Annotated in this window: 207 protein-coding genes, 1 pseudogene and 1 riboswitch (1 of these 209 cut by a window edge); of the genes and pseudogenes, 135 read left to right on the top strand and 73 right to left on the bottom strand. The window is 72.1% G+C overall.

The features are described 5' to 3' along the window. Nucleotides 1–183: 183 nt before the first annotated feature. From ABZS40_RS05100 to ABZS40_RS05075, 6 genes are all read right to left on the bottom strand, one after another. Nucleotides 184–684: a nitroreductase/quinone reductase family protein gene (locus tag ABZS40_RS05100; protein ID WP_354942038.1), complete on the bottom strand. Its 501-nt coding sequence runs from the start codon at nucleotides 682–684 to the stop codon at nucleotides 184–186. Between the two features lie 74 nt (nucleotides 685–758). Then, nucleotides 759–3,536: an FtsX-like permease family protein gene (locus ABZS40_RS05095; RefSeq protein ID WP_354942036.1), complete on the bottom strand. Its 2,778-nt coding sequence runs from the start codon at nucleotides 3,534–3,536 to the stop codon at nucleotides 759–761. Further along, complete coding sequence (locus ABZS40_RS05090; RefSeq protein WP_112586536.1) at nucleotides 3,533–4,291, bottom strand: ABC transporter ATP-binding protein; 759 nt, start codon at nucleotides 4,289–4,291, stop codon at nucleotides 3,533–3,535. Before ABZS40_RS05090 ends, ABZS40_RS05095 begins: the two co-directional genes overlap by 4 nt. After that, nucleotides 4,264–4,866 carry a PadR family transcriptional regulator gene (locus ABZS40_RS05085; RefSeq protein WP_354942033.1) on the bottom strand — a complete coding sequence of 201 codons (603 nt, stop codon included), beginning with the start codon at nucleotides 4,864–4,866 and terminating at the stop codon, nucleotides 4,264–4,266. Before ABZS40_RS05085 ends, ABZS40_RS05090 begins: the two co-directional genes overlap by 28 nt. A gap of 53 nt (nucleotides 4,867–4,919) precedes the next feature. After that, nucleotides 4,920–5,357 carry a ferritin-like domain-containing protein gene (locus ABZS40_RS05080; protein WP_354942031.1) on the bottom strand — a complete coding sequence of 146 codons (438 nt, stop codon included), beginning with the start codon at nucleotides 5,355–5,357 and terminating at the stop codon, nucleotides 4,920–4,922. Continuing rightward, nucleotides 5,354–5,881, bottom strand: a complete 528-nt coding sequence (locus ABZS40_RS05075; protein ID WP_354942029.1) for a hypothetical protein — start codon at nucleotides 5,879–5,881, stop codon at nucleotides 5,354–5,356. Before ABZS40_RS05075 ends, ABZS40_RS05080 begins: the two co-directional genes overlap by 4 nt. Nucleotides 5,882–6,035: 154 nt before the next feature. Between ABZS40_RS05075 and rimP the strand changes: the two genes are divergently transcribed. The 17 genes from rimP to ABZS40_RS04990 all read left to right on the top strand — a co-directional run bounded on the left by rimP (nucleotide 6,036) and on the right by ABZS40_RS04990 (nucleotide 23,841). After that, nucleotides 6,036–6,725: a ribosome maturation factor RimP gene (gene rimP, locus ABZS40_RS05070; RefSeq protein WP_354942027.1), complete on the top strand. Its 690-nt coding sequence runs from the start codon at nucleotides 6,036–6,038 to the stop codon at nucleotides 6,723–6,725. Further along, nucleotides 6,722–7,765, top strand: coding sequence for a transcription termination factor NusA (gene nusA / locus ABZS40_RS05065; protein ID WP_354942025.1), 1,044 nt, complete (start codon nucleotides 6,722–6,724; stop codon nucleotides 7,763–7,765). Before rimP ends, nusA begins: the two co-directional genes overlap by 4 nt. Before the next feature lie 16 nt (nucleotides 7,766–7,781). Next, nucleotides 7,782–8,114: a YlxR family protein gene (locus ABZS40_RS05060; protein WP_238682200.1), complete on the top strand. Its 333-nt coding sequence runs from the start codon at nucleotides 7,782–7,784 to the stop codon at nucleotides 8,112–8,114. A gap of 93 nt (nucleotides 8,115–8,207) precedes the next feature. After that, the gene (gene infB, locus ABZS40_RS05055) at nucleotides 8,208–11,237 is read left to right on the top strand and encodes a translation initiation factor IF-2 (RefSeq protein WP_354942023.1); all 3,030 of its coding nucleotides are present in this window, start codon (nucleotides 8,208–8,210) and stop codon (nucleotides 11,235–11,237) included. Nucleotides 11,238–11,327: 90 nt separating this feature from the next. Further along, the gene (locus ABZS40_RS05050) at nucleotides 11,328–11,624 is read left to right on the top strand and encodes a DUF503 domain-containing protein (protein WP_354942021.1); all 297 of its coding nucleotides are present in this window, start codon (nucleotides 11,328–11,330) and stop codon (nucleotides 11,622–11,624) included. Between the two features lie 126 nt (nucleotides 11,625–11,750). Beyond that, nucleotides 11,751–12,251, top strand: coding sequence for a 30S ribosome-binding factor RbfA (rbfA, locus tag ABZS40_RS05045; protein ID WP_354942019.1), 501 nt, complete (start codon nucleotides 11,751–11,753; stop codon nucleotides 12,249–12,251). After that, complete coding sequence (locus tag ABZS40_RS05040) at nucleotides 12,248–13,297, top strand: bifunctional oligoribonuclease/PAP phosphatase NrnA (RefSeq protein ID WP_354942017.1); 1,050 nt, start codon at nucleotides 12,248–12,250, stop codon at nucleotides 13,295–13,297. The genes rbfA and ABZS40_RS05040 overlap by 4 nt, the downstream gene beginning before the upstream one ends. A 102-nt stretch (nucleotides 13,298–13,399) precedes the next feature. Further along, on the top strand, nucleotides 13,400–13,807 hold the full coding sequence (locus ABZS40_RS05035) for a hypothetical protein (RefSeq protein ID WP_210784728.1): 408 nt from the start codon (nucleotides 13,400–13,402) through the stop codon (nucleotides 13,805–13,807). Further along, entirely contained in the window at nucleotides 13,807–14,016 is a 210-nt protein-coding gene (locus ABZS40_RS05030; protein WP_238686867.1) for a DUF6186 family protein, read from the top strand. Before ABZS40_RS05035 ends, ABZS40_RS05030 begins: the two co-directional genes overlap by 1 nt. A 486-nt stretch (nucleotides 14,017–14,502) precedes the next feature. Continuing rightward, nucleotides 14,503–15,825, top strand: coding sequence for an MATE family efflux transporter (locus ABZS40_RS05025; protein ID WP_354942015.1), 1,323 nt, complete (start codon nucleotides 14,503–14,505; stop codon nucleotides 15,823–15,825). A gap of 94 nt (nucleotides 15,826–15,919) precedes the next feature. After that, nucleotides 15,920–16,804 carry a tRNA pseudouridine(55) synthase TruB gene (truB, locus tag ABZS40_RS05020; RefSeq protein ID WP_354942013.1) on the top strand — a complete coding sequence of 295 codons (885 nt, stop codon included), beginning with the start codon at nucleotides 15,920–15,922 and terminating at the stop codon, nucleotides 16,802–16,804. A 74-nt stretch (nucleotides 16,805–16,878) separates the two neighbouring features. Then, entirely contained in the window at nucleotides 16,879–17,808 is a 930-nt protein-coding gene (locus ABZS40_RS05015) for a bifunctional riboflavin kinase/FAD synthetase (protein ID WP_354942011.1), read from the top strand. A 199-nt stretch (nucleotides 17,809–18,007) separates the two neighbouring features. Next, the gene (gene rpsO, locus ABZS40_RS05010; RefSeq protein WP_030337594.1) at nucleotides 18,008–18,277 is read left to right on the top strand and encodes a 30S ribosomal protein S15; all 270 of its coding nucleotides are present in this window, start codon (nucleotides 18,008–18,010) and stop codon (nucleotides 18,275–18,277) included. Between the two features lie 227 nt (nucleotides 18,278–18,504). Further along, nucleotides 18,505–20,907 carry a polyribonucleotide nucleotidyltransferase gene (locus ABZS40_RS05005; protein WP_354942009.1) on the top strand — a complete coding sequence of 801 codons (2,403 nt, stop codon included), beginning with the start codon at nucleotides 18,505–18,507 and terminating at the stop codon, nucleotides 20,905–20,907. A 47-nt stretch (nucleotides 20,908–20,954) separates the two neighbouring features. Continuing rightward, complete coding sequence (locus tag ABZS40_RS05000) at nucleotides 20,955–22,379, top strand: pitrilysin family protein (protein WP_354942007.1); 1,425 nt, start codon at nucleotides 20,955–20,957, stop codon at nucleotides 22,377–22,379. A 107-nt stretch (nucleotides 22,380–22,486) separates the two neighbouring features. Further along, the gene (dapB, locus tag ABZS40_RS04995; RefSeq protein ID WP_354942005.1) at nucleotides 22,487–23,254 is read left to right on the top strand and encodes a 4-hydroxy-tetrahydrodipicolinate reductase; all 768 of its coding nucleotides are present in this window, start codon (nucleotides 22,487–22,489) and stop codon (nucleotides 23,252–23,254) included. 116 nt (nucleotides 23,255–23,370) lie between these two features. Further along, a complete protein-coding gene (locus tag ABZS40_RS04990) occupies nucleotides 23,371–23,841 on the top strand; it encodes a GNAT family N-acetyltransferase (RefSeq protein ID WP_354942004.1) in 471 nt (156 codons plus the stop codon). Between the two features lie 266 nt (nucleotides 23,842–24,107). On the opposite strand, the gene ABZS40_RS04985 is transcribed toward ABZS40_RS04990, so the two are convergent. Further along, entirely contained in the window at nucleotides 24,108–26,219 is a 2,112-nt protein-coding gene (locus ABZS40_RS04985; RefSeq protein ID WP_354942002.1) for a glycogen debranching N-terminal domain-containing protein, read from the bottom strand. Between the two features lie 145 nt (nucleotides 26,220–26,364). Here ABZS40_RS04985 and ABZS40_RS04980 point away from each other — a divergent pair, with 145 nt between their 5' ends. From ABZS40_RS04980 to ABZS40_RS04965, 4 genes are all read left to right on the top strand, one after another. Further along, nucleotides 26,365–27,354: a LacI family DNA-binding transcriptional regulator gene (locus tag ABZS40_RS04980; RefSeq protein ID WP_354942000.1), complete on the top strand. Its 990-nt coding sequence runs from the start codon at nucleotides 26,365–26,367 to the stop codon at nucleotides 27,352–27,354. Between the two features lie 25 nt (nucleotides 27,355–27,379). Continuing rightward, the gene (locus ABZS40_RS04975) at nucleotides 27,380–28,630 is read left to right on the top strand and encodes an extracellular solute-binding protein (RefSeq protein ID WP_354941998.1); all 1,251 of its coding nucleotides are present in this window, start codon (nucleotides 27,380–27,382) and stop codon (nucleotides 28,628–28,630) included. A gap of 72 nt (nucleotides 28,631–28,702) precedes the next feature. Further along, nucleotides 28,703–29,824, top strand: a complete 1,122-nt coding sequence (locus ABZS40_RS04970; protein WP_354941996.1) for a sugar ABC transporter permease — start codon at nucleotides 28,703–28,705, stop codon at nucleotides 29,822–29,824. A gap of 1 nt (nucleotide 29,825) precedes the next feature. Then, the gene (locus ABZS40_RS04965; protein ID WP_091400413.1) at nucleotides 29,826–30,713 is read left to right on the top strand and encodes a carbohydrate ABC transporter permease; all 888 of its coding nucleotides are present in this window, start codon (nucleotides 29,826–29,828) and stop codon (nucleotides 30,711–30,713) included. 43 nt (nucleotides 30,714–30,756) lie between these two features. Here the strand turns inward: ABZS40_RS04965 and ABZS40_RS04960 are convergent, their stop codons facing one another. Beyond that, entirely contained in the window at nucleotides 30,757–31,332 is a 576-nt protein-coding gene (locus ABZS40_RS04960; RefSeq protein ID WP_354941993.1) for a GNAT family N-acetyltransferase, read from the bottom strand. A gap of 35 nt (nucleotides 31,333–31,367) precedes the next feature. Here ABZS40_RS04960 and ABZS40_RS04955 point away from each other — a divergent pair, with 35 nt between their 5' ends. Then, nucleotides 31,368–32,642 (top strand): glycosyltransferase family 87 protein, encoded by a 1,275-nt coding sequence (locus ABZS40_RS04955; protein WP_354941991.1) that lies wholly within the window; start codon nucleotides 31,368–31,370, stop codon nucleotides 32,640–32,642. On the opposite strand, the gene ABZS40_RS04950 is transcribed toward ABZS40_RS04955, so the two are convergent. Then, the gene (locus ABZS40_RS04950; protein WP_354941989.1) at nucleotides 32,541–33,092 is read right to left on the bottom strand and encodes a GNAT family N-acetyltransferase; all 552 of its coding nucleotides are present in this window, start codon (nucleotides 33,090–33,092) and stop codon (nucleotides 32,541–32,543) included. The genes ABZS40_RS04955 and ABZS40_RS04950 overlap by 102 nt on opposite strands. Before the next feature lie 79 nt (nucleotides 33,093–33,171). On the opposite strand from ABZS40_RS04950, the gene ABZS40_RS04945 reads away from it, so the two are divergent. From ABZS40_RS04945 to ABZS40_RS04925, 5 genes are all read left to right on the top strand, one after another. Then, nucleotides 33,172–34,401: a crosslink repair DNA glycosylase YcaQ family protein gene (locus tag ABZS40_RS04945; protein ID WP_354941987.1), complete on the top strand. Its 1,230-nt coding sequence runs from the start codon at nucleotides 33,172–33,174 to the stop codon at nucleotides 34,399–34,401. A gap of 4 nt (nucleotides 34,402–34,405) precedes the next feature. Further along, complete coding sequence (locus tag ABZS40_RS04940; protein WP_354941985.1) at nucleotides 34,406–35,083, top strand: DUF2752 domain-containing protein; 678 nt, start codon at nucleotides 34,406–34,408, stop codon at nucleotides 35,081–35,083. A gap of 577 nt (nucleotides 35,084–35,660) precedes the next feature. Then, nucleotides 35,661–36,401, top strand: coding sequence for an FAD-dependent thymidylate synthase (gene thyX / locus ABZS40_RS04935; RefSeq protein ID WP_124816891.1), 741 nt, complete (start codon nucleotides 35,661–35,663; stop codon nucleotides 36,399–36,401). 47 nt (nucleotides 36,402–36,448) lie between these two features. Further along, nucleotides 36,449–37,375 (top strand): 4-hydroxy-tetrahydrodipicolinate synthase, encoded by a 927-nt coding sequence (dapA, locus tag ABZS40_RS04930; protein ID WP_354941983.1) that lies wholly within the window; start codon nucleotides 36,449–36,451, stop codon nucleotides 37,373–37,375. 52 nt (nucleotides 37,376–37,427) lie between these two features. Next, entirely contained in the window at nucleotides 37,428–39,116 is a 1,689-nt protein-coding gene (locus ABZS40_RS04925; RefSeq protein ID WP_354941981.1) for a ribonuclease J, read from the top strand. 61 nt (nucleotides 39,117–39,177) lie between these two features. On the opposite strand, the gene ABZS40_RS04920 is transcribed toward ABZS40_RS04925, so the two are convergent. Both ABZS40_RS04920 and ABZS40_RS04915 read right to left on the bottom strand, forming a co-directional pair. Further along, nucleotides 39,178–40,785, bottom strand: coding sequence for a YbjN domain-containing protein (locus ABZS40_RS04920; RefSeq protein ID WP_354942096.1), 1,608 nt, complete (start codon nucleotides 40,783–40,785; stop codon nucleotides 39,178–39,180). Nucleotides 40,786–40,847: 62 nt separating this feature from the next. Beyond that, on the bottom strand, nucleotides 40,848–41,327 hold the full coding sequence (locus tag ABZS40_RS04915) for a YbjN domain-containing protein (protein WP_354941979.1): 480 nt from the start codon (nucleotides 41,325–41,327) through the stop codon (nucleotides 40,848–40,850). 113 nt (nucleotides 41,328–41,440) lie between these two features. Between ABZS40_RS04915 and ABZS40_RS04910 the strand changes: the two genes are divergently transcribed. Further along, entirely contained in the window at nucleotides 41,441–43,900 is a 2,460-nt protein-coding gene (locus ABZS40_RS04910) for a DNA translocase FtsK 4TM domain-containing protein (protein ID WP_354941977.1), read from the top strand. Between the two features lie 68 nt (nucleotides 43,901–43,968). Here ABZS40_RS04910 and ABZS40_RS04905 read toward each other — a convergent pair whose 3' ends face one another. Together ABZS40_RS04905 and sugE are read right to left on the bottom strand one after the other, a co-directional pair. Beyond that, nucleotides 43,969–44,214, bottom strand: coding sequence for a hypothetical protein (locus tag ABZS40_RS04905; protein WP_354941975.1), 246 nt, complete (start codon nucleotides 44,212–44,214; stop codon nucleotides 43,969–43,971). 83 nt (nucleotides 44,215–44,297) lie between these two features. Continuing rightward, a complete protein-coding gene (gene sugE, locus ABZS40_RS04900) occupies nucleotides 44,298–44,612 on the bottom strand; it encodes a quaternary ammonium compound efflux SMR transporter SugE (protein ID WP_354941973.1) in 315 nt (104 codons plus the stop codon). Nucleotides 44,613–44,674: 62 nt separating this feature from the next. Beyond that, a riboswitch (guanidine-III (ykkC-III) riboswitch) is annotated at nucleotides 44,675–44,745 on the bottom strand. A 93-nt stretch (nucleotides 44,746–44,838) separates the two neighbouring features. Between sugE and ABZS40_RS04895 the strand changes: the two genes are divergently transcribed. From ABZS40_RS04895 to ABZS40_RS04865, 7 genes are all read left to right on the top strand, one after another. Continuing rightward, nucleotides 44,839–45,762, top strand: coding sequence for an ornithine cyclodeaminase family protein (locus ABZS40_RS04895; protein WP_354941971.1), 924 nt, complete (start codon nucleotides 44,839–44,841; stop codon nucleotides 45,760–45,762). A gap of 80 nt (nucleotides 45,763–45,842) precedes the next feature. Then, nucleotides 45,843–47,351, top strand: a complete 1,509-nt coding sequence (gene rimO, locus ABZS40_RS04890) for a 30S ribosomal protein S12 methylthiotransferase RimO (RefSeq protein ID WP_354941969.1) — start codon at nucleotides 45,843–45,845, stop codon at nucleotides 47,349–47,351. 77 nt (nucleotides 47,352–47,428) lie between these two features. After that, a complete protein-coding gene (gene pgsA / locus ABZS40_RS04885; RefSeq protein ID WP_354941967.1) occupies nucleotides 47,429–48,019 on the top strand; it encodes a CDP-diacylglycerol--glycerol-3-phosphate 3-phosphatidyltransferase in 591 nt (196 codons plus the stop codon). A gap of 184 nt (nucleotides 48,020–48,203) precedes the next feature. Next, nucleotides 48,204–48,698: a CinA family protein gene (locus tag ABZS40_RS04880; RefSeq protein ID WP_354941965.1), complete on the top strand. Its 495-nt coding sequence runs from the start codon at nucleotides 48,204–48,206 to the stop codon at nucleotides 48,696–48,698. Between the two features lie 219 nt (nucleotides 48,699–48,917). After that, on the top strand, nucleotides 48,918–49,352 hold the full coding sequence (locus ABZS40_RS04875; protein WP_328650478.1) for a helix-turn-helix transcriptional regulator: 435 nt from the start codon (nucleotides 48,918–48,920) through the stop codon (nucleotides 49,350–49,352). Between the two features lie 198 nt (nucleotides 49,353–49,550). Beyond that, nucleotides 49,551–50,423 carry a PspA/IM30 family protein gene (locus tag ABZS40_RS04870; protein WP_354941963.1) on the top strand — a complete coding sequence of 291 codons (873 nt, stop codon included), beginning with the start codon at nucleotides 49,551–49,553 and terminating at the stop codon, nucleotides 50,421–50,423. A gap of 23 nt (nucleotides 50,424–50,446) precedes the next feature. After that, nucleotides 50,447–51,232: a hypothetical protein gene (locus ABZS40_RS04865; protein WP_354941961.1), complete on the top strand. Its 786-nt coding sequence runs from the start codon at nucleotides 50,447–50,449 to the stop codon at nucleotides 51,230–51,232. 69 nt (nucleotides 51,233–51,301) lie between these two features. On the opposite strand, the gene ABZS40_RS04860 is transcribed toward ABZS40_RS04865, so the two are convergent. Next, on the bottom strand, nucleotides 51,302–54,913 hold the full coding sequence (locus tag ABZS40_RS04860) for a hypothetical protein (protein ID WP_354941959.1): 3,612 nt from the start codon (nucleotides 54,911–54,913) through the stop codon (nucleotides 51,302–51,304). Between the two features lie 165 nt (nucleotides 54,914–55,078). After that, nucleotides 55,079–55,888 (bottom strand): DNA-formamidopyrimidine glycosylase family protein, encoded by an 810-nt coding sequence (locus ABZS40_RS04855; RefSeq protein ID WP_354941957.1) that lies wholly within the window; start codon nucleotides 55,886–55,888, stop codon nucleotides 55,079–55,081. Between the two features lie 109 nt (nucleotides 55,889–55,997). Here ABZS40_RS04855 and ABZS40_RS04850 point away from each other — a divergent pair, with 109 nt between their 5' ends. Beyond that, complete coding sequence (locus ABZS40_RS04850) at nucleotides 55,998–57,260, top strand: hypothetical protein (RefSeq protein ID WP_354941955.1); 1,263 nt, start codon at nucleotides 55,998–56,000, stop codon at nucleotides 57,258–57,260. A gap of 33 nt (nucleotides 57,261–57,293) precedes the next feature. On the opposite strand, the gene ABZS40_RS04845 is transcribed toward ABZS40_RS04850, so the two are convergent. Beyond that, nucleotides 57,294–57,536: a CPCC family cysteine-rich protein gene (locus ABZS40_RS04845; protein ID WP_354941953.1), complete on the bottom strand. Its 243-nt coding sequence runs from the start codon at nucleotides 57,534–57,536 to the stop codon at nucleotides 57,294–57,296. Nucleotides 57,537–57,777: 241 nt separating this feature from the next. On the opposite strand from ABZS40_RS04845, the gene ABZS40_RS04840 reads away from it, so the two are divergent. Then, entirely contained in the window at nucleotides 57,778–58,335 is a 558-nt protein-coding gene (locus ABZS40_RS04840; RefSeq protein WP_354941951.1) for a hypothetical protein, read from the top strand. 144 nt (nucleotides 58,336–58,479) lie between these two features. On the opposite strand, the gene ABZS40_RS04835 is transcribed toward ABZS40_RS04840, so the two are convergent. Then, nucleotides 58,480–63,150, bottom strand: coding sequence for a DEAD/DEAH box helicase (locus tag ABZS40_RS04835; protein WP_354941950.1), 4,671 nt, complete (start codon nucleotides 63,148–63,150; stop codon nucleotides 58,480–58,482). A gap of 178 nt (nucleotides 63,151–63,328) precedes the next feature. Between ABZS40_RS04835 and ABZS40_RS04830 the strand changes: the two genes are divergently transcribed. The 12 genes from ABZS40_RS04830 (at nucleotide 63,329) to ABZS40_RS04775 (ending at nucleotide 78,813) form a co-directional block, all read left to right on the top strand. After that, complete coding sequence (locus ABZS40_RS04830; RefSeq protein WP_354941948.1) at nucleotides 63,329–63,715, top strand: hypothetical protein; 387 nt, start codon at nucleotides 63,329–63,331, stop codon at nucleotides 63,713–63,715. Nucleotides 63,716–63,854: 139 nt separating this feature from the next. After that, complete coding sequence (locus ABZS40_RS04825; protein WP_354941946.1) at nucleotides 63,855–66,689, top strand: Na+/H+ antiporter subunit A; 2,835 nt, start codon at nucleotides 63,855–63,857, stop codon at nucleotides 66,687–66,689. Continuing rightward, nucleotides 66,686–67,165 (top strand): Na(+)/H(+) antiporter subunit C, encoded by a 480-nt coding sequence (locus tag ABZS40_RS04820; RefSeq protein WP_354941944.1) that lies wholly within the window; start codon nucleotides 66,686–66,688, stop codon nucleotides 67,163–67,165. The genes ABZS40_RS04825 and ABZS40_RS04820 overlap by 4 nt, the downstream gene beginning before the upstream one ends. Continuing rightward, nucleotides 67,165–68,670, top strand: a complete 1,506-nt coding sequence (locus ABZS40_RS04815) for a Na+/H+ antiporter subunit D (RefSeq protein ID WP_354941942.1) — start codon at nucleotides 67,165–67,167, stop codon at nucleotides 68,668–68,670. Before ABZS40_RS04820 ends, ABZS40_RS04815 begins: the two co-directional genes overlap by 1 nt. Then, nucleotides 68,667–69,278 (top strand): Na+/H+ antiporter subunit E, encoded by a 612-nt coding sequence (locus tag ABZS40_RS04810; protein WP_354941940.1) that lies wholly within the window; start codon nucleotides 68,667–68,669, stop codon nucleotides 69,276–69,278. Before ABZS40_RS04815 ends, ABZS40_RS04810 begins: the two co-directional genes overlap by 4 nt. Further along, the gene (locus ABZS40_RS04805) at nucleotides 69,275–69,538 is read left to right on the top strand and encodes a monovalent cation/H+ antiporter complex subunit F (RefSeq protein ID WP_030489433.1); all 264 of its coding nucleotides are present in this window, start codon (nucleotides 69,275–69,277) and stop codon (nucleotides 69,536–69,538) included. Before ABZS40_RS04810 ends, ABZS40_RS04805 begins: the two co-directional genes overlap by 4 nt. Further along, the gene (gene mnhG / locus ABZS40_RS04800) at nucleotides 69,538–69,867 is read left to right on the top strand and encodes a monovalent cation/H(+) antiporter subunit G (protein ID WP_354942094.1); all 330 of its coding nucleotides are present in this window, start codon (nucleotides 69,538–69,540) and stop codon (nucleotides 69,865–69,867) included. Before ABZS40_RS04805 ends, mnhG begins: the two co-directional genes overlap by 1 nt. 179 nt (nucleotides 69,868–70,046) lie before the next feature. Next, entirely contained in the window at nucleotides 70,047–72,515 is a 2,469-nt protein-coding gene (locus ABZS40_RS04795) for a fibronectin type III domain-containing protein (protein WP_354941937.1), read from the top strand. A gap of 57 nt (nucleotides 72,516–72,572) precedes the next feature. Then, nucleotides 72,573–75,062 carry a fibronectin type III domain-containing protein gene (locus ABZS40_RS04790; RefSeq protein ID WP_354941935.1) on the top strand — a complete coding sequence of 830 codons (2,490 nt, stop codon included), beginning with the start codon at nucleotides 72,573–72,575 and terminating at the stop codon, nucleotides 75,060–75,062. A 200-nt stretch (nucleotides 75,063–75,262) separates the two neighbouring features. After that, entirely contained in the window at nucleotides 75,263–76,618 is a 1,356-nt protein-coding gene (locus tag ABZS40_RS04785; RefSeq protein ID WP_354941933.1) for a hemolysin family protein, read from the top strand. A gap of 52 nt (nucleotides 76,619–76,670) precedes the next feature. Next, a complete protein-coding gene (locus tag ABZS40_RS04780) occupies nucleotides 76,671–77,735 on the top strand; it encodes a hemolysin family protein (RefSeq protein WP_354941931.1) in 1,065 nt (354 codons plus the stop codon). Between the two features lie 148 nt (nucleotides 77,736–77,883). Beyond that, on the top strand, nucleotides 77,884–78,813 hold the full coding sequence (locus tag ABZS40_RS04775; protein ID WP_354941929.1) for a sporulation protein: 930 nt from the start codon (nucleotides 77,884–77,886) through the stop codon (nucleotides 78,811–78,813). Nucleotides 78,814–78,995: 182 nt separating this feature from the next. Here ABZS40_RS04775 and leuE read toward each other — a convergent pair whose 3' ends face one another. Then, nucleotides 78,996–79,667, bottom strand: coding sequence for a leucine efflux protein LeuE (gene leuE / locus ABZS40_RS04770; RefSeq protein WP_354941927.1), 672 nt, complete (start codon nucleotides 79,665–79,667; stop codon nucleotides 78,996–78,998). After that, nucleotides 79,667–80,911, bottom strand: a complete 1,245-nt coding sequence (locus ABZS40_RS04765; RefSeq protein ID WP_354941925.1) for a bifunctional pyridoxamine 5'-phosphate oxidase family protein/GNAT family N-acetyltransferase — start codon at nucleotides 80,909–80,911, stop codon at nucleotides 79,667–79,669. The genes leuE and ABZS40_RS04765 overlap by 1 nt, the downstream gene beginning before the upstream one ends. A gap of 36 nt (nucleotides 80,912–80,947) precedes the next feature. Here ABZS40_RS04765 and ABZS40_RS04760 point away from each other — a divergent pair, with 36 nt between their 5' ends. The 3 genes from ABZS40_RS04760 (at nucleotide 80,948) to ABZS40_RS04750 (ending at nucleotide 83,983) form a co-directional block, all read left to right on the top strand. Continuing rightward, complete coding sequence (locus ABZS40_RS04760; protein ID WP_354941923.1) at nucleotides 80,948–82,288, top strand: aminotransferase class I/II-fold pyridoxal phosphate-dependent enzyme; 1,341 nt, start codon at nucleotides 80,948–80,950, stop codon at nucleotides 82,286–82,288. Between the two features lie 246 nt (nucleotides 82,289–82,534). Continuing rightward, complete coding sequence (locus tag ABZS40_RS04755; protein ID WP_354941921.1) at nucleotides 82,535–83,239, top strand: UdgX family uracil-DNA binding protein; 705 nt, start codon at nucleotides 82,535–82,537, stop codon at nucleotides 83,237–83,239. 150 nt (nucleotides 83,240–83,389) lie between these two features. Further along, nucleotides 83,390–83,983, top strand: a complete 594-nt coding sequence (locus tag ABZS40_RS04750; protein ID WP_354941919.1) for a hypothetical protein — start codon at nucleotides 83,390–83,392, stop codon at nucleotides 83,981–83,983. A 6-nt stretch (nucleotides 83,984–83,989) separates the two neighbouring features. On the opposite strand, the gene ABZS40_RS04745 is transcribed toward ABZS40_RS04750, so the two are convergent. Further along, nucleotides 83,990–84,184 (bottom strand): hypothetical protein, encoded by a 195-nt coding sequence (locus tag ABZS40_RS04745; protein WP_354941917.1) that lies wholly within the window; start codon nucleotides 84,182–84,184, stop codon nucleotides 83,990–83,992. Between the two features lie 57 nt (nucleotides 84,185–84,241). Between ABZS40_RS04745 and ABZS40_RS04740 the strand changes: the two genes are divergently transcribed. The 5 genes from ABZS40_RS04740 (at nucleotide 84,242) to rny (ending at nucleotide 90,244) form a co-directional block, all read left to right on the top strand. Beyond that, nucleotides 84,242–85,633, top strand: a complete 1,392-nt coding sequence (locus ABZS40_RS04740; RefSeq protein ID WP_354941915.1) for an MFS transporter — start codon at nucleotides 84,242–84,244, stop codon at nucleotides 85,631–85,633. 5 nt (nucleotides 85,634–85,638) lie between these two features. Continuing rightward, a complete protein-coding gene (locus ABZS40_RS04735) occupies nucleotides 85,639–85,839 on the top strand; it encodes a DUF3046 domain-containing protein (protein ID WP_238681837.1) in 201 nt (66 codons plus the stop codon). Between the two features lie 184 nt (nucleotides 85,840–86,023). Continuing rightward, entirely contained in the window at nucleotides 86,024–87,070 is a 1,047-nt protein-coding gene (gene recA, locus ABZS40_RS04730) for a recombinase RecA (protein ID WP_354941913.1), read from the top strand. Between the two features lie 14 nt (nucleotides 87,071–87,084). Next, a complete protein-coding gene (locus tag ABZS40_RS04725) occupies nucleotides 87,085–87,783 on the top strand; it encodes a regulatory protein RecX (protein WP_354941911.1) in 699 nt (232 codons plus the stop codon). Between the two features lie 694 nt (nucleotides 87,784–88,477). Then, nucleotides 88,478–90,244: a ribonuclease Y gene (rny, locus tag ABZS40_RS04720; RefSeq protein ID WP_354941909.1), complete on the top strand. Its 1,767-nt coding sequence runs from the start codon at nucleotides 88,478–88,480 to the stop codon at nucleotides 90,242–90,244. Nucleotides 90,245–90,305: 61 nt separating this feature from the next. Here rny and ABZS40_RS04715 read toward each other — a convergent pair whose 3' ends face one another. The 4 genes from ABZS40_RS04715 to ABZS40_RS04700 are packed head-to-tail and all read right to left on the bottom strand — an operon-like array spanning nucleotide 90,306 to nucleotide 93,713. Continuing rightward, nucleotides 90,306–91,277, bottom strand: coding sequence for an amino acid ABC transporter permease (locus ABZS40_RS04715; protein WP_354941907.1), 972 nt, complete (start codon nucleotides 91,275–91,277; stop codon nucleotides 90,306–90,308). Further along, complete coding sequence (locus tag ABZS40_RS04710; RefSeq protein WP_354941905.1) at nucleotides 91,274–91,981, bottom strand: amino acid ABC transporter permease; 708 nt, start codon at nucleotides 91,979–91,981, stop codon at nucleotides 91,274–91,276. The genes ABZS40_RS04715 and ABZS40_RS04710 overlap by 4 nt, the downstream gene beginning before the upstream one ends. 41 nt (nucleotides 91,982–92,022) lie before the next feature. Further along, complete coding sequence (locus ABZS40_RS04705) at nucleotides 92,023–92,901, bottom strand: glutamate ABC transporter substrate-binding protein (RefSeq protein WP_354941903.1); 879 nt, start codon at nucleotides 92,899–92,901, stop codon at nucleotides 92,023–92,025. 56 nt (nucleotides 92,902–92,957) lie between these two features. Further along, nucleotides 92,958–93,713 (bottom strand): amino acid ABC transporter ATP-binding protein, encoded by a 756-nt coding sequence (locus ABZS40_RS04700; RefSeq protein WP_238660654.1) that lies wholly within the window; start codon nucleotides 93,711–93,713, stop codon nucleotides 92,958–92,960. Between the two features lie 195 nt (nucleotides 93,714–93,908). On the opposite strand from ABZS40_RS04700, the gene selD reads away from it, so the two are divergent. Both selD and ABZS40_RS04690 read left to right on the top strand, forming a co-directional pair. Beyond that, complete coding sequence (gene selD, locus ABZS40_RS04695) at nucleotides 93,909–94,898, top strand: selenide, water dikinase SelD (protein ID WP_354941900.1); 990 nt, start codon at nucleotides 93,909–93,911, stop codon at nucleotides 94,896–94,898. A 230-nt stretch (nucleotides 94,899–95,128) separates the two neighbouring features. Beyond that, nucleotides 95,129–95,608, top strand: a complete 480-nt coding sequence (locus ABZS40_RS04690; protein WP_238681830.1) for a hypothetical protein — start codon at nucleotides 95,129–95,131, stop codon at nucleotides 95,606–95,608. Nucleotides 95,609–95,657: 49 nt separating this feature from the next. Here ABZS40_RS04690 and ABZS40_RS04685 read toward each other — a convergent pair whose 3' ends face one another. Next, nucleotides 95,658–95,906, bottom strand: coding sequence for a DUF2277 family protein (locus ABZS40_RS04685; RefSeq protein ID WP_354941898.1), 249 nt, complete (start codon nucleotides 95,904–95,906; stop codon nucleotides 95,658–95,660). A 163-nt stretch (nucleotides 95,907–96,069) separates the two neighbouring features. Here ABZS40_RS04685 and ABZS40_RS04680 point away from each other — a divergent pair, with 163 nt between their 5' ends. The 6 genes from ABZS40_RS04680 to fxsT are packed head-to-tail and all read left to right on the top strand — an operon-like array spanning nucleotide 96,070 to nucleotide 105,252. Continuing rightward, entirely contained in the window at nucleotides 96,070–96,258 is a 189-nt protein-coding gene (locus ABZS40_RS04680) for a hypothetical protein (RefSeq protein ID WP_354941896.1), read from the top strand. Nucleotides 96,259–96,288: 30 nt separating this feature from the next. Beyond that, complete coding sequence (locus tag ABZS40_RS04675) at nucleotides 96,289–98,598, top strand: FxsB family cyclophane-forming radical SAM/SPASM peptide maturase (RefSeq protein WP_354941894.1); 2,310 nt, start codon at nucleotides 96,289–96,291, stop codon at nucleotides 98,596–98,598. Further along, nucleotides 98,582–99,406, top strand: coding sequence for an AAC(3) family N-acetyltransferase (locus ABZS40_RS04670; RefSeq protein WP_354941892.1), 825 nt, complete (start codon nucleotides 98,582–98,584; stop codon nucleotides 99,404–99,406). Before ABZS40_RS04675 ends, ABZS40_RS04670 begins: the two co-directional genes overlap by 17 nt. Before the next feature lie 52 nt (nucleotides 99,407–99,458). Continuing rightward, a complete protein-coding gene (locus tag ABZS40_RS04665) occupies nucleotides 99,459–100,118 on the top strand; it encodes a TIR-like protein FxsC (protein ID WP_354941890.1) in 660 nt (219 codons plus the stop codon). Beyond that, complete coding sequence (locus ABZS40_RS04660; RefSeq protein WP_354941888.1) at nucleotides 100,115–101,386, top strand: TIR-like protein FxsC; 1,272 nt, start codon at nucleotides 100,115–100,117, stop codon at nucleotides 101,384–101,386. The genes ABZS40_RS04665 and ABZS40_RS04660 overlap by 4 nt, the downstream gene beginning before the upstream one ends. Continuing rightward, a complete protein-coding gene (gene fxsT / locus ABZS40_RS04655; protein WP_354941886.1) occupies nucleotides 101,383–105,252 on the top strand; it encodes an FxSxx-COOH system tetratricopeptide repeat protein in 3,870 nt (1,289 codons plus the stop codon). The genes ABZS40_RS04660 and fxsT overlap by 4 nt, the downstream gene beginning before the upstream one ends. A 69-nt stretch (nucleotides 105,253–105,321) precedes the next feature. On the opposite strand, the gene ABZS40_RS04650 is transcribed toward fxsT, so the two are convergent. Further along, nucleotides 105,322–106,230: an alpha/beta hydrolase gene (locus tag ABZS40_RS04650; RefSeq protein WP_354941884.1), complete on the bottom strand. Its 909-nt coding sequence runs from the start codon at nucleotides 106,228–106,230 to the stop codon at nucleotides 105,322–105,324. A gap of 220 nt (nucleotides 106,231–106,450) precedes the next feature. On the opposite strand from ABZS40_RS04650, the gene miaB reads away from it, so the two are divergent. Continuing rightward, entirely contained in the window at nucleotides 106,451–107,944 is a 1,494-nt protein-coding gene (miaB, locus tag ABZS40_RS04645; RefSeq protein WP_354941882.1) for a tRNA (N6-isopentenyl adenosine(37)-C2)-methylthiotransferase MiaB, read from the top strand. 81 nt (nucleotides 107,945–108,025) lie between these two features. On the opposite strand, the gene ABZS40_RS04640 is transcribed toward miaB, so the two are convergent. Continuing rightward, on the bottom strand, nucleotides 108,026–109,609 hold the full coding sequence (locus ABZS40_RS04640; protein ID WP_354941880.1) for a cellulase family glycosylhydrolase: 1,584 nt from the start codon (nucleotides 109,607–109,609) through the stop codon (nucleotides 108,026–108,028). A 337-nt stretch (nucleotides 109,610–109,946) separates the two neighbouring features. Continuing rightward, complete coding sequence (locus ABZS40_RS04635) at nucleotides 109,947–111,155, bottom strand: DUF349 domain-containing protein (protein ID WP_354941878.1); 1,209 nt, start codon at nucleotides 111,153–111,155, stop codon at nucleotides 109,947–109,949. Nucleotides 111,156–111,305: 150 nt separating this feature from the next. Here ABZS40_RS04635 and ABZS40_RS04630 point away from each other — a divergent pair, with 150 nt between their 5' ends. Genes ABZS40_RS04630 through dapF form a run of 3 tightly spaced genes read left to right on the top strand, consistent with a single transcriptional unit; the run spans nucleotide 111,306 to nucleotide 113,858 of the window. After that, nucleotides 111,306–112,073, top strand: coding sequence for a hypothetical protein (locus tag ABZS40_RS04630; RefSeq protein WP_354941876.1), 768 nt, complete (start codon nucleotides 111,306–111,308; stop codon nucleotides 112,071–112,073). Between the two features lie 17 nt (nucleotides 112,074–112,090). Continuing rightward, nucleotides 112,091–112,993 (top strand): tRNA (adenosine(37)-N6)-dimethylallyltransferase MiaA, encoded by a 903-nt coding sequence (gene miaA, locus ABZS40_RS04625; RefSeq protein ID WP_354942092.1) that lies wholly within the window; start codon nucleotides 112,091–112,093, stop codon nucleotides 112,991–112,993. Between the two features lie 7 nt (nucleotides 112,994–113,000). Further along, nucleotides 113,001–113,858, top strand: coding sequence for a diaminopimelate epimerase (gene dapF / locus ABZS40_RS04620; RefSeq protein ID WP_354941874.1), 858 nt, complete (start codon nucleotides 113,001–113,003; stop codon nucleotides 113,856–113,858). Nucleotides 113,859–114,046: 188 nt separating this feature from the next. Here dapF and ABZS40_RS04615 read toward each other — a convergent pair whose 3' ends face one another. Continuing rightward, on the bottom strand, nucleotides 114,047–115,513 hold the full coding sequence (locus ABZS40_RS04615) for an NAD-dependent malic enzyme (RefSeq protein WP_354941872.1): 1,467 nt from the start codon (nucleotides 115,511–115,513) through the stop codon (nucleotides 114,047–114,049). Between the two features lie 183 nt (nucleotides 115,514–115,696). On the opposite strand from ABZS40_RS04615, the gene hflX reads away from it, so the two are divergent. Both hflX and ABZS40_RS04605 read left to right on the top strand, forming a co-directional pair. Continuing rightward, entirely contained in the window at nucleotides 115,697–117,151 is a 1,455-nt protein-coding gene (gene hflX / locus ABZS40_RS04610) for a GTPase HflX (RefSeq protein ID WP_354941870.1), read from the top strand. Nucleotides 117,152–117,201: 50 nt separating this feature from the next. Further along, nucleotides 117,202–119,007 carry a hypothetical protein gene (locus ABZS40_RS04605; RefSeq protein WP_354941868.1) on the top strand — a complete coding sequence of 602 codons (1,806 nt, stop codon included), beginning with the start codon at nucleotides 117,202–117,204 and terminating at the stop codon, nucleotides 119,005–119,007. A gap of 72 nt (nucleotides 119,008–119,079) precedes the next feature. Here ABZS40_RS04605 and lexA read toward each other — a convergent pair whose 3' ends face one another. Next, nucleotides 119,080–119,865: a transcriptional repressor LexA gene (gene lexA, locus ABZS40_RS04600; RefSeq protein ID WP_179782671.1), complete on the bottom strand. Its 786-nt coding sequence runs from the start codon at nucleotides 119,863–119,865 to the stop codon at nucleotides 119,080–119,082. A gap of 539 nt (nucleotides 119,866–120,404) precedes the next feature. Here lexA and nrdR point away from each other — a divergent pair. The 5 genes from nrdR (at nucleotide 120,405) to ABZS40_RS04575 (ending at nucleotide 126,063) form a co-directional block, all read left to right on the top strand. After that, the gene (gene nrdR / locus ABZS40_RS04595; protein ID WP_354941865.1) at nucleotides 120,405–120,905 is read left to right on the top strand and encodes a transcriptional regulator NrdR; all 501 of its coding nucleotides are present in this window, start codon (nucleotides 120,405–120,407) and stop codon (nucleotides 120,903–120,905) included. Nucleotides 120,906–120,940: 35 nt separating this feature from the next. Beyond that, nucleotides 120,941–123,847, top strand: a complete 2,907-nt coding sequence (locus tag ABZS40_RS04590; RefSeq protein WP_354941863.1) for a vitamin B12-dependent ribonucleotide reductase — start codon at nucleotides 120,941–120,943, stop codon at nucleotides 123,845–123,847. A gap of 166 nt (nucleotides 123,848–124,013) precedes the next feature. Then, a complete protein-coding gene (locus ABZS40_RS04585; RefSeq protein ID WP_354941861.1) occupies nucleotides 124,014–124,694 on the top strand; it encodes a hypothetical protein in 681 nt (226 codons plus the stop codon). 197 nt (nucleotides 124,695–124,891) lie between these two features. After that, nucleotides 124,892–125,563 (top strand): HAD-IA family hydrolase, encoded by a 672-nt coding sequence (locus ABZS40_RS04580; protein WP_354941859.1) that lies wholly within the window; start codon nucleotides 124,892–124,894, stop codon nucleotides 125,561–125,563. Then, entirely contained in the window at nucleotides 125,557–126,063 is a 507-nt protein-coding gene (locus ABZS40_RS04575; RefSeq protein WP_354941857.1) for a DUF523 domain-containing protein, read from the top strand. The genes ABZS40_RS04580 and ABZS40_RS04575 overlap by 7 nt, the downstream gene beginning before the upstream one ends. A 144-nt stretch (nucleotides 126,064–126,207) precedes the next feature. On the opposite strand, the gene ABZS40_RS04570 is transcribed toward ABZS40_RS04575, so the two are convergent. The 3 genes from ABZS40_RS04570 to ABZS40_RS04560 all read right to left on the bottom strand — a co-directional run bounded on the left by ABZS40_RS04570 (nucleotide 126,208) and on the right by ABZS40_RS04560 (nucleotide 127,636). Continuing rightward, complete coding sequence (locus ABZS40_RS04570; protein WP_354941855.1) at nucleotides 126,208–126,417, bottom strand: DNA-binding protein; 210 nt, start codon at nucleotides 126,415–126,417, stop codon at nucleotides 126,208–126,210. 118 nt (nucleotides 126,418–126,535) lie between these two features. Continuing rightward, entirely contained in the window at nucleotides 126,536–126,706 is a 171-nt protein-coding gene (locus tag ABZS40_RS04565) for a DUF397 domain-containing protein (RefSeq protein WP_354941853.1), read from the bottom strand. A 9-nt stretch (nucleotides 126,707–126,715) separates the two neighbouring features. Next, nucleotides 126,716–127,636 (bottom strand): helix-turn-helix transcriptional regulator, encoded by a 921-nt coding sequence (locus tag ABZS40_RS04560; protein WP_354941851.1) that lies wholly within the window; start codon nucleotides 127,634–127,636, stop codon nucleotides 126,716–126,718. Between the two features lie 65 nt (nucleotides 127,637–127,701). Here ABZS40_RS04560 and ABZS40_RS04555 point away from each other — a divergent pair, with 65 nt between their 5' ends. From ABZS40_RS04555 to ABZS40_RS04540, 4 genes are all read left to right on the top strand, one after another. After that, nucleotides 127,702–127,890 carry a hypothetical protein gene (locus ABZS40_RS04555; protein WP_354941849.1) on the top strand — a complete coding sequence of 63 codons (189 nt, stop codon included), beginning with the start codon at nucleotides 127,702–127,704 and terminating at the stop codon, nucleotides 127,888–127,890. Next, the gene (locus tag ABZS40_RS04550; protein ID WP_354941847.1) at nucleotides 127,887–128,066 is read left to right on the top strand and encodes a hypothetical protein; all 180 of its coding nucleotides are present in this window, start codon (nucleotides 127,887–127,889) and stop codon (nucleotides 128,064–128,066) included. Before ABZS40_RS04555 ends, ABZS40_RS04550 begins: the two co-directional genes overlap by 4 nt. Before the next feature lie 74 nt (nucleotides 128,067–128,140). After that, nucleotides 128,141–128,281, top strand: coding sequence for a hypothetical protein (locus ABZS40_RS04545; RefSeq protein ID WP_354941845.1), 141 nt, complete (start codon nucleotides 128,141–128,143; stop codon nucleotides 128,279–128,281). Then, nucleotides 128,278–128,460 carry a hypothetical protein gene (locus ABZS40_RS04540; RefSeq protein WP_354941843.1) on the top strand — a complete coding sequence of 61 codons (183 nt, stop codon included), beginning with the start codon at nucleotides 128,278–128,280 and terminating at the stop codon, nucleotides 128,458–128,460. The genes ABZS40_RS04545 and ABZS40_RS04540 overlap by 4 nt, the downstream gene beginning before the upstream one ends. Before the next feature lie 61 nt (nucleotides 128,461–128,521). Here the strand turns inward: ABZS40_RS04540 and ABZS40_RS04535 are convergent, their stop codons facing one another. Continuing rightward, on the bottom strand, nucleotides 128,522–129,421 hold the full coding sequence (locus ABZS40_RS04535; RefSeq protein ID WP_354941841.1) for a bifunctional 5,10-methylenetetrahydrofolate dehydrogenase/5,10-methenyltetrahydrofolate cyclohydrolase: 900 nt from the start codon (nucleotides 129,419–129,421) through the stop codon (nucleotides 128,522–128,524). A 227-nt stretch (nucleotides 129,422–129,648) separates the two neighbouring features. Here ABZS40_RS04535 and ABZS40_RS04530 point away from each other — a divergent pair, with 227 nt between their 5' ends. Both ABZS40_RS04530 and ABZS40_RS04525 read left to right on the top strand, forming a co-directional pair. Further along, the gene (locus ABZS40_RS04530; RefSeq protein ID WP_354941839.1) at nucleotides 129,649–130,218 is read left to right on the top strand and encodes a sigma-70 family RNA polymerase sigma factor; all 570 of its coding nucleotides are present in this window, start codon (nucleotides 129,649–129,651) and stop codon (nucleotides 130,216–130,218) included. 16 nt (nucleotides 130,219–130,234) lie between these two features. Then, nucleotides 130,235–131,203 (top strand): CU044_5270 family protein, encoded by a 969-nt coding sequence (locus tag ABZS40_RS04525; RefSeq protein ID WP_354941837.1) that lies wholly within the window; start codon nucleotides 130,235–130,237, stop codon nucleotides 131,201–131,203. Between the two features lie 36 nt (nucleotides 131,204–131,239). Here the strand turns inward: ABZS40_RS04525 and ABZS40_RS04520 are convergent, their stop codons facing one another. Further along, on the bottom strand, nucleotides 131,240–132,352 hold the full coding sequence (locus ABZS40_RS04520; RefSeq protein WP_354941835.1) for an FAD-dependent monooxygenase: 1,113 nt from the start codon (nucleotides 132,350–132,352) through the stop codon (nucleotides 131,240–131,242). Nucleotides 132,353–132,499: 147 nt separating this feature from the next. Here ABZS40_RS04520 and ABZS40_RS04515 point away from each other — a divergent pair, with 147 nt between their 5' ends. After that, the gene (locus tag ABZS40_RS04515) at nucleotides 132,500–133,435 is read left to right on the top strand and encodes a DUF2332 domain-containing protein (RefSeq protein ID WP_354941833.1); all 936 of its coding nucleotides are present in this window, start codon (nucleotides 132,500–132,502) and stop codon (nucleotides 133,433–133,435) included. Nucleotides 133,436–133,467: 32 nt separating this feature from the next. Here ABZS40_RS04515 and ABZS40_RS04510 read toward each other — a convergent pair whose 3' ends face one another. Continuing rightward, the gene (locus ABZS40_RS04510; protein ID WP_354941831.1) at nucleotides 133,468–134,409 is read right to left on the bottom strand and encodes a MerR family transcriptional regulator; all 942 of its coding nucleotides are present in this window, start codon (nucleotides 134,407–134,409) and stop codon (nucleotides 133,468–133,470) included. A gap of 53 nt (nucleotides 134,410–134,462) precedes the next feature. Then, nucleotides 134,463–135,026, bottom strand: coding sequence for a dihydrofolate reductase family protein (locus tag ABZS40_RS04505; RefSeq protein ID WP_354941829.1), 564 nt, complete (start codon nucleotides 135,024–135,026; stop codon nucleotides 134,463–134,465). A 167-nt stretch (nucleotides 135,027–135,193) separates the two neighbouring features. Here ABZS40_RS04505 and ABZS40_RS04500 point away from each other — a divergent pair, with 167 nt between their 5' ends. The 3 genes from ABZS40_RS04500 to ABZS40_RS04490 all read left to right on the top strand — a co-directional run bounded on the left by ABZS40_RS04500 (nucleotide 135,194) and on the right by ABZS40_RS04490 (nucleotide 137,120). After that, on the top strand, nucleotides 135,194–136,183 hold the full coding sequence (locus ABZS40_RS04500) for an asparaginase (protein WP_354941827.1): 990 nt from the start codon (nucleotides 135,194–135,196) through the stop codon (nucleotides 136,181–136,183). A gap of 34 nt (nucleotides 136,184–136,217) precedes the next feature. Then, entirely contained in the window at nucleotides 136,218–136,478 is a 261-nt protein-coding gene (locus ABZS40_RS04495; protein WP_354941825.1) for a DUF5522 domain-containing protein, read from the top strand. 93 nt (nucleotides 136,479–136,571) lie between these two features. Then, nucleotides 136,572–137,120: a hypothetical protein gene (locus ABZS40_RS04490; RefSeq protein ID WP_354941823.1), complete on the top strand. Its 549-nt coding sequence runs from the start codon at nucleotides 136,572–136,574 to the stop codon at nucleotides 137,118–137,120. Between the two features lie 36 nt (nucleotides 137,121–137,156). Here ABZS40_RS04490 and ABZS40_RS04485 read toward each other — a convergent pair whose 3' ends face one another. Beyond that, the gene (locus tag ABZS40_RS04485; protein ID WP_354941821.1) at nucleotides 137,157–137,846 is read right to left on the bottom strand and encodes a metal-dependent transcriptional regulator; all 690 of its coding nucleotides are present in this window, start codon (nucleotides 137,844–137,846) and stop codon (nucleotides 137,157–137,159) included. Nucleotides 137,847–137,946: 100 nt separating this feature from the next. Here ABZS40_RS04485 and ABZS40_RS04480 point away from each other — a divergent pair, with 100 nt between their 5' ends. The 3 genes from ABZS40_RS04480 to ABZS40_RS04470 are packed head-to-tail and all read left to right on the top strand — an operon-like array spanning nucleotide 137,947 to nucleotide 142,627. Beyond that, a complete protein-coding gene (locus ABZS40_RS04480) occupies nucleotides 137,947–138,807 on the top strand; it encodes a sulfurtransferase (protein WP_354941819.1) in 861 nt (286 codons plus the stop codon). Between the two features lie 48 nt (nucleotides 138,808–138,855). Then, entirely contained in the window at nucleotides 138,856–140,037 is a 1,182-nt protein-coding gene (locus ABZS40_RS04475) for an acetoin utilization protein AcuC (protein ID WP_354941817.1), read from the top strand. 25 nt (nucleotides 140,038–140,062) lie between these two features. After that, nucleotides 140,063–142,627, top strand: coding sequence for a GNAT family N-acetyltransferase (locus tag ABZS40_RS04470; RefSeq protein WP_354941815.1), 2,565 nt, complete (start codon nucleotides 140,063–140,065; stop codon nucleotides 142,625–142,627). A 10-nt stretch (nucleotides 142,628–142,637) separates the two neighbouring features. Here the strand turns inward: ABZS40_RS04470 and ABZS40_RS04465 are convergent, their stop codons facing one another. Together ABZS40_RS04465 and sigB are read right to left on the bottom strand one after the other, a co-directional pair. Continuing rightward, complete coding sequence (locus ABZS40_RS04465) at nucleotides 142,638–143,045, bottom strand: VOC family protein (RefSeq protein ID WP_354941813.1); 408 nt, start codon at nucleotides 143,043–143,045, stop codon at nucleotides 142,638–142,640. Between the two features lie 109 nt (nucleotides 143,046–143,154). Further along, on the bottom strand, nucleotides 143,155–144,159 hold the full coding sequence (gene sigB, locus ABZS40_RS04460) for an RNA polymerase sigma factor SigB (RefSeq protein ID WP_354941811.1): 1,005 nt from the start codon (nucleotides 144,157–144,159) through the stop codon (nucleotides 143,155–143,157). Between the two features lie 244 nt (nucleotides 144,160–144,403). Here sigB and ABZS40_RS04455 point away from each other — a divergent pair, with 244 nt between their 5' ends. Next, nucleotides 144,404–145,192, top strand: a complete 789-nt coding sequence (locus ABZS40_RS04455; RefSeq protein WP_354942090.1) for a sporulation protein — start codon at nucleotides 144,404–144,406, stop codon at nucleotides 145,190–145,192. A gap of 101 nt (nucleotides 145,193–145,293) precedes the next feature. Here the strand turns inward: ABZS40_RS04455 and dtd are convergent, their stop codons facing one another. Next, complete coding sequence (gene dtd / locus ABZS40_RS04450; protein ID WP_354941809.1) at nucleotides 145,294–145,716, bottom strand: D-aminoacyl-tRNA deacylase; 423 nt, start codon at nucleotides 145,714–145,716, stop codon at nucleotides 145,294–145,296. Further along, a complete protein-coding gene (locus ABZS40_RS04445; protein ID WP_354941807.1) occupies nucleotides 145,716–147,200 on the bottom strand; it encodes a methyltransferase in 1,485 nt (494 codons plus the stop codon). The genes dtd and ABZS40_RS04445 overlap by 1 nt, the downstream gene beginning before the upstream one ends. Nucleotides 147,201–147,295: 95 nt before the next feature. On the opposite strand from ABZS40_RS04445, the gene ABZS40_RS04440 reads away from it, so the two are divergent. Continuing rightward, nucleotides 147,296–147,886 (top strand): HhH-GPD-type base excision DNA repair protein, encoded by a 591-nt coding sequence (locus ABZS40_RS04440; RefSeq protein WP_354941805.1) that lies wholly within the window; start codon nucleotides 147,296–147,298, stop codon nucleotides 147,884–147,886. Between the two features lie 28 nt (nucleotides 147,887–147,914). Here ABZS40_RS04440 and ABZS40_RS04435 read toward each other — a convergent pair whose 3' ends face one another. Beyond that, nucleotides 147,915–148,226 (bottom strand): BrnA antitoxin family protein, encoded by a 312-nt coding sequence (locus ABZS40_RS04435; protein WP_238681291.1) that lies wholly within the window; start codon nucleotides 148,224–148,226, stop codon nucleotides 147,915–147,917. A 17-nt stretch (nucleotides 148,227–148,243) separates the two neighbouring features. Then, nucleotides 148,244–148,528, bottom strand: coding sequence for a hypothetical protein (locus tag ABZS40_RS04430; protein ID WP_030489374.1), 285 nt, complete (start codon nucleotides 148,526–148,528; stop codon nucleotides 148,244–148,246). A 104-nt stretch (nucleotides 148,529–148,632) separates the two neighbouring features. On the opposite strand from ABZS40_RS04430, the gene ABZS40_RS04425 reads away from it, so the two are divergent. Continuing rightward, nucleotides 148,633–148,992 carry a DUF3099 domain-containing protein gene (locus ABZS40_RS04425; protein WP_354941803.1) on the top strand — a complete coding sequence of 120 codons (360 nt, stop codon included), beginning with the start codon at nucleotides 148,633–148,635 and terminating at the stop codon, nucleotides 148,990–148,992. Between the two features lie 54 nt (nucleotides 148,993–149,046). Here ABZS40_RS04425 and ABZS40_RS04420 read toward each other — a convergent pair whose 3' ends face one another. Together ABZS40_RS04420 and ABZS40_RS04415 are read right to left on the bottom strand one after the other, a co-directional pair. Then, nucleotides 149,047–149,946, bottom strand: a complete 900-nt coding sequence (locus ABZS40_RS04420; RefSeq protein ID WP_354941801.1) for a PfkB family carbohydrate kinase — start codon at nucleotides 149,944–149,946, stop codon at nucleotides 149,047–149,049. Then, nucleotides 149,943–150,878, bottom strand: a complete 936-nt coding sequence (locus tag ABZS40_RS04415; RefSeq protein WP_354941799.1) for a pseudouridine-5'-phosphate glycosidase — start codon at nucleotides 150,876–150,878, stop codon at nucleotides 149,943–149,945. Before ABZS40_RS04415 ends, ABZS40_RS04420 begins: the two co-directional genes overlap by 4 nt. Before the next feature lie 88 nt (nucleotides 150,879–150,966). On the opposite strand from ABZS40_RS04415, the gene ABZS40_RS04410 reads away from it, so the two are divergent. From ABZS40_RS04410 to ABZS40_RS04400, 3 genes are all read left to right on the top strand, one after another. Further along, nucleotides 150,967–151,185, top strand: a complete 219-nt coding sequence (locus ABZS40_RS04410; RefSeq protein ID WP_088946800.1) for a DUF3039 domain-containing protein — start codon at nucleotides 150,967–150,969, stop codon at nucleotides 151,183–151,185. A 40-nt stretch (nucleotides 151,186–151,225) separates the two neighbouring features. Then, nucleotides 151,226–151,888 (top strand): trimeric intracellular cation channel family protein, encoded by a 663-nt coding sequence (locus ABZS40_RS04405; protein WP_354941796.1) that lies wholly within the window; start codon nucleotides 151,226–151,228, stop codon nucleotides 151,886–151,888. 189 nt (nucleotides 151,889–152,077) lie between these two features. Then, entirely contained in the window at nucleotides 152,078–153,811 is a 1,734-nt protein-coding gene (locus ABZS40_RS04400; RefSeq protein WP_354941794.1) for a DEAD/DEAH box helicase, read from the top strand. A gap of 108 nt (nucleotides 153,812–153,919) precedes the next feature. On the opposite strand, the gene ABZS40_RS04395 is transcribed toward ABZS40_RS04400, so the two are convergent. Together ABZS40_RS04395 and ABZS40_RS04390 are read right to left on the bottom strand one after the other, a co-directional pair. Further along, nucleotides 153,920–154,153 (bottom strand): hypothetical protein, encoded by a 234-nt coding sequence (locus ABZS40_RS04395; protein WP_007456919.1) that lies wholly within the window; start codon nucleotides 154,151–154,153, stop codon nucleotides 153,920–153,922. 245 nt (nucleotides 154,154–154,398) lie between these two features. Then, on the bottom strand, nucleotides 154,399–155,997 hold the full coding sequence (locus ABZS40_RS04390) for an RNA polymerase sigma factor (RefSeq protein ID WP_354941792.1): 1,599 nt from the start codon (nucleotides 155,995–155,997) through the stop codon (nucleotides 154,399–154,401). A 668-nt stretch (nucleotides 155,998–156,665) separates the two neighbouring features. On the opposite strand from ABZS40_RS04390, the gene ABZS40_RS04385 reads away from it, so the two are divergent. Beyond that, nucleotides 156,666–157,484: an inositol monophosphatase family protein gene (locus ABZS40_RS04385; RefSeq protein WP_354941790.1), complete on the top strand. Its 819-nt coding sequence runs from the start codon at nucleotides 156,666–156,668 to the stop codon at nucleotides 157,482–157,484. A 100-nt stretch (nucleotides 157,485–157,584) separates the two neighbouring features. Here the strand turns inward: ABZS40_RS04385 and ABZS40_RS04380 are convergent, their stop codons facing one another. Beyond that, on the bottom strand, nucleotides 157,585–158,097 hold the full coding sequence (locus ABZS40_RS04380) for a LytR C-terminal domain-containing protein (protein ID WP_354942088.1): 513 nt from the start codon (nucleotides 158,095–158,097) through the stop codon (nucleotides 157,585–157,587). Nucleotides 158,098–158,529: 432 nt separating this feature from the next. Between ABZS40_RS04380 and ABZS40_RS04375 the strand changes: the two genes are divergently transcribed. Together ABZS40_RS04375 and ABZS40_RS04370 are read left to right on the top strand one after the other, a co-directional pair. After that, on the top strand, nucleotides 158,530–158,826 hold the full coding sequence (locus ABZS40_RS04375; protein ID WP_007075406.1) for a DUF4193 domain-containing protein: 297 nt from the start codon (nucleotides 158,530–158,532) through the stop codon (nucleotides 158,824–158,826). Nucleotides 158,827–158,945: 119 nt separating this feature from the next. Then, on the top strand, nucleotides 158,946–159,824 hold the full coding sequence (locus tag ABZS40_RS04370; protein WP_354941788.1) for a hypothetical protein: 879 nt from the start codon (nucleotides 158,946–158,948) through the stop codon (nucleotides 159,822–159,824). Nucleotides 159,825–159,842: 18 nt separating this feature from the next. Here ABZS40_RS04370 and ABZS40_RS04365 read toward each other — a convergent pair whose 3' ends face one another. After that, nucleotides 159,843–160,373 (bottom strand): DUF3093 domain-containing protein, encoded by a 531-nt coding sequence (locus tag ABZS40_RS04365; protein ID WP_354941786.1) that lies wholly within the window; start codon nucleotides 160,371–160,373, stop codon nucleotides 159,843–159,845. Between the two features lie 91 nt (nucleotides 160,374–160,464). On the opposite strand from ABZS40_RS04365, the gene dut reads away from it, so the two are divergent. The 4 genes from dut to ABZS40_RS04345 all read left to right on the top strand — a co-directional run bounded on the left by dut (nucleotide 160,465) and on the right by ABZS40_RS04345 (nucleotide 162,893). After that, entirely contained in the window at nucleotides 160,465–161,001 is a 537-nt protein-coding gene (gene dut, locus ABZS40_RS04360; protein ID WP_354941784.1) for a dUTP diphosphatase, read from the top strand. 25 nt (nucleotides 161,002–161,026) lie between these two features. Next, nucleotides 161,027–161,689, top strand: coding sequence for a DUF3710 domain-containing protein (locus ABZS40_RS04355; protein ID WP_354941782.1), 663 nt, complete (start codon nucleotides 161,027–161,029; stop codon nucleotides 161,687–161,689). Nucleotides 161,690–161,803: 114 nt separating this feature from the next. Then, the gene (locus ABZS40_RS04350) at nucleotides 161,804–162,184 is read left to right on the top strand and encodes an OB-fold nucleic acid binding domain-containing protein (protein WP_124816055.1); all 381 of its coding nucleotides are present in this window, start codon (nucleotides 161,804–161,806) and stop codon (nucleotides 162,182–162,184) included. A gap of 25 nt (nucleotides 162,185–162,209) precedes the next feature. Then, entirely contained in the window at nucleotides 162,210–162,893 is a 684-nt protein-coding gene (locus ABZS40_RS04345; protein ID WP_354941780.1) for a DUF3159 domain-containing protein, read from the top strand. 42 nt (nucleotides 162,894–162,935) lie between these two features. On the opposite strand, the gene ABZS40_RS04340 is transcribed toward ABZS40_RS04345, so the two are convergent. Then, nucleotides 162,936–163,625: a TrkA family potassium uptake protein gene (locus tag ABZS40_RS04340; RefSeq protein ID WP_354941778.1), complete on the bottom strand. Its 690-nt coding sequence runs from the start codon at nucleotides 163,623–163,625 to the stop codon at nucleotides 162,936–162,938. A gap of 3 nt (nucleotides 163,626–163,628) precedes the next feature. Then, complete coding sequence (locus tag ABZS40_RS04335; protein ID WP_354941776.1) at nucleotides 163,629–164,294, bottom strand: TrkA family potassium uptake protein; 666 nt, start codon at nucleotides 164,292–164,294, stop codon at nucleotides 163,629–163,631. Between the two features lie 163 nt (nucleotides 164,295–164,457). On the opposite strand from ABZS40_RS04335, the gene ABZS40_RS04330 reads away from it, so the two are divergent. The 3 genes from ABZS40_RS04330 (at nucleotide 164,458) to dxs (ending at nucleotide 169,886) form a co-directional block, all read left to right on the top strand. After that, complete coding sequence (locus ABZS40_RS04330) at nucleotides 164,458–166,539, top strand: APC family permease (RefSeq protein ID WP_354941774.1); 2,082 nt, start codon at nucleotides 164,458–164,460, stop codon at nucleotides 166,537–166,539. A gap of 64 nt (nucleotides 166,540–166,603) precedes the next feature. Beyond that, nucleotides 166,604–167,824, top strand: coding sequence for a TRAM domain-containing protein (locus ABZS40_RS04325; RefSeq protein ID WP_354942086.1), 1,221 nt, complete (start codon nucleotides 166,604–166,606; stop codon nucleotides 167,822–167,824). 115 nt (nucleotides 167,825–167,939) lie between these two features. Next, a complete protein-coding gene (gene dxs, locus ABZS40_RS04320) occupies nucleotides 167,940–169,886 on the top strand; it encodes a 1-deoxy-D-xylulose-5-phosphate synthase (protein ID WP_354941772.1) in 1,947 nt (648 codons plus the stop codon). Nucleotides 169,887–170,127: 241 nt separating this feature from the next. On the opposite strand, the gene ABZS40_RS04315 is transcribed toward dxs, so the two are convergent. Beyond that, on the bottom strand, nucleotides 170,128–171,282 hold the full coding sequence (locus ABZS40_RS04315) for a hypothetical protein (RefSeq protein WP_354942084.1): 1,155 nt from the start codon (nucleotides 171,280–171,282) through the stop codon (nucleotides 170,128–170,130). 398 nt (nucleotides 171,283–171,680) lie between these two features. Here ABZS40_RS04315 and ABZS40_RS04310 point away from each other — a divergent pair, with 398 nt between their 5' ends. Both ABZS40_RS04310 and ABZS40_RS04305 read left to right on the top strand, forming a co-directional pair. Then, nucleotides 171,681–173,444, top strand: a complete 1,764-nt coding sequence (locus ABZS40_RS04310) for a hypothetical protein (protein WP_354942082.1) — start codon at nucleotides 171,681–171,683, stop codon at nucleotides 173,442–173,444. After that, nucleotides 173,444–175,240 (top strand): hypothetical protein, encoded by a 1,797-nt coding sequence (locus tag ABZS40_RS04305; RefSeq protein WP_354941770.1) that lies wholly within the window; start codon nucleotides 173,444–173,446, stop codon nucleotides 175,238–175,240. The genes ABZS40_RS04310 and ABZS40_RS04305 overlap by 1 nt, the downstream gene beginning before the upstream one ends. Nucleotides 175,241–175,264: 24 nt before the next feature. Here the strand turns inward: ABZS40_RS04305 and ABZS40_RS04300 are convergent, their stop codons facing one another. Continuing rightward, the gene (locus ABZS40_RS04300) at nucleotides 175,265–177,133 is read right to left on the bottom strand and encodes a hypothetical protein (protein WP_354941768.1); all 1,869 of its coding nucleotides are present in this window, start codon (nucleotides 177,131–177,133) and stop codon (nucleotides 175,265–175,267) included. A gap of 133 nt (nucleotides 177,134–177,266) precedes the next feature. On the opposite strand from ABZS40_RS04300, the gene ABZS40_RS04295 reads away from it, so the two are divergent. Next, nucleotides 177,267–178,565 carry a PQQ-binding-like beta-propeller repeat protein gene (locus tag ABZS40_RS04295; protein WP_354941766.1) on the top strand — a complete coding sequence of 433 codons (1,299 nt, stop codon included), beginning with the start codon at nucleotides 177,267–177,269 and terminating at the stop codon, nucleotides 178,563–178,565. Further along, complete coding sequence (locus ABZS40_RS04290) at nucleotides 178,562–179,842, top strand: PQQ-binding-like beta-propeller repeat protein (RefSeq protein ID WP_354941764.1); 1,281 nt, start codon at nucleotides 178,562–178,564, stop codon at nucleotides 179,840–179,842. The genes ABZS40_RS04295 and ABZS40_RS04290 overlap by 4 nt, the downstream gene beginning before the upstream one ends. On the opposite strand, the gene ABZS40_RS04285 is transcribed toward ABZS40_RS04290, so the two are convergent. Continuing rightward, nucleotides 179,843–180,994 (bottom strand): peptidase C39 family protein, encoded by a 1,152-nt coding sequence (locus ABZS40_RS04285; RefSeq protein ID WP_354941762.1) that lies wholly within the window; start codon nucleotides 180,992–180,994, stop codon nucleotides 179,843–179,845. It abuts the gene before it with no gap. Between the two features lie 141 nt (nucleotides 180,995–181,135). Here ABZS40_RS04285 and ABZS40_RS04280 point away from each other — a divergent pair, with 141 nt between their 5' ends. From ABZS40_RS04280 to ABZS40_RS04270, 3 genes are all read left to right on the top strand, one after another. Beyond that, nucleotides 181,136–181,804 carry a response regulator transcription factor gene (locus tag ABZS40_RS04280; RefSeq protein ID WP_088951539.1) on the top strand — a complete coding sequence of 223 codons (669 nt, stop codon included), beginning with the start codon at nucleotides 181,136–181,138 and terminating at the stop codon, nucleotides 181,802–181,804. Next, nucleotides 181,801–182,976, top strand: coding sequence for a HAMP domain-containing sensor histidine kinase (locus tag ABZS40_RS04275; protein ID WP_354941760.1), 1,176 nt, complete (start codon nucleotides 181,801–181,803; stop codon nucleotides 182,974–182,976). The genes ABZS40_RS04280 and ABZS40_RS04275 overlap by 4 nt, the downstream gene beginning before the upstream one ends. A 241-nt stretch (nucleotides 182,977–183,217) precedes the next feature. Then, nucleotides 183,218–183,637 (top strand): VOC family protein, encoded by a 420-nt coding sequence (locus ABZS40_RS04270; RefSeq protein WP_354941758.1) that lies wholly within the window; start codon nucleotides 183,218–183,220, stop codon nucleotides 183,635–183,637. A gap of 64 nt (nucleotides 183,638–183,701) precedes the next feature. Here ABZS40_RS04270 and ABZS40_RS04265 read toward each other — a convergent pair whose 3' ends face one another. The 5 genes from ABZS40_RS04265 to ABZS40_RS04245 all read right to left on the bottom strand — a co-directional run bounded on the left by ABZS40_RS04265 (nucleotide 183,702) and on the right by ABZS40_RS04245 (nucleotide 190,291). Further along, complete coding sequence (locus ABZS40_RS04265; RefSeq protein ID WP_354941756.1) at nucleotides 183,702–184,520, bottom strand: hypothetical protein; 819 nt, start codon at nucleotides 184,518–184,520, stop codon at nucleotides 183,702–183,704. A gap of 171 nt (nucleotides 184,521–184,691) precedes the next feature. Further along, a complete protein-coding gene (locus ABZS40_RS04260; protein WP_354941754.1) occupies nucleotides 184,692–186,788 on the bottom strand; it encodes a 3-hydroxyacyl-CoA dehydrogenase NAD-binding domain-containing protein in 2,097 nt (698 codons plus the stop codon). Between the two features lie 20 nt (nucleotides 186,789–186,808). Further along, nucleotides 186,809–188,002, bottom strand: a complete 1,194-nt coding sequence (locus ABZS40_RS04255; RefSeq protein ID WP_354941752.1) for an acetyl-CoA C-acyltransferase — start codon at nucleotides 188,000–188,002, stop codon at nucleotides 186,809–186,811. A gap of 292 nt (nucleotides 188,003–188,294) precedes the next feature. Continuing rightward, nucleotides 188,295–189,623 carry a ribonuclease D gene (locus tag ABZS40_RS04250; protein ID WP_354941750.1) on the bottom strand — a complete coding sequence of 443 codons (1,329 nt, stop codon included), beginning with the start codon at nucleotides 189,621–189,623 and terminating at the stop codon, nucleotides 188,295–188,297. 95 nt (nucleotides 189,624–189,718) lie between these two features. Continuing rightward, nucleotides 189,719–190,291 carry a DUF3000 domain-containing protein gene (locus ABZS40_RS04245; protein ID WP_091400652.1) on the bottom strand — a complete coding sequence of 191 codons (573 nt, stop codon included), beginning with the start codon at nucleotides 190,289–190,291 and terminating at the stop codon, nucleotides 189,719–189,721. 137 nt (nucleotides 190,292–190,428) lie between these two features. On the opposite strand from ABZS40_RS04245, the gene hemE reads away from it, so the two are divergent. The 3 genes from hemE to hemQ are packed head-to-tail and all read left to right on the top strand — an operon-like array spanning nucleotide 190,429 to nucleotide 193,685. Next, on the top strand, nucleotides 190,429–191,520 hold the full coding sequence (hemE, locus tag ABZS40_RS04240) for a uroporphyrinogen decarboxylase (RefSeq protein ID WP_354941747.1): 1,092 nt from the start codon (nucleotides 190,429–190,431) through the stop codon (nucleotides 191,518–191,520). Nucleotides 191,521–191,526: 6 nt separating this feature from the next. Then, nucleotides 191,527–192,987 carry a protoporphyrinogen oxidase gene (gene hemG / locus ABZS40_RS04235; protein WP_354941745.1) on the top strand — a complete coding sequence of 487 codons (1,461 nt, stop codon included), beginning with the start codon at nucleotides 191,527–191,529 and terminating at the stop codon, nucleotides 192,985–192,987. Next, entirely contained in the window at nucleotides 192,984–193,685 is a 702-nt protein-coding gene (gene hemQ / locus ABZS40_RS04230; protein WP_196921722.1) for a hydrogen peroxide-dependent heme synthase, read from the top strand. The genes hemG and hemQ overlap by 4 nt, the downstream gene beginning before the upstream one ends. 154 nt (nucleotides 193,686–193,839) lie before the next feature. Here the strand turns inward: hemQ and ABZS40_RS04225 are convergent, their stop codons facing one another. The 5 genes from ABZS40_RS04225 to ABZS40_RS04205 all read right to left on the bottom strand — a co-directional run bounded on the left by ABZS40_RS04225 (nucleotide 193,840) and on the right by ABZS40_RS04205 (nucleotide 197,580). Next, entirely contained in the window at nucleotides 193,840–194,412 is a 573-nt protein-coding gene (locus ABZS40_RS04225) for a GNAT family N-acetyltransferase (RefSeq protein WP_354941743.1), read from the bottom strand. 92 nt (nucleotides 194,413–194,504) lie between these two features. Further along, entirely contained in the window at nucleotides 194,505–195,485 is a 981-nt protein-coding gene (locus ABZS40_RS04220; protein ID WP_354942080.1) for a lytic polysaccharide monooxygenase, read from the bottom strand. A gap of 208 nt (nucleotides 195,486–195,693) precedes the next feature. Beyond that, nucleotides 195,694–196,149, bottom strand: coding sequence for a GNAT family N-acetyltransferase (locus ABZS40_RS04215; RefSeq protein WP_091400664.1), 456 nt, complete (start codon nucleotides 196,147–196,149; stop codon nucleotides 195,694–195,696). 26 nt (nucleotides 196,150–196,175) lie between these two features. After that, nucleotides 196,176–197,117, bottom strand: coding sequence for a DMT family transporter (locus tag ABZS40_RS04210; RefSeq protein ID WP_354941741.1), 942 nt, complete (start codon nucleotides 197,115–197,117; stop codon nucleotides 196,176–196,178). A 202-nt stretch (nucleotides 197,118–197,319) separates the two neighbouring features. Then, on the bottom strand, nucleotides 197,320–197,580 hold the full coding sequence (locus tag ABZS40_RS04205; protein ID WP_124815255.1) for a Prokaryotic metallothionein: 261 nt from the start codon (nucleotides 197,578–197,580) through the stop codon (nucleotides 197,320–197,322). 155 nt (nucleotides 197,581–197,735) lie between these two features. Here ABZS40_RS04205 and ABZS40_RS04200 point away from each other — a divergent pair, with 155 nt between their 5' ends. The 3 genes from ABZS40_RS04200 to ABZS40_RS04190 all read left to right on the top strand — a co-directional run bounded on the left by ABZS40_RS04200 (nucleotide 197,736) and on the right by ABZS40_RS04190 (nucleotide 199,545). After that, nucleotides 197,736–198,011, top strand: coding sequence for an isoamylase early set domain-containing protein (locus ABZS40_RS04200; RefSeq protein WP_210787453.1), 276 nt, complete (start codon nucleotides 197,736–197,738; stop codon nucleotides 198,009–198,011). Between the two features lie 107 nt (nucleotides 198,012–198,118). After that, nucleotides 198,119–198,859: a lytic polysaccharide monooxygenase gene (locus ABZS40_RS04195; RefSeq protein ID WP_354941739.1), complete on the top strand. Its 741-nt coding sequence runs from the start codon at nucleotides 198,119–198,121 to the stop codon at nucleotides 198,857–198,859. A 62-nt stretch (nucleotides 198,860–198,921) separates the two neighbouring features. Further along, complete coding sequence (locus ABZS40_RS04190; RefSeq protein ID WP_354941737.1) at nucleotides 198,922–199,545, top strand: DUF305 domain-containing protein; 624 nt, start codon at nucleotides 198,922–198,924, stop codon at nucleotides 199,543–199,545. Nucleotides 199,546–199,588: 43 nt separating this feature from the next. Here ABZS40_RS04190 and msrB read toward each other — a convergent pair whose 3' ends face one another. Continuing rightward, complete coding sequence (gene msrB, locus ABZS40_RS04185; protein ID WP_354941735.1) at nucleotides 199,589–199,993, bottom strand: peptide-methionine (R)-S-oxide reductase MsrB; 405 nt, start codon at nucleotides 199,991–199,993, stop codon at nucleotides 199,589–199,591. Between the two features lie 47 nt (nucleotides 199,994–200,040). Between msrB and ligD the strand changes: the two genes are divergently transcribed. Beyond that, complete coding sequence (gene ligD, locus ABZS40_RS04180; RefSeq protein WP_354941733.1) at nucleotides 200,041–201,078, top strand: non-homologous end-joining DNA ligase; 1,038 nt, start codon at nucleotides 200,041–200,043, stop codon at nucleotides 201,076–201,078. A 10-nt stretch (nucleotides 201,079–201,088) separates the two neighbouring features. Here the strand turns inward: ligD and ABZS40_RS04175 are convergent, their stop codons facing one another. Further along, the gene (locus ABZS40_RS04175) at nucleotides 201,089–201,337 is read right to left on the bottom strand and encodes a hypothetical protein (RefSeq protein WP_354941731.1); all 249 of its coding nucleotides are present in this window, start codon (nucleotides 201,335–201,337) and stop codon (nucleotides 201,089–201,091) included. Between the two features lie 124 nt (nucleotides 201,338–201,461). On the opposite strand from ABZS40_RS04175, the gene ABZS40_RS04170 reads away from it, so the two are divergent. From ABZS40_RS04170 to ABZS40_RS04120, 11 genes and pseudogenes are all read left to right on the top strand, one after another. Further along, nucleotides 201,462–201,650, top strand: coding sequence for a hypothetical protein (locus tag ABZS40_RS04170; RefSeq protein ID WP_354941729.1), 189 nt, complete (start codon nucleotides 201,462–201,464; stop codon nucleotides 201,648–201,650). A gap of 73 nt (nucleotides 201,651–201,723) precedes the next feature. Beyond that, a pseudogene (locus ABZS40_RS04165) lies at nucleotides 201,724–202,975 on the top strand (DUF222 domain-containing protein). Between the two features lie 119 nt (nucleotides 202,976–203,094). Further along, nucleotides 203,095–203,724 (top strand): hypothetical protein, encoded by a 630-nt coding sequence (locus tag ABZS40_RS04160; RefSeq protein WP_354941727.1) that lies wholly within the window; start codon nucleotides 203,095–203,097, stop codon nucleotides 203,722–203,724. Continuing rightward, on the top strand, nucleotides 203,721–204,323 hold the full coding sequence (locus ABZS40_RS04155; protein ID WP_354941725.1) for a YdeI/OmpD-associated family protein: 603 nt from the start codon (nucleotides 203,721–203,723) through the stop codon (nucleotides 204,321–204,323). The genes ABZS40_RS04160 and ABZS40_RS04155 overlap by 4 nt, the downstream gene beginning before the upstream one ends. 106 nt (nucleotides 204,324–204,429) lie before the next feature. After that, nucleotides 204,430–204,864: a DUF2975 domain-containing protein gene (locus ABZS40_RS04150; protein WP_354941723.1), complete on the top strand. Its 435-nt coding sequence runs from the start codon at nucleotides 204,430–204,432 to the stop codon at nucleotides 204,862–204,864. Beyond that, nucleotides 204,864–205,079, top strand: a complete 216-nt coding sequence (locus tag ABZS40_RS04145) for a helix-turn-helix transcriptional regulator (RefSeq protein WP_030336216.1) — start codon at nucleotides 204,864–204,866, stop codon at nucleotides 205,077–205,079. Before ABZS40_RS04150 ends, ABZS40_RS04145 begins: the two co-directional genes overlap by 1 nt. Beyond that, nucleotides 205,076–205,240 carry a hypothetical protein gene (locus ABZS40_RS04140; RefSeq protein WP_354941721.1) on the top strand — a complete coding sequence of 55 codons (165 nt, stop codon included), beginning with the start codon at nucleotides 205,076–205,078 and terminating at the stop codon, nucleotides 205,238–205,240. Before ABZS40_RS04145 ends, ABZS40_RS04140 begins: the two co-directional genes overlap by 4 nt. Before the next feature lie 117 nt (nucleotides 205,241–205,357). After that, nucleotides 205,358–208,540 (top strand): ABC transporter permease, encoded by a 3,183-nt coding sequence (locus tag ABZS40_RS04135; RefSeq protein ID WP_354941719.1) that lies wholly within the window; start codon nucleotides 205,358–205,360, stop codon nucleotides 208,538–208,540. Continuing rightward, complete coding sequence (locus ABZS40_RS04130) at nucleotides 208,537–211,245, top strand: FtsX-like permease family protein (protein ID WP_354941717.1); 2,709 nt, start codon at nucleotides 208,537–208,539, stop codon at nucleotides 211,243–211,245. The genes ABZS40_RS04135 and ABZS40_RS04130 overlap by 4 nt, the downstream gene beginning before the upstream one ends. A 1-nt stretch (nucleotide 211,246) precedes the next feature. After that, the gene (locus ABZS40_RS04125) at nucleotides 211,247–212,242 is read left to right on the top strand and encodes an ABC transporter ATP-binding protein (protein WP_354941715.1); all 996 of its coding nucleotides are present in this window, start codon (nucleotides 211,247–211,249) and stop codon (nucleotides 212,240–212,242) included. Then, a complete protein-coding gene (locus ABZS40_RS04120) occupies nucleotides 212,239–212,979 on the top strand; it encodes an ABC transporter ATP-binding protein (RefSeq protein WP_354941713.1) in 741 nt (246 codons plus the stop codon). Before ABZS40_RS04125 ends, ABZS40_RS04120 begins: the two co-directional genes overlap by 4 nt. Before the next feature lie 286 nt (nucleotides 212,980–213,265). Here the strand turns inward: ABZS40_RS04120 and ABZS40_RS04115 are convergent, their stop codons facing one another. Together ABZS40_RS04115 and ABZS40_RS04110 are read right to left on the bottom strand one after the other, a co-directional pair. Beyond that, nucleotides 213,266–213,760 (bottom strand): hypothetical protein, encoded by a 495-nt coding sequence (locus ABZS40_RS04115; protein ID WP_354941711.1) that lies wholly within the window; start codon nucleotides 213,758–213,760, stop codon nucleotides 213,266–213,268. A gap of 66 nt (nucleotides 213,761–213,826) precedes the next feature. Continuing rightward, nucleotides 213,827–214,279: a GNAT family N-acetyltransferase gene (locus ABZS40_RS04110; RefSeq protein WP_354941709.1), complete on the bottom strand. Its 453-nt coding sequence runs from the start codon at nucleotides 214,277–214,279 to the stop codon at nucleotides 213,827–213,829. Nucleotides 214,280–214,353: 74 nt separating this feature from the next. Between ABZS40_RS04110 and ABZS40_RS04105 the strand changes: the two genes are divergently transcribed. Continuing rightward, entirely contained in the window at nucleotides 214,354–214,866 is a 513-nt protein-coding gene (locus ABZS40_RS04105) for an ion channel (RefSeq protein WP_354941708.1), read from the top strand. Here ABZS40_RS04105 and ABZS40_RS04100 read toward each other — a convergent pair. Both ABZS40_RS04100 and ABZS40_RS04095 read right to left on the bottom strand, forming a co-directional pair. Further along, complete coding sequence (locus tag ABZS40_RS04100; protein ID WP_354942078.1) at nucleotides 214,793–216,364, bottom strand: alpha/beta hydrolase; 1,572 nt, start codon at nucleotides 216,362–216,364, stop codon at nucleotides 214,793–214,795. The genes ABZS40_RS04105 and ABZS40_RS04100 overlap by 74 nt on opposite strands. Nucleotides 216,365–216,422: 58 nt before the next feature. Beyond that, nucleotides 216,423–217,538 carry an ATP-dependent DNA ligase gene (locus ABZS40_RS04095; protein WP_354941706.1) on the bottom strand — a complete coding sequence of 372 codons (1,116 nt, stop codon included), beginning with the start codon at nucleotides 217,536–217,538 and terminating at the stop codon, nucleotides 216,423–216,425. Between the two features lie 135 nt (nucleotides 217,539–217,673). Here ABZS40_RS04095 and ABZS40_RS04090 point away from each other — a divergent pair, with 135 nt between their 5' ends. Both ABZS40_RS04090 and ABZS40_RS04085 read left to right on the top strand, forming a co-directional pair. Beyond that, the gene (locus tag ABZS40_RS04090) at nucleotides 217,674–217,886 is read left to right on the top strand and encodes a hypothetical protein (protein ID WP_354941704.1); all 213 of its coding nucleotides are present in this window, start codon (nucleotides 217,674–217,676) and stop codon (nucleotides 217,884–217,886) included. 171 nt (nucleotides 217,887–218,057) lie between these two features. Continuing rightward, the gene (locus ABZS40_RS04085) at nucleotides 218,058–218,480 is read left to right on the top strand and encodes an SRPBCC family protein (protein ID WP_354941702.1); all 423 of its coding nucleotides are present in this window, start codon (nucleotides 218,058–218,060) and stop codon (nucleotides 218,478–218,480) included. Here ABZS40_RS04085 and ABZS40_RS04080 read toward each other — a convergent pair. Continuing rightward, complete coding sequence (locus tag ABZS40_RS04080; protein ID WP_354941700.1) at nucleotides 218,455–218,949, bottom strand: GNAT family N-acetyltransferase; 495 nt, start codon at nucleotides 218,947–218,949, stop codon at nucleotides 218,455–218,457. The genes ABZS40_RS04085 and ABZS40_RS04080 overlap by 26 nt on opposite strands. 95 nt (nucleotides 218,950–219,044) lie before the next feature. Between ABZS40_RS04080 and ABZS40_RS04075 the strand changes: the two genes are divergently transcribed. Beyond that, nucleotides 219,045–219,548, top strand: a complete 504-nt coding sequence (locus ABZS40_RS04075) for a DUF1990 domain-containing protein (protein ID WP_354941698.1) — start codon at nucleotides 219,045–219,047, stop codon at nucleotides 219,546–219,548. A 22-nt stretch (nucleotides 219,549–219,570) separates the two neighbouring features. Here ABZS40_RS04075 and ABZS40_RS04070 read toward each other — a convergent pair whose 3' ends face one another. Further along, a complete protein-coding gene (locus ABZS40_RS04070; RefSeq protein ID WP_354941696.1) occupies nucleotides 219,571–220,491 on the bottom strand; it encodes a DNA-3-methyladenine glycosylase 2 family protein in 921 nt (306 codons plus the stop codon). Nucleotides 220,492–220,914: 423 nt separating this feature from the next. On the opposite strand from ABZS40_RS04070, the gene ABZS40_RS04065 reads away from it, so the two are divergent. After that, nucleotides 220,915–222,081: the 5' portion of a stealth family protein gene (locus tag ABZS40_RS04065; protein ID WP_354941694.1), read on the top strand. It continues 747 nt past the right edge of the window; 1,167 of the gene's 1,914 nt are visible here — the first part of the coding sequence; the start codon lies at nucleotides 220,915–220,917; its stop codon lies off the right edge, out of view.

Genomic DNA, 222,081 nt, shown 5'->3' with positions numbered 1-222,081 from the left:
GCTCGCAACCCCGGCTCACTCCTCGCGCTCACGGGACCGCCTCTGTTCGCGGCTGCGGGGCTCGCAACCCCGGCTCACTCCTCGCGCTCACGGGACCGACTCTGTTCGCGGCTGCGGGGCTCGCAACCCCGGCTCACTCCTCGCGCTCACGGGACCACCTCGCCTTGACTACCGAGCGTCAGCCTAGCCAGCCGTCGGCGGACCGTCGGGCGCGCCGCGCCCGGTCGGGGCCAGCCGGAAGATGTGGATCTCCCGGCCGCCGGCGCGCTGCACGTACGTGCGGTACGCGGGCCACTCGGTGACCAGCAACTGCCACAACCGCTCCCGTTCGGCGCCGGACGCCCACTCGGCCCGCACCGCGACCCGCCGCCCCTTCACGTCCACCTCGGCGGTGGGATCGGCGAGCAGGTTCATCGCCCAACCGGGGTGCTGGGTCTGCCCCCAGTTGGAGCCGATCACCACGAACGCGTCGCCGTCAGGCACGAAGACCAGCGGATTGCTGCGGGGCTTACCGGAACGGCGGCCGGTCGTGGTGATCACCAGGGACGGGATCAGGCCCAGCGCGACCACCCGGCCCCGGGTGAGGCGACCGACCACCCGGTCGGCGGGGACCAGCAGACGCGCCGCCTTGCCGAACCACCGATGATGACCGAGCCGACGGGTGACTCTCCCCAGCACTGACACGCCGATCAGTCTGCCGGCTGCCCGGCCCCGGCGGCACCCCTGCGCGGTCGCCTTTCGGTCGCCCGGCGCATCGGTCAGTCCAGTCGCCGTTCGATCGGCAGCCGGGCCCGGGTGAAGAGGCCCGCCCCGAGCATCGCCACCACCGGCACCAGCACCAGGACCCCGAGCGCGGGCCACGGCACCAGAAAGGGGTACGGATCCGATGCCGGCCAGTCACTGGCGTACTGCCGGTTCACCGAGACCAGCACGATCGCGGCGGTGCCGAGGCCGGCCACGATGCCCAGCACCGAGCCGAGACCGGCGATGACCCCGGCCTGGCAGATCGCCAGCAGCCGGCGTACCGCTGGGGCCGCGCCGACGGCCGCGAGAGTGGTCAGATCGGCGCGTCCCTCGGCGGCGGCGAGCGCGGTGGCGATCCCGGCCGCCCCCACGGTGATCAGCCCGGCCGCCGCCGCGAGCAACAGGAGCAACGGTGAGACGTCGCGGGGGGCGCCGCCGTTCTCCACGCTCAGCGCGAGCGTCCCGAATGGCCGCAGGACGGCGGCGAACCGGGCCTGTTGCTCCTCGTCGGGCGGGGTCGTGGTGCCGATCACCCAGCCGGTCTGAGACCAGCTCAGGCGGAGTTGCCGGGCGGCGGCGGCGGACAGCAGCAGACGGGACTGGCCGGTGGCCCGCGGCAGCGCGTACCCCGGAAGGTCGTGGGCGGTGATCGGCGCGTCCAGCCCGGCCTCCACCTCGGTGACCCGGACGGTCACCAGGCCGTCGTGCAGGTAGCGCGGGTCGGTCACCACCACGCCACCGGCGCGCAGCACGGCCGTGGCGGCGGCGGTCGTCGCCGGGTCCACGCCGGTGAGCAGGGGGAGTGCGGTCCCGTCGTCGACTCCGGGTTCCACGTAGCCGCCGAAGTAGTCCGCCTCGCGGATCTGGCAGCGGGGATCGGCGCGGGCCTGCTGGCGCTGCGCCGCGGGAAGTTGCACGCCGGGCTGCCAGGGGCAGGCCCGGTTCAGCGGGAGCACTGGTGCGATGTCGCAGTAGCCGGTGCGCCCCGCCCCGCAGCTCGGTGTCTGCACCGGGGCGACCGCGCCGACCCCGAGTTGATTCCGGGCCGCGTCGGTGATCTGGGCCAGCGTGGGCTGCCCGGCCGATCCGACCGGGCTGACCATGACGTGGCCGGTCGGCAGCGTCGGCCGGTAGGAGCGCGCGTCGCGGGCGCCGTCGCTGGCCAGGTATCCGCCGAGGGCGACGCTGCTGGCGACGGCGGCCATCACGGCGCAGATGGCCGGTGCCGCGGCGGCCCGGTTGCGGCTGGCATCCCGCAGCGCGATCCGTGGTGCCAGTGGCAACACCCGGCCGAGGCGGGCAAGAGCCCCGAGCAGCGTGGGCGTGCAGCAGACCAGGCCCAACTCGCCGAGGATCAGCCCGGTGAGAACCACCGCCGGCGAAGTCCGGGTGGCCCCGAACGCCGCCAGCCCCGCACCGCCGACCACCAGCGCCAGCCCGAGGGCCAACCACCGGCCCGGGGATTTGGCTGGGGTGCGTCGTCCGGCGAGCCCGGCGCTGACGTCCTGCCGGGCGGCGGTCCAGGCCGGTGCCAGCGCGGCGAGCACCCCGGCCAGCACCGCGACGCCCCCGAGCAGGACCAGCGCGCTCGGCCAGCAGCGGTAGCCGCCGAAACGGGCGCTGAAGACGTACTGCTCCATCAGCGGGCGACCGGCGAACGCCGCGCCGACGCCGACCAGCAGGCCGGCGGCGGCCCCCAGCACACCCAGCACCACACCGTCGGCCAGCACGACCCGGCGAAGCTGGGCGGCGTCCCCGCCCGCCACCGCGACGAGCGCCAGATCCCGTCGGCGGCGCCGGACGCCGACGGCGAAGGCCGGCCCGACCAGCAGGACGACCTCCAGCAACCCGAGGCCGGCGATCAGGACGCCGGTGCCCAGGTCGTTCGGGTTGTCCCCCATGATCGACCCGAGCCACGTCCGGTCCGCTCCGGTCGCCGAGCCGATCCGGTGTCGCGCCGTGACCACCACCCCACGGTCGTTGAGTCGGGACACCAGCGCTGCGTCGACGGTGCCCGGCACGTCCGCCAACCAGACTCCGTCCGGATCCGGACCTGTCGATGGTGCGGCCCCCGGGTGCAGCGCCACCACCGGTCCGAGGTCGTCGGGGAACTCGACCACCCCCACCACCGTGTACGCCCTGCTGCCGTCGGCGGCGGCCACGGCGTGGCCGAGGCGCAGGTCCAGGCGTCGCAGCGCCCTCGGGCTGACAGCGACCTCACCGGGCTGCTGCGGCGCCCGACCGGCCCGGAACCGCACCAGCCCACGGGCCAGCGGGTCGGTGAGGTCCAGCACCCGGCCGTTCACCACCTCGTCGCGGTGCGGGCCGCGCAGGGTCAGCGGGACGTGCGGACGCACCTCGGTGACCCGGCTGCCCGGCCCGAGCAGTGCGGTCAGCTGGGCTGCGGTGACCTTCGCGGGGAGTTCGCCGTCGCGGGTGTACCAGCCCTCACCCCACTCGTCCTGCCCCACCGGGGCGTTGGCGATCCACTGCAACTGCGCGTCGGCAACGCCGAGCCGGCGGTCGACGCGTTCCTGTGGGGTCAGCTCGGCCATGTCGTAGCTCGCCGCCAGGAAGGCCAGCGCCGCCACCGGCATGGCGATCATCGCGAGCACCAGTGCGGTCCGCCGCCGGGACCGGCGTGACTCCCGCCGCGCGATCCGCAGGGCCGCCCGCCAGGAGCCGGTCAGCTCGGCGAACCGCCGCCGGCCGACCGGGACGGGCGGCGCGACCGGCCGCGGCGTCGCGGTTTCGGCCCGACCGGGGGCCCGCGTCGGACGGCGAGTGGTCACCGGTCGCTGCCGGACAGCAGCTGCTCGACACTGCCCAGCGGTGCCGTCGTGTCGACCAGCACGCCGTCGCGGAGGAACACCACCCGGTCGGCCCAGCCGGCGTGCCGCGCCTCGTGGGTCACCAGCACTCCGGCGGCGCCCGCATCGATCCGGCGGCGCAGCAGGTGCAGCACCGCCTCGCCGGTCTGGGAGTCCAACGCCCCGGTGGGCTCGTCGGCGAGGACCAGCCGGCGTTCGCCCACCAGCGCGCGGGCGATCGCCACCCGCTGCTGCTGCCCGCCGGAGAGCTGGTCCGGGAAACGGTCACCCAACGCGGGCAGGCCCACCTCGGTGAGGGCGGCCATGGCCAGTGCGCGGGCCCGACGTCCGCTGGTCCCGTCGAGTTCCAACGGGAGCGCCACGTTCTCCAGCGCGCTCAGACTGCCCAGCAGGTTGAGCTGTTGGAAGATGTAGCCGATCCGACGGCGGCGCAACTGGGCCAGCCCGCGGCGGTCCAGTGCCCCCAGCGGTTGCCCCTCGACCCGGACCTCGCCGCCGGTCGGACGGTCCAACCCGCCGGCGAGAGCCAGCAGAGTCGATTTGCCGGAGCCGGACGGCCCCATCACGGCGACCAACTCGCCGGGCCGGACGACCAGGCTGACGCCGCGCAGCGCGTGCACCGCCGCCGGCCCGGCGCCGTGGGTGCGGTGGACGGCGCGTAGCTCCAGCACCGCGTCGTCCGATCCGCTCACCGTCTTGCCTCCTCGCCGGCCCATCGAGCCGCGTCCCGCACCACAGCGTCATCGGGTCGGGGAGCGGGAGGCGCCGGGCCGCTGGGTTGGTGCCGGACCAGACTGGTCTCGCAGTGGTCCAGCCAGCGCACCTCGGCCTCGGCCTGAAACACCATCGAGTCCAGTACGAGGCGCCAGGGAAGGTCCTCCGGCCGGTTGCTGCCGTACTTCAACCGGGTCAACTCCTGAAGGGCCCGCATCGTCGCGCTGCGTTGGGCCTGCACCACCGACCGCACGTCGACCCCCGGGGTGGTCAGGGCCAGCGCCAACTTGATCGCCAGCTCGTCGCGGGGTCGGTCGTTACGGCTGATCGGGGTGGCGAACCACAGCGCCAGGTCCGCACGGCCGGCGTCGGTGATCTCGTACGGGCGTTGGCCGGCCTCGCTCTCCGGCAGCGGGCGCACCAGACCGTCCCGTTCCAGCCGGGACAGCGTGGTGTAGACCTGCCCGATGTTCAGTGGCCAGGTCGAGCCGGTCGACTCCTCGAACGCGGCGCGCAGCTGGTAGCCGTACATCTGGCCGCGTTCGAGCAGGGCGAGCAACCCGTGACGGATGGACATGGCAACGGAGTATGCATACCTGGTATGCGCACCGCAACCGGAGTGGACCGGGTTCAGGTGGGTCGACCGGGAAACGGGACAGTCAGCGGGGTCTGCCCGGCCGTCTTCCGCCACCGGGTGGCCCGCACCGCGTACTCGACAAGGGCGGCCAGCGCCTGGTCCCGGTCGGCGCCGGTGGTGGACGCCAGGGCGGCTCGCCAGTGCGCGGCCGTGCGCTCCTCCACCTCGGCGGCGAGCCGCAGGGCGCTCGCCCGATCGGTGACCGGGAACGGCAGGGCGTACCCGGCGCGGTCCGGTGGGACGACGCCGCCGGCCGTGGTGAGCTGCACCACCAGCGCGTCACGCCGGCGTCGGTGCGCGGCCTCCGCCTGGCGTGCCGCGTCCCGCGCCGCCCCGCTGAGCCGGACACCGATCCGTCCGTAGGCGTAGATGGCCGAGTATTCGGCGGACAGGGCGGCGGCGAGCGCCTCCCCGGCGGACGGCTGCCTCACTTCAGTGCCTCCTGGTGAGTTGCCCGGGCGGCGACGATCGACCCGAGTAGCGCCGCCCGCTCGGCGGGCGCCGCGGCGCAGGCGGCGGTGGCGGACTGCTGAGCGGTCTTCTCCAGCGCCCGCAGAGCGGCGCGCGCGCCACTGGGATCGGCGGCCGGGGCGGCGGTCGGGGCGGCAGAGGCCGCCGACGGCACTGTCACACCGATCACCCGGGCCAGCTCGGTGGCGTGCGCGGTGTGCGTCTCGGCGATCGGGTTGAGCCGGTCGGCGAGCTCGGGATGGGCGGTCGCGCTCGCCCGGTACGCGGCGGCCAGAGCGAGCGACTCGTCCACCATCGGCCGCAGCGGGTCGGGCGGCGGGGCTGGTTGGTCGTCGCGGTCGAAAAGATCACAGCCGGTCAGCGGCGTCACGGCGCCGCCGAGCACCAGCAGCGCCCCGGCACTCAAGAGCTTTCGCCGGGAATGTCCGGATGCTTGGTCGCGCTGCGTCGTTCTGCCGATCCCCACCGGCCAAGTCAACACCATCCGTGCCGGTCCGGGGGGCACCGGCGTCGGTGCGCCGCCCGGTCCGCCGCCGGGCAGGCGCGTTACGCTCTGCGCAACCACCGGCGTGTCCACTCCGGTGGCGTGCCGGCATGGCGGGACGACCGGCCCCGTCGACCAGGGAGAGGGTGCGGAGATGACGCAGCGTGGCCGTGCCACCAGGCCGACGGGTCGACCCCGCGGTGCTGCGGGCCCCCGCGGCGGTGACCTCGCCGCCCGGCGGGACCGACTGCGGGCCGTGATCGAGCCGGTGGTCAACGACGCCGGCTACGACCTGGAGGACCTGTCGGTTTCCCGGGCCGGCCGCCGGCACGTGGTGCGGGTGATGGTGGACACCGACGGCGGGATCGACCTGGACGCCGTCGCGCACGTCTCCCGCGCGGTCTCGGCCGCGCTGGACGCCGCGGAGGAGACCGGTGGCGACATCGTCGCCGGCGAGTACCAGCTGGAAGTCAGCTCGCCGGGCGTCGACCGGCCGCTCACCCTGCCCCGCCACTGGCGGCGCAACGTGGGCCGACTGGTCAAGGTCACCGCCCGGGGCGCGGCCGCGCTGCCCGGTCAGCGGGGCGAGCAGCCCGCCGGTGACCGTCAACTGACCGGCCGGGTGGTCGCGGCCGACGACGAGGGCGTGCACCTGGAGACCGACGACGGCCGCGCCACCTGGGCGTACGCCCAACTGGGCCCCGGCCGCGTGCAGGTCGAGTTCACCCGGCTCGCCGAACTCGGTGAGCCGGACGACGAGTTCGACGACGTGGACGATTCCGACGAGATCGACGATTCAGACGACATCGACGACGAAGATGATGTGGAGGACGAGGAGAGGTGAACATCGACCTCGCGGCGCTGCGCGCACTCGAGCGCGAGCGGGAGATCCCGTTCGACACGATTCTCGCGGCGATCGAGACCGCGTTGCTGACCGCCTACCGGCACACCGACGGCGCCGAATCGCACGCCCGGGTGGAGATCGACCGCAGGTCGGGCGCCGCCCTGGTGTACGCGCAGGAGATGGACGCCGACGGCAGCCTGGTGCGGGAGTGGGACGACACTCCGCACGACTTTGGCCGGATCGCTGCCATGACCGCCAAGCAGGTGATCCTCCAGCGGTTGCGGGAGGCCACCGACGAGGTGCACTTCGGTGAGTACGTCGGCCGCGAGGGTGACCTGGTCACCGGCGTGGTGCAGGCGCACGAGACGCGTACCGAGAAGGGCATCGTCAGCGTCGACCTGGGCAAGCTGGAGGGCGTGCTGCCGCAGTCCGAGCAGGTGCCCGGCGAACGGTACGCGCACGGCGAGCGGGTCCGCTGCGTCGTGGTGCACGTGGCCAAGGGCATGCGCGGGCCGCAGATCACGCTGTCCCGGTCGCACCCGGCGCTGGTCAAGAAGCTCTTCGCGCTGGAGGTGCCGGAGATCGCCGACGGCACCGTGGAGATCGGCGCGATCGCCCGTGAGGCGGGCCATCGCACGAAGATCGCCGTCCGCTCCACAGTGCCCGGGGTGAACGCCAAGGGCGCCTGCATCGGCCCGATGGGTCAGCGGGTGCGTGCCGTGATGAGCGAGCTGCATGGTGAGAAGATCGACATCATCGACTGGTCGGACGACCCGGCCACCTTCGTCGGTAACGCTCTGTCGCCGGCCAAGGCGCTGCGGGTCGAGGTGGTCGACCTGGCCAATCGAGCCGCGCGGGTGACCGTTCCCGACTTCCAGCTCTCGCTCGCGATCGGTCGGGAGGGGCAGAATGCCCGACTCGCGGCCCGATTGACCGGTTGGCGGATCGACATTCGCTCCGATGCGGAGCAGACCGCGCCGGCAGCGCGTGGGGCAACTGATCACGTGCGGGAGCCGGGCGGCGCGATCTCGGGGAGCTAGGGGTAGACTTCCTCCAGTGGTACGACGCGCGCAGCCGGAGCGCACCTGTGTGGGTTGCCGGAAACGTGCGCCGGCCAGCGAATTGCTGCGGATCGTCGCGGTCAGGGACGAGGCTGGTCACAGCCTCCGGCCTGATCCGCGCCGCAGGCTGCCGGGTCGGGGAGCGAACATGCACCCGGATCCGGCCTGCTTCGCGCTGGCGGTGCGCCGCCGCGCCTTCGGGCGCGCGCTGCGCAGCACCGAGGTCCTCGACCACGGTGCGCTGGCGGAACACGTCGATGCGCCAACCACTACGTCCGGTCAGCCCGACCGGGCGAGGGTCGCTAGCAGGGTAGGACGACCGACATGAGCACACGATGAAGTCCCTGAAATGACCAGGCTTCAAGTGCACGAGTGAGGTCGCTGCGGGTGCTGCCCGCACGACCTCGGAGTGAGGAGTGCAGTGGCAGGCAAGGCCCGCGTACACGAGCTTGCAAAAGAGCTCGGGGTCGAGAGTAAGACCGTTCTCGCCAAGCTGAAGGAAATGGGCGAGTTCGTGAAGTCCGCGTCCAGCACCGTCGAGGCGCCCGTCGCCCGGCGGCTGCGTAACGCATTCGTCGCGTCCGCCGGAGCCCCGGCTCCGGCCGCCCCGTCGGCGCCCGCGTCGACGCCGGCTTCAAACCCGACCCCGACGCCAACCCCGACCCCGGGCGCGCCCCGGGTCTCGGCCAAGCCGATGCCGCCTCGGCGGCCGGCCGCGCCGGCACCCGGTCCGAAGCCCAAGGGTCCGGTTCCCGGTGCACCGCAGACGACGACCCCGGTCGCCAAGCCGGCGAGTGCCCACGACATCGAGGTGGCGGCCGCGGAGGCGCGTGCCGCCGCGCTGAAGGCTGAGCAGGAGGCCGCGGTCAAGGCCGCGCAGGCCGCCCGCCAGCAGCAGCGGGACAACCCCGTTCGCCGGGAGCCTCCGGCAGACGGTGGCAACCGCCCCGGCCCTCGGCCGGGTCCCGCGGCGATGCCGCCCCGTCCCGGTTCGCCGGCAGCTCGTCCGAGCACGCCGGCTCCCGGTCCGGGTGCCCGGCCGGGCGGTCGTCCGCCGGCGCGCGGTGCCGGTAACAACCCGTTCGGCATCCAGGGTGGCCAGCAGCAGCGGCCCCCGGCCGCCGGTGCGGGTGGCCCTCGGCCCAACAGCCCGGCGGGCATGCCGCCGCGGCCGAGCCCGAACTCCATGCCGCCGCGGCCCAGCCCGGCGTCCATGCCGAGCCAGCGGCCGGCTGCCGGTCGCCCCGGTCCCGGTGGCGCCGGTCGTCCCGGTGGCGGTGGCGGCGCAGGTCGTCCCGGTGGCGGTGGCGGTGGCGGTGGCTTCCGTGGTGGTCCCGGCGGCGGCGCCGGTGGCGGCGGCGGTTACCGAGGCGGCCCTGGTGGCGGCGCGGGTGCCGGCGGTGGCGGTGGCTACCGTGGCGGTCCCGGCGGCGGTGCTGGTGCTCCCGGTGGCGGTTTCCGTCCGGGTGGTCCGGCCGGTGGCGGCGGTCGTCCCGGTGCGGGCGGTCGTGGCCGTGGCGGCGGCGCCGCGGGTGCCTTCGGGCGTCCGGGTGGTCGGCCGACGCGCGGTCGCAAGTCCAAGAAGCAGCGCAGACAGGAGTTCGACAACCTGTCGGCTCCGACCATGAGCTCGGGTGCTCCCCGGGGTCAGGGTCAGATCGTCAGGCTTTCCCGTGGCGCCTCGCTGTCGGACTTCGCCGACCGGATCAACGCCAACCCGGGTTCGCTGGTCCAGGAGATGTTCAACCTGGGCGAGATGGTCACCGCGACCCAGTCGTGCTCTGACGACACCCTGAATCTGCTGGGTGAGCACCTGGGCTTCGAGATCCAGATCGTCAGCCCGGAGGACGAGGACCGCGAGCTGCTCGCGCAGTTCAACATCGACCTCGACGCGGAGGTGGCCGAGGAGCGTCTGGTCAGCCGTGCGCCGGTGGTGACCGTCATGGGTCACGTCGACCACGGTAAGACCAAGCTGCTCGACGCGATCCGTAAGGCGAACGTCGTGGCGGGCGAGGCGGGTGGCATCACCCAGCACATCGGTGCCTACCAGGTCCACGTCCCGCACGAGGGCGTGGACCGGGCGGTCACCTTCATCGACACCCCCGGTCACGAGGCGTTCACCGCCATGCGTGCTCGTGGTGCCCAGGTCACGGACATCGTGATCCTGGTCGTCGCGGCCGACGACGGTGTCATGCCGCAGACGATCGAGGCGTTGAACCACGCCAAGGCGGCCGACGTGCCGATCGTGGTCGCGGTCAACAAGGTCGACAAGCCGGACGCCAACCCGGACAAGGTCCGCCAGCAGCTGACCGAGTACGGCCTGGTCGCCGAGGAGTACGGCGGCGAGACCATGTTCGTCAACGTGGCAGCCAAGCCGGGCATCGGCATCGAGGAACTGCTCGAGGCTGTCCTGCTGACCGCCGACGCGTCGCTGGAGCTGACCGCTCCGATCGACGGGCCGGCGCAGGGTGTGGCCATCGAGGCACACCTGGACAAGGGCCGCGGTGCGGTGGCGACGGTGCTGGTGCAGAAGGGCACCCTGCGGGCGGGCGACTCGATCGTCGCCGGTGGGGCGCACGGCCGGGTCCGGGCCATGCTCGACGAGAACGGCAACCAGCTCACCGAGGCTGGGCCGGCCCGTCCGGTCATGGTGCTGGGTCTGACCGCGCCTCCCGGCGCGGGAGACACGTTCCTGGCTGCGGCAGACGACCGCACCGTGCGGCAGATCGCCGAGCAGCGGCAGGCACGGCGGCGGGCGGCGTCCTTCGCCAACTCCCGTGGTCGGGCCACCCTCGAGACGCTCATGGAGCAGCTCAAGGAGGGCGAGAAGACCTCGCTCAACCTCATCCTCAAGGGCGATGTCTCCGGTTCGGTGGAGGCTCTCGAGGACGCGCTGTTCAACCTCGACATCCCCGAGGAGGTCCAGCTCAAGGTCCTCGACCGCGGCGTGGGCGCGATCACCGAGAGCAACGTCATGCTCGCGAGTGCCTCGTCCGAGCCGGTCACGATCATCGGCTTCAATGTGCGGGCCTCGAACAAGGTCCGTGAGATGGCCGACCGCGAGGGCGTGGAGATCCGGTACTACACCGTCATCTACCAGGCCATCGAGGAGATCGAGGCAGCGCTCAAGGGCCTGCTCAAGCCGGAGTACGAGGAGGTCGAGCTGGGCAGCGCGGAGATCCGCGACGTCTTCCGCTCGTCCAAGATCGGCAACATCTCCGGTTGCATCGTCCGGTCCGGTGTCCTTCGGCGCAACGCCAAGGCGCGCCTGCTGCGAGACGGGGCGGTCGTGGCGGACAACCTCACGATCAGCTCGCTCAAGCGGTTCAAGGACGACGCAACCGAGGTCCGCGAGGGCTTCGAGTGCGGTCTGACCCTGGGTGGTTACAACAACGTCCAGGTCGGCGACGTCATCGAGACCTTCGAGATGCGGGAGAAGGTTCGCGCCTGATCCGGCAGTGACACGCTGATCAAGGGGTTTACGCCGCTCGGCGTAAACCCCTTGATCATGCAGGGCGGGTTGGCGGTATCGTCCGGGGCGATGTTCACCGGAACCGCGGTCTTCGACCTGCTGCTGCCGGGCGACTCCCGGTCGCTCAAAGCCAAGAGATCATATGTACGGCCGATCGTGGCGGCGCTGCGCCGCTACGAGGTGTCGGCCGCCGAGGTGGGTGCGCTCGACCTGCATGGTCGAGCGCAGCTGGCGGTGGCCGTTGTGGCCGCCGAAACGGCGCACGTCCGCGAGGTGCTCGACTCCTGTGAGCGCCTGGTGGCCAATCGCCCCGAGGTCGAGTTGCTGTCCGTCCGACGCCGGCTCTACGGCGTGGACGACGACTGACCATGGTGCCGGCTGTGCCGGGCGACCGGAGCGGCCCCGAAGGTAATGTTCGAGATGTTGGCCGGTCGGCCGGCGGCCTCCGGGCCGCCGGGTCGACCGGAAGCAGGACGCCGTGGAGGTGGCGAGATGTCTGATCCGGCCAAGGTACGCCGGCACGCGGAACGGGTGCGGGAGCTGGTCGCGTCGGTGGTGCGGAGCCAGATCAAGGACCCGCGGCTCGGGATGATCACTATCACCGATGCCCGGATTACCGCTGACCTGCGTGACGCGACGGTCTTCTACACCGTGCTCGGTGACTCGGTGGCCCAGGCGGACACCGCGGCGGCGCTGGAGAGCGCCAAGGGGCTGCTGCGCAGCACTGTCGGCAAGGCCCTTGGGCTGCGCCACTCGCCGACCCTCACGTTCGTCCTCGACGACGTGCAGGACCAGGTCAAGCACATCGACGACCTGCTCGCCGCCGCCCGCAACGCCGACGCCGAGGTGCAGCGGCTCGCCGCCCAGGCGAAGTACGCGGGCGAGGCCCAGCCGTACCGGGTGGACGACGAGACCGATGAGGCAGACGAGACGGACGAGGTCGACGAGGCCAGCGACGTCAAGGAAACGCCGCGGGGTGGGGAAACGCGGTGACCAGCACCGCCAGCGCCCCGTTCGCCCGGGCAGCCGGGCTCGGCCCCGCCGAGGCGGACTGGGCCGCGGCCGAGGCGTTGGTGCGGGCTCTCCCGCCGACCGCCCGGGTGCTGCTGATCTGCCACATCAACCCGGACGGCGACGCGCTGGGCAGCATGCTCGGCTTCGGTCTGGGCCTGCGGCAGTTCGGCGTACGCGACGTGCAGGCGACCTTTCCCGGGCCGCCGGAGGTGCCGGAGCCGTTCCGGGGGCTGCCCGGGCTGGACCTGCTGGTCCCGGCGGACGCCGCCGACCCGGCGCCCGATCTGGTGATCTGCTTCGACGCGGCGAGCGAGTCGCGTCTCGGCGAGTTGGCCGGGCGGTTGTCGTCGGCGGGTGCGGCGCTGGTGCTCGACCACCACGCCTCCAACCCAGGGTTCGGCACGGTCAACCTGGTCGACCCGGGTGCGGCGGCCACGTCGGTCGTTGCCGAACAGCTGCTGGCCCGGCTCGAGGTGGTGGTGGACCCTGCCATCGCCGAGTGCCTCTACGTGGCGCTGACCACGGATACCGGCTCGTTCCGGTTCGAGGCGACCACTCCGGCGGTGCATCAGATGGCCGCCCGATTGCTGGCGACCGGCATCTCGCCGGGTGACATCTCCCGGCGGGTCTTCGACACCCGGCCCTTCGGCGCGGTTCGCCTCTTCGGTGAGGTGCTCGGCCGGGCTCGACTGGAGCCGGCCGCCGCCGGAGGTCGGGGCCTGGTCTGGACCTTCGCCACCCTCGACGACCTGGCCCGGCACGACCAGCGGCCGTACGTGCTGGAGGCACTTATCGACTCCGTGCGCTGCACCGCAGAGGCGGATGTGAGCTGTGTGGTGAAGCAGACCAGGCCCGCCGAGTGGGCGGTGTCGATGCGCAGCAAGGGCGCGGTGGACGTCAGTCGGGTCGCTGTGGCGCTTGGCGGTGGTGGGCACACGTTCGCGGCCGGGTTCACCGGTCGGGGCACCGTCGAGCAGGTGGTCGAGTCGATCCGCGGTCAGCTGGACGCGGCGCTGATCGGCTGACGCCGGCCTAGGCCGTCATCGATCCGTCGGTCTGGAAGATCAGGGTCAGCTCCGGGGAGTGTTGGTCTTCCCGCGTTCCGTGATACCGGGAAGAATTGCGGGATGGAGCAGCCGCACGACCTCACCGTGGAGGCCCCCCGCGCCTGGGACCGGCCCGCCGTCTCCGTTCCCGTCCTCGTCTGCCTGTCGCTCGTCGGTGGCCGGTTCGCGTCCTTCTCCACCGAGGCGAATCTGTTCACCCTCGGGACGGGCGGGGTGCTGATCTGGCTCGGTCTGAGCAACCGGGTGCCCCGCCGGCCGGCGCCACGCCGGCTGGGCGCGGGGGCGGCTTGGTGGGCGGTGCCGGTGGTGGTCTTCGGGGTCTTCGAGGGCGTGACCTTCGTGCTGGCTGCCGGCGATGACTTCCCCACCTTCTCCCGGTTGGCCGACCCTCTCCTGGAGGATCAGTTGACCCGGTCGGCGGCCTGGTTCGCCTGGTTGGCCGCCTTCTGGGGGCTGGTGCGGCGATGATGCGCGCGCTCGCGATCGGCGGCTTCCTCGCCGCGCTGGTCCTCTTCGCGGTGGTCGAGTGGATGGCCCGGCGGGAGGGGTCGCGGATCCCCACCCTGGGCGAGGTCTGCGCCTACGTGATGCGCTACGAGGTCGGTCCGGTGCCGGTGGGCCGGATCGGTCTGTTCGGGTTCTGGTGGTGGCTGGGCTGGCACTTCCTGGCTCGCTGAGCCGGGTTGCTGACTGTCCAGATGCCGGGAACCGTAAGCAGTATGTGGACCTGAACGATAACTTGGGAGAAGGCCGGTGCCGCCTGGCGGTGCAGGTCATGGGCGGTGGTGCCACACCCCGTGCCGCCTCCCTCCAGGGTCGGATCGACCCGGGCTCACGCTGCCCAGTCGGCTGCTCCGGTAACCCCGGACCGCCGTGGGGCGCTCAGCAGGACCGCCCGTGAGGGCCGCCGCGTCTCGGCGGCTCACGCCCTGGGAAGAGGAGCGCCACCATGCCGAACAAGCCCAAGCCCGAGACCACCGCCGACGACGCTCGCGAGCAGGCCCGCCGCGCGCTGCAGACGTCGATGGACACCCGTCAGTGAACCCACCCGCCCGGTGGTAGGCGCTGCGCGGGGGGCTGACACGAGCCAGCGCCACCCGCCGACGGGGTAAGTGGTCGGCGGGATTGCGATCCTTACCGTAGCCGTGCCAGGATCGGCGGCGATGAACCATGCCGCCACCGCTCACCGACCCGCCTCGCCTCGGCGGATCGCCGCGCTCGCCCTGCCGGCCCTCGTGGTGCTCGCTGCCGAGCCGCTCTACGTGCTGGTCGACACCGCCGTGGTCGGTCACCTCGGCCGGGTGCCACTCGCCGCGCTCGCCGTCGGCGGCACTGTCATGACGCTCACCGCCTGGGTGGGCACCGTTGTCGCCTACGGCACCACCGGCCGCGCGGCCCGCCGCTTCGGCGCGGGTGACCGGGCCGCCGCGGTCGCCGAGGGCGTCCAGTCGTCCTGGTTGGCGTTCGGTGTCGGTCTGCTGATCGCGATCGGCATGCAGGTCGGCGGCGGCGCGCTCGCGCGTACCCTCGCCGGAGGTGGTGGCGAGGTGGCCGACGCCGCCGCGCAGTGGCTGCGGATCGCGGCCCTCGGCGCTCCCGGCCTGCTGCTCGCCGCCGCCGGCAACGGCTGGCTGCGCGGTGTGCAGGACACTCGCCGCCCGCTGTTCTTCGTGCTCGGCCCCAACCTGCTCTCCGCGCTGCTCTGCCCGCTGCTGGTCTACCCCGGCGGGCTGGGTCTGGTCGGCTCGGCCGTGGCGAACGTCGTCGCGCAGACGCTCTGCGGGGTGCTGTTCGCCGCCGCACTGGTCGGCGAGCGGGTGTCACTGCAGCCCCAACCCCGCGTGATCCGCCAGCAACTGGTGCTCAGCCGGGACCTGCTGATCCGTGGGCTGGCGTTCCAGGCCAGCTTCCTGTCCGCGACCGCCGTCGCCGCCCGCTTCGGCGCCGCCGCCGTCGGCGCCCACCAGATCGCCCTGCAACTCTGGTTCTTCACCGCGCTGGTGCTCGACGCCCTGGCCATCGCCGCGCAGTCCCTGGTCGGTGCCGCGCTGGGCGCCGGCGACGACGCCGGTGCGCGGGCGCTCGCCCGCCGGATCGGGCTGCTCGGCGGCGTCTGCGGCGTGGGCTTCGCGCTGCTCGTCGCCGCCGGCGCCGGCGTCGTGCCGTCGTGGTTCAGCTCCGATGCGGGGGTACGCGAGCAGGCAATGGTGGCCTGGCCGTGGTTCGTCGTGATGCTGCCGCTGGCCGGGGTGGTGTTCGCCCTAGACGGCGTGCTGATCGGCGCCGGCGACGTGCGTTACCTGCGCAACCTCACCATCGTGGCGGCGCTCGGCGGCTTCCTGCCGGCCATCTGGCTGGCGTACGCGCTCAATCTGGGGCTGGGCGGCATCTGGGCCGGGCTCACGGTGTTCGTGGTGATCCGGCTGGTCGCCCTCCTGCTGCGACTGCGCAACGGCAGGTGGGCGGTGATCGGCGCGGTCCGCTGACCGGGTCGCCCGCGGGTGTCTGGGCGGAGGCTGGGGTCACGCCGGGCGTGCCCACGCACTGCGGAGTACGGGCCATCTGGCAGGCTTGGCCGACGTGAGCACCGATGGTCTGATCGTGGTCGACAAGCCCGGCGGCATGACGTCGCACGACGTGGTGGCACGCATCCGCCGACTGGCGAAGACCCGACGGGTCGGGCACGGCGGCACCCTCGACCCGATGGCGACCGGGGTGCTGGTGATCGGTGTCGGCCGGGCCACCCGGCTGCTGACCTACGTGATCGGCGCCGGCAAGAGCTACACCGGCACCATCCGGCTCGGCCAGACCACCGTCACCGACGACGCCGAGGGCGACGTGACCGCCACAGTGCCGGCCGGCCAGGTCACCGACGACGCGATCCGGTCGGCGCTGGCCGGGCTGAGCGGCGAGGTCGACCAGGTGCCGAGCGCGGTCAGCGCCATCAAGATCGACGGGCAGCGGGCGTACAAGCGGGTCCGCGACGGGGAGAGCGTCGAGCTGCCGGCACGGCGGGTCACCATCTCCCGGTTGGAGGTGCTGGCGATCCGCCGCACCGAGCCGGACCTGGTGGACGTGGATGTGGACGTGACCTGCTCCTCCGGCACGTACATCCGGGCCATCGCCCGGGACGCCGGCCTGGCGCTCGGCGTCGGCGGGCACCTCACGGCGCTGCGGCGTACCGCCGTGGGTGGCTTCACCCTCGCCGAGGCGGCGACCCTCGACGAGTTGGAGCAGCGCGCCCCGGACGTGGTGAACCTGCCACTGGACGCGGCGGCCGACCGGTTCTTCGCGCGCCGGGAGGCCACGCCCGACGAGGCCCGGGTGCTCGCCCACGGCGGACCACTGGACCCGGCCGGCCTCACCGGGCCGTACGCCGTCTTCGGACCGGCCGGCGGTCTGATCGCTATCGTCAGCGAGCGGGACGGCCGGGCCCGCGCGGAGATCGTGCTCGCCCCGGCCTGACAGCGGGCGCAGGTTCGCCGGCCGCAGCCGGCGGTGTCGACCCGCCGGCCGGCGGGACAGCAGAGAGGAACGGCATGCAGCGGTGGCGGGGCTACGACGCGGCGCCCGGCGGGTGGGGACGCTCGGTGGTCACCATCGGCGTCTTCGACGGCGTGCACAAGGGGCACCAGGCGACGATCGGGCACGCCGTGGCCCGGGCCCGCGAATTGGGCGTGCAGTCGGTGGTGGTCACCTTCGACCCGCACCCGGCCGAGGTGGTCCGCCCCGGTTCGCACCCGGCGGTGCTCACCGAGCCGGCCCGTAAGGCCGAGCTGATCGAGGCGCTCGGCGTGGACGTCCTCTGCGTGGTGCCGTTCACCCCGGAGTTCTCCCGGGTGCCGGCCGAACAGTTCGTGCACGACGTCCTGGTCGAGCACCTGCACGCGGCGCTGGTGGTGGTCGGCAGCAACTTCCGCTTCGGGCACCGGGCCGCCGGCGACGTGGCGTTGTTGGAGCGGCTGGGTCAGACGTTCGGCTTCGGCGTGGAGGGCGGCCCGCTGGTCGCCGAGGACGGCACCGTCTTCTCCTCCACGTACATCCGGTCCTGCGTCGACGCGGGCGACGTGGGCGCGGCGGCCGCCGCGCTGGGCCGCCCACACCGGGTGGAGGGCGTCGTGGTCCGCGGCGACCAGCGGGGCCGGGAGCTGGGATTCCCCACCGCCAACCTGCTCTGCCACCGGTACGCGGCGGTGCCCGCCGACGGCGTGTACGCGGCCCGGCTGATCCGCCGCGGCCAGCACGAGCCGCTGCTGGCGGCGGTGTCCGTGGGCACCAACCCGACCTTCTCCGGCCGGGAGCGGCGGGTGGAGGCGTACGCGCTGGACTTCTCTGGCGATCTGTACGGCGAGCGGCTGGCCCTGGACTTCGTGGCGCACCTGCGTGGTCAGATCCGGTACGACTCGATCGAGCCGTTGATCGCCCAGATGAATCAGGACGTCGAGCGCACCCGGCACGTACTGGCCTGATCGTGGTGGGGTGACGGGCCGCCACCGAGGCCCTTCGCCGGGTGTTACCGGCGGGTGCTGGTAGTCTTGCCGGGACGTCGGGTGACCGGCGTGGGGCCTCGCGTGCCTGCTCGACGCCGCGGGTGCGAGGTACCGGTCCGTTCCCGGTCCACCGGGACGACGGACACCCACTTGATCAACCCATCGAAACAGGGAGAACATGGCGCTCGATCAGGAAGCCAAGGCCAGCATCCGCGCGGAGTACGCGACCGCCGAGGGCGACACCGGTTCGCCGGAGGTCCAGGTAGCGGTCCTCACCAAGCGGATCGCCGAGCTGACCGAGCACCTGAAGGTGCACAAGCACGACCACCACAGCCGCCGTGGGCTGCTGCTGCTGGTCGGCCGGCGCCGTCGGTTGCTCAACTACGTCCAGAAGAAGGACATTGCCCGCTACCGGTCGCTCATCGAGCGGCTCGGTCTGCGCCGGTGACGTGACGGGGGAGTGGCCGGACGGCCGCTCCCCCGCACCGCGTCCCACCTGAAGGAAACACGGGCCGCGCGACCACCCGAGAGGGAGCCGGTCAGCGTACCGGTCTCCGGTAGTGGCCCCCGGGAACCCGGCATCATGCCGGCCACCCGGGCGCTTCGATCGAAGACCGGCCGGCTGAGCAGCTCCCCGATGTCGTGGGCCCACGACGCGAAGGAGCACTACAGCACATGACCGAGACCAAACTCGGCACCGAATCCCGCACCGCCGTGATCGACAACGGGTCCTTCGGCACCCGCGAGATCACCTTCTCCACCGGTCGGCTGGCTCGCCAGGCCGCCGGTTCCGTCATCGCCCAGCTGGGCGAGACGGTCGTTCTCTCCGCCACGACCGCCGGTAAGCACCCGAAGGAGCAGTTCGACTTCTTCCCGCTGACCGTCGATGTCGAGGAGCGGATGTACGCCGCGGGCCGCATCCCCGGCTCGTTCTTCCGCCGTGAGGGTCGGCCCAGCGAGGACGCGATCCTCACCTGCCGGCTGATCGACCGGCCGCTGCGCCCGTCCTTCGTCAAGGGCCTGCGCAACGAGGTCCAGGTCGTCGAGACCATCCTCGCGCTCGACCCGCAGCACCCGTACGACGTCGTGGCGATCAACGCCGCCTCGATGTCGACCAAGCTGTCCGGCCTGCCGTTCTCCGGCCCGATCGGTGCGACCCGCGTCGCCCACATCGACGGCCAGTGGGTCGCCTTCCCGACCCTGGAGGAGCTGGCTCGCGCCACCTTCGACATGGTCGTGGCCGGCCGCACGCTCGAAGACGGCGACGTCGCGATCATGATGGTCGAGGCCGAGGCCACCCCGAACGCCGTCGCCCTCATCTCGGCCGGTGCCACCGCCCCGACCGAGGAGGTCGTCGCCAGCGGTCTGGAGGCCGCCAAGCCGGCGATCCGTGAGCTGTGCCGCGCGCAGAGCGAGCTGGCCGAGGTCGCCGCCAAGCCGATCACCGAGTTCCCGGTCTTCCTGGACTACCAGGACGACGTGTACGACGCCGTCTCCGAGCTGGCCCGCGCCGACGTGGCCGAGGCGATCACCATCGCCGGCAAGGCCGACCGCGAGGAGGCCCTGGACCGGGTCAAGGCCCGGGTCGCCGAGCAGCTGGGCGCCCGGTTCGAGGGTCGGGAGAAGGAGCTCAGCGCTGCCTTCCGGTCGCTGACCAAGTCCGAGGTGCGCAACCGCGTGCTGCGCGAGCAGGTCCGCATGGACGGGCGTGGCCCGCGCGACATCCGGGCGCTGACCGCCGAGGTCGGCGTGCTGCCCCGGGTGCACGGTTCGGCGCTGTTCGAGCGGGGCGAGACCCAGATCCTGGGCGTCACCACGCTGAACATGCTCCGCATGGAGCAGATGGTGGACACGCTGTCCCCCGAGAACCGCAAGCGCTACATGCACAACTACAACTTCCCGCCGTACTCGACCGGTGAGACCGGCCGGGTCGGCTCGCCGAAGCGTCGCGAGATCGGCCACGGCGCCCTCGCCGAGCGGGCGCTGATCCCGGTGCTGCCGTCGCGCGAGGAGTTCCCGTACGCCATCCGGCAGGTGTCGGAGGCGCTCAGCTCCAACGGTTCCACCTCGATGGGTTCGGTCTGCGCGTCGACGCTGGGCCTGCTCTCCGCGGGTGTTCCGCTGAAGGCGCCGGTCGCCGGCATCGCGATGGGGCTCATCTCCGACGAGGTGGACGGCAAGACCCAGTACGTGACGCTGACCGACATCCTCGGTGCAGAGGACGCGTTCGGTGACATGGACTTCAAGGTCGCCGGCACGCCGGAGTTCGTCACCGCGCTCCAGCTCGACACCAAGCTCAACGGCATCCCGTCGGACGTGCTGGCCTCCGCGTTGCAGCAGGCGAACGAGGCGCGCCAGGTCATCCTCGGGGTCATGAAGGCGGCGATCGAGGCTCCGGCCGAGATGTCCGACTACGCGCCGCGGGTCACCACCGTCAAGATCCCGGTGGACAAGATCGGCATGGTGATCGGCCCGAAGGGGCAGACCATCAACGCGATCCAGGACGAGACCGGCGCCGAGATCTCCATCGAGGACGACGGCACGATCTACGTCGGCGCCACCAACGGCCCGTCGGCCCAGGCGGCCGTCGACCGGATCAACGGCATCGCCAACCCGACGCTGCCGAAGCAGGGCGAGCGGTTCCTCGGCACTGTGGTCAAGACCGCCGCGTTCGGCGCGTTCATCTCGCTCCTGCCGGGCCGTGACGGCCTGCTGCACATCTCCAAGGTGGGCGACGGCAAGCGGGTCGAGCGCGTTGAGGACTTCCTCAACGTCGGTGACCGGGTCGAGGTCGAGATCGCGGACATCGACGCCCGCGGCAAGATCTACCTCGACAAGGTCCGCCCGGAGGGCACCGAGGCTCCGGCCGCCGGTGAGGCCGCCGCTGGCGACCGGCCGGCTGGTCGGGACCGCGGCGACCGGGCTCCGCGTGACCGCGGCGACCGTGAGCGTGGCGGCGACCGTGGCGGGCGTGGCCCGGAGCGCGGCGGCGAGGGCGGCAACGGCGGCGGCAACGGCGGCGGCGGCGAGGGTGGCGAGGGCGGCGAGCGTCCGCGCCGCCGGACCCGGCACAGCTGACAGTCGAACAACGCATCACCCACCCCTCGTCGAACCGGGAGCAAGTCGTGAGTCGGGCCATCAGCGCGCCGTTTCCACCGGATCGACGGGGGGTGGCCTCCGGCTGGCAGGCCAGCCAGTCGAGTCGAGCCCGGGACACCGGGGCGGGCCGCTCCGGCGGCACCGCCCGCGCGGTGACCCGGACGCTCAGCGACGACCCGCTGGGCGGCACGGTACGACGTACCGTGCTGCCCAGCGGTCTGCGCGTCCTCACCGAGGCGATTCCGGCGATGCGCAGCGTCTCGTTCGGCATCTGGGTGGCGGTCGGCTCGCGTGACGAGACCGGCCCGCAGGCAGGTGCCGCGCACTTCCTCGAGCACCTGCTCTTCAAGGGCACCCACAAGCGCACCGCACTGGAGATCTCCTCGCGGATCGAGGCGGTGGGTGGCGAGACCAACGCCTTCACCACGAAGGAATACACCTGCTACTACGCCCGCGTGCTGGACGAGGACCTGCCGCTGGCGATCGACGTGATGTGCGACCTGGTCGCGGACTCGCTGTTGGAGCCGGCCGACGTCGAGACCGAGCGTGGCGTGATCCTGGAGGAGATCGCCATGCACGACGACGAGCCGGGTGACGAGGTGCACGACCTCTTCGTCCAGGCCGTATACGGCGATCACCCGCTGGGCCGGCTGATCTCCGGCACCGCGGAGACCGTCACCCCGATGACCCGGCGGCAGATCCAGACCTTCTACCGGGGTCGCTACACCCCGCCGCAGATCGTCATCGCCGCCGCCGGCAACCTCGACCACGCCGCGGTGGTCAAGCTGGTCCGTCAGGCAGTGCGCGGCACTCCACTGGACAGCGACCCGGCCAGCCCGGCGCCGTACCGCGCGGCGACCCCGGCGGTACGCACCAAGCCGGCGACCACAGTTGTGGAGCCGAAGGAGACCGAGCAGGCGCACGTCATTCTCGGCTGCCCCGGCATCGACCGGCTCGATGATCGGCGCTTCGCCCTCGGGGTGCTCAACAACGTGCTCGGCGGCGGCATGTCCAGCCGCCTGTTCCAGGAGATCCGCGAGCAGCGCGGCCTCGCGTACTCGGTCTACTCCTACGCCAGCCAGTACGCCGACACCGGCCTGTTCGCCGTCTACGCCGGCTGCGCGCCGGGCAAGGTGGACGAGGTGCTGGCCCTGACCCGTGCCGAGCTGGCCCGGGTGGCCGCCGACGGGTTGACCGAGGCCGAGGTGGCCCGGGGCAAGGGGATGAGCAAGGGCTCGTTCGTGCTCGGCCTGGAGGACACCGGTTCCCGAATGAGCCGGCTGGCCAAGGGCGAGCTGCTCTACGGCGACCTGATGCCGGTCGACGAGCTGCTCCGCCGGGTCGACGAGGTCACAGTGGAGGACGTGAACGTCCTCGCCGCCGAGCTCCTCAGCCGCCCGATGTCGCTGGCCGTGGTGGGCCCGTTCGGCGCCGGCGACTTCGCGGTCTGAGGTCTGCCGCCCGGCCCGGTCGAGGCACCCCGGCCGGGCGTCCCGACGGGTGGAGCACAGCGGATCCGGCCGGAACGGCCCGTCCCGATTGGGATAGGTTGTGCCCCGTGACTGACGAGCAGGGAAGGACCCCGGCCCCGCAGCTGCGGGTCGGCGTGTTCGGTGCGCGCGGCCGGATGGGCATCGAGGTCTGCAAGGCGGTCGACGCCGCCGACGATCTCGCCCTGACCGCCGCGATCGACCAGGGCGACAGCCGCTCCTCCGTCTCCGCCGCCGAGGTGATCGTCGACTTCACCACGCCGGACGTCGTCATGGACAACCTCCAGTGGTGCATCGAGCAGGGCATCAGCGCGGTGGTCGGCACGACCGGCTTCACCGAGCAGCGGCTGGAGCAGGTGCGCGGCTGGCTGGCCGACAAGCCCGAGGTGGGCGTGGTCATCGCCCCGAACTTCGGCATCGGCGCGGTGCTGATGATGCAGTTCGCCGCGCGGGCCGCCCGACACTTCGAGTCCGTCGAGATCATCGAGCAGCACCACCCGCGCAAGCTGGACGCCCCGAGTGGCACCGCCACCCACACCGCCCGGCAGATCGCCCGGGCCCGCGCCGAGGCCGGCCTCGGCCCGGTGCCGGACGCCACCAAGGACGAGGTGCCGGGTGCGCGGGGGGCCGAGATCGACGGGGTACGCGTCCACGCGGTGCGTGCCACCGGTCTGGTCGCCCACCAGGAGGTGCTGTTCGGCGGCACCGGCGAGACGCTGACCATCCGGCACGACTCGTACGACCGGGTGTCGTTCATGCCGGGTGTGCTGCTGGCCGTTCGCGCGGTGCGCAACCGCCCCGGCCTCACCGTCGGCCTGGACGCCCTGCTCGACTGAGCGACCCGTTTGTCCACTCCTGCACATCGTGGCACTGCAGATCTTGGACACTTCCCGTTCCGCGCTGACGGAAAGTGTCCAAGATCTGCGGGCGCGGGCCGGGTAGCATCCGCCGGATGATCAAAGCGGGACACCTGGACCGGCGCGGGCGGCGAGTCACGCTCAGGCCGGTCGACGACGACAACTGGCGTGCGGTGGCCGACGTGGCCCCGCGTGACGACCAGCGCCGGTTCGTGGCCGCGCTGGGCGCGCGCTATCTGCTGCTGAGCAGCCGCTCCGAGGTGTGGACCTCGCTGGCCGTGTACGCCGACGAGACCGTCGTCGGCCACGTCATGTGGGGCGTGGACGACGACGGCTCGCACTGGATCGGCGGAATGCTGATCGACGCCGCCGAACAGGGCCAGGGCATCGGCCGGGCGACGGTGCAGACCCTGGCCCCCTGGCTGGCCGCACGGGACGGCAACCCCCCGGTCCGCCTGTCGTACCACCCCGACAACACTCCGGCCGCCGCCCTCTACACCTCCCTGGGCTTCCACCCCACCGGCGCTGTGGACGACGACGAGTTGATCGCCGAACGAACCCCCTGATCCCCGCGATCTTGCAGTTTCTGCAGCGATATAAAGAACATTCGACCCATTTGGACAACCGAAACCGCAAGATCGCCGGCGCGTCCGGCCCGGCCTGGGTCGATCATGGAGTTGTGGTGCCTCGCATAAGGGGCACATACGGAGCTGTTGCCCACCACAACTCCATGATCGACGGCGTAGGCGGGGCGGGGCGGGGCGGGGCGGGACGGGTGGAGCGGGACGGCGGGGTGGGGTGGGGTGGGGTGGGGTGGGTTCCGGGTTGGGGTTTAGTGGGGGAGGGCTGGGGTTCTGGGGCGGCGTTGGGTGGGGACGGGTGGGGTTGCTGTCAGCGTTGTGGGGAGGCCGGTGACTGTGGCGTCGCCGGTGCGGTCGACAGTGACGTGCACCGGCTTGCCGGCTACGCGGAGGTCGTCGACCGCCACGGCACCGAACTCTGCTCCCGCCAGGGGTGTCAGTCGGACCGTGCCGCCCGGCACGTCCGGGTAGAGCCCCGTCGCGGCTTGGAGCAGCAGCACCGCGCCCGCTGCGGCCCACGCCTGCGGTCGGCACGCGGCCGGGTACGGCACCGGGCGGTTCACCAGTGCCCGGTCGTCGCCGCCGTACAGCTCCGGCATCCGGTAGTCGAAAGCCTCGGCGGCGCTGAGTAGCCCTTCGGCCAGGCCGAGCGCGGCCTTGCGGTGCCCGGCGCGGGCCAGCCCACCGAGCACGATCGCGGTGTCGTGGGTCCAGATCGAGCCACAGTGGTACGACAGCGGGCTGAAGCCGGCGTCGTCGCTGGACATGGTGCGGAGCCCGAACCCGGCGGCCATCGTGTCGGTGGTGAGCAGGTGCGCGACCTGGGCCTCCTCGTCGCGGTCGAGCAGGCCGGTGCCGAGCAGGTGGCCGATGTTGCTGGTCAGCGAGTCGACCGGGCGCTTGTCGCGGTCGAGGGCCAGCGCGGGTTGCGGTCCGTGGCGACCGTCGACCCAGAAGCTCTTGCGGAACCGGCCGACCAGCGCGGCGGCGTGCTCGCGCCAGCGGTCGGCGCCCGGTCGGCCGAAGGCCTCCAGCAGGGCGGCGCCGTTCACGGCGGCCTCGTGCGCGTACCCCTGCACCTCGGCCAGCACGATCGGCGCGGTGGCCAGGGTGCCGTCGCGGAAGCGAACGGCGTCGCCGGAGTCCTTCCAACCCTGGTTGGACAGGCCGTGCCCGGTGGTGTCGACGTACTCGACCAGGCCGTCACCGTCCGCGTCGGCGTGCTCGCCCAGCCAGCGCAGCGCCGCCTCCAGGTGCGGCAGCAGGGGCTCGACCTGCTCGGCGGGCATCCCCCAACGCCACGCGTCGTGCAGCAGGTTGACCCAGAGCATTGTGGCGTCGACGGTGCCGTAGTACGCCGGCGGAAGGCGCAGGCCGTTGTCGGGCAGGGCGAACGCGTGGCGGCGCAGCTCGTGCAGGATCTTGCCCGGGGCCTCACCGGTCGCCGGGTCGACGCGGGTGCCCTGCCGCCGGGCGAGCACGCGCAGGGTGCCGGCGGCCAGGTCGGTGCCGAGCGGCAGCATCATCCGGGCGGCCCAGAGGCTGTCGCGGCCGAACAGGGTGAGGAACCAGGGCACCCCGGCGCCGAGGAACACGTCGCCGGGTGCGCCGGTCTCGGCCAATCGGAGGCCGCGTAGGTCGTCCAGGCTGCGGTCGAGCAGTCGGACCAGCCGTCGGTCGTCGGCGGTCACCTCGGGTCGGGACCACTCGGGCTCGCCGGGAGGGCCGACGACGACGGCGCGCGGGTCGTCGACTGTCAGCTGCCAGCGCAGCACGGTCTCGCCGCCGGGGGGCAGGTCGACCGGCCAGACCAGCCGAGGCGCTGTGGCCCGCTCGCCGCCGACCAGCACGTCGGCGCCCGGCGCGGTGACGCTGACGGTGATCCCGGTGCCCGACCAGGTGAGCGTGCCCGGTTGACCGGCGCTGGCCGCCAGCGCTTCGGTGGCGCCACCGGACTTGACGACCTCGATGGGTGCCAGGTCGCAGCCGAGGTCGACGGAGACGGTGGCCCGTACGCCGACAGTGGCGGTGGAGACGATCCGCAGCTCCTCGGTGAGGCCGTTGCGGGTGGCCCGCCGGAGCCGGTCGACGCGGACGGTGGGGTCGGGCGTGGGGTCACCGAGCCAGCGGGCGAGGCTCACGAAGTGCGCGCCGTGCGGGCCGTCGTCGCCGCGGGTCAGCCCTTCGAGCTCCCGCTCATCGACCCGCAGCTCGGCGCGGGAGAGCACCCGGGCATCGGCGTGGAAGACGCCCTGGACGCCGGTCGGGCGGATCTGCCCGGTCGCGTCCCCCAGCGCGCTGGTCGGGGCGAAGACCACCCCGACCAACTCGTGCAGGAGGGGTTGCAGCTGGCGTTCGATCACGGTGTGGCTCCAGATCCTCGGGGTGCGGGGCGGCCATCTTGACAACGCGCCCCTGGCGGTGCAAAGTGCGAAACATTCCAGAAACTTGAACGATCCAATCCTGCCTTATCCAAATTGGATCGTTCAAGATGGCGAGAGGGATTAAGTGGCCGAAAAGGTGACCATCGCGACGGTGGCCCGGCACGCCCGAGTCAGCCGGCAGACGGTGTCCAACGTGATCAACAGCCCGCACATCGTGCGGCAGGAGACCCGTCAGCGAGTCGAGGACGCGATCAACGCGCTCGGCTACCGGGCCAACCAGGCCGCCCGACAGATGCGCACCGGCCGGTCCCGCCTCATCGCCGCCCGGATCGACCCGACCCGCGACGGCATCAACGGCTCCGTGCTCGACCGCTTCCTGCACGGCCTCACCGAGACCGCCGACGCCGCCGGCTACCGGGTGCTGCTCTACACCGCCACCGACGACGACCGGGAGATCGCCACCTACGGCGACCTGCTCGGCACCTACGAGCTGGACGCGTTCGTGCTGGTGGGCACCAAGTACGGCGACCCGCGTACCGAATGGCTCGCCGACCGGGACGTGCCGTTCGTGACCTTCGGTCGCCCCTGGGACGCGCTCGACGCGCACCCCTGGGTGGACGTGGACGGCGCCGCCGGCACCGCCCAGGCCACCCGGCGCCTGCTCGACGCCGGCCACCGGCGGATCGCCTTTCTCGGCTGGCCGGTCGGCTCCGGCGTCGGCGACGACCGGCGGGCCGGCTGGCGCGACGCGCTGAGCGCGGCCGGCGTCGACCCGACCGGGCTGCACCGGGAGACCGAGGACGGCATCGCCGAGGGCGAACGCCTGATGCGCGACCTGCTCGTCACAGTGGCGCCGAGCGCCGTGGTCTGCGCCAGCGACTCACTCGCCCTCGGTGTCCTCCAGGCGATCCGCGGCGTCGACCCGCCCGTGTCGGTGATCGGCTTCGACGACACGCCGGTGGCCGCCGCGGTCGGGCTGACCAGCGTCAGCCAACCGCTCGGCGAGGCCGCCGCCCGCTGCGTGGACCTGCTCACCGGGGTCCTCGACGGCGCCCACAAAACCCCCACCCCCGTGCTGCTCCAGCCCTCGTTGGCGCTGCGGCACACCGCGTAGTCCCACCCCCCCCACAGGAGAAACCATGGCACCTCGAACATTCACTCGGGCAGCGGTGGCCGGCCTCGCCGCCGTCGCACTCCTCGGCTCCGCCGCCTGCGGCAGCGGCTTCGACGACTCGTCCGGCGACACCACCCAGTCCAGCGGCCCGGCCAGCCTGCAGATCCTGATCGGCTCGTCCGGCGAGGCCGAGACCAAGGCCGTGCAGGACGCCGCCGCGAAGTGGGCCGGCAGCTCCGGCAACACCGCGACGGTCACCCCGGCGCAGGACCTCACCCAGCAGCTCGGTCAGGCCCTCGCCGGCGGCACCCCGCCGGACGTCTTCTACGTGGACGCGGCCCAGTTCGCCAACTACGCCAGCGTCGGCGCCCTCGAGCCGTACGGCGACAAGGTCAGCAACTCGGGCGACTTCTACGAGAGCCTGCGCACCGCCTTCACGTACGACGGCAAGCTCTACTGCGCGCCGAAGGACTTCTCGACACTGGCCCTGCAGATCAACACCGACCTGTGGACCAGGGCCGGACTGACCGACGCCGACGTGCCGACGACCTGGGAGCAGCTCACCGCCGCCGCCCAGAAGATCAAGGCCAAGGGGCAGGTCCCGCTGGCCCTCGGCGACACCCGGGACCGGATCGGCGCCTTCATGGTGCAGAACGGCGGCTGGCTGGTGAGCAAGGACGGCAAGCAGCCCACCGCCGACACCCCGGAGAACCTCGCCGCCCTCCAGTACGTCAAGACCATGCTCAGCACCGGGCTGGCCAAGTACCCGAAGCAGCTCGACGCCGGCTGGTCCGGTGAGGCGTTCGGCAAGGGCAAGGCCGTCATGACCATCGAGGGCAACTGGATCAAGGGTGCCCTCCAGAACGACTTCCCGAACGTGAAGTACAAGGTCGTGGCGCTGCCGGCCGGCCCCAAGGGCCAGGGCACCCTCTCCTTCACCCAGTGCTGGGGCATCGCCGCGAAGAGCAAGTACAAGGATCAGGCGATCAAGTTCGTCGAGGCGATGACCAGCGGCGAGCAGCAGATGACCTTCGCGAAGGCGTTCGGCGTCATGCCGTCCCGCCAGTCGGCGCGCGACCAGTACACCGCCGCCTTCCCTGCGGACAAGGTGTTCGTCGACGGCGCCGCGTACGCCCAGGGCCCGGTGAACGCCCCGAAGATGGACAGCGTCCTCAAGGACCTCGACACCGGTCTCCAGGGGCTGGCCAACGGCGACCCGAAGACCGTGCTGCAGAACTTCGACAAGAACGCCAAGGCGGCGCTCGGCGGCAGCTGAGGTAATGGCGGGGGCCCCGGCGAGCACCGGGGCCCCCGCCGCACGTCGGCCGGAGAGAGGAAGGGAGGGAAGATGGCAACCGAGACACTGACCGCCGTGGCCACCGCGGGCGGGGGCGACCCCCGCCGACGCAGGGGCGGCACCCGCAGCAACGAGAACCTCGCCGGCTGGCTCTTCGTCGCGCCGGTGATCGTCATTCTGGGGCTGTTCCTGCTGCTGCCCATCCTGATGGCGCTCTGGGTCAGCCTGACCGACTGGAACGGCCAGGGCAGCCCGTTCACCGGCGACGTCCCGTTCGTCGGCGCGCACAACTACACCCAGTTGTTCACCGAGGACGGGCTGGCCCGTCGCGACTTCATGACCAGCATCCGCAACAACATCTACTACGTGGCGATCGTGGTGCCGGCGCAGACCGTGCTCGCGCTCGGACTGGCGTTGGTCGTCAACAACCGGATGCTCAAGGGCAAGAGCTTCTTCCGCAGCGCCTTCTACTTCCCCTCGGTGACCAGCTCGGTCGCGATCAGCGTGGTGTTCCTGTTCCTCTTCGCCAACTCCGGCGCGGTGAACGCGCTGCTCGGCTTCCTCGGGATCGACGGCCCGGAGTGGTTCGCGGATTCCCGGGGCGTCCTGCACCTGCTGTTCGGCGCGGTCGGCGTCGACTCGCCGCCGGCGGCGCTGGCCGACGGTGGCCCGTTCGGGCTGACCTGGTGGGACTGGTTGGCCGGCCCGAGCGTGGCGATGATCTCGATCATCACGTTGGTCGTCTGGACCACCTCCGGCACCTTCATGCTGATGTTCCTGGCCGGGCTGCAGAACGTGCCGGTCACGCTGGAGGAGGCGAGCACCCTCGACGGCGCATCCCGGTGGCAACGCTTCCGGTACGTCACACTGCCGATGATCAGACCCACCACCTTCCTGGTGCTCACCCTCGGCATGATCGGTTCCTGGCAGGTCTTCGACCAGGTGTACGTGATGAGCCAGGGCGACCCGGCCAAGACCACGCTCACCCCGGCGTACCTGTCGTACCGGACCGCCTTCCGGGACTTCGAATACGGCTCCGGCGCGGCGATCTCGTTCGTCCTGTTCCTGATCATCATCGTGCTCACACTGATCCAGCGCCGGGCGCTGGCCGAGCGGGACACCGACCGGCCGCGCCGCGGCTGGTGGCGTCGGCGCGTACCGGAGAGGTCCTGAGATGGCCGTGCTCACCGACCGCCCGGCGGCGGCGCCCGCGCGGCGTCAGCAGCGCGCGGCCCGCACCCTGGCCACCCGCTTCCTGGGGTACGCCACGCTGGTCTTCTTCGGGCTGGTGTTCCTCTACCCGTTCGTCATCCAGATCGGCAACGCGCTCAAGACCGAGCCCGACGCCGCGGCGAACCCGCTGTCACCGTTTCCGGACCCGCTCACGCTGGCCGGCTTCGAACGGATCTTCGCCGGCACCAACTTCCCGCTGTGGCTGGGCAACTCGCTGCTGGTGACGGTGCTGGTCACCATCGGCCGGGTCTTCTTCGACTCGCTCGCCGGGTACGCGCTGGCCCGACTGCGGTTCCGCGGCCGCGGCGGGCTGTTCGCCGCCGTCATCGCGGTGATGGCGGTGCCCGGGGTGGTGCTGCTGATCCCGAAGTTCCTGGTGCTCAACCAACTCGGCCTCTACAACAGCTACGCCGGTCTGGTGGTGCCGCTGCTGGCCGACGCGGCGGGCGTGTTCATCATGAAGCAGTTCTTCGAGTCGATCCCGGTCAGTGTCGAGGAGGCCGCCCGGATCGACGGGGCGAGCATCTTCCGCACCTTCTGGTCGGTGGTGCTGCCGATGGCGAAACCGGCGCTGATCACCCTCACCATCCTGTCGTTCCAGGGCTCCTGGAACGAGTTCCCGCACAGCCTGGTGTCGGTGCAGGACCCGGACCTGTTCACTCTGCCGCGCGGCCTGGCCGACCTGGTCAGCGGCTCACTCGGCAAGGGCACCCAGTACCCGCTCAAACTCGGCGCCGCGCTGCTGGCCACCATCCCGGTGGCGATCATCTTCGTGGTGTTCCAGCGGTACTTCGTCCGCGACGCCAACGACGGCTCCGACAAGGGCTGACCCGCTGCGATGTGGCGGCCTCGACCCGGGGCCGCCACAGCTGTCACTCGACCTTTTCGGCTGGCACGGCAACGTGCAGGCGCACCTGGGGCACCAGCATGTCGTCGACGTCCAGCGCCCGGGCCGCGCCGTCGAGCTCCCACCCGGTGCTGGTGAGGAACGTGCGGGTCGCCTCGTCGGCGTCGAACGCCCACGCCACCGCCCGACTCATCCCGTCCTCCCGCCACAGGTCGACGGCGGCCGCGAGCAGGCGACTGCCGTGCCCCCGTCGGCCCCACCGCGGCTCCACCAGCAGGTCGGTCACCGCCGCCACGTCCGAGCCGAGCGCGTCGGCCGGCTCACCCGGTGCCAACGCCTCGCCGTCGGCCGGGCCGGAGGCGGCGAACCCCACCAGATACGATTGCTCGGCCTGTTCGACGGCGACCAGCACCCGGTGCGCGCCCGAGGGCGGCTCCAGCACGGCGGCGCTCCACCGCCGGGCGAGGAACGCCTCGTCCAGGTTGTCGAGCACATGCCGAGGCAGGATCCGGCGGTACGCGACCCGCCAGGTCGCGAGCTGGATGCGTGCGATCTCGCCGGCGTCCTCGGGACGCGCCGGGCGGACGTACCCGAGAGCCATGGGACGGAAGCCTACGCAGGGCGAGGGAGACGACGGTGGCGCAGGGTGCCAACAGGACGACCGCGCAGGTCGTCGGGGTGGTGGTGCTCGCCGCGGCGGTCACCGGGTTCCTCGCCGTCGCGGCCGTCCGGCACGGGTTCTTCGACCTGAAGGTCTACTACGGCGCGTTGACCTGGTGGGTGCACGACGGCGGGGAGATCTACGACTACCTCAAACCGGGCACCCAGTATGGCTTCACCTATCCGCCGTTCGCCGCGCTGGTCATGCTGCCGATGGCGTACCTGCCGTGGACGGCCGCGATCGTGGTGAGCGTGCTCGCCAGCGTGGTCACCACCACGGTGCTGATCTGGTGGCTGGTCGACCCGATCGCCCGCCGCGCCGGCTGGACCCGGTGGTTCGCCCTCGCCGTGGCGCTCTGCCTGGCCGCCGCGTTCGAGCCGATGCGGGAGACGGTCAACTTCGGCCAGGTCAACACGCTGCTGCTCTTCCTGGTGGCGGTGGACCTGCTGCGGCTGCTGCCGGCCGGCAACCGGTGGGCCGGGGTGGGTATCGGCCTCGCCACCGCGATCAAACTGACCCCTGGCGTGTTCATCGTCTACCTGCTGGTGACCGGGCGGTGGCGGGCGGCGCTCACCGCCAGCGGCACCGCCGCCGGGGTGTCGCTGCTGGCCGCCGCGCTCTTCCCCGACGCCTCCCGGGAGTTCTGGACCGAGGCGCTGTGGAACACCGGGCGGGTGGGCGAGCTGGCCTTCGTCTCCAACCAGTCGCTGCGCGGGGTGGTCGCCCGGCTCGACCCGGAGCACCCGAGCACACTGCTGTGGCTGCTGCTGGTGCTCGGCACCCTGGCGCTCTGGGCCTGGCGGTCCCGGGCCGCCGTCGCGGCCGGCGACGAGGCGACCGGCCTGGCGCTGACCGGCGCGGTGATGTGCCTGGTCAGCCCGGTCACCTGGGTGCACCACCTGGTCTGGCTGCTGCCCGCGTTGATCCTGCTGGTCGACAACGCGATGGCCGCGCAGGACGGCCGCCGACGGCAGGTCCTGCTGGTCGCCGCGACCATCGGGTACGCGCTGCTGATCAGCCGGACCGTCTGGCTCTGGGAGAAGGACTTCACCGGCGTCGACGGCTTCCTGGGCAGCAACGCCTACGTGTGGGTCAGTCTGGCGCTGCTGGCCTTCCTGCCGATCCGCCGGTGGCTGACCCCGAGCGGGTCAGCGGTCGAGGCGTCCGGCGTACCGCAACTCGACCAACCCGACCGGCGGGCCCCCACCGGCCAGCGGCACCTGGTAGGTCGACCGCTCACCGTCCGGTGACAGGCCGGCGCGCTCGCAGAACCGCCGGGCCCGCCGGTTGTCCGCCAGCACCCACGCCCGGTACCCGGCCCAGCCCCGCTCGGTGAGCCCGCCCCGGGCGGCGTCCAGCAGCGTCGCGGCGGTCCCGTCACCCCAGTGGGCCGGCTCCACGTAGAGCGCCACCACCTCGCCGACCGTCGGGTCCAGGTCGTCCCGGTCCTGGTCGCGGCGGTACGGTCCGAAGGTGGTGAAGCCCACGACCGACCCGTCCACCTCGCCGAGGAGGGTGGTGAACGGGTGTTCCGGATCGGCGGTGCCGACGTCGCGACGCCGCTGCGCCCAGGCCACCACGTTGAGCCGCCCGAGCACCTCGTCGGGCATGAAGCCGGCATAGCCCGCCTGCCAGCCGTGCACGTGTACCCGGGCGACCGCCTCGGCGTCGTCCGGCTCCTCCCGACGGATGGTCAGCATTGCACCGTTCTATGCCCCGTTGGTCGTCACGTCCAGCTTCCCGCACCGGCGTCGTACCGATGAATTAAGGTCGCCGACGATGACCGCACTGGAATCACTCTCGCTCGCCCAGGCCCGCCGCGTGGCGCTCGCCGCCCAGGGCTTCGCCGACCCGGCGCCGACGGGCGTGCCCACCCGCCGGCACCTGCGTCGCGTGCTGGGCCGGGTCGGGCTGATCCAGATGGACTCGGTGAACGTGCTGCAACGCGCGCACTACCTGCCGCTCTACAGCCGGCTCGGGCCCTACCCGACCACGTTGCTCGACCAGGCCGCCTACCGGCGCCCGCGTGAGCTGTTCGAATACTGGGGCCATGAGGCGTCGCTGGTCCCGGTGGAGCTGCACCCGCTGCTGCGCTGGCGGATGGCCCGCGCCCACAGCGAATCCTGGGGCGGCATGCGGCGGATCGCCCAGGAGCAGCCGGAGCTGGTCGCCTGGGTCCGGGACGAGGTTGCCGCCCGGGGGCCGCTGACCGCCGCCGAGATCGAGCACGACGCGCCCCGGGAAACCGGCAACTGGGGGTGGAACTGGTCGGCGGTCAAGCGGGCGTTGGAGTTCCTGTTCTGGGCCGGGGAGGTGGTCGCCGCCGAGCGCAGCACCTCCTTCGCCCGCCGCTACGACCTGCCCGAGCGGGTGCTGCCCCCGGCGGTGCTGGCCGCGCCCACCCCGGCCGACGCCGAGGCGTACCGGACGCTGGTGGCCCTCGCCGCGCGGTCGCTCGGGGTGGCCGCCGAGCCGGAGCTGCGCGACTACTTCCGGTTGCCGCTGGCCGGCGCCCGGCAGGCCGTCGCCGAGCTGGCCGAGGCCGGTGAGCTGGTGCCGGTCACCGTGCCGGGCTGGCGACAGCCGGCCTGGCTGCACACGTCCGCCCGGCTGCCCCGTTGGGTGCGGGGCAACACAGTGGTCAGCCCCTTCGATCCGCTGATCTGGGAACGTGCCCGCACCGAGCGGCTGTTCGACTTCAGCTACCGGATCGAGATCTACGTCCCGGCGCCACAGCGGGTCTACGGCTACTACGTGTTGCCGTTCCTGCAGGGCGACCGGTTCACCGCCCGGGTCGATCTGAAGGCCGATCGCAAGGCCGGGGTGCTGCTGGTGCCGGCCGCCTGGCTCGAACCCGGCGCCGACCCGGGGGAGACCGCTGTCGCGCTCGCCGCCGAGCTGTACCGGCTCGCCGGCTGGCTCGGCCTGGACGCGGTGGCACCGCCGGCGGCCGGCGACCTGGCCGGTCCGCTCACCGCCGCGTTGGCCGGCGTGTCCGGTGTACCGTGAGCGCGTGACGAGCGCTCCCGGACCGGTCGACCAGCCGCACCCCGCCCCCAGCGCTGTCCACACGGCGCCGGCCGACGGCGCTGCCGGTGGCACAGGTCCCGATGGCTTCGGTCCCGGCGGCTTCAGTTCCGGCGGCTTCGGTGCCGCCGGCTCCGGTCCCGGCGGCTCGGTTTCCGGCGGCTCGGGTCCGGCGGGTTGGCCGGCGACCCCGCCGGGTGGCTACCCGGCGCCTGAGCCGGACCGGCTGACCCGGTTCGTGTTGCGGCTCTACGAACGTTCCCCGCGCTGGGCGGTTCCGCTGGCCGCGGTCGGCTGTGTCGCCATCGGCATGAGCTACGCGCTGCTCAGCAACCCGACCTACGCCGACCCGGACGCCGCGCCCACCTGTCTGCTCAAGTTGACCACCGGGTTGGACTGCCCGGGCTGTGGTGGCACCCGCGCGCTCTGGTACGTGCTGCACGGCGACCTGCCGGCCGCCGCCCGGCACCACTTCCTGTTCGTCTTCGCACTGCCGTTCCTCGCGTACCTCTTCGTGGCCTGGGCGGGAAGCCAGGCATTCGGTTGGCGACTGCCCGAGCTGCGGATCAGCTCGAAGGTCATCGGCGCTTTCCTGGCCGCGTGGCTGGCCTTCTCCGTGCTGCGCAACCTGCCCTGGGCGCCGTTCACCTCGCTCTACGTCTGACCGCGCCGCCGCCTAACGCGCCGCGGCCCCGACCTGCCGCCGCCCGACCTGCCGCTGCCCGACGGGCCGGTGCCCGGATGCGACCGGCGGGCGGGGTTCGGCCGGCATGCGTTGTTCGGGCGTCCTTTGGAGCTGAGTCGTTTACGACATCACGGGCACTCCGGCGCCCACCACGCATGATCGACTCGGCATCCAGGAAACCGGGCCATCCATCCGACCTGGATACCCCGAGTTTCAGGAGGGCGAGTCGATCACCTGACTGGGCAGCCGCGCACCCGCGTCTGCGGCGCACGGCGGCCGACGCATCTCGCCCCAAGATCGCGCTCGATCCTGGGTGTAGTGGGGTCGTGCACGGCGGATGCCACCACATCCATGAAGTTGCGCGATCTTGCGATCGGAAGCGGCTGCTAGGGTGGTGCTCGCTGTCTGCCCCGGCCTCGACGACGATGCCCGGTCCCCGGACCAACGCCTGGGGGCGTCGGCGGGCCCATCGCTACCTGAGTGATCGACATTGCACGGGGCGCGCCTGAGTTGGGCTGGGCGGCACCCCGCCACTACAGTCCCAGGAATGCCGGACATGGTGCAGCCCCAGGTCAAGTTGATCGCGTGGACCCAATTCGCGGCCCCGGACGACGTGCCGTGGTCGACCGACGCGGAGGGCGGCCAGGCGCTCGCCGAGTTCGCCGGTCGGGCCTGCTACCAGTCGTGGAAGAAGCCGAACCCGGCGACCGCCACCAACGCCGGCTACCTGGCGCACATCCTCGAAGTGGGCCACCTGAGCGTGCTGGAGCACGGGTCGGTCACCTTCTACTTCACCGGGGTGTCCCGCTCCTTCACCCACGAGCTGATCAGGCACCGGCACTTCTCGTACTCCCAGCTGTCGCAGCGCTACGTCCCGGAGCGGGACGCGGCCATGGTCGAGCCGGCCGTCATCGCCGACGACCCGGAGCTGCACAAGAAGTTCGTGGAGGCCGCCGAGGCGAGCGTTCGGGCGTACACCGAGTTGCTGGAGGGCCTCGAGCAGCGCTTCTCCGACGAGCCCAACCCGACGCTGCGCCGCAAGCAGGCCCGGCAGGCGGCCCGCGCGGTGCTGCCCAACGCGACCGAGACCCGGATCGTGGTCTCCGGCAACTACCGGGCCTGGCGGCACTTCATCGCGATGCGGGCCACCGAGCACGCCGATGTGGAGATCCGTGAGCTGGCCGTGGAGTGCCTGCGCCAGCTCCAGGGGGTCGCCCCGAACGTGTTCGCCGACTTCGTGATCTCCACGCTGCCGGACGGCACCGAAGTGGCGGCCAGCCCGCACGAGGCGTCCTGAGCCCTTCCCCGGCGGGCCCCGGCTGGTCGTCCGCTAGGTTGGAGGGTATGACGCACGACCACCTCGACGCCGCGGCCCGACCGGCGTCCCGCCCCTTCGGCCGGCTGCTCACAGCCATGGTGAGCCCTTTCACCCCCGACGGTTCCCTCGATCTCGACGGCGCCGCCCGGCTGGCGAGCCACCTGGTCGACGAGCAGGGCAACGACGCGCTGGTGGTCAACGGCACCACCGGCGAGTCGCCGACCACCACCGACGCGGAGAAGGAACACCTGATCCGGGCCGTGGTGGAGGCCGTCGGTGACCGCGCCAAGGTGGTCGCGGGCGTCGGCACCAACGACACCCGGCACACCATCGAGCTGGCCGCCGCCGCCGAGAAGGCGGGTGCGCACGGCCTGCTGGTGGTCACCCCGTACTACAGCAGGCCGCCGCAGAGCGGGTTGCTGCGACACTTCACCGCGGTGGCCGACGCCACCGGCCTGCCGGTGATGCTGTACGACATTCCGCACCGCTCCGGCGTACCGATCGACACCGAGACGTTGGTCCGGCTCGCCGAACACGGCCGGATCGTCGCGGTCAAGGACGCCAAGGGCGACCTGACCGCCACCAGCTGGGTCACCAGCCGGACCAGCCTCGCCTTCTACAGCGGCGAGGACGCCCTCACCCTGCCGGCGCTGGCCGTCGGATGCGTGGGCGTGGTCGGCACCTCGACGCACTTCACCGGGGCGCTGACCGCACAGATGATCGAGGCGTACGACGCGGGGGACATGCCGAGCGCGCTGGCCCTGCACCGGCGGCTGCTGCCGCTGTTCACCGGCATCTTCCGCACCCAGGGCACCATCCTGGTGAAGGCGGGCCTGGCGTCGCTGGGCCTGCCGGCCGGCCCGGTGCGACCCCCGCTCGTGGACGCCACCGACGACGAGATCGCCCAGCTGCGCGCGGACTTCGCGGCAGCGGGCCTGGAGCTGCCCGAATGATCGAACGACACGATGGACGTCGAGTAACGGCGTCGCAGAATGAGGTGGACGCGTGACCGAGGCGCACATCGACGCGGAGCTACCCCCGCCGCTGCCGGAAGGCGGCCTGCGGATCATCCCGCTCGGAGGGCTCGGCGCCATCGGTCGGAACATGACCGTCTTCGAGTACGACGGCAAGTTGCTGATCGTCGACTGCGGGGTCCTGTTCCCCGACGTCGAGCAGCCGGGTGTGGACCTGATCCTGCCCGACTTCGGGCCGATCCTGGACCGGCTGGCCGACGTCCAGGCGATCGTGCTGACGCACGGTCACGAGGACCACATCGGCGCGGTGCCCTACCTCCTCGCCCACAAGCCCGACATCCCGCTGGTCGGCTCACAGTTCACCCTCGCCCTGGTCGAGGCGAAGTTGGCCGAGCGGCGGATCCAGCCGTACACGCTGACGGTGCGGGAGGGCGGCCGTGAGCGGCTCGGCCCGTTCGAGTGTGAGTTCTTCGCGGTCAACCACTCGATTCCGGACGCCCTCGCGGTGGCCATCCGGACCCCCGCCGGCCTGGTGCTGCACACCGGCGACTTCAAGATGGACCAGTTGCCGCTGGACGGCCGGATCACCGACCTGGCCGGGTTCGCCCGGCTCGGCGCCGAAGGCGTCGACCTGCTGCTGTCCGACTCCACAAACGCGGAAATCCCCGGCTTCGTCACCCCGGAGCGGGAGATCGGCCCGGTGCTCGACTCGATCTTCGCGAAGGCCAAGGGTCGGATCATCGTGGCCTCGTTCGCCTCGCACGTGCACCGCGTGCAGCAGGTCTTCGACTCCGCCGCCGAGCACGGCCGCAAGGTCGCGCTGATCGGCCGGTCGATGGTCCGCAACATGGGCATCGCCCGGGATCTCGGCCTGCTCAACATCCCGGCCGGCCTGGTCATCAGCATCGACGAGGCGACCACACTGCCGCCGGATGAGATCGTGCTGATGTCCACCGGTTCCCAGGGTGAGCCGATGAGCGCCCTGGGCCGGATGGCCAGCGGCGACCACCGGCACATCACCATCGCGCCCGGTGACACCGTCGTGCTGGCCTCGTCGCTGGTGCCCGGCAACGAGACCTCGGTCTACCGGGTGATCAACCGGCTGGCTCGGGCCGGCGCGGTGGTCGTACACAAGGACGTGGCCAAGGTGCACGTCTCCGGGCACGCCCCCGCCGGGGAACTGCTCTACCTGCTCAACGTGGTCCGGCCCAGCAACCTGATGCCCGTGCACGGCGAGTGGCGTCACCTGCGCGCCCACGCCCGGCTCGGCATCGAATCCGGGGTCGCCGCCGACCGGGTGGTGCTCTGCGAGGACGGCGACGTGGTCGACCTGGTCGAGGGCCGCGCCAGCGTGGTGGGGCACGTGAAGAGCAGGTACGTCTACGTGGACGGCCTCGCCGTCGGTGACGTCAGCGAGTCGCTGCTCACCGAACGGCGGATCCTCGGTGACGGCGGTTTCATCGCCACCACAGTGGTCGTCGACTCGGTCACCGGCAAGGTGGTCGCCGGCCCGACGCTCTCCGCAAAGGGCTTCTCCGAGGACCCGGAGGCGTTCAACCCGGTGGTGCCGCTGGTCACCGAGGCGCTCAACCGCGCCGCGGCGGACGGCATCACCGACCCGCACCAGCTTCAGCAGATCGTCCGGCGGACCGTGGGGCGGTGGGTCAACGACAAGTACCGTCGTCGGCCGATGATCGTGCCCACCGTCGTCGAGGTCTGAGCAACTCCCTGACGCCGGTCCACCCGAACGGGGTGGGCCGGCGTTCGCCGTTTCCGGGGGGTCAGGGCAGCGCGGCGACGGCCTCGGCGTACGCGACGCCGGTGGCGATGGCGGCGTCCATGAGGACCCGCAGCTGCGCCGGGGCGACCCCGTGCGCCAGGTCGGTGGCCACGTCGCCGGCCAGCACCAACTCGTCGCCGAGATCATGTGCGTACGCCTTGGGCAGCAGCCGGTCGTGGTTCCACGCGTTGCAGAAGGCGTACGCCTCGGCGCGGCGGGCCGCCGGCAGCCGGCGGTTGGCCATGGCGCGGGCGTGCAGCACCTCACCGCGCTCACCGGCCCGCCGGAACTGGATCACCGCACCCTCCCAGTGGCCGACCACTGTCTCGCCCTCGTCCACCAGGTACCGGTCGCCGCGCCCGTCCAGGATCGCGGTGATCATGCCGAGGGAGAGGGCCGACAACTCGCGTTCGCCCAGCTCAGCGATGGCGTCGACGTCGGGCCGGTCGGTGTCGGGCTCGTCGGGCTCGTCGAGTTCGTCAGGTTCGTCGTCGGTGGGCAGTGGAACCGGCGCCGCGAGCGGACGCTCGGCCAGCCAGGCGGCCATCCGGCCGGAGTGGTGTCCGGTGCCGTTGCGCGCGTCGAAGCTGCCGGCCAACTCGCTGGCCACACCGAGCAGCAGCGCCCCGAGCGCGGCGACGTCCAACTCGGTGGCTGTCCGCTCGCCGTACGCCGGCCGGGGCATCGTCCGACCGCTCAGCCCGGCGTCGGCGGCCAGCCCGCAGACCAGGGCGCCGGCGGCGGCGAATTCCATGGCGGCGAGATCGTCTGTCGGCCGGTCCAACCGGGGCAGCTGCTCGGCCAGAATGGCCAGCCCGCGCTCCAGGTGCCCGCCCAGCGCGCAGAACCGCAGGTGCGCGGCGAGGTGCGGGAACGCCGCCCGCTCCCGCCGGTGCCGGCGGTACGCCCGCACGTGCGCCGTCGCCGCCCGCGCCGGCTCGCCGCTGCGCAGTGCCGGCAGCAGACCGGCGACCAGGTCCCGCTCGGGCTGGTCGGTGCAGGACTGCGGGTCGCCGTCGGGATCCTCAAGCTCGGTGACCGCGGCATTCCACTCGCCCCAGCCGGCCAGCAGCTCGGCACGCCGGGCCGACGCGCAGCCCGGGCAGCCGCCGGCCGGGCCGGGCCGCTTTCCGGACCACCGCTCGTACCAGTGCCGGGCGCTGGGCTCGTCGCCCAGGTGATCGGCGATCCGGCAGTGCAGCTCCGCGACGGTCGGTGTGTCCGGACCATCCGTGCCGACGCGGTGGGCCAGGTCGTGCAGCAGGGACCGGGTCTGGTCCAGCCCGACCCGGGGGGTGCCGAGCAGCGCCTCCACCGCGTACCGCTGGTAGCGCAGCAGCAGCCCGGTCTCCGTCTCGGTGAGCAGGTCGGGGCGGTGGTCGGCGGCGGCCCGACAGCGCCGGACCGGCTCGACCAGACGCCACCGCTCCCCGTGCAGCAGGTACGCCTCGATCAGCGCGAACCGCGCGTCCATCCCGGACCGGACGTCGCCGGCCGCGTCGGCGCGCTCGGCGAGCCGTTCCAGTGCCACCTGCCGGGCCGGGCCGTCGGAAAGGTCCCGGGCCTCGGCGAGGGCGGCCTCCAGCGCCGGTACGCGGCCCCGCGCCAGGCGGTCACCGGAGCCGGTGGGTGGCGTGCCGGTGCGGCTGCCGGTGAACTCGTCCCGGCCGGTCACGACGGCACCGCGCCGGGCAGTCGACGGACCGCCACGGCCAGCTGGCAGCCGGTGGAGATGCCGCAGTCGAGCAGTTGGTCGAGCTGGTGTGGGGTCACGCCGCGTTCCAGGTCGGTGATCACCTCTCCGTACACCCGGGCCCGACCGTCGTCGTCGACGTGCACGAACGCCTTCGGCCAGAGCCGGTCGTGGTTCCAGGAGTTGCAGAACGCGTACAGGTCGGGCACCCGTTCGATGCCGAAGGTCGGATCGACCATGGTGCGGATCTGGAGCAGCTCCCCGTCCCCGCCGACGCGGAGGAACCAGATCAGGTTGTCGTCGAAGTGGCCCACCAACTCGCCGTCGGGGGCCGGGCCGACGGACCTGCCACGGGCAGCGAGCACCGCGGCGACCAGTTCACCGGTCAACGGACGCAGCGCGCCAGGATGCCCGGCCAGCGGATCGTCCGGATCGCCTTCGATGTCCGGCGACGCCATGGGGCATCCCTTCTGAGGCGGATATCACGACCGGCGGTGGGGTTCGTGTTACGACGCGCGGACACGACCCGGAAAAGCGGGGATCTGCCCGGCCCCACCGTTACCGTGACTCTATGGCGGGGCGTACCTCTCAGGCGAGCCGGCGGCGCGGCGCGTCGCCGCGCGGTGGCACCAACAGTCGTGCCCGTCAACCGGCGAAGAAGGCCACCCGGGCACCGGTCCGACGTCGCACCACGCCGCCCCGGCCCGGCCCGGCGGTCTACGTCGGCCGTGCGGTCGGTGCACTGTGGATGGGGCTGGCGCACGGGATGGGCTGGGCGGTGCGTGCCGCTGGCCGGCAGGCCGCCTCGGCCCGCGACCTCGACCCGGAGCACCGTCGCGATGGCGCGGGGCTGCTCATGTTCGGGCTCGCCCTGCTCTGCGCGGTGGCGCTCTGGCTGTCCGGGGCGGGGCCGGTGGGCGAGCAGCTGGCCGACACGATCCGGCTGTTCCTGGGCGCGATCTCGGTGGTCGTCCCGGTGCTGCTGATGATCGGGGCGTGGCGGCTGATGCGTCAGCCGGCCGATCCGGAGCACCGGGGCCGTGGGTTGATCGGCTGGGGTTCGCTGCTGGTGTCGACCGCCGCGTTGCTCCAGATCGGTCAGGACCCGGTTGACCCGCTGGAGCGTGACTTCGCCGGTGGTCTGGTCGGTGCGGGCGTCGGTGGGCTGCTGGAGCGGGCGGTCACCGCCTGGGTGGCGGTGCCGCTGCTCATTCTGCTGCTGCTCTTCGGCCTGCTCGTGGTGACCGCGACGCCGATCAACAAGATCCCCGAGCGGCTGGGTCTGCTCGCCGGCGGGCTGGTCGGTGCACCGGAGGCCGACGAGGAGACGGACGAGGCGGCTGCCAAGCCGGCGCGCAAGCGGCCGGCGAAGCGGATGCCCGCTCCACTGGATCCGGACGACTTCGAGGACCTGGACGGCGCGGACCTCCAGGAGACCATGGTGCTGCCGCGCAAGTCTCCGGCGAAGGTCCCGGCGAGCCGCAAGCCGTCGGTCGAGCCCCCGGAGCACTCGCCCGCGCCGACCCGGGCCGAGCAGCTCGCGTTGACCGGGCTGGCGGGGGACTACACCCTGCCGCCGGCCAACATGCTCAGCGCCGGGGCCGCCGCGAAGACCCGCAGCAAGGCCAACGACGAGGTGATCGCCGCGCTGACCGGCGTGTTCGACCAGTTCGACGTGGACGCCGCTGTCACCGGCTTCACCCGTGGCCCGACCGTGACCCGCTACGAGGTGGAGCTGGGGCACGGCGTCAAGGTCGAGCGGATCACCCAGCTGTCCCGCAACATCGCGTACGCGGTGAAGTCACCGGACGTTCGGATCCTCAGTCCGATCCCGGGCAAGAGCGCCGTCGGCGTGGAGATCCCGAACACCGACCCGGAGAACGTCGCCCTCGGGGACGTGCTGCGCTCGCGCGCGGCGACAAGCGACCACCACCCGATGGTCGTGGCGCTCGGCAAGGACATCGAGGGCGGCTACGTGGTCGCCAACCTCGCGAAGATGCCTCACATCCTCATTGCCGGCGCCACCGGTGCCGGAAAGTCGAGCTGCCTCAACACTCTGCTGGTGTCTGTCCTCACCCGGGCCACCCCGGACGAGGTGCGGCTGCTGCTGATCGACCCGAAGAGGGTCGAGATGACCGGGTACGAGGGCATTCCCCACCTGGTCACCCCGATCGTGACCAACGCGAAGAAGGCGGCCGAGTCGCTGGACTGGGTGGTCCGCGAGATGGACATGCGCTACGACGACCTCGCCGCGAACGGGGTCCGGCACATCGACGACTTCAACCGCAAGGTCCGCAACGGCGAGATCAAGGCGCCGCCGGGCAGCGAACGCGAGATGCGGCCGTACCCGTACCTGTTGGTGATCGTGGACGAGCTGGCCGACCTGATGATGGTCGCGCCGCGCGACGTGGAGGACTCGGTCGTCCGGATCACCCAGCTGGCCCGGGCCGCCGGCATCCACCTGGTGCTGGCCACCCAGCGCCCCTCGGTGGACGTGGTGACCGGTCTGATCAAGGCGAACGTGCCGTCCCGGCTGGCGTTCGCCACCTCCTCCCTCGCGGACTCCCGGGTCATCCTCGACCAGCCGGGCGCGGAGAAGCTGCTCGGCCGTGGTGACGGGCTCTTCCTGCCGATGGGCGCCTCCAAGCCGGTCCGGATCCAGGGTGCCTGGGTCACCGAGCGCGAGATCGCCGACGTGGTGAAGTTCTGCAAGGACCAGCGTGAGCCGGAGTTCCGCAAGGATGTGCTGGCCCCGGCGCAGGAGAGCAGGAAGAAGACCGACGAGGACATCGGCGACGACCTGGACCTGTTGGTGCAGGCGGTGGAGCTGGTGGTCACCTCGCAGTTCGGCTCGACCTCGATGCTGCAACGCAAGCTGCGGGTCGGTTTCGCCAAGGCGGGTCGCCTGATGGACCTGATGGAGACCCGGGGAGTGGTCGGGCCGTCCGAGGGGTCGAAGGCGCGCGACGTGCTGGTCAAGCCGGACGAGCTGGACGAGGTCCTGTCCGGCCTGCGCGGCGACGTGGACTGACCGACAGTCGACCCCGGACGCACGACGGGCCCGCCGGTATCCGGCGGGCCCGTGACGTGGGGGAGCGGTCAGTTGCTGATCAGCGCGGCGAAGACCACGAGACCGAGGATCGCGGCGACGACGCTGGCCGCGGCGGCGTACCAACCCAGCGGCTTGTCACCGAGCACCGCGCCGACGACGCCCGCGATGACGCCGAGCACGCCGAAGATGATCGGGTTGAGCAGCAGAGCCAGGACCGCGAAGACGAAGCCCACGATGGTGATGATGCGGGCGGCGTTGCTGCGGGGACGAGCGGTGCTCGGCATGTCGGCCATGTCTTCCTCCGGTTTGAGAGCCTGTCGTGACGAATCGATCACTACCCACTGTGGGCGCTGACCACGCCTGCCGACGGGGCAACTCAGTGGAAGATCTTGAGACCGATCACGCCGGCGACCACCAGCAGGAGACAGAGGATCCGGGGCAGGCTCGCCGACTCACCGAGCACCAGCATCCCGACCAGTGCGGTGCCGACCGCGCCGATGCCGACCCAGACCGCGTAGCCGGTGCCGACGGGGATGTCCCGGAGTGCGTACGACAGCCCGGCCATGCTCAGGAGCAGGGTCACCACGAACACCACGGACGGGATCAGCCGGCTGAAACCGGCGCTGCGGTCCAGGGCGATCGCCCAGGCCGTCTCCAACAGTCCCGAGATCACGAGTACGAGCCAGGCCATCGTTCACCTCACCGGAGAGCGCCCGGGGCTGCCGCGCCGGGACGAGTCGAGTCTGCACGTCACGCGGGGCGTCTTGGCCTGACCGGGTACGCCCACCACTCGTCCGGAGCGGCCACGAACATCCGGCCACCGGTGCCGACGCTAGCACCGACCCCCGGTGGCGGGGCGGTGACCACCGCCACGGTCCGTTGACCTGCACCTGACTTCAACATGCAGTATCGCCAGCATGACCATGCTCTACGCCGACCCCGAGGTCGCCGCCGCGCTGGACGCCGCCACCACTGTCGACGCCATGCGCGCCGCCCTCCTGGCCGCGTACGAGGGACGCCTGATCGCGCCGCCCCGGGCCGCCGCGCCGCTGAGCGGCGGGCGGATGGTGCTGACCACCGGGCACCTGGTGGGCGAGTGGTACGGCTTCCGCTCGTACGACACCTTCGGCCACCCGCAGGGCGAGCAGTTGGTGGTGCTGCACGACGCCCGGACCGGGGCGATCCGGGCGGTCGCCGTCGGCGAGGAGCTGGGCTCCCGTCGTACCGGAGGGTTGGGGGGCCTCGCGGTCGACGCGCTGGCCCGTCCCGACGCCGCGACCCTCGGGGTGGTCGGCTCCGGCCGGCAGGCGTGGACCCAGGTCTGGGCCGCCGCCGCCGTCCGCCAGTTGCGCGAGGTGGTCGTGCACAGCCGGTCCGCCGCTCGCCGGGAGGCCTTCGCCGCCCGGGTCCGTGCCGAACTGGGCGTGCCGGCCCGCGCGGTGGCCGACCCGGGCTCGGCCGTCGCCGGTCGGGACCTGGTGGTGCTGGCGACCACCAGCCCGACCCCGGTGCTCCGCGCGGCCGACCTCAGCACCGGCACGCACGTCAACGCGATCGGCTTCAAGCAGCGCGACCGCAGCGAGTTCGGCACCGACCTGCTGGACGCCGCCGACCTGCTGGTCACCGATTCGCCGGCCCAGGCGGCGGACTACCAGCCGCCGATGCTCGCGGCCACACCCCCGTACGCCGGGCGGTTGCGCGACCTGGGCGGCATCCTGGCCGGCGCGGTCCAGGGCCGGACCACCGCGGACCAGATCTCCGTCTTCTGCTCCACCGGCCTGGCCGGCACCGAGGTGTTCCTGCTCGACGCGCTCACCCGGGTTGGCGCCGAGGCGCGCTGACCGGAATGACGTTCGCCTCCGTGTCCACCGTCTCCGCAGCCCGCGTGCGCGGGCTTACCCGGCCGGCCCGGTACCCTCGGATGGTGTCTGCCACCTCTCCTTCTCCCGCTGACCACGCCGAGGGCCGTCGCGTCGCCCTGCTGACCCTGGGCTGTGCCCGCAACGAGGTCGACTCGGAGGAGCTGGCCGCCCGCCTGCACGCCGACGGCTGGCAGGTGACCACCGACGGCGAGGGCGCCGACGTGGTGGTCGTCAACACCTGTGGTTTCGTGGAGAAGGCCAAGCAGGACTCGATCCAGACCCTGCTCGCCGCCGCCGGAACGGGCGCCAAGGTGGTCGCCGCGGGCTGCATGGCCGAGCGGTACGGCCGGGAGTTGGCCGACAGCCTGCCCGAGGCGCAGGCGGTGCTGAGCTTCGACGACTACCCCGACATCGCCGCCCGGCTGAACGCCGTCGTGGCCGGCGAGCAGATCACCGCGCACACCCCACGGGACCGGCGCGAGTTGCTGCCGCTGACCCCGGTGCAGCGCCGCGACAGCGGAGTGTCGCTGCCCGGCCACGGCACGGTGACCCGCACCGTCGTCGACACCGACGAGCACACCCCGGCGCACCTGCGCCAGGTGCTGCGCCGACGGCTCGACACCGGTCCGGTGGCCTCGCTGAAGCTGGCCAGCGGCTGCGACCGCCGCTGCGCGTTCTGTGCCATCCCGGCCTTCCGCGGGGCCTTCGTCTCGCGTACCCCTGACGAGCTGCTCGCCGAGGCGGAGTGGCTGGCCAAGACCGGCGTACGGGAGCTGGTGCTGGTCAGCGAAAACTCCACCTCCTACGGCAAGGACCTGGGTGACCCGCGCGCCCTGGAGAAGCTGCTGCCGCAGCTCGCCGCGGTGACCGGCATCGTCCGGGTGCGGGCCAGCTACCTTCAGCCGGCCGAGACCCGGCCCGGGCTGGTCGAGGCGATCGCCACCACACCGGGCGTGGCACCGTACTTCGACCTGTCGTTCCAGCACTCCAGCGAGCCGGTGCTGCGCCGGATGCGGCGTTTCGGCTCCACCGACCGGTTCCTGGAGCTGCTGGCCAGTGCCCGCGCCCTGGCCCCGGACGCGGGCGCCCGGAGCAACTTCATCGTCGGTTTCCCCGGCGAGACCCGCGCCGACGTCGACGAGCTGGTCCGGTTCCTGACCGAGGCCCGGCTCGACGCGATCGGCATGTTCGACTACAGCGACGAGGACGGCACCGAGGCCGCCGGTCTGCCCGGCAAGGTCTCCGCCGCGACGATCAAGCGGCGCTACGACCGGCTCAGCGCCCTCGCCGACGAGCTCTGCTCGCAGCGGGCCGAGGACCGGCTCGGCTCGACCGTCGAGGTGCTCGTCGACTCGATCGAGGACGGCGTGGTGGAGGGCCGGGCGGCCCACCAGGCGCCTGAGGTGGACGGTTCCACCACCCTGGTCGCCCCTGTCGAGGGCGGGGTCGACCTGGCCGCGCTGCGCCCGGGCGATCTGGTGCGCGCTACGGTGACCGGCACCGAAGGGGTGGACCTGCTCGCTGTGCCGGATGAGATGATCTCGGCGGCGCCCGGCGCGGCACGGTGACGGCGGGCCCGAGCGGAGCGGGGGACCCAGGTGGTGCGGTGCCGGGAACGCCACGGCGGCCCGAGCGGAGTGCGGCGGTGACCGGGGCGACGGAGTCGACGCCGGGCCGGGTGGTGGCCGTGGTGCCCGTCGTCAACGCGGCCAACGCGCTGACCGCCCTGCGGCTGGTGCTGGTGCCGGTCTTCGGCGCCTCGGTGATCGTTTCCGGGATGACCAGCGCCGGTTGGCGGATGGCGGCCTGCCTGATCTTCGCGGTGGCCTCGGCGACCGACCTGGTGGACGGCTGGATCGCCCGCCGCTTCGGGCTGGTCACCTCGGTCGGCAAGGTGGCCGACCCGATCGCCGACAAGGCGCTCACCGGCGCGGCGCTGGTGCTGCTCTCCTGGTACGACCAGCTGCCCTGGTGGGTGACAGCGCTGATCCTCGTCCGCGAGCTGGGCATCACCGGCCTGCGGTTCTGGGTGATCCGGCACGGTGTGATCGCCGCCAGCCGAGGCGGCAAGGTCAAGACCGCGCTCCAGATCCTCGCCATCGCCTGGTACCTCTGGCCGATGCCGGCAGCGCTCGCCGCCGTCGGCCCCTGGATCATGGCCGCCGCCGTCCTGGTCACGGTCGCCACCGGCTTCGACTACATAGCCCACGCCCTCCGCCTCCGCCGCCCCCGCTAACCCCCCCCGGCCCACGGGCCCCCCGGGCCCCCTCCCTCCGTTGATCATGAAGTTTATTGCCAGTCGGGGCGGCGTGTCGTGACGCTAACTTCATGATCGACGCGATTGGGTCGGGGTTGGGGGCTGGTGGGTGGGGAAGGACGCTGGGGTGTCGGTGAACGGTGGCGGGGCGGACGGTGCTGGGGTGAGCAGTGCTGAGGTGGGCAGTGCGGCGGCCGGGGTCGTGCACCGACTGGCCGAGCGGCACGAGACCCTGGCCACCGTCGAATCGCTCACCGGTGGGTCGCTGGCCGCCTCGATCGTGAACATCGCCGGGGTCAGCGGGGTCTACCGGGGTGGCCTCGTGGTCTACGCCACCGAGTTGAAGGCGACCCTGGCCGGCGTACCGGATGACCTGCTGTCCGAGCGAGGCCCGGTCGACCCGGAGGTCGCGGCGGCGCTCGCCGAGGGGGGCCGGCAGCGGTGCGGCGCGGACTGGGGGCTGGCCACCACCGGGGTCGCCGGCCCGGAGCCGCAGGACGGGAAACCAGTGGGCCTGGTCTACGTCGCGGTCGCCGGCCCGAACGGCGGCGAGGTCCGCCAGCTCGACCTGGGCAGCGGGCGGGATCACGTCCGGGCGGGGGCGGTGGTCGAGGCGCTGCGGCTGCTCGCCGACCGGCTCGCCGCCACAACCCCCTGAAGGCCAGGGCCGAAGCGGTCAGAGCCACCCAAGCCGATGCCACACGGGCGGCGGCGCGCCCCGGTGAGCCCGTCCCGGCGAACCGACGGGCGGGGCGGGATGTCGCCCGGGCCAGCAACGGGTACGGTTGCGGGAAGGCTCCGACGTTCGGGGTCGGCGCGGTCCGCCGCGGCCGGCCGCCCAGCGGCGGGCGCGAGGTATCCCTCAGGGGGAGGTGCGATGATCCTGCTACGCCGGGTGATCGGTGACGCACTGCGAGCGCGCCGGCAGGGCCAGCAGCGCACGCTGCGTGAGGTCTCCACCGCCGCCAACGTCAGCCTCGGCTACCTCTCCGAGATCGAACGCGGGCACAAGGAACCGTCGAGCGAGCTGCTCGCCGCGATCTGCGACGCCCTCGGCGCCCGCCTCTCCGAGCTGCTGCGCGAGGTGAGCGACACCGTGGCGCTCGCCGAGCAGATGCCCGGGGTGCTCGTCTCGATGCAGGACGAGCCGGCCGACGCCGCAGCCAAGAACACCAACCGGGGTGTCCGTCAGGTCACCTCCGACGGCAAGGTCGCTGTCTCGGTCCGCCAGGACTCGCCGCTCAAGGCCACTCTGCGCAGCACCCGGGTCCGCCCGACCGAGCGCGACCGGGACGTGGTCTGCGCGGCCTGAGCCGCCGATCCAGTTGACCATGGGCGGGCTGGCCCCGGCCGCGTAGGGTTGCTCGCAGGAGCCGCCGGTGCTGTCGACCGACCGGTACGGATGCCTCGTTGGCGTTCTGCTGGGACGATGGAGACCGGCCGGTCATGGTCGGTCGGTTTCACCGGCCCGGCCGTGGTGGAGCGACGCTACTGAGGGGATACCGCGGAGATGGCGAACCCGTTCGTCAAGGGTTGGAACTACCTGATGGCACTCTTCGGTGCGAAGATCGACGAGCATGCCGATCCCAAGGTGCAGATCCAGCAGGCCATCGAGGATGCCCAGCGGCAGCACCAGGCGCTGGTTCAGCAGGCTGCCGCGGTGATCGGCAACCAGCGTCAGCTGGAGATGAAGCTGTCCCGGCAGATGTCCGAGGTCGAGCGGTTGCAGGGCAACGCCCGGCAGGCCCTGGTGCTCTCCGACCAGGCCCGGGCCAAGGGCGACGAGGCCGAGGCGGTGCGGTTCGAGCAGTCCGCGCAGACGCTGGCCAGCCAGCTCGTCTCCGCCGAGCAGGCCACCGAGGACCTGAAGACCCTGCATGACCAGGCGCTGGGCGCCGCCGCCCAGGCCCGCAGAGCGGTCGAGAACAACTCGATGATCCTCCAGCAGAAGCTCGCCGAGCGCACCAAGCTGCTCAGCCAGCTGGAGCAGGCCAAGATGCAGGAGACGGTGGCCCGCTCGCTGGAGTCGATGTCGTCGCTGACCGCGCCCACCAACACCCCGTCGTTGGACGAGGTGCGCGACCGCATCGAGCGGCGGTACGCCAACGCGATGGGTCGCGCCGAACTGGCCGGCAACTCCGTCGAGGGCCGTATGGTGGAAATTCAGAAGGCCACGATCGACTCGGCAGGCTCCGCCCGGTTGGAGCAGATCCGGTCCAGCATGGCGGGGGAGCAGCTCGGCGGCACTGCCCAGCGACCGGCAGTGCCGCAGGCCGAGAAGACCGGCCCGGCCAACGACCCGACGGCCGCCGCCCGACTGGACGAGCTGCGCGCCAGCATGGCTCGCGAGCGGGGCACCGGCGACCCGACCGCCGCCGGCTGAACGACCGGATCGAGGGGGTCACTGTGGCAGACGAGCGGACACGGTACTTCCGGAGGTTGGGTCGGCTTCGCCGGTCGGCCCGACGGTGGAGCGTGCTGGCCGGTGGGCTCGGCGGCGCGGCGGTGGTGCTGACTCCGTACGCCGGCCTTGGTCTGCCCGACGCGGCCTGGGCTGGCGCCGCGGGCAGTGCGGTGGCGCTCGCCGCCTGGCGCTGGATCGACGTGCGCGCCCTGGCCGCCCAGCCGGCGCCCCCCGCGCTCGACCCGGCCGAGGCCGCGGCCCGGTCGCGGGCCCGGTTGATCGCCGCCGTCGAGCGGCTGCCGGTCGGCCCGGGCGTGCTGGCCGAGGTACGCCGGGTCCGCTCCCGGATCGCGCTGCGCGGCACCAGCGCCGGAGAGCAGTGGGCCCGACTGGACCGGGCGGCGCTCACCCTGGCCGGGATGGCCCCCCGGCTCACCGGGCTGGCCGAGCCGGCGGTGCTGGAGGCCGCCGCCGCCGACCGCTCGCTGCGCGACCTGGCGGCCCGGGTGGCCAGCGTCGAACGAGCGCTGCGGCTGGCACCGGCCGACGCCCGGCCGCCGCTGGCCGAGGCTCACGCCGCGTTGACCGCACAGCTGGAGGGCGGGGTGGCGGCGTACGAACGGCTGGTGGTCGCTGCCGCCGGCTACCTGGCCGAGGACGCCCGACCGGAGACCGCCCACCCGGCGGCCGACCGGCTCACCGAGGCGACCGACCTGCTGCACGGGGTGGCCGGGGCCCTGGCCGAGCTGCGGGCCGTCGGCACCCCGCTGCGCATTCCGACGCGCTGACGGCACACGCCCCGAGCAGGTGCGCGCCGACGGCGGGTGCTCCGAGAGGGCACGCCGCCCCTGGGCCGGTCACTGTGGTGTCGTCACCAGGACCGGCCCGGTGTACGGCGAGGTGCCCACGACGTTGAACGACCGGATCCGGTAGTGGTAGGTCACTCCCCGGGTCAGCCCCGTGTTGGTGAAGCCGCGGCCGGTCACGGTGAAGGTGGCCGTCTCCTGCTCGAAGGCCGGGTCGAGGGCCCGCTGCACTGTGAACCCGGACCCCGGACCGCCGGGTGCGCTCGCCTCCCAGGCCAGGGTCACCGTCGCGGTGTCCGGCCCGGGTGCGCTGGCGGCGGCGCTCACCCCGCTGGGGGTTCCCGGCGCGGGTGGCGAGGTCACAGTGGCGACCGTCGACCACGCCGAGGCGGCGCCCAGGTAGGTGGTTCGCACCCGGTAGTAGTACGTGGTGTCCGGTGCCACTGCCGCGTCCAGGTGGCTGTCGCCGACCCCGATCGCCGTAGTGCCCGGGCCGCTGGTGAACGTCGGGTTGGTGGCCCGCTGCACGTCGATGCCGGTGGCGAACGAGCGGTTCGTCCAGCGCAGTGCCACGCGCAGCGGCGCGGCCGGCGGAAGCGTCGCGACCAGACCGCTCGGCGCGGCCAGGTGCACCGAGGCGGGCACACCGTTCGACCAGGACGAGTAGCTGACCGCGTTCTCCGCTCGGATCCGGTAGTGGTAGGTGACCCCGGGGGTGACTGTCGCGTCGGTGTAGCGGGTGGCGGCGGCCGCGACGGTGATCGTGGTGACCTCCCCGCCGAAGGTCGCGTCGGTGGCCCGCTGCAGCAGGTGGCTGGTGGCGGGGGGTCGCCCGCCGTTGCCGGTCCAGGTCAGCGTGATCGCGGGCAGCGCGGTGGCCGAGCCCGGCACCGGTGTGGCGGTCAGCCCGGTCGGTGCCTTCGGCGCCACCCGCAGCACCAGCGGTCGGTTCATCCCGCCGTCGCGGTGCCCGGCGAGCTGACTGTGCCAGCGGTACTCCCAGCCCAGGTTGACCAGGTGGTTGACCACAGTGGCCGGTCGGCCGTCGGCCGGGCTGACCGGCGTCGACCCGGTGCGGGCTCCGGCCAGGCGGCCCGGGTCGAGCAGCCGGACGCTGTCACCCAGCTTGAACGGCAGCACCGGCGCGACCGGGCGCAGCGCCACCACCACGTCCTCCCGGGGGTTCACCCGGATGATCCCCTTCCAGCCCAGCTCCGTGCCGTGCGGGAGTCGCAGCGTGCCGTCCCAGCCAACCCGGCTGACCACCTGCACGTCGCAGCCACCGACGTGCAACGGCTCGGTCTGCCGGACGTTGCCGCTGATCCGCCAGAGCTGCGTGCCGTCGGTGGCGGCGCCCACCGGCACGGCGGGGTCGGTGGCGAAGAGCACCTCGGTGACCGGGTCGGTCGCACCGAGCGGCAGCGTCGTCGGGTTGAGCGGCCCGGCGTGCGGGTGCCCGACGCCGAGTCGGCCCGCCAGCCGGCCGTGGTCCGGTTCGAAGATCTGCTGTGCGGCCTTGACCGCGATCGGCACTGTCACCGGGCCGGTCCCCGCCGTCGGCGTGAACGTCACACTGGTGGCGTGCACCGGCACCGTCGTCTGAGCCGGGGTCCGGGTGCCGAACGCCGGGTCGTACGCCGGCTGCGGGACGATCGGCGGGCGCTGGCTGGCCGCGTACGCCAGGGGTAGCCGTTCGCGCAGCCGGCTCAGGTCGTACGGCGGCTCGGGCGTCCCGGTCACCCGGAACTGGAGCACTGTGCGGGTGTTCGGGCCGTACCCCGGTTCGGTGGGGGGCGGGCCACCCTCGGCGCTGCGGTCCGGGGCGTCGGTGTGCTGGTCGTAGCGGGGGTCGAAGCCGGGCAGCGGGGCCGGAGCGTCGTTGTACAGGATCAGCGTGCTGCCCGGCGGCACGGCGGAGAAGTCGACGAGCACGTCGGCCCGTTCGCCCGGGGCGAGCAGCACTGTGTGCCCGTCGACGTTCAGCACCGTCGGGTCGAGCCGGTCGTAGCGGTAGCCGATCGGTCGGTTCGGCAGCACCACCGGCGCCGGCAGGAGGCCGGCCTCGTTGCCGATCTGGATGAACTCCGGCCCGGCGGCGCGGGGGTCCGGCACACCGCCGTCACGCCCGTCGGTCGGCCACCCCGCCGGACGGTCCGCCGCCCGAGCGGCGGGCACCATCGGCACCTCACCGGCGTCGGGGTCGGCGAGCGCCCCGTCGGCAGTCCACATCGCCGCGTCGGAGCAGGCGCGGTAGAGCTGGAGGTTGAGGCTGCGGTCCAGGCAGGCGTTGAGGATCCGGAACCGGTACGCGCGCGGCCGCACCTCCAGGTACGGGTAGGCGACGCCGTTGACGAGGGGGGTGTCGCCGTACGCCTCGGGAACGGCCGACGGGTGCGGTACGCCGGGGCTCAACGGCGGCTCGTCCGGCGCGCCGACCGGGTCGTGGTACGGGTTCGGCACCCAGCCGTCGGCGCGGGTGTCGTCCGGGGCGGAGTTGTGGGACCAGGGTCCGTAGTCCCACCGGCCGGTGGCGTTGCGTCCGCCGGAGGAGTACGGGTTCTGCCGGGGTTGGTAGACGTGCGGGTGCCAGAGGCTGCCCCGGGCACCCCATCGTTCCCGGTCCCAGGTCGGATCCTCGGCGGCGAGTTGGGTGTCGTCCGGAACGAACGTCTTGTCCTCGATCACCAGGGGCACCTGGTCGGCCGGCAGTACCGCGTCGGCGACGAGCTGGTCCTCGGCCGGGTCGGTGAGCAGGTAGAGCGCGAGCTGTCCGCCGTAGACGGTGAGCCGGGCCAGGCCGAGGGTGTTGTCGTGGAACCACAGCAGCCGGCCGCTCTGCTCGTTCGGGAAGTAGAGCGTGGTGGCCCCGGCGCCGGGCGCCGGCATGTCCGGCACGTGGGCCAGGCCGGGCCCGGTCGGGTACGGGGTGATCTCCCCGGCCGGGGTGATCCACTGCCCCGGATTGCCCGCGCTGGTCCAGCCGGTCTGCGCACCGGCCAGGTGCAGCACGGCCCGGTTCTGCGGGTAGGGCGCCGGTCCGTCCAGGGGCCCCAGGCCGGCCCCCTCGATGGTGTCGTCGACCGGCAGGAACAACTCGCCGGCCCGACCGGCGGGGAGCTGGTTGATGAACTTCACCCGGACCGGTCGACCCCGACGGGCGCGGATCATCGGCCCGAGGTGCCACTGTCGCTCCGGAGGAGCCACAGTGTTGTGCCCGGCCGGGTCGGTGCCCAGGTTGAGTTGCCGGTAGCCGCGCAGTCGGGTGGCCGGCAGGTCCCGGTGCAGCCGCTGGGCGTACTCCTGGAGACCGATCTCGTAGTAGTCGCAGCCCGGATAGCTGCTGGTGTCCGGCGTGGCCACCGGCAGGTGGCTGCCGAGATCGCCGTGGCCCGGCTGGCCCGGGAGGGGCAGTGGGTCGACGAACTTGCGCAGCCCGGTCCCGGCCACCACCTGTCCGTCGGGGCCCCGGGTCGGGCGGGGGGTGTGGGCGAAGTTCGGCACCGGGCCGAAGTAGCGGGGCACGACGGCCGGGTCCAGGCTCGGCGTGACGACGGCTTCCTCGGCGGTACGCGCGGCCGGCACTGACGCCGCCCGGCCGTCGGTGTCGGTGTCGCGGGTGGTCCGCTCGAAGAAGGTGGAGCGGAGTCTGCGGAACATCGCCATGACTCTCCCCGGTTCGGGGCGCGAGGCCCGCCACCCCGGCGTGGGGGACCTCGGCACTCTGCTGACGGTCGGTGAGCGCTCAACCGCAGCATGCGACTCCGGCGGCCGGTTAGGAATTACCCAATCGTCCGTTTCTGCCATGGGTCCCGTCTGGCGAGAGCCTGGTCAGCCGGATGACGACGAACCGGGGCGCTCGGGCTGGCAGACCGGGCACCAGTAGGTGACCCGCTCGCCCAGCTCCTCCTTGCGGATGGCGGTGCCGCAGCGGCGGCAGGGCTGGGCGCGGCGGCCGTACACGTAGCTGGTCTGCCCCCGGTGCAGCGAGCCGGTGCTGCTCTGCGTCCACCGGCCCCGGTTGGCGGCCAGCAGCCGCTGTGCGAGGGCCACCAGGCCCGGCAGGTCGGGCACCCCGCCGACCGGGGTCCACGGCGACACCCCCCGCAGGAACAGCACCTCGCACTTGTAGAGGTTGCCCACGCCGGCCAGGTTGCGCTGGTCGAGCAGCGCCTCGCCGATGGTCTGCTCCGGGTGGTCGGCGAGCCGGCGGACCGCCTCGGCCGGATCCCAGTCCGGGCCGAGCAGGTCGGGGCCGAGGTGGCCGACCAGTTGGTCCTCCTCGGCGGTCGGCACCAGGGTCAGGTCGTGCAGGTGGTAGCCGACCGCGACAGCGCCGGGGCTGCGCAGCACCACCCGGATCAGGTGAGCGGGTCGGCCGCTCCAGCGTTCCCCCGGGGCGTACGCCCGCCAGGCGCCGTCCATCCGCAGGTGGGAGTGCAGGGTCCAGTGCTCCCCGGTCGGGGTGTCGAGCCGCAGCAGCAGGTGCTTGCCCCGGCTGGCCGACTCGCGGACGGTCCACGCGGTGAGGTCCGTGGTCGCCAGCTGCGGCACCCGGAAGTCGCTGCCGGTGATCCGCGCGCCGGCCAGCGCGCGGTGCAGCACGCGCGCGGTGTTCCAGACAGTGTCGCCTTCGGGCACCCTGCCATCCTCCCTCTCTCGAGCAAGATTCGCATGTGTCGCCATTTGTACTCAGGTTCCTCATGATCTCCCGACATGCGAGGGTCAGGGGGTTCTGAGGAGAATGCCCATGACGCGACCCCGTTGTCGTATCCCATCCGTCGCCCTCATCGCCACCCTCGCCCTCCTGCTCACCGCAGCGCTCCTACCCGCCAGCGGCCCTGTCCCGGCCGCACCCGGCGGCGCCCCGATCACCCTCGTCGCCGCCGCACCCGGCGACGAACGGTGGAGCGCCGACCTCACCATCGTCGACAGCGACGATGTCAACGTCCGGCGCACCGCCGCCGGCCTACGCCTGCGGGAGGCCCGCTCCACCGGGCGCGGCGCGCGCAGCCCGCACAGCGCGGTCGCCGAGGGGATGCTGCTGAACGCTCCCCGCGCCCTCGCCCGGCCGGCCACCCGGGTCCGCGCCGACATCAACGCCGCGGTCCCCGCCGGGGCGACAGTGGAGGCGCAGGTCCGCGGCTGGCGGGCCGCCGGCTGGACGGAGTGGCGGGCGGCCACCACCGGCGCGGTCTTCGACCGGCCGGTCACCCGGGTGCAGACCCGGGTGGTGCTCACCGCCCCCGATGGTGGCGCAACGGCGACGGTACGGGGTGTGCAGCTCACCGCCGACGCGAACGCCGCCGTCTCCGCCGCCACGCCCGGCCGCACCTACCGGGTGTACGCCACCCGCATCGGACTGGTCGGTGAGCTGACCGCCAACGGCCGTACCGTGCAACCCCGGGACCACTTCGCGGCGCTGCCGTCGCGGCGGGGTCTCTCCCCGCTCAACACCGGCGACTACACAGTGCGGGTCTGCACCACAAACGGCTCCCGCTGCGAGTACGCCCCGGTCTGGGACGTCGGGCCGTGGAACACCCGCGACGACTACTGGAACCCCTCATCGGTCCGGGAGAACTGGAAGAACCTGCCGCAGGGCCGGCCCGAGGCGCAGGCCGCGTACCAGTCCGGCTACAACGGCGGACGGGACCAGTTCGGGCGGACCGTGCTCAACCCGGCCGGCATCGACCTGGCCGACGGCACGTTCTGGGACGGGTTGCGGCTGACCACCAACGCCTGGGTGGACGTCGCCTATCTGTGGACCGGAGGCGGGCCGCGCGGCGTGGTCGGTGACGGACCGCTCAACATCCGCACCGGGGCCAGCACGTCGTACGGGACCCGTGGCCTCGCCGCCCGGCTGGCCCACGTGCCGATCCAGTGCTACGTCACCGGTCAGTCGGTCGCCGGCCCCTACCGGACCACCACCCGCTGGAACCGTCTCGCCAGCGGGCAGTACGTCAGCCACGCGTACATCTCCAGCGTGTACGGCGGCAGCGTGCCCGTCTGCTGAGCCACGCTCACCCCGTCGGGCGCCCCGTCCGGTTCAGGGGCGCTCGTCGGGGCGAGCCGTACGCACCATGTCCTGGTAGCGCGGGTGGCTGGCACCGTAGACGGCGTAGTTGAGACGGGCGTGCGTGAGGCTCAGGTCGCCGTTGGGGCCGCCCCGGACGGCGTCGGCGTCGGCGTCGGTCTGGCCGTCGTCGGTCCAGAAACAGACGGGGCAGGTCCCCCCGCCGGTCCGGGATGCACAGCAGGGACAGCCCACAGGAACCACATGCTTACCCACCGGAGAAGCATTCCACAGTCGAACATCAGCCCGATACCCGCAGGAGGCCCCCCGGGGAGGCCGCGAGGAGGTCCGCGGCCCGCCCGCCGTTGACCGCGACCGCGACCAGACCGGCCGAATTCTCTAGGGCACGGCGGACATGTCCGCAGGCTGGTAGAACCACCGGTGCTGGCGGATACGGGACAGCGCAGTGGCCGACCGGCCCCTCCCGCCGACGGAGGACGTTGGGCAGACTGCCCTGGTGACAACTCGGAACCTCCCCGCAGTCGGAATCCTGCTGGTCGCCGTCGCTCTCAGCGCCGGTTGTGGCAGTGACGACGACGGCAGCCCGAACGCGACCCCGTCCGTCTCGTCCGAGGCGGCCCCGACCGGCCTGCCGACGCCCCGAGCCTCATCCGGTGCCGACGGCGCGACCCCGCCCTCCGCCGCCGCACAGGGCACGACGGAGCGACGGCCGGCCAGCCCGCCGCCGGTGGTGCTGCCCAAGCGCCCGGCCAGTGCGCCCGGCGCGAAGAAGGTCATCGAGGCGTTCCGGGCCGCCGGCCTGAAGGTGGCGCACCCGAAGGACCGGTCGGTCGACTGTGGGCCGGACGGCCTCGGCCTGGGCTGTTCCGAGCTGATGGCCACCGACGCCGTCACCGTCTACGTCTTTCCGGACGAGACCAGCGCCAGCGACATCGCGGAGACCTGGGGCGGCCAGTCGTACCAGCGCGGCGCGGTGGTGCTGAACTACCTGGAGGCGAAGACCCCGGCCGCCGACCGCCCGCGCTACGAGAAGGTCCTCGACGGCCTGGGCTGAGGCGTCGGCGCGGCCGGAGCATGTCGTTCTGTTGAGTGTGATGTCTGTGGGTCATCAAGATGACTCACAGACATCAGGCTCTGTGCGGGATTGCCCTCGGCGGGCCTTGGCTCCCCGGTCACGCGTCGGGCGTCGATCGGCGGGTCAGCCGCGCAGGCGCAGGCCGCGGGGGGTGGCCCGGAAGCCGGCGGCGGTCAACGCGTCCCGCAGCGGCGACGAGTGCACCGCCTCGCCGTCGGCCCGCTCCACCGACATCGCGCCCAACGCCCCCGAGTGGACGGCGTCGGCGAGCGCCTTGCCGGCCGCGGCGAGCGTGTCGGTGTCGTCGGTGAAGGAGAGCAGCGTCCGGCCACCACGTTCGACGTAGAGGACGAGGTCGCCGCCGACCTGCACCACCAGGGCACCCGCCTTGCGGCCGGCCCGGTGCCCGGTCGCAGGGGTGGCACCGTCGCCGGAGTCGATCACACGTTCCGGCCAGGGCAGTGCCGCACCGTACGGGTTGGCCGGGTCGGTCGCGGCGAGCACTGTGGCCGCCGCGCCCCGACCCCGGGCACCGTCGGTCGGCTCGGCCAGCGCGCGCAGCCGGTCCACCGCACCGGGTACGGCGAACTGCGCCGCCCCGAGCCCTTCGACGAAGTAACCACGGCGGGCCGCCCCGCGCTCCTCCAGCGCCGACAGCACCGGGTAGACCGCCGAGAACCCGCCGACCACCTGCTCGGCCATCACCGCACCCCGGGTGACCACACCGTGACGCTCCAACAGCAGGTCGGCGAGCGCGGCGGCCCGCCGGGTCGGGTCGAGGTCCCGCTCCGGGAGACGTGACCAGCGGCCGGCGACCGTCGGCGGGCCGCCCCGGGTCGGCAGCGCCACCCGACCGGGCCGCCGGTAACGGGTGCGGGGCGCGGACGGCCGGGAGCGGTGCGCGCCCCCGGCGCCGAGCACCGCGCGCAGCGGGGCGAGGGTGTCGTTGCTGAGGTGCCCGGCCCAGACCAGGTCCCAGATCACAGCGGTCAGCGCGGCGTCGTCGGTCGAGCCGACCCGGTCGGCCAGCGGACGGAAGAACAACGCCTGCCCGTCGCCGAGCGCGTCGAGCACCGCGTCGTGCAGCGGGGTGCGGGTCAACGCCTCGTCCGGCGGCGGCAGCAGCAGCGGCGCGGCGTCCGCGTACGCCAGGGTGACCCAGCCGTCGCCCCCGGAGATCGCGCCCGACCCCGCCCAGAGCACCTCCCCGCTGGCGCACAGCTCGTCGAGCTGGGCGGGGGAGTAGTCAGCGACCCGGGCGGGCAGCACCAACCGCTCCAGCGCGGACGCCGGCACCGCGGTGCCCTGCAACTGCTCCACAGTGGCGGCGAGCGCCTCCACACCTCGGGCGGACGAGCCGACCTGCTGCCAGCGCGGCAGGAACGTGGCGAGGGCCCGGGGCGGCACCGGCTCGATCTCCCGGCGTAGCGCCGCCAGCGAGCGGCGGCGCAGCATCCGCAGCACCTCGGCGTCGCACCACTGGGCGCCGGCCGAATCCGGGGTGAACTCCCCGGAGACCACCCGCCCGGTGGCGCCGAGCCGGCGCAGCGCCTGCTCGACGACGAACACCCCGAGCCCGAACCGGGCCGCACAGCTGGCCGCGGCGAACGGCCCGTGGGTGCGGGCGTAGCGGGCCACCAGGTCACCGAGCGGATCGGCCACCGGGGCGAGGTACGCCTCGGCCACCCCCATCGGCAGCGCCACGCCGAGGGCGTCGCGCAGGCGAGCGGCGTCCTCGACGCCCACCCAGCGCTGCTCGCCCGCGATCCGGACCCGCAGCACCCGGCGGGTGGCCTCCAGCTCGCTGAGCCACGTCTCCGGCACGCCCCGCTCGGTCAACTCGGCGTCGCTCAGGTCACCGAGCACCCGCAGCAGCTCGACGACGTCCTCGGCGTCGCGGGGGCGGCGCTGCTCGGTCAGCCACCGCAGCTGCCGGTCGGTCTCGGTGAGCACCGCCGGGTCGAGCAACTCCCGCAGGTCGACACGGCCGAGCAGCTCGCCGAGGAGCGTGGAGTCGAGAGCGAGTGCGGCAGCGCGGCGCTCGGCCAGCGGGGCGTCGCCCTCATAGAGGAACGCGCCGACGTAGCCGAAGAGCAGCGACCGCGCGAACGGCGACGGCGCGTTGGTCTCCACCTCGACCAGTCGCACCTTGCGGGTGGCCAGGTCGCGCATCAGCCCGGCCAGCGCCGGCTGGTCGAAGACGTCCTGGAGGCACTCCCGGGCGGCCTCCAGGGTGACCGGGAAGTCCGCGTACTCGCGGGCGACGTCGAGCAGTTGCGCGGCGCGTTGCCGTTGCTGCCAGAGCGGTTGACGGCGGCGCGGGTCGCGGCGCGGCAGCAGCAGGGACCGGGCGGCGCACTCCCGGAAACGGGCGGCGAAGAGGGCGGAGGTGCCGACCGACTCCTCCACGAGTTGGGTGATCTCGTCGGGCTCGAAGACCACCACGTCGGCGCCGGGGGGCTCATCGGCGGTGTCCGGAAGTCGCACCACGATGCCGTCGTCGGAGGGCATCACCTGGGCGTCCACCCCGTACCGCTCGGCCAGCCGGCGGCCCACCGCGAGCGCCCAGGGTCCGTTGACCCGGGCACCGAGCACGCTGTGCACGGCCAGTCGCCAGTCACCCAGCTCGTCGCGGAACCGCTCGACCACGACCGTGCGGTCGTCGGGCAGCGAGCGGGTGGCCTCCCGCTGCTCGCGCAGATAGGCCATCAGGTTGCCGGCGGCCCAGTCGTCCAGCCCGCCGTCGCGCAGCGCGGCCAGGGCCGCCTCGTCGGTCTGGCGCAGCAGGGTGCGCACCCGGGCGCCGATGGCCCGGCCCAGCTCCACCGGTCGACCCAGCTGGTCGCCCTTCCAGAACGGCATGCGCGCGGCCTGCCCCGGGGCGGGCGAGACCAGCACCCGGTCAGGAGTGATCTCCTCAATGCGCCAGGAGGACGAGCCGAGCAGGAAGACGTCGCCGACCCGGGACTCGTAGACCATCTCCTCGTCCAGCTCGCCGACCCGGGCGGCCCGCTCGGCGCCGGCCAGGAAGACCCCGAACAGGCCCCGGTCAGGGATCGTTCCGCCGCTGGTCACCGCGAGGCGTTGCGCACCCTGGCGGCCGGTGAGCACGTCGGTGGCCCGGTCCCAGACCAGGCGGGGGCGCAGCTCGGCGAACGCCGTGGACGGGTAGCGGCCGGAGAGCATGTCGAGCACGGCGTGCAGCGCCGAGTCGGGCAGCTCGGCGAAAGGCGCGGCCCGGCGGACCAGCACGGCCAGGTCGCCGAGCGGCCACGGCTCCAGCGCCACCATCGCGACGATCTGCTGGGCCAGCACGTCCAGTGGGTTGCGCGGGTAGTGCAGCTCCTCGATGGCGCCGGCGGTCATCCGCTCGGCGACCACCGCGCAGGACAGCAGGTCGCCGCGGTGCTTCGGGAAGACCACCCCCCGCGAGATGGCGCCCACCTGGTGCCCGGCCCGGCCGACGCGTTGCAGGCCGGCGGCCACGCTGGGCGGTGCCTCGATCTGCACCACCAGGTCGACCGCGCCCATGTCGATGCCCAGCTCCAGGCTGGAGGTGGCCACCACCGCCGGAAGCTGACCGGACTTGAGCGCCTCCTCGATGTGCTTGCGCTCCTCCCGGGAGACGCTGCCGTGGTGGGCGCGGGCGATCACGGGCGGCGCGCCGGTGGCCGCGCCGGACTGGGCCATCACCTCGGCCGGCGGCCGGTTGCGCAGCGGACCGGCGGGGCCACCCCAGCGCTGCGCGCCGGACGCCGGGCCGTCGTCGCCCGCCGGGTCGTCGCCAACCGGCAACCCCTCCGGTACGCCGATCGCGCCCTCGCCCGACGCGGATGCGTCCACCGCCTCGGCGGCCAGCTCGTTGAGCCGGGCGCAGAGGCGCTCGGCACTGCGGCGGGAGTTGGTGAAGACGATTGTCGAGCGGTGCTGCCCGATGAGGGTGAAGACCCGCTCCTCCACGGCCGGCCAGATCGACGCCCGACGCGGCCCGGGGCCGCCGAGGTCGTCCTCCGGTGGCTGCTCCTGCTCGTCCAGGCGGGTCATGTCCTCCACCGGGACCTGCACGCTGACCTCGATGGTCTTCGGCGTGGCCGGCTGCACCACGTCGACCGGGCGGGCGCCGCCGAGGAAGTGCGCGCAGGCGTCGATCGGCCGGACGGTGGCCGAGAGGCCGATGCGCTGCGCCGGGGCGGGCAGCAGCTCGTCGAGGCGTTCGAGGGAGAGGGCGAGGTGGGCGCCGCGTTTGCTGCCGGCCACCGCGTGCACCTCGTCGACGATCACCGTCTGGACGCCGCGCAGCGAGTCGCGAGCCGCGGACGTGAGCAGCAGGAACAGTGACTCGGGCGTGGTGATGAGGATGTCCGGCGGGGTGCGGGCGAAGGCTCGTCGCTCGTCGGCGGGCGTGTCGCCGGTGCGCATGCCGACGGTGATGTCGGGCGGCGCGACACCCAGCCGGGTGGCCGCCTGCCGGATGCCGGCCAGCGGGGCGCGCAGGTTGCGCTCGACGTCGACGGCGAGGGCCTTGAGCGGGCTGACGTAGAGCACGCGGCACCGCTGGCGGGCCTCGGCCGGCGCCGGCTCGCGGGCGAGTCGGTCCAGTGACCAGAGGAAGGCCGCGAGTGTCTTGCCCGAGCCGGTGGGCGCCACCACGAGCGCGTTGCGGCCGGCGGCGACGGACCGCCAGGCGCCGGTCTGCGCGGCGGTCGGTGCGGCGAAGGCGTTGTCGAACCAGGCGCGGGTGGCCGGGCCGAACCCGGCGAGCACCGCGCCGGCGTCTGTGTCTGCCCCGGTCACCGGTCCATGGTGCCCCGCCGGTCCGACATCCACGAGCGACCTCACGATGGATTGGGCCAGCAAAAGGCAGAAAGCGTGGAACGTGCGCTAAATACGTTAAGTCTCACTTAACTGCTTGCTTCTGAGGAGCAACATAAAGTAACTTCACTCGCAACGCGAACCGGGGTGAGGGGATGTGATGGCCGGCGAGCAGCGCACCGTCGAACCGGGCACCGACGTGCTGATTCGCAAGGTCGACAGCCACCTCGCCGCGCTCCGCGCCGGTCTCCACGGTCCCGAGCTGGAGCTCGCCGAACGCCTCGCCCGATGCCTGCGCGAGCTGGTTCTCTGCACCGCCCAGGCCAGCGCCGCCGACCGGGGTCAGGTCCGCGTTGCCGTCCACTACTTCGTGCTCCGTCGCGAGAGCCGTGGCCGCCTGCTCTCGGTGCGGTCGCTCACCGCCGCCGAGCGGGTGGTCGACCGGGTCGCCCGCCAACTCGGCCGCCCCGACCTGCTGGCCGAGCTGCGCCGCGACCGCCCCGCACCCGACGACGCCCAACCCCTCAACAACGCCCTGCTGCGCTGACGACCCCGCGCCAGAGGCACCGCGTGGCAACGACCGGGCGAATTCTGGCAAAACCGCCCGGTGGGGGAGGAACTGGCGTCTGATCGCTGCTAGGCGCCACCGCTGCCACGGGCGTCGGCCATGTCGATCGGGAGCGCAGGTGCTGGTACTGCTCATCCTCCACCTCGTGGCGGCCCTCGCCGCGCCCCTGCTCGTCCGCTGGTGGGGTCCGCGCGCGTGCTACCCGCTGGCGCTCGCGCCGGCCGCCGCGTTCTGCTGGGCGCTGGCTCGCACCCCGGCCGTCGCCGACGGCGGGGCGGTGGTCGAGACGTACCCCTGGATCCGGCAGTTGGGCCTCGACATCGCGTTCCGGCTCACCACGCTCTCCTGGCTGATGACGTTGCTGATCGGCGGCGTCGGCGCGCTGGTGCTGGTCTACAGCGCCCGCTACTTCGGCGCCGGGTCGATTGGGCTGGCGCAGTTCGCAGCGGTCCTGGTCGCCTTCGCCGGCGCGATGCTCGTCCTGGTCTTCGCCGACGACCTGCTGCTGCTCTACGTCGGCTGGGAGCTGACCACGATCTTCTCGTACCTGCTGATCGGGCACAGCACCGAACGGCGGTCCAGCCGCTGGGCGGCGGCGCAGGCGTTGACAGTCACCACGCTGGGCGGCCTCGCCATGCTGGTCGGCTTCATCATGCTGGGCGAGCACGCCGGTACCTACCGCTGGTCGGAGATCAGCGCGCTGCCGCTGCCCGGCGGCGGGTACCTGGTGGGCGCCGTGCTGCTGATCCTGGCCGGCGCGCTGTCCAAGTCGGCGGTGCTGCCGTTCAGCTCGTGGCTGCCGGTCGCGATGGCGGCACCCACGCCGGTCAGCGCCTATCTGCACGCCGCCGCCATGGTCAAGGCCGGCGTCTACCTGGTCGGACTGCTCGCGCCGGTGCTGGCCACGGTCGGCCCGTGGCGGCCGCTGGTGCAGATCGCCGGTGTGGCGACCATGCTGCTCGGCGGTTGGGCCGCGCTGCGCCAGACCGACCTCAAGCTGCTGCTGGCATACGGGACGGTCAGTCAGCTCGGCCTGCTGGTGGCGGTGACCGGCTCGGGGACCCCGGACGCCGCGCTGGCCGGCACCGCGATGCTGTTGGCGCACGCCCTGTTCAAGGCGGCGCTGTTCCTGGTCGTCGGCATCATCGACCACGGTGCCGGCACCCGTGACCTGCGCGAGCTGTCCGGGGTGCGGCACTGGTCCCGGCCGCTGTTCGTGGTCGCCGTGCTGGCTGCGGCGTCGATGGCCGGGCTGCCGCCGCTGGTCGGTTTCGTGGCAAAGGAGGCGGTGTTCGGGGCGTTCACCGACCAACCGGTGCTCCTCACCGGCCTGGTCGCCGGGACGGTGCTCACCGTCGCGTACAGCGCCCGCTTGCTCTGGGGCGCGTTCGCCGACCGGCCGGGTGTGGCGCCGGTCCCGTCGGGGTCGATCGCCGCGTCGCTGCTGGTGCCGCCAGCGGTCCTCGCCGGTGTCGGTCTGCTCGCCGGTCCGGCCGCGAGCGTGCTGGACGACCTGCTGCGCCCGTACGCCGATCTGCTCGGCGGGGTCGACGCGCACCTGGCGCTCTGGGCCGGGCCGACCCCGGCGCTCGGCCTGTCCGTGCTGGCGCTCGTCGGCGGCGGCCTGCTCTTCGCCGTGCGGGGGCCGCTCGCCCCGGTGCTGGCCCGGCTCCGGTCACCGGTGCGGGGAAACCAGGGGTACGAGTGGGTCGTCGGCCGCTTCGACCGGCTGGCCATCGAGGTCACCAGCGCGACCCAGCGCGGCTCACTGCCGCAGTACCTGGGCATCATCCTGGTCACACTGGTGCTGGTGCCGGGTGCGGCGATGCTCTCCGCCAGCCCCTGGCGGGCGCGGATTCCGCTCTGGGACAACGCGCTGCAACCGGTGGTCGTCCTGGTGATCACGGTGGCGGCGGTGCTGGCGGTCGGCGCCCGTCGCCGGTTGACAGCGATGCTGCTGGTGGGCATGACCGGCTACGGCACGGCGATGTTGTTCGTGCTGCACGGGGCGCCCGACCTGGCGCTCACCCAGTTTCTGGTGGAAACGTCGACGATAGCGGTCTTCGTGCTGGTGCTGCGTCGCCTGCCGGAGCGGTTCTCGGCCCGTCCGCTGCGCCGTACCCGCTGGGCCCGTCGGGTGATCGGGGTGGCGGCGGGGGTGGTGGCCGCCGGGTTGGCCCTCACCGCCGTCGGCGCCCGCCGCGCGCCGGACATCTCCGCGGCCTTCCCCGATCTGGCAGTGGCGCACGGGTACGGCCGCAACGTGGTCAACGTGACCCTCGTCGACATCCGGGCCTGGGACACGATGGGCGAGCTGGCGGTGCTGGTGGTGGCCGCGACCGGGGTGGCCAGCCTGATCTTCGAGCGCTCCCGCACCGGGCCGCGGCCGCGCCGGCCCGAGTCCGACCAGGGGGCGGGCGGGCGTGGCCGGCCGGTCTGGCTGCGCGGTGGCCCCACCCTCTACGAGGAACGCCGCTCGATCGTGTTGGAGGTGGTCATCCGGCTGATCTTCCACACCGTGGTGCTGTTCTCGCTGTTCCTGCTCTTCTCCGGGCACAACGCTCCGGGCGGCGGGTTCGCCGGAGGGCTGGTGGCGGGTCTCGCCCTGGTGGTGCGCTACCTGGCCGGCGGCCGGTACGAGCTGACCGAGGCGGCCCCGATCGGCGCCGGCGCGATCCTCGGCGCCGGCCTGGCCATGGCGGTGGGCAGTGGCGTGGTGGCGCTGCTGGTCGGCGGGTCGGTGCTGGAGAGCGCGAAGGTCGACCGGGCCCTGCCACTCGTCGGCGAGGCCCATCTGGTCACGTCGCTCTTCTTCGACATCGGCGTGTACCTGGTCGTGATCGGGTTGGTGCTGGACATCCTGCGCAGCCTCGGTGCAGAGGTGGACCGGCACATCGAGGCCACCGGAACAGCCACCGGCGGGTTGGCCGTCGACAAGGGAGACCGGGCATGACGCGGAGCGGTGCGGGGCCGACGTTGGTGCTGGTGCTTGCCATCGCGGTGCTGGTCGGGTGCGGGGTGATCCTGCTGTTGGAGCGGAGCCTGACCCGGATCCTGCTCGGGGTGGTCATGCTCGGCAACGGGGTGAACCTGTTGATCCTGTTGGGTGGGCGGTCGGGCGGGGCGCCGATCGTCGGCACGGGCCCGGTGGAGCGGATGAGCGACCCGCTGCCGCAGGCGATGGTGTTGACCTCCATCGTGATCACCTTCGGGTTCACCGCGTTCCTGCTCGCTGTGGCGTACCGCAGCTGGTATCTCTCCGGCGACGACGAGGTGCCCGACGACCTGGAGGACCGGCAGATCATCCGCCGGGCCGGGCGCAACGAGGTGAGTGCTGTCGATCGCGGTGGGGAGGGCCCGGACGGCGACCCGGAGCAGGTCGATCCCGAGCCGGCCCGCCGCCGGTTACGACGCGGGGACGAGTCGTGATGCGCGCCCTGGTGCCGCTGCCGGTGGTGGTGCCGCTGCTCGGCGCGGCGCTGACCCTGCTGTTGGCCGGGAAACCCCGAATCCAGCGCGCGACCAGCGTGCTGTGTCTGAGCGGCACGCTCACGGTGGCGGTGCTGCTGCTGGTGCAGGCGTATCGGCACGGGCCGGTGGTGGTGGCGGTCGGGGGGTGGCCGGCGCCGGTCGGCATCGTCCTGGTGGCCGATCAACTGGCCGCGCTGATGCTGGTGGTCTCCTCGGCGGTGACCCTCTGCGTGCTGCTCTACTCGATCGGCCAGGGTCGCAGCGAGACGAGCGAGAGCTCGCCGGTGTCGATCTTCCACCCGACGTACCTGGTGCTCACCGCCGGCGTCACCAACGCGTTCCTGGCGGGTGACCTGTTCAACCTCTTCGTCGGGTTCGAGATCCTGCTGGCCGCCAGCTTCGTGCTGATCACCCTGGGTGGCACCGAGACCCGGATCCGGACCGGGTCGACGTACGTGGTGGTCAGCATTCTCTCCTCGATGATCTTCCTGACCGCTGTGGGTCTGGTGTACGCGGCCACCGGCACGCTCAATCTCGCCCAGCTCGCCCAGCGGCTCGACGCCCTGCCCGACGGTGTCCGACTGGCCCTGGAGCTGATGTTGCTGCTGGCCTTCGCGATCAAGGCGGCGGTGTTCCCCCTGTCGGCCTGGCTGCCGGACAGCTACCCCACCGCGCCGGCCCCGGTCACTGCCGTCTTCGCGGGTCTGCTCACCAAGGTGGGCGTCTATGCGATCATCCGTACCGAGACGTTGCTGTTTCCCGGTGGGCGTGCCCACGTACTGCTCATGGTCGTCGCCGGGTTGACCATGGTGATCGGCATCCTCGGTGCGGTGGCCCAGTCAGACCTGAAGCGACTCTTCTCGTTCACCCTGGTCAGTCACATCGGCTACATGATCTTCGGGGTGGCGTTGAGCACCGTCGCCGGCCTCTCCGGCGCGATCTTCTACGTGGTGCACCACATCACCATCCAGACCACGCTGTTCCTCGTCGCCGGGCTGGTCGAGGAGCGCGCCGGCAGCACCGACCTGCGGCGTATCGGCGGGCTGGCCCGGGTGGCGCCGCTGCTGGGTGTGCTCTTCTTCGTCCCGGCCATGAATCTCGCCGGAGTGCCACCGTTCTCCGGTTTCCTCGGCAAGCTCGGCCTGCTCCAGGCCGGGGTGGCGGCCGGCGGGCCGCTGCCCGGGGTGCTGGTCGCGGCCGGCACGCTGACCAGCCTGCTCACCCTGTACGTGGCGTCCCGGGTGTGGAACATCGCCTTCTGGCGGGCGCCCCGGCTGGCCACCAGCGAGCCGGCCGTCCAGTTGCCGAGGCTGATGGTGGGCGCCACAGTGGCCCTGGTCGCCCTCGGGCTGGCGTTGACGGTGCTGGCTGGTCCGCTCTTCGACGTGACCGCCGCCGCCGCCGCGGACCTGCGGCTGCGCACCCCGTACGTGCGTGCCGTACTGCCGGGCGGTGTGCCGTGACCGGCACCTCCGAGCCGGCTCCCGACGCCCCCGGGCCCGCCGTGGTGGGGCGGGGCCGGCTCGGGCGCTGGCGGGACCAGGCGGTGGCGCTCGGGTGGCTGGTGGTGGTCTGGACCCTGCTCTGGGGCGACATCAACTGGGCCAACCTGGTCGGCGGCCTGCTGGTGGGCGCGGCCGTACTGGTGTTCTACCCGCTGCCGGCGGTCAGCTTCGGTGGCCGGTTGCGACCGTGGGCGCTGCTGGTGTTCGCGGGCCGGTTCGCCGTCGAGCTGGTCAGTGCGAGTCTGCACGTCGCCCGGATCGCCGTGCAGCCCGGCTACCGGCCGCGCGGAGCGATCATCGCGGTCCGGTTGCGGGTGTCCACCGACCTGAACCTGGCGCTCACCGCCGAGGCGGTCTCGTTGGTGCCGGGCACGTTGATCCTCGAGGTGGACCGGGACTCCGGAACGCTCTACCTGCACGTCCTGGACACCCACGGCCCCGGGGACCTGGACGTGGCCCGGGCCCGCACGCTCGCCGTCGAGCGGCGAGTCGTCCGCGCGGTCGGCTCCACCAGCGAACTGCGCCGCCTCGACGTCACCTCACCCGAGAAGGGAACCCCCCCGTGACCACCTTCCTGGCCGTCGTCCTCACCGCCCTGCTGTCGGTCACCGCGCTCCTCGCGTTGGCCCGCCTCTACCGGGGCCCGTCGCTGGTGGACCGGGTGATCGCCGCGGACATGCTGCTCGCCACGATGGTCGGCGCGGTGGGCGCCGAGGCGGCGGTCAACCGGCACGCCACCACGCTGCCCGTGCTGGTGGTGCTCTCCCTGCTCGGCTTCGTGGGCTCGGTGTCGCTGGTCCGCTTCGCCGTCCGGGAGCAGCAGTGATCGCGACGATCGCGGACTGGCTCGGCGCCGGTTGTCTGGTGGCCGGCGCGCTGCTCGGCCTGGCCGCCGGGATCGGCGTCCTGCGTTTCCCGGACGCGCTGTCCCGGATGCACGCGGCCACCAAGCCGCAGGTGCTCGGGGTGCTCCTGTTGCTGCTGGGCATCGCGTTGCGGCTGCGGTCCCCGGCGGACCTGGGCATGATCGCGCTGGTGGCGGTCTTCCAGTTGGCGACCGCGCCGGTGGCGGCGCAGATGATCGGGCGGGCCGCGTACCGGTCGGGGCGGGTGGACCGCAGTCTCCTCGACGCCGACGAGCTGGCCGACCGGTGACCCGACCCGGCCGCCCGGACTCAGCCGGCGGTGTGGTCACCGATCCGAGCGCACCCTGCGATTAGCACACACTCCTGTTCGATCTCTAGATGCACAGGTATCTATCGCCTCGCCCGAACGCCTCTTGCTGCTACGAATCGACCGCTGTGACGATGTGCGCATCACAACGGGAGACACAAATGAAGAGATGTTCGCGGGCCCGGACCCGTGTCGCTGTCGCACTCGTCGGTGCGGTGACCCTCGGCCTGCTGGTCGGCGTGCCGCCCGGGCCCGCCGCCGCGGCCCTGCCCGTGGGCGGGATGACGGCCGCCGCACTCAACACCGAATTCAACTCGTACGGCGACACCGGCGGCAAGCGGACGAGTGGAGACAGCACCGTCTCAATCCCGTTGCCTGACGGCCGCGACGCCTGGCTCTTCTCGGACAGCCTGATCGGCACCGTCAACGCGGACCACACTCTGCCGAAGAACACCCCGATGGTGAACAACTCCATCGTCGTGCAGGACGGATCCGACCTGGTCCAGACAGTGCACGGCGGCTCGGCCGCCGCACCCGCCTCGCTCGTCCGCCCGACCGATGGCAGCGCCGACAAGTACTGGGTCGGCGACGGCACTGTCGAGAGTGGCGCGCTGCGGGTGGTCTACCAGCGGATGAAGACGACGGGCACCGGGCCGCTGGACTTCGCCCAACTGGACAGCGCCGTGGTCACCTTCGACCTGCCGGCGCTCACCGTGCGGAGCATCGTGGACCGGGGCTACGGCAACAGGATCGCCTGGGGTTCGGCGGTGCTCGAGGACGGCGCGTTCACCTATATCTACGGGGCTGAGTCCGTCGGCCAGATGCGCTTCGCCCACGTCGCCCGGGTCCCGGCCGGCGGACTCTCCGGCGCCTGGCAGTTCTGGACCGGCAGCGGCTGGTCCACTGCCCAGGGCAGTTCCGCTCGGGTGCTGTCCGGCGTTGGTGCCGGTTTCGGCATGCAGAAGGTGGGCAGCGACTACGTTCTGGTCACCCACGAGAACAACCTGACCTTCTCGGCCGACTTCGTGGCCTACACCGCCAGCTCGCCCACCGGCCCCTTCGCCGGTCCGGTGCCGTTGTTCACCGCCCCGGAACCGGCCTCCATCCCGGGCAGCATCGTGTACGACTCCCGCGTGCACCCGGAGTTGGCACGCGCCGGGAAGCTGTTGGTGTCGTACAACGTCAACAGTCTCATCGCGGATGCCGTCTACGGCGACGTGAGCACCTACCGGCCCCGGTTCGTCGAGGTCGACTGGCCCCGGCCCACGCCCGATCCGGCCGCGGTGCCCGCCGCGCCCACCGCCCTGACGGCGCAGGCCGACAGCAGCGGCAGTATCAGCCTGCGCTGGCAGGCGCCCGCCGGCACCGGCCTGACGTACGAGGTCCACCAGCGGGACGTGACGGCGGGGCAGACCCACCTCGCGCGGGTCTCCACCGGGATCACCGGGAGTTCCACCGAGCTGAGTGTGTTCTACGAGACCGGCCACACCTACGAGTTCCGGGTCGCGGCCCGCAACACCGCCGGGACCGGGCCGCTCTCCGCCCCCGTCACGGTGGCCATCACCGTCGGAGTACCCGCGTCGCCGACCGGTCTGGTCGCGGCCGCCGTCGACGGGGGTGTCATCACGCTCAACTGGAACACCGTTCCGTACGTCTGGCGGTACGAGGTCTACCGGCGTGACGTCACCGCCGGCGAGTCCGAGGCCACCCGACAGTGGGACTCCTCCCCACAGGACACCACCCTCTCGCTGAACGGCCTGGAGAACGGCCATCAGTACGCGTTCCAGGTGGTGGCTGTGCACGGCGGCGGCGAGTCGCCACGGTCGATCGAGGTGACCGCGACGGCGTTCTACAGCAGACCGCCGACGCCCACCGGGCTGACCGCCACCACCCAGAGCACCGGCGACATCAAACTCCAGTGGACGCACGCCAACAGCACCGACTGGTTCTACGTCTACCAGCGGGACGTGACCGCCGGCGAGACGGACTTCACCAGGCTGGAGTGGCCGGTCGACACCTGCTGCACGATGACCGCGGGCGGCCTGGAGAACGGGCACACCTACGAGTACAAGGTCACCGCCCTCGGCAAGGGCGGCGAGTCGGCGCAGTCCGGCGTGGCCACGGCGACCGCACAGCGACCCCTTCCCGCCACCCCCACCGCCCTGGCCGCGGCCGCGCAGCCGGACGGCAGCATCAAGCTCACCTGGCAGCAGTCGCAGCCGGATGTCTGGTTCCAGGTGTACCAGCGCGACGTCACGGCCGGCGAGATGAGCTTCACCAAGCTGGAGTGGCCGGTGACCGCCTGCTGCACGATGACCGCCGGTGGTCTGGACGACGGGCACACCTACGAGTACAAGGTCAGCGCGCTCGGTGCCGCCGGTGAGTCACCGACGTCCGCCGTCGCCTCCGCGACCGCTGACGTCGCGGCGCCCTCCGCCCCGACCAATCTGCGGGCCACGGCCGGAAACGGCCAGGCGGTGTTGACCTGGGACGGTGTCGCCGACAACTGGCACCTGGTGTACGTACGGGACGTGACCGCCGGCGAGACGGTGTTCAACCAGCTTGAGTTCCCGGTCACCACCTGTTGCACGATGACGGCCGGTTATCTCACCAACGGCCATCGCTACTAGTTCAGGGTGACCGCCAGCGGGTCGGGCGGGGAGAGTACGGCGAGCAACGTCGTCGCGGTGACGCCGACGGCCCCGCTGCCCGCGGCCCCCAGCGCGCTGACCGCGACGGCCCAGGCCGACGGCACCATCAAGCTGGCCTGGACGGCTCCCGCCCCGGATCTGTGGTACCAGGTCTACCAGCGGGACGTGACCGCCGGGGACGGCGCTTTCACCAAACTCGCCACCCCGGTCACCACCTGCTGCACGATGACCGCCGGCTACCTCACCAACGGCCACTCGTACGAGTTCAAGATCGCCGCGATCAACTCCGGTGGTGAGGGTCCCACCGGAAACGTGGTGTCCGCGACGAGCAACCAGCCCCGTCCGACCGCACCGAGCAACCTGAGTGGTCAACCGGCCGGGTCCGGCACCATCGAACTCAACTGGGACGCACCGGCACCCGGCCTCTTCTACTGGGTCTACCAGCGCGATGTCACCGCCGGGCAGGCCACGTTCACCAAGTCCTCCCTGCCCAGCAGCACGACCTCGGCGACCCGGGGCTACCTGGCCGACGGCCATGTCTACGAGTTCAAGGTGACCGGTGAGAGTCAGGGCGGGGAGGGCTCCGCCTCGGCGACCGTCCGGGTCACCGCCGTGGGTGGGGTGCCTCAGGCGCCGAGTGGGCTGACGGCCACCGCTGGCGACGGCAAGGTGATCCTCACCTGGACCGCCAGCCCGACCGGCGGTTCCTGGTACCAGGTCTATCTGCGCAACGCGAGCGCCGGCCAGTCGTGGCAGAAGCTGGCCAGTCCGGTCACCACCTGCTGCACCATGACCGCCGGCTACCTCAGCAACGGCGATGTCTACGAGTTCAAGATCACCACCATCAACGGCGCCGGTGAGTCCACGCCGACGTCGGTGGCCAGCGCCAAGCCCCTGCCACCGGTACCGGCCGCGCCGTCCGGCCTCACCGCCACCGCTGGCGACGGGAAGGTCGTCCTGGGCTGGACGGCAAGCCCGACCGGCGGTGTCTACTACGACGTCTACCTCCGCGACGTGACCGCGGGGCAGTCCTGGCAGAAGGTCGGACTGCCGGCGACCTGCTGCACGATGACCGCGGGCTACCTCGCCAACGGCCACCGCTACGAGTTCAAGCTGGCAGCCAGCAACATGGCCGGTCAGTCGGCGACCAGCAACGTCGCGGCGGCGACCCCTCTCCCGCCGTTCCCCCAGGCGCCGTCCGGCCTGACCGCCAGTGCCGGCGACGGCAAGGTGACGCTGCGATGGACGGCCAGCTCCACGGCGAAGGTGTACTACCTCGTGGAGTACCGGGTCTCCGGCGCGGCGAACTGGACCCGGTTGAAGTTGCCGGTCACCCAGTGCTGCACCTTCGTTGCCGGTTACCTCGGCAACGGCACGACCTACGACTTCCGGGTGCGCGCCACCAACCAGGCGGGGGACAGTGCTGCGAGCAACACCGCGTCGGCCCGACCCATGCCGCCGTTCCCGCAGGCGCCCTCCGGGTTGAGTGCGGCGGCCGGGAACGGCAAGGTGACGTTGACGTGGACCAGGAGTCCGACGCCGAACGTCTACTACCTGGTCGAATACAAGACGAGCACCTCGTCGACCTGGACCCGGGTCAAGATGCCGATCACCTCGTGCTGCACCTTCGTCGCCGGCTACCTGGGCAACGGCACCACGTACAACTTCAGGGTGCGGGCGACGAACATGTCCGGTGACAGCACACCGAGCAACGTCGCCTCGGCCAAACCCATGCCGCCCATCCCCACGCGCGTGTCGTCGCTTTCCGCCAGCTCCAACGGGGTCAGCCAGGTGAACCTGAGCTGGACCAGGAGCAGCACCGCCGGTGTGTACTACTGGATGGAATACCGGACTGCCGGGGATTGGCACTGGATTCGTCTGCCACTGCCTGCCTCGGGCACCTCCGCCGCGCTGAGGCACGGATTCTCGGACGGCGAGTTGCATGAGTTCCGGGTGGTCGCCTTCAACATGTCCGGGGAGAGCGCCGACTCCCCGATCGCCGAGACGATCGTCGACCGGTCCGAGTACGCGAGGACCCGCGGCGGAAACGACCGCAACGGCAGTAATCTCGTCGCCACCCGGGTATTGGGGGGCGGGAGCTGGTGTGCCCCGGGCTTCGGCTCGCGGGTGTGCTACGGCACCTCGCCCGCAGGAGATCAACCGGCAACCGTCGGAGACTACTTCTTCTACGGTGGAAGCGAGAGTTCGTACCGGGCCCGCCTGCGGTGTGAGGCGTACAAGCGGGCGAACATCCGCTTCGGCTATGGCCGGATCTCTGCCGACATAAGGGGCCCGGATCTCCCACGGCACGAGGTGATCCATTCCGACGCGTACGCGCGATACCCGTCCGCGGCAAACTTCCTGGCGGACTACGGAATTCAGTCGGCTTACTCGAAACTGACGACCGGGAACCCCTACGAGGCGAACAGGTTCGAGAAAGAGGCCAATCTCTACTGGGGCGGATACTTCGTCTTCGATACGGCGCGTCGCTACGGCGGTACCTCGGAGTGCAGCTGGTTGTACTGACCCCGCACCGACCAGGTGGACGGCCCCGGACGCAGTCCGGGGCCGGCTGCCCGCGTCACCACCAACCCCCAGCGGGCTTCCAGTCGGGGTGGATAAAATGGCGGCATGATCGACTCGTCTGCCCAGGAGGGCAGCAGTAGCCAGCCGGGTCGTGCCCGGCATATTCCCGCCCCGACGACCCCGGGAGCCCTGAGCGACCCGTGTTGATCGTCGTCGGTCTCCTCTTGATCATCGTGCTCACCGCCGCCACCGGTTACTTCGTGGCGCAGGAGTTCGGCTATGTCGCGGTCGACCGGGGCAAGCTGCGCCAGCTCGCCGATGACGGCGATCAGGCCGCCGCCCGGGCCCTGACCGTCACCAGCCGGCTCTCCTTCATGCTCTCCGGTGCCCAACTGGGCATCACCGTCACCGCGCTGCTGGTCGGTTACGTCGCCGAACCGTATCTGGGCGGTGGCCTCGCCGACCTGCTCGGCGTGGCCGGCGTCAGCGAGGCGGTCAGCCTGCCACTGTCGGTGGCGTTGGCCCTGGTCATCGCCACCATCGTGCAGATGGTCCTCGGCGAGCTGGCGCCGAAGAACCTGGCCATCGCACGGGCCGTGCAACTGGCCCGGGCGCTGAGCCGCTCCACCCTGATCTACCTGGCCGTGGCCGGGCCGCTGATTCGGCTCTTCGACCGGGCCTCGGTCCGGCTGCTGCGCCGCATCGGCATCGAACCGATCGAGGAACTGCCCAGCGGCGCCACCCCGGCGGACCTGGAACAGATCATCGCCGAGTCCCGCGAGGAGGGCAGCCTCGACGCCGAGATGTCCACGCTGCTCGACCGAGGTCTGGACTTCCGCGAGCTGACCGCCGGCGAGGCCATGGTGCCGCGCGTCGACGTGCACACCGTCCGGGCGCACGAACCGGTGAGCCGGGTGGTCGAGCTGCTGGACACCGGCCACTCCCGCTTCCCGGTACGTGGTGCGGAGGGCGTCGACGACCTGCTCGGCATCGTCGGCATCGCCGACGTGCTCGGCGTACCCCCGGGGGAGCGGGCCACCACCCCCGTGAGCGCGGTGGCCGGGCCGCCGCTGCTCGTACCGGAGACGTTGCCCCTGCCCACGGTGCTCGACCGGCTTCGGTCCGGGCACCGGCAGATGGCGTGCGTGGTCGACGAGTACGGCGGCTTCGCCGGCGTCATCACGCTGGAGGACATCGCCGAGGAGCTGGTCGGCCCGATCCGCGACGAGGACGACCCACCGGATCGGGCACCGGCCCGGCAGGACGACGGGTCCTGGGTGGTGCCGGCCCGCTGGCGGATCGACGAGGTCGCCGACAGCACCGGCATCGCCCTGCCCGAAGCCCCCGAGTACGACACCCTGTCCGGGTTGGTGATGCGGGAGCTGGGCCGGGTGCCGGAGGTCGGTGACCGGCTGGAGATCAGCCTGCAACCCGAGGGGGCGGACGGCGAGGACAACGAGGCGGAGCCCCGGGCGCTGGTCGAGGTGCTGGCCGTGGACCGGCACGTGGCCGACTCGGTGCGGTTGCAGCTGACCAAACCAGAGGTGACCGCATGAGCGCGAGCAATGAGCTTGCGAGCCCCGCAGTCGCGAATGAAGGACAGCACCGATGAGCCCCGGGATCGCACTGTTCAGTTCGGTGATCCTGCTGGCGCTGAACGGGTTCTTCGTGGCCGCCGAGTTCGCCCTGGTGGCCAGCAAGCGCTACCGCCTGGAGCAGGCGGCGGCGAACGGTGGTCGGGCGGCACGTGCCGCGTTGGATGGCGTCCGCGAGCTGTCGCTGATGCTGGCCGGCGCGCAGCTCGGCATCACGCTGTGCACCCTGGGTCTCGGCGCGCTGGCCGAGCCGGCGATCGAGCACCTGCTCAGCCCCCTGCTGCACGCGGTGGGCCTACCGGACGCGGCGAGTCACCTTGTCGCCCTGGTCTTCGCCCTCGGGGTGGTGACCTTCCTGCACCTGGTGGTGGGGGAGATGGCGCCAAAGTCGTGGGCGATCACCGACGCGGAGCGCTCGGCGACGCTGCTCGCGTTGCCGTTCCGCGCCTTCGCCCGGGTCTCCCGGCCGGTGCTGTCCGCGCTGAACGCCCTGGCCAACGCGATCCTGCGGTTGTTCGGCGTCAACCAGCAGGACCAGCTCGCCCAGGTGCACGGGCCGGACGAGCTGCGGATCCTGCTGGAGCAGTCCCGTGAGCACGGGCTGCTCGGTGCCGAGCAGCACCAGCTGCTGACCAGCATGCTGGAGTTGCAGGGCACGTCGGTGGCGCAGGTGATGGAACCGTTCGCCACCATGGTCACCGTCCGCCGGGACGACCCGGCCGGGCGGATCGAGGAGGTCAGCCGGGACAGCGGCCGATCCCGGCTCGCGGTGCTCGACGAGGCGGGTGACGTCTGCGGGCTCGTGCACGTCCGGGAGGCGGTACGGGTGGTCACCACCGGCCGGGTCGCCACCGCCGGGGAGCTGATGACACCCGCGTTCACACTGCCCGCCACGTCCTCGGTCACCGAGGCGGTGGCGGCGATGCGGGCCCGGCAGTCGCAGCTCGCGTTGGTCCGCAACGGCGGTGGCCCGGCCCGGCCGATCGGCTTCGTGGCCCTGGAGGACCTCCTGGAGGAGGTCATCGGGGAGTTCGACGACGAGACCGACACGGTCCCGCGCGGGCGTCGGATGCGCTGACCTGCCGACCCGGCCGCACTGACGAGGTGCGGCCGGGTCAGCGCTCGCCCTGGGAGCGCCGCTCGACGCGGGCGGGCTTGAGCCGACCCCGACCGGGTAGGCGCGCCTGGTGGGGCCGGCGGGGCCCCGTCCCGGGAGGGGGCGCGCGGTGCGGCTGACGGGAGTGTCCCCGGAGCCCGGTCGGACCGGGCTCTCCGTGCTGACCACGCTGCCCAATCCGAGTACCCGCCCGGGCCTGCGCCTGCCGGGGCGGGTGACTCTCGCCGCCGGCCCGGTGGACGTGCTGGTGCGGCACATCCGGCTCGGCCTCGTCACCACTGTCGAACCGGACGACCCGTTCGCGGCCCGACGTCTCATGCAGTTCCACCACCTGCCGATCGCCGGCCGGTTCGTCGTACCGGCCGGCCGGCGGCGGGCTGTCGACTTCGCGTTCCCGCTGCCCTGGGAGACCCCGGTGACCACCTTCGGTGGGGTGCCGCTGCTGAGCCTGCGGATGGGCCTGCGGACCGAGGTGTCGCTCGACCCCGACCGTGACCAGGGGGCCATGGTGCCGGTCTTCGTGCATCCGATCCCCACCCAGCAGCACGTGCTGTCGGCGCTGGACACGCTGGGCTTCATGATCCGCCAGTCCGGGTTGCAGGAGGGCGGGTTGCCGGGGGTGGAGCACACCCTGCCGTTGCACCAGCGCTGGGGCTACTGGGTGGGGCCGCTCTACGCCGGCCCGATCACCGAACTGGAGGTGATCTTCGTGACCAACTCGGCGGGCCTGGAGGCGATCCTCTGGATGGACCGCCGGCTGGCGCTGGCCGGAATCACCCACCAGAGCATCAGCCGGTTCCGGATCTGGCACGAGGACGCCGACCGGCGGGACTGGGTCGCCACAGTGGACGGCTGGATCCGTCAGGCGATCAACCGGCACGCCGCCGCGGCCGCGCACGCCGACTGGTCCGCGCAGATCGCCGGGTCGGCCCACGTCAGCCGCCATCCCGACGAGCCGATCCGACCCGGCTACGGCCTGGGCGGCACCGCCGGAGGCGCCGGCGTAGGAGGCGGCGGCTCCGGCGGCGACGGAACCTGACCCCCGCCCCCGCCCCCGCCCTCGCCCCCCGCGGCCTCCGCCCTCCCGGGTCGATCATGGAGTTTTGGTGGGATGAATATCCCGTATCGCGCCTTTTGTGAGGCACCACAACTCCTTGATCGACGCGCGCAGGAGCGACGGGGGTGACGGGGGCGGGGCGGGAGGGCGGGGGGGGGGGGGGGCTAGCCGGCGCTGGCGGTGGCTAGCTTGAGGCTGAAGGCCAGGAAGAGGGCGGCCACGGCGGTGGTGCCACCGGCGGCCAGGCGACGGCGTTGACGGAACTGGGCGGCCAGGAAGGTGCCCGCGAAGATCAACGCGGTCAGGTAGAGCGCGCTGGTCACCTGCGCGATCAACCCGAGCAGCAGGAACGACAGCGCCGGCCAGGCGTAACCGGGGTCGACGAACTGGATGAAGAATGAGATGAAGAACAGGATCGCCTTCGGGTTCAGCAGGCTGATCACCAGCGCCTTGCGGAACGGGCTGCGCATCGCCGCCGGCTCCGCGGCGTCGATGAGCCGCGGCGTGCTCGGGTCGTTGCGGTCGCGCCAGCGCCGCGCGGCACCGAGCAGCATGGTCACCCCGACATAACCGAGGTACGCGGCGCCGGCGTACTTGATCACCATGAACAGCGGCGGGTACGCCTTGAGCAGCGATGCCACCCCGGCGGCGGAGAGGAACATCAGCACCCCGTCGCCGACGAACACGCCACCGGCGGCCCGGTAGCCGACCGCGACGCCCCGTTTGGCCGCGGTGGAGAGCACGAAGAGTGAGTTCGGCCCGGGCAGCAGGATGATGGCCACGGTGCCCAGCACGTACGTCCAGATGTCGTTGATCCCCAGCACGCCCGCCATCATCACGCCACCGGTGCCGTCCGCAGAAGTCTTTCTCTTAGCCTGGCCTGTGCGTTCGGCCACTCGTCGATGGTCATCGCGTACTGCACGGTGTCCCGCCAGGAGCCGTCCGGGCGTTGCCGGTGCATCCGCAGCACCCCTTCCCGGGTCGCGCCGAGCCGTTCGATGGCCGCCTGGGAACGAACGTTGCGGATGTCGGTGTGCCAGGCGACCCGCACCGCGCCCAGGTCGTCGAAGGCCCGGCTGAGCAGCAGCAACTTCGCCTCGGTGTTGATGCCGGTACGCCACGAGGGCCGGCCGAGGAAGGTGTGCCCGATGGCCACCGCCCGCCGCTCCGGGTCGATGTCGTAGTAGGACGTGCTGCCGACCACCGCCCCGGTCGCCGCGCAGCGCTGCACCCAGGCCACCCGCTCGCCCCGGTGCTGGGCGGCCAGAGCGGCGCCGATCACCTCGGCGGTCTCGGCGGGGGCGGTGGGCGGCGCGACGCTGAGGTGCCGCCACACCTCCGGGTCAGCGGTGGCGGTGTGCAGCTCGTCGGTGTGGGCCAGCTCCAGCGGCTCCAGCCGAACGTGCTCGCCGTGCAGCGGCACCGGGTCGTGCCAGGGCGTGCGGGGCGTCCGCAGGTACGCCGGCAGCGGCGCGGTGACCCCGGCGTCCGGCTCGGGTGCCCCGGCGGTCAGTCGCAGTGGCAGCACGCCGGCCCAGTGCGGCAGGTCCAGGTCGGCCTCGTCCTCGCGGACCCCGCCGGTGCGGGCCCGGACGGACACCTCGCGCAGTGGCAGCGCCAGCACGGCGGTCTCGGCCAACTCGCGACGGCTGGGCGGACGGGTGGCGGTGCTGCGTCCCGCGCCTACCTTCTCGACCAGCGCGGTGAGCATGGCGAGCTTCTCCCGCTCGTCGGTGACCAGGCGGGCGGTGCCGTGCGCGACGACCGAGCGGTAGTTGGCGCTGTGGTGGAACTGGGAGCGGGCGTAGACCAGCCCGTCGAGCACTGTCACCGCGACACAGACCGGCAACCCGTCGTCGCCCCGGGCGGCGAGCAGCGGCCGACTGCCGGTGGATCCGTGCAGGTAGAGCGTGTCGCCGATGCGGACGTGCAGGGTGGGCAGCACCCGTGGCTGGCCGTCGACGGTGAAGCTCAGCGCGCAGTCGTACGCCTCGTCGAGCACGGCGTGGGCCGCGGCCCGGTCGTAGCTCATCTTGTCGCGGGAGCGGTGGGGTGTGGTCCGGGCGGTGGGTGGATACATGCGCTCGCCCCTTTGTTCTAGTACAATCTCTTATTTGTGTCAGCACACTATCAGCTCACCGGTACGACAGCCGTCGAGATTTCGGCCAGCATCGAGTCGGGCATCCGTACCGGCGCCCTCTCACCCGGGGCCGCCCTGCCACCCGTGCGGGCACTCGCCGCCGAGCTCGCGGTCAGCCCCGCCACCGTCGCCCGTGCCTACCAGGAGCTACGCCAGCGCGGCCTGCTCGCCACCGCCGGTCGCCACGGCACCCGGGTGCGCCCGCGCCCGCCGGTTGCCGCCCGCCGCTCCGCGCTGCGCCCTCCACCGTTGCCCGGCGCCCGAGACCTCTCCCGGGGTGAACCCGACCCCCGGCTGCTTCCCCCACTGGGCCCGCACCTGGCGGCGCTCGCCGCCGACGACGGCCCGCCGGTCGGCTACTCCGATGCCGGAGTGCTGCCCGAACTGGCCGAGGCGGCTTGTGCGCGGCTGCGCGCCGACGGCGTCCCGGCCGGGGAGTTGACGCTCACCGGCGGTGCGCTGGACGGCATCGAGCGGCTGCTCGGCGCCCACCTGCGCCCCGGCGACGCGGTGGCGGTCGAGGACCCGGGCTGGGCCAACCTGCTCGACCTGGTCGCCGCGCTGGGCCTGCGCCCGATCGGTGTGCCGCTGGACGACGAGGGGCCGTTGGTCGCCGGGGTGGCCGCGGCGCTCGCCGCCGGAGCGCGGGCGCTGATCATCACCAGCCGGGCGCAGAATCCGACCGGCGCCGCCGTCTCCGAGGAGCGCGCCGAGGCGTTGCGGGCGCTGCTCGCTGGCCGGCGGGACCTGCTGCTGATCGAGGACGACCACGCTGCCGAACTGGCCCGCGTACCCCTGCACCCGCTCGCCGGTGCGACGGCGAGTTGGGCCTTTCTCCGCTCGGTGAGCAAGCCCTTCGGCCCGGACCTGCGGCTGGCGGTGCTGGTCGGCGACGAGACGACGGTGGCCCGGGTGAGCGGCCGCACCCGGGTCGGCGCCGGTTGGGTCTCGACAGTGCTGCAACGCCTGGTGCTCGCCCTGTGGCGGGACCCGGCGGTCACCGAGTTGGTGCAGCGGGCGGCGCAGAGCTACGAGCAGCGCCGCGTCGGGCTGCTCGCCGCGCTGGCCGAGCACGGACTGAGCGCACACGGTCGCAGCGGCATCAACGTCTGGCTGCCGGTCGCGGACGAGACCAGCACTGTGACCGCGCTCCGCGACGCCGGCTGGGCGGTGGCTCCCGGCGCGCTCTACCGGATAGCCGCCCCGCCCGCGCTGCGCATCACCGTCAGTTCCCTGGACACTGCCGACCTGGCCCCGCTGGCCGCCGCCCTGGCCCACGCCGAGAACCCACCCCCCTCCCGAGGCTTCCCGACCTGAACCACTCCATCGGGGGGATTCGGGACGGTCGGGACGGGTATGCGGGCGCCCGGAGGTGGGGGACATGGCTTCTGGGGCTCGTAAGGGGATCTGGATCGCGGTGGCGGTGGCGATCATCATCATCGTCATCGTGCTGATCGCGATCGCGTCCGGCGGCGACGGGGGCGGTAACGGGTACTGACGCGTTGCGGCCGGGCGCCGGGGCGTATCCGGCGGCGAGCATCGAACGGGTATATAACAGTCGGCATGGCCGAGCAGACCGGGAGCGCTCCGGGCGCCCAGCGGTTCATTCCGCCCGACGCCGACACCATCGACGACCTGCGCACCGCCGCTGGCGGCTGCCGGGGCTGCGAGCTGTACCGGGACGCCTCGCAGACGGTCTTCGGCCGGGGCGACGAGAGCGCCCGCGTGGTGCTCGTCGGCGAGCAGCCCGGTGACATGGAGGACCAGAAGGGACTGCCCTTCGTCGGCCCGGCCGGACGCCTGCTGCGCCGCGCCGTCGACGACGCCGGGTTGGACCCGGGTCACCTCTACCTGACAAATGCCGTGAAGCACTTCCGTTTTGAGCTGCGTGGCAAGCGGCGAATCCACCAGACCCCGGACCAGGCGCACATCACCGCCTGCCGCCCCTGGTTGGTCGCCGAGTTCGCCCGTCTGCGTCCGGAGGTCGTGGTGGTGCTCGGCGCGACCGCCGCCAAAGCGCTGCTCGGCCCGTCCTTCCGGGTCACCCGACAGCGGGGCGAGCTGCTGCCCTGGCCGGAGTCGGCCCAACACCCCGCGGACTTCGCGCAGGTGCCGGTGGACAACGCCGGGAAACGGGTCGACGCGCCGCAGGCTCGGCTGCTGGCCACCATCCACCCGTCCGCCGTCCTGCGGGCCGACGACCAGGACAAGGCGTACGAGGGCCTGGTCGCCGACCTCACCGTCGTCACCCGCGCCCTGCCCGGCTGACCGGCGACCGCAAGCCGCCTGCCCCGAGCCGACGCACATCGCCGTAACCCCGGCGCCGTCCAGATCTTGGACAGTTTCCGTTCGCGCCGAACGGAAACTGTCCAAGATTGACAGTGTGTCGCGGATCTCGGGCGTGGGTAACGGGGGTCGATGGACGTCGACAAGGTGGAGAGTCGGGCGGATGCCGTGGCCCTCGGCCGTCGCGAGAGATGGAAGCGGTTCTTCGAGCGGGCACCCGGCTTGCAGCTCATGGCCGTCTACTGGGTGCCGATGACGGTGCTCGTCGTGCTGCCGGTGCGCTGGCTCTTCGACCGACACGAATCGCTTGACGAAGCCGTGCTGGGTGCCGCGCTGAACGCCGTCTGGCTCGGCCCCGCGGTCTACTTGAGTCGGCGAATGGTGGGCGAGCAGGCCGCCCGGCGCGATCCCGAGGGGTACGCGCTGCGCGAGGCGGTGCGCACCGGCACCGTGCCCGAGGACGACGCGGTACGGGCCGACCTGCCCGGCTACCTCGCCGGACAGCGGCGGGCCACCTGGGCGGCGCTGCTGTCCATCCTGGGCATCTCCCTCGGGCTGATCCTGCTCGCTCTCGTCGCCGCCGACAACGAGGGCTTCGCGGTGCTCTTCGGCGTGGTCGCCGCCGTCAGTGTGGCCGTCGCCGCGCGCACCCTGACCCGGATCCGTCGGCTGGCAGCCCTGCTGGCCGCGCCCAACCCACCGGAGACACCGGGATCGCGTGGGTAGGGCGGCTCAGCCGCCCGCCGTGATCTTGCTGAACACGTCCTTGGCGGCGATCAGACCATCGCGGACCAAATAGAGATCCACTCCGCGGAGCATGGTCCCGTCCTCCGCCGGCGGCCGGCTCCACTCGCACAGGACCCGGTCGCCGGCCGACCGGACCGCTCCGAGGGTCGGCCCAGGGCCGAGCTGGTCGGCGAAACCCACTGCCGCTGGTCGGTGCGGGTGCGCGAGGATGAGTCACCCCTTCCGACAGGAGCGCCGATGGCGACCGACCTGACCGCGCCGCGTACCGCCGCCCGACCCGACGTCGCGTCGATCCAGCGGCGTACCCTGCGGCTGCTCTTCACCACCCAGATCATCGGCGGGATCGGCGTGACCATCGGCATCGCCGTGGGCGCGCTGCTCGCGGCACGGATCGCCGGCACCGCGGTGGCCGGTGTCGCGCAGAGCGCCGGGGTGGTCGGTGCCGCGCTGCTCGCCGTTCCGGTCACCCGGATCATGGCGCGGCACGGTCGCCGGCCGGGCCTGGTGCTGGCGTATGCGGTCGGCGCCGTCGGCGGCCTGCTGGTGGTGCTGGCCGCGGCCACCCGCTGGGTGCCGCTGCTCTTCCTCGGCATGCTGCTCTTCGGCGGGGGCACCGCCGCGAACCTCCAGGCCCGCTACACGGCAGTGGATCTCGCCGAGCCGGCCCGCCGGGGGCGGCAGCTCTCCCTGATCGTCTGGGCAACCACCATCGGTGCGGTGGCCGCGCCGAACTTCGCCGCGCTGGCCGACCGGGTCACCACCGGCTGGGGGTTGCCCCCGCTGGCCGGCCCGTTCGCGTTCAGCGCGGCCGCGTTCGTGCTGGCTGCCGTCGTACTCCTCGGGTTGCTCCGGCCCGACCCGCTGCTCACCGCGCGGCGGCTCGCGGCGGCCGACGCGCCGGCCGCCGATCTGCCGCCGGCCGCCGACGCGACGGCGACCGCTGTGGCGGCCGAGGCGCCGGTGGCAGGTGGCGGTGCGACGCCGGCCGCCGCGCCGGTCACGGTGCGCGCGCCGCGCGGCGCCGGGATGCGTGCGGCCTGGTCGGTGGTACGCGGACAGCCCGCCGCCCGACTCGGCATCGCCGCCGTGGCGGTGGGTCACCTGGTGATGGTGGCGGTGATGGCGATGACTCCGGTGCGGCTCGGTGAGTCGCACGCCGACGCCGACGTGTTGCGGCTGGTCGGCATCGTGCTGAGCCTGCACATCGCCGGCATGTACGCGTTCTCCCCGGTGGTCGGGTGGCTCACCGACCGGCTCGGTCGACGGGCGGTGATCCTCGGTGGGGTCGGGCTGCTGCTGGTCGCCTGCGCGGTCGCCGGCACCGCCGGGCACCACACGCCCCGGCTCTCGGTCGGTCTGGTCCTGCTCGGGTTGGGCTGGTCGGGGACGATGGTGGCCGGCTCGACCCTGCTGTCCGAGTCGGTGGCGGCCGAGGTGCGGCCGAGCGTCCAGGGGCTGTCCGACCTGATCATGGGGTTGGCCGGGGCCGGGGCCGCCGTGGTCAGCGGGTTTGTCATGCAGTTCGCCGGATATCCCGTGCTCACCCTGCTCGCGGCGGTCGCGGCGGCGCCCCTGGTGGCGCTAGCGTTGCGCCCGGTGCCGACCGGGGCACCGGACGAGGAGGGCTGATCACTGTGCGGCTGACCGATTTCTGGACGCGGTTGGACGAGGCGTTCGGGCCCGGCTACGCGGCCAGCATCGCCCGCGATCAGGTGCTGTCCCAGCTCGGCGGGCGGACCATCGAGCAGGCCCTGGCATCGGGGGAGCAGACGCACATGGTGTGGCGGGCGGTTTGTGCCGCGTACCCCGACCGGGTGCCTGCCCGACTACGCTGAGCAGCCTTTTCGTCGGTTCCGCGTGTCGCTTGTCGAGTCGTACACCTGTTCGGCTATTGTCCACAGCTGGGTGCTCGTCCACAGCTCGCGGCCCGTCGGCTGGTTTTCTGTCGGACCTAGCGCCTAGCGTGTCCGCGTGACGCGAAGCTCAGCAAAGACGCCGGCGAAGGCAGGGGTGGCAACCATGGCAGCAGGGCCTGACCGGGAGAAGGCACTCGACCTTGCTCTCGCTCAGATTGACAAGCAATTCGGCAAGGGCTCGGTGATGCGGCTGGGTGACCGGCCGGTCGTCCAGACCGCAATCATTCCGACCGGCTCCATCGCGCTCGACGTGGCCCTCGGCATCGGCGGCCTGCCCCGTGGCCGGGTGGTCGAGATCTACGGCCCCGAGTCCAGCGGTAAGACCACCGTGGCACTGCACGCGGTGGCCAACGCCCAGCGCAACGGCGGCATCGCCGCCTTCATCGACGCCGAGCACGCGCTCGACCCGGAGTACGCGAAGGCCCTCGGCGTCGACACCGACGCGATGCTGGTCTCCCAGCCGGACACCGGCGAGCAGGCGCTGGAGATCGCGGACATGCTGATCCGCTCCGGCGCCCTGGACGTCATCGTGATCGACTCGGTGGCGGCCCTGGTGCCGCGCGCCGAGATCGAGGGCGAGATGGGCGACAGCCACGTGGGCCTCCAGGCCCGGCTGATGAGCCAGGCGCTCCGGAAGATCACCGGTGTGCTCAGCAACACCGGCACCACGGCGATCTTCATCAACCAGCTGCGGGAAAAGATCGGCGTCATGTTCGGCAGCCCGGAGACCACCACCGGTGGTCGGGCGCTGAAGTTCTACGCCTCGGTCCGGCTCGACGTGCGACGCATCGAGAGCCTCAAGGACGGCACCGACGTGGTCGGTAACCGCACCCGGGTCAAGGTCGTGAAGAACAAGGTCGCCGCGCCGTTCAAGCAGGCCGAGTTCGACATCATGTACGGCAAGGGCATCTCGCGTGAGGGCTCGCTGATCGACGTCGGCGTGGAGCAGGCGATCATTCGCAAGTCCGGAGCGTGGTACACGTACGACGGCGACCAGCTCGGCCAGGGCAAGGAGAAGGCCCGGGAGTTCCTCAAGGAGAACCCGGACGTGGCCGCCGAGATCGAGAAGAAGATCCTGGAGAAGCTCGGCGTCGGGGTCGGCGCGGGTGACGCCGCCGGTGGCCCGGAGCTGCCGCCGGTCGACTTCTGACCGGTCGCTGACCCATGGCAGGACGACGCGCTCGTACGGGGCGGGGCTGGGATGCCAGTCCGCCTCGTACGGGCGACGCCACCGATCCGCCCCGCCCTCGGCGAGGCCACCGGGGCCGGTCCGAGGAGGCCGACACCGTCGAGTCTGCGGCGCCCCCGCGCGACGAGTCCGAGGTGGCCCGGGAGATCTGTCTGCGCCAGCTTGCCGTCCGGCCCCGCACCCGGGCCGAGTTGGCCGGGGCGTTGGCCAAGCGGGGCATCTCCGAGGAGGTCTCGGCGGAGGTCCTCGACCGGTACGACGAGGTCGGCATCATCGATGACGCCGCGTTCGCCCGGGCCTGGGTGTCCAGCCGGCACGCCGGGCGTGGCCTGGCTCGCCGGGCGCTCGCCAACGAGCTGCGCCGCAAGGGCGTGGACGGCGAGGTGGCCACCGAGGCGTTGGGTGAGCTGGACGAGGAGACCGAGGCGGACACCGCCCGTGGCCTGGTGGAGCGCAAGCTACGCACCGCGCGAGGTGAGCCGGACGCGGTCTTCCGCCGGCTGGTGGGCATGCTGGCCCGCAAGGGCTACCCGCCTGGCGTGGCCATCCGGGCGGTGAAGGACGCGCTCGCCGCGCAGAGCGCCGAGGCGGCCGATTTCGCCGAGCAGATCGACGCCGACGCGCTCGCCGAGGCCGAGGGCGAGTTGGAGCGCGACAACCGTCTGGTCGAGTGAGCGGTCCGCTGCGACTCCCGATGGAGGTGCGGGCCCGATGTTGAAGGCATGTCTGAACGGTGGGCACGGCCGGGAGGCCCATCCGGCCGTGCCGCTCACGGCGGCGGAGTTGGCCGCCGATGCGGCCCGCTGCGCGACGTCGGGAGAAGACGGATCGGTCACACCTCGCTCGTCGTCGCCCCCGCCTGACAACCGCCTGGGCGGCCGCTGAGCAGGCCCGACACGTCCAGTGGGCAGCACACCTCGCGGAGTTTGTCCCTTCCTGTCCGCCGTGATATCAGCGCGCCGTGACGGCTCAACTTCTCTCCGTTCGGGGGGTTTGATCATGAGTCCTTGACCGGAGCACCCCCGGAGACCTAGCCTCGCCATACAGGCTCACATTGCCCGACCATTGCAGGCTAAGCGCACAACATAGATCGCGTAACAAGACAGCATCACTTTGGCCGGCTCCACGGCCTTTGGCGGCAGTTCCGGACAGGCCGGTCCGGAACGCTGCGACAACTGCACCCGGTCGCCGACGCTGCCCCCTGGGCACCGCCGGCGGAGAAAGCTACCCACGGCCAGCCGCTCCGGTCGGGCGTCCACAGCCGCAGGAGTGTGCCCTCGGCACGGTCGCTGCGGTCTCGACGTTAGGGGAGGCGGCCATGGCGGGGCGGCGGCACAGGTTCATCGGTAGACCCGACGCGGTCCCGGCATGAACGCGTTCGACGTCGTGCTCCTCGCGGCCGTCCTCGTCCTCGCGGTGGTGGTGATCGGGGCCGTGCTGGTCGGCATCCGGACGATGCGCCGGATGGGCGCCGCGCCGGCTCCGGAGGATCCGGCCTTCATCGCCGAGAAGGACCGCCAGGAGCAGTCCCTCGCTGCGCTGCGCACCGCGGCCGACGAGGCGAACAGCACTATCGACGTGGCAAAGTCCGCGGCCGCCGCAGCCCGCACCGAGGCGGCGGCGGCGAAGGCCGAGGCGAAGGCGGCCCGCGCCGAGGCGGGTCGGGTCCTCGACGACGCCCGGGCCGAGGCGGACACCGTTCTGGAGCGTGCCCACAAGCAGGCCGAGGCGGACGCCGAGCAGTTGCGTTCGGCAGCCCGGCGCAGCGGCGAGCGGGAGGTCGCGGTGCTCGCCGCCACCACCCGGGAGCAGGCCGCCGAGGTGGAACGTCGGGCAGCTCGGATGGACGAGCGGGAGCGGATGCACACCGAGGAGGTGGAGCGGTTCGCCGAGCGGGAGCGGCAGCTCACCGCCGCGAAGGCCGCTCTCGCCGCCCGGGAGGCAGCGCTCGCCCAGCGGGAGGCCGAGCTGACCGAGTCGGAGGAACTGCGCCGCCGGGAGCTGGAGCGGGTCGCCGGGCTCACCGCCGACTCCGCCCGACTGGAGCTGGTCGACGCCATCGAGACGTCTGCCAAGCGGGAAGCGGCGCTGCTCGTGCGGGACATCGAGTCCGACGCGCGCAACACGGCCGAGCAGCGCGCCCGGCACATCGTGGTGGACGCGATCCAGCGGGTCGCCAGCGAGCAGACCGCGGAGAGCGTGGTCAGCGTCCTGCACCTGCCCGGTGACGAGATGAAGGGGCGCATCATCGGCCGGGAGGGGCGCAACATCCGCGCCTTCGAGTCGGTGACCGGCGTCAACCTGATCATCGACGACACCCCCGAGGCGGTGCTGCTCTCCTGCTTCGACCCGGTCCGCCGGGAGGTGGGCCGGGTGACCCTGGAGAAGCTGGTCCTGGACGGGCGCATCCACCCGCACCGGATCGAGGAGGTCTACGACCTCGCGCGGCAGGAGGTGGAGCAGCTCTGTCTGCGCGCCGCCGAGGACGCCCTGGTCGAGGTCGGCATCACCGAGATCCACCCGGAGCTGGTGACCCTGCTCGGCCGGCTGCGCTACCGCACCTCGTACGGGCAGAACGTGCTCAAGCACCTGGTCGAGACCGCCCACATCGCCGGCATCATGGCCGCCGAGCTGCGGTTGGACATGCCCATCATCAAACGGTCGGCGTTCCTGCACGACATCGGCAAGGCGCTCACCCACGAGGTGGAGGGCAGCCACGCCATCATCGGCGCGGACCTGGCCCGCAAGTACGGCGAGCACGAGGACGTGGTGCACGCCATCGAGGCGCACCACAACGAGGTGCCGCCGCAGACCATCGAGGCCGTGCTCACCCAGGCCTCCGACGCCTGCTCGGGTGGTCGGCCGGGCGCGCGCCGGGAGAGCCTGGAGGCGTACGTCAAGCGGCTGGAGCGGATCGAGGAGATCGCGGCCGGCAAGCTCGGCGTGGACAAGGTCTTCGCCATGCAGGCCGGCCGGGAGATCCGGGTGATGGTCAAGCCGGACGACGTGGACGACATCGGGGCGGCCGTGCTGGCCCGCGACGTGGCCAAGCAGATCGAGGAGGAGCTGACCTACCCGGGTCAGATCCGCGTCACGGTGGTCCGCGAGTCCCGGGTCACCGAGATCGCCCGCTAGTCGGAACAGTGGAAGGGCCAGCCCGGACGCCGGGCTGGCCCTTCTGCTTGCGAGCTGCGCGTCAGAAGCCCTGGCCGTTGCTCTCGGCCTGCGATATCAGGGCTGCCGGCGGCGGGTTCTGCGCCGGGGTGTTGGCCGTCTTGGGGCCCCGGGCGAGCCGCCGCTGGACGTACTGGGCGAGCTTCGACAGCGAGTAGTTCACCACGATGAAGAGCACGGCGATCACGACGTAGACCGGGATCGGGTTGCCCAGCGCGCCGATGATCTGCTTGCCGATGTTCAGGGTCTCCTCGTAGCTGATGATGAACCCCAGCGAGGTGTCCTTGAGCACCACGACCAGCTGGCTGATCAGTGCCGGCAGCATGATCCGGAAGGCCTGCGGCAGCAGGATCATCCGGGTGGTCTGTGTCGGGGAGAGCCCGATGGCTTCCGCGGCCTCCGCCTGGCCGCCGGGCAGCCCCTCCATGCCGGAGCGGAGGATCTCGCCGATCACCACCGAGTTGTAGATGGTGAGGCCGATGACCAGGTACCAGAGGTTGTCGAAGTAGAGACCGAACTCGGGAAAGCCTCTGGCCACGAAGAAGATGGTGATCACTACGGGCAGGCCGCGGAACACCTCGACGCAGACGCGGGTGATCGCCGACAGCAGCGCGCTCAGCCCACGCAGCAGGTACGCCAGCGGCGTCGCCGCGCCGACGAACCGACGCCGGGTAAGGCTCTTGAGCTGGATCCGCAGCACGGCGAGCAGCGTGCCGATTACCAGCGAGGCCACGATGGCCATCGCCGCCGCGATCAGGGTGTTCTTGAAGCCGAGGCCGATCCGCTCCCAGACCAGGGAGAAGTTCTCGTTGGAGGGGTCCATGAGCGGCCCCCACAGCTCCATCGACAACTGGCCCTTTTCGTCCAGCGGTCGGTAGATCAGGAAGTACGCCCCGACGAGCAGCACCAGCCCGGCGACGAAGCTGCTGATCAGCGTGATCCGCCGTTGCCGTGGTCCGGGGACGTCGTAGAGGACGCTGGTCTGCTGACTCATCGGGCCACCGCCTGTCGCTTCTCGATCCGGTCCAACAGGGCGCCGAGCGGCACGGTCATGATCAGATAGCCGAGCGAGATGCCGATGGCGACCGGGACGAAGGCGTAGCCCTCGGCCGAGGTGAGCTGGTCGGCCGTGGCCGACAGGTCACCGACCACCCCGAAGAAGCCGACCAGCGCCGAGTTCTTGATCATCGCGATGATCACCGAGCCGAGCGGCACGACGGAAGCCTTCCACGACTGCGGCAACACCACGTGGCGCAGGTTCTGCCCGAAGGTCAGGCCCAGTGACCGGGCCGCCTCCGCCTGGCCGGCGGGCACCGCGTTCACCCCGGACCGCAGCGCCTCGCAGACGAACGCCGCGGTGTAGAGCACCAGGGCGATCAGTGCGAACCGGAAGTACGGAAGGTCGGTGCCGAGCCGCTTGAACAGCGAGTCGATCACCGGGACGCGGAGGAAGTCGGCGTTGGAGCCGAGCGCCGGCAGGCCGAACGCGGCGAAGAACATCACCACTGTCAGCGGCATGTTGCGGAAGACGTTGACGTAGCTGGTGCCGAGCGCGCGGAGCGGCGGCACCGGTGAGATGCGCAGCACCGCCACGATGGCGCCCAGGACGAGGGCACCGATCGCGGCGAGGATGCAGATCTGGAGGGTGAGCCAGAAACCACCCGCAAAGACGTCGAACTTGTCGATGAGCACGTTCACGGGTCGGTGTTCCTCCCCACCCTCCAGATCGAAGGATCAGATCAGTAGCGGTTGATGGTGGGCGCCGAGCCCAGTTCCGCGCCGAACTTGCCGGCGGTGCCGTCCCAGGCCTTCTTCCAGCTGCCGTCCGAGACGGCCTTGTCCAGCGTGTCGTTGACGAAGCTGCGGAAGTCCGCGTCCTCCTTCTTCACGCCGATGCCGTACGGCTCCTTGGTGAAGTTGCTGCCGGCCAGCTTGAACGACGCCTCGTCCTTGGCGATGTAGCCGAGCAGGATCACGTTGTCAGTGGTGACGGCGTTGACCTGGCCGCCCTTGAGGGCGTCCCGGCACTTGTCGTAGGTGTCGAAGAGCACCAACTGGGAGCCGACGTCCTTGACGTACTGCTTGATCGTCTCGGCCGGGGTGGAGCCGGTGACGGAGCAGACCTTCTTGGTGCCGTCCTTGAACGAGTCCGGACCGGTGATGGTCGTGTCGTCCTTCTTGACCAGGATGTTCTGGCCGGCCTCGTAGTACGGGCCCGCGAAGGCGATCCGCTCCTTGCGCTTGTCGTTGATCGTGTAGGTCGCGGCGACCAGGTCGACAGTGCCGTTGACGATCACGTCCTCGCGGACCTTCGAGGGGGCCTCGACCCACTCGATCTTGTCCTCGGGGATGCCGAGCTCCTTGACGATGATCTTGGCGATCTCGACGTCGAAGCCCTCCGGCTTGCCGGAGAGGCCCTTCAGGCCGAAGCCGGGCTGGTCGAACTTGGTGCCGACCTTGATCTTCTGGGCCTTGTTCAGCTTCTCCATGGTGGTGCCGGCGGTGAAGGACTTGCTGCCAGCGCCGGTGCCCTTCCCGCCGTCGTCGCCACCACAGGCGGTGAGGCCGAGCGCCAGAGCGGCGACCGCGGCGACTGCCGCAACGCGCTTGATACGCATACTCTTCTCCTTCTTCAACGGAGCCCACCGAGTACGGCGCGCTCCACTACGGACGCCTAGTGCGTGAGGATCTTGGAGAGGAAGTCTCGGGCCCGCTCGCTGCGCGGGTTCGCGAAGAACTCCGCCGGTGGGGCGTCCTCGACCAGTTGCCCGTCGGCCATGAAGATGACCCGGTTCGCCGCGTGCCGGGCGAACCCCATCTCGTGGGTCACCACGACCATCGTCATGCCGTCGCTGGCCAGCGAGGTCATCACGTCGAGCACCTCGCCGACCATCTCCGGGTCCAGGGCGCTGGTGGGCTCGTCGAAGAGCATCGCCTTGGGCTGCATGGCCAGCGCCCGGGCGATGGCCGCCCGCTGCTGCTGGCCGCCGGAGAGTTGGGCCGGGAACTTGTCCGCCTGGTTGGCGATGCCGACCCGGTCCAGCAGGGCCAGGCCGCGCTCGCGGGCGGCGGCCGGCTTCTCCTTGCGGACCTTGATCGGGCCGAGGGTGACGTTCTCCAGGATGGTCTTGTGCGCGAAGAGGTTGAAGGACTGGAAGACCATGCCCACCTCGCTGCGCAGCTTCGCGAGCGGCTTGCCCTCGGCCGGCAGCGGCTGACCGTCGAAGGTGATGGTGCCCGAGTTGATCGGTTCCAGTCGGTTGATCGTGCGGCACAGCGTCGACTTGCCGGAGCCGGACGGGCCGATCACCACGACCACCTCGCCCCGACCCACCGACAGTGAGACGTCGTCCAGCACGTGCAGCGGCCCGAACCACTTGTTGACCGCGTCCAGCACGATGAGCGGTTCGCCCGTCGTCACGTCGTCCACCGTCCCCTGTCGTCTCCCGGATCGGGGTCGGTTGACCCCCGGTGCGGCCACTGTAGGCGGCCTGATGTGGCAGAACGCAACCCAGCGGGTCACGGAGCGGTAACACCGGTCACGATCGTTCTCGGGCGTCCGATTTCGGTCACCGACTGGGTGGTCACGGTGGCGATCGTGGCGCCTTGTCGAGATCATGGGGGGATGACCGAACCCGTACGGTTGACCAGGTACGCCCGCGGCGGTGGCTGCGCCTGCAAGATCCCGCCGGGCGAGCTGGAGATCATGGTGGCCGGTCTCGGCCCGGCGACCGGCACCGCCGAGTTGCTGGTCGGGCTGGACCACGGCGACGACGCGGCCGTGGTGCGCCTGGATGAGCGGACCGGCCTGGTCAGCACCGCCGACTTCTTCACCCCCGTTGTCGACGACGCGTACGACTGGGGTCGGATCGCCGCGGCCAACGCGCTCTCCGACGTGTACGCGATGGGCGGCACCCCGCTGGTGGCCCTCAACCTGCTCTGCTGGCCGCGCGAGGTGCTGCCGCTGGAGTTGGCCCGCGAGGTGCTGCGCGGTGGCCAGGACGTGGCGCGGGAGGCCGGCTGTCACCTGGCCGGCGGGCACAGCGTGGACGACGACGGCCCGAAGTACGGTCTCGCGGTCACCGGCACGGTCCGACCGGAGGAGCTGATCACCCTCGACGCCGGGCGGGCCGGGGTGCCGTTGTCGCTGACGAAGCCGCTCGGGGTGGGTGTGCTGAACACCCGGCACAAGGCGACCGGGGAGAGCTTCCCGGAGGCGGTGGCGACGATGAGCGCGCTCAATCGGGACGCCGCCCGCGCGGCGGTGGCCGCCGGCATCCGGTGCGGCACCGACGTGACCGGGTTCGGGCTGCTCGGGCACGCCTCGAAGCTGGCCCGGGCCAGCCAGCTCACGGTGGCCATCGACACCGCCCGGGTGCCCTACCTGGCCGGTGCCCGCGAGGCGCTGCGCGACGGGTTCGTCAGCGGCGGCAGTCGGCGCAACCTGGAGTGGGTGACCCCGTGGACCGACTTCGGTGATGCGGACGAGGCCGAGCGGCTGCTGCTGGCCGACGCGCAGACCTCCGGCGGGCTGCTGGTCGCCGGCGAGGTGCCCGGCGCCCCCGTGGTGGGCGAGCTGCTGCCTCGGGGAGAGCACCGGGTGGTCCTGCGCTGACCCGGGGCGCTCGACCCGCGGCAGGACACGCGGTGGCGGTGGTGCGAATGGCGCACCATACCCGATAAACTGTCACCTTCCCGCTACTCCGAGCAATGCCGCTCAGGGAAATTTTGCCCGGAATGGTCACAGACCGGTAACTTGCCCCCGGCTGGGGTCAAATGCCCCCCACCATCGTGTGTAAGGCCCGATCCGGAGGCCGGTGGGGACGAACGCAGCGAGGAGGCGGAATGACCGAGCTGTGGAACTGGAGAATCGACGGGGCTCAACCCGTGGAGGTCTACCCGGCGCTGGCCGAGGCGCTTGGTCGGGTGGTGATGCCGCTGGCGGTGGCCGACCCGGCGCGGCTGCCGGCGTACGCGGTGGTGTGTGACGTCTGGCAGGCGCCGGGCGAGTTCTCGACGGTGGTGGACTGCTACGGGGTGCCGGAGCAGCTCTCCGAGCACGCGAGCATCGCAGCACTGGCCCGATTGCTGGGCCGCAACTGCCTGTTGCGCGACGACACGCTCGACGCGGGCCGGCACCTGCTCGTCGCCCCGGACGGCACGGTCCGTCCGGTGCACTTCGACGTGCGGGACACCGAGGACGGCGAGGTGCTCAGCAGGCTGCGGCTCTGCTCGCTGGGCGACCCGGGTTGCCGGGGCTGGTCGCAGTGTCACCGCTCGCGCTGGGCGCCCGACACTGTCGCCCCGGCGCTCGCCGCGGCCTGACCCTCCCCGGGGTCAGGCCCGGCCGGGGTGCCGTGCCGGTGAGCGGCGGTCAGGTGGCGGCGGTGGTCGACCGGTCCGTGGTGCCTGATCCGGCACCCCGCACCACCAGTTGGTCGAGCAGGGTGCGTGTCGCCTCGGCCACGGCGGCCACCGCGGCGTCGAAAGCGGCGGCGTTGTGCGCGGCGGGCGTCCGGAAGCCAGAGATCTTCCGGACGTACTGCAACGCCGCCGCCTCGACGTCCGCGTCGGTCACCTGCGGGGTGAACGGTTCCCGCAGCGTCTTGATGCTCCTGCACATGTCAGCTCCTCCTCCGTCCACCACGGTGTGCCACTCGCCGTGCCGGCGGTGGTACCGACGGTGACACTGGGTCGATATTTGTCTATCCTGGTCACGGACCAGAGCCGTTCGAGCCACAGCCGCCGCTCGCGCTCCCAGCGCCCAGGGCCCCCGGAGACTCATTGTGGACCACGCCCCCACCCGCCCATCCCGTCCCGACCTAGACGATCTCACCCGTAGCCTGCACATTCCTCTGGAACGGATCGCCGTCGAGCACGCCGATCTGATCGAGGCGGTGCGCAGCCGCGTCGTCACGAACGACTCCGTGCCGTCCGGCATCGTGGCCGTCGCCGCCTTCAACTCGTCCATCTGAGTGATGGTCTGCCGGTGCGGTCCGCCCGGAGTGGGCGGATCCTGCCGGCGGATCAGCCAGTTCGTGCTGAAGGTGCACAGCCGGTGTGACCTCAGCTGCGACCACTGCTACGTCTACCAGCACGCCGACCAGACCTGGCGCGGCCGTCCGGCGCGGATGCCGCCGGCCGCCGTCCGGGCCGCCGCACGGCGCATCGCCGAGCACGCCCGCGAGCACGAGGTGCCGGTCGTGCACGTGGTGCTGCACGGGGGTGAGCCGCTGCTGCTGGGGGCCGCCGGGTTACGGGAGGTGCTGGCCGAGCTGCGCACGGCCATCACCGGATGGGCGCGGCTCGACCTGCGCATGCAGACCAACGGCGTGCTGCTCGACGAGGAGTTGTGCCGGCTGTTCGTCGAGTACGACGTGCGGGTCGGGGTCTCCTTCGACGGCGACCGTGCCGCCAACGACCGCCACCGGGTCTTCGCACACGGCGGCAGCAGCCACGACCTCGTCCGGCGGGCGCTGGCCCTGCTCCGACGGCCGGAACACCGCGCCAGCTACGCCGGCATCCTCTGCACGATCGACGTCCGCAACGATCCCGACCGGGTGTACGAGGCGCTGCTGGCCGAGAGCCCACCCCGGGTCGACCTGTTGCTGCCCCATGCCACCTGGGACAACCCCCCCGAGCGACAGGGCCCCGGGCCGACCCCGTACGCGGACTGGCTGGGGCGGCTGCACCGGCGGTGGGTGGACGACGGGCGCCCGATGTCGATCCGGATGTTCGAGGCGCTGCGCCCGGGTGGCGGCGGCACCGAGGCGTTCGGCCTCGCGCCGGCCGATGTGCTGGTCATCGAGGCGGACGGCAGTTGGGAACAGGTCGACTCGCTGAAGACCGCGTACCACGGCGCGGCCGGCACCGGCTTCGACGTGTTCGACCACTCGGTGGACGAGGTCGCGCGGCACCCCGGGGTCGCCGTCCGGCAGGACGGCGTGGACGGGCTCTGCGCGACCTGCCGGGCCTGCCCGGTGGTCGACCGGTGCGGCGGCGGCCTGTACGCCCACCGCTGGCGCGCCGGCTCCGGCTTCGACAACCCCTCGGTGTACTGCGCCGACCTGCTCCGCCTGATCGACACAGTGGACGCCTACCCGCCGCCCACCCCACCCGCGTCGGGGGACGGGTCGACCACCTCGCCCATCGACGGGTTGCTGGACGACCTGGCGACCGGGCACGGGTCGGCGTCGACGCTCGCGCTGCTCGCCGACACCCAGCTCTCCATCACCCGCGCGCTGCTGGCGGCCTGCCGGGACGGGTCCGGCACCACCGCCGCCTGGGAGTTGCTCGTCCACCTCGACCAGGCGGCGCCGGAGGCGGTCCGGGCGATCCTGGGGCACCCCTTCGTCCGGCCCGGGCTGGTGCATCGCCTCGACTCGTCGGCCCCGCCCGGCCTCGGCGCGGCAGTCGACCCACTGCCGGCCCTCGCCATCGCCGCGGCGCTGCGGGCCGGCGTCCCGGCCGCGTTGCACGTCCCGGTGCGGGCCGACACGATCACGTTGCCCACGCTCGGCAGCCTGGTGCTGCCCGGCCTGGGGGCGAGCGCCGAGGTGACCGTCCGGCCCGGCGAGTTCCAGGTCCGGGGCGGGTCGGTCGCGCAGACGGTGCTCCTCGATTCGACGGCGCCGCCGTCGACCGGCTGGTCTCCGACGCGCGACGTGTCGGTGCCCGGTGGCCGGTTGCTCCTTGAGGACGGCGACCCGTACCGCGACTGCTACGGCCAGCCGGTCGAGTCCCGTCTGGACGTTCCGGCGGCGCGGGCGTTGGGCCGTACGCTGGCGGCGGCCTGGCGAATCGTGCACCGGGACGTGCCGGCGCACGCGGCGGCGCTCGACGGCGGCCTGCGTGCCATCGTTCCGTTGGCGCCCGACCCGGCGCGACCCCTGCGAAGCGCGACCGCCCGGCACGCGTTCGGCGCGGTCGCCGTCACGCCCCATCCCGACCCGGAGACGATGGCGGTGCTGCTCGTGCACGAGTGGCAGCACGCGAAGCTGGGTGCGGTGCTCGACCTGTACGACCTGGTCGAACCCGGTCAGGGCCAACGGATCCGGGTGCCCTGGCGCCCCGATCCACGGCCACCGGAGGGCGTCCTCCAGGGGGTGTACGCCCACCTCGCCGTCACCCAGGTCTGGCAGTCCCGAGCGGCCACCGACGATCCGGACGCGTCGGAGCACGCGGCCCACTTCCTGGGGTGGACCCGGGACGGCGTCGACGCGCTGCTGGCCAGCCGGTCGCTCACCGCGGCGGGGGAGCGGTTCGTCGGCCAGCTGCGCCACGCCCTGGAGGAGACCCGTGTCGGGTCCGGATGAGCACCCACCGCCCAGACTGGGCCGTCCCCGCCTCGCCGACGACCTGCAGGCGTTGGGCGTACGCCCGGGGGTGTGCCTGCTGGTGCACTGCGGCCTGCGTCGGGTGGGCCCGCTGGAACACGGCCCGGCGACCCTCGCCGGCGCGCTGCGCGACGTCCTCGGTCCGGCCGGCACGCTGCTGGTGCCCACCCACACCGACGGCAACTCGACCACCTCCCGGGCCCACCTGGCGACCACGGCCGGCATGGATTGGGCGCAGCGGGAACGGTACGAGGCGGCGCTGCCGGGCTGGGACCGCCGGACCACCCCCTCGCAGCGGATGGGTGTGCTCGCCGAGTACGTCAGGTGCACTCCCGGCGCGGTGCGCAGTGACCATCCGCAGACCTCGTTCGTCGCGCTCGGCCCCCGGGCCCGGCAGCTCACCGACGGCCATGACCTCACCTGCCACCTGGGGGAACGCTCACCGGTCGGTGGCCTCTACGCGGCGGACGGGCAGATCCTGCTGCTCGGCCTCGGCTACGAGGCGTGCAGCGCCCTGCACCTGGCCGAGTACCGGCTGCCGGGGCCGCCGCCCGAGCGTGACTACCACTGCTTCCGGCTCGTCGACGGGCGGCGGGTCAGCCTCGACTTCCGGGCTCTCGACCTGGACGACCGGGACTTCCCGACGGTGGGTGCCGCGCTCGACGAGACGCCGTTGGTGCGCCACGGTCGGGTGGGGCGGGCCAACGCCCGCCTGCTGCCGGCGCGGGCCGCTGTCGACTTCGCGACTGGTTGGTTCGCCACGAACCGGTTGGCGGCACGACGTTGACGCGGGGACTACGCTGATGTTCCGGCCGCGTGGGGAGGGCGGAGGGGCTGCGGTGAGCACAGCGGACGCACCCTCCCAAGCGCGCGCCCCACTCTTCTTCATCAGCTATTCGCGAGCGCCGGTCGGTCGGGCCACCGGCAAACCCGCCGAGTACGTCTCCCGCTTCTTCGAGGACCTCTCCGTCCACGTCAGCGAGCTGGTGGGCCCGGTGACCGGAGTGGACGCCGGCTTCCTGGACAGCTCCATCGCCGGCGGCGAACGCTGGAGCCCGGAGCTTCTCCAGGCCGCCGGCACCTGCCAGGTCTTCGTTCCGCTGGTCTCCAGCGCGCTGCTCGGCAGCGACTGGTGTGGCCGGGAGTGGGACGCGTTCTCCCGCCGACGGATCACCCCGCGACACAGCTCCGCCTCGGTCCACGAGACGGCGATCGTGCCGGTCACCTGGTCGCCGACGAACGGCACCGCACTGCCTCGGGTGCTCCGCGACATCCAGCGCTTCACCCCGACCGCGATGCCGGATCCCGACATCGCTGTGCACTACCAGCGGGACGGGGTCTACGGCTTGCTGACCATGCAGTGGGAGAACGCGTACCGGGCGGTGGTCTGGCGCCTCGCGCAACGGATCGTGGCCATCCACCGGTCGTACCTGGTCGAACCCTGGGTGCCGGCGAGCGTGGACGAGCTGTGCAACCGCTTCGCCGAGGAGCCGGAGTGAGCCCCCCGACGGCCCGGCGCCGGCCGGGAGCGCGCGGGACGTACTTCTTCCTGAGTTACGCCCACTCGGCGCCGCCGCCGGGCGGCCGGGCCGACGCTGACGTCTGGGTCGGCCAGTTCTTCGCCGACCTGACCGACGAGGTGCGGCGCCAGGCGCGACCGGTCGCCGGAATGCGGATCGGCTTCTTCGACCAGCACATCCCGTTGGGCGCCGACTGGAAGGCCGCCCTCGCCGAGGCGCTCGGCGACGCCGAGGTCTTCGTTCCGCTCTACTCACCCGGCTACTTCAGCCGCCCCTGGGCGCTGGGGGAGCAGGAGTCCTTCCGGGCCCGGCTGGCCGCCGCCGGGTCGGCCCGGGTCACCGCCGGCCACCTCACCCCGGTGCTGTGGATCCCGTTCCCGCCGTGGGAGGCCCACCCGGAGCTGGACGGCGCCCTGGACCTGGGCCGGGACGTCCCGGAGTACGCGGCCGACGGCCTGCGCGCGTTCTGCATGCTGGCCTCCTACCGGGCCCAGTACGAGCTGATGCTGAGCCGCCTGGCGAGCCGGATCGTGCACACCGCCGAGCGGCGACCGATGGGCCCGTCGCGGGCGCCCGGCCTGGACGAAGTGGTCCGCCCGGCGCCGACCGACCCGGACTTCGTCGTCGCCGTCCTGGCCCCGACCCGGGACCGGCTGCCGACCGATCGCGACCCCGCCGGCTACGCCACCAGCGGCCGGCTCTGGCGGCCGTACGGGCGCAGCCAGCAACTGCCCGCCGCCGAGTACGCGGTCAGCACCGCCGAGCGGCTCGGGTTGTCGGCCCGTACCGAGGACTTCGCGCAAGCCTCCGCGATGCTCGATCGGCGGCCGGCCGTGCTGTTGGTCGACCCGTGGATCGCGGCGGCGCCGGACGCGGCAGCGGTCCTCGCCCGCCTGCTGCACGGCCTGCGGGAGTGGGTCGTTCCGCTGGTGGTCACCGACGACGACGACAGTCAGGACGCCACCCGCTGGGCCACCGAGGTGACGCAGTTGCTGCACGACGCCGGTCTGCCCCAGGTGAAGCGGGCGTGCAACATGCCGGAGTTCGTCGACCTGATGCCGGCGCTGGTCACCGAGGCGCGCCGGCAGTTCCTCAAGTACGGCCCGGTCGTTCCCTTCGAACCACCGCCGGAGCCGGTGCCGAGCCTGCGTGACGGCCTGCCCGCCGCCGGCTCGACCGCTTCCACCGATCCCGCGTCCCCGCCTGATGATCCGGCCCCACCGCGTCCCCACGGAGAAGACCGATGAACAACGATCGCGAAGGCCAGGTCGTCACCTTCTACTCGTTCAAGGGTGGGACGGGCCGGACGATGGCGCTGGCCAACGTGGCCTGGATCCTGGCGGCCAGCGGCCGGCGGGTGCTCGTCGCCGACTGGGACCTGGAGTCACCGGGTCTGCACCGCTTCTTCCACCCGTTCCTCGACGCCGAGGCGATCCAGGGCACCAGCGGCGTGATCGACATGATCCGCGACTACGAGTGGGAGACCACCAGGGTCGACGACCGACCGGACCGTTGGATGGAGCAGTACGCCCGGGTCGGGCGGCACGCGTTCTCGCTGCGCTGGAACTTCCCCGACGGCGGTGGCCTCGACTTCCTCTCCGCCGGCCGGCAGAACAGCGACTACGCCGTCTCGGTGAGCGGGCTGGACTGGGACAACTTCTACAACCGGCTGGGCGGGGCGCAGTTCTTCGAGGCGCTGCGCGCGGACATGAAGCGCCAGTACGACTTCACCCTGATCGACAGCCGGACGGGGTTGAGCGACGTCGCTGACATCTGCACCCTGCACCTACCGGACACCCTTGTCGACTGCTTCACGCTCAGCGACCAGGGCATCGACGGCGCGGCCCGGGTGGCGCACTCGGTACGGGACCGGTACCGGCGGCGCGACATCCGGGTCCTGCCGGTGCCGATGCGGGTCGACCAGGCAGAGAAGGAGCGGGCCGAGGCGGGTCGCCTGCTGGCCATGCGCCGGTTCGCCGGGTTGCCGGCCGGCATGACCGAGGCGGAACGGCGGCGTTACTGGGCCGCGGTGGAGGTCCCGTACCGGCCGTTCTACGCGTACGAGGAGACCCTCGCGACGTTCGGCGACCCGCCGGGCTCACCGACGTCGCTGCTTGCCGCGTTCGAGACGTTGACCGGGATCCTCACCGACGGAGCGGTGACCGCGCTGCCGGTGATGGACGAGTCGGTACGGGAGCGGGGCAAGGCCCGGTTCCGCCGACGCACCGAGGCGATCGACGACCAGATCGTGCTCCGGCACGCGCCGGAGGACGCCATCTGGGCCGAGTGGCTGGAGCGGGTGCTCAGCTCGGCCGGGCTGCGGGTGGTGGAGCCCACGTCCGCCGTCGGGTCCGCCGGTACGCCGGCCCCGCGCACGCTGACAGTGGTCTCGCCGGCCTACGTGGCGACGCCGTCCGGTGGTCTGCCCGACCGGGACACGAGCACCGGTTCCACGGCCCTGGCCGTGTACGTCGCCGACCTGCGCCCGCTGGCCGAGTTTCCGTCGCAGAGCTCCACCAACCTGGTGAACGTGAGCGCCGCGACCGCCGTGGAGCGGGTGTTGCGGCTGGTCGGCCGGCCGGTGCCGTCGTCGGCGGACGGGCCGGCGGGCGGGGCCACCCGTTATCCCGGCACCGAACCATTGATCTTCAACGCCCCCAACCGGAACGCCCGGTTCACCGGCCGGGAGGACGACCTGGCGCGGCTGCGCGCGCAGTTGCAGAGCGGGGGCAGCGCGGTGGTGCTGCCGGTCGCCCTCCAGGGCATGGGCGGCGTCGGTAAGACGCAGGTGGCTCTGGAGTACGTGCACCGGTTCAAGGCCGCGTACGACGTGGTCTGGTGGATCGTGGCGGACCCGCCGCAGTTCGTCGACACCGCCCTCGCCGACCTCGCCGGTCGCCTCGGCATCCTCGTCGGGCCGACCCTGCCCGACACGGTCCGGTCGGTGCTCCAGGTGCTCGGCCGTGGTGAGCCGTACGAGCGGTGGCTCGTCGTACTGGACAACGCCGAAGAGCTCGACCAGATCGAGCCGTTCCTGCCGCAGGGCCCCGGGCACGTCCTGCTGACCTCCCGCAACCGCGCCTGGGGTGATCGGGCGAACCCGATCCAGGTGGACGTCTTCGACCGCACCGAGAGCGTGGCGCACCTCGCCCAGCGCGTGCCCACAATCAGCGCCGAGGAGGCCGACCGGGTGGCCGAGGCTCTCGGCGACCTGCCGATCGCTGTGGCCGCGGCGGGCGCCTGGCTCGCCGACACCGGCACATCGGTCGCCGACTACCTGCGGCAGATCGAGCGACACGGCCCCAGCGCCCTCTCCGTGGAGGCGACCTGGGACCTGTCGCTGAACCGGCTGCTGGAGCAGGCGCCCGCCGCGTACCGGCTGTTGCAGCTCTGCTCGGTGCTGGCCCCGGAGATCGCCCTCGAACTCATCTACAGCGACGAGATGGCGGCGGCCCTCGTGCCGTTCGACCCGTCGGTGTCGGAGCGGCTCGTGCGCGGCGCACTGGTCCAGCAGATCAACCGCCTGGCACTGCTCAAACTCGACGTCCAGGGCGGCCGGGTCCAGGTGCACCGGCTGTTGCAGGCGGTGGTCCGCGACCGGATGACCGACGACGAGATCACCGCCGCCCGACACCAGGTGCACATGGTTCTGGCCGCGTCCCGGCCCCGTGGCGACGTGGACGACCCGACCACCTGGGCCCGGCTGCGCATGCTCTGGCCGCACCTGGAGGTCTCCGAGGCGCTGACCTGCCCGGATGAGCCGGTGTGTCAGCTGCTGATCGACCGGGTCCGTTATCTGTGGCAGCGCGGCGGTCTGGACCAGGCCGACGCGTTCAGCCAGGAGGTGGACGACACCTGGAGCGCCCGGCTCGGCGACACGCACGAAGAGGTCGAGGCGTCGGCGCTGGGCCGCCAGCTGCTGCACCTGCGGTTCAACCGGGCGAACATCCTGCGCAGCCTGGGTCGGTTCAACGAGGCGCGGGACCTGGACGAGGCGGTGCTGGCCGAGCAACGCCGGCTGCTGGGCCCGCTGCATCCGCACAGTCTGATGACCGCTGGCAGCCTCGGCGGTGACCTGCGGGCGCTCGGCCGCTACGCCGAGGCCCTGGAACGGGACCGGTCCACCTACGCCTCCTGGCTCCAGGTGTTCGGCGAGGACCACCCCCGGACGTTGAGCGCGGCCAACAACCTCGCCGTCTCGTACCGGCTGGTCGGCGACTACCGGTCGGCCCGTCGCTGGGACGACGAGGTGCACCAGCGGCGGCGACTGGTGCTCGGCCCCACGCATCCCTACACCCTCGTCTCCGCCGTGCGGCTCGGCAGCGACCTGCGGGAAGCTGGCGAGTACGAGAGGTCGGCCACCCTGCTGCGCACCGTGTACGACACGTACTGCGAGGTGCTCGGGCCGGATGACGGCCAGAGTCTCGCCGCTCAGGTCAACCTGGCGGTGTCCCTGCGCAGCTCCGGTCGGGGCAGCGAGGCCGCGCCGATGTTCGAGACCGCCTACCGCGAACTCGACGAACGCTTCGGTGCGGACAACCCGGACACTGTGGCGTGCCGGTCGAGTCGCGCCGCGAACCTGTTGGCAGTCGGCGACGCGGCTCGGGCGCTGACCGAGATGAACGCCGTGCGGGTGGCGTTCGAGGAGCAGCTCCGGCTCGGCCCGGAGCACCCGCACGCCCTGGCGACGGTGAGCAACATCTCGGCGGCGGAGCGCGCACTCGGACGCCGGTCGGACGCCCTCGCGTCGGCGGCCCGGGCGGTCGGTGAGTTGCGTAAGGTGCTCGGGCCGGACCACCCGCACACCCTCGCGGCGGAGGTCAATCAGGCGGTGTGTCTCGCCGAGGAGGGTGACTGGGAGTCGGCGCGGGACCGGCTGCGGGAGAGCGCGGGCCGACTGGCCGCGGTGATCGGCGCGGACCACCCCGACACGCTGCGCTGCCTCGGCGATCTCGCCCTGGTGGCGAGGCGGGCCGGCGACGGCCCGGCCACCGAGGACGTCGGAGCCGTGGCGGACCGGCTGGCCGAGGTGATCGGTCTGGAACATCCCACAGTGCAGACCCTGCGCGAACGGCGGTTCGTGGTCCGGGTCATCGACCCACACACCATCTGAGCCTGTCGTCCGGCGGGCGGTCCGGCGGTCCGGGCCGGCCCGCCGGTCCGGCCGTGCCGGACCGGGCGCTCAGAGCTGCGGGCTGGTCGCGAGGTCCGGCGTGGCCAGCCAGGTCAGGGTCTGCGGCAGGATCTCCACCGCCCCGAAGTGCGCGGCGCCGGGCTGCACCTGCACCTCGGCGCGCGGAATCCGCGAGGCGAGCCAGTGCGAGTGCTCCACCGGGGAGAAGCGGTCCTGCTCGCCGTGCCAGAGCCGGACCTCCGCACGGATGGCGCCCAGGTCGAACCCCCAGCCGCGCCGGATCGCCAGCACATCGTCGATCCAACCCTCGGGGCCGGTCCGCAGCGCCTCGGAGTACATGTCAGTCAGCAGTCGGCGGATCGCGACGTCGTCGACGACCCGGATGTCCTCGTCGGGCAGTTGGGGGCGGAGGAAGTCCAGCAGCGTCATCGGGTCCCGGCGGGCCTCGTCCGCGCGAACCTTCAGGTTGAGCGTGAGCTCGGCCAGGTCCTCGTCGGCCTGCCCGTAGTCCTCCACGTTCGATTCCGCCATGCCCGCGTACCAGTCAAGGTCGGGCGCGCCGGCCGGGGCGAGCCCCACCAGCACGGCGGCCCGGGTGACCCGGTCCGGCAGCAGCGCGGCGCAGGCCAGGGCGTGTGGCCCGCCACCGGATCGGCCCACCACCGAGAACCTGTCGATACCGAGGTCGTCGGCGATCGCCGCCACGTCGGCGGCGGCGTCGGCCACCCGTCGACCCTCGTGCCGGTCGGAGTCGCCGTACCCGGGTCGGTCGTAGCAGACGAGGTGCACGCCGAGGCGGTAGACGACGATGCCCCGGGGGCGGGGGCCGCTGCGGCTGCCCGGGGTGCCGTGCAGCAGGAAGACCGCCGGCCCGTCCGGCGCTCCCGAGGTCTCCACCGCGAGGCGCCGCCCGTCCGAGGTTGTGACGGTGCGCTGGGTCGCTTCTTGTCGCGTCACGGTTGGCCTCCCGCGGGTCGTCATGTGCTCCCCCGTGAACGGAGCCGCGCATCGTCGGCGCCGAGTGCAAAGCCCCCGAAATCGCCCAGAACACATCCTTGTTGTGCAGCGTACTGCCCGTCGTGGATGCCCGCCATGGGCCAGCGGGTCAATGCCGGTGGGTCGGGGCCCCCGAACGGGCCGCTACCCTGGTAGCCCGAGGGGAAGGGGCACCAAGAGGGTGGCTAGGACCTACAACGTCGTGACGTACGGCTGCCAGATGAACGTGCACGATTCCGAGCGGATCTCCGGCCTGCTCGAACAGGCAGGCTACGTGCGCGCGGTGCCGACCGACGACACCCCGGACATCGTCGTCTTCAACACCTGCGCGGTGCGCGAGAACGCGGACAACCGGCTCTACGGCAACCTCGGTCGCCTGCGCCCGGTCAAGGACAAGCACCCCGGGATGCAGATCGCGGTCGGCGGCTGCCTGGCCCAGAAGGACCGCGGCGACATCGTCCGCAAGGCCCCCTGGGTGGACGTGGTCTTCGGCACCCACAACATCGGCGCGCTGCCGGTGCTGCTGGAGCGGGCCCGGCACAACGCCGCCGCCGAGGTGGAGATCCTGGAGTCCCTCGACGTCTTCCCGTCCACGCTGCCCACCCGCCGCGAGTCCACCTACGCCGGCTGGGTGTCGATCTCGGTGGGGTGCAACAACACCTGCACGTTCTGCATCGTGCCGGCGCTGCGCGGCAAGGAGAAGGACCGGCGCCCCGGCGACATCCTCTCCGAGGTGCGCGCCCTGGTCGACGAGGGCGTGCTGGAGGTGACCCTGCTCGGGCAGAACGTCAACTCCTACGGTGTGGAGTTCGGTGACCGGTACGCCTTCGGCAAGCTGCTGCGCGCGTGCGGCGACATCGACGGGTTGGAGCGCGTGCGCTTCACCAGCCCGCACCCGAAGGACTTCACCGACGACGTGATCGCCGCGATGGCCGAGACGCCGAACGTCTGCCACTCGCTGCACATGCCGTTGCAGTCCGGCTCCGACGACGTGCTCCGGGCGATGCGCCGGTCCTACCGTTCCGAGCGCTACCTGGGGATCATCGAGAAGGTCCGCGCGGCGATGCCGGACGCGGCGATCACCACCGACATCATCGTCGGCTTCCCCGGTGAGACCGAGGCCGACTTCCAGCGCACCCTGGACGTGGTCCGGGAGGCCCGGTTCTCCTCGGCCTTCACCTTCCAGTACTCGAAGCGGCCCGGCACCCCCGCCGCGACCATGGAGGACCAGCTGCCCAAGCGGGTCGTGCAGGAGCGCTACGAGCGGTTGATCGCCTGCGTCGAGGAGATCACCTGGGCGGAGAACAAGCGCCTCGTCGGGGAGACCGTTGAGGTGCTGGTCGCGGTCGGCGAGGGCCGCAAGGACGAGCGGACCGGCCGGATGTCCGGTCGGGCCCGCGACGGTCGACTGGTGCACTTCGCGACCGAGACCGCCGACGGGGAGTCCCTCGCTGGTCAGATCCGGCCGGGCGACATCGTGCACAGCACTGTCACCTACGCCGCTCCGCACCACCTGAACGCCGACGGTGCGCCGGTGGCGCACCGACGCACCCGGGCCGGCGACGCGGCCGAGGCGGGTCGCTCCCCGCGTACCCCTGGGGTGTTGCTCGGTCTGCCGACGATCGGCGCACCGCCGGTCGCGGCCGCCCCCGCCGCTGGCTGCGCCACCCACTGACGGCACGCACGGAAGGGCCCCTGGACGAGGGGCCCTTCCGTGGAAGGCCGAGTCAGACGGTGATCCGGCCGTCCCGGTGCATCAGCAGCTCGTGCCGCTGAGTTTCACAGTGCCCGGCGCGCTCGCGGTGCCGTTGGCGGTGAAGCCCACTGTGACCGAACCGCCCGCCGGCAGGGACGGAGCGTGGCTCGGCGCCGCCGCGGTGACCGTCGTACCGGACTGCGTGACGGTGGCGTTCCAGCCACTGCCCAACGTCACCCCGGACGGCCAGCTCCAGGTGACCGACCACGGGTTCACCGCGCCCGAGCCGGTGTTCTTCACTGTCAACTCGCCCTGGAAGCCGCCCTGCCAGGCGTTGACCTGCCGGTAGGTGGCCGTACAGGCGCCGGTCGGCGGGTCCGTCGGCCCGCCGGTCGGCGGACCGCTGGTGCCGCCACCGGACGGCGCGATCAGGTACGGCTGGAGGATCGCCTGCTTGGCGGTGTTGACGTTCGTCCAGTCGTCAAGCGCGATACCGCCGGTGTCACCCGAGTTGGGGTTCCACGACCAGTAGGTGAAGGACATCCCGGTCACCCCGGTCCCGGTGTACGCCATCAGCTTCTCCAGCCACACCTTGTCCTTCGGGTCGACGAGGGTGCTGCCGAACTCGCCCATCATGATCGGCGCGATGTTCTGCTTGTAGAGGTAACCGAAGTACTTGTCCCAGATGGCCGGCATGTTCGCCGGGTAGTCCGGGGCGTCGAACCAGGTCTGCCGGTACACCGAGGTGGCGTACTCGTGCGGCGAGTAGACCAACCGGTTCGCCACGCTCAGACGGACCGGGAACTGGCCCGCCTTCGACAGGTTGCCGCCCCACCAACCGCAGTCCTCGTCGTTGCTGGTGTCGCCGTCCCAGACGTTGGAGAGGCCGCCGCTCGGGCAGCTCACCCCCTCCACGAAGATCAACCAGTTGGGCTGGACGCCGAGGATGGCGTTGCCGGCCCGCTCGGCGGCGAGCCGCCAGTCCCGGGTGGTGTCGCCACAGCCCCAGCACGCGCCGGTGGCCGCCGGGTTGGTGCCCTCCGCGTGCGGCTCGTTGTGCAGGTCCGCGCCGATCACCGTGGGGTTGCCCGCGTACCGTTGGGCGAGCATCTTCCAGTCGTTGATCCAGGTCGCCTCGGAAACCGTCGACGTGTACCAGAGCGGCGACTGCCCGGCCGCCGTCGGCCGGTGCCGGTCCAGGATGATCCGCATGCCCTTGCCGCCGGCGTAGTCGATCACCTTGTCCAGGATCTGCAACGGCGACAGCCCGATCAGGTCCGGGTTGACGAAGTCGTTGATTCCACTGGCGGTCGCGCCCGGCTTCAGCGCGTCGTTCGAGTACGGCACCCGCAACGTGTTGTAACCCAGCCGGGCCATCGTGTCGAGCTGTCCCCGCCACGGGTTGTTCGACCACAGCCCGTGGAAGGTCTTGTTGTCGGTCTCCATGCCGAACCAGTTGATGCCGGTCAACCGGACCGTCGCACCGGTGCTGTCCACGATCTGGTTGCCACTGGTGTGCAGATAACCCGTGCCGGTGCCAGCGGCGACGGCCGGGCTGGTGCTGACGGCGGCGGCGAGGAACACGCCGGCCGCGACGGTGACGAGCGCAGTGAGCGCGCCGCCGAGAGCTTGAGGACGGAACAATTCGAGCTCCACTTCGGAGGTCCGGCGCCGTCCAGAGACGACGCCGGCAGGCGGCCGTCCGCACGTCGCGGTCCCCCAGGGGTACGCGGACAGTGCGCGACGGCCCGTGTCACGCGGACGTGGTCACTCGCGGAAGCTCACCGGCGACCCTCGACGGCGGATGTTCCGCCTTCGTCGCCCTCGTGCCGGTGGCCCTACCTGGCTCCGTCGCTCATTCTGATCAGCCCACGTCGATGCGTCAACCCGTCCCACCGCCCGCGCGCGCCCTGCCCCCGCGGGGCGGACACGCGGAAGCCCCCGGTCCCGTTGGGGACCGAGGGCTCCGGACGTTGTCAGCTCAGCCGGCCTGCTCGGCGAGTTGGAGGAACTGCCGCTTGGAGGCGAGGGCCTGCTCAGCTTCCTTGATCCGGCGTGCGTCCCCGGCGCTCTGCGCCCGGGCCAGCCGGTCCTCGGCCTCCGCCACCTGCGCCCGCATCTGGGCGAGCAGCGGGTTGTCCTCCTTGGTGGTGCGGCGCCACGCCGAGTCCATCACGTCACGGACCTTGTCGTCGATGACGCGCAGTCGACGCTCCAGCCCGGCGGCCGCCTCGCGGGGCACCCGGCCGGCCTCGTGCCACTGGGCCTGGATCTCCCGCAGCTTGGCCTGTGCGCCCTTCGGGTCGGCGTCGATGTCCAACGCCTCGGCCTCGGCGAGCAGGGCCTGCTTGCGCTCCAGGTTGCCGCGCTGCTCGTTGTCCCGTGCGGAGAAGACCTCGCTGCGCCGGCTGAAGAAGGCGTCCTGCGCACCCCGGAACCGTTCCCAGAGCTTCTGCTCGGCCTCCTTGGAGGCGCGCGGAGCGGCCTTCCACTGGGTCATCAGGTCCTTGAGCTGGTTGGCGGCGGCGGCCCAGTCGGTCGAGTCCGAGAGCTTCTCCGCTTCGGCGACCAGCTCCTCCTTTGCGGTCTGCGCCTGCTTGCGCTGCGAGTCCAGGGAGGCGAAGTGGGCGCCGCGGCGGCGGGTGAAGCCGTCCCGGGCGGCGGCGAACCGCTTCCACAGCTCACCGTCGGCCTTCTTGTCGACCCCGCGGATGGTCTTCCACTCGTCGAGGATCTCCTTGAGCCGGTCCCCGGCGGTCTTCCAGCCGGTGGATTCGGCGGCCAGCTTCTCGGCCTCCTCGACCAGCGCGGTCTTGCGGGCCAGGGCCTCGCCGCGAGCGGCGTCCCGGGCGGCGCGCGCTTCGCCGGCCTTCTCCTCGGCGAGGGTCGCCAGCTTGTCCAGGCGAGCGGCCAGCGCGTCGATGTCGCCGACCACGTTGGCCTCGGGCAGCGTGGTACGGATCCGCCGGATCGTGCTCAACGAGTGCCCGGCGTCCGCCGCACCCGACTTGAGTCGCGCCTCGGTCAGGTCCACCTCGGTCACCAGGTCGGCGAAGCGACGGGCGAAGTGTGCCAGGCCCTCCTCCGGCGCTCCCGCCTGCCAGGATCCGACCACCCGCTCTCCCTCGGTGGTCTTGACGTACACGGTGCCGTCCGCGTCCACCCGTCCGAAGGCAGTCCAGTCGCTCATGTGCCCATCCTCGTTCTCCCGGCGTCGAGGGATCGATCCCCCGTCGCCGCCACGGCGCAGCCAAGTTGCTTCCGGCATTGTCACAGGTCCGACCCGGTCCGCGTCGAGCGCCTATCGCCGACCGTGACCATACGGTGTCCTAGGGGCCTAATGACCGGATCGGCTCGGAGACGCACCGGGGATTCCCGCTACGGTGGACGGGTGTCACTGGTCGCCGCCGCTGTCTGCCCGCATCCGCCCCTGCTCGTGCCCGAGGTGGCCGGCTCCGCGGCTCCGGAGCTGGACGATCTGCGGGCGGCCTGTGACACCGCCGTACGCCGGCTGTTGGCCACTGATCCGGACATTGTGGTGCTGGTGGGCACCGGCCCGGTGACCGGTCCGGTCCGCGCCCCGGCGACCGGTTCCCTCCAGCCCTGGGGTGTCGACCTGGACGTGCCGCTGGTGCCGGGTCAACCGGACCGGGGGGCGGTGCTGCCGTTGAGCCTGACCGTCGGCGCGTGGCTGTTGGCCCGCCACGGCACCCCACCGCCGGTGGCCGCCGTGCAGGTGGCCGCCGACGCCGGCCCGGCCGAGCTGGCCGCGCTCGCCCAGGAGGTCGGCGCCGCCGGTGACCGGGTGGCGTCGCTGGTGCTCGGGGACGGGTCGGCCTGCCGCGGGGAGAAAGCACCCGGGTACGACGACGCGCGCGCCCTCCCGTACGACCGGGGGGTTGCCGCGGCGCTGGCCGACGCGGACCTGGACGCCCTGCTCGACCTCGACCCGGTGGTGTCGGCGGAGCTGAAGGCCGCCGGTCGCGCCCCCTGGCAGGTGCTCGCCGGCGCGGCCCGCGCGGCCGGTGGTGGGTGGCGCGGTGAGCTGCTGCACGACTCCGCCCCCTACGGCGTGGCCTACTTCGTGGCGTCCTGGGAGCGGGTGTGACCAGCGCCGCTGCCGGCATGGTCGTCGCGGTGGTCGGCCCGACAGCGGCCGGCAAGTCGGCGCTGAGCATCGCGTTGGCGCACGCCCTGAACGGGGAGGTGGTCAACGCCGACTCGATGCAGCTCTACCGGGGCATGGACATCGGCACGGCCAAGTTGACAGTCGCCGAGCGGGACGGGGTGCCGCATCACCTGCTGGACATCTGGGAGGTCACCGAGCCGGCGAGCGTCGCGGAGTACCAGCGACTGGCCCGCGCTGCGGTCGACGACGTCCTGTCCCGGGGGCGGGTGCCGCTGCTGGTCGGTGGCTCCGGGCTGTACGTGCGGGCGGTGCTGGAGCGCTTCGAGTTCCCCGGCACCGACGCGGCACTGCGGGAGCGGCTGGAACGGGAGTTGGCCGAGGTCGGCCCGGCTCCGCTGTACGCGCGGCTGCGCTCTGCCGACCCGGTCGCCGCGCAGAGCATTCTGCCCGGTAACGGTCGGCGGATCGTGCGGGCCCTGGAGGTGATCGAGCTCACCGGCGCGCCGTTCGCCGCCTCGCTGCCGCAGCCCACGCCGTACTACCCGTCGGTGCAGCTCGGCGTCGACCTGGACACCGGCCTGCTGGACGAGCGGATCGCGCTGCGGGTCGACCGGATGTGGGCCGACGGCCTGGTGCCGGAGACCCGTGAGCTGGTCGGGCGCGGGCTGCCCGAGGGGCGGACGGCGAGTCGGGCGCTGGGTTACCAGCAGGTGCTGCGCCTGCTCGCCGGTGAGCTGACCGAGGCGCAGGCGCACGACGAGACGGTCCGTGCGACGCGGCGTTTCGTCCGCCGGCAGCGGTCCTGGTTCCGGCGGGACCCGCGGATCCACTGGCTGGACTCGACGACCCCGGACCTGATCGGAGCCGCCCTGCGTCTGGTGCCGGCCGAGACGCGATAATGGGGCTGTGGAGTTCACCAAGGGCCACGGCACCGGCAACGACTTCGTCCTCCTTCCCGACCCGGACGGTCAGCTCGACCTGACCCCGGAGCTGGTCGCGGCGCTCTGCGACCGGCGTCGGGGCATCGGCGCGGACGGCGTACTGCGGGTGGTCCGCGCGGCCAAGCATCCGGACGGCGCGGGTATGGCCGGCGAGGCCGAGTGGTTCATGGACTACTGGAACGCCGACGGCTCGTTCGCCGAGATGTGCGGCAACGGCGCCCGGGTCTTCGTGCGCTACCTACTCGACACCGGGTTGGCCACGCCCGCCGGCGCGGCGCTGCCGGTGGCCACCCGGGCCGGCGTCGTGCGCGCGCTGGTCGAGGGCGACGTCGTATCCGTCGAGATGCGCCGACCCCAGGTGTACGACAGCTCCGCCGCCGCCCTCGGCGGGCTGACCCTGACCGGTGCGGTGGTGGACGTCGGTAACCCGCACCTGGTCTGCGTGCTGCCGGCCGGCGTGGAGCTGTCGGCGCTGGACCTGACCGTCGCACCCGGGTTCGACCCGGCGATCTTTCCGAGCGGGGTGAACGTGGAGTTCATCGTGGCGGGTGACCCGGTCGACGGCACCGACGAGCACACAGTGATGCGGGTGTACGAGCGCGGCAGCGCCGAGACGCTGTCCTGTGGCACAGGTGCCTGCGCGGTGGGTGCGGTGGCGCTGCGCGACGCCGGCCGGGAAACCGGGGTGGTCGCCGTGGACGTGCCGGGTGGCCGCTTGACGGTCACCGTCACCGAGACCGCCTGCTGGCTCTCCGGTCCCGCCGTCCTGGTGGCGACGGGCGAGATCAACCTCCCCACCCTGCCCGTCTCCGACCGACGCTGAGCTCTCCGCACGCCCGGTAGCCGTCGGTCGTTGCTGGCCCTTTGCTCTGCTTCACCCCGCGCAACAGCCGGTGTCCGATTATCGGACATCAGGTGTTGCGGTGGTTGAAGCAGAGCAAAGGGAACGAGGGAGGCGACCCGGGGCCGTCTCCCTCGTCCCGGCGTCACACGCGGACGCCGGACTACTCGTCAGGGGGTTGCGCTGGCGTTGGCCGCGATCTCGGGGAGGTCGGCCGGGCCGGGGTCGGCGGCCGGCAGCGGGCTGGGGTTGTGCGCGGCGGCGCGGACGGCGGCGGCGACCGCCGGGGCGACCCGGGAGTCGAAGACGCTCGGCACGATCACCGTCGGGTTGATCTTGTCCTGGCCGACGACGTCGGCGATGGCCCGGGCGGCCGCGAGAGCCATCTCCTCGGTGAACTCCTCGGCGTGCGCGTCCAGCATGCCGCGGAACACCCCGGGGAACGCGAGCACGTTGTTGATCTGGTTCGGCTGGTCCGAGCGACCGGTGGCGACCACGGCGGCGTGCTTGCGCGCCTCCCGCGGGTCCACCTCCGGGTCCGGGTTCGCGAGGGCGAAGACGATCGAGTCCTTCGCCATCTGCGCGATGTCGTCGCCGGTGAGCAGGTTCGGCGCGCTGACCCCGATGAACACGTCGGCGCCGCGGATGGCGCCGGGCAGGTCGCCGGAGTAGTTCTCCTTGTTGGTGTTCTCCGCCAGCCACTGCCAGGCCGAGTTGAGCCCGGTCAGCCCGCGGTGCAGGGCGCCCTCCCGGTCGTACGCGATGATGTCGCCGACGCCCTGGCGCAGCAGCAGCTTCATGATCGCGGTGCCGGCGGCGCCGGCTCCGGAGACGACCACCCGGACGTCCTCGAGCCGCTTGCCCACGACCCGCAGCGCGTTGGTCAGCGCGGCCAGCACGCAGATCGCGGTGCCGTGCTGGTCGTCGTGGAAGACCGGGATGTCCAGCGCCTCGCGCAGCCGGGCCTCGATCTCGAAGCAGCGGGGCGCGGCGATGTCCTCCAGGTTGATGCCGCCGTAGGCCGGCGCGATCGCCTTGACGATCTGCACGATCTCGTCGGTGTCCTGGGTGTCCAGCACCACCGGCCAGGCGTCCACACCGCCGAAGCGCTTGAACAGCGCGGCCTTGCCCTCCATCACCGGCAGCGACGCGGCCGGACCGAGGTTGCCCAGGCCGAGCACCGCCGAGCCATCGCTGACCACCGCGACGGTGTTGCGCTTGATGGTCAGCCGCCGCGCGTCGGCCGGGTTCTCGGCGATCGCCATGCAGACCCGGGCCACCCCCGGTGTGTACGCGCGGGACAGCTCGTCGCGGTTGCGCAGCGCGACCTTCGAGGTCACCTCGATCTTGCCGCCGAGGTGCAGCAGGAACGTCCGGTCCGACACCTTGCGCACATCCACGCCGTCCAGCGCGGTCAGCGCGTCGACCACCTGGTCGGCGTGACCGGCGTCGGCGGTGTCGCAGGTCAAGTCGACGATCACGTGGGTCGGGTCCGAGTCCACCACGTCCAGCGCCGTGACGATCGCGCCGGCCTCGCCGACGGAGGTGGTGAGCCGGCCGATCGAGGAGGCGTCCGCGGTCACGGCGATCCGAATGGTGATCGAAAATCCGGCGCTGGGCATTCGGGTGATGGCCACGGGATCCCTCCGTAACGGCTGTGCGACCGATCGGCCGCCGCCCGCATTTCTACCGGGTTGTCGCTGCCGACCAGCATTCGCCCCCACTTTTGGCGACCTTCACCATGGGCATATAGCAGGTGCGTTCGGCGTTGTGTCATGTCAGGATTACGTTCTACTTATCAAAACGGACAGGAGAACCGCTTGCGAGACCAGGAGAGCTTTGTCCCCGTCGAGGACGAGCTCGACGACGTCACCACCGGCGAGATGGAGCTGTCGGAGCGGCAGTCCCTCCGACGCGTCCCAGGCCTGTCAACCGAGCTCACCGACGTCACCGAGGTGGAATACCGCCAGCTGCGGCTGGAGCGGGTCGTCCTGGTGGGCGTCTGGACCGAAGGCACTGTCACCGACGCGGAAAACTCGCTGACCGAGCTCGCCGCGCTGGCCGAAACCGCCGGTTCGCAGGTGCTCGAAGGGCTCATCCAGCGTCGTACCCGACCCGACCCGGCCACGTACATCGGCCGTGGCAAGGTCGACGACCTCGGTGCGGTGGTGCTCTCCACCGGCGCCGACACTGTCATCTGTGACGGAGAGTTGTCCCCGTCGCAGCTGCGCAACCTGGAGCAGCGCACCAAGGTCAAGGTTGTCGACCGCACCGCGCTGATCCTCGACATCTTCGCGCAGCACGCCAAGAGCAAGGAAGGTAAGGCACAGGTCGAGCTGGCTCAGCTCCAATACCTGCTGCCCCGACTGCGCGGTTGGGGTGAGACGCTCTCCCGGCAGACCGGTGGTTCCGGCCGGGGCGGCGGCGCCGGCGGCGGTGTGGGTGTCCGTGGTCCCGGTGAGACCAAGCTGGAGACCGACCGGCGGCGCATCCGTCACCGCATCTCCCGGCTACGTCGCGAGATCAAGAGCATGAAGACGGTACGCGTCACCAAGCGCGCCCGGCGTTCCCGCAACGCCGTTCCCGCGGTCGCCATCGCCGGCTACACCAACGCCGGCAAGTCCAGCCTGCTCAACCGGCTGACCGGCGCGGGCGTGCTGGTGGAGAACGCGCTGTTCGCCACGCTGGACCCGACCACCCGCAAGGTCACCACCTCGGACGGGCGGCTCTACACCCTCTCCGACACCGTCGGCTTCGTCCGACACCTCCCGCACCAGATCGTCGAGGCGTTCCGCTCGACGCTGGAGGAGGTCGCGGAAGCGGATCTGGTGGTGCACGTCGTGGACGGCACCCACCCGGATCCGGAGGAGCAGGTCCGGGCGGTCCACGCGGTGCTCGCCGAGGTCAGCGCGGACCGGCTTCCCGAGCTTTTGGTGGTCAACAAGACCGACGCGGCCGACGAGGACACTCTGCTGCGGCTCAAGCGGCTCTGGCCGGACGCGATCTTCGTGTCCGCGTACTCCGGGCGGGGCATGGACGAGCTGCGCGCGGCGATCGAGGAGCGGCTGCCGAGCCCGGCCGTGGAGGTCCGGGCCGTGCTCCCGTACGACCGGGGCGACCTGGTGGCTCGGGCGCACCGCACGGGCGAGGTGCTCAGCACGTCGCACCTGCCGGAGGGCACTCTGCTGCGCGTCCGCGTCGGCGCGGAGCTGGCGGCGGAGCTGACGGCGTTCGACGTGGAGCGGCAGGGGCAGGCGGCCGGCAGCCGGTCCTGAGCGGCCACGGCGTCATCCACCGGAAACGCGCGGCATGCGACACTGGCCGAATGCGCCGCGTTGTTTCCTCGGTCACGGTTGCCCTCGGCCTGCTCGGGGCAACCGTGGCGCTCGCTGGAGTCGCCGCAGCGGCTCCCGCCCCTGGGGCGTCCGGGCCGCCCGCCGCCAACCCTGGCCAGAAGCGATGCACGATCGTCGACGAGCGCCTACGGGAGCTGTCCGGTCTGGTCGCCACCAAGAGTGGCTACGTCGTCATCAACGACGGCACCGAGGTCGCGGAGCGCAAGCGGGTCTTCTTCCTCGACAGCAAGTGCAAGATCTCGAAGGAGCCGGTTCGCTACTCGGGGCAGGGTCCGTTCGACACCGAGGATCTCGCCCTGTCCAAGGACGGCAAGACCCTCTGGATCGCCGACACCGGTGACAACCCCGACTCGAAGGAGCGCCGCAGCCGCGTCGCGCTCTGGTCGATGCCGGTCACCGGTGCCAAGGCGCCGACGCTGCACCGGCTCTCCTACCCCGAGGCCAAGCCGCACGACGCCGAGGCGCTGCTCATCGGCGACGACGGAAAACCGCTGATCATCACCAAGGTGACCAGCGGCAAGGCCGAGATCTACACGCCGTCGGCGGCCCTCAAGAGCGGCGACACCGCCCCGGTGCCCATGCGTAAGGCCGGCGAGCTCACGCTGCCGAAGACCCAGACGGAGAACACCCTCAACACGTTCGGCCGGATCGCCATCACCGGCGCGTCCCGGGCACCGGACGGCTCCCGGGTGGTCCTGCGCACCTATGCGGACGCCTTCGAGTTCGACGTGACCGGTGGCGACATCGTGGGCGCGCTCACCACCGGCAAGCCGCGGGTGACGCCGCTGGCCGACCCGTTCGGCGAGGCCATCAGTTACACCTCGGACGGGAAGTCGTTCCTCACCGTCTCCGACGCGGGCCGGTTCACCGAAGACGAGCCGCTCGACATCCTCAGCTACGCCCCGTCCACGTCGACCGCGGTAGCACTGGCTGCCGAGGACGGCGCCAAGCCGGCCGCCTCGAAATCCTGGACCGACGGGCTGAGCCTCGACGACATCACGTACCTGGTCGGGGCGGTCGGGCTGATCGGCCTGCTGTTGGTCGCCGGCGGCATCTTCGGCATCGTTCGCGCCCGCCGTCGGCCGCCGCCCGCTGACGCGTCCGACCCGTCGGAGCCGGACGGCGAGCCGTTCGGGCCGCGCGCGGGCCGTGCCGTTGACGGCTTCCCGGCCGACGATGACCGCAGGGGTGGTGTCTACGGGGGTGGCGCCGCGCCGGCCGGCGGCGCGGTCTACGGCGGTGGTGCGGGACGTGGCGGCCCGGCCCCGGCGGGTGGTGCGGGTCGCGGCGGCCCGGCCCCGGCGGGTGGTGCGGGTCGCGGCGGCCCGGCCCCGGCGGGTGGTGCCGTGTACGGCGGTGCCGGCCGACCGGCCTCGGCCGACGGCTACGGTGCGCCGCGACCGGACGGCGGCGGTGCTGGCGTGTACGGCGGCGGCGGTCGTCCCCCGGCCAGTGGCGGTGGCCGTCCCCAGGCTGGTGGCGGTGGTCGTGCGCAGGGCGGCGGCGGTGGTCGTCCGCAGGGTGGCGGCGGTGGTCGCCCCCAGGGTGGCGGCGGTGGTCGCGCCCAGGGTGGTGGCGGTGGTCGTCCTGGCGGTGGCGTTTACGGTGGCGACGGCGGTCAGCCCGGTCGCGCGGAGCCGCCACGGCGCGGTGGGCAGGAGCCCGACAACCGGGGTCAGCGGCCCGGCCGCCGACGCGACGACGACGCGCCGCCCGTGGACCCGTACGGGCAGCATCCCGGGGGCGGTCGAGGTCACCGGGGCGACCGTTACTGACCGGCGCTGAGGCCCTACCCGGCCTGAACGAGCGGTGCGGGTGAGCGCCGTTGGCACCCACCCGCCGACCGGTCAGATCCGGCGTAGCACCGCCACGACCCGGCCCATGATGGTGGCGTCGTCGCCGGGGATCGGGTCGAAGGCCGGGTTCTGCGGCATCAGCCAGACGTGCCCGTCGCGCCGCCGGTAGGTCTTCACTGTCGCCTCGCCGTCGAGCATGGCGGCCACGATCTCGCCGGAGTCGGCGGTGGGCTGCTGCCGGACGACAACCCAGTCGCCGTCGCAGATCGCCGCGTCCAGCATCGAGTCGCCCTTGACCTGGAGCATGAAGACCTCGCCCTCACCCACCAGCTCGCGGGGGAGGGGGAAGATGTCCTCCACGGCCTGCTCGGCGAGGATCGGCCCACCGGCGGCGATCCGACCGAGCATCGGCACGTACGCCGGCGTCGGCCGCTGTGCCCTCGACAGCTCGTCGTCGATCGCCTCGCTGGGGGCGCGGACGTCCACCGCGCGCGGCCGGTTCGGGTCGCGGCGCAGGAAGCCCTTCTTTTCCAGCTCCTTGAGCTGGTAGGCGACGCTGGACGGCGACACCAGGCCGACCGCCTCGCCGATCTCGCGGACGCTCGGCGGGTAGCCGTGTCGTTCCACCCAGGTGCGGATGAACTCCAGGATGCGCCGCTGGCGGGCGGTCAGGTCGATCGTCGCCGGGTCGGGGAAGGCGCTGACCACCGGGGTGACCTGGCGCACGGCGGGCTGACCCGTCCGGCTGCGCGCGGCGCTGCGGCGTCGGGTGGCCGGCGGGCCCGCCTCGGTGATCTGCTGCGGGCTCTTCGGCCGGCTGGCCCGGTCCTCGGTCACGTCCGTCCTCCCTGGTCGGCGCTGGGTGCCTCGTCGGCTCGTGGTGCGTGCGGTGGTGCCACGTCGTTCATGACCGTATAGGTGAGATCAGTCATTTTCAAACATCTGTACGACCTCTCACCGGCGTGTCGGGGTGAAAAAGCGCTCCGGTCGTACGGATGTTCTGATAAATGGTACGTCAGGTAGCACTGGTGTTCGATCGTGGATTATTTTCCGGCCGGATCCGGCCGGCTCGCCGGTAACCCGGGCGGGATCGCGACGTTGGGTCTTCGGGCGTTGTGCGGGGCGTGGATGACCGGATGGTCCGTGACGCGCCGGACACGCCGACCAACTTGACCCGGCTTCCCCGGCGACATACGGTCGACCCCTAGATGTAGTAGTGACACGGGCGTAAGTTGCCTACAGGTTGGGTCTGACTACCGACCGCACTCCCGTAACGTCGATCACGGCGGGCGTCATCCGAGGATGGCACCGTCGCGGTCAGTCGTGCCCGGGAGTGTCCGGTGTGCTCGCAGTTGATCATTATTAGGAGGTGGGCGATGCGGTGTCCGTACTGCCGGCATGCTGACTCCCGGGTGGTTGACTCGCGGGAGGCCGACGACGGCCAGCTCATCCGACGGCGGCGGTCCTGCCCGGAGTGCGGCAAGCGGTTCACCACCGTCGAGGAGGCGGTCCTCGCGGTCGTCAAGCGCAGCGGGGTGACCGAGCCGTTCAGTCGCACGAAGATCATCGGCGGGGTGCGTAAGGCGTGCCAGGGCCGGCCGGTGGACGACGACTCACTCGCGCTGCTCGCGCAGCGGGTGGAGGAGACGGTCCGGGCCAAGGGGGCCGCCGAGATCCCCAGCCACGACGTGGGCCTGGCGATCCTGGGTCCGCTACGCGACCTGGACGAGATCGCCTACCTGCGGTTCGCCAGCGTCTACCGCTCGTTCGACTCGCTCGCGGACTTCGAGCGCGAGATCGAGACGTTGCGGGCCGCGGCGCGAGCCCGGGAGCAGGGCCGGGCCGATGCGGTCGAGACCGCCGGCCGTACCAGCTGAGTCTTCACGGTTTTTCACAGAGATTGGGACGCGCGGTGGGGCACCGCGCAGACGAGGGGGGCGACGGCGTGACAACTAGCCGTTCACGGAACAAGGCAGGCGCGGGGCTGAAGATCGAGCGGGTGTGGACGACCGAGGGGGTCCACCCGTACGACGAGGTCTCCTGGGAGCGCCGTGACGTCGTGATGACGAACTGGCGGGACGGCTCGATCAACTTCGAGCAGCGTGGTGTGGAGTTCCCGGAGTCGTGGAGCGTCAACGCGGCCAACATCGTGACCACCAAGTACTTCCGGGGCGCGGTGGGGACCCCGGAGCGGGAGTGGTCGCTCAAGCAGCTGATCGACCGGGTGGTCACCACCTACCGCACCGCGGGTGAGGAGTACGGCTACTTCGCCAGCCCGGCCGACGCCGAGGTCTTCGCGCACGAGCTGACCTGGATGCTGCTCAACCAGGTGTTCAGCTTCAACTCGCCGGTCTGGTTCAACGTGGGCACGCCGTCGCCGCAGCAGGTCAGCGCCTGCTTCATCCTGGCCGTCGACGACTCGATGGACTCGATCCTCGACTGGTACAAGGAGGAGGGGCTGATCTTCAAGGGCGGCTCCGGCTCCGGAGTCAACCTGTCGCGGATCCGGTCGTCCCGTGAGCTGCTCTCCTCCGGCGGCAACGCCTCCGGCCCGGTCAGCTTCATGCGCGGCGCGGACGCCTCCGCCGGCACCATCAAGTCCGGCGGCGCGACCCGCCGGGCGGCCAAGATGGTCATCATCGACGTCGACCACCCGGACATCCAGGAGTTCGTGGTCACGAAGGCGCGCGAGGAGGACAAGATCCGCGCGCTGCGTGACGCCGGGTTCGACATGGACCTCGGTGGCTCCGACATCGTCAGCGTGCAGTACCAGAACGCCAACAACTCGGTTCGGGTCTCCGACGAGTTCATGTCGGCGGTGGAGAACGGCAAGGGCTTCGACCTGCGCGGCCGGCTGGACGGCTCGGTGATCGAGACCGTCGACGCCAAGAACCTGTTCCGCTCCATCTCCCAGGCCGCCTGGGAGTGCGCCGACCCGGGCCTCCAGTACGACGACACGATCAACGACTGGCACACCTGCCCGGAGACCGGTCGGATCACCGCGTCGAACCCGTGCTCGGAGTACCTGCACCTGGACAACTCCTCGTGCAACCTGGCCTCGCTCAACCTGATGAAGTTCCTCCGCGCCGACGGTGGCTTCGAGGTGGAGAAGTTCGTCAAGTCCGTCGAGTTCGTCATCACCGCGATGGACATCTCGATCTGCTTCGCGGACTTCCCGACCGAGAAGATCGGTGAGACGTCCCGCGCCTACCGGCAGCTCGGCATCGGCTACGCCAACCTGGGTGCCCTGCTGATGGCCACCGGCCTGCCGTACGACTCGGACCAGGGCCGCTCGGTCGCCGCGTCGATCACCTCCCTGATGACCGGCACCGCCTACCGCCGCTCGGCCGAACTGGCCGGCGTCGTCGGCCCGTACGACGGCTACGCCCGCAACGCCGAGCCGCACAAGCGGGTCATGCGTAAGCACGCCGCGGCCAACGACGAGATCAAGCCGACCAGCCCGGTGGCCACCGCGATCGTCCGCGAGGCGACCAAGCAGTGGACCCAGGGCAACAAGATCGGCGACAAGTTCGGTTGGCGCAACGCGCAGGCGAGCGTCCTCGCCCCGACCGGCACGATCGGCTTCATGATGGACTGCGACACGACCGGCGTGGAGCCGGACCTGGCGCTGGTCAAGTTCAAGAAGCTGGTCGGCGGCGGCTCGATGCAGATCGTCAACCAGACGGTGCCGCGCGCCCTGCGCAGCCTCGGCTACCCCGAGGAGCAGGTCGAGGCGATCGTCGAGCACATCGCCGACCACGGCCACGTGGTGGACGCCCCCGGCCTCAAGCCGGAGCACTACCCGGTCTTCGACTGCGCCATGGGGGAGCGGACGATCGCCCCGATGGGTCACGTGCGGATGATGGCGGCCATCCAGCCGTTCGTCTCCGGCGCCATCTCCAAGACGGTGAACATGCCGGAGGCGGCCACCGTCGAGGACGTCGAGAAGATCTACTTCGAGGGCTGGAAGCTCGGCCTCAAGGCGCTGGCGATCTACCGGGACAACTGCAAGGTCGGCCAGCCGCTCTCGGTGGCCAAGTCCAACAAGGCCACCGCTCCGGCAGCCGTCGAGACCGCAGCGGCCGCGCCGGCTGCGGTGGAGAAGGTCATCGAGTACCGGCCGGTGCGTAAGCGCCTGCCGAAGAAGCGCCCGTCCGAGACGGTCAGCTTCTCCGTCGGTGGCGCCGAGGGCTACCTGACCGCGTCGTCCTACCCGGACGACGGCCTCGGTGAGGTCTTCCTGAAGATGTCCAAGCAGGGCTCGACCCTGGCCGGCGTGATGGACGCCTTCTCGGTGGCCATCAGCATCGGCCTCCAGTACGGCGTGCCGCTGGAGACGTTCGTCAGCAAGTTCACCAACATGCGCTTCGAGCCGGCCGGCATGACCGACGACCCGGACGTGCGGATGGCGGCCTCGGTGATGGACTACATCTTCCGTCGTCTGGCGCTGGACTTCCTGCCCTACGAGCGCCGCGCCGAGCTGGGCATCTTCACCGCCTCGGAGCGGGCCGCCCAGCTGCGGGCCGAGGCCGACGCGGAGGCCGCCGGCGTCACCGGCGCCGAGCTCACCGCGATGGCGTCGTCCGCGCCGGTGGAGATCCCGGCCAAGCCGGAGGCGCTCGCCCAGCCGGCCCAGGAGATGGCCGATGTGGCCGCCGCCAAGCCGGCTCCGAGCGTGGGTTCCAGCACCGAACTGCTGGAGGCCGTGATCGGCAAGGCCGCCGACGCGCCGCTCTGCTTCACCTGCGGTACGAAGATGCGCCCCGCCGGCAGCTGCTACGTCTGCGAGGGCTGCGGCTCCACAAGCGGCTGCAGCTGACGTACGCGATAAGCGCTGTCCCTGCTTCCCTTCTGGGAGGCCGGGACAGCGCCGTTTCCAGGCTCTTCCATCCCCGGGTGCGTGCAGAGGTAAGCGCCCGGCCAGAGGCTATGAGCGTGCATCTCACCGAGTCTCGAGTGTCGGTGCTTGGGCGTAGGTTCAGCGGGTGACCGTGTACGACATCGCCGCCAGACTGCCCTCCATAGACGTGCTGCGGGACCGCTGCAAGGCACTCGCCGTGCTGGAGTGCATCGTCGACGAGGGCGAGCCCTACTACGCCTACACGCGATCTTGGGGTGACGACGAGGCGGCATTGATGAACAACGGCAGCGGCGACGAGTGGGCAGTGGTGTTCACCGCCGATGGCGCCTTCATCCGCGTGTTTGACCATGAGTCGGCGATGACGCCCTATCGCGATCCGGACCACGAACTGTGGCCCGGACTGCTTGACGGTCTCCCGGCGGTGTTCTGTCCGCAGATCGAGGAACCAGCGTTCGGCGACGAGGAAGGCCAGTTCGTCGCCACTGTTGTCCTGTGGCGGCTCTCCGGTGAAGACCGCTGGCACGCCGGCGAAGCCATCACGTTCCCCGCGCTTCGCGGACCGTGCGACAGCAACGCCCCGGACGGCTCGGACCTGCTCGAGATCCTGCTCGACGACACCGTCGACCGGTACATTGCGTTCGCCGAGGATTACTACGAGATCGAGGTCGCCCCGGCGGTGGTCGAGCACGTCGTCGCGCACCGTCCGCTTACTGACGTCGTCGTGCAAGCTTTGAACCCGAAGGCAACCGTTGCCAGGCTCCACACGGACATCGTCGCGATGGGATATCCGATCGGGGCAGCGTGACACCAAGCGCCAAACCCGGATCGCTTCGGCTGCATGCTGGTCGCTCACCGTATCCGGCCGGTCAGCCAGGTCACGCGGATCGCGGCAGAAGAGCGTACGCAACAAGGTGCCGGCTGTGCCGGTTTGTGATGGCGGCTTCGGTACGAGAGGTGCCTGGCGACCGACCGGGGTCAGATTCATTCGGATAGCGTCTCACTGTGTATCAGGCGATCTTGCTGGACGTGTACGGCACGCTCGTACACGATGACGAGAGCTCGGTCAATGACGTCTGCGTGCAGGTAGCAGCTTTGATCGCAGTCGATCCGTCTGCTATCGCGGCGGAGTGGTCCCGCCGGCTGGAGGCCAGCGCCGAGATGGCGTATGGGGCCGGTTTTCGTACGCTCGCAGACCTGACGCTCGGCAGCCTCAGGGAGGCTGTGGCGAACTTCGGGGCATCCGTGGAGCTTGAGCCGATCTGCCGGAAGCAGATGCACTCCTGGCGTCATCCACCGTTGTACGACGACAGCCGGCCGTTCCTCGATGCTGTGAAGGTGCCGGTTTGCCTGGTCTCCGACGTCGACCAGGACGACCTGACGGCGGTGCTGCGGTGGCACGGCATCGCCGTCGCCGCCGCGGTGACCAGCGAAGAAGCCCGCGCATACAAGCCCCGCCCTGAACCGTTCCAGCTCGCGCTGGCCCGCCTCGGCCTAGGCCCCGGCGACGTGATCCACATCGGCAACTCCGCATCGTCCGATGTTGCCGGAGCCGCCGCTCTGGGTATCGACACGGCGTTCCTCGACCGTGCTGGAGGGGGCCTACCGCCGGGGGTCACGGCAACCTACACCGCGGCGACGCTGACGGCGCTGCTGCCCCAGGTGTTGCCATGTTGAAAATCCTGGTGAGCGGCTGCCTGGGCGGCGCACCGATCCGGTTCAACGAGACCGGCGTGCCGGTCGTCTCTCCGATCTGGCAGCGGTGGGCTTCTGAAGGGCGCCTCGTGTCGCTGTGTCCAGAACTGGCCGTCGGATTCCCGGTGCCGCGCCCGCCAGCCGAGATCGTCGGCGGCAGCGCGGCCGACGTCCTCGACGGCCGCGCCCAAGTACACGAAGCATCGGGCCGTGACGTCACCGAACTGTTCCAGGCGGCGGCGCAGCGGGCGGTCGACAAGGCACTGCAGGCCGGAGTCGGGCTCGCCATCCTGGTCGAGGGCAGCCCTACCTGCGGTAGCACCTACGTTCACGACGGAACCTTCACCGGCGTCACCGTCGCTGGGCGTGGCGTCGCGGCCGAGGCGTTGCGCCGCCGGGGCATCCCTGTGTTTTCTCACTACGACCTGGACAGGGCAGCGGCTGCTCTGGCGGAGCAGGAACGGCAGCACGGCAACGGCTGACCCCCGCTCGTCGCAGCGTGCGGTATCACCTAACGCACTCACATCGACAGAAGCGGATGTGCCCTACACCCGGTTCTGGCTGGCTGTAACGGAACGTCACTGGTGGATCCGGTCCGGCGTGGCGTGCCGATAGGCGCCACCGGATCAGCGGTCTTCGTCGCCCTCAATCGGGTGTGGTGGGCGATTGTGCTTGGTCCACTCGTCTACCTCGTCCGCGTCCCAGATGGTCGTCCCGATCAGGCGGGCCATCGGCTCAGGGAAGCCGGGTCGGCGTGTGATCTGGAGTACCCGCTGCCGCGACACGTTGAACAGGGCGGCCAACTCGCCAGGCCCGTACAGGCGCGGTCGCTTCACAGCCTGATCGTAGGTGCCCGCTGGGCTGCGCCGGGGCCGGTGTCGCTGGAACCGCGACAGCAACGAGTGGAGCGGCAACTTCGACACAGGCACCGCCGGGCGGTGGGGGCTCCGCTTGCTAGCGCTTCAACTCAGAGAGAAACGTCGACCAGGCTGCGGCGTCGAACCGAAGAGTTGGGCCGAGTTCGTCCTTGCTGTCTCGGACCTGCGCCGCTAGCCCGTCACGCCTGACCTCGACACAGGCGCCGTTGCCGCCACTGCGGGTGCTCTTGCGCCACTGCGAGTCCACTGCCGCCTCCTACATGTCGGGCCCCGCATCCTGGACGGCCTTGATCATCGCGATTGAGTCGCTGGGGGACAAGGCCGAGGCGCGCAGGCTGTTGAAGACCACGGTACAACGCCTCACATCGTCACCTTCCGCGTAGAGGTCGCCCGTGATGCCCTCGATGTAGACGACTCCGGGTCCGCCCGCGAAGTTGAGGATGTGGAAGCTCGACACCATCGAGGCGTAGGCGCCCGCCCGGAACGGGATGACCTGAAGGGTGACGTTCCAGCGCTTGCTGGCCTCGAGCAGTGCGGTCAGTTGTTCAGCCATGACGGCCGCTCCGCCAATCTGTCGGTGCAGTACCGCCTCGTCGAGCACGGCCAACAGTCGCAGCTTCCCTGTCGCGATCAGCTCCTGGCGTTGCATTCGGACGGCGACTCGACGCTCGACCGCCTCGGGTGAGGGCTCCAGCGCGTCCTCGCTGGTCAAGGCTCGGGCGTAGTCCTCTGTCTGGAGCAGCCCTGGGACGACCAGCGTCTCGAAGTTGTGTACCTCTTCGGCCGCCGACTCCAAGCCGATGTATTGCCGGTAGGACGACGGCAGGTCGCCGTACTTGGCCCACCAGCCGCGCTGCTTGCCTGTCTTCGCCATCGACAGGAGCGTGTCGCGCAGCTCGACATCGGTGACGCCGTACCGGTCGAGTAGGGCGTTGAGCGCCGGTGCCTTGATGCCAACGCGTCCGGCTTCGATCCGCCGGAGCGTGCTCGCCGACACCTCGATGACGTCGGCAGCCTGCTCCGCCGTGACGCTGGCCTCTTCGCGGACCCGGCGAAGCTGCGCGCCGAGTTGGAAGCGAACGAAGGTCGGGCTCTCCATGCGGTCATTGTGCCGCCACGACAGCCGCGTCGGCTGACCGGACACGCGCAAGCTTTCTGAGCGGATAGCGTTGACCATATAAAAATGCGCGCGCAAAATGAGTGCGCAGTCCAGTGTGTCTGATGTGAACCACCGGAGGGTTGATGCCGGATCGGGTGCCGTACGACGACTACCTGTTGGCGGTGGCGCTGACCTTGGCCCGGCGGCACCCGCCGGTCTGGTCGTGGCGGCGGTGGCGGTGGGTCTGCCGGTGTGGAGCTGATCTGCCGTGCCGGGCCCGGCACCGCATCCCGATCCGGAGAGGCCACTGGCCAGGGGAGGAGCAGGAGTGACCGAAAATCAGGTCGGGCAGATCGTGGCGGTGCACCTGCCCGGTGTTGACGGCCTGTGCGCCGGCTGTCGCTGGTGGTGGGCGCGGCTGTCCCCGTACCCCTGTTATCAGGCGGAATGGGCGGCCCGCTGGCACGCCCGGTCGGTCACCCGGCGGTTCCTGGATGGTCTGTCGTGACCACCCACGGCCCGGTCCTTCCGGTTTGGACCTGCGGCGGCTGTGCCGCGCCCTGGCCCTGCCGGACCCGGCGCGTGGAGTTGCATGCCGAGTTCGAGGGCGCACCCGTGTCGTTGGCCCTCTACATGGGGTCCTACCTGGTCTGGGCGGCCGAGGACCTGACCTGGGTGCCTGCCGGGCTGCTGCACCGGCGTTTCCTGGGCTGGGTCCGGTGAGTCTGATCCGGCGGGGCGATGAGCGGTTCCACTACAGCGACAACTCGCACAAGTGGATCCCGCCGAACCCGGACTACGACCAGGAGATCTGGGCCGATATGGTCCGGCAGCACCAGCTCCAGCACCTGGAAGAAATCTCCAACCGCAGGAAGCCGCCACGATCAAGTGATGAGAAATAGGTCGGAAGATGGCCCTGGGACCTACTTTTCATCACTTGATCATGGAATCGAGCGAACCGGACTACTGGTTGGCTCGTTCGGCGGCGCGCACGGCGTTGCGAAAGAGCATCGCGACGGTCGTCGGGCCGACCCCGCCGACCCGGGGCGTGATCGCGCCGGCGACCTCGGCGCACGCTTCATCCACGTCCGGTAGGAGGCGCCGGCCTTCGTAGCGGACGCCGGCGCCGATGACGACGGCGCCGGGCTTGACGTGCTCAGGCTGCACGATCCGGGGTACGCCGGCAGCGGCGACGAGGATGTCGGCGCGGCGGGTGTAGCGGGCCCAGTCGGGCACGCCGGTGTGGACGACGGTGACGGCGGCGTTGGCGGTGGGGCGCTTCTGGGCGAGGAGCATGGCCAGGGGGCGGCCGAGGGTGGCACCGCGGCCGAGGATGACGACCTCACGACCGGCGACGGGGATCTCGTAGTACGCCAGGAGGGCTTCGATGCCGGCGGGGGTGCACGGCAGCGGGCCGGGCAGGCCGACGGCGAGACGCCCCATGTTCAGCGGATGCATGCCGTCGACGTCCTTGTCCGGGTCGATGGTCTGCAACGCCGCGTCGTAGTCCAGATGCCCCGGAACGGGGTACTGCACGAGCAGCCCGTGCACGTTCGGATCGTTGTTGAACCGGGCGATGGCCTGGTGCAGCTCGGCCTGGGTGGCGGTGGCGGGCAGGTGCGCGTGCGGGGAGTCGAACCCGAGCGCGGCGGCCTGACGCTGCTTGATGGCGATGTAACCGGCGCTGGCGTCGTCGTCGCCGACGAGAATGGTGGCGAGGCTCGGGGTGATCCCGCGGCTGCGCAGGCCGGCAGCTGCGGCGGCGGTCTCGGCCAGGACGGCTTCGGCGACCGGTGCACCCGGCAGAAGCCGGGCCGTGCCGGACGGGGTGTGGTGCTCGGCGGATTCGCTGGTCGTGGTCATGACGGTTCCTCGACGCAGGCGCCCAGGCGGTCGACGCCCGCGAGAGGCTCCCCGATGGTTCCACCATCCCCGTGCCGCCAGTCGCCGGTGCTTCGATGATGCCGCATCACCAGGGCGTTTGCCCAACTGGACCAGCAGCGCCGGCAGACTCGGGGCGGGATGGTTCGGTAACACTCGTGCTCCGCCTTACGAAGAAGGGGTGTGAGGGCTACGAGGGGGGACGGCCTGTGAGTGAGCCGAGCCGAGCCGATGACGACATCTCCGGCATCGGAGCCGATCCGGTGGCCTTCGAGGTCTTCTACCGGCGGCACCTGGAGGCGGTGAGCCGGTTCGTGGCGCGGCGGGTCGACGATCCACACCTCGCCGCCGACCTCACCGCCGACGTGTTCCTGGCGGTGATCGAGTCGGCGGCCGGCTACCGGCCGGACCGGGGTAGCCAGATCGGCTGGCTGTACGGGGTGGCCCGCAACGTCATCGGCGACGAGCGGCGTCGGGCGGCTCAACGGCTGCGGGTGACCGGCCGACTGGCCGGACGGCGGGACCTGGGCCCCGATGACATCGCCCGCATCGAGGAGCGGATCGACGCCGAGTCGGCGGCCCGCCGCACCCATCGGGCGCTGAGCGAGCTGCCCGAGGGCACCCGGACGCTTGTCGAACTCGTCGCGGTGGACGGCCTCACCGTCGCGGAGGCGGCGACAGTGCTTGGCGTGTCACCGGTCGCTGCTCGGGTCCGCCTGCATCGTGCCCGCCGCGTCGTCCGCGCTGTGCTGGCCCGCCCGGTCACCACCCTCGCCTGATGAGACGGAGATGACGATGAACGAGACCGATCGGTCGCCGCAGGGTTTCGAGGAGCAGCTCCTCAGGGACCTGACCGCACACGTCGCCCACCGGGCCGAGATGGCGTCGGCGGTCCGTCCCGCCGAACGCCGTACCCGGTTCCTGCGCGGTTGGCGCGTCGCCGGAGCGTTCGGGCTGGCGGTGACGCTGACCGCCGGTGCGCTGGCGGTCCAGACGATGAGGCTGGGCGACCAGCCGCCGCCGACGGCCAGCGCGTCGGAGATCTTCCATCTGGCGGCCGACGCAGCCCGGCAACAGCCGGAGCTCACCGCCCGACCCGATCAGTACGTCTTCACGGAATACCTGGTGACGATCCGGGACCTGCCCGACAGCGGTCCTTACCAGACCACACGGAGCCAACTGTGGCAGTCGGCCGGCGGAGTCGCGTACTCGCAGGGACGCTACCGACCGGAGAGCGACCCGAACGGGTGGGGCGAGCTGAGGGAGCTCCGGATGGGCGATGCCGCCGATCCCACGAAGGAACTCGACGCGTTCCAGCCGCCCGCGTACCACGGCGACCTGCCCTCCGATCCGGACGAGCTGCTTCGATACCTTCGGAAGAACCCGGTCGACCTGCATCTCCCCGAAGGGGCCGACGAGGAGGCCCTCTACGGGGACGAGAGCATGGCGTACACCACCGCGCGGTCGATGGTCCGCGGCGGCTACGTGCCGCCCCGCGCGCTGGCGGCGCTCTTCGAACTGTTGGCTCGGGAGCCCGGGGCGGTCGTCATCTCGGGCGACGTGGTGGACGCCGCCGGTCGCCATGGGGTGGCGATCCGGACGCCCGGTGTGATCGGCGGCAACGTGGACCTGCTCTTCGACCGCGACACCCACGTCTTCCTCGGCACCCGCGGGACGGTTGTGCGCAACGGCAAGGAGTCCCTGTACGACAATGTCGCGCAACTCCGCATCGCAATCGTCGACCGGCCGGGCCAGCTGCCGTGAGCGGCGATGCGCTCGCCCCGGCTGCACTCCGGCCGATCAGGGCTGGGCGAGCAGGGGCCCGTAGTTCGAGCGGAACATCTGCTCGCCGAGCCGGCGCATCACCAGGTCACGCAGCGCGGGCGGGAGCCCGGTGGCCTTGTCCCGGCGATGGGTCTGGCCGAGCACCCAGTCGGTACGCGGGCGGCGCCGCGTCTCGTACCCGCGCAGCGCCTCGGCAATGGACCCGGCGGCGGCCAACGATGACGCGAGCACGACCGCGTCCTCCAGGGCCATCGCCGCGCCCTGGGCCATGTTCGGCGAGGTGGCGTGGGCGGCGTCGCCGATCAGCAGCACCGGCCCCCGGGACCAGGAGTCGAGCACGACCTCCTGGTTCGGCCCCGCGTGCAGGGTGCTGTCGTCGTAGTCGAGGGCCTTGAGCATGGTGGCCACCGGCTCGGTGAACGTCGCGGCCAGCTCGTCGCGCCAGCCGGGCCGGTCGACCACCGGGCCGTCGTTGTAGTAGCAGTACGTCTGCTCGGCGCTGATCGGGATGGTCAGGAACTGCCTGCCGCGCCCCAACTGCACCGACCAGACCGGCTCGTCGTCGACGCGGGGAGCGACCCACCGGTACGCGTACTGACCGAGGTCGCGGGCGGCCTGGCCGTCGAAGGCGAGCCGGCGGACAGTCGAGTTCACTCCGTCCGCGCCGAGCACCAGGTCGTACCGTTCGGTGGCACCGTCGTCGAACTCGACGGCGACCACGTCGCCCTCCTCGGCGAGCGCGACCGGCTGGCGGCCCCAGCGGATCGGGGCGTCGCCGACACCGGCGAGCATCGCCCGGTGCAGTTGTGCCCGGGGCAGCGACACGCACGGCCCGACGCCCTGCCACAGTGCGGCCACGTCGATGTCGAAGAGGCGACGCCCGCGCTGGTTGGCGCTGCGCTGCCGGGTGATCTCCACGGCGACGTCGGCGACCGGCTCCCGCAGACCGAGTACGTCGAGCATGCGGGTCGCGTTGCCGGTGAGGTAGATGCCGGTGCCGGAGTCGGTCGGCCCCGGCGCCCGCTCGACCACGTCGACCGTCGCGCCCCACTCGCGCAGCGCTGCCACCGTCGCCAGTCCGGCGACACCTCCGCCGACGATCAGTACCCGGACACCGTCACCCCGCACGACACGTTCCTCCCCCGTTGCCCTCGCCCGCACCCCGGCTGAGCTGCTGCTCAACGGTCCGGCCGCCGCAGCACTCTACGAGGCGGGTGAGTCAGCGCACGGAAATGGGGGCTGAATTACCGAGGAATGGGCTGCGACGATGAGGGCATGACGACCGCTGAGGCGTACGCCACGTTCGGCAGCCGCGAGGCGCGCGGGGTGTCGGCGACGTATGAGCGCCTGTCGCAGGCCGTCGCCCGCGACGACGCCCTGCTCGCCCTGCTCGACGGGCTTGCGCCGGCCAAGCGGCAGCCGAATCTGCTGTTCGGCGTCGTCCGCTGGCTCGGTGGCCCGGTCGACGACCCGGCCGCGTTCCACGAGTACGTGGTGACGCACTGGCCGGCCATCGAGACGCAGATGCGTGCCCGGGCCACCCAGACGAACGAGGCGGGCCGGTGCGCGGTCCTGTTGCCGGTGCTCGCCGCGTTGCCGCAGCCCCTCGCCCTGCTGGAGGTCGGTGCGTCGGCCGGGCTCTGCCTCTACCCCGACCGGTACGCGTACCGCTACGGCGACCATCAGGTCGGCTCCGGTGAGCTGGTCCTCGACTGCGCGGCCAACGGGCTGGTGCCGCCGGCGCGCGTACCCGAGGTGGTGTGGCGGGCCGGCCTGGACCTCAACCCGCTCGACGTGACCGACCCCGACGACGTGTCCTGGTTGGACGCGCTGATCTGGCCGGAGCACGCCCACCGGCGGGCCCGGCTGCGCGCCGCGGCTGCGGTCGCCGCGGCCGACCCGCCGCTGCTGGTCCGCGGCGACCTGGTGGACGACCTGCCGGCGCTGGCCGCGCGGGCGCCGACCGACGCGACGCTGGTGGTCTTCCACACGTCAGTGCTCTATCAGGTGCCGCCCCCGCGCCGCGACGCGTTCGTCCGGCTGGTCCGGGAGCTGCCGGGGCACTGGGTGGCGAACGAGGGGCCGGAGGTGCTCCGGTACGACGGGCTGCCCGCCCCGCCGAGCGACGCGCTGCACAACGTCCTCGCGCTCGACGGAAAACCGCTGGCCTGGGCCAGAGGCCACGGCCAGGCGCTGACCTGGTTCGGCTGACGTCACCGGGCCGCTGATTCGACGCGGTCAGCTCAACGTGCCGGCTCGGGCATGCGGTGGCGCAGGGCCCGGATGAACCAGTCCACGGCCGGCGCCGTCGCCTCGCCGGTCGACCAGCCGTTGAGCACCGCCAACAGGTCGAGGTAGCGGTCCCGGCGGGGGTCGTTGGCCGGAACCAGCCGGTCGAACAACCGCCGACGCAGGTCGGCCTTGTCGGAGTGACGGTGCAGGCTCGCGTACCGGCTGGTGACGGCAGCGATCACCGGGTCGGCGTCCGGGCTGGTCGGGTCGAGACCAGCGGCGAGGGCGGGGGCCACCGCGTCCCGGACCACAGCGACGGCGTCCGGGCGGGGCAGCCCCGGTACGTCGTGGTCGGCGGCGTGTTGTCGCGCCAGCCGCCGCATCCGGGCCCGGAACTCCGGGTCCCGGCACAACTCGGCCAGCTCCAGCCACGCCTCGACCTGCTCGGTGCTGGGGTCGTCGGGAAGCTCCGGCGTCAACGAGACGATCACACCCGGGTAGGCGGGCTGGTCGCCGAGGCCGGCGAAGACGGTGTCCAGGAAGTCGCCTACCAACTGCCCCCGCTCGCGGGTGGTCAGTTGGGCCAGCCGGTGCAGTTCGTCCACCTCGGCCGGGCCCGACCCTCGCCTCGCCGCGACGCTGAGCACCGCCTGACGCAGCCGCAGCACCCGGATCTGCACGGCCAACGCCTCGGCGTGCGCGGCGGCCACCTCGCGCAGGGGCACCTCCTGGTCCACCACCCGCCGGATGGTGGCCAGGTCCAGGCCCAGGTCACGCAGTGTCCGGACCAGCTCCAACCGGGCCACGGCCGCCGGACCGTACCGCCGGTAGCCGGCCGGGCTCCGGTCCGTCGGCGGCACCACCCCGCTGTCGGCGTAGTACCGGATGGTCTTGACGCTCAGGCCGGTCCGTCGGGCCAGGTCGCCGATCGTGTGAAACGTCTGCCCGCTCATGCCCCCACCCTCGCGTCTCCCCCCGGTGGAGACTCAAGCCGCCGCGTTTTCGGTCAGCGGACCCGCTGGTGGCGGAGCAGGACCACGCCGTTGCCGAAGACCCGGCTCTCCACCAGCCGCAGACCGGTCGGAGTCTCGGCGTCGGGAAAGAGTCGACGGCCCCGACCGACCAGCACCGGGTGGACGTAGATCCGGTACTCGTCGATCAGGTCGTGCCGGGCGAACGTCGCGGCCAGGTCGGCCCCGCCGAGCGCCAGGTCTCCGCCCGGTTCTGCGGTGAGCTTGCGGACCTGCTCGACGTCGACCTCGCGCACGACAGTGGCGTTCCAGTCGGCGTGGTCGAGAGTGCGCGAGTAGACGATCTTCGGCATGTCCCGCCAGATCCGGGCGAACTCGCGCTCCGGGCCGCTGGCGGCCGGGTCCTGATCGGCGGTCGGCCAGTAGGCGGCCATCAGCTCGTGGCTGACCCGGCCGCTGAGAAACCCGCCCATCGGGGCGATCACGTCGTTGAAGTGCTGGTGCAACTCCTCGTCGACCTGGTGCCAGCCGATGTCGCCGCCCGGGCCCTCGAAGAACCCGTCCAACGACAGACTCATCTGCACAACGATCTTCCGCATCGCGTCTCCTCCGTATGCGTCGACGGGTGTCGAACCCGATCGTCGTCGGACCGTACGACGAAACGGCGACCCGCCGCGACGCCTGCGGGGGCATGTCGTCGCATCCCGAACGGCGGGTACGGTCCCGGGGCCGCCGCACCGAGCGGCCGAACGGAGGCTCGGAACCCGTGTCCATCGCCCTGATCACCCTCGGCGGCACGATCGCGATGGGTGGCGTCGACGCCGACCGCCCCGGTGTGGTCACCCGGCTCACCGGCGCGGACCTCACCGCCGCAGTGCCCGGCCTGGCCCAGTTGGGCGTGCCCGTGGACGTGCGGGACACCCACGCGGTGCCCAGCGCCCACCTCACCGGCCGGCAGCTACTGGCCGTGGTCGACGAGGCGTCACGGGCGGTGTCCGACGGGGCGACCGGTGTCGTGGTCACCCAGGGCACCGACACCCTGGAGGAGACGGCGTTCCTCGCCGACCTGGTCTGGCCGCACGCCGCCCCGCTGGTCTTCACGGGCGCGATGCGCAACCCCACGCTGGCCGGTGCGGACGGGCCGGCGAACCTGCTCGCGGCACTGCGGGTGGCTGCCGCCCCGACCGCCCGTGATCTGGGCGTGCTGGTCGCGGTCAACGACGAGGTACACGCCGCCCGCTGGCTGCGCAAGACGCACAGCACCAGCATCAGCACCTTCGCCTCGCCCAACACCGGTCCGCTCGGCCAGGTGATCGAGGGCGAGGTGCGGGTGTTGACCCGGCTGGTGCGGCACGAGCCGCTGTCACCCATCGACCCGGACCGGCTCGACACGACCCGAGTGGCCCTGTACGTGGTGACGATGGATGACGATGGGCTGCTGCTGAACGACCTGGACCACACCCACCACGCCGTGGTGGTAGCCGGGTTCGGCGTCGGGCACGTGCCCGCCACGCTCGCCCCGGTGCTCGGGGACCTGGCCGAGCGGATGCCGGTCGTGCTCACCTCCCGCTCCGGGGCCGGGTCGGTGCTGCGCCACACGTACGGGGCGGTCGGCTCGGAGACCGACCTGCAACGACGCGGCCTGCTCAACGGGGGGCTGCTCGACCCGTACAAGGCCCGGGTGCTGCTGCGTCTGCTCCTCGCCGCGGGCGGCGGTCGAGACGAGGTGGCCGCCGCGCTGGCGCGGCACGGATGAGCCTGGCGGCGGTGCTCGTCCCTAGACTGCTGCGGTGACCGGAGAGCGACGACCCCTGGCCGACCGGCCGCTCACCGAGCCGCACCCGTCGCGGCTGCCGTCCGACCACGCCGACCGGGCCCGGATCCTCGCCGCGCACACCGCCGCGTTGGCCGCCGACGAGGCCGGTTACCTCGACCCGGCGAGCGGGCTGTTCGTGCTCAGCGCCGGTTTCCTGGCCCGCCGGGGCACGTGCTGCGGGCGCGGCTGCCGGCACTGTCCGTACGTGGATGATCCACCCTCGGAACAGGCGTAGAACGAGGGCTTCCGCGCGACACCGACACCCCGTACGGTGTCCGACGGACACCTGGCGGGCGCCTTCCGCCGTCGGTCGGCGAGAGGGTGGAATGTGCGCGGGCGGATCGTTGTCGCCGGGCTGGCCGGGCTGCTGGTGAGCGGCTGCGCCGACGAGGCGGAACCGGTGGCGGTGCCGCCGCCGGTGCCGATCGCTGTGGATGTGGCGGCGGCCTCCTCGGGCGGCGCCTGCCGTCTGCTGGACTTCACGGTGATCGAGCAGGCGGTGAAGGTCCGCTTCGACGTGGCGGCGGCCAGCGAACAGGCCGACACCCACACCTGTGTGGTCCGGGCCGCGAGTGCCACCCTGCCGGAGTTGACGCTCAGCGTGACCGAGACCACGATCGACAAGACCACCTTCGGCGCGGACGTGGTGCCGGACAAGGCGGCGAAGGTCACCGGGCTGGGTCAGCAGGCGTACAAGCGGACCATCGCCGCGGCGAGCGGGCACGGGCCGGTCGCCGAGGTGGGCTGGCTGGCCGGCGACGGCCGACTGGCCACGGTGAGCTGGACCGCGGCCCGTGGCAGTGAGCGCTCGGCGGTGGAGAAGCTGACCGGTGACCTGGCCGCGCTGGCGAAGAAGGTGGACACCCGGGCGTTGTGACGCCCGGGTGTGCCCGGTTGGTCAGTCGGCGGCGACTCAGTTGGCGGCGACGAAGACCCGGGAGGCGACCTCGCGGGGCAGTCGCACGCGGTCACCGGAGCGGTCGATCGACACCCCGTCGCGCTCCTGGGCCACTGTCACGGTGGCGCCCGGGTCGACACCGGCGGCGTGCAGTTGGCGCAGCACGTCGGCGTCCTTCTGCACGCTCTCGCAGATCCGTCGCACCACGACCGACCCGGAGAGGCCGGGGAAGGCCAGGTTGCGCTCGCCCTCGGCGGCCTCGGTGGTCTCCGCAGCCGGCGAACCCAGCTCCTCGAGCCCGGGGATCGGGTTGCCGTACGGGGAACGGCTCGGCCGGTTGAGCAGGTCGTAGACCCGCTTCTCCACGGCGTCGCTCATCACGTGCTCCCAGCGGCAGGCCTCCTCGTGGGCCTCCTCGTAGGGCATCCCGATGACGTTGACCAGCAACAGCTCGGCGAGGCGGTGCTTGCGCATCACGGACACGGCGCTGCCGCGACCCAGGGCGGTGAGCGTCAGGTGCCGGTCTCCCTCGACGGTGAGCAGGCCGTCGCGCTCCATCCGGGCGACTGTCTGGCTCACGGTGGGGCCACTCTGCTGCAGCCTTTCGGCGATCCGGGCACGTAGCGGTGGCACCCCCTCTTCTTCCAACTCGAGGATGGTGCGCAGGTACATTTCGGTCGTGTCGACCAGGTCGTGAGACTTCATAAGGTCAGCGGCCCTCCGGTGCACGATGTTACCTCGGTGAACGACTGGCGACCGCCGCCGAACCGCGTGCCGTCTACGCGAATGGTGTTGGATGGTCGCCATGTCCGGTACCCAGGAGCCGTTGGTCGAGGTCGATCGGCTCGTCGCCGAACTCGACCAGGCCGATCCGCCCACCCTGCTCGACGTCCGCTGGCGGCTCGTCGGCTCGCCCGGGCGCGACGACCACCTCGCCGGCCACCTCCCCGGGGCGGTCTTCGTCGACCTGGACACCGCGCTCTGTGGGGCGCCGGGCGCCGGCGGCCGGCACCCGCTGCCCGACCCGGCCGCGTTGCAGGCCGCGCTGCGGGCCGCCGGCGTCCGCGCCGGTCACCCCGTTGTGGTGTACGACGGCGGCGACGGCTTGGCCGCCGCGCGGGCCTGGTGGACGCTGCGCTGGGCGGGGCACCGGCCGGTGCGTCTGTTGCACGGCGGCTACCCGGCCTGGGTCGCCGCCGGCCGGCCCGTCTCCACCGACGCGCCTGGCCCACCCCCCGGTGACGTCGTGGTGCGCCCCGGTGATCTCCCGGTGCTCGACGCCGGGCAGGCCGCCGTGCTGGCCGCCGCGGACGACGCGGTGTTGCTCGACGTGCGGACGGCGCCCCGCTACCGGGGCGAGGTCGAGCCGATCGACAGGGTCGCCGGGCACGTGCCGGGAGCGGCGAACCTGCCCGCCGGTGAGTACGTCGGGCCGGACGGCCGCTTCCTGGCCGCTGACGTGTTGAGCGAGCGGTTCGCCGCCGCCGGGGTGACCGAGGGGCGGGCCGTCGGGGCGTACTGCGGCTCGGGGGTGACCGCCGCCCAGGCGGTGCTCGCGCTGCACCTGGCCGGCCGCACGGACGCCGCGCTCTACGTCGGATCGTGGAGCAACTGGGTGGCCGACCCGGCCCGGCCGGTCGCCTCCGGGTCGACACCCGGCCGCTGACCAGCGCGTGCGGTGGGCCGGCGCCGGTCCTCGTGCGACGATGGGCTCATGTCCGACGACACGGTGGTGGTGTGGGACGAGTCGCTGCTCGCCTACGACATGGGTGACCATCCACTCGACCCGGTTCGGGTGGAGCTGACCATCGCGCTCGCCCGCGAGTTGGGCATCCTCAATCGGCCAGGGGTGCGGATGGTCAAGCCGGAGCCCGCCGACGATGCGGTGCTCACCCGGGTGCACGAGCCGGCCTACCTCGCCGCGGTGCGTAACGCGCCGCGCGACCCGCTCTTTGCCGGGTACGGGCTGGGCACCTCCGACAACCCGGTCTTCGAGGGTATGCACGAGTCCAGCGCGCTCATCGCCGGCGCGACGGTGGCCGCCGCCGAGGCGGTCTGGCGTGGCGACGCCCGCCGGGCGGTGAACGTGGCCGGTGGGCTGCACCACGCGATGTCCGCCCGAGCCTCCGGCTTCTGCGTCTACAACGACCCGGCGGTGGCCATCGCCCGCCTGCTCGACCTGGGCGCCGAGCGGGTCGCGTACGTGGATGTCGACGTGCACCACGGCGACGGGGTGCAGGACATCTTCTGGAACGACCCACGGGTGCTGACGGTCAGCCTGCACGAGACCCCGCTGGCGCTCTTTCCGGGCACTGGTTTCCCGGACGAGACGGGTGGGCCGGGCGCGCAGGGCACAGCTGTCAACATGCCGTTGCCGCCGGGTGTCGACGACAGCGGCTGGCAGCGCGCGTTCCACGCGATCGTGCCGTCGGTGCTGCGCGCGTTCCGGCCGCAGGTGCTGGTCAGCCAGTGCGGCGCCGACGGGCACCGGCTGGATCCGCTCGCCGATCTGAACCTGACGGTGGACGGGCAGCGGGCCACCTACCTGGCGATGCGGGCGCTTGCCGACGAGGTGTGTGAAGGCCGGTGGGTGGCCACCGGCGGCGGCGGGTACGCGCTCGTCGAGGTGGTGCCCCGGGCCTGGAGTCACCTGCTGGCCGTGGCCACCGGTGACCCGATCGACCCGGCCACGCTCACCCCACCCGCGTGGCGGGACCTGGTCGCCTCCCGACGTCTGGGCCGGGAGATACCGCTGCGGATGACCGACGACGCCGACCCGTCGTACGAGCCGTGGCAGCCGACCGGTGAGCCGAACGCGGTGGACCGGGCGATCGCGGCGACCCGCAAGACTGTCTTCCCGCTGCTCGGGCTCGACCCGCACGATCCGCGGGACTGAGCCGGGCCGGGGGGAGGGCGTTCCGGTGACGACCGTGGACCAGCCGGTCGACGTGCTGCTCAGCGATGGCAGCACCGTCCAGTTGCGACCGATCGATCCGGCCGACGCGCCGGGCGTCGTGGCGATGCACAGCCGGTTCTCCGAGCGCACCCGCTACCTGCGGTACTTTTCGCCGTACCCGCGCATCCCGGAGCGGGATCTGATCCGTTTCGTCACAGTGGACCACCACGACCGGGAGGCGTTCGTGGTGCTGGCCGCCGACCAGATCGTCGCGGTCGGCCGGTACGAGCGGCTCGGCCCGCAGGCCCCCGAGGCGGAGGTGGCCTTCGTGGTGGAGGACGCCTACCAGGGGCGGGGCATCGGCTCGGTGCTGATGGAGCACCTGGCCGACGCGGCCCGCCGCAACGACATCATGAGTTTCGTCGCGGAGGTGCTGCCGGCCAACGGGACGATGCTGCGGGTCTTCGCCGACTTCGGCTACCAGGTCCAGCGCGAGTACGCCGACGGCGTGGTCCACCTGAGCTTCCCCATCGCGCCCACCGAGGCCAGCCTGGAGGTGCAGCGCGGCCGGGAGCACCGGACCGAGGCCCGCTCGATCGCCCGGCTGCTCGCCCCGCGCGGCATCGTCGTCTACGGCGCCAGCGCCACCGGTCAGGGCGTCGGCGCGGCGGTGCTCGGGCACCTGCGCGACGGCGGGTTCACCGGCGCTGTGGTGCCGGTGCATCCGAGCGCTTCGACAGTGGCGGGCCTCCCCGCGTACCCGTCGGCGGTTGACGCCGGAGCGCCGGTGGACCTGGCGGTGGTGGCGGTCCCGCCGGAGGCGGCGACCGCGGTGGTCGCCGACGCCGCCGCCGCGGGGGTGCACGGCCTGGTGGTCATCTCGGCCGGCTTCGCCGAGGCCGGCGGCGAGGGCGCGGCCACGCAGCGGGCGCTGGTCCGCGCGGCGCACGCGGCCGGGATGCGGGTCGTCGGCCCGAACTGCCTGGGCGTGGCCAACACCGATCCGACGGTACGCCTCAACGCCACCCTCGCCCCGACGTTGCCGCCGGCCGGCCGGGTCGGCATCTTCAGCCAGTCCGGTGCCTTTGGGGTGGCGCTGCTCGCCGAGGCGGACCGGCGGGGCCTCGGGCTGTCCAGCTTCGTCTCGGCCGGCAACCGGGCCGACGTCTCCGGCAACGACCTGCTGCAGTACTGGCAGGACGACCCCGGCACCGATGTGATCATGCTCTACCTGGAGACCTTCGGGAACCCGCGCAAGTTCGCCCGGCTGGCCCGGCGGATCGGCCGCGCCAAGCCGGTCGTCGCGCTCGCCTCGCCGGCCCGCCCGCCCGGGGTCGGTGACGCCGCCGGGCCGGACGAGGTGGCGGTGGCGGCGCTCTTCGCCCAGTCCGGGGTGATTCGGGTGGACACCGTGCCGGAGCTGCTCGACGTGGGGGTGCTGCTGGCCAACCAGCCGTTGCCGGCCGGCGGCCGGGTCGGTGTGGTGGGCAACTCCTCGGCCCTCACCGGGCTCGCCGCGACAGCCTGCGTCGGGCACGGCCTGAGCGTGGCCGACGGTTATCCCCGCGACGTCGGGCCGAGTGCCGGTGCCGCCGAGTTCGCTACCGCGCTCGCCGAGACGGCCGCCGACGAACGGGTGGACGCCCTGGTGGTGGTCTTCGCCCCGCCGCTACCCGGCCAGTTGACCGATGTGGGCGCCGACGTGACCGCCGCGCTGCCGGCCGCCCTCGCGTTGGGTAAGCCGACAGTGGCGACGTTCCTGGTCGGGCGGCTGCCGCCGGGGGTGCCGGCGTACGGCGGTGTGGAGGAGGCGGTCCGCGCGCTCGCCCGTGCGCACCGGTACGCCGAGTGGCTTCGCCGCCCGCCCGGGGTGGCACCGGAGCTGCCCGGCCTCGATCGCGCCGCCGCGCAGGCCGCGCTCCGGGCCGACGCCACCGACCCGGACGCGCTGCTGGCCGCGTACGGCATCGACGTGGTGGCCTCGGTGTCCGTCGACTCGGTCGACTCGGCCGACGCGGCGGTCGACGCGGCGGCGCGGCTGGGCTTCCCGGTGGCGCTCAAGGCGGCTGCCCCCGGGCTGCGGCACCGACTCGACCTCGGCGCGGTCCGGCTGGACCTGCCCGACGAGCCGACCCTCCGCCGGGCGTACGCGGACCTGGCGGCGACCTTCGGCGCGGACGCGCTGGTCCAGCCGATGGTCCCGCCCGGCGTGGCCTGCGTGGTGGAGGTGGTGGAGGACCCCGCGTTCGGGCCGGTGGTCGGCTTCGGCCTGGGCGGGGTCGCCACCGAACTGCTCGGCGATCGGGCGTGGCGGGCGGTGCCGTTGACCGACCGGGACGCGGCCGAGCTGGTCGACGAGCCTCGGGCGGCGCCGCTGCTGCGCGGGCACCGGGGGGCCGCGCCGGTCGACCGGGCGGCCCTGGCCGATCTGCTGCTGCGGGTGGGTCAGCTCGCCGACGAACAACCCCGGGTGCGATCGCTGACCCTCAACCCGGTGCTCGCCCGCCCGGACGGCATCTCGGTCCTGCACGCCCAGGTGGGGGTGGGTGGCGTGGTCGCCCGCCCGGACACCGGCCCCCGCCGCCTGTGAGCGGGCCCGGTCAGGCGCGACTGGAGATCTGCTGGACGCCCCAGGTGTTGCCGTCCGGGTCGGCGAAGAACACGAAGCCGACGTTGTCCAGTGGATCCGGCACCGGCCGGGGGTTCTGACCCACCACCTGGATCTCGCTGACCTCCACACCCCGTCCGACCAGCTCCTCGTGGGCCCGCTTCAGGTCGGGCACCACCAGTTGCAGGCCCTTGAGTGAGCCGGGCGGCATCTCCGGGACGACGCCCTTACCGATCACGATCGAGCATCCCGAGCCGGGCGGCGTCAGCTGGACGATGCGCGCCTCGTCGTTGATCACCGTGTCGTGGTCCACAGTGAAGCCGAGCTGGTCGGCGTAAAACCTCTTCGCCCGGTCCAGATCGGAGACCGGCACGATCACCACTTCCAACGTCCAGTTCATCGTCGCTCTCCTCGCGTCGTCGGTCAGCCGATCGGTGTCCCAGTCAAACACTCCGACAGCACGGAAGGCCCCGGCGAACCGCCGGGGCCTTCCGTGGGAACCGGGTGCGTCAGCAGGCGTACGCCTCCAGGCGCTGGGCCCGCTCCGGGGCGCGCAGCTTCAGCAGCGTCACCTTCTCGATCTGCCGGATCCGCTCCCGGGACAGACCGAACTCCCGGCCGACCTCGTCCAGGGTGCGCTGGCGGCCGTCGTCCAGGCCAAACCGGAGGCGGATGACCGCCTGCTCCCGCTGGGACAGGGTGGAGAGCACGACGCTGACCTCGTTGCGCAGCTCACCCTGGGCGGCGGCGTCGCCCGGCTCGGTGCGCGGGTCCACCGAGGCCACGAAGTCGCCGAGCGCGCTCTCGCCGTCGTCGCCGACGGCCTGGTCCAGGCTGACCGGTTCCCGGTCGTACGAGATCAGCTCGATGACCTGGATCTCGGGGATCTCCAGTGCGCGGGCCACCTCGGCGACCGTCGGTTCGCGGCCCAGCGTCACCGACAGTTCGCGGCGGGCCCGGACCATCCGGTTGACCTGCTCGACCATGTGCACCGGGATGCGGATGGTGCGGGCCTGGTCGGCCATGGCGCGGGTGATGGCCTGCCGGATCCACCAGGTGGCGTACGTGGAGAACTTGTAGCCCTTGGCGTAGTCGAACTTCTCCACGGCCCGGATCAGACCCAGGTTGCCCTCCTGGATCAGGTCGAGAAACGCCATGCCACGGCCGGTGTAGCGCTTGGCGATGCTGACCACCAGCCGCAGGTTCGCCTCCAACAGGTGGTCCTTCGCCGCCCGACCCTCGGCGACGATCAGCTCCAGGTCGGCTCGCAGCTCCGTGGAGACCGGGGTGCAGGTGGCCAACTTCTCGTCGGCGAACAGGCCGGCCTCGATGCGCCGGGCCAGGTCGACCTCCTGCGCGGCCGTCAGCAGCTTCGTCCGGCCGATTCCGTTGAGGTAGGCCCGGACCAGGTCGGTGGAGATGCCGCGCTCGTCGGTGGCGTCCAGGTCGACGAGGGCCTCGGGGGCCCCGTCGGTGTCGGTCGTGGTGGCCGGGCGCGTCCGGTGTTCCGTCATCTGCAGGACCATCTCTGTCTCTCCCCGTTTCCACGTCGGTGCCGTGTTCCCGGCCCAGTGGTGCCGGTGTGACAACAGCTTGGCGGGCGGGGCGTAAAACGGGAGTGAGGCGATCGGGCACCCGACAGGAATTGCGTCGGATCGCTGGTGCGGTGTGTCGTCGGGGTGTGTGGTTGCCCGCCCCGGCTACGTTGCGGACGGCCGGCCACCTCTGGTCGACCGAGGACGACAGATGGAGGACGGTGTGGTCTTCAAGCGGCTCATGAAGGCGATGGGCGTCGGCGGTCCGTCGGTGGAGACGGTGCTGGCCAACCCGAACTGCCGCCCGGGCGGCCAGCTGGAGGGCCGCATCCAGGTGATGGGCGGTGACCACCAGGTGGACATCGACCACGTCGCCCTCGGCCTGGTCACCCGGGTCGAGGTCGAGAGCGGTGACAACGACTACGACGCCACTCAGGAGTTCCACCGCCAGCAGGTCACCGGCGCGTTCCGGCTGGAGCCGGGGCAGCGCTACGACCTACCGTTCCGCTTCGACGTGCCGTGGGAGACGCCGGTCACCGAGCTGTACGGGCAGCACCTGCACGGGATGACGATGGGTCTGCGTACCGAGCTGGAGGTCGCCCGCGCTGTCGACAAGGGTGACCTGGACGCCGTGTCGGTGCACCCGCTGCCGGCGCAGGAGCGACTGCTGGACGCGTTGCTGCGGCTGGGCTTCCGGTTCGCACGCGCCGATGTGGAGCGTGGTCACATCTACGGCGTACGCCAGACGTTGCCGTTCTACCAGGAGATCGAGTTCAGCCCGGCGCCGCAGTACGCCCGCTCGATCAACCAGTTGGAGGTCACCTTCATCGCCGACGCGCAGCAGATGCAGGTGGTGCTGGAGGTCGACAAGCGCGGCGGTGTCTTCACCGAGGGCCGGGACGCCTTCGGCCGGTTCACTGTCGACCACGCCACCGCCGACCGCACCGACTGGACCGCCGAACTCGACAACTGGCTCCGCCAGTCCCTGTCCCGCCGAGGCCTCTTCTCCTGACCCACCCCCCGCCTTTCGTCGATCATGAAGTTGTTGCCACGACACGCGGGTGGCGGGCAATAACTTCATGATCAACAGGGGGCGGTGGGTGGGGGACTGGGTCAGAGGTCCAGGAGGAGGGTTTGGGGGCCTATGTTGGTGCTCTCCACCAGCATGTGGGTGCGGAAGCGGCCCGTCTCGACCTTCGCTCCTCGTTCACGGAGGGCGTCGACCACCGCTGTCACCAGTGGCTCGGCGACCTCGGCGGGGGCGGCGGCGGTCCAGCTCGGTCGGCGGCCCCTGCGAACATCGCCGTAGAGGGTGAACTGGCTGACCACCAGGATCGGCGCGCCGGTGTCGGCGGCGGACCGCTCACCGTCCAGGATGCGTACCTCGTGCACCTTGCGGGCCATCGTCTGAGCGGTCTGCGGGGTGTCGGTGTGGGTCACCCCGAGCAGCACCAGCAGGCCGTTGTCGATGGCACCGACCACCTCGCCGTCCACCGTCACGCTGGCCCGCCCGACGGTCTGCACCACCGCCCGCATCAGGCGCTCACCGGCTCGATGAAGCCGCGCTCCACCAGGTGCGCCACGATCGGGCCGGCGGCCTCGGCCATCTCGTCGGGCTCGACGTCGTGCGCGGCGGCGAGCAGGGCGAGCTGGTCACGCAGCGGCAGCCGGCCGTCGGCGCCACCGACCAGCGCCAGCACCAGCGGGTCGATCTCCTCGGTCCAGCGCAGGCCGTGCGGCATCGCGAGGACCTGCCGGTCCACCCCCCAGCCCTCGTCGCCCATGGTGGCCTCCTGTCGCAGCTGGAGGCCCTCGGCGGCCCGGTAGCGCTCGGCGAGCAACGCCTCGGTGTCGCGTACCCGGAGAAAGTCCTGGCGGTCGAACCAGGCGGCGACCTGGTCGCCCAGCGGCGGCTGCACCCGCTGGCGCAGGTCCTCCACCCGGACCACCGGGTCGGGGTGCCCACCTCGACGCAGGGACACGATGCCGAAGCCGATGCCCTCCACCTTGTGCGCGTCGAACCAGTCCAGCCAGGCGGCCATCCGCTGCGGGTCGGCGGTCTCGCCGACGTCGGTGAGCCACAGGTCGACGTACGCCATCGGGTCGGCCACCTCGCGCTGGATCACCCAGGCGTCCAGGCCGGTCCCGGCGAACCAGCCGGCCACCCGCTCGTCCCACTCCTCGCCGGCGACGTGCACCCAGTTCGCCAGGTACTGCATGGTGCCGCCCTCGGTGAGCAGGCCCGGGGCGGCGGCGGCCAGTTCGGCGCCGATCGCGTCACCGACCCGGCCGGAGTCGCGGTACACGTGCGTGGTCGTGCCCGGGCCGACCACGAATGGTGGGTTGCTCACCACCAGGTCGAATCGCCGACCGGCCACCGGGGCGACCAGGTCGCCGCGGAGCAGCTCCCAGTCCTGACCGTTGAGGGCGGCGGTGGTCGCGGCGAAGCGCAGCGCCCGCTCGGAGAGGTCGGTGGCGGTCACGGACCTGGCGTGGGTGCCGAGGTGCAGGGCCTGGATGCCGGAGCCGGTGCCCAGGTCCAGTGCGGTGTCGACCGGCCGGCGCATGGTCGCGCCGATCAGGGTGTGGGTCGCCCCGCCGACACCGAGGACGTGCTCGGCGTGCAACGGGCGGCCCGGGCGGGCGCTGGCCGGCACGTCGGCGAGCACCCACCAGTCCTCGCCGTACGGCTCCAGGTCGACGCCGGCACGCAGGCCCTCGCCGTACCGCTCGACCAGCCCGCCGGCCAGGGCCTCGGCCAGGCCCAGCGGCGCCAGCGCGGCGGCCACCGCCGCCTCCGACTCGGTCTGGGCGCAGATGAACACCCGGATCAGGGTGCCGAGCGGGTCACCGTCCTCGGTGGCGCGCAGCGCGGCCCGGTAGTCGTTGCGGGCGACCGCCGCGGTCGCCTGGGCGCCCAGCCGCTCGGCGATGCCGTGGCTGGTGAATCCGGTCCGGGTCAGCGCGCTGCGCAGCGCGTCGACGCCGGCGGGGGAGAGCAGCATGTCGTGTTCGTCCACCCCGACATCCTGCCTCCCGTTGCGTCCCGGGTCAGCGTCACCCGCCGGAAGGTGTCGGAGCGTCGGTGTCCGTCCGGTTCGGTACGCCAGGCAGGATGGTCCGCATGACGCTTGTGCTGCCCATCGACCCGGAGGCCAACCGGCTGCTGGAGCGTAGCCCGCTGGCCCTGCTGGTCGGGATGGTTCTTGATCAACAAGTGCCGATGGAGAAGGCGTTCTCGTCGCCGTACGTGCTCCAGCAGCGGCTCGGCCATGAGCTGGACGCGGCGGAGCTCGCCGGGTACGACCCGGAGGCCCTGGTCGCGCTCTTCGCCCAGCCGCCCGCGCTGCACCGCTTTCCGAAGGCCATGGCGGCCCGGGTGCAGGAGGTCTGCCAGGTGCTGGTGGAGCGGTACGACGGGAACGCGGCGCTGCTCTGGGCCGAGGTCGCCGACGGGCCGGAGCTGCTGCGGCGGGTCTCCGCGCTGCCCGGCTTCGGCAAGCAGAAGGCACAGATCTTCGTGGCCCTGCTCGGCAAGCGGTTCGGGGTGACCCCGCAGGACTGGCGGACGGTGGCCGGGGACTACGGCGACCCGGGCGCGTACCGGTCGGTGGCCGACGTCACCGACGCCGACTCGCTGCGTCGGGTGCGGGAGTTCAAGCAGCAGATGAAGGCGGCGGCCAAGGCGAAGACCGCCGGCGGCTGACCTGACCGCTGGCGAAGGGGCGGTCTGCTCAGGCGGCGGTGGGATGAGCCAGTGAGGCCAGCGCGCGCCGGACGTCGGCCAGCGAGACGGTGGCCGAGTCGTCCAGGTCGGCCAGGCCGGTCTCGATCCACTGGCGCATCAGCGTGGTGACCCCGATGCCCCGGGCGTCGGCGGCGGCGCGGACCCGCTCGTAGGTGTCCAGTGGCAGCCGCACCGAGCGGCTCACCATCGGCACGTCGCTGTCGGGGGTGGGCAGCTCGGCAGCCGGGCTCTCGTCGATCAGCTCGGCGATCCGGTCGCCGCCGTCGTGGAACTGCTTTGTCGCGTCGTTACGGTGCATCGTCACGGCCTCCTCATCTACCGAGATCTCCGCACGGCCTCGTCGTAGCGCTTGGACTCGACGTCGCTCAACTCGCGGGCGGAGAGAATGTCCCAGTCGTTGTCGGTGCCATCGGCCTCGGCGAGCAGCACCGCCAGCCGGCGGCCCCGACGGGCGGCGGCGTAGACCACCATCACGTCGTCACCCAGATGGCGGATGACCCGGCGGGCGCTGTGCAGCGCCTCCCAGACTTCCCCAGGTGTGACGTCGTAGACCCTCAGGTTGGCCAACGCCTCGTCGGTGAAGCTGAACCTGCTGCCCACATTTCGGAGCGTACCACGGGCGTAACACGCGGCGGGATGAGTCGAAGTTCGCTGATCACGGACCTGCGGTGACAGGATGAGGCGTAACCCCCTCGAGGAGGTCCATGGTGAAGCGTCAGGCGTACCAGCCGATTCTGATCACCGACGCCTCGCGCAGCCAGGACGATCAGCTCAACAGTCGCCAGCGCCGTTATGTCGTGATGATGAGCATCCGCGTGGTGTGCATCATCGTCGGCGCGATCCTGGTCGGTGCGAACGCCCCACTGCTCTGGCTCTGGCTGCCGCTGTGCGGCCTCGGCATGGTGCTCATCCCCTGGCTGGCCGTGCTGCTGGCCAACGACCGGCCGCCGAAGGAAGAGCACCGGCTGGCCAACCGGTTCCACCCCCGCCAACAGGACGACACCCCGCCGATGAGTCTCACCGCCGAGGAGCGCCCCCACAAGGTCATCGACGTCGAACCCTGACCCGCGAACGGGCCAGGGTTCGAGCAGTCGGGGCTGTGACCGTGTGACGGCCCGCTACGCCTGTGGCCGAGCCCCGGCGGTGGAGACGGCCAGCGCGCCCAGGTCGGTGGCGCGGTTCAGCGCCGCGGTCGGGGTGGCACCGGCGAGCCACGCGGTGAGCAGACCGGCCGCGAAGGCGTCCCCCGCGCCCGTGACGTCCACCACCGCCACCCGGCGGGCCGGAGCCACGCAGACCGGCGTGGTGCGGTCGACCCAGACCGCGCCGGCCGCGCCGCGCTTCACCACCACCCGCCGAGCCGTCGCCGACAGCGCCCGCCCCTGCGCCGCCGGGTCCAGCCCGCCGGCCAGCACCGTTGCCTCGTCCGCGTTGACCAGGAGCAGGTCGATGTCGCGTACCCAACTCAGGAACGCCGCCGCTCCGACCCGCCGCAGCGGCGCCGCGGAGGCCGCGTCGACGCTGATGGTGAGCCCGCGCTCGCGGGCGGCGGCCAGCGCCCGCAGCCCCGCGCCGCGCGACTCCGCGTCCAACAGGGTGTACGCGGACAGGTGCAGATGCCCAGCGCCGGGCGCCGCCGCGAGGGCCTGCTCGACGTGCGCGGCGCTCAGCCGCAGGTTCGCGCCCCGCTGGCTGACCATGGTGCGCTCGTCGTCGGCCGCCAGCACGATGACAGTGCCGGTCGGTGCGCCCTCGGCCCGCTCGATGGCGCAGTCGACGCCCGTCCGGTCCAGCTCGGCCACCCGGTCCCGCCCGGCGTCGTCGTCACCGACGGCCCCGACGAGCGTGACGTCCACCCGCTGCGCGGCGATCCAGGCGGCGGTGTTGGCCGCCTGACCGCCGCCGCCGAGACTGATCGCGGCCCCGGTGTCCGAGCCGGCCGCGAGCGGCCCCGACAACACGGCGACCACGTCGGTGATCACGTCCCCGACGACGACCACCCGGGCCGGTCGGGTCATGCCGGGACGGCGGCGCCGGGGGCCACCGAGGCGACAGCGATCCGCGCGGCCAGGTCGGCGTTGCGCAGGATGATCCGCACGTTCACCGCCAGGCTGGCGCCCTCGGTGGCCGAGTGGAAGTGCGCGAGCAGGTACGGGGTGACGGCCTTTCCGGTGATCCCGTCCCGCTCCAGCAGGGCCAGGCCATCGGTGAGCGTCCTGTCGTGCAGCTGCGGGTCGAGCTGCTCGTCGAGCGGCAGCGGGTTGGCGATGAGCAGCCCGCCGGTGTGCACGGCGTGCTCGTCCCGGGCGGCGAGCACCGCGGCGACCTGCTCCGGCGAGTCGACCGACCAGTCCAGGTCGAAGCCGGCGTCGGTCAGGTAGAAGCCGGGGAACCGGCGGGTGCGGTAACCGACCACCGCGACCCCGAGGGTCTCCAGGCGTTCCAGCGTCGCACCCACGTCGAGGATCGACTTGACCCCGGCGCAGACCACGGCGATCGGGGTCTGCGCCAGGGTCACCAGGTCCGCCGACTCGTCGAAGGTGTGCGCGGCCTCCCGGTGCACACCACCCAGTCCGCCGGTGGCGAACACACCGATGCCGGCGGCGGCGGCCACCGCGCTGGTGGCGGCCACCGTGGTCGCGCCGTCCGCGCCGGTCGCGGCGGCCACAGCGAGGTCCCGGACGGAGAGCTTGGTCACGCCGTCGACAGTGGCGAGCCGGGTCAGCTGTGCGTCGTCCAGGCCGACCACCAGCTCACCGGCGATCATGCCGATCGTCGCCGGAACGGCCCCGGCGTCCCGAACCGTCCGCTCGATCTCCCTGGCCACGCGCAGGTTCTCCGGCCGGGGCAGACCGTGCGAGACGATGGTGCTCTCCAGGGCGACGACGGGCCGGCCGTCGCGCTGGGCTTCGGCCACCTCGGTGCCGTAGCTGATGCGAAAGTCAGTCACACGGGCACCGTACGGGGTGGGGCCTCGGCCGGCCTCAAGTGGACCCGGCCGTGATGACCTGCCAAACTTGTCGGTTGGAGGTGCAGACGTGAGCACAGAGGTTCTCGAGCGTCCGGAGCTGAAGGACGCCGATACCGGTCCCGAGATGTTCCACTACGTCCGCAAGGAGAAGATCGCCGAGAGTGCCGTCATGGGCACTTACGTCGTCGCTCTCTGCGGCGAGACCTTCCCGGTCACCAAGGCGGCCAAGCCGGGTTCACCGGTCTGCCCCAAGTGCAAGGAGATCTACGACTCGTACCGTGAGTGAACCTCGGCCGGTGCTGTCGCCGGCGACGTAGCCTGCGGCGGTGACCACCTCCACCGCCCTGCTCCTCGCCGACCTGACCGGGGTGGCGGTCTTCGCCGCCTCCGGGGCCTCGGCGGCGGTGGCCAAGCGACTGGACCTGTTCGGCGTCGCGTTCGTCGGCTTCGTGGCCGCCCTCGGCGGTGGGATCTTCCGGGACCTGGTCATCGACGAGGTGCCGCCGCTGGCGTTCGCCGACTGGCGGTACGTCGCCACCGCCGCGATCACCGCGCTCGCCGTCTTCTGGCTGCACCCGCAACTGGCCCGACTGCGCACCACAGTGCTGGTGCTGGACGCGGCCGGCCTGGCGCTGTTCACCGTCACCGGCACGCTCAAGGCGCTCGACGCCCGGGTGCCGGCCGTCGGGGCCTGCCTGATCGGCATGCTCACCGCCATCGGCGGCGGGCTCGGTCGCGACCTGCTCACCGCCGAGATCCCGGTCGTGCTGCGCCGGGAGATCTATGCGCTGGCCGCGCTGGCCGGTTCGGTCCTGGTGGTGCTGCTGTACGTCACCGGGCAGACCGGGTCCGCACCGCTCACCGCCGCCGCCGTCCTGGTCTTCGGGCTGCGCCTGATCGCGCTGCGTCGACGCTGGTCCGCGCCGGTGGCCACGCTTCGCCCGCCGCGCGCCGACGGGGCGGATCCACGCGCCGACCGGGAATGGTGAGACGGTAGGGCCGCTGTTCGGTCGGTGCGGGATTGTGACCAGCGTGGCGTCGCCTGGGCCCGGCGGCCCGCGCTGGTTATGCTGAGTCGGCCTTCGCGGCAGCTTCTGCGCGGAGGCGTTTTCATGGGCGGCGGATCCTCGTGGCCCTCGCCCGGCGTCCGCCATCGTGCGGTCGGAGAGGAGCTTCGCGTGGCAGCCCGGACGCCGGTGCTCGAGACGTTCCCGGCACTACGCGCCTGGCAGCGCAAGGCGCTGGTGGAGTACCTACGTCGCCGTACCGAGGACTTCACAGCGGTCGCCACGCCCGGTGCCGGCAAGACCACCTTCGCCCTGCGGATCGCTGCGGAGCTGCTCGGTGACGGCACCATCGAGGCGGTCACAGTGGTCGCGCCGACCGAGCACCTGAAGAACCAGTGGTCCGACGCCGCGGCCCGGGTGGGCATCCAGCTCGACGCCGCGTTCCGCAACGCCGACCTGCACTCCGCTGCCGACTTTCACGGCGCGGTGGTCACCTACGCGCAGGTGGGGATGGCCCCGCAGGTGCACCGACGGCGCACCATGACCCGACGCACCCTGGTCATCCTCGACGAGATCCACCACGCCGGGGACTCCCGATCCTGGGGCGACGGGGTGAAGAACGCCTTCGAACCCGCCGTACGCCGACTGATGCTCACCGGGACGCCGTTCCGCTCCGACGACAACCCGATCCCGTTCGTCGGCTACGAGCGGGGCGGAGACGGGCTGCTGCGCTCCCGCGCCGACTCGGTGTACGGCTACTCCGACGCGCTGCGCGACGGCGTGGTCCGGCCGGTGCTCTTCCTGGCGTACTCCGGGGAGACCCGCTGGCGAACCAACGCGGGGGAGGAGTTGGCGGCCCGGCTGGGCGAGCCGATGACCCAGGACCTGGTGGCGCAGGCGTGGCGTACCGCCCTGGACCCGGCCGGCGACTGGATGCCACAGGTGCTGCGCGCCGCCGACGCCCGACTCACAGTGCTGCGCAACGCGGGCATGGCCGACGCCGGTGGTCTGATCATCGCCACCGACCAGCAGACCGCCCGCTCCTACGCCAAGCTGATCGAGCAGGTGACCGGCGAGAAGGCCGCCGTGGTGCTCTCCGACGACCAGGGCGCGTCTGCCCGGATCGCGACGTTCGCGGCGTCCGACCAGCGGTGGCTGGTCGCGGTGCGGATGGTGTCCGAGGGGGTCGACATCCCGCGACTGGCGGTCGGGGTCTACGCCACCAGCGCCAGCACGCCGCTCTACTTCGCCCAGGCGATCGGCCGGTTCGTGCGGGCCCGCCGGCCCGGGGAGACCGCGTCGGTCTTCCTGCCCAGCGTGCCGCACCTGCTCGGGTTGGCCAGCGAGATGGAGACCGAGCGCGACCACGTACTCGGCAAACCCAAGGAAGCCGACGGTTTCGACGACGACCTGCTGGAACGCGCGCAGCGCGACGACCAGGCCAGCGGGGAGCTGGAGAAGCGGTTCGCCGCGCTCTCGGCCACCGCCGAGCTGGATCAGGTGATCTTCGACGGCGCGTCGTTCGGCACCGCGGCCCAGGCCGGCACCCCCGAGGAGGAGGAATACCTCGGACTGCCCGGCCTGCTCACCGCCGACCAGGTTTCACTGCTGCTGACCAAGCGGCAGGCCGCACAGCTCGCCGCCCAACGCCGTCGTACGGCCGACGGGGCCTCTCAGCCGGCCGCTGCGGCCACGGCGGCACCTCCCGCACCCATGAGCGCCGCCCAGCGCCGCGTGGCGCTCCGGCGCCAACTGAACGCTCTGGTGGCCGCCCGACACCACCGCACCGGCCAGCCGCACGGCAAGATTCATGCCGAGCTGCGCCGGCTCTGCGGTGGCCCGCCGAGCGCCCAGGCCACCATCGAGCAGCTTGAGGAACGCATCGCCACCGCGCAGACCCTCTAGACCGCCCAGCAGTGGTGGGGCTTTGAGGCGCGGCGTGGGGCGTTTGGACAAAAAGCTGGCCGGAGGCACCCTCGGGGTGCCTCCGGCCAGCTATGTCGTTTTGCGGATTTAGTTCGCCATCAGATCGGCGCCACGCCAGCTGAAATCGGGCTCCGTTGCGAACCGCTCGGTGATCTTCACGAGATCCTCCGCGTACTTGTTCGCGTGATGCCCGCAGAACACCAGCTCGCTCCCACCCACCAGAGTGATTCGGAGCTTCCCGGCAGCATTGCAGCGGTCGCACCGTTCATCGGCGGCTGGGGGCGCCACCGTCTCGGGCGGCGGCGTGAGGGTCGAGTTCATCGCCTTCCTCCTCTGGTCGTCACCGATGAACAATCTCTTCGGTCGTTGCTCACCTATCGTGCAACACCCTTGCTAGGCACTGCCTTCCCTGTGTGCCCGCGGGGGACCGAGGTCACACATGGCAGGGACAGTGTGCCGTGTACCAAGGGTGCCACGTCAACGATCACATTCGCGCAACCGGACGATCACCATCTGGCGTTGCACCCCAGGTGATCAAAACGACACGTTCGGTTGACGAAACCCGCTCAGTCCAGGTAATCCCGGAGGACCTGCGACCGGGACGGGTGACGCAGCTTGGACATCGTCTTGGACTCGATCTGCCGGATCCGCTCCCGGGTCACCCCGTAGACCTGACCGATCTCGTCGAGCGTCCGAGGTTGGCCGTCGGTCAGGCCGAAGCGCAGGCGTACCACACCCGCCTCACGCTCGGAGAGCGTCTGGAGCACCTGCTGGAGCTGGTCCTGCAGGAGCGAGAACGACACCGCGTCGACAGCGACCACGGCCTCGGAGTCCTCGATGAAGTCGCCGAGCTGGCTGTCGCCCTCGTCGCCGATGGTCTGGTCCAGTGAGATGGGCTCCCGAGCGTACTGCTGGATCTCCAGCACCTTCTCGGGTGTGATGTCCATCTCCTTGGCCAGCTCCTCCGGAGTGGGCTCGCGGCCCAGGTCCTGGAGCAGCTCACGCTGTATGCGGCCGAGCTTGTTGATGACCTCGACCATGTGCACCGGGATGCGGATGGTGCGGGCCTGGTCGGCCATGGCGCGGGTGATGGCCTGCCGGATCCACCAGGTGGCGTACGTGGAGAACTTGTAGCCCTTGGTGTAGTCGAACTTCTCCACGGCGCGGATCAGACCCAGGTTGCCCTCCTGGATCAGGTCGAGGAACGCCATGCCGCGGCCGGTGTAGCGCTTGGCCAGCGACACCACCAGTCGGAGGTTCGCCTCCAGGAGGTGGTTCTTGGCCCGCTCGCCGTCCCGGGAGATCCAGCTCAGGTCACGGACCATCTCCCGGACGAGCTTCTCTTCGCCCTCGTCGGCAGCCCGCATTCGCTCGGCGGCGTAGAGCCCGGCCTCGATCCGCTTGGCCAGCTCCACCTCCTGCTCGGCGTTGAGCAGCGGAACCTTGCCGATCTGCTTCAGGTACGCCCGGACGGAGTCGGCGGAGGCGGTCAGCTCGGCGTCACGTCGCGCCTGCTTGAGGGCCTCGGACTCCTCGTCGTCCCACTCGAAGTCGTTGTCGGTCGCCGAGGCGGCGGCGTCGGTCTCGGCGGCCTGGGCCAGCTCGGCCGGCTCCTCGACCACCACGTCCTCGATCGCGGCGGCCAGCTCCTCCGGGTCGATCTCGCCCTCGGCGCCCTCGCCCTTCGCCTTGCCGCCAGCCTTGGTCGGCTTGGCTCCGGCGGCCGCGGCCACCGTCGCCTTGGTGGCTCGGGTCGACCGGGTCGCCTTCGCCGGCGTCGCCGCTGCGGTGCCGGTCGCCTTGCCAGCGGCCACCTTGCGCGGGGCCGACGTCGCCGGGGCGTCGTCGGCGGCGGGCGCCTGCTTCGGGGCCGGCGCGGCGGCCTTCTTGGTGGTCTTGGCGGTGGTGGCCCGGGACGCTGGCGTGGTCGAGCGGGCCGCGGCGACGCGGCGACGGGTGCTCGCCGAGCCGTCCACCACGACGGTCACTCCCGCCTCGGAGAGCGCCCGCAGGATCTTCTTGGCCTGGGCCGGAGTCACCTCGGCGGACTCGACGGTGCGCGCGAGCTGAGCCGACGTGAGCTGACCACCGGCGCTCTGCGCGTGGGCGATCAGGGTGTCGGTGAGCGAGCGAACGTCGGCGCCGGGCTGGCGGGGTTCTGTCACGAATGACCTTCCGGAGGCGAAGAGCGGGCACGGCGGGTTCGTCCAGCGCAGCGAGGGTTACCGTGCCGGGCGATGTGGTTGAGGGACCCTCGTGTCACGGTCCGGCCGGTGGTCGGCGGTCCGTGCCGCGTGGGCAGGGGTGAATTGTAACGCCGTCTGCGGCGATCATCCTGCTCCGCACCGCGTACCGCCGGTGGGGACCGTCGGTGGGGCGGAGATATGGGCTTCGCGGTAATGATAGCCGCGCGGCCGGCGTACGGCTTCCGTCGTCGAGCCCGTTGGCGCGTAGATCGTGTCCGAACTGCCGTTTGAGCAGGCAGTACGAGGTCAATGTGGCGGTTGCGAGGGTGCGCGTGTGGATCACCGAGGTCGCTGTTGGTCCGGCCGTTGACGCCCCGACCAGGTCGCGGTTGGGCAACGGTTGTGAGCCGAGCATGGGCGGGGCGGTAGGCACTTAAGCGACATTACCAATCTAAAGGGGCATCTTGTCGGAGGTCGGCCGCTCAAGCCGTGCGGGAGGCGTGGGTGCACCCGCCTCGCAGCGGCAGGCCAGGCACCAGAGATCCCGGTCTGGTGCCGTTGCGCGGCGTCGGGAACGATGATCTTCGGAGGCCGGGTCGGTAGTTTCATTCACCCACATGCGCTCGGACTGCGGAAAGAGGCGAATCATGACCAACTCGGCTACGGCACCGTCCGAGCTGCTGACCATCGCGGTGCAGGTGGCTCGGGACGCGGCCGACACCGCGTACCGGATGCGCGCCGAGGGGGTCGTCGTCGCCGCCACCAAGAGCACCGTCACCGACGTGGTCACCGCCGCCGACCGGGCGGTCGAGCGGCAGATCCTCGACGCGTTGGCCGCGCTGCGCCCGGACGACTCGGTGTTGGGCGAGGAGTACGGCGAGGGGGCTTCCGGCGCGGCGCCCAGCGGGGTGCGCTGGATCGTCGACCCGATCGACGGCACTGTGAACTACCTGTACGGGTTGCCGTACTCGGCGGTCTCGCTGGCGGCCGAGGTGGACGGGGTGGTGGTTGCCGGCGTCGTGCGCAACGTGAGCACCGGCGAGGAATGGACCGCCACGGCCGGCGGCGGGGCCTGGCGCGACGGTGTCCGGCTGCGCTGCTCCGACGAGGTCGACCTGGGGCAGGCGCTGGTCGGCACCGGCTTCGGCTACGACGCCGGCCGCCGGGCGCACCAGGCGCAGGTGGTGGCCGGGCTGATCGCACACGTACGGGACATCCGCCGGCTCGGCGCCGCGGCGCTGGACCTCTGCCTGGTCGCCGAGGGGCGGCTCGACGCGTACTTCGAGAAGGGTCTTGCGGCCTGGGACCTGGCGGCGGGCGGGCTGGTGGCCGCCGAGGCGGGGGTTCGGGTCGCCGGCCTGGCCGGTGGGCCGCCGGGGCCGGACCTGGTGGTCGCGGCTCCGCCCGCGCTCTTCGCTCCGCTGCACGACCGGTTGGCCGCGCTGGACGCCGCAGGCGGTCCCTGACCGTTGGACCAGGTCGGCCGGCGCCTGAGCGGCCGGCCCTGGTCGGTGGGCCGGCTCGGTGCCGGTTCGCCGACCTGGCGCTGCTGGGCCGGTTACGCCGTCACTTGGCGGGTGGGGACGGGCAGGAGCCCTTGGGAGCTTCCGGCGGGCCCGAGTCGCCGAGTGACTGGTTGACCTCGGTCGTGGTGGCGAGCTGCTGGAAGTTGTTGCCCAGCACGACGTCAACGGTGTCGTCGGTGCGCTTCTCGTCGTAGCCCGGGGTGGCGTTGTTGAGGAAGTACGCCTGGAGCAGGTGCGCGGACCCGACGCCCTTCGGGCCGTACCGCAGCACCGCGACGCTGTTGATCCTCTTCTCGTTCCCGGTCTTCTTGACCTGGAACTGTCGATTGCTGAACTCGTCGGCGACGGTGTGGGCGAGGCCGGGCTGATCGGTGGCATTGAACACGTTGATCTTGACGTCCTTGCGCTCGCGCAGGGTCAGATCAGCCAGCGGCCAACCCTCGGGGCAACCCGCCGCGGTGCCCACGTTGCCCTGGCTGTCGCGGACCACGGCCACGACGACGAAGACCAGGGCGATGATCGCCAGCAGGCCGACGACGACGAGTGCTCGCACGCGCGCAAAACTCATCAGGGCACTCCCCGGACCTCAGTGGGTGGTGGCGGCCAGAAGCGATCGCTCAGGCCGCCGGCCGTCGAATACGCCGCTGAGGTTAACGGTTGTCCGGCCGTCGCGTGGAAACAGCCCGACATGCCGGCGCGCCGACCGCGAACCGGGTACTACTACCCCTATCTTCGTGTCGCCTGAATCACATTGGGAACAACTTCGCGTGCGGGGGCGTACATCTCAGCCGCAAGGGCGGTATACATGCCTCGCCCAAGGGGGGGTAAGGTTCCGCGCTCGCAGGGGAGTCGCCCCAGCGAGCTCGACCCGTTCGGTCCTCGGGTCGGGTGCCCGACACAAGTGGTGGCCGGCCAGCGGAACCGAAACAGCGTCGTCCGGCGTTACAACCGGAAGCGACAACATCGATATGGGAGAGTGAAACCGATGGCCACCGACTACGACGCCCCGCGTCGCGACGAGGTCGACCTCGGCGAGGACAGCCTGGAAGAGCTCAAGGCACGGCGCGTCGACTCACAGTCGGGCGCGGTGGACGTCGACGAGGCCGAGGTGGCTGAGAGCTTTGAGCTGCCCGGTGCCGATCTGGCCGACGAGGAGCTCACGGTCAAGGTGCTTCCGATGCAGCAGGACGAGTTCCGGTGCGCCCGCTGCTTCCTGGTCCACCACCGTAGCCAGCTGGCGGTCGAGCGTAACGGCGAGCTGATCTGCCGCGAGTGCGTCTGACAAGCACAACAACACCGGCGGCGGCCTCCTGAACGGGGTTGCCGCTGCCGGTGTAGGCATGCGGCAGCGGTGGGTACCTGCTTGACTCGTAGCGGGTAGCCACAGCACCGGGAGGTCCGATGAGCGATCGAGGCGGCACGACCGATGGCGGCACGGACGGCCTCGGCGCCACACGTGACGCGGACGATCTCGGCGCCACACATGACGCGGACGATCTCGGCGCCACCCGTGACGCGGATGATCTCGGTGCCACCGTCGCGGCGCTGACCGCTGACGACATCGCGCCGGCCCGACGCCGCCAACTGCTGACCCGGATGGTCGGGCAGGCCCGTGCGCGGGGCATCTCCGACCTGTTCAAGCCGCGCGCCGCAGTGCGGTGGATGGTCGACGCCGTCGCCGAGATCGCCCCGCACGTGCCGGTACGGGACCTGGACACGCTGCGCCAGCACTTCCCCGGCCTGGACGACGCCGCCCTGGCCGACCGGCTCATCCGCAACGCGTCGAGGACCACCGCCGCGATCGGCGCGGCCGGTGGGGGCGTCGCCGCCGTCGAATGGACGGTGGCCCCGACCCTGCTCGCCGCGCCGGTGCTGCTCGCCGCCGAGACAGTGGCCGTGGTGTCGGTAGAGCTGAAACTCGTCGGCGAGCTGCACGAGATCCACGGCGTGGCGCTACCCGCCGCCGGCAGCCAACGGGCGGTCGCGCTGGTGCACTCCTGGGCCACTCAACGCGGCGTCAACCCGATGATCCCCGGCGTGGGAGTGGGAGCGGTGCTCGGCACCGCCGCCCGCAAGGAGTTGCGGGACATGCTGCTGCGGCGCTTCGGTCGCAACCTCACCACGCTCGGGCCGTTCCTGACCGGAGCGGCGGTGGCCAGCTTCCTCAACCGCCGGGCCACCCAGCAGATGGCCGACCAACTCCAGGTGGACCTGCGTCGGCGGGGTATCGCCCGGCCCGCGCCACCGGCAGCCCTCCCGGGCCCACCGACCGGCACCTGAGCGGGCCTCGCCGTCGGGTCAGCCCGGCTCGCCCGCCGTCGGTTGGGTGGTAGCCGCCAGGGCGTCCCGTGCGGTCAGCACCGCCTCGGCCAGCTCGACCGGGTGGCGGGTGCTCACCACCCAGAACGGGGTCGGATCCGCGGGATCGTCGAGGATCACCTGTACGGCGCCGCCGATCCACGGTCGCTGCACCACGAAGGCGAGCGGGTCCGCGCCGACGCCGAGCACCTCGCGTCGGCCGGCCACGTCCAGCGGCACCACGTCGGCCACGAAACGGACCGGCAGGCGGGCGTCGTCCACCCGCAGCTCGGCATCGGTCACCCCGACCCGGATCCGGCCCAGCCACCACAGCCCGAGCGCGCTCAGCGGCACCAGCACGGCGAACGGCAGCCAGGTGCGGACGCCGGAGGCGCCCATCCAGATCTCGACGGCCAGCAACGCGGCGGCCACCAGCCCGGCCAGCCACAGCCACCAGGGCAGATCCAGTCGCTCGGTGTACGCCGAGCGGGCGGCGACCGACGGCTGATCGGCGGACGGGGAGGGCGACATGCTCACTCCTGCGAGGGTACGGCGCACGGCGGCTCGACGAACCGGCAGGATGGCAGGGTCACCCCGCGAACCGGAGGAGAAGAGGGGACCCGTGACCGACGTCGTACCCGTGCCTGTGCAGCTGCTCGACCCGGAACTGCCGCTGCCCACGTACGCCCATCCCGGCGACGCCGGGGCCGACCTGGTGGCGGCCGCGGACGTGGAGCTGCCACCCGGCGGCCGTGCCCTGGTGCCCACCGGCGTGGCCATCGCGCTGCCGGAGGGGTACGTAGGCCTGGTCCATCCTCGCTCCGGTCTGGCGGCCAGGCTCGGCGTGACGGTGCTCAACGCGCCCGGTACGGTCGACGCCGGCTACCGGGGTGAGATCCTGGTCAACCTGATCAATCATGATCGGGATATGCCGGCGAAGATCTCCCGCGGCGACCGGATCGCGCAGCTCGTGGTCCAGCAGGTCGCGCGGGCGCGGTTCGAGCCGGTGGTCGAGCTGCCCGCGTCCCGGCGCGGGACCGGTGGGCACGGGTCCACCGGTGGGCACGCCGGGCTGGTGCCGTCGCCGACGGGCCAGGACCGGGTCGAGCGGCGGCCGAGCGAGCCGGGCCGCGGGCAGACGGAAGAGGTGGCAGGGTGAGTGTGAACAGCGGAGGGCAGGCGCAGTGATCTTCTCCCGAAAGCGGGCCGATGCGGAGCGGCAGACCCGTGACGAGCGGGCTACCCAGGTCCCGGACCAGGGCGATGCGACGCCGACGCTGGAGCGCGGCCCGTACGACATCTCCGAGAGCTACGACGACGTGCAGCGACTCGATCTGGGCAGCCTGCACATCCCGGCGATCGCCGACGTCGAGGTACGGGTGCAGGCCGACCCGCAGGGTGTGATCCAGCAGGTGGTGCTGGTGCACGGCGACAACGCGCTCCAGTTGGGCGTCTTCGCCGCCCCCCGCTCCGAGGGGATCTGGGACGAGGTGCGCGAGGAGATCCGGCAGTCGCTGCTCCGCGACGGCGCGAGCGCGCAGGAGGTCGCCGGCGAGTACGGCCCGGAGCTGCACGCCCAGGTGAAGACCCCGGACGGCCCGACGAACCTGCGGTTCGTCGGAATCGACGGGCCGCGCTGGATGGTCCGGGGCGTGTTCCAGGGCCCGGTGGCCACCGACCCGGCCATGGCCGGGTCGCTCGTCGAGTGCCTGGACGGCCTGGTGGTCGACCGTGGGCAGGAGGCGAAGCCGGTCCGCGAGCCACTGCCGCTGCGGCTGCCCCGGGAGATCGCCGACCAGGCCGAGGCCGAGGCGGGCGACGCCGCGGCCGCGCCGCGTCAGGTCTGACCCGCGCGCACCGGCCCGCCGGAACCAGCCCCGTCGGCGTACGCTGGCGGCACGGTTCCGGCGCCGCCGGGGCCGGCCGGGGACGGCGAGCGTGGAGAGGGTGACGCGGAGGTCATGACGACCGACGAGGGCCGGGTGTCGCTGCGGCGCATCCTGCAGAGGTTCACCGCCAGCGAGGCCGAGATCGACGCGCAGGAGCTGCGTCGGGAGAGCGCCGAGTGCGGCGGGATCCCCGCCCAGCAGTGCTCCCGGGGTCAGCTGGTCTCGGTCGCTGGTCGGCTGCGCACGGTGGTCTACACGCCGCGCACCAATCTGCCCACCCTTGAGGCCGACCTGTACGACGGCAGTGACGTCGTCACCCTGGTCTGGCTGGGGCGACGGCACATCGCCGGGATCGAGCCGGGCCGGCATCTGACCGCCCGTGGCCGGGTGGCCGTGCGGGACGACCGCAAGGTCATCTACAACCCCTACTACGAGCTGGACTCGCCCAAGTGACGGCACTGCGGACGGAAGGCCGGCGATGACGACGGGACAGGACCGGGCGGCGCAGCCGGATACCGACCCTCAGAACGAGGAGCCGCTGCCGACGATCGCCGAGCAGATGGCCGACCAGCTCGGCGGCTGGCGCGGGCTGGTCGAGTCCAGCATCCCGGTCATGGTGTTCGTCGTCGCCAACATCATCGGCGAGCTGCGGCCGGCGGTGATCGCGTCGATCGCGGTCGCCGTGCTGATCGCCGGGCTGCGGCTCGCCCAGCGTCGGCCGATCCGGCACGCCGTCAACGGGCTCTTCGGCGTCGGCGTCGGCGCGGCCATCGCATGGCGTACCGGAGACGAGCGGGACTTCTACCTGCCCGGCATCCTCTACGGCATCGGCTACGGCATCGCCCTGCTGATCTCGGCCGCGATCCGGCAGCCGCTGGTGGGCTGGATCTGGTCGGTGTTGGTGGCCAAGGGCCGTTCGGAGTGGCGATCCGACCCGAAGCTGGTGCGCACCTTCACCCAGCTGACAGTGCTCTGGGGCGTGGTCTGGCTGGCCAAGGTGGGCGTGCAGGCCGGGCTCTACCTGGCCCACCAGGACACCGCCCTGGGCGTGGCCCGGCTGGCGCTCGGCTACCCGCCCTACGCGCTGCTGTTGCTGATCACGGTCTGGACGGTGCGCCGGGTCACCCGGGAGTCGCCGCCAGCCCCGCTGCCCAGCGCCTGAGCGACGCCGGGTCACCCGGCCCGCTCAGGGCGCCCGTCGGGCTCAGCGTGAGCTGCGGGTCCGTTCGACGCTGTCCGGCCCGAGGATCACCACGCGGACCTCGTCCTCCACCTCGGCGGTGCAGACGAAGATCAGCTCGTCGCCGGCCTCGATCGGGTCGTCCGGGCTGGGCACCAGGACCCGCTTGCCGCGCAGGATCGCCACCAGGGCGGAGTCGCGGGGCAGCGGCACGGCGTGGATCGGCTGACCGACGTAGGGGGCGGTCGGCGGCAGGGTGATCTCGACGAGGTTCGCCTCTCCCTGCCGGAAGGTCATCAGCCGGACCAGGTCGCCGACGGTGACCGCCTCTTCGACGAGCGCGGCCATCACCCGCGGCTTGCTCACCGCCACGTCCACGCCCCACTGCTCGGTGAACAACCACTCGTTCTCGGCCCGGTTGACCCGGGCGACCACCCGGGGCACCGCGAACTCGGTCTTGGCCAGCAGCGACAGCACCAGATTGGTCTTGTCGTCGCCGGTCGCCGCGACCACCACGTCGCACCCGGCGATGTTGGCCTCCTCCAGGCTGGCCACCTCGCACGCGTCGGCGAGCACCCACTCGGCCGTCGGCACCCTGTCCGGGCGCAGCATCTTGGGCTGGCGCTCGATCAGCATCACCTGGTGGCCGTTGTCGATCAACTCCTGGGCGATCGAGCGGCCCACGTTGCCCGCGCCCGCGATGGCGACCCGCATGGCTCAGTGCCCTCCTTCCGGCGGCGTAGCCGCCACCGACGTGACCGTCGCCACGATGTCATCGCTGACCAGCATGAACACCTGGTCGCCCTCCTGCACGACTGTGGAACCGGTGGGCAGTGTGCCGATGCCGAAGCGGATCAGGTAGGCCACCCGCGCCCCGGTCGCGTCCTCCAGCGTCCGCACCGGTCGGCCGATCCAGTCCTTGTGCACGGGCACCTCGACGATCGACACAGTGCTCGTGGGGTCGCGGAAGATCTCCACGTTGCCCTCCGGCACCAGGTGTCGCAGCATCCGGTCCGCCGTCCACCGCACCGTCGCCACGGTGGGGATGCCCAGCCGCTCGTAGACCTGCGCCCGGCGCTGGTCGTAGATGCGGGCGGCGACCCGGGACACGCCGAACGTCTCGCGGGCCAGCCGGGCCGAGATGATGTTGGAATTGTCGCCACTCGACACCGCCGCGAAGGCGTCCGCGCGCTCGATGCCGGCCTGTCGGAGCACCTCGCCGTCGAAACCGGCCCCGGTCACCGTGATCCCGGCGAAGTCGGGACCGAGTCGGCGGAAGGCGTCGGCGTCCTGGTCGATCACCGCCACCGAGTGCCCTCGGGACTCCAGGCTGTGGGCGAGGGTCGATCCGACCCGACCACATCCCATGATCACGACGTGCACGCTGTCCCTCCCAAGGTGCGTCCCGCTCCCGCTGCCGGTGGCCTTCGAGTGCGAGCCTGCCACGTCCCGGTCACGAGCGGGGACCGACCGTACCCCGCCGTCGCGAGCAGCGGTGATCGCCCACCCCCACGCGCCCGCCGTGGTGGTCGTACTCTTGGCGTTCGTGGCCAGTCCCACCTCGCTGCTGAAGCGGCTCCTGCTCGGTCGACCGTTCCGGTCCGACCGGCTGCAGCACACCCTCCTGCCGAAGCGCATCGCGCTGCCCGTGTTCGCCTCCGACGCGCTGTCCAGCGTCGCGTACGCGCCCGACGAGATCCTGCTGACCCTCTCCATCGCCGGTGCGTCCGCGTACTTCTTCTCGCCGTGGATCGCGCTGGCCGTGGTCGTGGTCATGCTCACCGTGGTGGCGAGCTACCGGCAGAACGTGCACGCCTACCCGTCCGGTGGCGGTGACTACGAGGTGGCCACGGTCAACCTGGGGCCGAAGTTCGGCGTCGGGGTGGCCAGCGCCCTGCTGGTCGACTACGTGCTCACGGTGGCGGTGTCGGTCTCCTCCGGGGTGGCCAACCTGGGCTCCGTGGTGCCGTTCGTGGCCACCCACAAGGTCCTGATCGCAGTGATCGCGGTGGTCCTGCTGACCGCTGTCAACCTGCGCGGGCTGCGCGAGTCGGGCACGGCGTTCGCCATCCCCACCTATGGCTTCGTGATCGTGATGCTCGGGATGCTGCTCACCGGGCTGTTCCGGGTCTTCGTGCTGGGCGACGAGCTGCGCGCGCCGAGCGCCGACCTGGTCATCCAGGCCGAGCACAGCGTGACCGGTTTCGCGCTGGTCTTCCTGCTGCTGCGGACGTTCAGCTCGGGCGCCGCCGCGCTTACCGGCGTGGAGGCGATCTCCAACGGGGTGCCGGCGTTCAAGGCGCCGAAGAGCCGCAACGCCGCCACCACCCTGCTGCTGCTCGGCACCATCTCGGTGAGCATGCTGGTCGGGATCATCTGGCTGGCCCGGCTGACCCACCTGCAGTTCGTCGAGGATCCGAACCTCCAGATCGTCTCCGGCCCCGAGGGGTACGTGCAGAAGACGGTCACCACCCAGCTCGGGGAGACGGTCTTCGGTTCCGGGTCGATCCTGCTCTACGTGCTGGCCGGGGTGACCGCCCTGATCCTGTTCCTGGCCGCCAACACCGCGTTCAACGGTTTCCCGGTGCTCGGCTCGATCCTGGCCCAGGACCGCTACCTGCCCCGCCAGTTCCACACCCGGGGCGACCGGCTGGCCTTCTCCAACGGCATCACCTTCCTCGCCCTCTTCGCGATCGTGCTGATCGTCGGCTTCCAGGCCGAGGTGACCAAGCTGATCCAGCTCTACATCGTCGGGGTCTTCGTCTCGTTCACCGTCTCCCAGGCCGGCATGATCCGGCACTGGAACCGGCACCTGCGCACCGAGCGGGACCCGGAGGCACGCCGTCGGATGGTCCGCTCCCGGGCGATCAACACGTTCGGCATGGGCCTGACCGGCACGGTGCTGGTGATCGTCCTGATCACCAAGTTCCTGCTCGGCGCCTGGATCGCGATCGCCGCGATGGCGGTGATCTACGTGCTGATGCTGGCGATCCGGCGGCACTACGACCGGATCGCCGTCGAGCTGACCCCGCCGGACGAGGGCCGGGCCGTGCTTCCCGCCCGCAACCACGCGATCGTGCTGGTCAGCAAGGTGCACCAGCCGACGCTGCGGGCCATCGCCTACGCCCGCGCCACCCGACCGGACACGCTGACCGCGGTGACCGTCAACGTGGACGACAAGGACACCCGGGACCTGCAGGCCGACTGGGAGCGCCGGGAGATGGCCATCCCGCTCACCGTGATCGACTCGCCGTACCGGGAGATCACCCGCCCGATCCTGGACTTCGTCGCCTCCACCCGCCGTAAGTCGCCCCGGGACGTGGTCACCGTGTTCATCCCGGAGTACGTGGTCGGCCGTTGGTGGGAGAACCTGCTGCACAACCAGAGCGCCCTGCGCCTCAAGGGCCGGCTGCTCTTCGAACCGGGGGTGATGGTGGTCAGCGTGCCGTGGCAGCTCGCCTCGACAGCGAGCAAGAACCTGGACCGGCTGGACGCCACGCTGTCCCGGACCCCGGCGCGGGGGCCACGGAGCGCCGTGCCGCCGCTGGTCGCCGCCCCGCCGGTGGCCGCGCCGCCCGGCGAGGGCGGGCCCGAGAACAGCGAAACGATGGGAAACACTCGTGACTGAGCCGGGCGGTCAGCGGACCGCGACACCTCAGACGCCGTCGGCGTCGTCTGCGTTCGAGCGGGGCCTGGCCGAGGCGGACCGGGTCGAGCTGACAGTCGACGCGGTCGCCCCCGGCGGGCACTGTGTCGCCCGGGTGGACGGGCAGGTGGTCTTCGTCCGGCACGCGCTGCCCGGGGAACGGGTCATCGCCGAGGTCACCGAGGTGCACCGGGGGTTCGTCCGAGCCGACGCGGTGACAGTGCTGGAACCCTCACCGGACCGGGTCGAGCCGCCCTGCCCGTACGCGAAGCCGGGTGCCTGCGGGGGCTGCGACCTCCAGCACGTCGCTCCGGCCGCGCAGCTGGCCTGGAAGACCGCAGTGGTCCGTGAGCAACTGGTCCGCCTCGGCGGGCTGACCGACGTCGAGTTGGACCGGCTCGGCGTCCGGGTCGAGGCATTGCCCGGTGGGCTGCTCGGCTGGCGCTCCCGGGTCCGTTACGCGGTCGACGCCGCGGACCGGGCCGGCCTGCTCAAGCACCGCTCGCACGAGGTGGTGCCGATCGACCGCTGCTGGATCGCCCACCCGGCCATCCAGCAGGTGCCGGTGCTCACCCCCACCGGTGCCCGCTGGCCGGCCGCCGAGGCGGTGGAGACCGTCGCCAGCACCGGCGGGGACGTGACCGTCACGGAGATCCGCGACGGGGTGCCCACCCCGGTCAGTGGCCCGACCGAGGTCCGCGAGGTCGCCGCCGGACGGGACTGGACGCTGCCCGCGTCCGCGTTCTGGCAGGTGCACCCGGCCGCGGCGGACACCCTCTCCACGGCGGTCCTGGAGTTGCTGGACCCGCAGCCGGGCGAGATCGCCTGGGACCTCTACGGGGGCGCTGGGCTGTTCGCCGCCGGCTTGGCCGAACGGGTCGGCGCGACCGGCCGGGTGACAGTGGTCGAAGCTGCGGCGCAGGGTGTCGCCGCCGCCCGGCAGAACCTCGCCGACCTGCCCAGCGTCGAGGTGGTGTCGGCCCGGGTGGAGACCGCGCTGGCCCGCCGACGGATCACCGGCCCGGTCGACGTGGTGGTGCTCGACCCGCCGCGCTCCGGGGCCGGCGCCCCGGTGGTCCGCGCGTTGGCCGCCGCCGGCCCACGGGCGGTCGCGTACGTGGCCTGTGACCCGGCCGCCTTCGCCCGGGACGTGCGCACCTTCGCCGACCTCGGCTGGCGGTTGGCGGCGCTACGGGGGTTCGACCTCTTCCCGATGACGCAGCACGTCGAGCAGGTCGGGCTGCTGCTTCCGCCGGACGCGCTGTAGAACACCGCGCGTCAGCCCCTGACCGGGTGCTCAGCTGCCCACTTGCCGCCCGGTCCGGGTGCGGGGGGCTCGGGCCGGGCTGCGGAGTACCGGGGGGCCGATAGACTCTCCGGTCATGAGTGTTGAAGAGGACACGGCCAACCACGGCCGGCTGCTGGGGACGGTTCGCGGTCCGCAGGACGTCAAGCGGATGTCCGGCGAGGAACTGGACGTCCTCGCCGCCGAGATCCGGGACTTCCTGATCACCAAGGTCTCCCGTACCGGCGGGCACGTTGGGCCCAACCTCGGTGTGGTCGAGCTGACGCTCGCCATGCATCGCGTCTTCGACTCCCCCCGGGACCGGCTCCTGTTCGACACCGGGCACCAGGCGTACGTACACAAGATCCTTACCGGGCGTCAGGCCGGCTTCGACAAGCTCCGCCAGCGCGGTGGCCTCTCCGGCTATCCCAGCCAGGCGGAGAGCGAGCACGACCTCATCGAGAACTCGCACGCCTCCACCGCGCTGTCCTACGCCGACGGCCTCGCCAAGGCGTACGCCCTGCGCGGTGAGGCGCGCAGCGTCGTGGCCGTGGTCGGAGACGGCGCGCTGACCGGCGGCATGTGCTGGGAGGCGCTGAACAACATCGCCACCGCCGGCAACTCCCTCGTGATCGTGGTCAACGACAACGGCCGGTCCTACTCACCGACCATCGGCGGGCTGGCCGACCACCTCTCCACGCTGCGGCTCAACCCCGGCTACGAGAAGGTCCTCGACACCGTCAAGGACGCCCTCGGCTCCACGCCGCTGGTCGGCAAGCCGATGTACGAGGTGCTGCACGCGGTCAAGAAGGGCATCAAGGACGCAGTCGCCCCGCAGGCCATGTTCGAGGACCTCGGCATCAAGTACGTGGGCCCGGTGGACGGGCACGACGTGACGGCTGTCGAGGCGGCGCTGCGCGCGGCCAAGGGCTTTGGCGGCCCGGTCATCGTGCACGCCGTCACCCGCAAGGGCTACGGCTACCGTCCCGCCGAGGAGGACGAGGCGGACTGCCTGCACGGCCCCAGCAGCGCCTTCGACGTGGAGACCGGCGCGCTGCTGGCCGCCCCGTCGGTGAAGTGGACGCACGTCTTCGCCGACGAGCTGCTGGCCATCGCCGACGAGCGCCCGGACGTGGTGGGCATCACCGCCGCCATGGCCGAGCCGACCGGCATCGCCAAGCTGGCCCGCAAGTACCCCGAGCGGGTGTACGACGTGGGCATCGCCGAGCAGCACGCGGCCACCTCGGCGGCCGGGTTGGCGCTCGGTGGGCTGCACCCGGTGGTAGCGGTCTACGCCACCTTCCTCAACCGTGCCTTCGACCAGGTCCTGCTGGACGTGGCGATGCACAAGCTGCCGGTGACCTTCGTGCTGGACCGGGCGGGCATCACCGGCCCGGACGGGCCGAGCCACTACGGCATCTGGGACATGTCGGTCTTCGGGGTGGTGCCGGGGCTGCGGATCGCCGCTCCCCGCGACGCCGCCACCCTGCGGGAGGAGCTGCGCGAGGCGATAGCCGTCGACAACGGCCCGACAGTGGTGCGGTTCCCGACCGGTGCGGTCGCCGCGGACCTGCCGGCGCTGCGCCGGGTCGGCACTGTCGACGTGCTGGCCGAGTCCGCCCGTACCGACGTGCTGCTCGTCGCCGTCGGCTCCTTCGGCCAGTTGGGCATGGAGGTGGCCGCCCGGGTCGCCGAGCAGGGCTACGGGGTCACCGTCGTCGACCCGCGCTGGGTTCGTCCGGTCCCGGCGGAGCTGGTCGACCTGGCCGCCCGCCACCGGCTCGTGGTCAGCGTCGAGGACGGCGTCCGGGTCGGCGGGGTGGGCGACGCGCTCGCCCAGGCGATGCGCGACGCCGACGTCCGGGTGCCACTCAAGGACCTGGGTGTGCCGGCCGACTGGCACCCGCACGGCACCCGCGCGCAGATCCTCGCCGACCTGGGCCTGACCGCTCAGGACGTGGCTCGCAACGTCACCGGCTGGATCTCCGGCCTGGACGCCACCCCGGACCGCCTCACCCCCAGCGACGCGGCCGCACAGAACTGACGAGAACGAACGACGGCGGGCGCCCCTCGGGACGCCCGCCGTCGTGTATCCATCCCGGACTCCCTCACCCCGCCCCGCCCCGCCCCGCCCCGCCCCGCCCCGCCCCTCGCCCCTCGCCCCGTCCTCGCCGATCTTGCACTTTCGGTCGGCGGTATGCGCCTTGAGCCCCAATTTGTCGGCGCAGAAAGTGCAAGATCGCGGGGGTGGGGTGGGGTGGGGCGAGGGTGGGGTGGGGTGGGGTTTAGCGGGGGGAGATTGAGCGGTAGTGGGTCTTGTCGGTGTTGGCGAGGCTGTAGGTCTGGGAGCGGGACGGGGTGGGGATGACCGCCAGGCCGGGGCGCTCGACCAGCAGGGGAGTGCCCGGCGGGACGGACAGGGAGCTGTCCCGGGTGGCCCGCCAGCTCAGCACCACCAGCGGCTGACCGGGCACTGGCAGTTGGTACGCCTGCAACGGGGTGGCCCGGTCGGCGGGTGAGACGACGGGTGCGCTCCCGTCGGCCGGTCGGTAGATCACCGCCGTCATCGCACCGGCGTCGGTGTCCCAGCTGAGCTGCTGCAACTCGGCCGGCTCGCCGCCGCCGAGGGCGACTTCGCCGAGCGAGCGCACGGTGAGCTTCGCCATCGGCCAGGACGTCGGCACCGAGCGTGGGGCGTCCCGGTCCCCGATCCGGCGCGGGATGCTGCCGAACGGGCCCCGGTCGCCGGACAGCACGCAGGTGTCCAGGCCGGTGAGCGCCCGCCGGCCCGTGCCGGACTCGTCGCGGACCAGCGGGTAGCGCGGGTCGACGGTGCCGGTGCCCAGGTCGAGCAGCCGGTCGGCAGCCCGCCCACGGGGGAGCGACTCCGTGGTCCGCAGGGTCGCGGTCACGCCGACGGCCGTGCAGGACGGCACGTCGACAGGTGCGCTGAGACCGTCCGCGATGGTCAGCGTCCGGTCCTGCGGCCCGAGGAGGCTCTGCACCCGGGCCGAGACCAGGTAACGCCGGCCGCCGGCCGTCTGCACCGGCAGCACGTCGGAGTAGACGAGGTAACCCGGGTCGGTGTACTCGGTGGCGCGGGTCACCGCGTACCGGTCGCCCTCGCGGGTCAGTTGCAGCAGCCAGGAGGCGCTTTCGCCGGGTACGTCGGCGGCCACCAGCGCCACCGGGGCGCCGTCGACCCGACCGGAGAAGAGGATGCCGGACGAGGGCAGGTGCGCGCGGTCGTCGGCCGGCGACCGCCAGCCCCGGACCGCCGCAGTGACCGCTGCCGTCGCGGTGGCGTCTCCGGAGAGGTCGCCGCGGGGCGGCCACACAGCGAGGGTGCCGTCCAGGCTGTCGTACCCGACCTGGAGGTTCTGGGGCTTCCGCTCGGCTACCGGGCCGCAGGCCGTGCCGGCCAGCAGCGCGCTCAGCAGGACGGGAAGCGCCCTGCCGTACCGACGGCCTGGAGTCACCTGGCCCGCCCCCGATCGCCTCGCCGTCGCTGTCGGAAAGCGCCATAGTACGAGATGTCCGATGCGGGGCCTCAGCTGGCCGGCACTCGAACCACCACAATGGACACCACCGGGGGTTTAGGGCGTTTTGGTTGCTCCGGTAGACTCCGCCGACTGTGACGCCTGCCGAGTCCCGCGCCCTGCCCGCGCCGCACACGGAGGCGGCAGCCGACTCCGCCGAGCTGGTGAATTACCGCACACCGGCCGGCCTCCTCGCCGGCCCGCCCGCGCTGACCGCCCCCACCACAGACCCGGCCGACCCCGAAACGCCGGCAGAACCCGAAGCGCCAACGGAGCCCCAAGCGCCGGTCGAGAGCGCGGTGCCGACGCGGGCGCGGTGGCGTCGGTGGACTCGGCGTCGGCAGCACCTGGCGGTGGGCGGGCTGTTCCTGCTCGCCGCACTCTGGGTGACCAGCCGGATCTGGCTCGACCCGTCCGGCCGGGTGGCCTCGCTCTACACCGGTGACCCGGCGCAGGTGCAGTTCTTCCTCGCCCACTCGGTCCGCGTGGTGTTGCACGGCGAGTACCCGTTCTACACCGAGCAGTTCAACTACCCGGACGGCGTCAACCTGATGGCCAACACGGCCGTGCTGGCGCTGGGCATCCCGATGGTCCCGGTGACGCTCCTCTTCGGGCCGGCGGTCTCCTTCGTGGTGCTGGTCACGCTCGGCCTCGCCGGCACCGCCATGGCCTGGTACCTGATGCTCTCCCGCCACCTGGTGCGTACCCCGCTCGCGGCGGCGGTCGGCGGCTGGTTCTGCGGGTTCTCGCCCTCGATGCTCTCGCACGCCAGTTGGCACCCGAACATCATCAGCCAGTTCCTGCTGCCGTTCATCGTGTGGCGGGTGCTGGTGCTCACCCGCTCCGGAAAGCCGGTCCGGGACGGGGCCCTGCTCGCCCTGCTGGTCGCCGCGCAGGCGTTCATCAACGAGGAGATCCTGCTCTTCACGGCGATGGCCTGCGGCGTCTTCCTGCTGGCGGTGCTCGCCCAGGAGCCGGCGCGGTGGCGGGCGGCGTGGCGACCCCTGGGCGCCGGCGTGGCGACCTGCGCGCTGCTGGCCGGGGCGCTGCTGGCGTACCCGCTGTACGTGCAGTTCGCCGGGCCGATGGCCTACCACGGGCTCAGTGACGCGGTGCAGGACTACGGCAACGACATCGCCGCCTTCTTCGCCCCCGGCTCGCCCACCCTCGGCGGCAACCAGCGAGCCAACATCAACCTGGCGCCGAACTACTCCGAGGAGAACGCCTTCTTCGGCTGGAGCCTGTCGATGCTGGCCATCGGCATCGTGGTCTGGCTGCGCCGGGAGTTGATCGTCCGGGCGCTCGCGGTGACCGGCGTGTTCTTCGCCGTGCTCTCCCTCGGCGAGCGGGTCTCCTGGTGGGACCGCGAGCTGATCACCGGGCCGTGGCAGTGGTTGGTTCACCTGCCGCTGCTGGACGCGGTGGTGCCGACCCGGTTCGGGCTGATCACCAGCGTGGTGGTGGGCCTTCTGCTCGCGCTCGCCGTCGAGCGGGCCTGGGCACTGCGCCCGGCCGACCGCCGTACCGTCCACGTGCTCACCGCCGCGGGCCTGGCCTTCGCGCTGCTGCCGATCGCGCCGATGCCGCTGAGGATGGTCTCCCGGCCGCCGGTGCCGGACTTCATCACTGCGGACCGTTGGCGGGCGTACGTCGGGCCGGACCAGACGCTGGTGCCGATCCCGGTGCCCAGCATGGGCAACACGCACGGCATGCGCTGGGCGGCGGCCACCAACCTCGACTTCAAGATCCCCGGCGGCTACTTCCTCGCGCCCCGCAACGGCAACACCGGTGACGCGGGCCGGTTCGGCGGTCGTCCCAGCGGGGTGGGCCAGATGCTGGAGGAGGTGGCGACCACCGGCCGTACGCCCAAGCTGGACGACCGGCAGCGTCGGCGCTTCACCGACGAGCTGCGGCACTGGCGGGCGGCGATCCTGGTTCTGCCGGTACGGCAGCAGAACGCCGAGCCACTGCGACGTACGGTCGAGGAGCTGGTCGGCCCGGGCCGCCAGGAGTTGGATGTCTGGGTCTGGGACGTCCGGACGCTCACCGACCGTTCGGTCTGATGACCACCGGGACGACGTCCCCGAACATTTCGCTCCCGGCGACGGTCGGCGCGTCCCGGCCGGCCTGGCTGCGGGACGCGCTGGTGGTGGCCGGCTATCTGGGCCTCGCCGTGCTGGTGACCAGCGGGCAGTGGGGTCGCCCGTGGCGGCTGTTCCACCAGGCCGGTGACCAGATCCTCTTCGAGTGGATGTTGGCCCACGCGGCGCATGCTGTGGTCGAGGGGGAGAACCCGCTCTTCAGCACCGCGTTGAACGCGCCCGACGGGGTCAACCTGATGGCGAACACCTCGGTGCTCGGCCTGGGTGTCCCACTCACCCCGGTCACAGTGCTCTTCGGCTCGCAGGTGGCGTTCTGCGTGGCGGTCGTCTGCTGCCTCGCCGGGACCGCCACCGCCTGGTACGTGCTGCTGCGCCGCCGGCTGGTCGGCACCCGGGCCGCGGCCGCGGTGGGTGGGCTGATGTGTGGCTTCGCCCCGGGCATGATCGCTCAGGCGGGCGCCCACCTGCACATCGCCGCCCAGTTCCTGGTGCCCGCGATCCTCGCCCTGGTGTTCCGGCCCGCCTCGGAGACCACGCGCCACGGGGTGTGGCGGCCCGGCGGCGGCCTGGGGCTGCTGCTCGTCTGGCAGGTCTTCATCGGCGAGGAGGTGCTGGTCTTCCTGGCGCTCGCGGCCGGGGTCTTCGCGTTGGGGTACGCGCTCGCCGACCGCGTGGCCGCACGGCGGCTCGCGCCGGCCCTCTTCGGCCGGCTGGCGGTGGCGGCCGGCGTGGCGGTGGTGCCGCTGGCGTACCCGCTGTGGTTCCAGTTCCACGGCCCGCAGCACTACTCCGGGATGGCGTTCGCCACGCAGGGCTTCCAACTGGACGTCGCCTCGTTCACCGCGTCGGCCCGACAGACAGTGCTGGGTGACGACTGGCTGCCGGGGCTGCTGTCGCCGAACCCGACCGAGGAGAACTCGTTCTTCGGCCCGGGTCTGCTGGTGCTCGCCGTGGTGATCGTGATCTGGCAGTGGCGACGACCACTGGTCCGGGCACTGGCCGCTTGCGGCGTTGTCTTCGCCCTGCTCTCGCTCGGCGACGAGCTGCGGGTGGACGGTGAGGCCACCGGCATTCCGGGGCCGTACCGGCTGGTCGGCGGGCTGCCGTTGCTCGATCTCGCGGTGCCGGCCCGGTTCGCGCTGGTCTGCGTACCGGTGCTGGGTGTGCTGGTGGCGCTGTCAGCGGACCGGGTCCGGGCCGCGCGCGGGCCGAACGTGGCGCCGGGCCTACCGGTGCGGCTGCTGTGGGCCGGAGCGGTCGCCGCCGCGTTGCTGCCCCTGATTCCGACGCCGATCCGCGTGGTGCCGGTCGCGCCGGTGCCGGCGTTTCTCGCCGCCGGTGGCTGGCGTCCGCTGGTACCGCCCGGTCGGACGGTGGTCGCGGTACCCCCGGTCACCGGTGCCGGGCGCAGCCCGGTGATGCTCTGGTCCGCCCGTACCGGTCTGACGTTCGCCGCGCCGGGCGGTTACTTCATCGGCCCCAGCGGCCCGGACGACCCGGCGGCCCGCTGGGGCGCGCCGGACCGGCCGACGTCGGTGCTGCTGCGGCAGGTGGCCGAGACCGGGACGGTGCCGGTGCTCACCGACGCCGACCGCCGCCAGGCCGTCGAGGACCTGCGGCACTGGCGGGCCGCTGTGGTCCTACTCGGGCAGCTGGAGCACGGTGACCCGGTCCGCCGCACAGTGGACGACCTGCTCGGCCCGGGCCGACCGGTCGACGGCGGGTGGTTGTGGGACGTCCGGGACCGCGTCGGCTGAGCCGACCGATGGTGCGGTCTTCGACTAACCCACCAGGGCGCGCACGTCCCAGACCCAGACGTCGTCGACCCGCTGCGCAGGCCCGATCAGCGCGGTGACCAGCTCACGGAGCACCGCCTCGCGGGGGTGCGCCCCGAGCACCACCACCGAAGCCCGCCAGAACCGCAGGTCCTCGACGGCCTGGCGGCGGTTCTCGTCGGTCAGCGCCGGAAGCGTACCGCTGTCCATTGTGGAGTAGATGAGGGAGCTGGTCGGTCGGTTCGGCGCACCGAAGACCCCCTCGCCCAGCTCGTTCGGGCCGATGAAGTAGCCGCCCGGGACGGGGAACTCCTGCCCGGTCAGCGCACTCCACCGCAGCGTCGGCAGACCGTGCACGTTGCTCGGGATCGGCACCGGCACCAGGGTTCGACCCGCCGGCACGTACGGCCGCCAGCCGCCCGCGGTGATGAAGTGCGGCGGCGGGTCGATCTGCTGGGCGGGCAGCGGGCGGGGAAAGAGCGGCAGCACGGCGAGGGCGACAGCCGCGTACCCCACCGGACGCAGCCACCGACGGCGCGACGCGACCGGCTCGGCGGACCTGGCGGGCTCGGCGGACACGGCCGGGGTCGCCTCGGTGGTGCGCTGGGTCGGCACCCGCGGCCGGTCGGCCACCGGGCGCCCCTGGCGGTGCGCGGCGTCCCAGGTCAACGCGAGCAGTACGCCCACCGCGGCGGCGACCACCAGCGTCAACCGCGTCGGCATCATCATCTCGACCAGCGGCAGGTCGTCCGACACGTACGACCACGGGCCGCGCACACCGGTCTCCACACCGTTGAAGCGCACCCACGGACCGATCGCGGCCACGCTGAACACCACGATGAGCACCGCGGCGATCCGCGCGGCCAGCGAGCGGCGTACGAGCAGCACCAGAGCCACCACCGAGAGCAGCACCAGCGGCCAACCGAACCAGGTGTTCTGCTCGGTCAGGCCGATCGTCTTCTCCACGGCCGGGTCACCGGCCCAGGTGTCCCGGGCGAAGGTGACGAAGGCGACCAGGTCCTCGCCCCAGTTGTGGAACACGCCGCCCTGCAGGCCCCGGTAGGACTGCGGGCCGTTGAACTGGAACCAGATCGGGTACGCGGTGAGCACCAGGGCCAGCCCGCCGGCGACGCCGAGCCCGGCCAGGAACGTGCCGGCGGCGGCCCGGGTGGCCCGCGGCCGCTGCACGGCGTACGCCAGCACGATGACCAGGCAGGCCAGCGCGGTGAGCAGCAGCATCTCCTCGTTGATGAAGATCTGGTACGCCACCAGCGCACCGAGCACGAGCCCGTTGCGTCGCCAGCGGCCCGGCTCACCCAGGGTCAGCACCCGCACCACGATCAGCGGGAGCAGGAAGTTGGACACGAAGTTCGGTTGGCCGTTGGCGTGGTGGATGATTCCCGGCGCGAAGCCGAGGAACGCGCCGCCGACGAACGCCGCCGCCCGGGAGCGCACCAGGTGGCGGGAGAGCATCCAGTAGCCGGTGCCGGCGGTGGCCGCCAGCGCCGCGCCCAGGTAGAGCGCGTACATCACCTGGGGGCCGAGCAGCATGGTCAGCGGGGCCAGCGGCAGGGTCACCCCGAGCAGCGAGGTGTTGGCCATCATGTTCACCCCGTCCGGGGCGTTCTGACGGGCCGTGAACAGCGGGTTCTCCAGGTGTCGCACCGAGAACGCGCCGTGCGCGAACAGCCACTCGAACCAGCTGTGATCGGTGGGCAGGTGCGAGGAGACCCGGCCGTTGACGTCACCCCAGTAGTTGAGGCAGACGAAGACGCCCAGCAGCACATAGGCTCCGAGGGCCAACAGGTCGGCTCGAGCCGGACGGCGTCGAGGCCGCCGTGTCGACTCGGCCTCGGCCGGGTCGGCGTCGGTCACGGGATTCAGCGAAGGGTCTACCACCGGCACAGCCACGACGCGCCATCGTACAGGCGGGGTTCCGTCGCTTTTGCCGGGCCGGTGCGCCGACGGTCGGTTTGCCGGACGGTGACCCGTCGGCCAGCCTTACCTGGTGACGGAAGGACGGTCGTTGTCGATCATCGAGCTGGGCGAGATTCGGGACGAGCCCACGTCGGCGCCTCCAATTCGTCGGCCGCGCGCCGCCGGTCGCCCGCTGCGCAGCGCGGCGGTGCTGTTGCTCAGCCTGGTGGTGCTGGCCGGTGCCACGCCGCCACCGCAGCGAACGGTGAGCGTGGTGCCGGCGTCGAGAACGGCCACCGCGTACCTGGCCGGGGACGGCGTCTTCGTGGTCGACCCGCCGACACCCGCCGGGGACCGGTACCTGACCGCGTACGCCCAGCCGGCACCGACCGATGCCGGTGTGCGGCGGCGGTGGCGGGCGCCGCTGGCCCGCACCGGTGACTACCTCGACGTCCGGGTCGAGCAGGGGTTGGTGCTGGCGATGGCGGTCAACGCCCCGAACCGACTGTTCCAGACCACCGCCTTCGACGCCGCGACGGGCCGGCAACGCTGGCAGCATCCCGGTGCTCCCCAGCCGACAACCGGCGGTGGCCTGCTGGTGACCGACGGCCGGGAGGACGGGTCGGGCGCGATGAGCGGGGTCGAGCCCGACACCGGCCGAGTGCTCTGGTCGGTGCCGATCCCGCCGGCCGCCAGCCCCACCTACCACCTCACCCCAGAGGGCCAGGTCGACCGGTTCGTGCTCCTGCAACCGACCGGCGAGGTGCAGGTGTACGACGCCGGCACCGGCCAGCTGCTGCGCAGCATCGACACGCTGACCGGTGACCGGTCGGCGTACCAGCGTGTGCAGGTCGTCGACGACCTGCTGCTGCTCGTCCCGCCGGGCAGCACCCGGCTGGTGAGCTTCGGGCTGGCCGAGTTGGAGCCACGGTGGACGGCGGAGGTGACGCTGGTGTCGCATGTGCTCGAGTGCGGCGGTCTGCTCTGCGCGGTACCGCAGACCGGCGGCCTTCAGGTGCTCGACCCGGCCACCGGCGCGGTGCGGTGGTCGGAACCGGGTCAGGACAACCTGGCCGACGTCCGGTACGGCCGGCTGCTGATGGCCAGGCCCGGCCAGGGGTACACGGTGCGGGACGCGGCCACCGGGCAGGTACGGACCGAACTGGGCGCGTGGAGCCTGCTGCCGGTGCTCCGGCCGGACGACCCGCTGGCCGGTGTGCGGCGGGGCGACGACGGTCGGATGGTCGTCGCCGAACTGGACCTGGCCGCCGGCCTACCGCGGATCGTGGACGTGCTACCGGGCATCGCCGGCAGCTGCCAGGCGTCCCTGCCGCTCCTGCTCTGCCAGCGCCTCGACGGCACGACCGCTCTGTGGAGGTTGACGCGGTGACCGACTCGGTGATCGACCTCGGCGAGCTGCGGCACGACCCGGACCCGGACCCGCAGGCCCGCCCACCTCGCGCCCACGGTCGCCCGCTGCGCTGCGCGCTGGTCGTGGTGCTCGCGCTGGTCACGCTCGCCGCCTCCGCCGTCGCACCACCCCGGCAGGCCCCGGTGACGCTGCCGGCCCGGCCCGGGTCCGACGTCATGATCGACGGTGACCTTCTCCTGGTCGTGGAGCCGACCAACCCGGCGCGGCAGGGGCGGCTGACCGCGTATCGGCTGCCCGGTGGCGAGCCGGTCTGGCAGGCGACGCTGTCGGCGGAGGCCCGCTACTGGGGAATGACTCCGCTGGCCGGGATGCTGCTGGCCACCGGGTACGAGATCGGCCCGGAGGGTCGGGACACACTCACCATCGCACTGGACCGGGCGACCGGGGCGTACCGGTGGCAGCAGCCGGGCACTGCCTCCCCGCTGACCGACGGCAACCTGCTGCTGCGCAGCGGCGGCGAGACCTTACCGTCCAGTCTGCGGGCGGTCGATCCGTGCTGCGGCACCGTGCGCTGGCAGCTCTCGGGCATCAGCGCCGACATGTTCGTGCGCGGGGACGAGCGCGGGGTGGACCGGGTGGTGCTCAACCAGTTGAACGGCCCGGTCGAGGTACGCGACGCGATCACCGGCGCGGTGCTGGCCCGCGCCGACCTGCGCCCGCCCGACGGTGGTCCGATCGGACTGGACCTGACAAAGGACCTGTTGCTGGCCATCGACAGAGGCTCAGGCACTGTCACCGCGTACGGGCTGGACGAGCTGAAGCCCCGCTGGACCCGCGCCAGGGTGCACATCGACTTCGCGCTGGACTGCGGCCCCGTCCTGTGTGTGCGCACCGGCAACAACGAACTCCAGGCGCTCGACCCGGCAAGCGGCGAGGTGCGCTGGCGCAGCAGCCAGTGGGGGTGGGCCTGGCCGGCCGGCGGCCGGCTGATGGCCAACCTCAGCGGTATCGGTCCGTTGGAGCAGTACATCGTGCTCGATGCGCTGACCGGCCGGCAGCTGGCCGACCTGGGCCGGTGGGAGCTGTACCAACTCGGCGCCGGCGGCCGGCTGGTCGGCATACGTCGGCATCCCGACGGAGGGGTGATCGTCGGCGAGTTGGACATCGCCGCCGGAAAGGTGCGCATCGTTGACGTGCTGCCCGATGCCTTCGGGGAGTGTCAGGCGATCAGCGGCTACCTGGTGTGCAGTGGCACCCCGGCCGGCTCGTACCAGCTCTGGAAACTGACCGACTGATCACCAGTTCGCCTGGGCGGGCGGCGAGGGCAGCGGCACCGACGCGGGTCGCAGCACGTACGCCACCCCGCCGCTGCCGCGCTGCCAGACCGCCTCGAATCCCTGCCGGGGCACTGTGCGACGGACCGCGTCGTCGTCCGGGGCGTACGGGTCGTTGAGCACCGGGTCGCCGTCGGCGGTGAAGCCGACCAGCACCATCAGGTGCCCTCCGGTGTCGTACCCGAGGCCCGGCACCTCGTCGGCCCGGAACGCGGCGGAGACGATCAGGGGGATGCCGGCGGCGACGAACGCCTCCGCCTCGACCAGCGACCGCAGCCGGGTGACGAACGCGTCCACCCCGTGCAGACCGGCGTACGCCGTGTTGAACGGCCAGTTGCCGGCCCCGGCGTACGCGTGGTCGTAGCAGTGCCGGGCGGCGTGCACCACCACCGGACGCGGGCCGGACGGCTCCACCCAGGCGTAGCGGTCCGGAGTCGGCTCGGCGCCCCAGTAGGCGAGCACCATCGAGGTGCAGGTGGGGCTGCACCAGGAGTCGCCGCCACCACCCCACTGCGGGTACTGGCCGGCGTGCAGCCGCTGCGAGTAGCGGGGCACGTCCAGCACCCGGCCGCGGGCAGCGGACGAGGCGGGCTCCGGCGCGTACCCCTGGTCAACGGTCGTGGGCCCGGTGGCGACCGCACCGATGCTGCGCAGCACCGGGCCGCTGGGGCTGGCGGAGGGCCGACACAAAGTCACCCGCGCCTGCCAACCGGTGACCGTCGCTCCGGTCACGATCAGGGTGTCGGTGTCGACCCGGGCGGCACCGTCGCGCTGTCCGGGCAGCGAGGTGCGCCGTACCGTCTGGTCGCCGGCGGCCCAGCGGGCCAGCCGGTACCACTCGGTGCTGGGCGCGTCGTCGTGCCAGCCGCGCAGGTCGACCTCGATCCAGCAGCCGTCCGGGGTGTCGGCCGTCCAGGACGGCACCACCTCGGCGACGGCGAAGCCGACAGGTACCGGCGGCGACGTCCAGGTGCCCCGCAGGGCGAGGCCGTCGAGGGCGAGCCCTGGACCGCCGGCGAGCAGGCCGTCGCCGCTGCCGCTGGTGGTGTCGGCCGGCAGGTGGAAACCCCGGTAGGCGATGTCTCGTCGGGTGGGTGGTGCCGCAGTGGTCATGCCAGGTCCGTCCGTCGCTCGATAACGCCGGCCAGCATCGCGTACGCCGCGGTGGCCCGCAACGCCGGCCGGCACGGACGGCGAGGGACGATGGTTGCCGGCCGGCACTAGGTTGTCGGTGGTCAGCAGGAGGAGGCCGGAATGCGGGTACTGGTGGTCGAGGACGAGCGCAACCTCGCCGACGCGATCGCACGGGGGTTGCGCAAGCGGGGGATGGCTGTCGACGTGGCGTACGACGGCGACGCCGGCCACGAGGCGGCGTTCGTCACCCGGTACGACGTGGTGGTGCTCGACCGCGACCTGCCCGGTGTGCACGGCGACCAGATCTGCGCCGACCTGGCGGCCTCCGGCGCGTTGACCAGGGTGCTGATGCTCACCGCCAGCGGCACCGTGGCCGACCGGGTTGAGGGGTTGCAGCTCGGCGCGGACGACTACCTGCCCAAACCGTTCGCCTTCGACGAGCTGGTCGCCCGGGTGCAGGCGCTGGGCCGGCGGGCCACCCCGGCCGCGCCGCCGGTGCTCGAACTGGCCGACCTGGTGCTCGACCCGGCTCGCCGGGTGGCCACCCGCGCCGGGGTGCCGGTGGACCTCACCAACAAGGAGTTCGGGGTGCTCAGCGAACTGCTCAAGGCGCGTGGCGCTGTGGTCTCCAGTGAGGAGCTGCTGGAACGGGTCTGGGACGCGAACACCGACCCGTTCACGACCATCGTCCGGGTCACCGTGATGACGCTCCGCAAGAAGCTCGGTGACCCGCCGTTGATCGAGACGGTGGTCGGTGCGGGCTACCGCACCGCCGAGGTGGGCGCGTGAGCCGGCGGTTGCGACCCACTCTGCGGCTGCGGCTGACAGTGCTCAACGGGGTGCTGCTGATCGGGGCCGGGGCGATCCTGGTGTTGCTTGCCTGGCTGCTGGTCCGTGACGCGTTGCGACCCACCGACGAGTTGGTGCCCGGCACGACAGTGCTGCTCTCCGACGGCCGGCAGATGGACGCCGCCCAGTGGCAGCGGCAGTTGGTCGATGCCGCCTCCGGGGAGCTGCTGGCCAAGGGCCTGGTCGCGCTGTTGGCGATCAGCGTGGTCGGGGTGGCCGGCGCGTACGCGGTGGCCGGTCGGGCGCTGCGCCCGCTGCACCAGGTCACGGCGACCGCCCAGCGGCTCGGTGAGGCGACCCTGGACCAGCGGATCGGCTACTCGGGCGCCGACGACGAGGTGGCCGAGTTGGCCAAGACGTTCGACGCCATGCTGGACCGGATCGCGTCCGCGTTCGAAGCCCAGAAGCGTTTCGTGGCGAACGCCTCGCACGAGCTGCGTACCCCGCTCGCGGTGATGCGCACGGAGATCGACGTGACGCTCAGCGACGACGACGCGGACGCCGCCGAGTACCGACGGATGGCGACAGTGGTCCGCGACGCCTCCGAGCGGGCCAACGGCCTGGTGGACGCGCTGCTGGTGCTGGCCCGCAGCGAGGCGCAGGTCGGGCGGCAGTTGGGCCGGCGGACCGAGTGTGACCTCGCCGCGGGCACCGCGAACGCGCTGTCGGCGATGCGCCGCGAGGTGGAACGGATCGGCCTGCGGGTGCAGACGTCGCTGGAGTCCGCGCCGGTCGTCGGTGACCCGGGGTTGCTCGACCGGCTGGCCGGGAACCTGATCGAGAACGCGGTCCGCTACAACCACCTGCACGGCCGGCTCTGGGTGCGTACCGGCACCGACGGTGAGCGGTCCTGGCTGGTGGTGGGGAACACCGGTTTCGAGGTGGACCAGGCCGACGTGCCGGGGCTGTTCGAGCCGTTCCGCCGTGGTGGCCGGGAACGCACCGGCGCTCGTGGCTCCGGCCTGGGTCTGTCCATCGTCCGGGCGGTCTGCAACGCGCACGGCGGCACCGTACGGGTGGTCGCGCAGCCCGGCGGTGGCCTTGAGGTGACGGTCACCCTGCCGTCGGCGGATGCTCCGGCGGTGCCCGGTTCGGTGGTGCCCGCCGGCTGATGGGGGGTTGCGCGCCCCGTTCGGCCGATGGCAAGATCGCCGGGTCAGCGCGATGTGAAAGGGGGTGCGTCGATGTCCACCAATGTTGGCTCCGCGCCCCGGGTCCGCGTCGGCTGACGTCCCGGAGGCGGAGCGCCCCCGCACGGGTCGGGCGCTGATCGCCCACTCGAAGGGGAACCAGTTCCTGCGTGGTGCGCCGCGTACGCGGGACCGCGCCACGTCACCACCGTGGAGGACCACTGTGAGTTCGACGATCCACAACATCAGCATCGACTGTCACGACACGTACGCACTCGCCGGCTTCTGGGCACAGGTCTTCGACTGCCCCCGGCAGCCCGACGACTTTCCTGGCGACCCGGAGGCGATGCTCCTGCCGCCGGGTGGCCCGGAGGTGCTGTTCCTCGCGGTGCCCGAGGGCAAGACGGTGAAGAACCGGCTGCACCTGGACCTGCAGCCCGCTGACCGGACCCGGGCCGAGGAGGTCGAGCGACTGCTCGGCATCGGCGCGACGCTCGTCGCCGACCACGTCGGCCCGACCGGCGGTGGGTGGGTGGTGCTCGCCGACCCGGAGGGCAACGAGTTCTGCGTTCTCGGCAACGCCGCCGAGCGGGCGGCTGCGGCAGCGGCGCGGGCCGCGGCGGCGGCTGCCGAACCGGCCTGACCGTCGACGTACGGCACGGGGCCCCGGCCACCCGAGGGTGGCCGGGGCCCCGGTCTGGTACGGATCAGGACTGCTGCTCGACCTGGCCCCGGATCGTGGTGAACTCGGCCTTCGCCTGGTCGGCGGACTTGAAGTACATCACCACCATGCCCAGGCTGCCCCGGTCGGCCCAGACGCAGATGCCCAGCGGCACGGTCTCGGTCTTGCCGTCGCCGCAGCGCGCCTCGCCGCCGAGCGGGCCGGCGTCGACGGCCGTCATCGTGTCCACAGTCAGCTGCTTGGACAGACCGTCCACGTAGGAGTCGAGATCCTTCTTCGGGTCCGACAGCAGCGACGACACGCCCGTGATCATGACGAGGTCCTGCTTGGCCGGGTCGCCGTAGAAGGCGGCGACGGTGCTCGTCTCGTTCCCCGCCGCCGTCTTCATCCCGCTGACCGCCTGGTCGGCGGCCGTCTGGAGCTCCGGAGTGGTGAGCTTCGGCCGGCCGGCGAGGGTTGCCGGCGCGACCACCCGGGTCTTGCTGGCGTCCACGACGGCGCCCACGTCGTCCTTGACGACGAACCAGGTGATCGCTGCACCGCCGACGCAGAGCACCAGCACCACTGCCAGCACGATCAGCACGATCTTGCCGACCTTCGACTTCTTCGCCGGGGGCGGACCGCCGGCGAAGTTCGGGTCACCGTACGGCTGACCCGGCTGCGCGGACGGGTAACCAGGCTGTGCGGGCGGGAAGCCCGGCTGCGCGGGCGGGAAGCCACCGGGCTGCTGCGGCTGTCCCTGCTGCTGCGGCGGCGGCCAGCCGCCAGGCTGCTGGCCCGGCTGCTGCGACGGGTCGGGGGAATCATGCGGCGAGCCGTAGGGATTGGCCGGCGGCTGGGACATCAGTCAGCTCCAAGATGGGGGTGCAGAACGCGTGATCCTAACCCGGCGTGGCGCACACCGTTGTCCCTGCGAACATCGGCAACCGGCGATCGCCTGATCACAAACGGTCGCGGTGGCCGGCCCGTCCACCACTGACGGTCCGACCACCGCGACGGTGGTGCTGCGATGTCCTCAGGCCGGCAGGCTCGCCGCGCCGGGCGGCAGGAACCGCCGGCCGGTGACCCGCTCGGAGGTGCCGGTCCGGTCCAGGTACGGCGTGACTCCGCCCAGGTGGAACGGCCAGCCGGCGCCCAGGATCATGCACAGGTCGATGTCCTGCGCCTCGGCGACAACACCCTCGTCCAGCATCAGCCGGATCTCCTGCGCGAGCGCGTCGAGGGCGTTCTGGCGTACCTGCTCGGCGGTCAACGGCTGGTCACCCACCACGAGCAGCTTGGCGACCTCCTCGTTGACCTGGTCGTCGACCACGATCGGCCGACCGGAGTCGGCGATCCGCCTGAGGTTCTCGCTGACCCCGAACCGGTCCGGGTACGCGGCGTGCAGGGTGCCGCCCACGTGGTACGCGACGGCCGGCCCGACCAACTGGAGCAGGGCGAGCGGACGCATCGGCAGGCCCAGCGGGTCCAGTGCGCTGTTCGCCACGTCCAGCGGGGTGCCGGCGTCGACAGCGGCGAAGACGGTACCCAGGAAGCGGGTGAGCAGCCGGTTCACCACGAACGCCGGAGCGTCCTTGACCAGCACGCTCGACTTCTTGAGCTGCTTGCCCACGGCGAACGCGGTCGCCAGGGTGACGTCGTCGGTGCGCTCGCCCCGGACGATCTCCAGCAGCGGCAGCACCGCCACCGGGTTGAAGAAGTGGAAGCCGACCACCCGCTCCGGGTGCTCCAACTCGACGGCCATCTCGGTGATCGACAGCGAGCTGGTGTTGGTGGCGAGCACCGCCTCCGGAGAAACGATTTTCTCCAACTCGGCCCAGACCTGCTTCTTGACGCCCAGGTCCTCGAAGACCGCCTCGATGACGAAGTCCGCGTCGGCGAAGGCGCTCTTGTCGACAGTGCCGCTGACCAGGCCGTACAGCTTGGCGGCGGTGCCCTTGTCCATCCGGCCCTTGGTGACGGCCTTCTCGATCTGGGTGTGCACGTAGCCGACGCCCTTGTCCACCCGGGACTGGTCGAGGTCGGTCAGCACCACCGGCACCTGGAGGCGGCGGGCGAACAGCAGCGCCAGCTGGCTGGCCATCAGACCCGCGCCGACGATGCCGACCTTGGTGATGGTGCGGGCCAGGCCCTTGTCCGGTGCGCCGGCCGGGCGCTTGGCCCGCCGCTGCACCAGGTCGAACGCGTACAGGCCGCTGCGCAACTCCTCGGAGAAGACCAGGTCCGCGAGGGCCTCGTCCTCGGCGGCGGTGCCGGCGGCGAAGTCGCCGTCCTTCGCCGTCTCCAGCAGGTCGAGCGCCTTGTACGCGGCCGGGACCGCGCCGTGCAGCCGCTGGTTCAGCGTCTCCCGGGCGAAGTAGAGCACGCCCGCCCACATGTCCTTGTCGACAGCGGGCCGGGTCACCGTGACCTGACCCCGGACCACCCCGGCAGCCCACTCCAGGGACCGCTCCAGGAAGTCCGCCGGCTCCAACAGGATGTCCGCGATGCCCAGCTCGGCTGCCTGCTTCGGCTTGAGCATCTTGTTCTGCATCAGCGGGTTCTGAATGATCACCTGGGTCGCGGCGGGGATGCCGATCAGGTTCGGCAGCAGCTGGGTGCCGCCCCAGCCGGGCACCAGACCGAGGGAGACCTCGGGCAGCGCGAGGGCCGCCGCGCCGCCGGACAGCGTCCGGTAGTGGCAGTGCAGGGCCAGCTCCAGGCCACCGCCCATCGCCGCGCCGTTGACGAACGCGAACGTGGGGACGGTGCTGTCCTTCAACCGGGCGAAGACCCGGTGGCCGAGCCGGCCGATCTCCAGCGCCTGCGCGCGGTCGGCGAGCTGCGGCAGACCCACGATGTCCGCGCCCACACAGAAGATGTACGGCTTGCCGGTGACGGCGATGAACGCCGGGTCGGCGGCGAGCGCGGCCGTGATCGCCTCGTCCAGGCTGGCCAGACCACCCGGGCCGAAGGTGTTCGGCTTGGTGTGGTCGAAGCCGTTGTCCAGCGTGATCAGAGCGGCGGGCCGGTCCAGCCCCGGCACGTTCACCTGGCGCAGCAGCGCCCGGGTGACGACCTCGTTCGGTGCCTTCACAGTGCCACCTTCGGTTCGCGACTGCGGGGCTCGCAAGCCCGGCTCACTCCTTGCGCTCACTTGTCGCCCTCCCAGTGCGGGTTCTCCCAGATGACAGTGCCGCCCATGCCGATGCCGATGCACATCGCCGTGAGGCCGTAACGGACCTCGGGGTGCTCGGCGAACTGGCGGGCCAGCTGCGTCATCAGCCGCACGCCGGAGGAGGCCAGCGGGTGGCCGATGGCGATCGCGCCGCCCCACTGGTTGACCCGCGCGTCGTCGTCGGCGATGCCGAAGTGGTCGAGGAAGGCCAGCACCTGCACGGCGAACGCCTCGTTCAGCTCGAACAGGCCGATGTCGCCGATGCTGAGCCCGGCGAGGCGCAGCGCCTTCTCCGTCGACGGGATCGGACCGACGCCCATCACCTCCGGCTCGACTCCGACGAAGCCGAACGACACCAGCCGCATGGCGACCGGCAGGCCCAGCTCGCGGGCGGTGGCCTCGTCGGCCAGCAGACTCGCGGTGGCGCCGTCGTTCAGGCCGGCCGCGTTGCCCGCGGTGACCTTGCCGTGCGGGCGGAACGGGGTCTTCAGGGTGGCCAACTTCGCAAGCGTGGTGTCCCGCGGGGCCTCGTCCACTCCTGCCAGGCCCCAGCCGCCCTCCGCGTCGCGGATGGCCACTGGCACCAGGTCGTCCTGGAGCTTGCCGTTGGCGTACGCCTTGGCGGTCTTCTGCTGCGAGGCGAGCGCGAACGCGTCGGTGCGTGCCTTGGTGATGTGCGGGACCAGGTCGTGCAGGTTCTCCGCGGTGGAGCCCATCACCAGCGCGGACGGGTCGACCAGCTTCTCCGCGATGATGCGCGGGTTGGGGTCGACGCCCTCACCCATCGGGTGGCGGCCCATGTGCTCGACGCCACCGGCGATGGCGATGTCGTACGCGCCCATGGCGATGCCACTGGCCACTGTGGTGACAGCGGTCATCGCACCGGCGCACATCCGGTCGATGGCGAAGCCGGGAACGGTCTTGGGCAGCCCGGCCAGCAGGGCGGCGGTGCGGCCGATGGTGAGGCCCTGGTCGCCGATCTGGGTGGTGGCCGCGATGGCGACCTCCTCGACCCGCTCCGGGGGCAGCTGCGGGTTGCGACGCAGCAGTTCCCGGATGCAGCGGATCACCAGGTCGTCGGCGCGGGTGTTGGCGTACATGCCACCCGCCTTGCCGAACGGGGTACGGACGCCGTCGACGAAGACGACGTCGCGAACTTCACGGGGCACTTGGGCCTCCTATTCGACAGTGATTCGGCCTTCGCGCCGGGCGGCACGCCGGACCGGAACAAGGGTCGCCGACACGGGCACGTTTCCCTCGGATGCTACTCGCCAGTAACCAACCCCGTACCCACCCCCTGCTGTGGCCCACCCCACACCCGGGCCGCCCCCGGGGCGCTGCCCCCGGGCCCGCCGCTCCCGGTCGATCATGAAGTTGTTGCCCCGACACGCCGGTGCGGAGGGCAACAACTTCATGATCAACCGCAGGGGGCGCGGGGAGTGCGGGGAGTGCGGTGGGAGGTTAGGGGAGGGCGGGAGTGGGGGACAGGGCTTCGGTCAGGTCGGGGGTGAGGAGGCCGATCTGCCACTCGCGGGCGTTGAGGCCGCGCAGGGTCTCGGCTACCGACCCTTCGGTGATCTCCTCCGGCGGGGTCCAGGCCAGCCGACGGACCGAATCCGGAGTGATCAGGTTTTCCGGCGGAAGGTTGTGCTCGCCAGCGATGCGGATCACGACCTCTCGGCAGCGGGCCAGCCGACCGGCCGCCACCGGGTCCCGTTCGGCCCACCGGTGTGGCGGGGGCGGACCCTCCACGGCCGGCGAGACCGGCAGGGAATCCTCCGGCAGCTGCCGGGCGTCGTCGAGCGCGGCGAGCCAGGTGCGGGCCAGCCGACGGACCGACCGACCACCGAAGCCGGGCAGGGTCAGCAGGGTCTTCTCGTCCTTCGGGTCCAGCTCGGCCGCGGCGATGATCGCCGAGTCGGGCAACACCCGACCGGGAGCGGCGTCCCGCCGGGAGGCGATCTGGTCCCGGGCGTACCACATCGAGCGGACCCGGGCCTGGGCCCGCGCCCCCCGCAGCCGGTGGATGCCCGAGGTACGCCGCCACGGCTCCGCCCGGACCCGCGGTGGACGCGCCCCGGTGCGGACCAGGGCCGCGAACTCCTCCGCGGCCCAGGCCGACTTGCCCTGCCGGGTCAACTCGGCGTCCAGCGCGTCGCGCAGGTCGGTGAGCAGCTCCACGTCGAGGGCGGCGTACGTCAACCACGACTCGGGCAGCGGTCGGCTCGACCAGTCGGCCGCGGAGTGGTGCTTCTCCAGGGTGAACCCGAGCAGCTGCTCGGTGAGCGCGGCCAGCCCGACGCGTTCGAAGCCGGCCAGCCGAGCCGCCAGCTCGGTGTCGAACAGTCGGCGCGGGCGCAGCCCCACCTCGGCCAGGCAGGGCAGATCCTGGCTGGCCGCGTGGAGAACCCACTCGGCCTCGCCGATCACGGCGTCCAGCGCGCTGAGGTCGGGCAGGGGCAGCGGGTCGATCAGGGCCGTGCCCGCACCGGCCCGGCGCAGTTGCACCAGGTACGCGCGTTGGCTGTAGCGGTAGCCGGAAGCTCGCTCGGCGTCCAGGGCGACCGGGCCGGTGCCCGCCGCGAAGCGGGCCACGACCTCGGCAAGCTCGGCCGGGGCGGCCACCGGATCGGGGGTGCCGTCACGCGGGGCGGTCAGCGGAACTGGCCCACCGTCGGCCGGGTCGGCCCCCGCGCCCGCCGGCTGCGGCTGGGCCGACGGCGGGTGCTGGAGTGCGTTTCCCGGAAGTTCTTCGGTGGGCCGACGGCGCAGGGGTGGTTCGTCGGTCACCTGACAACCCTAGTGCGCGCGGAGATCCGGCGGGTGCAGCCGGTCCGGCGTGTGTCGATCAGGTGTCCGCAAAGTGTCCTCCCGGGGGCCGAACGTCAGGCTGCGCCGGCCGGGCGGCGGTCGGAGAGGGCGGTGACGCCGGGTGGGGGGAGGCCGGCGGTGGAGGCGAGCAACGCGCACCAGCCGAGCAGGTGTGGGGTCAGGTCGTCGTCGATCGGCGTCCAGGACGCGCGGATCTCGATGTCACCGATGGTCGGCGGCCCGGCGAGATCGCCGAACCGGGTCGACATGGTCTGCGTCACCGTTCCGCCGATCGCCCGGTGGCCGGCGTCCTGGGCGTCCAACGCGTCGGTCAGCCACGTCCAGCCGACCCCGGGCAGCAGCGGGTCGGCGGCCAGATCGACCTCCAACTCGGCGGTCACGTAGGTGACCAGCCGCAGGGTGCCCTGCCACGCCTCGTGCCCGACCGGGTTGTGCAGCAGGATCAGTCGGCCGGTCGCCACCTCGTCGTCGTCGCGCAGCACGGTGGCGGCGAGCGCGAACGCGTACGGGGCCAGCCGCTGGGGAGCGCCGACCTCCTCCAGGGTGATCTCCGGCCGGGGGGCGGCCGACCGCAGCCCGGCGACCGCTCGGGCGAACGTCTCCGGGAGCGCGATCGGGGGGGCCATGTCGGCAGCCTATGCCGACGCCCGTCGCCCGCTTCGACGGCGCGCCGACGCTCGTGAAGGGCGCCGGACGTAAGGAACGGTGCCCTTCCTCTCACCCCCACCCGGTTTCCGGTGGGGGGCGTGGCACGATTGCGGCGATGACCACGGACACCACGGGCACTGTCGCCCGAGACGGAGATTCCCGCCCCGGCGGACCGGCCGACTCGCCCTTCATCCGGGCCTGCCGACGTCGGCCCGTCCCGCACACCCCGGTCTGGTTCATGCGCCAGGCCGGCCGCTCCCTGCCGGAGTACCGGGAGATCCGGGCGAGCGTGCCGATGCTGGAGTCCTGCCGGCGCCCGGAGCTGGTCACCGAGATCACCCTCCAGCCGGTGCGCCGCCACGGCGTGGACGCGGCGATCCTGTTCAGCGACATCGTGGTGCCCGTCGCCGCGGCCGGGATCGACCTGGACATCGTGCCGGGCACCGGCCCGGTGGTCGCCGAGCCGATCCGCACCGCCGCCGACGTGGAACGGATCCGCCGGATCACCCGCGACGACGTCTCGTACGTGGACGAGGCCGTCCGGCAGTTGGTGGTCGAGCTGGGCGACACCCCGCTGATCGGCTTCGCCGGTGCGCCGTTCACGCTGGCCAGCTACCTGGTCGAGGGCGGTCCGTCGCGCACCCACGCGAAGACCAAGGCCCTGATGTACGGCGATGAGGAGCTGTGGCACGCGCTCTGCGCCCGGCTGGCCGAGGTGACGCTGGCCTTCCTGCGGGTGCAGATCGAGGCCGGCGTCTCCGCCGTGCAGCTGTTCGACTCGTGGGCCGGCGCGCTCTCCGAGGCCGACTACCGCCGTTTCGTGTTGCCGCACTCGACCGCCGTGCTGAGCGGGCTGGCCGGGGTGCCCCGGATCCACTTCGGGGTGGGCACCGCCGAGCTGCTCGGCGCGATGGGCGAGGCCGGGGCCGACGTGGTCGGCGTCGACTGGCGTACGCCCCTGGACGTGGCCACCGGCCGGATCGGCGCGGACAAGGCGGTGCAGGGCAACCTGGACCCGTCCGTGCTGCTCGCGCCGTGGCCGGTCGTGGAGGCCGAGGTACGCCGCATCCTGGAGCAGGGCCGGGCCGCCCCCGGGCACGTGTTCAACCTCGGCCACGGGGTGCTGCCGGAGACTGACCCGGAGGTGCTGACCCGGGTGGTCGCGCTGGTGCACGAGCTGTCCAGCCGCCGGGCCGACCAGGGCTGACCGGGAATGCGGCAGCCCTGGCGGGTGGCGGTGGTCGGCGGCGGGATCGCCGGGCTGGCCGCCGCGGTCCGCCTGCGCGACCGCGCACCGGCCGGCACCGAGATCACCGTGTACGAGCAGTCCGGCGCGCTGGGCGGAAAGCTGCGCACCGGGGAACTGGCCGGTCAGCCGGTGGAGTTCGGCGCGGAGTCGTTCCTGATGCGCGACCCGACCGGCGCCGAGAGCGCGGCGGTGGCCCTCGCCCGCCGGCTCGGGCTGGCCGAGAAGATCGTGCACCCCACCGTCGGGCAGGCCGCGCTGGTCATCAACGGGGGGCTGCGCCCCATCCCGGGCGGCACCCTGGTGGGCGTACCCGGGGATCTGGAGCGGGTGGCCACCGTCGCCCGCCCGGCCGCGGACGCCGACACCGACGGCGGTCGGCCGCTGGTCGGGCCGGACGCGGACGTCTCGGTGGGCGCGCTGGTCCGGTCCCGCTTCGGCGACGAGGTGGTCGAGCGGCTGGTCGACCCGATGCTGGGCGGCGTGTACGCGGGCCGCGCCGACGATCTCTCCCTGGTCACGACGATGCCGGCGCTGGCCCGCGCGGCCCGGGTGGAGCACACCCTGGTCGGCGCGGTCCGGGCCGCGCAGGCCGCCGCGCCGCGTGCGCCCGGCGCCCCGGTCTTCGGCACCCTCGCCGGTGGCCTGAGCACACTGGTCGAGGCGGCGGTGGCGGCCAGCGGCGCGACGGTACGGCGGGACGCCGCAGTGCGCGAGCTGACACCGACCGAAACCGGCTGGCGGCTCACCGTCGGCCCGACCCGCTGCCCGGACGACGGCTCCAGGTCGCGGCGCGGCGGCAGACGCGCCGAGCTGGAGTCGTCGATGGTGGACGTGGACGCCGTGGTGCTGGCGGTGCCGGCGCGACCGGCGGCACGGCTGCTCGCCGGCCCCGCGCCGGCGGTGGCGGCGGGCGTCGGCGCGCTGGACTACGCGAGCGTCGCCCTGGTCACCATGGCGTTGCCGCAGCCGCGACTGCCCGAGCTGTCCGGCTTCCTCGTGCCGAGCACCGAGGGCCTACTGATCAAGGCAGCGACCTTCTCCACCACCAAGTGGGGGCACCTGCGCCGGCCGGACGGGTTGGCAGTGGTGCGCGCCTCGGTGGGCCGGTACGGCGAGGAGGCGCACCTTCAGCGCCCCGACGCGGACCTGGCGGCCACCGTGCACCGGGAACTGTCGGCGGTGCTCGGCACCCCGCTGCCCGCCCCCGTCGACGGGCACGTGCAGCGGTGGGGCGGTGCGCTGCCGCAGTACGCGCCGGGCCACGCCGACCGGCTCGCCGCCGCGCGGACGGCGCTGCGTGGCGCGCATCCCACACTGGCCCTCGCGGGCGCCGGCTACGACGGTGTCGGCATCCCGGTCTGCGTCCGCTCCGGCGAGACGGCGGCCGAAGAGATCATCACAGCACTGGGAGGATCGGCGAGATGACCGAGCAGACCAACGCGGCCCGGTTGCGGGAGCTGAACGACAGCATCCGCTACACCATGTGGTCGGTGTTCCGGGCCAGCTCCCCGCTGCCCTCGCTGCGGGACAACGTCACCGGTGAGGTGGTGTCGCTCTTCGACGAGCTGGCCGGCAAGGACGTGGTGGTCCGGGGCGTGTACGACGTCTCCGGGCTGCGCGCCGACGCGGACGTGATGATCTGGTGGCACTCCGCGTCCCCCGACGCGCTCCAGGACGCGTACCTGCGGTTCCGCCGCACCACGCTGGGTCGGGCGCTGACCCCGGTGTGGTCGCAGATGGCGCTCCACCGGCCGGCGGAGTTCAACAAGAGCCACATCCCGGCGTTCCTTGCCGGCGAGGAGGCCCGCCCCTACATCTGCGTGTACCCGTTCGTCCGCTCCTACGAGTGGTACCTGCTGCCCGACGCCGAGCGGCGCGAGATGCTGGCCGAGCACGGCAAAATGGCCCGCGGCTACCCGGACGTGCGCGCCAACACTGTCGCCTCGTTCGCGCTCGGTGACTACGAGTGGATGCTCGCCTTCGAGGCCGACGAACTGCACCGGATCGTCGACCTGATGCGGGACCTGCGCGCCTCCGGCGCCCGCCGGCACGTCCGCGAAGAGGTCCCGTTCTACACCGGCCGCCGCCGTTCGGTAGCCGAGATCGTCAACTGCCTGGTCTGACAGGTCAACCGCCCCCGCCCGCCCCGCCCCGCCCCCGCCCCCGCCCCGCCCCGCCCCCGCGATCTTGCACTTTCTGCCCCGGCGAAAGGGGCATAAGCCGCTATCCGGCAACCGAAAGTGCAAGATCGCCGCACCGGCTGCCCGACCTCGTCGATCATGGAATTGTGGTGCCTGGTTCGCCCTTCCGTGGGTGCTTCGTCGACCACCACAACTCCTTGATCGACGAGGCGGCACGGGGGTGGAGGGGGCGGAGCATGATCTGTTCTCGGCGTACGCCGTCGGGCAGGAAGTCACCTGACTCGTCGGTCAAGCGGAAGCCGGCACGGTGGTAGAGGGACTTCGCCCGCGCGTTGTCCGGCATGACGGCGAGCCGTAGCTGCTCGCCGCCGCGCTCCCAGGCCCAGCGCGCCACCTCGTTCACCAGGCGGTCCCCGACACCCCTGCCGCGGGCGTCGGGGTGTACCCACATCGAGATCAGGTCCAGCGTCAGCGGGTCCGGCGTGGGTACGCCGCTCGCCATCCCGACCGGACGCCCGCCGAGGACGGCCACCAGGTTGAGTGAGTCGAGGATGCTCAGCCGGTCGCGCCAGCGCTGCTCGCGGTCGCCGTCGCCCTGCCAGTCGGCGAGCCGGGAGCCGAACGCTCCCGGTGCCTCGGCGAGGGCGGCCAACCGCAGCTCGCGCCAGGTGGGCCAGTCATCGGGGGTGAGCACCTTGATCTCGATCATGCGGGGATGGTGCCCGGACGGAGCGCCGGGCACCACCGCATTTCCCGCCGGCCGGCGCCGCACCCCCGCCCGGGTGCGGCGCCGGACGGGGATCAGCTGGTCGTCGTACAGGAGACCAGCGGAACCGGGTTGCTGCCGTTCCACGAGCCGAGGAAACCGAACGTGGTGCTCGCTCCGGCGGCAAGGGTGCCGTTGTGGTTCGCGTTACGTGCGGTGACCAGCGTGCCGTTGGCGCCGACCGTCGCGTTCCACGACGAGGTGACCTGCTGGCCGTTGCCGTAGTTCCAGCTCACCGACCAGCCCCGGGTCGGTGAACCGCCGGCGGTCACCTTCACCTCGGCCTGGAAGCCACCGGACCACTGACCGGTCACCTGGTACGTCGCCGTGCAGGCACCGGCCGGCGGCGGGGTGGTCGGCGGGGGCGTGGTCGGCGGGGGCGTGGTGGGCGGCGGGGTGGTCGATCCGCCGCCGAAGTCGACGTCGCTGCACAGGTAGTACGACTGGTCCAGGTGGCTGGCCTGCCAGACGGTGTAGACGATGTGCCGTCCGGTGCGTCCCGGCGCGCTGACCGGGATCTGGATCGAGACACCACCGGTGTCCGGGTCCCACCGGGAGGCCGGGGTGTTACCGATCTGGCCGGCCAACTCCAGGTTGCCCCAGCCGAGCGGTTGGGTGGCGGAGTTGAAGCCCTGCTTGGTCACGTACACCCGGATGTAGTCGGCGCCGTGGCTGGCCTGGTCGAAGAAGCGGAGCCGGAAGTTGTTCGACACCGCTGTGGTCTTCCAGGCGCCGACGGTGTCCAGCGCGTTGTAGCGGGGGCTCTGGGTGCGTCCGCCGCTGCACAGCTGGCCGTCGGGGACGGCGGCCTGGTGGTTGCCCCCGACTCCCTCGCGGAACAGGCCGTTCCAGTTCCACATGGCGGCCGGGTCGGCCTGCCAGGCCTGCCAGCACATCGGGTCTTCGGTGGCCATCCGAGGGTTCTGGAAGTCGCCGCCCCAGCGTTGCCAGCAGCTGTAGTTACGCGAGGCCGGGTCGACGACCGAACCATGCGCCGAAGCGGGCCTGGGCAGCATGGTGGTCAGTGCGGTCGTCAACAGGAGCGTGACGGTCGCCGCGATGGCGAACAACCAGAGCACGCGTCGTGATCGGGTGGGAGTGAACATGGAGCCCCCGGGGGGATGAGGTCGGACGTCGACACCCGGATCGCCGGGAGTTGCCCACTCCCGTGCCTGATCGCTGGCTCCCGCGATGGCTCTACCCGGCACCATGCCAGCTCGATCGTCAGCCGTCAATGGCATCGCGCCGCATCGGCGTGTGCGGAATGCCGTCCTCGACATATTCGGGGCCGCTGACGGCGAAGCCGTGCCGGGTGTAGAACGCGACCAGGTGCGACTGGGCGTCCAGCACGCAGGGCCGGTTGCCCACCACCTCCAGCGCCGCCGTCATCAGCCGGCCGGCGTGTCCGCCGCCGCGCGCCGCCGGGGCCACCACCACCCGACCGATCCGGGCGACGCCGTCCGGGTCGGCCAGGATCCGCAGGTACGCCAGGGGCGCGCCGCCGTCGGTGAGCCAGACGTGCCGGGTGCCCGGCTCGACGTCGCGCCCGTCCAGCTCCGGGTACGGGCAGTTCTGCTCCACCACGAACACGTCGATGCGCAGCTTGAGCAGGTCGTGGAGGGTGCGGGCGTTCAGGTCCGCGAAGGAGGCCGTCCGGAGTTCGGTGGTCTGCTGGGGCATCCACCGATGGTAGGTCGGGCGAGTTTTCACCGGGTTTCCGCCCGGTCGGGTGCGAGGTAGGTGGCGGCCACGGCGGTGAGCAGCAGGCCGCCGCCGACGATCACCGGCAGGGGGAGTGGTTCGTGCAGCAGCGCCACCGCCAGGGCCGCGGCGGTGAGCGGTTCGAGCAGGGTCAGCACGGCCGCGACGCTGCCCGGGGTGGTGCGCAGCCCGGCGTAGAACAACGCGTACGCGACCGCGGTGGTGACCACGCCGAGGTGCAGCAGCAGCGCCACGGTGTCGAGGCGTACCGGCACGCTGACCCCGGCGACCACTGCGAACGGCGCGAGGGTCAGCGCGCCGATCGTGGTGGAGAGGGTGGTCAGTGTCATCGGCGCGGTGCGCTGCGACACCTGGCGGCTGATCAGGGTGGTCACCGCGTACCCGAGGCCGGAGCCGGCCGCCGCGAGCAGGCCGAGCAGCGGGGCGGGCGCCGCCGCGCCGGGGTGTTCGGTGGCGGCGGTGATCAGGACGAGGCCGGCCACCGCCGCGACCAGCGTGCCGAGTCGCAGCGGGCCGGGGAGGCGGCGGGCCTGCGCCGACTCCCAGGCCGCGGCGAGCACCGGGGCCAGGCCCAGGCTGACGATGGTGGCCACGCTGACCCCGGCCCAGGCCACGGCGGCGAAGTAGAGCGCCTGGTAGAGGCCGAGGCCGACGCCGGTGAGCAGCAGCGGTACGGGCGCGGCGCGCACTGTGGCCACGAGCGTGCGGAGCCGGCCGGCGGTACACGCCAGCAGCACGAGCGCGGCGATGGCGAGGCGGTGGAAGCCGATGCTCACCGGGCTGAGTCCGGTGCTCTCGCGCAGGAGTTGCACCGCCACGCCGGTGGTGCCCCACAGCACGCCGGTGACGGTGATCTGGATCAGGCCGCTGCGGGCGGCGTGGCTGGCGGCCGGGGCGGCCGGCAGCGCGGTACGGGTCGTGGACACGGGAGCGCTCCGAAGGGTGAGCCGTTGACGAGGACGACGTCGACGGAGCGCGTACGACAGGGTGGCCGAGCGGGGTCAGGTCACCCGGTCGGCGAGAGGCGCAGCGCTCCGCTCAGGAGCGCGGCGGGGGCAGGACGCCCAGGAATGGCCGCATGGCGACGACCGTACCGCAGATTGCTGGCCCGTGGCCGGGCTGGCGCGGTCAGGCCGGGCGGGCGCCGACGGCGTCGCGGATCTCGGCGCCCACAGCGCCCTCGACGGCGCGGGCGCAGTGTGCGCAGCAGAAGAAGCGGCCGTTGACCTCGACGCCGTGCCCGACGATCTTGACCTGGCAGTGCTCGCAGATCGGTGCCATGCGGTGGATCGCGCACTCGAACGAGTCGAAGGTGTGCACGTCGCCGCTGACGGTGTGCACCTCGAACGCCATCCAGTAGTCGTTGCCGCAGACCTCGCAGGTTGCCACCGAAAACCTCCATTAAATGGACAAGTGCCTACAGAATCCCTCAGGTGGCCCCGACGTGGGGGCGAATGTCGACGCCTGGCCGCGGCTGCGGCGTGTCGGCGTCGGCGTGTTGCCCGTTGTGCCGGGTGAACCGCCGCAACCCCCGGAGGATCACCGTGATCAAGCGCAACAGGCTCTTCGGCAACCAGACCCGGGTCACCTTCTGTCTGCCTCGCGATGTCCCGCCCGGCCCGGTGAGCGTCGTCGGCTCCTTCAACGGCTGGCAGCCGGGTCGGCACGAGTTGGTGGCCCGCCGCGACGGCACCAGGACGGTGACGGTGAAGCTGCCGCCGGGGGAGTACCGGTTCCGTTACCTCGGCGCCGGCGGCGTCTGGTTGGACGACGAGTCGGCCGATCAGGTCGACGACCGGGGCAGCCTGCTCCGGCTCTGAGAAGAAAACTGTCGCCATCGATGGATTTATCGATGAGAGTCTTTACTGTTAACAATGTTTAAATTACCTTGAGGGCACCTCACCGCACCTGGAGAAGGAGCTGCCCGATGCGTCGAAGAATCACCGTCCCGCTGGTGGCGGCGGGCGCCGTCGCCGCCACCCTCACCGTCGCCGCCCCCGCGCAGGCGCACGGCTACGTCTCCGCCCCACCGAGCCGGCAGGCGCTCTGCGCGCAGGGCCGGGTGCCCGACTGCGGGCAGATCAAGTACGAGCCGCAGAGCGTCGAAGGGCCCAAGGGCCTCCGCAGCTGCAATGCCGGAATCGCCCAGTTCGCAGTCCTCAACGACGACAGTCGGGGCTGGCCGGCCACCTTGGTGGGCAGCTCGCTGACCTTCACCTGGGTGAACACCGCCCGGCACGCCACCAGCAACTGGGAGTACTGGATCGGCAACACCCGGGTCGGCGTCGTCAACGGCAACGGCCAGCAGCCGGGCGCCACGGTGTCGCACAACGTCAATCTCGGCGGCTTCTCCGGCCGGCAGAAGATCCTCGCGGTGTGGAACATCTCCGACACGGCGAACGCCTTCTACTCCTGCATCGACGTGCAGATCGGCGGCGGAGGGTCGAACCCGACGCCCACCCCCACCAGCTCACCCACCCCACGGCCCACCCCGACCACCACACCGACCACTCCGCCCGCGCCGGGCGGCAGTTGGACGACGGGCCGGGCGTACCAGGTCGGCGACCAGGTCACCTACGGCGGAGCGACGTACCGCTGCCGGCAGGCGCACACAGCGATCCCGGGCTGGGAGCCGCCGAACGTCCCGGCGCTCTGGCTCCAGGTCTGACCGCACGGGTGCGGCCCCTGGTCGCACCCGTGTCGCCGCTCTCGCGTGAACGGAGCACCGGCATGCCCCGCCGTACCCCGCTGGCGACCCTCGTCGCGGCTCTGCTGCTCACCGGAGCCTGCGCAGGAGCGCCCACGTCGAGCCCGCCGACTCTGCCGCAGCCGGCACCCGCGTCCCCGGCCGGCTCGGCGGCGGCCGGGGACGCGGGCGTCGGGTCCGCGGGCGTCGGGTCCGCGATCGAGGCGGACGCGATGAGCGGGATCGACGTGGTGTTCCTGAGCACCATGGTCGGGCACAGCGAACGCACCCTGCAGATCGTCCGGCTGGCCCGGGACCGGGTGCGCGACGACGCGCTGCGCACCCTGGCCGCCGCCGTCGAGGCGACCGAGGCCGACGAACTGGCCGCGATGCGCGGCTGGTTGCCCACGACCGGGCCGGGCGCCAGCGCGGCCGCACACCACCACGACGGGCACGGCGACGACGCCGCGCTCGACCGGCTGCGAACCACGCCGGACGCGGACGTCGACCGCGTGCTGCGCGAGGTGCTCACCGACCACCAGCGATCGGCCGCCGAGCTGGCCCGATCCCACGTCGGCGTCGGCCGCAACGAGCGGGTCCGCGACCTGGCCCGCCGGATCGAGCAGTCCCGGACCGCCGAGGTCGAGCTGCTCAGGGGTACGCCCTGAGCACGGTCACGTCCTGAGCGCTGTTACGCCCTGAGTGCCCGGGTCAGCGGGGTTCCAGCTTGATGGAGACCGAGTTGACGCAGTGCCGGGTGTCCTTCGGGGTGAAGCCCTCGCCGTGGAAGACGTGCCCGAGGTGACTGTCGCAGCGGGCGCAGCGGATCTCCGTACGGGCCATGCCGAGGGCGCGGTCCTCGATTTCCTTGACCCGGCCCGGGATGGCGTCGTCGAAGCTCGGCCAGCCGCAGTGCGAGTCGAACTTCGTGTCGCTGGAGAACAGCTCCAGCCCGCAGGCGCGACAGTGGTAGACCCCTTGGGCCTTCGTATCCACGTACTCACCCGTCCACGGGCGTTCGGTGCCGGCCTCCCGCAGGACGTGGAACTCCTCGGGGGTCAGTCGGACCCGCCACTCTTCGTCGGTACGGGGCAGCTCATTGTCGTCAAGACTCACCCGTCAACGGTACGTCGAACGTCGGGGGCTTGGCATAAGGTCGCGGGATGGGTGGCACCAAGGCTGCGGCCGCCGAGGTCGAGGTAGCCGGGCACACCGTCCGGCTGAGCAGTCCGGATCGGGTGATCTTCCCGCAGCGGGGGTTCACCAAGGCGGACGTGTTCCACTACTACCTCGCGGTCGGCGACGGGATCATGCGTGCCCTGCGGGACCGGCCGACCACCCTGCAACGCTTCCCCGAGGGCGTCGAGGGCGAGGCGTTCTTTCAGAAGCGGGTGCCCACCCGGGGGGTGCCGCCCTGGGTGACGACCGCGCAGATCACCTTCCCGAGCGGTCGGAACGCGGCGGAGCTCTGCCCAGCCGATCTGGCGCACGTGGCCTGGGCGGCGCAGATGGGCACCATCGTCTTCCACCCGTGGCCCGTGCGGGCCGCCGACGTCGACCGTCCCGACGAGCTGCGCATCGACCTGGACCCGCAGCCCGGCACCGACTTCGCCGACGCGGCACGGGCCGCCGGTGAGGTCCGCACGCTCCTCGACGAGCTGGGCGTGGCCGGGTGGCCGAAGACCTCCGGCGGCCGGGGCGTGCACGTCTACCTGCGCATCCAACCCCGCTGGACGTTCACCGAGGTGCGCCGGGCCACCATCGCGCTGGCCCGGGAGGTGGAGCGCCGCAACCCCGACCTGGTCACCACCGCCTGGTGGAAGGAGGAGCGCGGCACCCGGGTCTTCGTCGACTTCAACCAGATGGCGCGCGACCGCACGATCGCCTGCGCGTACTCGCTGCGAGCCAACGCGCGGGCCACCGTCTCGACCCCGGTCAGCTGGGACGAGCTACCCGACGTCGACCCGGACGACTTCGACCTGCGCACCGTGCCGGCCCGGCTCGCCGAGCGAGATGATCCGCACGCCGGCATCGACGACGCACCGTGGGACATCACCCCGCTGCTGGAGTGGGCCGAGCGGGACGCCGCCGCCGGCCAGGGCGACCTGCCGTACCCGCCGGACCACCCGAAGATGCCCGGCGAACCCAAACGGGTGCAGCCCAGCCGCGCCAAGCGAACCCCGGACGACGACAGCGCCTGACCTCCTGCTGTCACGGGCTCGGCTGAACCGTCCACGCCAGAAACCTGTCGAACAGCGCCCGTGGGTCGGGTGCTGGGTCGGGGTTGAGCGTGAGCAGGTCGGCTGTCGCGTCGAACAGTTGGCTGGCCATGTAGATCGACAGCGCCACCCGGTCGGTGCCGTACTCCACCCGTAGCAGCATCCTCGCGGTCGCGCAGGGCCAGGTCGCCGCGCATACGCGGCAGAGCCACAGCGGCCGGCGCGGCAGGTGCTGGTGCACCGGGTGCAAGCTGCTCAGGGGAGCGCGATCAGGGATGTGTTCGCTAGACGCCGACATGCCCTTTACGGTGACCGATGAGTTGCCCCGGGTCAAGGAGCCGGGTCAAGTGTCTAGCGTCCGCCCTATGGAGCTGGTGGGCGCTGCGGAGATTCGCGCGATGCTCGGTGGCATCAGTAAGCAGCGCGTTTACGTGATCACCAGTCACCGGAACTTCCCCGATCCGGTGGCCGATCTAGTGCAAGGAAAGGTCTGGCGGAAGTCGGACGTGGCGGCGTGGATTCGGGAGCACCGCCCGGAGCTGTCCGACGGCTGAATATCTCTGAGCGTGTGGTTCTAGGCGGTAGCGCGGGCCGAAGGTTGTCGTACACCCGTTCTAGAATTTGCCTGTGATCGATGAGTTGGCGCGGGCGGAGAGTGCGGTGGCGACCTCCGCCGACGCCCCGGCCTGGGCCCTCTCCGAGCACGACCTGATCGCGGTGCTCGACACCACGCACCGACTTCAGCAGCGGCTGGCGTCGGTGCAGTTGGCGGTGGTCCGTGAGCTGGACGGTCGAGGCACCGCGCTCGCGCAGGGCGCCTCCTCGACGACGGTGTGGTTGCGCCACCGCCTGCGACTCGACGTTTCCGCCGCTCGTCGGCTGGTCGGCCTCGCCGCCTCGCTCGACGTGGCTCCGCCCGCCGTGCGCGAAGCCCTGGCGAGCGGAGCGGTCAGCGTGGAGCAGGCCCGGGTCATCGCCGACACGACCGCCACCGTGTCGGCTTCGGCCGGGGCCGAGGTGGCCGACAAGGCCGTCGGTGTGCTGGTCGAGTGGGCGGCGCAGTTCGACCCCACCCTGCTGCGCAAACTCGGCACCCGCATCCTCGACCACGTTGCTCCCGACCTCGCCGACGCCGCCGCGGCGGCGGCCCTGGCCGCCGAGGCCGCCCGGGCCGCCCGCGATCGGCACGTCACCATCTCCGAGCAGACCGGCGGGCGGTTACGGCTCAGCGGCACGCTCGACGAGGAGGCCGCCGCGCTGCTGCGCGCCGCCATCGACCCGCTGAGCGCACCCGCCGGGCCCGACGACACCCGCTGCGCCGGGCAACGTCGCCACGACGCCCTCGCGGACGTGTGCCGGCTGGCGCTGCGTTCTGGTGAACTGCCCGAGAACGGCGGCGACCCGGCTCAGCTCGTCGTCACCACCAACTACGACGGGCTGACCCGCCAGTTTGGGCGCCGGAAGCCTCGACGTCGGACTGCGGCTCACCCCCGACACTGTGCGTCGGCTCGCCTGCGATGCCGCCGTCCTGCCCGCCGTGCTCGGCGGCGCGGGCCAGGTTCTTGACGTGGGCCGGCAACGCCGCCTGATCACCGGTCCGCTGCGACGAGCCCTGGTGCTTCGCGACGGCGGCTGCACCTTCCCCGGCTGCGACCGGCCGCCGCGCTGGTGCGCCGCCCACCACATCCGGCACTGGGCCGACGGGGGCCCGACCAGCCTCGACAACGCCGTGCTGCTCTGCGGCCACCACCACCGGCACGTCCACCAGACCGACTGGGTCGTCCGGCTTGGCGACGACGGGCACCCGGAGTTCCTGCCGCCGGCCTGGCTCGACCCCGACCAGCTCCCGCGCCGCAACCATTACCACCGACGAACGTAGGCCGAACGGCATCGACCAGGAGGGAGCGGCTGGGGTGTGGGGCGGGCCCTCGGCGGTCTGCCGCTCGATGACGATCTGCCACCGGCCAATGTGGATCTTGTCGTACTAGTCTGTGCCGCATGGCCTTACCACCGGACGAGTTCTACGACCGCGCGGTCGCTGCCGCGGATGACGAGCGCCGCCTTCCCCTGGCGCGGATGACCGGGTGGGAGATCAGCCCGTTCGAGTCGGACGGACTTCGAGTGTCGCCGCTGCGGCCTCCGGTGCTGCCGGAGCCGGCGCGGCACGGCGAAGACCCGGCGGACTGCGACACCTGCCGCAATCGGGACGAAGGGATCTGGTTCAACGAGCGTTGGCGGTTGATCCGAATCCCGGGCGTGGGCGTCCCGCTGGCGCTCATGCTGTTGCCGCTCGATCACCACGACATGGCGGATCTCCCTGACGAACTGGCTGCCGAACTTGGGCTGTTGAGCACCCGGATCGTTCGGCACATGCAGGCGCTGCCGCACGTCTCGCGAGCGCACGTCCACCGCTTCGGAGATGGTGGCGCTCACCTGCACGTCTGGTTCTTCGCTCGGCCCGAGGGGCAGGCTCAGCTGTTCGGGTCGTGGCTGATCGCCTGGGACGACCTGCTGCCGGAGTACCCATCGGACGTGGCGGACGCCGACGCCGCGGCCGTCGTGGACGCGTTGGTCGAGTCCCACGGCGGTCACCGGCTGTCGGACCCGGCGGATAGCTTGCGTGCATGACGAGCGCCGAGCTGGCTGAGTTGGTCGTCGCGGATGCCGACGCGTTACGCGCCTGGTTGGCGGCCAACCACGCCACGTCGCCGGGCGTGTGGCTCGCCCTGACCAAGAAGGGTGGCACTGTCACGACGCTGACCTGGCAGCAGGCGGTCGACGAGGGCCTGTGCGCCGGCTGGATCGACGGGCAGGCCCGCAAGCGGGATGAGGAGTCGTCCTGGATCCGGTTCACCCCGCGTCGGCCCCGCAGTTCCTGGTCCCAGCGCAACGTCGGGCACGTGGCCCGGCTGGAGGAGCAGGGGCGGATGTTGCCGGCGGGCCGCGCCGCGGTGGACGCCGCGAAGGCCGACGGGCGATGGGCGGCCGCCTACGCCCCGCCGTCGGAGGCGGAGGTGCCGGCCGACCTGCTCGCCGCCATCGCCGCCGAGCCCGCCGCCCAGGCCATGCTCGACGTGCTCACCAAGGCCAACCGGTTCGCTCTCATCCATCGCCTCAACGCCGTCAAGCGGGCGGAGACCCGCGAGCGCAAGATCGGCGAATTCGTCGCCATGCTGGCCCGTCACGAGACGTTCTATCCCCAGAAGGCGAGGCCGACGTCGTTGTGAGCCCGAACCGACACCCCGGCAACCGATTGACTTTCGATAGGTAACGAGCGAAACTCGATGCATGGTTACGGAGCATCGAGCGGTTGCCGCTCTCAGAGTTTTCCTCGTGGTGTTGTTCGGGGTCCTGGTCGTGTTCCAGACCCTCTCGCTGCCCGGGCAGTTCGCGTACATGGCCCAGGAGTCTCCGGAGGACGCCTACCTCCGCTGGCCGGCCACGATCATCGCGGTGTTCTGGGTGCTGTGCGTCCAGGTCGTCATCGTCGCGACCTGGAAGCTGCTCAGCCTGGTCAAGAGCGACCGCATCTTCACCGAAGCGTCTCTGAAGTGGGTGGACGCGATCGTGTGGGCCATCGCCGCCGCATGGGTGGTGCTCGTGGGTGTCTTCCTCTACGTGGGGTTCAACGCGGACGACCCGGGGCTGCCACTGCTGCTGTTCCTGCTGACGGTGGGCGTCAGCGTGCTGGGGCTCCTCATGGTGGTGATGAGGGCGCTGTTGCGGCAGGCCACCACCCTGCGGACCGACATGGCAGCGGTGATCTGATGCCCATCGTCGTCCGCATCGACGTGGAGTTGGCCAAGCGCAAGATGAGCGTCGGTGAGTTCGCCGAGCGCGTCGGGCTCACCCCCGCCAACGTGGCGGTGCTGAAGAACGGCCGCGCCAAGGCGGTCCGCTTCAGCACCCTCGAAGCGATGTGCCGAGTGCTCGACTGCCAACCCGGAGACCTGCTCGAGTGGGTCGAGGAGGAAACCCCATGAAGTTTGTCCTGATCGTCGGCATCATCCTCGCGGTAGGGCTCGGCATCACCGTCGTCGTGCTCGGCGGGGCCGACGACTCCCCGGGCTTGCAGCTCATCGGCGTCGTGCTGGTGCTCTGCGCGGTGGTGTTCGGCATCCGCAACCTTCGAGGCCGCAACTAGCCGTCCCGCCCCGACCGCCTCTCTCCGCAATAACGATCATGTAACGGGCGCGAACCTTTCCCGGTAGATGGCCTGTCTTGATGGTCGTCGGCCCGCCTGGGCCAGGGGAGGCGTCGGATGAAGCTGGTGTGGAGGCGGGCCCGCGAGGCGCGAGGGTTGCTGGTCGCGGCGGTGATCGCTGCCCTCGTCGCCGTCGCGCTGGTCACTGGGCTGTCCGACTACAACCGTCGGGCGGTGGACGCCGGGCAGCGGGCTCTGGTCGCCGCCTCGCCCGCCGAGGAGCGCGGCCTTCTGGTCAGTGGCTCGGGTGGGCGGGACGCGGCCGAGTTCGCCACCCGGGACAAGGCGGTCCGAGCCGAGTTCGCCACCGGGCTCGGCGGCGTCCCGGTCAGTGTCACCGCCGCCCGTTACGGCACCGGCCGGGAGCTGACCGGCGACCTCGGGCAGATCCCGCGTACGGCCGACGAGCCGGTCTTCGCGAACCTGGCCACGCTCGCCGACCTCACCAGCCACGCGGAGCTGACCGGCGGAGCCTGGCCCACTCCCGGAGCGAACCCCGTCCAGGTGAGCCTGCCCGAGCGGGTCGCCGGCGCCCTCGGCCTGACCGTCGGCGAACGCGTCCCGGTGCGCGACCGGGCCACCGAACGACGCGGGGAGTTGATGCTCGCCGGCATCTGGCGGCCCCGCGACCCGGCGGACGCGTACTGGCTGCTGGCCCCCGGCGTGGGGGCGGGCAGTGCCGGTTCCGGCACCTCGTACGGGCCGTTCACGCTCGACCCGGTCGACTTCGCGGCCACCTTCCCGGGCTCGGTGTCGGCGTCCTGGCTGGCCCAACCGGACCTCGGCGCCGTCGACACCGCCGACCTGCCCGCCATTCGGAAAGCCCTCACCGAGGCGGTCTCGGCCGTTCCCGAGGCCGCCCAACTGGGCAGCTCCGGGCAGACGGTGACCAAGATGCCGCAGTTGCTGGACCGGATCGCCCGCGCCGACCTGGTGGGTCGCTCGTCGCTGGCCACCCCGCTGCTGCTCATCCTGGTGCTCGCCGGCTACGCGCTGGTGCTGGTCGCCGCGCTGCTGCACGAGGACCGCCGCCCACAGACCGCGCTGCTGCGCGCGCGAGGCGCCGCCCGTCGGCAGTTGGCCGGCCTGGCCGCCCGCGAGGCGACCCTGGTGGTCGCCCCGGCCGCCGTGCTCGGTCCGCTGATCGCCGCTGAGGCGCTGCGGTACGTCCGACCCGGCGGGTCGGGTGACCTCTCCACCGCCGGCGGCAACACCACACTGGTCTGGGCGGCGGCAGCGGCCACCGCGGCCGGCTGCCTCGTCGCCATGGTCCTTCCGACGCTCCGCGGCGCCGGGACGTACGTCGCCGACATGGCTGCCCGATCCCGGCCGAACCGGGCCGCGAGCGTCCAACGCGCCAGCGTGGACCTGGTGCTCGTGGCGCTCGCCGTGCTCGCCTGGGTGCAGCTACGCCGGTACGCCTCCCCGCTGGCCGGCTCGGGTGGCCAGCTCGGGATCGACCCGCTGCTGGTCGCCGCCCCGACGCTCGGCGTGCTGGCCGGTGCGGTGCTGGCGTTGCGGGTACTCCCGCCGCTCACCCGGTTCGCGGAACGGTTCGTCGACCGACGTCCCTGGACCGCCACCATGTTCGGCATGTGGCAGGCCGGCCGGCGTCCCCACGCCGGCCCGGTGCTGCTGCTCGCCCTCGCCGTCGGCGGCAGCACCCTGGCCTGGTCGCTGATCAGCACCGGCGAGCGGTCCCAGGTCGAGCAGGCCGGCCACACGGTCGGCGCCGACCTCCGGGTGACCGAACGGGCCGGCGTCGCCCCGCCCAACCGCGCCACGCAGCTCGCCGCGTTGCCGGGCGTGGACCGGGTGCTGCCGGCGTGGCGGGACGAGGTGCGCGTCGGACGGCAGAACCTGCCGGTGACAGTGATCGGTGTCGACCCGGCCAGCGCTCCCGGCGTCGTCCGCCTCGCCGACCGTCTCGCCGACGGGTCGGCCTCGCAGCAGTACCAGCGGATGCTTGCTGCGCGTGGGCCCGCCGGGGGAGTCGAGCTACCCGAGGGCACCCGCACGATCACCGGCATCGTCCGTACGCCTGTGGAAAAGCCCGACGAACCGCACCGGATCTCGGTGACGTTGCTGGTGACCAGCGCGGAGGGCCTCGCCTTCCGGCTGCCGGCTGCCGACGCACCGAGCGACGGGCGGGCTACGCGCTTCACGGTCCAACTGCCGGACGTGGAGGAAACGCGGTTCCGGGTGGCCGGGTTCGAAGCCGACGGCGGCCGGGCCGGCGGCGACTCGTACGGACTTCAGGTAGAGGGGCTGACGCTCATCGACGCGGACGGCAAGGCTCGCCCCGCCGATCTCGCCGGTGACTGGGCGGCGACCTGGGTCGAGGGACCGCGCGTGCCGGTGCGGAAGAGCGGCAGCGGATTCGTCGCCAGCCGTCCGGTGCAACGGTGGCCGGGCTTGGCGCGCATCGACCAGGGGCCCACCCGGTTCGTTGTCGTGCCGGCCGCGAAGGCGGCCGTGCCGGTGCTGATGACCCCCGGGGTCCGCGACGCGCTGAGCCTGCGCGTCGGCGACACCGTCGACTTCTCGCTCTCCGGGGCGACGCTGCCGGTGCACCTGGTTGGTGAGCTGAGCGCCGTGCCGACCACCGCCGCGGCAGGCGTGCTACTGGACCTGCCCGCAGCCGTCGACGCGCTGATCCGTTCCGGCGGGACACTGCGACAGGTACCGGAGTGGTGGGTCGGCGCCGGCGACGCGAACGCCGCCGCCCAGGCGGCCAGCGCACTTCCGGGCGTCACAGTGCTCAACCGGGAAGCGGCCATCAAGGCGGCCGCCGACGACCCGTACTGGCGCGGCTCGCGTACCGGGATGCTCGCCGCCGCGTTCGGCGCGGTGCTGCTCGCCCTCGTCGGCCTGATGGTGGACGTGTGGGCCACCGCCCGGCGTCGGCTCGGCGAGTTCGCGGTCCTGCACACCCTCGGCGCCACGCCCCGGCTGATGGCCCGGGCGCTGCTCGCCGAACAGACGTTCCTCGCCGGTATCGGCGTGGGCGTCGGGTTGTTACTCGGCACCGTGGTCGGCGCGACGATGGCTCCACTTGTCATCCTCACTCCGGCCGCCGGCCGGCCGACACCCCCGGCGGCGTTCGTGCTGCCCTGGGTGCCCATCGGCCTGACCGCTGTCGGTCTGCTGCTGGCGGCGCTCGCCTTCAGCGCGTTCATCGCCACCGGCATCCGTCAGCGGGTGGCGGCGGTGCAGCTGCGAATCGGGGGAGAACGATGAGCGTCGGGGCGGCCGTCCGGCGGGTCCGGGCGTACGGGGGGCAGTTCCTGCTGCTGGCGGTCCTGACCCTGGTGGTCACGCTGCTGATCAGTGGTGTGCCCCGGCTGGTCAACCGGCTCGCCGAACAGGGGCTGCGAGCGCAACTCAGCAGCGAGCCGGCCGCCCGCCGGGACCTCTCGTACACCACCAGCCCGGCGGCGGTGACGTCGCAGCGGACGGCGATGGGCAGTGCGGCCGAGCGGTTCGACGCCCTGGCCGCGGAGATGCCGCCGCAGGTGCGCTCGGCGGTGACCGAGCGGTGGTACAGCGTCGAGACCACGCCCGCCCGCGTGGTCGGGCCGGACCTGGCGGCCCGCAACCTGTTGGTCGACATGGGGCTACGGGCCATGCCCGACATTCAGGGGGCGAGCACCCTCGTCGACGGGGCGTGGCCGAGCGAGACGTACGTGCCCGACCGGCCGATCGAGGTGGCGCTCGACGTCGACGTGGCCCGCAAGCTCAACCTGCGCGCCGGCAGCCAACTGCGCATCGGCGCCACCGATGACAAGGGCAGGCTCACCGACGGTGTCCCGCTGACGGTGACCGGGCTGTTCCGCCCGGTCGACCGCGCGAACGGCATCTGGGACGGGCTCCCACAGCTGCTGCGGATCATCGAACCGCGCGGCGACGGCGAGCCGTTCGTCATCGTCGGCGTCGTCGCGCAGTCGCCCCTCAACAAGCGGGCCGCCGCGGGCTGGCCGATCCAGTCCAACTGGCGGTACCGACTGGGCGTCGACCGGATCGACGCACGCGAGCTGGACCAGCTGATCGACGGCCTTCAGGTGATGCAGCGCAACCAGCCGAAGGAACTCACCCTGACCCAGGGCGTCGACGTTCCGTTGCGCGCGTTCGCCGCCCAGATCGACGCCGTCCGGACCCTGCTCGCGGTGATCGCGGCCGGCGTCCTGGCCACCCTGGCGGGGCTCATCGTGCTCGCGGCGAGTCTCGCCACCCGACGGCGTCGCTCGGAGTTCGCGTTGCTGCGCGCCCGTGGGGGCGGGGCCACCGCCGGCGCCCGGCGCAGCCTCGCCGAGTCGGTGCTGGTGGTGCCGATCGCCGCCGTGCTGGGCTGGTGGCTGGGCACGCTGTTCCCCGGTGCACCGGATCCGACCACGCCGTACGTCATCGGCGCGGCCGTGCTGGTCACGCTGGCACTGCCGTTGGCGACGCTGGCCGTACCGGCCGGCGGAGCGGCTCGCCGGGACCTGATCCGGGTGCGCCCGTCGGCCCGTCGGCTCACCGTCGAAGTTTCCCTGCTGCTCCTGGCCGGGCTCGCCGCGGTGCTGCTGCGTCGGCGTGGTCTGACCCTCGGCGAGGTGGATCCACTGCTCGTGTCGGTGCCGGTGCTCCTCGCGATCGCTGCGGCGGTGCTGGCGCTGCGCGCGTACCCCTGGCCGTTGTTGCTGGTCAGCCGGCTGGCCGCGCGGACCAGGGGCAGCGTGGCGTTCCTCGGCACGGCCCGCGCCGGCCGCGCGGCGGTCGCCGCCCCGCTGGTCGTGGTGGTGCTGGCGATCGGTACGGCGGCGTTCTGCGCGGTCGTGGCCGCCGGCGTCGACGCGAGCCGGGAACGGGCCGCCGCGCAGATCGTGCCCGCCGACGCGGTGATCCGTGGGGAGCGCTTCGCACCCGACACCATCGACGAGCTGGGCCGCCTGCCGGGGGTCCGGGCCGTCACCCGGGTGCTGTACGAGGACGATGAGCGGCTCGCGTCCGACGAGGTCGGCACCGACGCCTTCATCGGGCAGACGGACGTCCTGCTCGTCGACGGCTCGGGGTTGGACACTGTGGCCCGCGACTCGCAGGTGGACCTGTCGATTCCCGCCGCGCTGCGCACCGCCGGGCCCGGCCCGGGTCCGCTGCCGGCGATCGTCTCACCGGCGGTCGCCGCCGACCTGGCCAAGGCCGGGCTGGACGACTCCGCCTTCATCTCGGTGCAGGGCCAGCGGTACGAGTTCCGGGTGGCCGGCACCCAGGACGGGTTCCCGATGCTGGCGGCGAACGCCAGCCGGTTCGTGATCCTGCCCTGGCAGGCCCTGCCGACGCGTACCACCACACCCGTGCCCACCAGCCTGCTGATCGCTGGGGACCCGCTGGATGCCGAGGCGCTACGCGTCGCCGGCGACCAGGGGCAGGAGCGCTACCAGCGGGACGGCACTGTCACCGGTCGGGAACGGATGATCGGGGTCACCGTCGACACCCGGGCGGAGGTCCGCCGGGATCTCGGCGAGGGCGGGGCGAACGGGGTGCTGGCCTTCGGGTTCGTGGCCGGCGCCGCCGGGGGCACAGTGCTCGGGCTGTTGGCCATCGCGTTCACCGTGTTGGCCGGCGCGCGCGCCCGGGGCCAGGTGCTGTCCCGGTTGCGCACCCTCGGCCTGTCCCGTCGACAGTGGCGAGGGCTGCTGCTTGTCGAGTTGACCCCGCTGGTCGCGGTGTCGGTGCTGACCGGCGCGCTCGTCGGCGCGGTGCTGCCCCTACTGCTCAACCCGGTGCTCGGCCTGTCCGCGTTCACCAGTGGTGTGCCCGTCCGGGTGGCTTTCGAGCCCACTCTGGTCGCCGCTGTGCTCGCGCTCGGGGCGGTCGCCCTCGGCTTCGCGGTCGCCGTCGAGGCCCTGAACAACCGCCGGTTGCGCCTCGGAGAGGTGCTTCGGCTCGGAGAGGAGAGCTGAGATGACCGCTACCGCCCAGACTCCACTGGTGCCTGACCTGGCCGCCCTGCAACAGCGGGCAGCACTTCGCGCCGCCGAGCGGGCCGGCGGGCAGGACCGCCTCCGCGGGCACATCGTCTGCGACGGCCTGGTGCGCATCTTCAAGACCGAGGGGGTGGAGGTGGTCGCCCTGCAGGGGCTCGACCTGGTCATCGACCGCGGTGAGCTGGTGGCGATCGTCGGCGCCTCCGGTTCGGGCAAGTCGACACTGCTCAACATCCTCTCCGGCCTGGACACCCCGACCGCCGGTATCGCCCGGGTGGCCGACTACGACCTGCTCTCGCTCTCGGCCAAGCGACGGCTGAGCTACCGCCGGCAGCTGGTTGGGTTCGTCTGGCAGCAGACCGGACGCAACCTGCTGCCGTACCTCAGCGCGTTGGAGAACGTCGAGCTGCCGATGCAGTTGGCCGGCAAGCGCAGCCGCAAGGCCCGCCGGGAGCGGGCGCGGGAACTGCTCGACCTGGTCGGCGTGGGCTACTGCGCCGATCGGCGCCCCGGGCAGCTCAGCGGTGGCGAACAGCAGCGGGTCGCGGTGGCGGTGGCGGTGGCCAACGACCCGGAGGTGCTCTTCGCCGACGAGCCGACCGGTGAGCTGGACGAGGCGACCGGCGCGGAGGTCTTCGCGGCGCTGCGCACCATCAACGCGGAACTGGGCGTGACCATCGTGGTCGTCACCCACGACCACGCCGTGGCCACGCAGGTCCGCCGGACCGTCGCGATCCGCGACGGCCGGACCGCCTCCGAGGTACGCCGGACCGCGCGGATCGACGCTGACGGCAACACCGAGCTGGTCAGCGAGGAGTACGCGGTGCTGGACCGCAACGGTCGGATGCAGCTGCCGGCCGCGTTCGTCGACGCGCTCTCGCTGAAGGAGCGGGTCCGGCTCGACCTGGAGCCGGACCATGTGCAGGTACGGCCCGGCAACCGGGCCTCGGAGGAGCGGGGAGCACGGGCATGAGCCGGCAGGACAGGGTGGTGACCGGCGCGTCCGGGTTCGGCGGCGCGTCCGCGGCGGACCCGGACGAGGTGGTCCGGGTCAGTGGGGTCAGCCGGACCTTCGGCAGTGGTGAGCACGCCGTGTACGCGGTGCGGGACGTCTCGTTCACCGCCAACCGGGGCGAGTTGGTCGCCATCCGAGGCCGGTCCGGGGCTGGCAAGACGACGCTTCTGAACCTGATCGGCGGGCTGGACCGGCCGGACAGCGGTCAGGTGGTGGTGGCCGGGCACGAGGTCACCTCCGCCGGGGAGGCGGAGCTGCTGCGGCTGCGCCGGGGGACCGTCGGGTTCGTGTTCCAGACCTTCGGGCTGGTGCCGATCCTCTCCGCCGCCGAGAACGTGGGCGTGCCGTTGCGCCTGGCCCAGGTGCCGGCCGCGGAGCGGGAAGAGCGCGTCGCGGTGCTGCTGGAACTCGTCGGCCTGGGCGGGCACGCCGCGCAGCGCCCGTACGAACTCTCCGGTGGCCAGCAGCAGCGGGTCGCTGTGGCCCGTGCGTTGGCCAACGAGCCGGACCTGCTCATCGCCGACGAGCCCACCGGTCAGCTCGACTCGGAAACCGGTCGATCCATCATGGACCTGCTGCGTGCGGTGGTGCACGCCCGCGGCATGACGGCCCTGGTGGCCACGCACGACCCGGCCCTGATCGACCTCGCCGACCGGGTGCTCGTCCTGCGCGACGGACGCCTGGTCGACGGCTGACCCCTGCCGAACGGCTGACCGCTGCCGGACCGCTGCCCGGTGGTGCCCCACGCCCCTCGCGGTGCGGCGCTTCGGCTGTCAGCGCGACAGCGCGTGGGCGACGGGTCGGTCGACGGCGGGTTGGGCGACGGCTGGTTGGGCGACGGCTGGTTGGGCGACGGATGGTTGGGCGACGGATGGTGGTCGCGCTCGCTGTGGAGCTGATGTCGTCAACGAATCGCCGGGGGTGACTCGTCTACGACATCAGCTCCAGAGCGTTGTACGGCGGTAGGACAAGGAAGTTTCCCTACTGCGTCTGGTCAGGCCGGTCATGGTTGCGTCGGTCGGTTTTTTGGCCGTCAGGAAGGGACCCGGCGAGCGGGATCAGCAGGCAGCCCAGCAGGGCGAGCAGAAGACCGGCGCCCGGCCCGGTCGAGATCAACTCGTGTTCGACGTAGGGGTCCTCGGCCTCGAAATACCAGTACGCCCCGGTGAGGCTGCCGCAAGCGAGCACGTTGGAGACGAGCATCCCCAGGCTGGCCTGCCGCCAGGCCCAGCGGGCCGGGCCGACGTTGGCGAGCGACAGCACCGCGAACACGGCGGCGATCACCGCGAACGGCAGCGCCCAGCCGAGCACCTTCGAACCCGGAGTGGTGTCCGTCCGATCCAGGTAGACACTGCGCCAGGCGGGTAGCCAGAACGCGACGATGAGCAGGAGGACGCCGACCGCCAGGAGCGCCGACCCAGTCTGCCGCCATGGCGGGCGCGACGGTGCGGCGCCGGGCATGGTCGGCCTGCTCATGGCAGCGAACGTAACCCGATCGGGGCGACTCCCGCTGCCCCCGCCACGTGGGGGCGTGACGCCGGCTCAGAGCCTTAGCTTCATGCCCTCGTGGCTGGCCACGAAGCCGAGGCTCAGGTAGAAGCGGTGCGCGTCCTCGCGGGTCTTGTCGGTGGTGAGCTGCACCAGGGCGCAGCCGCGCTGCCGAGCCTGGTCGACCGCCCAGATCATCAGGTCTCGGCCCAGCCCCTGGCCACGCCGGTCGGAGCGGACCCGGACCGACTCGATCAGCGATCGCTCGCTGCCGTGCCGACCCAGACCCGGGATGTAGGTGATCTGCAGGCAGCCGACCAGTTCGCCATCCTGCTCGGCCACGATCAGCTGGTTGCGCGGGTCCGCGTCGATGTCAGCGAACGCCCTCTCGTACGCCTCGTCGACCTCGGTGACGTCGCGGGCCTTGCCCAGGACGTCGTCGGCGAGCAGGGCGATGACGGCGGGCAGGTCAGCCCGGACCGCCTCCCGGTAGATCACGTCGCTCATGCCGGTGATCCTGACACAGCGAAACCGGCGAATGGGTCTGTGTCGGTTGCGGGCAACGGGCAGCATGGGGCGGCATGGAGCTACTGCTGCTGCCGTTCCGCTGGGTGTACCGGGGTTTGGTGTGGTTCGCGAACTCGCCCCGCACGCTGATCACCTCGTACCTGTTGATGATCGTGGTGGCCGGGGTCATCTACGGGGAGGTCGAGCAGCGCAGCCCGGCCGACGCCGTCTGGTGGGCGGTGGTGACCGCCTCCACCGTCGGATACGGCGACATCTCGCCGACCACCTGGGCGGGCCGCACACTGGCGGCGCTGCTCATCTCGACCATGGTGCTGCTGGTCATCCCGCTGATCACCGCGCACTTCGCGAGCCGGCTCATCGTCGACGACAACGCCTTCGAGCATGAGGAGCAGGAGCAGCTCAAGGCCGACGTGCGCCGGATGCGGGCGCTGCTGGAGGAGTTGGCCGCCCGGCAGGGGATCGATCTGCTCCCACTGCCGCCGACAGAGCCGGTCAGCGGGCCGGGCAGCGCTGCCCCTCCGGTGGCACAGTCAGGTCGATCAGGTAGGCGTCGACCGCGTTGGTGATGCAGGACGTCTGCGGGTAGGCGGTGTGCCCCTCGCCCTCCCAGGTCAGCACCCGACCGACGCCCAGCATCGACGCGAGCCGTGGGGTCTGCTCGTACGGTGTCGCCGGGTCGCCGGTGGTGCCGACCACCACGATCGGCGGTGCGCCGTTCGCCTTCCCGGTCGGGTACGGGTCGCGCCCGCCCGGCCACTCGACACAGCTCAACATGCCCACCGCCAACGCCGGCCCGAACAGCGGGTATTTGCCGCGCCACTCGGACTGCAACTGCCGGATCTGCGCCCGGCTCGGCTTCTCCGTCTCGTCGGCGCAGTTGATGGCCAGATTGGCGTCGAACAGGTTCGAGTAGTGCCCGTCGTCCTCCCGGCCGGCGTACGCGTCGGCGAGCCGGAACACGTCCTTCGGGTCGCCCTCGGCCAGCTTGTCGATCGCCTGGGCCAGCTCCTGCCAGCCGGATTCGGTGTAGAGCGAGGAGATGACGGCGTAGAACACCCAGCCGGACGTGGCCTCCCGCCCGTCCGCGCCGCGGACCGGGGAGACCTTGGCCTTGTCGATGGCCGAGGTGACAGCGGCGCGGGCGTCCGGGGCGATCGGGCAGCGGCCGGCGTTCGCCGCGCACCAGCGCGTGAAGTTGGTGAAGGCCCGTTCGAAGCCGCGGGCCTGGCTCTCCGAGCCCTCGACCAGCCGCTGCTGCGGGTCGACAGCGCCGTCGAGCACCAGCGCCCGCACCCGCTGCGGGTAGAGCTGGGCGTACGTGGCACCGAGCAGGGTGCCGTACGAGTAGCCCAGGTAGGTGAGCTTGTCGTCGCCCACGGCGGCGCGTACCGCGTCCATGTCGCGGGCGGCCTGCTCGGTGCCGTACAGCGGCAACTGGTCGCCGTAGCGGTCGCCGCAACCGCGCCCGATCCGCTGACTCAGGCCGACGAAGCCGTCGAATGCCGACTGGCTCGCCGGGTCCGGGTCGAAGCCGAAGCTCGCGTCCAGGTCGCCGTCGGAGATGCACTTCACCGGGCTGGACCGGGAGACCCCGCGCGGGTCGAAGCCGACGATGTCGAAGCGCTCGGTGATCGAGGCGGGCAGCCCGCCGAACTGGGGGCCGAAGGAGAGGTAGACGGCGGTGTCGACACCGGAGCCGCCCGGGCCGCCCGGGTTGATCACCAACGAGCCGATCCGGTCGCGCTGCTTGGTGGACCGGGCGCGCAGCAGGGCGACCTCGAAGGTCTGCCCGGCGCCCGGGCCGGCGCTCGCTCCGCCGCCGGTGCCCCAGTCGCGAGGCACCGCGATCCGGGTGCACTCGTAGCGCATGTTCGGTGCGCTCCGCCCGACCAGCTCGTCGGGCACCTCCGGGCAGGGCCGCCAGTTCGGTGCGCTGCCGGTCGGGGCAGCCGCGCCCTCCACTTCGGTGCGCGGCGCGAACGCCGGCAGCGTGCAACCGGCGGTGAGCAGCGCGGCGACGCCGAAGGCGGCCAGGGTGCGACGGACCCGGCGGCTGGTCGCCATCCGAGGCTGGTCGGCGGTGCGGGTCACGTGGTCCTCCGGAATCGGGTCGGCGGCCAGGCTACGCCGAGCCGCTGGCGGCTCGGTCCACGGTGGCCGTCGGGTCGCCGCGCAGCACCTGGTCCACGTCGAAGCGAATCGGCCGGTCGAGCTGGTCGTAGCGGCAGGATCGGGGGTCGCGGTCCGGGCGCCACCGAACGAACTGGGCGGTGTGCCGGAACCGTTCGCCCTCCATGGCGTCGTAGCCCACCTCGACCACCAGCTCCGGGCGCACCGGCTCCCACTCCAGGTTCTTCGTGCCGGTCCATCGGCTGACCCCACCCGGGATGCGTTGGCCACGCTCGTGGTCGCCGTGCACCCACGGGTGCTCGCCGCCGGTGTCCCGATAGGGCGCCAGCTCGTCGAGCAACTCGGCCCGTCGGGCCATGCTGAACGACGCGCTCACGCCCACGTGGTGCAGGACCCCGGCGTCGTCGTACAGGCCGAGCAGCAGCGAGCCCACCACCGGGCCGGACTTGTGCCAGCGGAAGCCGGCCACCACCGCGTCGGCGGTGCGGGCATGCTTGACCTTGAACATCAGTCGCTTGCCCGGCTCGTACGGCAGGTCGGCCGGCTTGACGATCAAACCGTCCAGCCCGGCGCCCTCGAAGACGTCGAACCAGCGCCGCGCGGTGTCCGGATCGGTGGTGACCTGGGTGACGTGCACCGGCGGGCGCACCCCGGCCAGGGCCTCGACCAGCCGCTGCCGGCGGCGCGGGTAGGGCTGGTCGAGCAGGGCCTCGTCACCGATCGCCAGCAGGTCGAACGCGACGAAGTCGGCCGGGGTGGTCTCGGCCAGCATCTTCACCCGGGACGCGGCCGGGTGGACGCGCTGGGCCAGCAGCTCGAAATCCAGCCGGGGCTGGCCGCTCGGCCCGTCGCGCCGAATCACGATCAACTCGCCGTCGACCGCACACCGCTCCGGCAGCTGCCGGCGGGCCTGCTCAACCACCTCGGGGAAGTAGCGGGTCATCGACTTGCCGCCCCGGCTGGCCAACTCGACCTCGTCGCCGTCGCGGAAGACGATGCACCGGAACCCGTCCCACTTGGGCTCGTAGGTCACCCCGGGCGTGGTGGGCAGCTTGGGAACGCTCTTGGCCAGCATCGGCTCGACCGGGGGGTTGATCGGCAGGTCCACGCCGACCAGTCAATCAGACGGTGCCGACAGCCGTGAGGCAGATCACCGTGGATGGCGGGGCGGCGTGTCCGGCTACGCACCGCTCGTCCCCGCCGGGCGAATCTAATAACCCCAGGTCAGAGCTACTTTCGCGAGGTGTCCGAGTGGGTCTGTGGCTGCTGCGGGCGGTGGCGGGTGAGCGTCGAGCTGATCCGGGGCCGCCACCGCTTCCGGCTGACCCGCCGCTACCCGGAGCGGTTCGGCGGCGGTCGAAACGTGCTCGGTGAGGTCGGCTCGGTGCCCGAGCTGGAGGAACTGCTGCGTCGGCGTACCCCGCTCACCCTGGCCGATCTGCACGAGGCCGCCTGACCGGCGCGCGGCGGCGGCGCGCGGTGTGCGGCCCGCAGGAGCGGGGTGCCAGGCCCGAGCCACCTCCACTGAGGAGGGTCGGACGGGATCGAGCGGCGGTGTCACAATGCTCCCGGCGGACTCGTCTGCACCCGTGGCGGTGCCGAGCGGCGCCGCCGGGGAGGGGACACCATGCGGTTCGAGGCCGACACCGAGATCGCCGCGGACGCCGAGCAGGTCTGGGCGGTGCTGGTCGACGTGCCCCGCTGGCCCGAGTGGACGGACTCGGTCACCCGGGCCGAGCGGGGGGAGTCGGGGCCGCTCGCCGTCGGCGCGACCGCACGACTGACCCAGCCGAAGCTGCGGCCGGCGGTCTGGCGGGTCACCGAGCTGACCGAGCGTCGGGAGTTCGTCTGGGTCTCCGACGCCCCCGGCGTACGGACCACGGCGGAGCACCGGCTGCTGCCGCTGCCCGACGGGCGTACCCGCGTCGAGTTGGCCTTCAGCCAGTCCGGGCCGCTGGCCGGCCTGATCGGCCGGCTGTACGGCGGGCTGTTCCGCCGCTACGTGCGGATGGAGGCCGACGGGCTCAGGCGTCGCTGCGAGCGGGGCTGACGGCCGGCTTCTCCAACACGGCCAACGAGATGCCGTTCGGGTCCGGGCGGTGCGCCACGATCCGGTAGCCGTGCCGCTGGTACAACAGCAGGTTGCGCGCGCTGTCCGCGCCGGTGAACAGTGTGAATCGGGCCGCCCGGCCGGCACAGGCCCGCTCGATGGCGCCGAGCAGCTGCGCCCCGACACCCCGCCCCTGCTGGTCCGGGGCGACCGAGAGACGGCCGACGTGCGCGGTGTCCCCGTCCAGGTGGGCCCGCACCGAGCCGACCAGTCGGTGCCCCAACCGGGCGGCGAGCACGATGCTCGGGCCGGCCAGCACCGCCGCGACCTCGTCCAACGTCTCGGTCAGCGGAGGCAGGAACGGATCGCCGTAGTGCTGCGCCTCGCTCAGGTACGCGGCGCGCTGCACGGTGAGGATCTCGCCGGCGTCCGCGACACCGGCCGGGATGATGCTCGCCTCGGCGTTCATCGGGGCAGCACACCACAGCCGCCGTCGCCATCGACGGGCGGCCCGGCCGCGCCGGTCGTACCCTGACCGTGTCCGGTCGAGGTCGAGGGGGAACGGTGGCCGAGCTGACGTACCCGGAGGTGGGGTCGACCCGGCACGGGCCGCTGCCCGGCGGATACCACCACCTGCGCCACCGGTATCCGTTGCCCGGCGGCTGCTTCGACACCGCCGCCGACGCGGTGTTGAGCTGGCGGCTGCACCGCGCCGCCGGCGTCCGGATCCGCACCGACGCGCTGCGGGCCACCGCCGGCGTGCTGGTGACCTCCGGCCTCGGGGTTGGCCCGGCCCGCCTCTGGGGGCCGTGCCAGGTGGTCTGGAGCGCGGACTCGCCCACCCTCGCCGGTTTCGGCTACGGCACCCTGCCCGGGCACCCGGAGCGGGGCGAGGAGGCGTTCGAGGTCGTCCGCGACGACGCCGGCGCGGTCTGGTTCGAGGTCCGCGCGTTCAGCCTGCCGGACCGCTGGTTCACCCGCGCCGGAGGCCCGGCGGTTCGCGCCGTGCAGCACACGTACGCCTGGTGGCTCGGCCGTACCCTGCGTCGGCTCTGCGCCGGTCGCTGACCGCAGTGGCGTTGGCGAGACCCTAGAACCGGGCGAACGAGCGGATCGGGGCGCGCGGGCCGTACTTCGGTGCCCGGATGCCGGCCGCCTCCAACAGCAGACACACCCGACCCCGGTGACCTCGGAACGGCTCCAGCAGGGCCATCATCCGGGCGTCGTCGCCCCTCGGTTCGGCGGCGAGCGCCCAGGCCACAGTGTTCGGGATGTGGTAGTCGCCGACGCTGACCGCGTCCGGGTCGCCGTACGCGATCCGGACCACCTCGGCGGCCGTCCACGGCCCGATGCCGGGGATCGCGGTCAGCCGGCGGGTGGCGTCGGTGGCGTCGGTGCTGCGCTCCAGGCGGTCGGCGAGCGCCGCGGCGCGACGGAGCGTGTCGGCCCGGCGCTGCTCCACCCCGAACGGATGGAACACCCAGTACGGGGTGGCGGCCACGGCGGCTGCCTCGGGCGGCAGGAGCAGCGGCTGCAACGGGCCGGGAGCCGGCTCCCGGAAGTGCCGCACCATCGCCGCGTACGCCCGGTAGGCCTCCTTGCCGGTGACCTTCTGCTCGAAGACCGCGCGCAGCAGCCGGGGGAAGACCTCCCCGGTGGCGGGCATCCGGAGCCCTCGGTGCTCCCGGGCCAGCCGGGCGACCAGCGGGTGCGCCGCGGCCAGCTCGGTGAAGCCGGTCAGGTCGTCGCGCAGCCCCGCGATCGCGTCGGCGCGGACGAGGACGTGCTCGGCGCCGGGCCCGTACCCCTCCGCGAGCAACTCGCCGCCGGCCGGTCGCAGCGCGAGCGTGGCCGGACCGTCCGGGGTGCGCGTGGCCCACCAGAAGGTGCCGGCCGCCACCCGGGCGCACGGGTCGTACGGGCTGAAGGTGAGCGCGCGGACCGAGGCGGTCAGCCGGTAGCCGACCGGTGGGTGCAGCACCCTGGTCGCGGCGGGCTCCGTGGCGGTCACCCCGCCACTGTGCCAGGCACCGAGGCGGCACGGATAGCCGGTATACCGGTGCACGGCCGGATCCGGCAGCAGCGGGAAGACATCATCGGTCCACCGTTGTGCCGCATTCGTACCAACCGAACGGACAGAATTAGGTGGGCGAAATAGGGCAAGACGATTATATGTGACGATTGTCGGTGGGCGGGGCATCGATCGTGTGGTTGTTTGATGACCAGTAGGTGAAGATGCTGCTACGGGCTCACCTGCGGCGGCTATACCCGTCCGGAACGGGCAGGCCCGGGGTTGGGCGGTGGTCGGTGATCCGCGGCAGTCGCCGCGTGCGCCTCAACCCTGCCCAGCTCGTCGCGCAGCGTTACGGGGAGCTGTGGAGAGGCATGCGGTGATGGCTGCGCGAGTTTACGTCCGTTCAGAACGACCTCCCGCATGATCGCTCTACGGATCTACCGCGCGCTGCCCCCACCTGTGCGGCGCCGACTGGTCAACCTGCTTCCCGCGCACCGACGGATGGGGGTCGTGCGTACCCTCTCCGGGCCGCGCGGGGGCGGCACTGTCCACCCGCTGGGTGCCTGCGTGACGGTGCCTGACGGCGGCGTCCGTACCCGGGCCGAGGTGGTCGCCACGGCCACGCCGTTGGAGCTGTGGCACCGCAACCTGACGGCGGTCACGAGTGCCCTGGAGTCGGCCGGCATCGACTACCACTGCCTGCGTAACGATGACTTCCTCCGCAGCTCCGTAGCGGTTCTCGACGACCACCGTGCCGCCGTCAGTCGGCTGGTGCGGTCGGCGCCCGCGCTGGAGGGCGCGCACGTCCGGGTCGTCGAGGTGCTGCCCGGCCGGGATCAGCCGGAGGCGGCGCCGGCAGAGGTGTTCCAGATCTGGTTCCCGATGACCGACGCCCGAGCGGGCGTGGTCCTCGGCGCGCAGTTCGCCTGCGAGGTCGAGTTCTGGACGCGACACGACGACGTGGTCCGCGCCCCCCGGCACAACGCGGTGATCGACGAGGCGCCCGCCGGGGCGGAGCCGGTCCGGGTCGCCGCCGCGCTGCTCAGCCACTTCGTGCCCGAGGCGGACGACCACACGTACCGCACCCGGCGGGATCTCACCGTTCGCGCCCCGGACCGGGTGGGCTTTCCGATCGACGCCGTCTACACCTGGGTGGACGGTTCGGACCCGGAGTGGTTGAAGCGGAAGATGGCCGCACTCGGCACCCCCGATGGTCCGCTGCACGCGATCGCGGCGAACACTTCGCGCTACCACAACCGCGACGAGCTGCGGTATTCGATGCGCTCGCTGCACAGCTTCGCACCGTGGCTACGCCGGATCTTCCTGATCACCGACAGTCAGTTGCCCAGTTGGCTCGACCCGACCCACCCGATGGTCACCGTCGTGTCGCACGCCGAGCTCTTCGCCGACCTCGGCGGTCAGTCGTCGTTCAACTCCCACGCCATCGAGGCCCGGCTGCACCGCATCGACGGTCTGGCCGAACACTTCCTCTACCTCAACGACGACGTCTTCCTGGGCCGGCCGCTGCTGCCGACGCACTTCTTCCACGCCAACGGGATCGCGAAGTTCTTCCTGTCACCGGCGCAG

Source organism: Micromonospora sp. NPDC005324 (assembly GCF_040607155.1).
In the GTDB taxonomy this organism is placed as follows: domain Bacteria; phylum Actinomycetota; class Actinomycetes; order Mycobacteriales; family Micromonosporaceae; genus Micromonospora; species Micromonospora trifolii.
The sequence above is the reverse complement of the archived record's forward strand: the minus strand, read 5'-3'. Positions and strand labels throughout refer to the sequence as shown.

What these genes read in the sequence shown, in the direction of transcription:
- ABZS40_RS05090 (WP_112586536.1), bottom strand. Translation starts at nt 4,291, where the DNA reads ATGGGCCGGCGAGGAGGCAAGACGGTGAGCGGATCGGACGACGCGGTG.
- ABZS40_RS05085 (WP_354942033.1), bottom strand. Translation starts at nt 4,866, where the DNA reads ATGTCCATCCGTCACGGGTTGCTCGCCCTGCTCGAACGCGGCCAGATG.
- ABZS40_RS05075 (WP_354942029.1), bottom strand. Translation starts at nt 5,881, where the DNA reads ATGGTGTTGACTTGGCCGGTGGGGATCGGCAGAACGACGCAGCGCGAC.
- rimP (WP_354942027.1), top strand. Translation starts at nt 6,036, where the DNA reads ATGACGCAGCGTGGCCGTGCCACCAGGCCGACGGGTCGACCCCGCGGT.
- ABZS40_RS05050 (WP_354942021.1), top strand. Translation starts at nt 11,328, where the DNA reads ATGTTCACCGGAACCGCGGTCTTCGACCTGCTGCTGCCGGGCGACTCC.
- rbfA (WP_354942019.1), top strand. Translation starts at nt 11,751, where the DNA reads ATGTCTGATCCGGCCAAGGTACGCCGGCACGCGGAACGGGTGCGGGAG.
- ABZS40_RS05035 (WP_210784728.1), top strand. Translation starts at nt 13,400, where the DNA reads ATGGAGCAGCCGCACGACCTCACCGTGGAGGCCCCCCGCGCCTGGGAC.
- ABZS40_RS05030 (WP_238686867.1), top strand. Translation starts at nt 13,807, where the DNA reads ATGCGCGCGCTCGCGATCGGCGGCTTCCTCGCCGCGCTGGTCCTCTTC.
- ABZS40_RS05025 (WP_354942015.1), top strand. Translation starts at nt 14,503, where the DNA reads ATGAACCATGCCGCCACCGCTCACCGACCCGCCTCGCCTCGGCGGATC.
- ABZS40_RS05015 (WP_354942011.1), top strand. Translation starts at nt 16,879, where the DNA reads ATGCAGCGGTGGCGGGGCTACGACGCGGCGCCCGGCGGGTGGGGACGC.
- rpsO (WP_030337594.1), top strand. Translation starts at nt 18,008, where the DNA reads ATGGCGCTCGATCAGGAAGCCAAGGCCAGCATCCGCGCGGAGTACGCG.
- ABZS40_RS05005 (WP_354942009.1), top strand. Translation starts at nt 18,505, where the DNA reads ATGACCGAGACCAAACTCGGCACCGAATCCCGCACCGCCGTGATCGAC.
- ABZS40_RS04990 (WP_354942004.1), top strand. Translation starts at nt 23,371, where the DNA reads ATGATCAAAGCGGGACACCTGGACCGGCGCGGGCGGCGAGTCACGCTC.
- ABZS40_RS04975 (WP_354941998.1), top strand. Translation starts at nt 27,380, where the DNA reads ATGGCACCTCGAACATTCACTCGGGCAGCGGTGGCCGGCCTCGCCGCC.
- ABZS40_RS04970 (WP_354941996.1), top strand. Translation starts at nt 28,703, where the DNA reads ATGGCAACCGAGACACTGACCGCCGTGGCCACCGCGGGCGGGGGCGAC.
- ABZS40_RS04965 (WP_091400413.1), top strand. Translation starts at nt 29,826, where the DNA reads ATGGCCGTGCTCACCGACCGCCCGGCGGCGGCGCCCGCGCGGCGTCAG.
- ABZS40_RS04960 (WP_354941993.1), bottom strand. Translation starts at nt 31,332, where the DNA reads ATGGCTCTCGGGTACGTCCGCCCGGCGCGTCCCGAGGACGCCGGCGAG.
- ABZS40_RS04950 (WP_354941989.1), bottom strand. Translation starts at nt 33,092, where the DNA reads ATGCTGACCATCCGTCGGGAGGAGCCGGACGACGCCGAGGCGGTCGCC.
- ABZS40_RS04945 (WP_354941987.1), top strand. Translation starts at nt 33,172, where the DNA reads ATGACCGCACTGGAATCACTCTCGCTCGCCCAGGCCCGCCGCGTGGCG.
- thyX (WP_124816891.1), top strand. Translation starts at nt 35,661, where the DNA reads ATGGTGCAGCCCCAGGTCAAGTTGATCGCGTGGACCCAATTCGCGGCC.
- dapA (WP_354941983.1), top strand. Translation starts at nt 36,449, where the DNA reads ATGACGCACGACCACCTCGACGCCGCGGCCCGACCGGCGTCCCGCCCC.
- ABZS40_RS04915 (WP_354941979.1), bottom strand. Translation starts at nt 41,327, where the DNA reads ATGGCGTCGCCGGACATCGAAGGCGATCCGGACGATCCGCTGGCCGGG.
- ABZS40_RS04910 (WP_354941977.1), top strand. Translation starts at nt 41,441, where the DNA reads ATGGCGGGGCGTACCTCTCAGGCGAGCCGGCGGCGCGGCGCGTCGCCG.
- ABZS40_RS04905 (WP_354941975.1), bottom strand. Translation starts at nt 44,214, where the DNA reads ATGGCCGACATGCCGAGCACCGCTCGTCCCCGCAGCAACGCCGCCCGC.
- sugE (WP_354941973.1), bottom strand. Translation starts at nt 44,612, where the DNA reads ATGGCCTGGCTCGTACTCGTGATCTCGGGACTGTTGGAGACGGCCTGG.
- ABZS40_RS04895 (WP_354941971.1), top strand. Translation starts at nt 44,839, where the DNA reads ATGACCATGCTCTACGCCGACCCCGAGGTCGCCGCCGCGCTGGACGCC.
- rimO (WP_354941969.1), top strand. Translation starts at nt 45,843, where the DNA reads ATGGTGTCTGCCACCTCTCCTTCTCCCGCTGACCACGCCGAGGGCCGT.
- ABZS40_RS04875 (WP_328650478.1), top strand. Translation starts at nt 48,918, where the DNA reads ATGATCCTGCTACGCCGGGTGATCGGTGACGCACTGCGAGCGCGCCGG.
- ABZS40_RS04870 (WP_354941963.1), top strand. Translation starts at nt 49,551, where the DNA reads ATGGCGAACCCGTTCGTCAAGGGTTGGAACTACCTGATGGCACTCTTC.
- ABZS40_RS04860 (WP_354941959.1), bottom strand. Translation starts at nt 54,913, where the DNA reads ATGGCGATGTTCCGCAGACTCCGCTCCACCTTCTTCGAGCGGACCACC.
- ABZS40_RS04850 (WP_354941955.1), top strand. Translation starts at nt 55,998, where the DNA reads ATGACGCGACCCCGTTGTCGTATCCCATCCGTCGCCCTCATCGCCACC.
- ABZS40_RS04830 (WP_354941948.1), top strand. Translation starts at nt 63,329, where the DNA reads ATGGCCGGCGAGCAGCGCACCGTCGAACCGGGCACCGACGTGCTGATT.
- ABZS40_RS04820 (WP_354941944.1), top strand. Translation starts at nt 66,686, where the DNA reads ATGACGCGGAGCGGTGCGGGGCCGACGTTGGTGCTGGTGCTTGCCATC.
- ABZS40_RS04815 (WP_354941942.1), top strand. Translation starts at nt 67,165, where the DNA reads ATGCGCGCCCTGGTGCCGCTGCCGGTGGTGGTGCCGCTGCTCGGCGCG.
- ABZS40_RS04795 (WP_354941937.1), top strand. Translation starts at nt 70,047, where the DNA reads ATGAAGAGATGTTCGCGGGCCCGGACCCGTGTCGCTGTCGCACTCGTC.
- ABZS40_RS04780 (WP_354941931.1), top strand. Translation starts at nt 76,671, where the DNA reads ATGAGCCCCGGGATCGCACTGTTCAGTTCGGTGATCCTGCTGGCGCTG.
- leuE (WP_354941927.1), bottom strand. Translation starts at nt 79,667, where the DNA reads ATGATGGCGGGCGTGCTGGGGATCAACGACATCTGGACGTACGTGCTG.
- ABZS40_RS04765 (WP_354941925.1), bottom strand. Translation starts at nt 80,911, where the DNA reads ATGTATCCACCCACCGCCCGGACCACACCCCACCGCTCCCGCGACAAG.
- ABZS40_RS04755 (WP_354941921.1), top strand. Translation starts at nt 82,535, where the DNA reads ATGGCCGAGCAGACCGGGAGCGCTCCGGGCGCCCAGCGGTTCATTCCG.
- ABZS40_RS04750 (WP_354941919.1), top strand. Translation starts at nt 83,390, where the DNA reads ATGGACGTCGACAAGGTGGAGAGTCGGGCGGATGCCGTGGCCCTCGGC.
- ABZS40_RS04740 (WP_354941915.1), top strand. Translation starts at nt 84,242, where the DNA reads ATGGCGACCGACCTGACCGCGCCGCGTACCGCCGCCCGACCCGACGTC.
- recA (WP_354941913.1), top strand. Translation starts at nt 86,024, where the DNA reads ATGGCAGCAGGGCCTGACCGGGAGAAGGCACTCGACCTTGCTCTCGCT.
- ABZS40_RS04725 (WP_354941911.1), top strand. Translation starts at nt 87,085, where the DNA reads ATGGCAGGACGACGCGCTCGTACGGGGCGGGGCTGGGATGCCAGTCCG.
- rny (WP_354941909.1), top strand. Translation starts at nt 88,478, where the DNA reads ATGAACGCGTTCGACGTCGTGCTCCTCGCGGCCGTCCTCGTCCTCGCG.
- ABZS40_RS04715 (WP_354941907.1), bottom strand. Translation starts at nt 91,277, where the DNA reads ATGAGTCAGCAGACCAGCGTCCTCTACGACGTCCCCGGACCACGGCAA.
- ABZS40_RS04705 (WP_354941903.1), bottom strand. Translation starts at nt 92,901, where the DNA reads ATGCGTATCAAGCGCGTTGCGGCAGTCGCCGCGGTCGCCGCTCTGGCG.
- selD (WP_354941900.1), top strand. Translation starts at nt 93,909, where the DNA reads ATGACCGAACCCGTACGGTTGACCAGGTACGCCCGCGGCGGTGGCTGC.
- ABZS40_RS04690 (WP_238681830.1), top strand. Translation starts at nt 95,129, where the DNA reads ATGACCGAGCTGTGGAACTGGAGAATCGACGGGGCTCAACCCGTGGAG.
- ABZS40_RS04685 (WP_354941898.1), bottom strand. Translation starts at nt 95,906, where the DNA reads ATGTGCAGGAGCATCAAGACGCTGCGGGAACCGTTCACCCCGCAGGTG.
- fxsT (WP_354941886.1), top strand. Translation starts at nt 101,383, where the DNA reads ATGAACAACGATCGCGAAGGCCAGGTCGTCACCTTCTACTCGTTCAAG.
- ABZS40_RS04635 (WP_354941878.1), bottom strand. Translation starts at nt 111,155, where the DNA reads ATGAGCGACTGGACTGCCTTCGGACGGGTGGACGCGGACGGCACCGTG.
- ABZS40_RS04630 (WP_354941876.1), top strand. Translation starts at nt 111,306, where the DNA reads ATGACCGGATCGGCTCGGAGACGCACCGGGGATTCCCGCTACGGTGGA.
- miaA (WP_354942092.1), top strand. Translation starts at nt 112,091, where the DNA reads ATGGTCGTCGCGGTGGTCGGCCCGACAGCGGCCGGCAAGTCGGCGCTG.
- ABZS40_RS04605 (WP_354941868.1), top strand. Translation starts at nt 117,202, where the DNA reads ATGCGCCGCGTTGTTTCCTCGGTCACGGTTGCCCTCGGCCTGCTCGGG.
- nrdR (WP_354941865.1), top strand. Translation starts at nt 120,405, where the DNA reads ATGCGGTGTCCGTACTGCCGGCATGCTGACTCCCGGGTGGTTGACTCG.
- ABZS40_RS04575 (WP_354941857.1), top strand. Translation starts at nt 125,557, where the DNA reads ATGTTGAAAATCCTGGTGAGCGGCTGCCTGGGCGGCGCACCGATCCGG.
- ABZS40_RS04560 (WP_354941851.1), bottom strand. Translation starts at nt 127,636, where the DNA reads ATGGTCAACGCTATCCGCTCAGAAAGCTTGCGCGTGTCCGGTCAGCCG.
- ABZS40_RS04555 (WP_354941849.1), top strand. Translation starts at nt 127,702, where the DNA reads ATGCCGGATCGGGTGCCGTACGACGACTACCTGTTGGCGGTGGCGCTG.
- ABZS40_RS04535 (WP_354941841.1), bottom strand. Translation starts at nt 129,421, where the DNA reads ATGACCACGACCAGCGAATCCGCCGAGCACCACACCCCGTCCGGCACG.
- ABZS40_RS04525 (WP_354941837.1), top strand. Translation starts at nt 130,235, where the DNA reads ATGAACGAGACCGATCGGTCGCCGCAGGGTTTCGAGGAGCAGCTCCTC.
- ABZS40_RS04515 (WP_354941833.1), top strand. Translation starts at nt 132,500, where the DNA reads ATGACGACCGCTGAGGCGTACGCCACGTTCGGCAGCCGCGAGGCGCGC.
- ABZS40_RS04510 (WP_354941831.1), bottom strand. Translation starts at nt 134,409, where the DNA reads ATGAGCGGGCAGACGTTTCACACGATCGGCGACCTGGCCCGACGGACC.
- ABZS40_RS04505 (WP_354941829.1), bottom strand. Translation starts at nt 135,026, where the DNA reads ATGCGGAAGATCGTTGTGCAGATGAGTCTGTCGTTGGACGGGTTCTTC.
- ABZS40_RS04485 (WP_354941821.1), bottom strand. Translation starts at nt 137,846, where the DNA reads ATGAAGTCTCACGACCTGGTCGACACGACCGAAATGTACCTGCGCACC.
- ABZS40_RS04480 (WP_354941819.1), top strand. Translation starts at nt 137,947, where the DNA reads ATGTCCGGTACCCAGGAGCCGTTGGTCGAGGTCGATCGGCTCGTCGCC.
- ABZS40_RS04475 (WP_354941817.1), top strand. Translation starts at nt 138,856, where the DNA reads ATGTCCGACGACACGGTGGTGGTGTGGGACGAGTCGCTGCTCGCCTAC.
- ABZS40_RS04465 (WP_354941813.1), bottom strand. Translation starts at nt 143,045, where the DNA reads ATGAACTGGACGTTGGAAGTGGTGATCGTGCCGGTCTCCGATCTGGAC.
- sigB (WP_354941811.1), bottom strand. Translation starts at nt 144,159, where the DNA reads ATGACGGAACACCGGACGCGCCCGGCCACCACGACCGACACCGACGGG.
- dtd (WP_354941809.1), bottom strand. Translation starts at nt 145,716, where the DNA reads ATGCGGGCGGTGGTGCAGACCGTCGGGCGGGCCAGCGTGACGGTGGAC.
- ABZS40_RS04440 (WP_354941805.1), top strand. Translation starts at nt 147,296, where the DNA reads ATGGTCCGCATGACGCTTGTGCTGCCCATCGACCCGGAGGCCAACCGG.
- ABZS40_RS04435 (WP_238681291.1), bottom strand. Translation starts at nt 148,226, where the DNA reads ATGCACCGTAACGACGCGACAAAGCAGTTCCACGACGGCGGCGACCGG.
- ABZS40_RS04425 (WP_354941803.1), top strand. Translation starts at nt 148,633, where the DNA reads ATGGTGAAGCGTCAGGCGTACCAGCCGATTCTGATCACCGACGCCTCG.
- ABZS40_RS04420 (WP_354941801.1), bottom strand. Translation starts at nt 149,946, where the DNA reads ATGACCCGACCGGCCCGGGTGGTCGTCGTCGGGGACGTGATCACCGAC.
- ABZS40_RS04395 (WP_007456919.1), bottom strand. Translation starts at nt 154,153, where the DNA reads ATGAACTCGACCCTCACGCCGCCGCCCGAGACGGTGGCGCCCCCAGCC.
- ABZS40_RS04385 (WP_354941790.1), top strand. Translation starts at nt 156,666, where the DNA reads ATGACCAACTCGGCTACGGCACCGTCCGAGCTGCTGACCATCGCGGTG.
- ABZS40_RS04375 (WP_007075406.1), top strand. Translation starts at nt 158,530, where the DNA reads ATGGCCACCGACTACGACGCCCCGCGTCGCGACGAGGTCGACCTCGGC.
- ABZS40_RS04370 (WP_354941788.1), top strand. Translation starts at nt 158,946, where the DNA reads ATGAGCGATCGAGGCGGCACGACCGATGGCGGCACGGACGGCCTCGGC.
- ABZS40_RS04365 (WP_354941786.1), bottom strand. Translation starts at nt 160,373, where the DNA reads ATGTCGCCCTCCCCGTCCGCCGATCAGCCGTCGGTCGCCGCCCGCTCG.
- ABZS40_RS04350 (WP_124816055.1), top strand. Translation starts at nt 161,804, where the DNA reads ATGACGACCGACGAGGGCCGGGTGTCGCTGCGGCGCATCCTGCAGAGG.
- ABZS40_RS04345 (WP_354941780.1), top strand. Translation starts at nt 162,210, where the DNA reads ATGACGACGGGACAGGACCGGGCGGCGCAGCCGGATACCGACCCTCAG.
- ABZS40_RS04340 (WP_354941778.1), bottom strand. Translation starts at nt 163,625, where the DNA reads ATGCGGGTCGCCATCGCGGGCGCGGGCAACGTGGGCCGCTCGATCGCC.
- dxs (WP_354941772.1), top strand. Translation starts at nt 167,940, where the DNA reads ATGAGTGTTGAAGAGGACACGGCCAACCACGGCCGGCTGCTGGGGACG.
- ABZS40_RS04305 (WP_354941770.1), top strand. Translation starts at nt 173,444, where the DNA reads ATGACCACCGGGACGACGTCCCCGAACATTTCGCTCCCGGCGACGGTC.
- ABZS40_RS04285 (WP_354941762.1), bottom strand. Translation starts at nt 180,994, where the DNA reads ATGACCACTGCGGCACCACCCACCCGACGAGACATCGCCTACCGGGGT.
- ABZS40_RS04280 (WP_088951539.1), top strand. Translation starts at nt 181,136, where the DNA reads ATGCGGGTACTGGTGGTCGAGGACGAGCGCAACCTCGCCGACGCGATC.
- ABZS40_RS04265 (WP_354941756.1), bottom strand. Translation starts at nt 184,520, where the DNA reads ATGTCCCAGCCGCCGGCCAATCCCTACGGCTCGCCGCATGATTCCCCC.
- ABZS40_RS04245 (WP_091400652.1), bottom strand. Translation starts at nt 190,291, where the DNA reads ATGGCCCCCCCGATCGCGCTCCCGGAGACGTTCGCCCGAGCGGTCGCC.
- hemE (WP_354941747.1), top strand. Translation starts at nt 190,429, where the DNA reads ATGACCACGGACACCACGGGCACTGTCGCCCGAGACGGAGATTCCCGC.
- hemG (WP_354941745.1), top strand. Translation starts at nt 191,527, where the DNA reads ATGCGGCAGCCCTGGCGGGTGGCGGTGGTCGGCGGCGGGATCGCCGGG.
- hemQ (WP_196921722.1), top strand. Translation starts at nt 192,984, where the DNA reads ATGACCGAGCAGACCAACGCGGCCCGGTTGCGGGAGCTGAACGACAGC.
- ABZS40_RS04225 (WP_354941743.1), bottom strand. Translation starts at nt 194,412, where the DNA reads ATGATCGAGATCAAGGTGCTCACCCCCGATGACTGGCCCACCTGGCGC.
- ABZS40_RS04220 (WP_354942080.1), bottom strand. Translation starts at nt 195,485, where the DNA reads ATGCTGCCCAGGCCCGCTTCGGCGCATGGTTCGGTCGTCGACCCGGCC.
- ABZS40_RS04215 (WP_091400664.1), bottom strand. Translation starts at nt 196,149, where the DNA reads ATGCCCCAGCAGACCACCGAACTCCGGACGGCCTCCTTCGCGGACCTG.
- ABZS40_RS04195 (WP_354941739.1), top strand. Translation starts at nt 198,119, where the DNA reads ATGCGTCGAAGAATCACCGTCCCGCTGGTGGCGGCGGGCGCCGTCGCC.
- ABZS40_RS04190 (WP_354941737.1), top strand. Translation starts at nt 198,922, where the DNA reads ATGCCCCGCCGTACCCCGCTGGCGACCCTCGTCGCGGCTCTGCTGCTC.
- ligD (WP_354941733.1), top strand. Translation starts at nt 200,041, where the DNA reads ATGGGTGGCACCAAGGCTGCGGCCGCCGAGGTCGAGGTAGCCGGGCAC.
- ABZS40_RS04170 (WP_354941729.1), top strand. Translation starts at nt 201,462, where the DNA reads ATGGAGCTGGTGGGCGCTGCGGAGATTCGCGCGATGCTCGGTGGCATC.
- ABZS40_RS04160 (WP_354941727.1), top strand. Translation starts at nt 203,095, where the DNA reads ATGGCCTTACCACCGGACGAGTTCTACGACCGCGCGGTCGCTGCCGCG.
- ABZS40_RS04155 (WP_354941725.1), top strand. Translation starts at nt 203,721, where the DNA reads ATGACGAGCGCCGAGCTGGCTGAGTTGGTCGTCGCGGATGCCGACGCG.
- ABZS40_RS04145 (WP_030336216.1), top strand. Translation starts at nt 204,864, where the DNA reads ATGCCCATCGTCGTCCGCATCGACGTGGAGTTGGCCAAGCGCAAGATG.
- ABZS40_RS04140 (WP_354941721.1), top strand. Translation starts at nt 205,076, where the DNA reads ATGAAGTTTGTCCTGATCGTCGGCATCATCCTCGCGGTAGGGCTCGGC.
- ABZS40_RS04135 (WP_354941719.1), top strand. Translation starts at nt 205,358, where the DNA reads ATGAAGCTGGTGTGGAGGCGGGCCCGCGAGGCGCGAGGGTTGCTGGTC.
- ABZS40_RS04130 (WP_354941717.1), top strand. Translation starts at nt 208,537, where the DNA reads ATGAGCGTCGGGGCGGCCGTCCGGCGGGTCCGGGCGTACGGGGGGCAG.
- ABZS40_RS04125 (WP_354941715.1), top strand. Translation starts at nt 211,247, where the DNA reads ATGACCGCTACCGCCCAGACTCCACTGGTGCCTGACCTGGCCGCCCTG.
- ABZS40_RS04120 (WP_354941713.1), top strand. Translation starts at nt 212,239, where the DNA reads ATGAGCCGGCAGGACAGGGTGGTGACCGGCGCGTCCGGGTTCGGCGGC.
- ABZS40_RS04115 (WP_354941711.1), bottom strand. Translation starts at nt 213,760, where the DNA reads ATGAGCAGGCCGACCATGCCCGGCGCCGCACCGTCGCGCCCGCCATGG.
- ABZS40_RS04110 (WP_354941709.1), bottom strand. Translation starts at nt 214,279, where the DNA reads ATGAGCGACGTGATCTACCGGGAGGCGGTCCGGGCTGACCTGCCCGCC.
- ABZS40_RS04105 (WP_354941708.1), top strand. Translation starts at nt 214,354, where the DNA reads ATGGAGCTACTGCTGCTGCCGTTCCGCTGGGTGTACCGGGGTTTGGTG.
- ABZS40_RS04100 (WP_354942078.1), bottom strand. Translation starts at nt 216,364, where the DNA reads ATGGCGACCAGCCGCCGGGTCCGTCGCACCCTGGCCGCCTTCGGCGTC.
- ABZS40_RS04085 (WP_354941702.1), top strand. Translation starts at nt 218,058, where the DNA reads ATGCGGTTCGAGGCCGACACCGAGATCGCCGCGGACGCCGAGCAGGTC.
- ABZS40_RS04080 (WP_354941700.1), bottom strand. Translation starts at nt 218,949, where the DNA reads ATGAACGCCGAGGCGAGCATCATCCCGGCCGGTGTCGCGGACGCCGGC.